The sequence below is a fragment of the Sandaracinaceae bacterium genome (assembly GCA_020633055.1).
Classification (GTDB): domain Bacteria; phylum Myxococcota_A; class Polyangia; order Polyangiales; family Houyiibacteriaceae; genus JADJJE01.
Genome location: JACKEJ010000009.1, coordinates 401,004 through 605,892, shown reverse-complemented (window position 1 = coordinate 605,892; position 204,889 = coordinate 401,004). Strand labels below are relative to the sequence as shown.

Annotated in this window: 160 protein-coding genes and 2 pseudogenes (1 of these 162 running past the window's edge); 86 read left to right on the top strand and 76 right to left on the bottom strand. The window is 70.4% G+C overall.

Annotated elements, in window-relative coordinates; genetic code table 11:
- Window positions 1-210 precede the first annotated feature (210 nt).
- Window positions 211-1,719: a transposase gene (locus tag H6726_22570; GenBank protein MCB9660446.1), complete on the bottom strand. Its 1,509-nt coding sequence runs from the start codon at window positions 1,717-1,719 to the stop codon at window positions 211-213.
- A gap of 306 nt (window positions 1,720-2,025) precedes the next feature.
- On the bottom strand, window positions 2,026-2,910 hold the full coding sequence (locus tag H6726_22565) for an AEC family transporter (protein MCB9660445.1): 885 nt from the start codon (window positions 2,908-2,910) through the stop codon (window positions 2,026-2,028).
- A gap of 224 nt (window positions 2,911-3,134) precedes the next feature.
- Here H6726_22565 and H6726_22560 point away from each other — a divergent pair, with 224 nt between their 5' ends.
- Window positions 3,135-5,198 carry a DUF3604 domain-containing protein gene (locus H6726_22560; protein MCB9660444.1) on the top strand — a complete coding sequence of 688 codons (2,064 nt, stop codon included), beginning with the start codon at window positions 3,135-3,137 and terminating at the stop codon, window positions 5,196-5,198.
- Complete coding sequence (locus H6726_22555; GenBank protein MCB9660443.1) at window positions 5,195-5,953, top strand: sulfite exporter TauE/SafE family protein; 759 nt, start codon at window positions 5,195-5,197, stop codon at window positions 5,951-5,953. Before H6726_22560 ends, H6726_22555 begins: the two co-directional genes overlap by 4 nt.
- A gap of 7 nt (window positions 5,954-5,960) precedes the next feature.
- Here the strand turns inward: H6726_22555 and H6726_22550 are convergent, their stop codons facing one another.
- The gene (locus H6726_22550) at window positions 5,961-6,653 is read right to left on the bottom strand and encodes a TVP38/TMEM64 family protein (protein ID MCB9660442.1); all 693 of its coding nucleotides are present in this window, start codon (window positions 6,651-6,653) and stop codon (window positions 5,961-5,963) included.
- Between the two features lie 77 nt (window positions 6,654-6,730).
- On the opposite strand from H6726_22550, the gene H6726_22545 reads away from it, so the two are divergent.
- Entirely contained in the window at window positions 6,731-7,807 is a 1,077-nt protein-coding gene (locus tag H6726_22545; GenBank protein ID MCB9660441.1) for an MBL fold metallo-hydrolase, read from the top strand.
- A gap of 12 nt (window positions 7,808-7,819) precedes the next feature.
- Here H6726_22545 and H6726_22540 read toward each other — a convergent pair whose 3' ends face one another.
- Window positions 7,820-8,125, bottom strand: a complete 306-nt coding sequence (locus tag H6726_22540; protein MCB9660440.1) for a hypothetical protein — start codon at window positions 8,123-8,125, stop codon at window positions 7,820-7,822.
- 525 nt (window positions 8,126-8,650) lie between these two features.
- On the opposite strand from H6726_22540, the gene H6726_22535 reads away from it, so the two are divergent.
- The 5 genes from H6726_22535 to H6726_22515 all read left to right on the top strand — a co-directional run bounded on the left by H6726_22535 (window position 8,651) and on the right by H6726_22515 (window position 15,335).
- A complete protein-coding gene (locus H6726_22535; protein ID MCB9660439.1) occupies window positions 8,651-9,562 on the top strand; it encodes a MaoC family dehydratase N-terminal domain-containing protein in 912 nt (303 codons plus the stop codon).
- A gap of 31 nt (window positions 9,563-9,593) precedes the next feature.
- On the top strand, window positions 9,594-11,015 hold the full coding sequence (locus H6726_22530; GenBank protein ID MCB9660438.1) for a 3-oxoacyl-ACP reductase: 1,422 nt from the start codon (window positions 9,594-9,596) through the stop codon (window positions 11,013-11,015).
- Window positions 11,016-11,017: 2 nt separating this feature from the next.
- Complete coding sequence (locus H6726_22525) at window positions 11,018-12,361, top strand: acetyl-CoA C-acyltransferase (GenBank protein MCB9660437.1); 1,344 nt, start codon at window positions 11,018-11,020, stop codon at window positions 12,359-12,361.
- A gap of 254 nt (window positions 12,362-12,615) precedes the next feature.
- Window positions 12,616-13,707: a serine/threonine-protein phosphatase gene (locus tag H6726_22520; GenBank protein MCB9660436.1), complete on the top strand. Its 1,092-nt coding sequence runs from the start codon at window positions 12,616-12,618 to the stop codon at window positions 13,705-13,707.
- Between the two features lie 11 nt (window positions 13,708-13,718).
- Complete coding sequence (locus tag H6726_22515) at window positions 13,719-15,335, top strand: hypothetical protein (GenBank protein MCB9660435.1); 1,617 nt, start codon at window positions 13,719-13,721, stop codon at window positions 15,333-15,335.
- A 51-nt stretch (window positions 15,336-15,386) separates the two neighbouring features.
- Here the strand turns inward: H6726_22515 and H6726_22510 are convergent, their stop codons facing one another.
- From H6726_22510 to H6726_22475, 8 genes are all read right to left on the bottom strand, one after another.
- On the bottom strand, window positions 15,387-15,944 hold the full coding sequence (locus H6726_22510) for a hypothetical protein (GenBank protein MCB9660434.1): 558 nt from the start codon (window positions 15,942-15,944) through the stop codon (window positions 15,387-15,389).
- A 44-nt stretch (window positions 15,945-15,988) separates the two neighbouring features.
- On the bottom strand, window positions 15,989-16,744 hold the full coding sequence (locus H6726_22505; GenBank protein MCB9660433.1) for a hypothetical protein: 756 nt from the start codon (window positions 16,742-16,744) through the stop codon (window positions 15,989-15,991).
- Complete coding sequence (locus H6726_22500) at window positions 16,734-17,702, bottom strand: transporter (protein ID MCB9660432.1); 969 nt, start codon at window positions 17,700-17,702, stop codon at window positions 16,734-16,736. The genes H6726_22505 and H6726_22500 overlap by 11 nt, the downstream gene beginning before the upstream one ends.
- 246 nt (window positions 17,703-17,948) lie before the next feature.
- Window positions 17,949-19,460: an AMP-binding protein gene (locus H6726_22495; GenBank protein ID MCB9660431.1), complete on the bottom strand. Its 1,512-nt coding sequence runs from the start codon at window positions 19,458-19,460 to the stop codon at window positions 17,949-17,951.
- 199 nt (window positions 19,461-19,659) lie between these two features.
- Window positions 19,660-20,178, bottom strand: coding sequence for an SRPBCC family protein (locus H6726_22490; protein MCB9660430.1), 519 nt, complete (start codon window positions 20,176-20,178; stop codon window positions 19,660-19,662).
- Between the two features lie 43 nt (window positions 20,179-20,221).
- On the bottom strand, window positions 20,222-21,367 hold the full coding sequence (gene nspC, locus H6726_22485) for a carboxynorspermidine decarboxylase (protein MCB9660429.1): 1,146 nt from the start codon (window positions 21,365-21,367) through the stop codon (window positions 20,222-20,224).
- A 3-nt stretch (window positions 21,368-21,370) separates the two neighbouring features.
- Window positions 21,371-22,558 carry a saccharopine dehydrogenase family protein gene (locus H6726_22480; protein ID MCB9660428.1) on the bottom strand — a complete coding sequence of 396 codons (1,188 nt, stop codon included), beginning with the start codon at window positions 22,556-22,558 and terminating at the stop codon, window positions 21,371-21,373.
- 106 nt (window positions 22,559-22,664) lie between these two features.
- On the bottom strand, window positions 22,665-23,417 hold the full coding sequence (locus H6726_22475) for a 3'-5' exonuclease (protein ID MCB9660427.1): 753 nt from the start codon (window positions 23,415-23,417) through the stop codon (window positions 22,665-22,667).
- Between the two features lie 115 nt (window positions 23,418-23,532).
- On the opposite strand from H6726_22475, the gene gluQRS reads away from it, so the two are divergent.
- Window positions 23,533-24,474, top strand: coding sequence for a tRNA glutamyl-Q(34) synthetase GluQRS (gene gluQRS / locus H6726_22470; GenBank protein MCB9660426.1), 942 nt, complete (start codon window positions 23,533-23,535; stop codon window positions 24,472-24,474).
- Window positions 24,475-24,813: 339 nt separating this feature from the next.
- Here the strand turns inward: gluQRS and H6726_22465 are convergent, their stop codons facing one another.
- The gene (locus tag H6726_22465) at window positions 24,814-25,455 is read right to left on the bottom strand and encodes a hypothetical protein (GenBank protein ID MCB9660425.1); all 642 of its coding nucleotides are present in this window, start codon (window positions 25,453-25,455) and stop codon (window positions 24,814-24,816) included.
- Window positions 25,456-25,663: 208 nt separating this feature from the next.
- Between H6726_22465 and H6726_22460 the strand changes: the two genes are divergently transcribed.
- The 11 genes from H6726_22460 to H6726_22410 all read left to right on the top strand — a co-directional run bounded on the left by H6726_22460 (window position 25,664) and on the right by H6726_22410 (window position 40,078).
- On the top strand, window positions 25,664-27,235 hold the full coding sequence (locus tag H6726_22460) for an oligosaccharide flippase family protein (GenBank protein ID MCB9660424.1): 1,572 nt from the start codon (window positions 25,664-25,666) through the stop codon (window positions 27,233-27,235).
- Between the two features lie 229 nt (window positions 27,236-27,464).
- Complete coding sequence (locus H6726_22455) at window positions 27,465-28,349, top strand: hypothetical protein (GenBank protein MCB9660423.1); 885 nt, start codon at window positions 27,465-27,467, stop codon at window positions 28,347-28,349.
- A 142-nt stretch (window positions 28,350-28,491) separates the two neighbouring features.
- Complete coding sequence (locus H6726_22450) at window positions 28,492-28,767, top strand: hypothetical protein (GenBank protein MCB9660422.1); 276 nt, start codon at window positions 28,492-28,494, stop codon at window positions 28,765-28,767.
- 284 nt (window positions 28,768-29,051) lie between these two features.
- Window positions 29,052-29,972, top strand: coding sequence for a hypothetical protein (locus H6726_22445; protein MCB9660421.1), 921 nt, complete (start codon window positions 29,052-29,054; stop codon window positions 29,970-29,972).
- Between the two features lie 84 nt (window positions 29,973-30,056).
- Entirely contained in the window at window positions 30,057-31,769 is a 1,713-nt protein-coding gene (locus H6726_22440; GenBank protein ID MCB9660420.1) for a sulfatase-like hydrolase/transferase, read from the top strand.
- Window positions 31,770-31,949: 180 nt separating this feature from the next.
- Window positions 31,950-33,608, top strand: coding sequence for a hypothetical protein (locus H6726_22435; GenBank protein MCB9660419.1), 1,659 nt, complete (start codon window positions 31,950-31,952; stop codon window positions 33,606-33,608).
- A 102-nt stretch (window positions 33,609-33,710) separates the two neighbouring features.
- Window positions 33,711-35,117 carry a hypothetical protein gene (locus tag H6726_22430; protein ID MCB9660418.1) on the top strand — a complete coding sequence of 469 codons (1,407 nt, stop codon included), beginning with the start codon at window positions 33,711-33,713 and terminating at the stop codon, window positions 35,115-35,117.
- 91 nt (window positions 35,118-35,208) lie between these two features.
- A complete protein-coding gene (locus H6726_22425; protein ID MCB9660417.1) occupies window positions 35,209-35,985 on the top strand; it encodes a hypothetical protein in 777 nt (258 codons plus the stop codon).
- Window positions 35,986-36,005: 20 nt separating this feature from the next.
- Window positions 36,006-36,809, top strand: coding sequence for a hypothetical protein (locus H6726_22420; protein MCB9660416.1), 804 nt, complete (start codon window positions 36,006-36,008; stop codon window positions 36,807-36,809).
- The gene (locus H6726_22415; GenBank protein ID MCB9660415.1) at window positions 36,806-38,947 is read left to right on the top strand and encodes a hypothetical protein; all 2,142 of its coding nucleotides are present in this window, start codon (window positions 36,806-36,808) and stop codon (window positions 38,945-38,947) included. The genes H6726_22420 and H6726_22415 overlap by 4 nt, the downstream gene beginning before the upstream one ends.
- 81 nt (window positions 38,948-39,028) lie before the next feature.
- Window positions 39,029-40,078, top strand: a complete 1,050-nt coding sequence (locus H6726_22410; GenBank protein MCB9660414.1) for a sporulation protein — start codon at window positions 39,029-39,031, stop codon at window positions 40,076-40,078.
- Here the strand turns inward: H6726_22410 and H6726_22405 are convergent.
- Complete coding sequence (locus H6726_22405) at window positions 40,051-40,350, bottom strand: hypothetical protein (GenBank protein MCB9660413.1); 300 nt, start codon at window positions 40,348-40,350, stop codon at window positions 40,051-40,053. The two genes, H6726_22410 and H6726_22405, sit on opposite strands and share 28 nt — an antisense overlap.
- Window positions 40,351-40,492: 142 nt before the next feature.
- Here H6726_22405 and H6726_22400 point away from each other — a divergent pair, with 142 nt between their 5' ends.
- The 3 genes from H6726_22400 (at window position 40,493) to H6726_22390 (ending at window position 42,679) form a co-directional block, all read left to right on the top strand.
- Window positions 40,493-40,969, top strand: a complete 477-nt coding sequence (locus H6726_22400) for a PaaI family thioesterase (protein ID MCB9660412.1) — start codon at window positions 40,493-40,495, stop codon at window positions 40,967-40,969.
- A 24-nt stretch (window positions 40,970-40,993) separates the two neighbouring features.
- A complete protein-coding gene (locus H6726_22395) occupies window positions 40,994-41,767 on the top strand; it encodes a glutathione S-transferase family protein (protein ID MCB9660411.1) in 774 nt (257 codons plus the stop codon).
- Window positions 41,768-41,950: 183 nt separating this feature from the next.
- Window positions 41,951-42,679, top strand: coding sequence for a siderophore-interacting protein (locus H6726_22390; GenBank protein ID MCB9660410.1), 729 nt, complete (start codon window positions 41,951-41,953; stop codon window positions 42,677-42,679).
- A gap of 43 nt (window positions 42,680-42,722) precedes the next feature.
- Here the strand turns inward: H6726_22390 and H6726_22385 are convergent, their stop codons facing one another.
- On the bottom strand, window positions 42,723-43,286 hold the full coding sequence (locus H6726_22385) for a leucine-rich repeat domain-containing protein (GenBank protein MCB9660409.1): 564 nt from the start codon (window positions 43,284-43,286) through the stop codon (window positions 42,723-42,725).
- Window positions 43,287-43,473: 187 nt separating this feature from the next.
- Here H6726_22385 and H6726_22380 point away from each other — a divergent pair, with 187 nt between their 5' ends.
- Window positions 43,474-44,742, top strand: coding sequence for a hypothetical protein (locus H6726_22380; GenBank protein MCB9660408.1), 1,269 nt, complete (start codon window positions 43,474-43,476; stop codon window positions 44,740-44,742).
- A 239-nt stretch (window positions 44,743-44,981) separates the two neighbouring features.
- Window positions 44,982-45,395: a hypothetical protein gene (locus tag H6726_22375; protein MCB9660407.1), complete on the top strand. Its 414-nt coding sequence runs from the start codon at window positions 44,982-44,984 to the stop codon at window positions 45,393-45,395.
- Between the two features lie 36 nt (window positions 45,396-45,431).
- Here the strand turns inward: H6726_22375 and moaC are convergent, their stop codons facing one another.
- Together moaC and fbp are read right to left on the bottom strand one after the other, a co-directional pair.
- The gene (moaC, locus tag H6726_22370; protein MCB9660406.1) at window positions 45,432-46,031 is read right to left on the bottom strand and encodes a cyclic pyranopterin monophosphate synthase MoaC; all 600 of its coding nucleotides are present in this window, start codon (window positions 46,029-46,031) and stop codon (window positions 45,432-45,434) included.
- A gap of 3 nt (window positions 46,032-46,034) precedes the next feature.
- Window positions 46,035-47,066 carry a class 1 fructose-bisphosphatase gene (fbp, locus tag H6726_22365; GenBank protein MCB9660405.1) on the bottom strand — a complete coding sequence of 344 codons (1,032 nt, stop codon included), beginning with the start codon at window positions 47,064-47,066 and terminating at the stop codon, window positions 46,035-46,037.
- Window positions 47,067-47,148: 82 nt separating this feature from the next.
- Here fbp and H6726_22360 point away from each other — a divergent pair, with 82 nt between their 5' ends.
- A complete protein-coding gene (locus H6726_22360) occupies window positions 47,149-47,916 on the top strand; it encodes a helix-turn-helix transcriptional regulator (GenBank protein ID MCB9660404.1) in 768 nt (255 codons plus the stop codon).
- A gap of 8 nt (window positions 47,917-47,924) precedes the next feature.
- Entirely contained in the window at window positions 47,925-48,734 is an 810-nt protein-coding gene (locus tag H6726_22355) for a hypothetical protein (protein ID MCB9660403.1), read from the top strand.
- Between the two features lie 8 nt (window positions 48,735-48,742).
- On the opposite strand, the gene H6726_22350 is transcribed toward H6726_22355, so the two are convergent.
- The gene (locus H6726_22350; protein MCB9660402.1) at window positions 48,743-51,823 is read right to left on the bottom strand and encodes a tetratricopeptide repeat protein; all 3,081 of its coding nucleotides are present in this window, start codon (window positions 51,821-51,823) and stop codon (window positions 48,743-48,745) included.
- Window positions 51,824-51,845: 22 nt separating this feature from the next.
- The gene (locus H6726_22345; GenBank protein ID MCB9660401.1) at window positions 51,846-52,601 is read right to left on the bottom strand and encodes a hypothetical protein; all 756 of its coding nucleotides are present in this window, start codon (window positions 52,599-52,601) and stop codon (window positions 51,846-51,848) included.
- A gap of 95 nt (window positions 52,602-52,696) precedes the next feature.
- Between H6726_22345 and H6726_22340 the strand changes: the two genes are divergently transcribed.
- From H6726_22340 to H6726_22330, 3 genes are all read left to right on the top strand, one after another.
- A complete protein-coding gene (locus tag H6726_22340; protein ID MCB9660400.1) occupies window positions 52,697-53,701 on the top strand; it encodes a DUF1385 domain-containing protein in 1,005 nt (334 codons plus the stop codon).
- Between the two features lie 3 nt (window positions 53,702-53,704).
- Window positions 53,705-54,775: a peptide chain release factor 1 gene (gene prfA, locus H6726_22335; protein MCB9660399.1), complete on the top strand. Its 1,071-nt coding sequence runs from the start codon at window positions 53,705-53,707 to the stop codon at window positions 54,773-54,775.
- A gap of 112 nt (window positions 54,776-54,887) precedes the next feature.
- Window positions 54,888-55,517, top strand: a complete 630-nt coding sequence (locus H6726_22330; protein MCB9660398.1) for a hypothetical protein — start codon at window positions 54,888-54,890, stop codon at window positions 55,515-55,517.
- A 90-nt stretch (window positions 55,518-55,607) separates the two neighbouring features.
- Here H6726_22330 and H6726_22325 read toward each other — a convergent pair whose 3' ends face one another.
- Window positions 55,608-55,937, bottom strand: coding sequence for a TerB family tellurite resistance protein (locus tag H6726_22325; protein MCB9660397.1), 330 nt, complete (start codon window positions 55,935-55,937; stop codon window positions 55,608-55,610).
- Window positions 55,938-55,989: 52 nt separating this feature from the next.
- On the bottom strand, window positions 55,990-56,205 hold the full coding sequence (locus H6726_22320) for a hypothetical protein (GenBank protein ID MCB9660396.1): 216 nt from the start codon (window positions 56,203-56,205) through the stop codon (window positions 55,990-55,992).
- Between the two features lie 245 nt (window positions 56,206-56,450).
- On the opposite strand from H6726_22320, the gene H6726_22315 reads away from it, so the two are divergent.
- From H6726_22315 to H6726_22305, 3 genes are all read left to right on the top strand, one after another.
- Window positions 56,451-57,698 carry a 2-oxo acid dehydrogenase subunit E2 gene (locus H6726_22315; protein ID MCB9660395.1) on the top strand — a complete coding sequence of 416 codons (1,248 nt, stop codon included), beginning with the start codon at window positions 56,451-56,453 and terminating at the stop codon, window positions 57,696-57,698.
- 122 nt (window positions 57,699-57,820) lie between these two features.
- On the top strand, window positions 57,821-59,815 hold the full coding sequence (locus H6726_22310; protein ID MCB9660394.1) for a protein kinase: 1,995 nt from the start codon (window positions 57,821-57,823) through the stop codon (window positions 59,813-59,815).
- A gap of 83 nt (window positions 59,816-59,898) precedes the next feature.
- Window positions 59,899-60,498, top strand: coding sequence for a class I SAM-dependent methyltransferase (locus tag H6726_22305; GenBank protein MCB9660393.1), 600 nt, complete (start codon window positions 59,899-59,901; stop codon window positions 60,496-60,498).
- A 93-nt stretch (window positions 60,499-60,591) separates the two neighbouring features.
- Here the strand turns inward: H6726_22305 and H6726_22300 are convergent, their stop codons facing one another.
- The 4 genes from H6726_22300 to H6726_22285 form a co-directional block, all read right to left on the bottom strand.
- Window positions 60,592-61,188 (bottom strand): YceI family protein, encoded by a 597-nt coding sequence (locus tag H6726_22300; protein MCB9660392.1) that lies wholly within the window; start codon window positions 61,186-61,188, stop codon window positions 60,592-60,594.
- Between the two features lie 157 nt (window positions 61,189-61,345).
- Window positions 61,346-62,908 (bottom strand): SDR family oxidoreductase, encoded by a 1,563-nt coding sequence (locus H6726_22295; GenBank protein ID MCB9660391.1) that lies wholly within the window; start codon window positions 62,906-62,908, stop codon window positions 61,346-61,348.
- Window positions 62,909-63,111: 203 nt separating this feature from the next.
- Window positions 63,112-66,330 carry a VCBS repeat-containing protein gene (locus H6726_22290; GenBank protein ID MCB9660390.1) on the bottom strand — a complete coding sequence of 1,073 codons (3,219 nt, stop codon included), beginning with the start codon at window positions 66,328-66,330 and terminating at the stop codon, window positions 63,112-63,114.
- Entirely contained in the window at window positions 66,327-67,343 is a 1,017-nt protein-coding gene (locus H6726_22285) for a PEGA domain-containing protein (protein ID MCB9660389.1), read from the bottom strand. Before H6726_22285 ends, H6726_22290 begins: the two co-directional genes overlap by 4 nt.
- Window positions 67,344-67,588: 245 nt before the next feature.
- Between H6726_22285 and H6726_22280 the strand changes: the two genes are divergently transcribed.
- From H6726_22280 to H6726_22270, 3 genes are all read left to right on the top strand, one after another.
- Window positions 67,589-69,061: an FAD-dependent oxidoreductase gene (locus tag H6726_22280; GenBank protein MCB9660388.1), complete on the top strand. Its 1,473-nt coding sequence runs from the start codon at window positions 67,589-67,591 to the stop codon at window positions 69,059-69,061.
- On the top strand, window positions 69,058-69,837 hold the full coding sequence (locus H6726_22275) for an SDR family NAD(P)-dependent oxidoreductase (protein ID MCB9660387.1): 780 nt from the start codon (window positions 69,058-69,060) through the stop codon (window positions 69,835-69,837). The genes H6726_22280 and H6726_22275 overlap by 4 nt, the downstream gene beginning before the upstream one ends.
- 113 nt (window positions 69,838-69,950) lie before the next feature.
- On the top strand, window positions 69,951-71,459 hold the full coding sequence (locus H6726_22270) for an amidase (GenBank protein MCB9660386.1): 1,509 nt from the start codon (window positions 69,951-69,953) through the stop codon (window positions 71,457-71,459).
- Between the two features lie 3 nt (window positions 71,460-71,462).
- Here the strand turns inward: H6726_22270 and H6726_22265 are convergent, their stop codons facing one another.
- Together H6726_22265 and H6726_22260 are read right to left on the bottom strand one after the other, a co-directional pair.
- Window positions 71,463-72,071, bottom strand: a complete 609-nt coding sequence (locus tag H6726_22265) for a TetR family transcriptional regulator (GenBank protein MCB9660385.1) — start codon at window positions 72,069-72,071, stop codon at window positions 71,463-71,465.
- Between the two features lie 6 nt (window positions 72,072-72,077).
- Window positions 72,078-72,647 (bottom strand): hypothetical protein, encoded by a 570-nt coding sequence (locus H6726_22260; GenBank protein ID MCB9660384.1) that lies wholly within the window; start codon window positions 72,645-72,647, stop codon window positions 72,078-72,080.
- Window positions 72,648-72,719: 72 nt separating this feature from the next.
- On the opposite strand from H6726_22260, the gene H6726_22255 reads away from it, so the two are divergent.
- A complete protein-coding gene (locus H6726_22255; GenBank protein MCB9660383.1) occupies window positions 72,720-73,295 on the top strand; it encodes a hypothetical protein in 576 nt (191 codons plus the stop codon).
- A gap of 40 nt (window positions 73,296-73,335) precedes the next feature.
- Here the strand turns inward: H6726_22255 and H6726_22250 are convergent, their stop codons facing one another.
- Together H6726_22250 and H6726_22245 are read right to left on the bottom strand one after the other, a co-directional pair.
- Complete coding sequence (locus H6726_22250; protein MCB9660382.1) at window positions 73,336-73,818, bottom strand: GatB/YqeY domain-containing protein; 483 nt, start codon at window positions 73,816-73,818, stop codon at window positions 73,336-73,338.
- Window positions 73,819-73,996: 178 nt separating this feature from the next.
- Window positions 73,997-75,268, bottom strand: a complete 1,272-nt coding sequence (locus H6726_22245) for a hypothetical protein (protein MCB9660381.1) — start codon at window positions 75,266-75,268, stop codon at window positions 73,997-73,999.
- A gap of 47 nt (window positions 75,269-75,315) precedes the next feature.
- On the opposite strand from H6726_22245, the gene H6726_22240 reads away from it, so the two are divergent.
- Window positions 75,316-77,283: an ABC-F family ATP-binding cassette domain-containing protein gene (locus H6726_22240; GenBank protein ID MCB9660380.1), complete on the top strand. Its 1,968-nt coding sequence runs from the start codon at window positions 75,316-75,318 to the stop codon at window positions 77,281-77,283.
- A 5-nt stretch (window positions 77,284-77,288) separates the two neighbouring features.
- Entirely contained in the window at window positions 77,289-78,011 is a 723-nt protein-coding gene (locus H6726_22235; GenBank protein MCB9660379.1) for a hypothetical protein, read from the top strand.
- A gap of 15 nt (window positions 78,012-78,026) precedes the next feature.
- Here H6726_22235 and H6726_22230 read toward each other — a convergent pair whose 3' ends face one another.
- Window positions 78,027-79,043, bottom strand: a complete 1,017-nt coding sequence (locus H6726_22230; protein MCB9660378.1) for a polysaccharide deacetylase family protein — start codon at window positions 79,041-79,043, stop codon at window positions 78,027-78,029.
- A gap of 200 nt (window positions 79,044-79,243) precedes the next feature.
- On the opposite strand from H6726_22230, the gene H6726_22225 reads away from it, so the two are divergent.
- Window positions 79,244-80,416 carry an alpha/beta hydrolase family protein gene (locus H6726_22225; protein ID MCB9660377.1) on the top strand — a complete coding sequence of 391 codons (1,173 nt, stop codon included), beginning with the start codon at window positions 79,244-79,246 and terminating at the stop codon, window positions 80,414-80,416.
- A 60-nt stretch (window positions 80,417-80,476) separates the two neighbouring features.
- On the opposite strand, the gene H6726_22220 is transcribed toward H6726_22225, so the two are convergent.
- From H6726_22220 to H6726_22205, 4 genes are read right to left on the bottom strand one after another with little or no spacing between them, the layout of a single operon-like run.
- Complete coding sequence (locus H6726_22220) at window positions 80,477-81,790, bottom strand: HTTM domain-containing protein (protein MCB9660376.1); 1,314 nt, start codon at window positions 81,788-81,790, stop codon at window positions 80,477-80,479.
- Between the two features lie 6 nt (window positions 81,791-81,796).
- Window positions 81,797-82,912 (bottom strand): imelysin family protein, encoded by a 1,116-nt coding sequence (locus tag H6726_22215; protein MCB9660375.1) that lies wholly within the window; start codon window positions 82,910-82,912, stop codon window positions 81,797-81,799.
- Entirely contained in the window at window positions 82,909-84,297 is a 1,389-nt protein-coding gene (locus H6726_22210; protein ID MCB9660374.1) for a thiol oxidoreductase, read from the bottom strand. Before H6726_22210 ends, H6726_22215 begins: the two co-directional genes overlap by 4 nt.
- Before the next feature lie 5 nt (window positions 84,298-84,302).
- Window positions 84,303-85,481 (bottom strand): iron-regulated protein, encoded by a 1,179-nt coding sequence (locus H6726_22205; GenBank protein MCB9660373.1) that lies wholly within the window; start codon window positions 85,479-85,481, stop codon window positions 84,303-84,305.
- 149 nt (window positions 85,482-85,630) lie between these two features.
- Here H6726_22205 and dapE point away from each other — a divergent pair, with 149 nt between their 5' ends.
- Window positions 85,631-86,704 (top strand): succinyl-diaminopimelate desuccinylase, encoded by a 1,074-nt coding sequence (gene dapE / locus H6726_22200; GenBank protein MCB9660372.1) that lies wholly within the window; start codon window positions 85,631-85,633, stop codon window positions 86,702-86,704.
- A gap of 123 nt (window positions 86,705-86,827) precedes the next feature.
- On the opposite strand, the gene H6726_22195 is transcribed toward dapE, so the two are convergent.
- The 3 genes from H6726_22195 to H6726_22185 form a co-directional block, all read right to left on the bottom strand.
- Window positions 86,828-87,742, bottom strand: a complete 915-nt coding sequence (locus tag H6726_22195; protein MCB9660371.1) for a serine/threonine protein kinase — start codon at window positions 87,740-87,742, stop codon at window positions 86,828-86,830.
- Between the two features lie 147 nt (window positions 87,743-87,889).
- Window positions 87,890-88,828 carry a hypothetical protein gene (locus H6726_22190; protein ID MCB9660370.1) on the bottom strand — a complete coding sequence of 313 codons (939 nt, stop codon included), beginning with the start codon at window positions 88,826-88,828 and terminating at the stop codon, window positions 87,890-87,892.
- 103 nt (window positions 88,829-88,931) lie between these two features.
- Entirely contained in the window at window positions 88,932-89,735 is an 804-nt protein-coding gene (locus H6726_22185) for an inositol monophosphatase (protein ID MCB9660369.1), read from the bottom strand.
- A gap of 196 nt (window positions 89,736-89,931) precedes the next feature.
- On the opposite strand from H6726_22185, the gene H6726_22180 reads away from it, so the two are divergent.
- The 6 genes from H6726_22180 to H6726_22155 are packed head-to-tail and all read left to right on the top strand — an operon-like array spanning window position 89,932 to window position 98,620.
- The gene (locus H6726_22180; GenBank protein ID MCB9660368.1) at window positions 89,932-91,065 is read left to right on the top strand and encodes an efflux RND transporter periplasmic adaptor subunit; all 1,134 of its coding nucleotides are present in this window, start codon (window positions 89,932-89,934) and stop codon (window positions 91,063-91,065) included.
- A complete protein-coding gene (locus tag H6726_22175; protein MCB9660367.1) occupies window positions 91,062-94,226 on the top strand; it encodes an efflux RND transporter permease subunit in 3,165 nt (1,054 codons plus the stop codon). The genes H6726_22180 and H6726_22175 overlap by 4 nt, the downstream gene beginning before the upstream one ends.
- Window positions 94,226-95,437 (top strand): MFS transporter, encoded by a 1,212-nt coding sequence (locus H6726_22170; GenBank protein ID MCB9660366.1) that lies wholly within the window; start codon window positions 94,226-94,228, stop codon window positions 95,435-95,437. Before H6726_22175 ends, H6726_22170 begins: the two co-directional genes overlap by 1 nt.
- 59 nt (window positions 95,438-95,496) lie before the next feature.
- Window positions 95,497-96,213 (top strand): response regulator transcription factor, encoded by a 717-nt coding sequence (locus tag H6726_22165; GenBank protein MCB9660365.1) that lies wholly within the window; start codon window positions 95,497-95,499, stop codon window positions 96,211-96,213.
- A 7-nt stretch (window positions 96,214-96,220) separates the two neighbouring features.
- The gene (locus H6726_22160; GenBank protein MCB9660364.1) at window positions 96,221-97,879 is read left to right on the top strand and encodes a HAMP domain-containing protein; all 1,659 of its coding nucleotides are present in this window, start codon (window positions 96,221-96,223) and stop codon (window positions 97,877-97,879) included.
- Window positions 97,880-97,906: 27 nt separating this feature from the next.
- Window positions 97,907-98,620, top strand: coding sequence for a crotonase/enoyl-CoA hydratase family protein (locus H6726_22155; protein MCB9660363.1), 714 nt, complete (start codon window positions 97,907-97,909; stop codon window positions 98,618-98,620).
- Between the two features lie 279 nt (window positions 98,621-98,899).
- Here the strand turns inward: H6726_22155 and H6726_22150 are convergent, their stop codons facing one another.
- The 6 genes from H6726_22150 to add all read right to left on the bottom strand — a co-directional run bounded on the left by H6726_22150 (window position 98,900) and on the right by add (window position 106,029).
- Window positions 98,900-99,523: a response regulator transcription factor gene (locus tag H6726_22150; GenBank protein ID MCB9660362.1), complete on the bottom strand. Its 624-nt coding sequence runs from the start codon at window positions 99,521-99,523 to the stop codon at window positions 98,900-98,902.
- 186 nt (window positions 99,524-99,709) lie between these two features.
- Window positions 99,710-102,214 (bottom strand): DUF3516 domain-containing protein, encoded by a 2,505-nt coding sequence (locus tag H6726_22145; GenBank protein ID MCB9660361.1) that lies wholly within the window; start codon window positions 102,212-102,214, stop codon window positions 99,710-99,712.
- Between the two features lie 80 nt (window positions 102,215-102,294).
- Window positions 102,295-103,206: a tRNA threonylcarbamoyladenosine dehydratase gene (locus H6726_22140; protein ID MCB9660360.1), complete on the bottom strand. Its 912-nt coding sequence runs from the start codon at window positions 103,204-103,206 to the stop codon at window positions 102,295-102,297.
- Between the two features lie 227 nt (window positions 103,207-103,433).
- Complete coding sequence (locus tag H6726_22135) at window positions 103,434-103,922, bottom strand: CBS domain-containing protein (GenBank protein ID MCB9660359.1); 489 nt, start codon at window positions 103,920-103,922, stop codon at window positions 103,434-103,436.
- A gap of 140 nt (window positions 103,923-104,062) precedes the next feature.
- Complete coding sequence (locus tag H6726_22130) at window positions 104,063-104,884, bottom strand: TatD family hydrolase (GenBank protein ID MCB9660358.1); 822 nt, start codon at window positions 104,882-104,884, stop codon at window positions 104,063-104,065.
- Entirely contained in the window at window positions 104,881-106,029 is a 1,149-nt protein-coding gene (gene add, locus H6726_22125) for an adenosine deaminase (GenBank protein MCB9660357.1), read from the bottom strand. The genes H6726_22130 and add overlap by 4 nt, the downstream gene beginning before the upstream one ends.
- On the opposite strand from add, the gene H6726_22120 reads away from it, so the two are divergent.
- Both H6726_22120 and H6726_22115 read left to right on the top strand, forming a co-directional pair.
- Window positions 106,028-106,444: a VOC family protein gene (locus H6726_22120; protein ID MCB9660356.1), complete on the top strand. Its 417-nt coding sequence runs from the start codon at window positions 106,028-106,030 to the stop codon at window positions 106,442-106,444. The two genes, add and H6726_22120, sit on opposite strands and share 2 nt — an antisense overlap.
- Window positions 106,441-107,916, top strand: coding sequence for an amidase (locus H6726_22115; GenBank protein ID MCB9660355.1), 1,476 nt, complete (start codon window positions 106,441-106,443; stop codon window positions 107,914-107,916). The genes H6726_22120 and H6726_22115 overlap by 4 nt, the downstream gene beginning before the upstream one ends.
- A 33-nt stretch (window positions 107,917-107,949) precedes the next feature.
- Here H6726_22115 and H6726_22110 read toward each other — a convergent pair whose 3' ends face one another.
- On the bottom strand, window positions 107,950-108,852 hold the full coding sequence (locus H6726_22110) for a hypothetical protein (protein ID MCB9660354.1): 903 nt from the start codon (window positions 108,850-108,852) through the stop codon (window positions 107,950-107,952).
- A 210-nt stretch (window positions 108,853-109,062) separates the two neighbouring features.
- Between H6726_22110 and amt the strand changes: the two genes are divergently transcribed.
- From amt to H6726_22095, 3 genes are all read left to right on the top strand, one after another.
- Complete coding sequence (amt, locus tag H6726_22105) at window positions 109,063-110,352, top strand: ammonium transporter (GenBank protein MCB9660353.1); 1,290 nt, start codon at window positions 109,063-109,065, stop codon at window positions 110,350-110,352.
- A gap of 66 nt (window positions 110,353-110,418) precedes the next feature.
- Entirely contained in the window at window positions 110,419-111,651 is a 1,233-nt protein-coding gene (locus H6726_22100; GenBank protein MCB9660352.1) for an outer membrane beta-barrel protein, read from the top strand.
- Between the two features lie 236 nt (window positions 111,652-111,887).
- Window positions 111,888-112,580: a methyltransferase domain-containing protein gene (locus H6726_22095; protein MCB9660351.1), complete on the top strand. Its 693-nt coding sequence runs from the start codon at window positions 111,888-111,890 to the stop codon at window positions 112,578-112,580.
- Between the two features lie 102 nt (window positions 112,581-112,682).
- On the opposite strand, the gene H6726_22090 is transcribed toward H6726_22095, so the two are convergent.
- Complete coding sequence (locus tag H6726_22090; GenBank protein ID MCB9660350.1) at window positions 112,683-114,326, bottom strand: family 1 glycosylhydrolase; 1,644 nt, start codon at window positions 114,324-114,326, stop codon at window positions 112,683-112,685.
- A 71-nt stretch (window positions 114,327-114,397) separates the two neighbouring features.
- Between H6726_22090 and H6726_22085 the strand changes: the two genes are divergently transcribed.
- Together H6726_22085 and H6726_22080 are read left to right on the top strand one after the other, a co-directional pair.
- Window positions 114,398-116,323 (top strand): hypothetical protein, encoded by a 1,926-nt coding sequence (locus H6726_22085; protein ID MCB9660349.1) that lies wholly within the window; start codon window positions 114,398-114,400, stop codon window positions 116,321-116,323.
- A 54-nt stretch (window positions 116,324-116,377) separates the two neighbouring features.
- Window positions 116,378-117,430 carry a ferredoxin--NADP reductase gene (locus tag H6726_22080; GenBank protein ID MCB9660348.1) on the top strand — a complete coding sequence of 351 codons (1,053 nt, stop codon included), beginning with the start codon at window positions 116,378-116,380 and terminating at the stop codon, window positions 117,428-117,430.
- Between the two features lie 99 nt (window positions 117,431-117,529).
- Here the strand turns inward: H6726_22080 and H6726_22075 are convergent, their stop codons facing one another.
- The 8 genes from H6726_22075 to H6726_22040 form a co-directional block, all read right to left on the bottom strand.
- Window positions 117,530-118,702 (bottom strand): CAP domain-containing protein, encoded by a 1,173-nt coding sequence (locus H6726_22075; GenBank protein ID MCB9660347.1) that lies wholly within the window; start codon window positions 118,700-118,702, stop codon window positions 117,530-117,532.
- 124 nt (window positions 118,703-118,826) lie between these two features.
- Complete coding sequence (locus H6726_22070) at window positions 118,827-119,867, bottom strand: hypothetical protein (protein ID MCB9660346.1); 1,041 nt, start codon at window positions 119,865-119,867, stop codon at window positions 118,827-118,829.
- Between the two features lie 120 nt (window positions 119,868-119,987).
- Window positions 119,988-120,689 (bottom strand): hypothetical protein, encoded by a 702-nt coding sequence (locus tag H6726_22065; protein MCB9660345.1) that lies wholly within the window; start codon window positions 120,687-120,689, stop codon window positions 119,988-119,990.
- Window positions 120,686-121,531 carry a TIGR02147 family protein gene (locus tag H6726_22060; protein ID MCB9660344.1) on the bottom strand — a complete coding sequence of 282 codons (846 nt, stop codon included), beginning with the start codon at window positions 121,529-121,531 and terminating at the stop codon, window positions 120,686-120,688. Before H6726_22060 ends, H6726_22065 begins: the two co-directional genes overlap by 4 nt.
- Window positions 121,532-121,552: 21 nt before the next feature.
- Window positions 121,553-122,257, bottom strand: coding sequence for a hypothetical protein (locus H6726_22055; GenBank protein MCB9660343.1), 705 nt, complete (start codon window positions 122,255-122,257; stop codon window positions 121,553-121,555).
- Window positions 122,258-122,371: 114 nt separating this feature from the next.
- Entirely contained in the window at window positions 122,372-122,767 is a 396-nt protein-coding gene (locus H6726_22050) for a hypothetical protein (GenBank protein ID MCB9660342.1), read from the bottom strand.
- 184 nt (window positions 122,768-122,951) lie between these two features.
- Window positions 122,952-125,012 (bottom strand): peptidoglycan-binding protein, encoded by a 2,061-nt coding sequence (locus H6726_22045; GenBank protein MCB9660341.1) that lies wholly within the window; start codon window positions 125,010-125,012, stop codon window positions 122,952-122,954.
- A gap of 151 nt (window positions 125,013-125,163) precedes the next feature.
- Entirely contained in the window at window positions 125,164-127,284 is a 2,121-nt protein-coding gene (locus H6726_22040; protein ID MCB9660340.1) for an EAL domain-containing protein, read from the bottom strand.
- 126 nt (window positions 127,285-127,410) lie between these two features.
- Here H6726_22040 and H6726_22035 point away from each other — a divergent pair, with 126 nt between their 5' ends.
- Window positions 127,411-129,432, top strand: coding sequence for a wax ester/triacylglycerol synthase family O-acyltransferase (locus tag H6726_22035; protein MCB9660339.1), 2,022 nt, complete (start codon window positions 127,411-127,413; stop codon window positions 129,430-129,432).
- 34 nt (window positions 129,433-129,466) lie between these two features.
- Here H6726_22035 and H6726_22030 read toward each other — a convergent pair whose 3' ends face one another.
- Window positions 129,467-129,730, bottom strand: a complete 264-nt coding sequence (locus H6726_22030) for a hypothetical protein (GenBank protein MCB9660338.1) — start codon at window positions 129,728-129,730, stop codon at window positions 129,467-129,469.
- A 173-nt stretch (window positions 129,731-129,903) separates the two neighbouring features.
- Here H6726_22030 and H6726_22025 point away from each other — a divergent pair, with 173 nt between their 5' ends.
- Both H6726_22025 and H6726_22020 read left to right on the top strand, forming a co-directional pair.
- Window positions 129,904-132,447: an Hsp70 family protein gene (locus tag H6726_22025; GenBank protein ID MCB9660337.1), complete on the top strand. Its 2,544-nt coding sequence runs from the start codon at window positions 129,904-129,906 to the stop codon at window positions 132,445-132,447.
- Window positions 132,444-132,935, top strand: a complete 492-nt coding sequence (locus H6726_22020) for a DnaJ domain-containing protein (protein MCB9660336.1) — start codon at window positions 132,444-132,446, stop codon at window positions 132,933-132,935. The genes H6726_22025 and H6726_22020 overlap by 4 nt, the downstream gene beginning before the upstream one ends.
- Before the next feature lie 14 nt (window positions 132,936-132,949).
- Here H6726_22020 and H6726_22015 read toward each other — a convergent pair whose 3' ends face one another.
- On the bottom strand, window positions 132,950-134,152 hold the full coding sequence (locus H6726_22015) for a GNAT family N-acetyltransferase/peptidase C39 family protein (protein MCB9660335.1): 1,203 nt from the start codon (window positions 134,150-134,152) through the stop codon (window positions 132,950-132,952).
- 67 nt (window positions 134,153-134,219) lie between these two features.
- Here H6726_22015 and H6726_22010 point away from each other — a divergent pair, with 67 nt between their 5' ends.
- Window positions 134,220-135,716 carry a RimK family protein gene (locus H6726_22010; protein ID MCB9660334.1) on the top strand — a complete coding sequence of 499 codons (1,497 nt, stop codon included), beginning with the start codon at window positions 134,220-134,222 and terminating at the stop codon, window positions 135,714-135,716.
- Between the two features lie 69 nt (window positions 135,717-135,785).
- Here H6726_22010 and H6726_22005 read toward each other — a convergent pair whose 3' ends face one another.
- Window positions 135,786-138,107, bottom strand: a complete 2,322-nt coding sequence (locus H6726_22005; protein MCB9660333.1) for a protein kinase — start codon at window positions 138,105-138,107, stop codon at window positions 135,786-135,788.
- 262 nt (window positions 138,108-138,369) lie between these two features.
- Here H6726_22005 and H6726_22000 point away from each other — a divergent pair, with 262 nt between their 5' ends.
- Complete coding sequence (locus H6726_22000; GenBank protein ID MCB9660332.1) at window positions 138,370-138,804, top strand: hypothetical protein; 435 nt, start codon at window positions 138,370-138,372, stop codon at window positions 138,802-138,804.
- On the opposite strand, the gene H6726_21995 is transcribed toward H6726_22000, so the two are convergent.
- On the bottom strand, window positions 138,794-139,636 hold the full coding sequence (locus H6726_21995; protein ID MCB9660331.1) for a mechanosensitive ion channel family protein: 843 nt from the start codon (window positions 139,634-139,636) through the stop codon (window positions 138,794-138,796). The two genes, H6726_22000 and H6726_21995, sit on opposite strands and share 11 nt — an antisense overlap.
- On the bottom strand, window positions 139,633-140,430 hold the full coding sequence (locus tag H6726_21990) for a hypothetical protein (GenBank protein ID MCB9660330.1): 798 nt from the start codon (window positions 140,428-140,430) through the stop codon (window positions 139,633-139,635). The genes H6726_21995 and H6726_21990 overlap by 4 nt, the downstream gene beginning before the upstream one ends.
- A gap of 142 nt (window positions 140,431-140,572) precedes the next feature.
- On the opposite strand from H6726_21990, the gene H6726_21985 reads away from it, so the two are divergent.
- The 3 genes from H6726_21985 to H6726_21975 all read left to right on the top strand — a co-directional run bounded on the left by H6726_21985 (window position 140,573) and on the right by H6726_21975 (window position 143,888).
- The gene (locus tag H6726_21985) at window positions 140,573-142,057 is read left to right on the top strand and encodes an OmpA family protein (GenBank protein ID MCB9660329.1); all 1,485 of its coding nucleotides are present in this window, start codon (window positions 140,573-140,575) and stop codon (window positions 142,055-142,057) included.
- 123 nt (window positions 142,058-142,180) lie between these two features.
- Window positions 142,181-142,717, top strand: coding sequence for a hypothetical protein (locus H6726_21980; protein MCB9660328.1), 537 nt, complete (start codon window positions 142,181-142,183; stop codon window positions 142,715-142,717).
- Window positions 142,718-142,895: 178 nt separating this feature from the next.
- The gene (locus H6726_21975; GenBank protein MCB9660327.1) at window positions 142,896-143,888 is read left to right on the top strand and encodes a hypothetical protein; all 993 of its coding nucleotides are present in this window, start codon (window positions 142,896-142,898) and stop codon (window positions 143,886-143,888) included.
- 99 nt (window positions 143,889-143,987) lie between these two features.
- Here H6726_21975 and H6726_21970 read toward each other — a convergent pair whose 3' ends face one another.
- Complete coding sequence (locus H6726_21970) at window positions 143,988-144,599, bottom strand: lysophospholipid acyltransferase family protein (protein ID MCB9660326.1); 612 nt, start codon at window positions 144,597-144,599, stop codon at window positions 143,988-143,990.
- A gap of 81 nt (window positions 144,600-144,680) precedes the next feature.
- Window positions 144,681-146,150, bottom strand: a complete 1,470-nt coding sequence (locus tag H6726_21965; protein MCB9660325.1) for a HAMP domain-containing protein — start codon at window positions 146,148-146,150, stop codon at window positions 144,681-144,683.
- On the opposite strand from H6726_21965, the gene H6726_21960 reads away from it, so the two are divergent.
- Window positions 146,149-146,694 (top strand): hypothetical protein, encoded by a 546-nt coding sequence (locus H6726_21960; protein ID MCB9660324.1) that lies wholly within the window; start codon window positions 146,149-146,151, stop codon window positions 146,692-146,694. The genes H6726_21965 and H6726_21960 overlap by 2 nt on opposite strands.
- Before the next feature lie 32 nt (window positions 146,695-146,726).
- Here H6726_21960 and H6726_21955 read toward each other — a convergent pair whose 3' ends face one another.
- The gene (locus tag H6726_21955; protein MCB9660323.1) at window positions 146,727-147,191 is read right to left on the bottom strand and encodes a PilZ domain-containing protein; all 465 of its coding nucleotides are present in this window, start codon (window positions 147,189-147,191) and stop codon (window positions 146,727-146,729) included.
- 119 nt (window positions 147,192-147,310) lie between these two features.
- Between H6726_21955 and H6726_21950 the strand changes: the two genes are divergently transcribed.
- Together H6726_21950 and H6726_21945 are read left to right on the top strand one after the other, a co-directional pair.
- Entirely contained in the window at window positions 147,311-149,026 is a 1,716-nt protein-coding gene (locus tag H6726_21950; protein MCB9660322.1) for a hypothetical protein, read from the top strand.
- A complete protein-coding gene (locus H6726_21945) occupies window positions 149,023-149,868 on the top strand; it encodes an alpha/beta hydrolase (GenBank protein ID MCB9660321.1) in 846 nt (281 codons plus the stop codon). The genes H6726_21950 and H6726_21945 overlap by 4 nt, the downstream gene beginning before the upstream one ends.
- 77 nt (window positions 149,869-149,945) lie before the next feature.
- Here the strand turns inward: H6726_21945 and H6726_21940 are convergent, their stop codons facing one another.
- Window positions 149,946-151,274, bottom strand: coding sequence for an alkaline phosphatase family protein (locus H6726_21940; protein MCB9660320.1), 1,329 nt, complete (start codon window positions 151,272-151,274; stop codon window positions 149,946-149,948).
- A gap of 130 nt (window positions 151,275-151,404) precedes the next feature.
- On the opposite strand from H6726_21940, the gene H6726_21935 reads away from it, so the two are divergent.
- Window positions 151,405-154,506, top strand: coding sequence for a penicillin acylase family protein (locus tag H6726_21935; protein MCB9660319.1), 3,102 nt, complete (start codon window positions 151,405-151,407; stop codon window positions 154,504-154,506).
- Between the two features lie 162 nt (window positions 154,507-154,668).
- Entirely contained in the window at window positions 154,669-155,631 is a 963-nt protein-coding gene (locus H6726_21930) for a hypothetical protein (GenBank protein MCB9660318.1), read from the top strand.
- A gap of 52 nt (window positions 155,632-155,683) precedes the next feature.
- On the opposite strand, the gene H6726_21925 is transcribed toward H6726_21930, so the two are convergent.
- Both H6726_21925 and H6726_21920 read right to left on the bottom strand, forming a co-directional pair.
- Complete coding sequence (locus H6726_21925; protein MCB9660317.1) at window positions 155,684-156,241, bottom strand: response regulator; 558 nt, start codon at window positions 156,239-156,241, stop codon at window positions 155,684-155,686.
- Window positions 156,238-157,560, bottom strand: coding sequence for a HAMP domain-containing histidine kinase (locus H6726_21920; GenBank protein ID MCB9660316.1), 1,323 nt, complete (start codon window positions 157,558-157,560; stop codon window positions 156,238-156,240). The genes H6726_21925 and H6726_21920 overlap by 4 nt, the downstream gene beginning before the upstream one ends.
- Window positions 157,561-157,737: 177 nt before the next feature.
- Between H6726_21920 and H6726_21915 the strand changes: the two genes are divergently transcribed.
- The 5 genes from H6726_21915 to H6726_21895 all read left to right on the top strand — a co-directional run bounded on the left by H6726_21915 (window position 157,738) and on the right by H6726_21895 (window position 166,813).
- Entirely contained in the window at window positions 157,738-158,490 is a 753-nt protein-coding gene (locus H6726_21915) for a Spy/CpxP family protein refolding chaperone (protein MCB9660315.1), read from the top strand.
- 348 nt (window positions 158,491-158,838) lie between these two features.
- Complete coding sequence (locus tag H6726_21910) at window positions 158,839-159,384, top strand: Lrp/AsnC family transcriptional regulator (GenBank protein MCB9660314.1); 546 nt, start codon at window positions 158,839-158,841, stop codon at window positions 159,382-159,384.
- Window positions 159,385-159,401: 17 nt separating this feature from the next.
- The gene (gene gltB / locus H6726_21905; protein ID MCB9660313.1) at window positions 159,402-164,006 is read left to right on the top strand and encodes a glutamate synthase large subunit; all 4,605 of its coding nucleotides are present in this window, start codon (window positions 159,402-159,404) and stop codon (window positions 164,004-164,006) included.
- Window positions 164,006-165,484, top strand: a complete 1,479-nt coding sequence (locus tag H6726_21900; GenBank protein MCB9660312.1) for a glutamate synthase subunit beta — start codon at window positions 164,006-164,008, stop codon at window positions 165,482-165,484. The genes gltB and H6726_21900 overlap by 1 nt, the downstream gene beginning before the upstream one ends.
- Window positions 165,485-165,502: 18 nt before the next feature.
- Complete coding sequence (locus H6726_21895; protein ID MCB9660311.1) at window positions 165,503-166,813, top strand: polysaccharide biosynthesis C-terminal domain-containing protein; 1,311 nt, start codon at window positions 165,503-165,505, stop codon at window positions 166,811-166,813.
- 31 nt (window positions 166,814-166,844) lie between these two features.
- Here H6726_21895 and H6726_21890 read toward each other — a convergent pair whose 3' ends face one another.
- Window positions 166,845-167,873: a glycosyltransferase family 4 protein gene (locus H6726_21890; GenBank protein MCB9660310.1), complete on the bottom strand. Its 1,029-nt coding sequence runs from the start codon at window positions 167,871-167,873 to the stop codon at window positions 166,845-166,847.
- A 359-nt stretch (window positions 167,874-168,232) separates the two neighbouring features.
- Here H6726_21890 and H6726_21885 point away from each other — a divergent pair, with 359 nt between their 5' ends.
- From H6726_21885 to H6726_21875, 3 genes are all read left to right on the top strand, one after another.
- On the top strand, window positions 168,233-170,167 hold the full coding sequence (locus tag H6726_21885; protein MCB9660309.1) for a hypothetical protein: 1,935 nt from the start codon (window positions 168,233-168,235) through the stop codon (window positions 170,165-170,167).
- A gap of 15 nt (window positions 170,168-170,182) precedes the next feature.
- A complete protein-coding gene (locus H6726_21880) occupies window positions 170,183-172,240 on the top strand; it encodes a hypothetical protein (GenBank protein MCB9660308.1) in 2,058 nt (685 codons plus the stop codon).
- 175 nt (window positions 172,241-172,415) lie between these two features.
- Window positions 172,416-173,657: an NADH:flavin oxidoreductase/NADH oxidase family protein gene (locus H6726_21875; GenBank protein ID MCB9660307.1), complete on the top strand. Its 1,242-nt coding sequence runs from the start codon at window positions 172,416-172,418 to the stop codon at window positions 173,655-173,657.
- 25 nt (window positions 173,658-173,682) lie between these two features.
- Here the strand turns inward: H6726_21875 and H6726_21870 are convergent, their stop codons facing one another.
- From H6726_21870 to H6726_21850, 5 genes are all read right to left on the bottom strand, one after another.
- Window positions 173,683-174,411, bottom strand: coding sequence for a hypothetical protein (locus H6726_21870; GenBank protein MCB9660306.1), 729 nt, complete (start codon window positions 174,409-174,411; stop codon window positions 173,683-173,685).
- 53 nt (window positions 174,412-174,464) lie between these two features.
- Entirely contained in the window at window positions 174,465-176,366 is a 1,902-nt protein-coding gene (locus tag H6726_21865) for a hypothetical protein (protein MCB9660305.1), read from the bottom strand.
- Window positions 176,367-176,450: 84 nt separating this feature from the next.
- Entirely contained in the window at window positions 176,451-181,733 is a 5,283-nt protein-coding gene (locus H6726_21860; protein MCB9660304.1) for a hypothetical protein, read from the bottom strand.
- A 198-nt stretch (window positions 181,734-181,931) separates the two neighbouring features.
- The gene (locus tag H6726_21855) at window positions 181,932-183,248 is read right to left on the bottom strand and encodes a caspase family protein (GenBank protein ID MCB9660303.1); all 1,317 of its coding nucleotides are present in this window, start codon (window positions 183,246-183,248) and stop codon (window positions 181,932-181,934) included.
- 67 nt (window positions 183,249-183,315) lie between these two features.
- Window positions 183,316-184,281 carry a hypothetical protein gene (locus tag H6726_21850; protein MCB9660302.1) on the bottom strand — a complete coding sequence of 322 codons (966 nt, stop codon included), beginning with the start codon at window positions 184,279-184,281 and terminating at the stop codon, window positions 183,316-183,318.
- A gap of 48 nt (window positions 184,282-184,329) precedes the next feature.
- On the opposite strand from H6726_21850, the gene H6726_21845 reads away from it, so the two are divergent.
- Window positions 184,330-185,949: an alkaline phosphatase D family protein gene (locus tag H6726_21845; protein MCB9660301.1), complete on the top strand. Its 1,620-nt coding sequence runs from the start codon at window positions 184,330-184,332 to the stop codon at window positions 185,947-185,949.
- 16 nt (window positions 185,950-185,965) lie between these two features.
- On the opposite strand, the gene H6726_21840 is transcribed toward H6726_21845, so the two are convergent.
- Complete coding sequence (locus tag H6726_21840) at window positions 185,966-188,134, bottom strand: hypothetical protein (GenBank protein ID MCB9660300.1); 2,169 nt, start codon at window positions 188,132-188,134, stop codon at window positions 185,966-185,968.
- A 125-nt stretch (window positions 188,135-188,259) separates the two neighbouring features.
- Between H6726_21840 and H6726_21835 the strand changes: the two genes are divergently transcribed.
- From H6726_21835 to H6726_21810, 6 genes are all read left to right on the top strand, one after another.
- Window positions 188,260-189,240 (top strand): RluA family pseudouridine synthase, encoded by a 981-nt coding sequence (locus tag H6726_21835; GenBank protein ID MCB9660299.1) that lies wholly within the window; start codon window positions 188,260-188,262, stop codon window positions 189,238-189,240.
- 59 nt (window positions 189,241-189,299) lie between these two features.
- Complete coding sequence (locus H6726_21830; protein ID MCB9660298.1) at window positions 189,300-190,082, top strand: RNA methyltransferase; 783 nt, start codon at window positions 189,300-189,302, stop codon at window positions 190,080-190,082.
- Window positions 190,083-190,363: 281 nt separating this feature from the next.
- On the top strand, window positions 190,364-191,290 hold the full coding sequence (locus H6726_21825; protein MCB9660297.1) for a hypothetical protein: 927 nt from the start codon (window positions 190,364-190,366) through the stop codon (window positions 191,288-191,290).
- A gap of 194 nt (window positions 191,291-191,484) precedes the next feature.
- Complete coding sequence (gene msrB / locus H6726_21820; protein ID MCB9660296.1) at window positions 191,485-191,973, top strand: peptide-methionine (R)-S-oxide reductase MsrB; 489 nt, start codon at window positions 191,485-191,487, stop codon at window positions 191,971-191,973.
- 362 nt (window positions 191,974-192,335) lie between these two features.
- Window positions 192,336-194,150, top strand: coding sequence for a choice-of-anchor I family protein (locus tag H6726_21815; protein MCB9660295.1), 1,815 nt, complete (start codon window positions 192,336-192,338; stop codon window positions 194,148-194,150).
- Window positions 194,147-195,781 (top strand): alkaline phosphatase D family protein, encoded by a 1,635-nt coding sequence (locus H6726_21810; protein ID MCB9660294.1) that lies wholly within the window; start codon window positions 194,147-194,149, stop codon window positions 195,779-195,781. The genes H6726_21815 and H6726_21810 overlap by 4 nt, the downstream gene beginning before the upstream one ends.
- A gap of 87 nt (window positions 195,782-195,868) precedes the next feature.
- Here H6726_21810 and H6726_21805 read toward each other — a convergent pair.
- Window positions 195,869-196,072: pseudogene (locus H6726_21805) on the bottom strand (SUMF1/EgtB/PvdO family nonheme iron enzyme).
- A gap of 188 nt (window positions 196,073-196,260) precedes the next feature.
- A complete protein-coding gene (locus tag H6726_21800; protein MCB9660293.1) occupies window positions 196,261-196,920 on the bottom strand; it encodes an SUMF1/EgtB/PvdO family nonheme iron enzyme in 660 nt (219 codons plus the stop codon).
- 892 nt (window positions 196,921-197,812) lie between these two features.
- Here H6726_21800 and H6726_21795 point away from each other — a divergent pair.
- Both H6726_21795 and H6726_21790 read left to right on the top strand, forming a co-directional pair.
- Complete coding sequence (locus H6726_21795) at window positions 197,813-199,747, top strand: protein kinase (GenBank protein MCB9660292.1); 1,935 nt, start codon at window positions 197,813-197,815, stop codon at window positions 199,745-199,747.
- A gap of 9 nt (window positions 199,748-199,756) precedes the next feature.
- Window positions 199,757-200,965 carry a hypothetical protein gene (locus H6726_21790; GenBank protein ID MCB9660291.1) on the top strand — a complete coding sequence of 403 codons (1,209 nt, stop codon included), beginning with the start codon at window positions 199,757-199,759 and terminating at the stop codon, window positions 200,963-200,965.
- Between the two features lie 9 nt (window positions 200,966-200,974).
- Here H6726_21790 and H6726_21785 read toward each other — a convergent pair whose 3' ends face one another.
- Entirely contained in the window at window positions 200,975-202,759 is a 1,785-nt protein-coding gene (locus tag H6726_21785) for a hypothetical protein (GenBank protein ID MCB9660290.1), read from the bottom strand.
- A gap of 145 nt (window positions 202,760-202,904) precedes the next feature.
- Here H6726_21785 and H6726_21780 point away from each other — a divergent pair, with 145 nt between their 5' ends.
- Together H6726_21780 and H6726_21775 are read left to right on the top strand one after the other, a co-directional pair.
- Window positions 202,905-203,276 (top strand): four helix bundle protein, encoded by a 372-nt coding sequence (locus tag H6726_21780; GenBank protein MCB9660289.1) that lies wholly within the window; start codon window positions 202,905-202,907, stop codon window positions 203,274-203,276.
- Window positions 203,251-204,321: an RNA-directed DNA polymerase gene (locus tag H6726_21775; protein MCB9660288.1), complete on the top strand. Its 1,071-nt coding sequence runs from the start codon at window positions 203,251-203,253 to the stop codon at window positions 204,319-204,321. Before H6726_21780 ends, H6726_21775 begins: the two co-directional genes overlap by 26 nt.
- Before the next feature lie 83 nt (window positions 204,322-204,404).
- On the opposite strand, the pseudogene H6726_21770 reads toward H6726_21775, so the two are convergent.
- Both H6726_21770 and H6726_21765 read right to left on the bottom strand, forming a co-directional pair.
- Window positions 204,405-204,605 (bottom strand): annotated as a pseudogene (locus tag H6726_21770) (SUMF1/EgtB/PvdO family nonheme iron enzyme).
- A 188-nt stretch (window positions 204,606-204,793) separates the two neighbouring features.
- Window positions 204,794-204,889: the 3' end of an SUMF1/EgtB/PvdO family nonheme iron enzyme gene (locus H6726_21765; protein MCB9660287.1), read on the bottom strand. It continues 606 nt past the right edge of the window; the window shows 96 of its 702 coding nt (coding positions 607-702); the start codon falls outside the window, past its right edge; its stop codon occupies window positions 204,794-204,796.

Here is a 204,889-nt window from a genome sequence, read left to right as displayed (position 1 = left end):
GCCCATAGGAAGCATGAACCCCATCCTGGACCAGAATTCGACGTAGGGAAATTGTTTACATAATGTAAATTCTGCGCAGCACGCTGTGGCTCAGCGCGCATGAACCTCTTTGGCACGCTGCAGGGTGCCAAAGAGGGGCTCCAAGGGGTAGTCCGGGGCTGAATTCGGCGCTTCGGACGGAGGGATGCCTGGCGAGGGTGCCGTGGGCGCTCACCAGGGATGGTCGGATGCGTCCTGGGAGTACTCGTCTTGGAACAGGTCGAGCTGGGTGGCTTCGTCGGGTTCGAAGACGATGTCGCCCGGGGTCGGCGGGGACGGTCCGGCGCGGGGGTCGGGCAGGGGGTGACCTTGATGTTGGAGGATGGCGCGGATGCCGGTGGCGCTGAGGACCGTGGCGACGTGTCGCATGCGGCCGCCGCAGTGGGGGCAGGCGAGGACGTCCAAGCCGAAGCTATGGCGCATCAGCTCGGCCCAGGCGGTGTTGCGCGGGCGCAGGGCGGACGCGGTCTTCCGCGCGCGCTTGGTGACGGTGACGCCGGGGCGCTGATAGCTCACGGCGTGGGGGCGCAGGCGCGCGTTTGCGGCGAGGATGCCGCCGTACAGGAGGGTGTTGGCGGCGGGCGGGGGGACCAGGGCGGCGAGGCGGTCGATGAACCTCGCGCGGCTCATGCGGATGTGGGTGGTGCCGTCGCGCCAGGGGGTCTTGAGCTCGAGGACGACGCTGTCGGCGTGCAGGGTGAGGCGTTCTTCTTTGAGCGGCGGCCGAAGGATGTAGCGGACCAGGCGCTCGAGCTCGGCGCGGGCGCCGGGACGGACCGTGACGTGAGCGTCGAGGTCGAAGCCTTCTTCATGGGCCTTTCGGCGCATGAACGCGTTGGGGCCGCGGGGGTCGTGGGTGCGCACGCGCCAGGCGCCCCGGTTGAGCACCCCGTCGCTGTAGAGCTCGCCCATCCCCGGGAGCAGGAGGGTGCGCGCGTGGTCGTTTTCAGGCTCAGCCAGGCCGCGCTGCTGGACCAAGCGCGTGACGCGCGCCTTGATGTCGGCCACCAGCGCCTCGAGCTCGCTCGCCGTGGGTGGGAGCGCTTCCAAGAAGCGCAGGGTTCCGTCGCTGCGTTCGACGAAGGCGCCATCCAGGTACACGGCGTGAAAGTGGACGTTGAGGTTCAGGGCGCCGCCAAAGCGCTGGATGGCCATGATGCTGCCGGACTGGGCGTCGTCGTTGTGGCCGGGTGGGCCCACGCGGCGGGCGCGGGCCTTGTAGAACGCGTCGATTGCCCGCCGGGCGACGCGCCAGACGGCCAGGGTGAGGTCGTGGTCGAAGGCCATGTGCCAGCGGAGCTCGTGCGGAAACGAGAGCACCCACTGCCGGGTGCGTACCGGTGGGAGCACGTGCTGCACCAGGTGCCTGGCTTGATCGGCCATGCGGCGGCCAATGCAACGCGGGCAGAAGGCCCGTTGTTTGCAGCTGAGGGCCACCAGCCGACTCTGCGCGCAGTCGTCGCAGCGAAAGCGCGCAAAACCATGGACGAGCACGCCGCAGCGCAGATAGCCGCGCAGGGCCTTGGCCACGAAGGCCGGCGGCGGGCGAGCCTCGCGCGAGGCGAAGTAGGACGAGAGGCTTTCGCGCAAGAGCTGGTGCAGGGGCCCGGTGGTCGGGTCACGGGGCCGATACTCGTGTGTTGACGCGCCCGAGGGCGCCGCGCGGGCCGAGAACGACACCGTCCGCGATGGTGCGCGCGGCGATCCGGGGCGTGGAGGCCCATTTACCGACCGCTGCCACGCGCTCTCGCTGCGGTCCGCCAGCGAGCGGGCGGCGACCGCCAGCCGCCGTCGGGAAGAGCCGAACGTCGAGCCCGACGCCACGCTGGAGATACAGCGTGGGGTGAGAAGCGTGACGGGTGAATCGACCTCTACTTCGAGTTCCGGCAGATCCGCGACTTCAACATCCGCGTCGGCCAGTACAAGCTGCCGAGCAACCGCGTTCGACACCCGCGCCCGGATCGACAAACCACCTGCGGCGCGCGCTCAGCGCACGACGTAGAGCAGCGCAGGGATGGTCACCATCGCCATCAGCGTGCTGATGAGCACGATGCTCGCCAGCTGCCCAGGGGCCCGGCCGTAGCGCTGCGCGAAGAGGTAGTTGAGCACGCCCACGGGCATGGCCGACTCCATCACCAGCACCTGTCGGGTGAGCCCACGGATCTCGAACACCGCGCACAGCGCGAACGCCACACCCGCGCCGATCGCGATGCGCGCGAAGGACAGCCGCAGCGCGCGCCCCACGTTGGCGGCGTGCATGGTGGAGAGCGACGCCCCCAGCGTGAGCAGCATGAGCGGGATGGCGAAGTCGCCCAGGAGCTTGGTGCTGGCGAGCACCCAGAGAGGGATGGGCACGCGCAGCCAGAGCAGCAGCACCGTGACGACCACCGTCCACGTGAGCGGGGACTGCACCAGCGGACGCCACGAGAACTGCCCGGCGAACAGCGGCCCGCCCAGCACCACGTGCGCCGTGGAGCTCACCGCGAAGTAGGCCATGGCGAGCGCCAGGCCCTGGTCGCCGAACGCGAAGAGGCACACGGGGAGACCCACGTTGCCCGAGTTGGAGAACACCAGCGGACCAAGGTAGGTGTGGGCCGGGAGCCGCAGCGCCCGAAGCAGCGCGTAGCCCAGCACGGCGAAGCCGAGCATGGCCGCGGTCGCAAGCCCCGCCATGCGCAGCAGCACGTCGGCCGGGACCGTCAGCCGCACCAGGCTGTGAAACACCATGGCCGGTACGCCCAGCTGGAGCACCAGGCGCGACGTGGCCGCGTGGTCGAACGCGCCCCCGGCCTTGACCCACCCGTAGCCGATCGCCGCGATCACGAACACGGGCGCGACGACGCCGAACAGATCCGTGAGCGCAGCGAGCATGCGCCGGAGGCTGGCAGCGCCACTCCGCGCGAGCAACCCACGCGAGCCGTCCCGCGCACCGCCGCGCCACGAAGGGCCCCGGTGCGACGCAGGAACCCTACGCGACGAAGGGCACCGCAACGCCCCAAAACGGACGTGGTTCCGCCCGCAACGCGCGGACGACGCGAACACGAGGGTTCCGTTTGGGGGTTGCCTTGGCGCTTGCCATACTCCGCGGCGCCGCGATGCCGCACCTCCGCACACGCCTGCCTGCGTCCGTTCGAGCGACCACGCTGGTGCTGCTGACCCTGGCCGCGTGCGGGCGGACGCCATCGCGGACCTCCATGTCCGAGGCCGCGCTGAAGGTACGCGCGCCCGCCGTGCCGCACACGGTCGAGACCCTCGGACGCTGCGCGCACTTCGACCCCGAGCGGCAGGTGTTCTTCGGTGACCTGCACGTGCACACGCAGCTCTCCCTCGACGCGAACATGCAGGGCACGCGGCTGACGCCCACCGACGCGTACCGCTTCGCGCGTGGCGAGGCCGTCGGCATCGGGCCCTACGACGGCGATCGCGCGACGCGCATCGCCCAGCTGCGGCGCCCCCTCGACTTCGCCGCGGTCACGGATCACGCGGAGTTCCTCGGCGTGGTGGGGGCGTGCTCGGATCGCTCCGGCCCAGCCTACGACCGCCGCGGCTGTCGTGCCTTCCGCAACCGCGAGCGCAGCGCGTTCATCATGCTGCACAGCTTTCTCACGGGCAGCGGCAGCCTGGTGCGCGACCCGTTCCTGTGCGGCTGGGGCGCGGCGACGTGCATGCAGTATCAGGCGTCCGTGTGGGTGGACCTGCAGGACGCGACCGAGAGCGCGTACGACAAGTCGAGCGACTGCGGCTTCACCACGCTGCACGCCTACGAGTGGTCAGCGACCCCGAGCGTCTCCATCCGCGTGGCGGCGAACCTCCACCGCAACGTCATCTTCCGCAACAACATCGTGCCCGCGCTGCCCGCGGACTACGTGCGCGCCAGCAGCGTCGAGGCGCTGTGGCGGAGGCTCGAGCGCGAGTGCCTGCGCACCGGCGAGGGCTGCGACGTGCTCGCCATCCCGCACAACAGCAACCTGAGCGCCGGGATCATGTTCGCGCCGTGGGAGAACGGCGCGCAGCGCTTCTCGGTGGAGCACGCGCGACGCCGGGGCTACATGGAGCCGCTGGTGGAGATCTACCAGCACAAGGGCGCGAGCGAGTGCGTCCCAGGCGGGCTGACCGGCGACGAGGACTGCGGCTTCGAGGTGCTGCCCTACGGGGACCTGGCCTCGGCCGCGCGCGACCGGCCGAGCAACATCCGCCCGGAGTCGTTCGTGAGGTACGCGCTCGCCACCGGCCTCCAGGTGCGCCGCGAGCTGGGCGAGAACCCCTTCCCGCTCGGCTTCATCGCCAGCACCGACACGCACCTGGGGCTCGCGGGGGCCGTCGACGAAGACGCCTTCCTGGGGGGCGGTGGCGCGGGCGAGGGCGCCGACGCACAGAGCGAGGACGCCGCGTTCCCAGACGTGATCTACTTCGGCGGAGGCGGCCTCGCCGCGGTGTGGGCGGAGGAGAACAGCCGGGAGGGCATCTTCGGCGCGCTGCGTCGGCGCGAGACCTACGCCACCAGCGGCCCGCGCATGGCCGTGCGTGTCTTCGCCGGCTGGGAGCTGGGGGACGCCTGGTGCGAGCGCCCCGATCGCGTGAGCCACGCCTACGCGACGGGCGTGTCCATGGGCGGCGAGCTGGGTCCCGCCCCCGCGGGCGTGCGTGCGCCCACCTTGGCGATCAGCGCGCTGCGTGACCCCCAGGGCGCGCGGCTGCAGCGCGTGCAGGTCATCAAGGGCACGCTCGCGCCCGACGGAACGCCGCGCGTGGAGGTGTTCGACGTGTACGGCTCCCGAGACACGGGCCGTGACCTCGACATGAGCACCTGCGAGCCCAGCGACGCGGGCGACGATGAGCTGTGCGCGACGTTCACCGACCCCTCGTTCGACCCGGACGAGCCTGCGTACTACTACGTGCGGGTGATGGAGGTCCCCACCTGCCGCTGGACGACGCAGATCTGCGTGCGTGAGCACTACGACTGCGCCGGCACCCGACCGATCGACGTGGCCTGCTGCGCGCCCGAGGTGGGCCTGCACCCCGAGTCCTGCGTCGACGTGCGCTGCACCCCCGGCAACGCGGCCCACCGCTGCTGCGACCCGCGCACGGTGCAGCCCGCCATCCAGGAGCGCGCCTGGAGCAGCCCCATCTGGTACTTCCCGCCGGGCGGCACGCCATGACCCCCACGCAGATCGTCGGAGCCGCCCTCATCGTGGTGGGCGGCTCGTTCGTGCAGACCATCGCGGGCTTCGGCATGGGCCTCTTCTCGGTGCCGCTGCTGCTCTACCTCGGGTTCCCGCTGTCGGACGCGGTGGCGCTCGCGGTGGGTGCGGGCCTCGTACAGCTGCTGATCGGCCTCCGCACCGTGCACCGCGAAGTGGCCTGGCGCGAAGCCAGCGCCATGGCGCTCATCCAGGCCCTGTTCGTGCCGGTCGGCATGATGGGCATGCAGCTGCTCGAGGACGCAGGCCCGGCGCGCGTGAAGCAGGGCGTGGGCGCGCTGCTGTTCACGGTGCTGGCCGTGCGCCAGTTCTGGCGCCCGGTGCCGCGCGACAGCTTGCCGCGCATCTGGACCGTCATCGCGGGGAGCGTCAGCGGCACGCTCGCGGGGCTCGCGGGCATGGGGGGTCCGCCGCTCGTGTTGTACGCGCTGGCCCACCGCTACAGCATCGACCGCTACCGCGCGTTCCTGTGGAGCCAGTTCGCCCTGATCGTCCCGGTCATGGTCATCACCCTCGGGCTGCGCTTCGGGTGGTCGGTGCTGCTCGCGTTCGGGCTGGGGCTCGTGCTCACGCCCTGCCTGTGGGTGGGGGCCCGCATTGGGATGCGCGTCAGCGCGCGCTGGGAGGTGGCCACGGTGCAGCGCATCGCCGTGGGCCTCTTGTATGTCATCGCCATCTCGGGCGCGCTGGGCCCCTGGCTGGCCGCCCGCTGACGCCCCCTCACTGGGGAGACGAGGTCGTGGCCGCGCGCGCCTCGCGGTTCACGGCGCACCAGCGGAGGAAGCCGCCCAGCAGCACCAGCACGACGAGCGCCAGACCCACCACGCCCCAGACCTGCGCCGGGATGTCGGCGAACCACTCGAACAGACGCTCGCCGAAGAACGCCGTGGCGAGCAGAGGCAGCGTGTAGCCCACCAGCGAGCCCCAGAAGTGCGTCCAGAAGGGCACGCGGGAGACGCCGAAGAACGCGTGCAGCGCTTGTGGCATCCACAGCAGGAACCGCAGCGTCGCGACCGTGAGGAAAGCCCGCCGCTCGAGCGCCGCCTCGTAGCGCTTGAAGCGCTCGGGGACCCGCGCCGCCACCCAGTCACGTGCGATGAAGCGCGAGAACGAGAAGCCGATCACGCTGGCCGCCATGGTGCCCGTCATGCTGAGCGCGAACGCCTCGGGCCAGGGCCAGAGGATGGGCGCCACCAGCACGAAGATGGTGCCCGGCACCCCAAAAGGCTGCAGCAGCGCGAAGGCCACGACGAAGGCCAGCTGCCCGAACGCGCCACGTTCGACGATCCACGTGCGCAGCTGCTCGGGCTCGGAGAGGGCGCGCAGCACGCCCAGCTGCTGGGCGGCCAGCAGCCCGAGCGCCACGAGCGCCAGCAGGGCGATCTTCTGCGCACGTCGGGGTTTTTCGCCCATGGGAGGGGCCTCGGGATGGGTCGTGGGGGTGTCGGTCACGTCACGCTCTGCTCTCTGTCGCGACCAACCCTGCCGCCGTGACTCAACATTCTGCCCCGACCGCCCCATCGTCAACCACGGACAGCCCGCTCCTCTCGGGCCTTCGCCTCGAGCGCGCGCGCGCGTCCCGGCTCTTCGGGGCCGATGGACGCTTCCACAACCCCAGCGGGCTCGGGCCCCAGCTGCAGGGTCCCTCGTGGCCCGTGATGCGCGACTTCCTGTTCGGTGGTCAGCGTCGACGCCCCGACCAGGCGCTCCCGGTGGAGAGCCCGCGGGACGTCTGGACGCGCCCGGTGGACTCCGGTCTGCGCATGACGTGGCTCGGTCACAGCACGGTCCTGATCGAGCTCGACGGACTGCGCGTGTTGACCGACCCGGTCTTCGGCGAGCGCGTGTCGCCGGTGTCGTTCAGCGGGCCCAAGCGCTTCCACCGCACGCCGGTCACGCTGGCACAGCTGCCACCCCTGGATGCGGTGCTGCTCTCCCACGACCACTACGACCACCTGTGCGCGGCGAGCATGCGTCAGATCGCGAAGCTGCGGGTGCCGGTCATCACCTCGCTGGGCGTCGGCGCGCGCCTCGAGGCGTTGGGCGTCGCGCCGGACTGCGTCGTCGAGCTCGACTGGTGGGAGCACTACACGCTGCCCGGTGGCGAGCTGCGCTTCACGGCGACCCCGGCACAGCACTTCTCGGGGCGCTCGCTGCTGGACCGCAACCGCACCCTGTGGGCCTCGTGGGTCATGACCACGGCCAACCGGAACGTCTTCTTCTCGGGCGACACGGGGCTGACCGACGAGTTCCTGGAGATCGGTCGGCGCTTCGGTCCGTTCGACGTGGTGATGGTCGAAATCGGCGCGTTCCACCCCTCGTGGGGCAGCATCCACCTGGGCCCCGAGAACGCGCTGCGCGCCTGCGAGATGCTGCGAGGAGAGGCGCTGTTCCCCGTGCACTGGAGCACCTTCGACCTGGCCTTGCACGCGTGGGACGAACCCGCCGAGACGCTGGTGACCCTGGCCGCGGCGAGCGGTCAGCGGGTGCTCACGCCGCGCCTCGGGCGCCCGTTCGAGCTACCCCACGTCGAGAGAGTGGACCCGTGGTGGCGGGCTCTGCGGTGAGTCGGTATCACCTCAGCCCTCACCGGACGATTTCTTGGTCGACGAGCCTTCGCGCGCCACCAGCACGCCCCCGCAAGCCGCGCAGCACACCTCGAGCTCGCCCCCCGCGAGCCGCCGCGTCGTCCGCCGCCGCTCCCCCGGACACCGCGGACAAGCCACCACCGCGCGCGCCCGCCGCACCATCTCCTCGAGAGCCACCACATCCACGTCCGGCCGCTGCGTCACGTCCCCATCATGACCCATCCAAGCGCCCACCACACCCATCTCCCACGAGCCCATCCCGAACCACCCGCTCAACCCGAGCCCCACCACACTCATCGACCACGGAGCCCATCCCGAACCACACGCCCACGCTGCGTCACACCAGCGCCAACCACACCCATCTCCCACGAGCCCATCCCGAACCACACGCTCAACCCGAGCCCCACCACACCCATCCCCCACCGAGCCCCTCCCGAACCACACGCTCACCGCCAGCCCCACGCGCCACCAAGAGACCCCACCCGCACGTCGCGCTCCCACCCCGAGCCCCGCGCGCCCACCGACCAGACGTCACCCGGGCGGAGGAGCGGGACCAGGGTCGTCCGGGTGTCGGGGGGGCCCCATTTCGCGCGCCAAAGGCGCGCAGAAATGGGGGAGGCACCGCAGGGAGCGCCAGCGCGACCGAGCCCGGTCGACCCTGGTCCCGCTCCTCCGCCTCGATCCCGCCCCCGTCCAGCCAAAGCCCGCGACCCGACCCGACCCAAGAGGAGCGCCCGACTTGCACCCGTCTCTACCGAATGGTAGGGAACTCCAGACCGAGCGGTAGGCTCTCCACCGCATCGCGAACCATAGGAGTGACCCATGGGGGTATCGACCCGATATGTGCTGAATCAAGGCCCGGTGCTGGGAGCGCTCGGACGTGCCGCCATGGCGGCGGTCAAGAGCGGCAAGAAGTCCAGCAACGGCGCACCCACACAGATCCCCGGGCGCGAGCTGCGTGAGCGCATCCCGCCACGCCCCGCGGACATGGTCCAGGACTACATCCGGCACGTGGGCGGTGACCCCTCGGCCTACCGCAACCAGGTGCCCGCGCACCTGTTCCCGCAGTGGGTCTTCCCCCTCCAGGCGCGCGGCCTCGAGGACGTGAGCTACCCCATGCAGAAGGTGCTCAACGGCGGCTGCCGCATCGAGTTCAACGCGCCCATCCCCGCCGGCGAGGCGCTCAACGTGAGCTGCCGCCTCGAGGGCATCGACGACGACGGCAAGCGCGCCATCATCCACCAGCGCGCGGTCACCGGCACGGCCCAGCGCCCCGACGCCGTGGTCACGCACGTCTACGCGTTCGTGCCGCTCGGAAGCAAGAACAAGGGCGAGAAGCCCGCGCCGGGCGCCAAGAAGAAGGCCGCTCCCCCGCGCGTGCCCGAGGACGCGCGCGAGATCGCGTTCTGGAACATCCCCGTCACGGCCGGCCTCGACTTCGCGAAGCTCACGGGCGACTTCAACCCCATCCACTGGATCGCGCCCGCCGCGCGCGCCGCCGGGTTCAAGAACGTCATCTTGCACGGCTTCGGCACCCTCGCCCGCGCCATCGAGGGCATGAACCGCGCCCTCTTCGCGGGCGACGTCTCGCGCCTCGCGTCCATTGACGTGCGCTTCACCCGGCCCTTGGTTCTCCCCGCGAAGGTGGGGCTGTACGTTCGCGGCGACGAGGTCTTCGTCGGCTCCGCGAAGGGCGGTCCCGCCAACTTGGTCGGCACCTTCACCACGCGCTGATTCACCTCAAGCCACCACGGAAACAGAGATCATGAGCGACCTCCTCCTCGACAACGAGCAAGCCCGCAAGCTCATCAAGACGCTGGGCCTCCCCCTCCCCGTCCCCGAGCGCCTGCGCCGCGCCAAGAGTCCCTACGAAGAGCGCCCGCTGGAGGGCAAGGTGGTGCTGGTGGGCGGTCACGCCGCCATGCGCGACAGCCTCGCCGCCTCGCTCACCAAGATGGGCGCCGAGCCCATCGTGGTCGGCGACGAGGACGACGCGAAGTCGTTCCGCCGCGCGGGTGAGGCCTGGGGCCGCCCGGTGCGCGTGGTGGCTCCCGGCGAGGCCCCCGAGGACGTGCGCGTGGACGCGATGGTCTACGACGGCACCGGCGTGCGCGGCCCCGAAGAGCTGAAGGGGCTCTACGAGTTCTTCTCGCCCTACATGCGCAAGCTCAACAAGGGTGGGCGCTGCGTGGTGATCGGCCGCCCGGCCGCGCTCGCGGGCACGCACAGCGAGAGCGCCGCCGCCGCGGGCCTCGAGGGCTTCGCCCGCAGCCTGGGCAAGGAAGTCGGCGCGAGCGGCGCCACGGCCAACAGTGTGTTCGTCGAGAAGGGCGCCGAGGGCCGCGTGGACGCCGTGCTGCGCTTCCTCCTCTCGCCGCGCTCGGCGTTCGTCACCTGCCAGCCGTTCAACGTCAGCAAGGACACGAAGGGCGACGACGCCCCCACCACGCAGCCCCTCGAGGGCAAGGTGGTGCTGCTCACCGGCGCCGCCCGCGGCATCGGCGAGTCCACGGCGCGCATCATGGCGGCCGAGGGCGCGCACGTTGTGTGCCTCGACCTCCCGCGCGACGACGAGCCCCTCAGCAAGGTGGCGCGCTCCATCGGCGGCTCCGTGCTGCTGGCGGACATCACCGACCCGGACGCCCCCGAGCTCATCTGCAAGGAGCTCAACGAGCGCTTCGGCGGGGTGGACATCGTCGTGCACAACGCGGGCATCACCCGCGACAAGCTGCTGGCCAACATGAAGCCGCAGCTGTGGGACATGGCCGTGGACGTGAACCTCGGCGCGGTCATCCGCATCACCGAGAAGCTCGTCGCCAACGGCGTGCTCAACGACGGTGGCCGCGTGATCTGCCTCAGCAGCGTCTCCGGCATCGCGGGCAACCGCGGCCAGACCAACTACTCGGCCAGCAAGGCGGGCATCGTGGGCTTCGTGCAGAGCCTCGCGCCGCAGCTGGCGGCGCGCGGCGTGACGGTCAACGCCATCGCCCCCGGCTTCATCGAGACGCGCCTGACCAGCGCCATGCCGGTCGGCATCCGTGAGGGCGCGCGTCGCTTGAGCGCGCTGGGCCAGGGCGGCCACCCCGAAGACGTCGGGCAGGCCATCACTTTCCTTTCAACCCCGGGTGCCGTGGGCATTACCGGCAGCGTGCTGCGCGTCTGCGGCGGCGCACTAGTGGGAGCATGAACATGGCAGCCAAGAAGAAGACGACCACCGCGAAGAAGACCCCCCCCAGCAGCAGCGAGGTCCCCAAGGGCCGCCGCGCCGTCATCATCGGCGGCGTGCGCACGCCGTTCGTGCGTGCCTTCGGCGAGTTCATGCTGCTCGACACCATCGCGCTCGCGGGCGTGGCCACCAAGGCCCTGCTCGAGAAGACGCAGGTCCCGCGCTCGGAGCTGGACGGCATCGTGTGGGGTGGCGTGATCCTCCCCACGCTGTCGCCCAACATCGCGCGTGAGGTGGCCCTGGATCTCAAGCTCCCGGCCGGCGTCGAGGGCTACACGGTCACGCGCGCCTGCGCCTCGGGCCTGCAGGCCATCACGGACGCCGTCTCCGCCATCGAGCGCGGCGACGCCGACGTGCTCATCGCGGGCGGCTCGGACAGCACCAGCAACGCGGCCGTGGCCCTGCCCAACAAGGCCGTGCACGCGCTGGCGCCGCTGGCGTTCGGCAAGGCCAAGGGCATGCAGGACTACCTGGGCGTGCTCTCGCAGCTGATGCCCATCACGGACATCCTGCCCGCCATGCCGAAGATCGCCGAGCGCACCACCGGCGAGGTCATGGGCGAGTCGGCCGAGAAGATGGCGCGCCGCAACGGCGTCACGCGCCAGGAGCAGGACGCGCTCGCGGCCCGCTCGCACCGCCTGGCGGCGGAGGCCGTCAGCTCCGGGCGCTTCGAGAACGAGGTCATCCCCGTCGAGACCAGCAAGGGCTGGGTACACGCGGACACCATCATTCGTGGCGACACCAGCGAGGAGAAGCTGGCCAAGCTGCGCCCGGTGTTCGCCAAGGACGGCACCGTCACCGCCGGCAACGCCACGCCGCTCACCGACGGCGCGTCCTGCATCCTGCTCATGAGCGAGGAGAAGGCCGAGGCGCTGGGCTTCACGGGTCTGGCCGCCTTCCGCAGCTGGAGCTACGTGGGTGTCGACCCGACCGATCAGCTGCTGATCGGGCCCGCCATCGCCATGCCGCGCGCCCTCGAGCGCGCCGGCCTCGAGCTGGCCGACGTGGACCTGGTGGACATCCACGAGGCCTTCGCCGCCCAGGTGCTCAGCGTCACCAAGGCCATGGAGAGCAAGGCGTTCTGTGAGGAGCGCCTGGGCCGCAGCACGGCCGTCGGCGCCATCGACGACGCCAAGTTCAACGTGCACGGCGGCTCCATCGCCATCGGCCACCCCTTCGGCGCCACCGGGGCCCGCATCGTCACCACCATGGCGAACGAGCTGGCCGCGAGCGACAAGGAGACCGCGGTCATCGGCATCTGCGCGGCCGGCGGTCTGGGCGCGGCGGCCGTGCTCGAGCGCGTCTGAAGCTGGGCGGACGGCCTGGGTCATGGACCCGGGCCATTGGCAAAAAGAGCAGAGGGTCGGCCAGGTGCCGGCCCTCTGTCATTCCATCGGGCTCATGGGTGGGACGGGACGGGTCACGGGGGCGCGACGGGGAGAGACGCCGCAGCGGCGCACACGCGCGCGGGCGGACCGTGTGACACCCGCGATGGATTTGTACCCCTGCGGAAGCATTCCAAAGCGGAGGTGTTCCGTGATACTCGTACGGGTCAACACCCATGAGCGAACTGAAAGTCACACTCTCGGCGCGGACGGACGTCGGACGGGTCCGGGGCCACAACGAAGACGCGTACATCGCGCTGGACCTGACGCGCGCCGACGTGGCCGTGGGCAACGGCGAACTGGTCGAGCTCGACGTGGGTCCGCAAGGCGTGCTCGTGGGCGTCTCGGACGGCATGGGCGGCTCGCAAGCGGGCGAGATCGCGAGCGCGATGGTGGTGCAGTCGCTGGACCAGTCGCTGCGCGCCGAGAGCCACAGCTCACCCGACGACATCCTCAAGGAAGCGGTCGAGCGCGCCAACCGTGAGGTGCACGAGGCTGGGCGCGAGCCGGGCCGCTCGGGCATGGGCGCTACGTTGACGGCGGTGCTGCTGCGCGACAGCCACGCGCACATCGCGTCCGTCGGCGACTCTCGCGCGTACCTGCTGCGCGAGGGGCGCTTGCGCCAGATGACGCGCGACCAGAGCTACGTGCAGGTGCTCTTGGACGCCGGGCTCATCAAGGAGCAAGAGGCCGCGCACTCGGCGTTCAGCAGCATCATCCTGCAGAGCATGGGCCAGAAGGAGGACGTCCAGGTCGCGCTCGGGCGCCTCGAGCTGCGCCGCGGCGACCGCCTGTTCATCTGCTCCGACGGCGTCACCGGGCACCTGCCCGACGCCGACCTCGCCGAGCTGCTGAAGTCCACCGACAGCCTCGACGTGATCACCCAGCGCATCGTGGACCTCGCCAACGAGCGCGGCGGGTCCGACAACATCACGGCCGTGGTCGCAGACGTGAGCGGTGGGAAGCTGCGACGCGTCGCAGGCCCGGAGACGGTGACGCAGACGTTCCAGGTCATCTCCGAGTTCGCGAGCCCCGTGAAGAAGTCTGGTGACGCTGCGGCGCCAGCCACCAAGGCGCCTGCTGTGGCGCCCCAGACGGTCGACCCCAGCGGCTGGGAGGACGAAGCCGCAGCCAGCAAGGGCTCCGAGACGACAGCAGCGACGCCCAGCTCCCCCACGTCCAGCACTGGCAACGCCAGTTTGGTGTTGGGCTTCGTGGCCTTGGTGGTGGTCGCGGCCGGCGTCGGCTACTGGCTCTTCGCGGGCTGAGGAGAGACGGCATGAGCAAGAGCGAGCTCGAACTCCGCCTCTCTGCCCTAGAGGCGCGCGTGCAGCACCTCGAAGCCCTGCGGACGCTGAACGCGGACACGGACGACGCCATCGAGACGGCCCTCCGTGAGCGGCTCCCGCTGGAGCAGACGCTCGCGCGCGTGATGCCGCTGCTCATCGCGCACACCGGCGCGCGCTCCGCGTGGATCCAGACCTTCGACGAGAACCTCGAGCTGCGCGACTTCTGCTTCGGCACGGACGCGCCGCCGGCGGAGGCGCTCGAGATCACGCAGGCCGCGCGCACGCGCGACAAGTACCGCAACGTCTCGGCCGAGCGCTCCGTCGTAGGACAGCGCGTGGACGTCGCGGGCGAGAGCTTCGGCGCCGCGGCCCTGTGGTTCGACGGTGAGCGCGACGAGGACGCCTGCGAGGCCATCGAGGACGCGCTCGAGACGTGGTGCGAGGAGCTCGACAACTACCTCGCCGCCATCGCCCAAGCCCGCAAGAAGCTGCAGATCCTGCGCGCCACCAGCGAAGCCCTGAAGGAGCCGGTGCTGGACGACGGCATCCGCAAGGCCATCGACGTGCTGCAGCGCAACGTGCCGTTCGACGACATGCTGCTGGTGTTCCGTCAGGAGGAGGACCAGCGCGGCGTCAGCCTGAACTACAAGATCATCCAGGCGGGCGTGCTCACCCACGATTCGCGCACGCCGGCCGACATGGAGGTCGACGACTTCATCCGCAACGAGGCGGCCGAGATGATCCGCGGGCGCTCGCGCGGCTTGCTCGCGCGCTTCGGTATCGAGACCTTCCGCGAGGAGGTGCTCATCACGGGCGTGCGCGACGAGCGTGTGCTCGGGCGCGTGGTGGTCACCAGCGCGCGTGGCGAGTTCAACACCTTCGACCGCGACCTGCTGGAGCGCTTCGCGGACGCGCTGCGCCAGCGGGTGGTGGACTTCAACCGCGAGTGGAAGCACCTGTCACTGTGCTTCCCGCCCGACACCGTACGCCGCCTGCTCCAAGAGGAGGACTACACCGCCCGCTACCTGGTGCCGCGCGAGCGCAACGTCGCCATCCTGTACTGCGACATCTCGGGCTTCACGCGCATCAGCGAGCAGGTGCTGGGCGAGCCCGCCCTGATCGGCAAGCTGGTGGATACGTGGAGCGCGCGCGTGGTGGACATCGTGTGGGAGACGGGTGGCATCTTCGACAAGATGGTGGGCGACTGCATCATCGCGCTGTGGGGCCCGCCGTTCGACGAGATCTCGGCCGAGGACGCGTGCGCGCGCGCGCTGGACGCGGCCAAGCGCATCCGCGACTACACGCGCACGCTCAACGACGGCGTGGCGCTACCCGAGCTGAGCGGCATGGACGCGCCCATCGGCGTGGCCACCGGTCTGAACTTCTGCCCGCTCTTCGTGGGCCTCTTCGGCCCCAACGAGGCCTACACCGGCTTCAGCTCGGGCATGAACAACACGGCGCGCTTGCAGGGCGTGGCCACGCGCGACGAAATCCTCTGTATGGACACGTTCGTGAGCACGCTGGGCAGCGACGAGGGCTTCGGGCCCGAGCAGCTGGCGCAGGTGAAGAACGTGGCCGATCCGCTGCGCTATCGGAAGCTGGGCTGAGGCGCTTTCGCGTTCGCTGTCCTGCACCGGGGCAACCACACCCTCCGTGGCTCAGGCGTCCCGCACCTTCGCCCCGTAGTGCGCCTCGAGGGGCCCGAGCATCTTCTGGCGCGTGGGGAACAGGCGCGCCATCAGCAGCGCGCCCACCAACGGGAAGGCGACGGCCTGCTCGAGCGGGCAGCCGAGGAACGCCAGCACCCCACCGTAGATGCCGATGGACTCTGCCATCGCCATTCCGAAGATGAACGCGGTCTGGTACGAGGAAGCGGCGGCCGCGATGGCCTTCTGCGTGCTCGCGAAGACGCGCACCATGGGTGCCGCCTCACGGAAGATGACGCTGCCCTGCGGGTCCGCCTCCTCGGTGGTGTCCAGGCGCGTCGCGGCGATGTGCTGGGCCCGCAGGCGGCGCGGGAGGAGCACGTGTGCGACCCCGCTCGCGACCGAGGCCAAGCCCAAGGCGACGAAGAGCGTGACGTCGAATGGCTCGTCCCGAGGCTGCCGGGTGGCGCTCATGATGCCAAAGATGAGCGCGTTGCTGACGTTCAGCGCGAACCACAGCACGCGGGGAACGAGCATGTAGGGAGCGAGGGGGTCGCGGGTCGTGCTCATGACACAGGCAGTGTACCGGACGATGCGCCGCCTGGGGCCATCGGCTACGGCCGCGCGAGCGACAGCTCCACGCGGAGCGCGCTGGCCGCAGCGCGGCTGAGGGCGGCGGCTCCTTCGGCGTCGAGCGCGCCGACCGGCAACGTGATGGCCCCAGCCCACGTGGCGGGGTCCAGCACCAGCGCGAGCTCGGCGTAGGGCTGCTGGGCGCTGAGCACCAGCGGCTGATCGAACATCAGCTCGAACGACACGGCCATCGTGCTGACCAGCCGGAACGAAGACACCACCTGCCCCTGGTCGTCCAGCCGCTCGCCGAGCAGCTCCGCGGCGCCTTCGAGTGGCGCGCTGGGGGAGGCGCCGAGCGCGTCGTCGTCGGGCATGGCCAGCATGCCGTGCAGGCCGCAGTAGGTGCCGGGCACAGGCCGGAACACCCCCGGGCGCAGCGCATCGTCACGCAGCGCGTCGACCACGACCGGCACGCCGATGCGCATGGCCGAGCTGCTCGAGTGGGCGTGCGCCGCTCCGAGGAAGAGGCTCTGCGCCGCTCGCGCGAGAGGGCTCGGGGCGCTCTCGGCGCAGGGCCGCAACTCGAGCGCGTGGATGGCGACGCGCGCGCCCGTCAGCTGGACCGGCACCGCGTCGGCCGTCTCGACCGGCGCGTTCAGCGGGGAGAGGCCGCTGTAGGCGACGGGCACCTCGATGCCTGCGAAGTCTTCGGCGCACGAAGGCAGCCCGAGAGGCCCCACGACGAGAGCCAAGAGGAGGGCCAGCGCGGGCCGGGTGAGACGCAGCTCAGAGATCAAGGGACACTCCCAGGTTCACGGCCAGCCCCTCGCGGTGCTGGCCTCGCAGGTCGTTCAGGACGGGCACCGAGACACCCGCCTGCACGGTCAGGTCGGTCACGGGGGACGCGATCATGCCCATGGTCAGGTACGCGATGACGCCCCCGGAGTCGGGCTCCACGCGGCCGCCTTCGCGCGATGTGGCGTCCACGCGCACCAGCGCGCCCGCGCGGATGCCGAACGCGGCCGAGGGCTGCACCTGCAGGTTCACGACGGTGCTGAGCGAGGCGCCCCCCCGAGAGCGGTCGAAGCCACGCGTCGGCACGCTGAGCACGCTGGAGACGTAGGCCGACCACGGGTCCGCGAAGTGCGCGTAGGTGAGCCCGATGGATGGGTCCCAGCTGCCCGAGCCAGCCTGCAGCTCGAGGGGCAGCACCTGCTGGGACGCGTCGCGCTGCGCCCGCGCCGTGGGCAGCTCGAGCCCCGCCTGCACGCTGAGCAGGTGCCGCGGCGCGAGCGCCCGGTCCCGGAAGAGCACGCCGCGGGCGAGCACGGTCATGTCCCCGAAGTTCCACGAGACATCGCGCGCCAGGTTCGCGAACGTGAGGTCGCGGCGCAGCAGCGGCGCGGTCACCGTGAGGGTCAGCCAGCTGCGCGGGGAGTAGGCCGCGCCGAGCTCGAGGCGCAGCTCACGCAGCTCGAGGGCATCCACCCCGGGTGTGCCGACACCATCCTCGCGATACGTCGCGCCGAGGGACAGGCGCACCCGTCCCCGGTAGGGCTGCGCCGCGCCGATGCTGGTGAGCGTGCGGTCCCCCACCGAGCACGTGGCGCAGGCGCGCACCCGCGTCGGCGAGGTGGAGGCCAGCGTGGACACCAACACCAAGCCGAGCAACACGCTCCGAACGAGCGCCACCCCACGCACGGACCGTGCGGACCGAGCTGGCCACAGGGGCCTCGGCGGGATGGGGGGTGACACGCCGCAAGGGTAGGGTCCGGGCGCCGGGCGGGCACTGTGGCAAATCGTCGCAGCGCGGGGCGCCCCGCCTGGCCATCAGGTGCCTCCCGATGACCAGAAGGGCCAGGCTGCCCCAAATTAGGGACATCAGGCTGTTCTGAGACAGCCTCTTCAGTCCGGGCTGCCCCCAAATCCGGGACAAATCGCCGGTCTGAGACAGCCGCCTCGGTCCGGGGTGCCCTGGCCGCCCCTTTGCGACAAGCGCTCTCAGCGCTCCACTGGCCCCTCACCGCAGGCCAAGCGCGCCAGCTCCTGCGCTCGCACCTTGCCCGACGGGAGGCGCGGCAACTGCCCCACGAAGCGGTAGGCCCCCGGGTGCTTGAAGCGCGCCAGCTCGACTGTACACAGCGCCCGCAGCGCCGCCTCGAGCGCGGTCGCGTCCACCCCCGCGAGCGGCTCGACCACCGCGACCACACGCTCGCCCCACTCCTCGTCGGGGACCCCGGTCACCGCCACGTCGCCCACGCCCGGGCAGGCGGCCAGCACGCGCTCCACCTCGGCGGGGTAGATGTTCACGCCACCGCTCAGGATGAGGTTGCTGCGTCGATCGGAGAGGTACACGAAGCCGTCCGCGTCGACATGTCCGAGGTCGCCCACGCTGAACACCCCGGGCAGCGGATAGGCGGCCCGCGTCTTCGCCTCGTCGCCGTGATACGCGAAGGGCTGGGCCAGCTGCTTGTGGCGGCAGGCGAGGGTCCCACGCGCGTCCGGCGGTAGGCGCTCGAGCGCGTCGTCCAGGGCGAACACCTCGAAGCTCGGCAGCGGCTGCCCCACGGTGCCGGGCCGCGTCAGCCAGGTGGCCGCGTCCACCAGCGTGTAGACGCCCCCCTCCGTGGCGCCCCAATACTCGGTCAGCACCGGCCCGAAGCGCCGGATGGCCTCGTGCTTCACCGCGGGGGCGATGGGCGCGGCGCCGTGCAGCAGCGTGCGCAGCCCCGTGTGCGTCTCGATGCCCCGTTCCGTCATCAGACGCAGCAGGCGCAGCACCATGGTGGGCACCAGGTGCACGTGGGTCACGCCCCGCTCACGCAGCAGGTCGAGGCAGTGCGCCGTGTCCCAGCGCTCCATGACCAGCACGGTCGAGCCCGCGAGCAGGTCGTACACCGCGAACAGCAGGGGCGCCGCGTGATAGAGCGGCCCCGGCACCAGGTGCACGCCGGGCTCGGTGAAGCCCACCAGACGCGCCGTCGCGCGACAGGTCCCGAGCGCCGCGTCGAGCGTGGGCGGCTTGCTGCGCTTCACGCCCTTGGGCTGCCCGCTGGTGCCGCTGGTGTACATCATGGTCCCGCCCGGTGCGTCTCCGCCGGTGATGGGCACGAGCGGCGCCGCGGCGAGGCGCGCCTCGTAGGCCTCGCCCAGCACGAGCGTGTCCGGCCCGACTGGGACGAGCGCCGCGTGAGCCTCGTCGACCACCACCACGCGCGCGCCGGAGTCCCGCAGGATGTAGTCGATCTCCCTGGGCGCGAGGTGCCAGTTGACGGGCGTCAGCCACACCCCGGACAGCAGCGACCCCAGCACCACCTCGAACACCTCGACGCGGTTGCGACAGAGGAGCGCCGCGTGGTCCCCGTCTCCGAGGCCAGCGGCGCGCAACAGCGACGCGACGGCGTGCGCGCGGTCGGCCACCTGGGCGAAGGTGAGCGACTGCTCACCGCACGACACTGCCACGGCATCGGGGTCGCAGTCCGCGAACAGAAGGTGGAACACCGCAGAGGACATGCCCGGTCGCGCCTGTAGCAAGATCCCGCCGCGAACACCAGAGCGCGCCCCTCCCGCCGAACCCCGCCTGCAGTCTGCGAGGCGCAGTCCGCCTCCGCAGGGGGCGGACTTCGAGCGGGCGATCACCGTGATCGCTGCCCCGGACTTTCAGTCCGGGGTGCCCCTATTCTGGGACAAATACCGCCTCTTGAGACAACCGTCAGCGCGACAGGCGCTTGGCCAGGTTGCGGGTGCCCGCCGTGAGCACGCCGCTGAACATGCCCTTGCCGGCCAGGCGCAGCGCGGGGTTCTTGGCGGGCTTGCCGTAGGCCAGCCACGTGAACACGGCGCCACCGTCCGGGTGCGGCTCGCAGGTGATGACGCTCAGGTGCTCGGTGAACATGCCGAACAGGTTCTCGTCCGCGGCGGAGTAGGCGAGCAGACGCGGGGCCTCGAAGGCCTTCACGGTCTCGAGCGTGGGCTTGGGCGCGCCATGGGCGTAGATGACCCGCACGGCGCCCACCTGGCCGGGGGCCTCGGCGTTGCTGTCGTCCGAGTAGGAGCGCTTGATCATCGGGATGAAGTCGCCGATGCGGGTGAAGTCCGTGACGAACGCCCAGAGCTCGTCGCGGCTAGCGTCCACGCGCGTCTGCGCCTTGAACTGCAGGGGGTGCGGCGTCATGCGCGCGCCGGACTCGAGGGCGTAGGCGGCGTAGCTGTCGAGGTTCTGCTTGGCCATGGGCGTCTCCGTGTTCTCTCTGCGCGCGGGCGCGGGGCTCGTGTCAGCCGAGCCGGCTCTTGTAGTCCTGGTACCCGAAGCGGCGCACCACCTCGTGCGTCTTGGTGGCGGGATCCCACAGCGCGATGTCCGGCAGGCGCACGCCATTGAACGTGCTGGTCTTGACCATGGTGTAGTGCGCCATGTCCAGGAAGGTGATCTTGTCACCGATCTGCAGGGGCGCGTCGAAGCTGTAGTCGCCGACCACGTCGCCGGCCAAGCAGGTGAGCCCGCCCAGGCGGTAGGTGTGGGCCTTCTCGCCCGGCAGCGCGCCGCCGACGACGTCGGGGCGGTAGGGCATCTCCAGCACGTCCGGCATGTGCGCCGTGGCCGACGTGTCCAGGATGGCCGCGTGCACGCCGCCGTTCTCGACGATGTCGAGCACGCGCGACACCAGGATGCCCGTGCGGATGCCGATGGCCTCGCCCGGCTCGAGGTACACCTCGACGCCGTAGCGCTGCTTGAAGTCCTTCACGAGCCGGACGAGCAATGCGCGGTCGTACTCGGGGCGCGTGATGTGGTGCCCGCCGCCGAAGTTGACCCACTTCATCTTCGGGATGATGTCCCCGAAGCCCTTCTCCACCGCGGCCAGCGTGCGCTCGAGCGCGTCGCTGCCCAGCTCGCAGAGCGTGTGGAAGTGCAGCCCGTCCAGCTCCTCGGCCTTGACCCCGGCCGCGTCGAACGCAGCGCGCGTGGTGCCCAGACGCGAGCCCGGCGCGCACGGGTCGTAGAGCGGGACCGCCACCTCGCTGTGCTCGGGGTTGATGCGCAGGCCCATGTCCACACCCGCTTCGCGTACCCGGTCGCCGTGCTGCCGCAGCTGGGCGGGGCTGTTGACCACCACGTGCTCCGCGAAGCGCAGGATCTCGGTCATGTCCGTGTTGCTGTAGGCCGGCGCATAGGCGTGCACCTCGAGCCCCAGCTCCTCGCGTGCCAGCTGCGCCTCGTGCGGTGAGCTCGACGTGGCGCCGGCCAGGTACTTCTTCACCAGCCCGAACGTGCTGAACGTGGCGTAGCCCTTCAGCGCGAGGAGGATCTTGCAGCCCGCCTCTTCCTGCACCTGGCCCAGGATGCGCAGGTTGTCCTCCAGCGCGCCAAGGTCGATGACGAACGCAGGTGTCTCAATGTGCGTGACGTCGATGCCGTGCACGGCCTAGAGCTCCTTCACCTCGAAGGGCAGGCCCTGCTTGCTGACCTCGGCCAAGAAGGGCTTGGCGTCGAACTGCTCCATGTTGAACACGCCGGCGCCCTTCCAGGTGCCGCTCAGCATCATGATGGCGCCGGTCACGGCGGGCACGCCCGTGGTGTAGCTGACCGCCTGCGCGCGCACTTCCTTGTAGCACTCGGCGTGGTCGCACACGTTGTAGATGAAGACCTTCTTGGGCTTGCCGTCCTTCACGCCCTCGATGAGGCAGCCGATGCTGGTCTTGCCCGTGTAGTTCTCGGCCAGCGAGCTGGGGTCCGGCAGGAGCGCCTTCAGGAACGCGATGGGCACGATCTGCTGCCCCTGGAACTCGACTGGCTCGATGCTGGTCATGCCCACGTTCTGCAGCACGCGCAGGTGCGTGATGTACTCGTCGCCGAAGGTCATCCAGAAGCGGATGCGCTCGAGGCCCTTGATGTTCTGGCAGAGCGACTCGAGCTCCTCGTGGTAGAGCAGGTACGCCTTGCGCGGCCCGACGCCCGGGAAGTCGAACATCATCGACTGGCTCATGGGCTCGATCTCGACCCACTCGCCCTTCTCCCAGTACTTCCCCTTCTGGGTGATCTCGCGGATGTTGATCTCGGGGTTGAAGTTGGTCGCGAACGCGTGCCCATGGTCGCCGCCGTTGCAGTCGAGGATGTCCACCGTGTGGATCTCGTCGAACAGCTCCTGCTGGGCGTAGGCGCAATAGACGTTGGTCACACCCGGGTCGAAGCCCGAGCCGAGCAGCGCCATCAGCCCCGCCTCCTTGAAGCGGTCCTGGTAGGCCCACTGCCAGCTGTACTGGAACTTGGCCTCGTCGGGGGGCTCGTAGTTGGCGGTGTCGAGGTAGGGCACGCCAGCCTCGAGGCAGGCGTCCATGAGCACGAGGTCCTGGTAGGGCAGCGCGACGTTGATGAGCAGGGCCGGCTGGTACTCCTTCAGCAGCTTGACCGTCGCGGGCACGTCCATGGCGTCGAGCGCGGCTACCTTGATCTCCCGGCCGTGCAGCTCGCGGATCTCGGCCTGGATCTTCTCGCAGCGCGCGACCGTGCGGCTGGCCAGCAGGATGTCCGTGAACACCTCGGGGTTCATGGCGCACTTGTGGGCGACGACACCACCCACGCCACCGGCGCCGACGATCAGGACCTTGCTCATGTCGCGTTCTCCGTGCCTGGTGGGCATGGCGCGAGCCCTTCGCGCGGAAAACCAGGCCCGCTGGTTATGCGCAGGAAACGGCCCGACGACAACCGAAGATTGCGTGTCAGCGGCGCTGCCAGCTCATGCGGTCGGCGTCCTGGAAGGCCGCGTAGCGCGTCTGCAGGCGGATGAGCTCGCCGTACACGCGGGGCATGTTCTCGGCGAGCGCCAGGAGCACCCAGCCGGTGGCCTCCGCGTCGCCCGCCGCGCGGTGCGCCTGCTCCAGCGGGATGTTGAAGTGCGCGGCCACGTCGCCCAGCTTGCGGCTCTTCTGGTCCTTCAGGATCTCGCGCGCCCACACCAGCGGGTCGAGCCACGCCACGTCGGTGCGCAGCGCGGGGGGGAGCGGGCCTGAGACGGCGCTCCGGTTGCGCTCGGTCTCGGCCAGCAGGAACCCGCGGTCGAACGACGCGTTGTACGCCACGGGCAGGTGTCCGGCGAGCATCTCTTGGATGGCTGGCAGGGCCTCCGCGAAGCTGGGCGCGCCCTCCACCTCTTGGTCCGTGATGTTGTGCACGGCCGTTGCCTCGGCGGGGATGGGCATGCCCGGGTTGATGAGCAGCGCCTCGCGGCGCGTGAGCTGCCCGCGGTGGAAGCACACCACGCCCACCTCGATGATGCGGTCCTGCTCGGAGCTGGTGCCGGTGGTCTCGAAGTCGATCACCGCGAGGGGGATGTCGGACCACGAGGTGCTGGCGTCCCAGTCGTCGCACAGCCCCTCGATGTTCTGGATGGCGCGCGCGATAAGGTCCGCGATCCCGGGGTAGTGCCGCCCCGTCGGGAAGCAGCCGCAGACGGTGTCCTGATTGCCACGCATCGCGGTGGACCATGCCGCGCGGGCATGGGAGAACGCAAGCGGAAGCGCCCCGTGGGTGCGCGTGCCGTGGCTGGCTCCGCAGCAGCGCGCCTGGTCGAGGCCGAGAGAGAGCGCGATGTACAGGACCCGCTACGCCCCCTCGCCGACCGGCGCCATGCACCTCGGGCACGCCCGCACGGCGCTGCTGGCCTGGCTGCGGGCGCGGTCGCTGGGCGGGCGCATCGTGATGCGCATCGAAGATCTGGACCCACCGCGCGTGAAGCCGGGCGCGGCCGAGGCGATCCTGCGCGACCACACGTGGCTGGGGCTCGACTGGGACGAGGGGCCCGTGTACCAGAGCGCGCGCACCGAGGCCTACGAGGAGGCGCTGGCGCAGCTGGCGCGGGACGGACGGATCTATCCGTGCACCTGCACGCGCAAGGAGATCGAGGCCGCCCTCAGCAGCGCGCCCCACGTGGGCGACCCAGGCGGCGAGCTGGTGTACCCGGGCACGTGTCGGCCGGCGGGGCTCGGGATGCAGCGGGCACCTCACGGTCCGAACGCGCGCCCGAACCGACCGGCGGCGCTGCGCTTCGCACTCCGCGAGGAGGACGCCGCGTTCGAGCGCTTCGTCGACATGGTCCAGGGGCCCGTCACGGCTCCGCTGGGCGGGGACTTCGTGGTGCGTCGCAGCGACGGGCTGTTCGCCTACCAGCTGGCCGTGGTGGTGGACGATGCGGCTCAGGGCATCACCGAGGTGCTGCGCGGAGACGACCTCTTGGGCAGCACGCCGCGCCAGCTGGCGCTCTACGCGGCGCTCGGGTGCGAGGCACCCGCGTTCGGACACCTGGGGCTGGTGCTGGCCGACGAGGGAGGGCGTCTGAGCAAGCGCCTGGGCAGCGTGGGGATTGCCGACTACGTCGCTCGGGGCGTGCCGAAGGAGCGCATCCTCGGGTTCCTGGGGGGTTCGATGGGGCTGTGCGGCGAGGGCGAGTCCGCCACGCTCGACGAGCTGCTGGGGCGCTTCGAGATGGAGCGGGTGCCGCGCGGGGCAGTGCGGGCGCCAGCGGTGTTTTGAGGGGCGGTTGGGGGACCGTTGAGGGTCGGGTCAGGGTCGGGTCAGGGTCGGTTGGGGGGCACCAGGCTGAAGCCTGGTGCCCCGGAGCTGCAGTGCTTGCCTAAAGTCCGCCCCCTGCGGAGGCGGACTACGTGATGGTCGGCTGTGGAATCTGGGCGGGGTGGTCAATCGGTGGCTCGCCAGCAGTCCCAACCGCGACACAGTCGCCGGTCTTCCATCGCTCACGACCCGGCAGTCCGCCCCCGCAGTGGGGCGGACTTGCAGGTCACGCTGCAGCCTCGGGGCACCTGGCTTCAGCCTGGTGCCCCCCATCTCAGCTTTCTCAGCTCCCGCAGCGCCTCAAGGAACGACCAGCGTCACGTCCGCTGTGTCCACCACCTCGAGCGTCCCGCGCGTCAAGGACACCTCGAGCGTGATCGCCGTGTTGTTGAACGGGCTCGGGTCGTTGCTGAGGAAGAACGCGCGGTCGCCCGAGCGCACCTGCCCCACCCCGTCGAAGCTCACGCCCACCAAGCTGAGCACGCGCGAGATGGGCTCGCTCAGCACCTGACCGCCCGTGGTGCGGAACTCGTACGAGATGATCCACTCGCCGCTGTTGAAGTCGCTGGCTGTCAGGCCGCGCACGCGGAAGCCGATGTCCAGGTGGTAGCCGCCCTGGACGCCCATGACGGCGGTGGCCGTGCCCGTACCCGGCGCGACCATGAAGCCGCCCGTCGGCCCGAAGCCCACCTCGAGGATGATGCCCGAGCCCTGGTCGGGCACGTCCGCGTCGGGTCCGAGGTCGTCCGGCACGCGCCCATCCATCGGCCCCGCATCGGGCAGCTGCGCGTCCGACCCGAGGTCGACCAGGCCCTCGTCGAGGGTGATGGGGATGGGGTCTCCACAGCCCGTCGCCGTGGCGAGGACGCTCACGACGACACCCACCGCGAAGAGCCCGAAGCGCGTACGCGCCGGAAGAGCGACACCCAAGCGTTCCATCACGCGGGCAGTGTGCCGGTTGGCCGGGGGCGCAGCAAACGCGCGCTCCGGCGCTGGCCCGGCGCGCGTCCCGCGGAGAACGCCGCCCTCGTGGTGCGCCAGATGCTCGGGCGACCCCAACGCGCGCACGCCGAGTCTGCGCCCCGCGTACCCCGACCCGGCCCGTGGGCCCAGCTTGACCCGCGGCGCGCCTGCCCACACAACCCGCCGCATGTCGGAAGCCGAACGCGGCGCCGAGCCGGCGGCCCCGGCCGACGCCAACCCAAACGTCCCGCAAGACGCCAGCGCGTCCACCACGCGCAAGGCGGGCCGTGGCCTGCTCGTCATCACCGGCGCCAAGGTCTACTTCATCCTCACCAGCTTCGGCATCCAGCTGGCGCTGCCCCACTTCTTCACGCCGCAGGTGTTCGGGCAGTTCGGCACCATCATGGCGGCCATCAGCATGCTCAACAACGTGCTGATCGCGGCCACCATCCAGACCGTCAGCAAGCTGGTGAGCGAGGACGAGGCGCGCGGCCCGGCCGTGCTGCGTCAGGGCATCCAGGTCCAGCTCGTCATCGGGGGCTTCCTGTCCGCGGCCCTCTTCACGCTCGCCCCCTACTTTGCTCAGTTCCACGGCGACCCTGACCTCGCGGCGATGATGCGCGTCGCCGCCACCGTCGTCCTGGCCTACGCGCTGTACGCCGCGCTGATCGGCAATCTCAACGGCCAGCAGCAGTTCGCGACGCAGGCCAAGTTCGACATCGGCTTCTCCACGCTGCGCACCGCGGGCATCGCGGGCGGCGCCATGCTCGGCTACGGCGCGCTGGGCGCGTTCACGGGCTTCGCGGGGGCCGCCGGCGCCATCTGCCTCGCCGCCCTGCTGGTGGTGGGCATCGGCAAGCCCGGCGAGGGCACGCCGCTGCGCACGTGGCTCGCGTTCCTGGCGCCCGTCTGGCTCTACCAGGGTTTCCTCAACGGCATCTTGCAGATCGACATCCAGGTGCTGTCGCGCACGCTCAGCGAGCTGGGGCGTGAGGCGGGCATGGCGCAGGCCGCGGCCAGCGAGAACGCGCAGACGCTGGTGGGCTACTACCGCGCCGCGCAGACCTTCGCGTTCGTGCCCTACCAGATCATCCTGTCGATGACCTTCATCGTCTTCCCCATGGTCTCGCGCGCCACGGCCAGCGGCGACGAGGAGGCCGCCCGCCGCACCATCAAGGGCGCGCTGCGCTTCTCCATGCTGGCGCTGCTCTCCATCGCGTGCCCCATCGCGGGCGCCTCCGACGGCGTCATGCGCATCGCGTACCCGGAGCCCTACCTGGCAGGCGCCCCCGCGCTCGGCGCGCTGGTCTTCGGCATCGCGGCCTTCGCGCTGTTCGTCATCACGGCCACCGTGCTCACCAGCGCCGGCCAGCCGCGTATCGCGGCGCTCATCGCGGGCCTGGCCCTCGGCGTGGTGCTGCTGGCCACGCAGTTCTTCATCAGCGCGGCGGGCCCCAACCAGGACGCGCTCATCGCGGCTGCGCTCGGCACCTGCGCCGGCACCGTCTTCGCCCTACTCGGCGCGGGCGCCGCGGTCTACGCGCGCTTCAAGGCGTTCCTGCCGCCGCTATCCGTCGTCCGGGGCGGGCTCGCCGGGGCGGGTGCGTTCGCGGCCGCGATGTACATCCCGCATGGCGGCGCGGTCATGAGCGTGGCCGCGTTGGCCGGCGGGTTCTTCGCGTTCCTGTTGGGGCTCGTGGTGACGGGCGAGCTGGGCCGCGACGAGATCAAGGCGGCGCGCGCCGCCCTCGGGGTCTAGCCTGTTCGGGATACATCGGAGCCTGAGGCCCTCGAGGCGGCCGACAGTAGCTGCGTGGCCATCGAATGTCAGGACGACGGTCTGTGGGTGGTGTTGGCTGCCATTGGGCTTCTAGGAGTGGTACTCGGCGTGCGTTGCCTAGATCAGAGTCCAGGAGAGTGACCGCATGCAAGTGACCGTCACAAGTCGACTCGACGAGTTCTTGCAGGGTGTCCGCGAAGGAGGTCGGATGCGCGTGGCGGTCGCGTACCTCTCGGACCACGGCGCCAAGGAACTTGCTTGGGCTGGGTACGATCGTCTGGAGGTCATCGCAGGATTGAATGACGGCGTGACGGATCCCGAGGCGCTCCGTCGGCTGCGCAGCTTGAGTCACGTCGAGCTCAGGCTGCTGCACGGCGCGTCGACCGCACGCTTTCATCCAAAGTTCTACTGGTCGGAGCGTGGCGCCCGAAACAGCGCATATATCGGGTCTGCCAACCTCACCCGGCTCGGGATGGGCGACAACGACGAGCTCGGAGTCCACCTCGAGTTCGATGCAAGCCGACCTCTCGCACGGGAGGTCGATCAAGCATGGAGCGCGTGGTGGACTCGAGCGTGGGCGGCCTCCGACGCGGCGCTCGACGCATACCAACGACACTTCAATGAATATGAGGTCATTCGCAGGCGCGCTCCGAGACTCGACATCGCTTCCTTCGTGATAGCGGACGATTGCGAGCCTACGTTCTTCGCGATGCGCGCTCGGGCCCACGGACAGAGCGGGACGGTGCTGCAGGCCAACGCGAGGCACGCACACTTCTTCGGTGTCCACGGGGATGTCACAGGGAGGGAGATCCAAGTGGCTCACGATGACGCCGAGTCTCGGATCAAAGTGAAGCTCAACACACGCGCGACCGGCGCGGTCCTGCAGCTCAATATGGGTGGCACCGCAATGCCGGGATTGCTCAAGCACCAACCACGTACCTCGCTGATCGTCTTGCATCGCGTGGGGCCAGAGAGCTATCGCCTCGAGGTCGTGGAGGACGAAACCAGCCGTGCACGCACCATCATCGCAGCGACCGATCATCGTGGGTCGAGACCGTTCGCTTCGGGGGTCGGACGCCTCGGCGCCGGCTGAACCCTTGCCGCCCCGGTTCTGGCATCCGTCAAGAACTGGTTCGCTGATCGCAGGTGGCCACTCTGGCCGTCGATGACGAGGCCGGGCGCTCAACCGGCAGAGCGTCCAACGCAAGCGGCGTATCGGGGAGATCCTGGTCGACATGCGCTACATCAGCGCGCCTTCGCTGACGCGCGCCGTGGCCGACCAGCTGGAAGACCTCGCGCACCTCGACGAAGGGACCCACAGCCGGCCGTTCGGTCGCTACCTGGTCGAAGAGGGCTACATCGACGCCGCGCAGCTGCGCGACGCGCTCTGGCGCCAGCAGAAGCTCCGTGCCCAGCGCATCGGGGAGATCCTGGTGCAGATGCGCGCGCTGAGCGTCGACGCCCTCGAGCACGCCATCCGGCTCCAGCTGGACACGTTGGCTGCCGCTTGACGCGGCCACGCGCGAAACGGTAGACCGAGCCCATGCGATGGGGGTTCGGTGAGTTGGGCGGGTCGACGATCTCCACGGTCCTTGCGGCGATGGCGGATCGGCCGCCGTCCGTCGTCGCGATGACGCTCGCTTGGGTGGTCGCCACGGCGGGCTGCAGCGCGGGCCCAGATCCCTGCTTCGAGCAAGCGTACCCTGATCAGCCGGTCGGATGCTCTGGGGCGCGCGTCCGGGTGCTCGGGCGCTCCGAGTTCACAGCCAGTCGGATCAACAGCACCGTCGCTCAGATGGTCCCATCGCTCGCGCTCGGCGCAGACCACGCATTCTGGTCCGACCGCAACGGTCGCATCCTCCGCACCCCGAAGGATGGTGGCGCCACCCAGGAGCTTCGCGCGGACAATGGGTGCTCCATCGCGGATCTAGCGATCGACGAAGTGGGGCTCTACGCGCTCGAGAACTGCCGGCTCACAGAGGACGTCCCCTTCCCCGTCCAGATGCGCCTGTTCCGGATGGACCCGGAGACGGGCGACACGACCGACCTCGCCATCATGCCCTACGCGCAGGGCGTCGCCGTCGTCGTGCACGACGGCGTCGTCTACTTCGGCATGGGGACGCCCTCGCGGACGTTTGTCCGTGGCATTCCGCGGGACGGGCCGCTCGAGGGTCCGGAGGACGCGTTCACTCCGTACGCCATACTCGGCGCGTACGGCACTCAGCTACCGCTCGCCACGCTCGGTGAAGACGTCCTCGTCGTCGACCGCAGCACGAACGAGGTGCTGACGCTGGCGAATGAACCAGGCATCGACCCCACCTCACGGTACGTCCACGACCGGGGCATCCGAGGCCTCGCCGATGTCGCGGGAACCCTCTTTCTCGTCGACAGCGTCTTGCAGAACTCGTGGTACGTCCATCGCGGCTTTCGCGTGACGAGTGCGTCGTCGCTGGTCTACGACGAGAGCGAGCTCGACCGACTGGTGGGCGACTCCGCGGATGTCTACGTGGCGGGCGACATCGACGTCGCCCCCTCCCTCACCACCCGCCTCTACTCGCTTGGGGCGAACGCCGAGGCCGCGGGAGCGCCGACCGCCGTGACCGCGGGGCTCAGGCGGGTGACCGACATGGCGCTCGACGCGAGTCACGTGTTCGTGGTCGACGACGAGATTTCTCATGAAGTCAGGCTGGTGTCGGTGAGCCGCGTGAGTCGATAGCCCAGCGAGGTTGCGTTCCAAACGGCTACCGCAGCCGCGCACGGAACACTCGACCCGCGCGCGTGAGGCTGGTTCACTGCGCCGATGTCCCGTCCGTCCAACGTCCTCCTGCTGCTGACCGACGAGGAGCGCGCGCCCACCTGCTACGAGGACGCCGCGCTGACGCGCTTCCGTGGTGAGCACATGCCCACCCGTGCCGCGCTGCGCGCGCGGGGCTTCGCGCTGGACAACCACTACGTCGCGTCGACGGCCTGCGCGCCCAGCCGGGCATCGCTGCTGACCGGGCACTACCCGGCGCTGCACGGCGTGTCGCAGACCGACGGCATCGGGAAGCGCGCGTCCGACGCGGAGATGCACTGGCTGGACCCGGACACGGTCCCCACGATGGGCGACTACTTCCGCGCGGGAGGGTACGACGCGCGCTACATCGGCAAGTGGCACGTGTCGCACGCCGACCTGCCCGTGCCGGGCGAGCATCGCTCGTTGGCCATCACGCGCGCGGATGGCTCGCTCATCCCGGCGCACGTCGCCGCGTACCGGAGCGCCAACCGCCTCGCCGGGTTCGGCTTCGATGGCTGGACGGGCCCCGACCCGCATGGCCCCGAGCACTGCAACTCGGGCATCGTGCGCGACCCACACTACGCAGACGAAGCCGTCGCATGCCTCGACGCGCTCGAGGCGCGTGACCCGGCCTCCGAGAAGCCCTTCTTGCTGGTGTGCTCGTTCGTGAACCCGCACGACATCGTCTTCTTCGGCGCACCCTGGCTCTTGCGCGCGGGCATGCCGCACGCAGGCCCCGAGGTGCCGCACATCCCGCCGCCGCCCACTGCGCGCGAAGACCTGAGGGACAAGCCTGCCGCGCAGCGCGCCTACGCCCGGGGCTACACGCGCATGTTCATCCCCCAGCCGGCGGTGGCGCTCTATCGACGCTTCTACTTCTCGCTGCAGGCCGAGGTGGACCGCGCACTCGGTCGCGTAGTGCAGCGCCTGGCCGCGTCGCGCTTCGCCGACGACACCATCGTGGTGCTCACCTCGGACCACGGGGACATGCTGGGCGCGCACGGCGGCATGAAGCAGAAGTGGCACAACGCCTACGAGGAGACCATCCACGTGCCGTGCGTCATCTCCCTGCCGCCGCGCCTCGCGCGCGGTGGCGCGACGGGGCGCTGTGACGCGCCCACGAGCCACGTCGACCTGCTGCCCACCCTCCTGGGGCTGGCAGGCATCGACCAGGACGCCGCACGCGCGGCGCTGGCCGAGACCCACACCGAAGCCCAGCCGCTGGTAGGGCGCGACCTGAGCGCGCTCGTGCGGGGTGACGCAGCAGCGCCCAGCGACCCGGTGTACTTCGTGACGCGCGACGAGATCAGCGCGGGCGCCGTGCGGCGCAATCGCCTGGGTCTACCGCTGCCCACCATCCCACAACCCAACCACGTCGAGGCCATCGTCGCCCAGCTCGACACACCCGATGGGCCACGGCGTCTCAAGTACACGCGCTACTTCCAGACCGAAGCGCACGCGGACCCGTACGCCGACGACCCCCCGCGCCACACCCGCGCGCAAGAGCACGAGCTGTACGACCTGGACGCGGACCCTCTCGAGCGCACCAACCTCGCGCACCCGCGGCACCGCACCGCAAGCACCGCCGCGCTCGCTGCACGCTTGGACGAGCTCCTCGCCACGTCGCGCAGCAAGCACCAGGTCCACCCGCACACGGCCCGCGAGCCGCAGGAGGCCGTGCCCCGCGGGCTGTCCGTGTTGCGGCGCCTGACGCGTCGACTGCCCGTTCGCGGCTGAGCGCCGAGCCGCCCGACCAAACGAGAGGACGCACGGCGGCGCACGCGGACACAGACGCATGGCGGTCCGCCAGCGCGCGGGACTGGGGGGCACGGGCCCAGCAGCCGTTGAAGCCAAGGTGGCCTTGGCGATCAGCGAGGCACCGGCTGTGGGTCGGCAACAGGCTGGTACACTGCGCCGATGTCACCCAAGGCCCGCGCCTGTTCACACGACTGGGGCTCAGCGAGCGGGCTCTCGCGCTGCGGAGACTGCGGCGCGCTCGGCTCGTACTTCCCGGGTGGTGATCGGGGCGAGCCCGCATACCGAGGTAGCGTCCCGGGCGAGGTGGTCGCGCGTGCGGCGCGAGGCGAGGTGGACGAGTTGGTCGCGGCCCTGCCAGCGTTCCGCAACGGGGCGTGGTGGCTGACCGAGGCGGACTGGGCGAAGCTGCTGACGGACATCCACGCGGACCTCGACGCGTGGCGCGCAGCCTTCGCGCGCAGCAGCGGCGACGTCGCCTTCTTCGACCGCGCCATCGCCCTGAAACAGCTGGCTCACAAGGGCAAGAGGGCCCCGACCGCCAAGCCGGACGCGGTCGTCACGGTCGCGCTCGAAGGCCGGCTGGCGCTGGACGCCGTGGGTCGCGGCTTCACCGCGTTTGCGCTGGATGCGGGCGGCGCCGTGCACGTCGGCGCGCGCGGCGCGCACCCCGTCAGAGGGGTGGGCAACGGGACGCTGTACCGGGCGGGTCCGGGCCGCTGGGTCGAGGACGGCGCCGCACCCACGCGTCGGCTCCACCGCTTTGGGGAAGATGGCTCGCGCCTGTCCACTGCGGACCTCCCAGGGCAGGGAGACCCCACGTCGACGGGCGCGCTCGTGTCGCACACGCTGCTCACCAACGGGCACGAGGCCTATTTCGTCGGGTTCCCGCCGCCTCCGCTCACGGGTGAGTGCGCGCTCGGCTGGATCCAGGTGCGCGACGCGCACGACACGCCCATCGCCACCTGGCGCTCGCGCGGCGGCGTCCCCCTGCGCACCGCGCGTGGCTACGTCTCGTTCCACGACGTGGACGACGGCGAGAGCCATCCCGTGACCCTGCGGGACCACGAGCTTCACGTCCTCGCGCGCAGCGCCCCAGGGCCCTACTTCCGCTGCACACGGTTCCTCAACGGTTCAGCCCCTGGCTCGGGCGAGGCGATCGCCGTCACCCCAGGTCCCAAGGGGCAGCTCGAGTGGGTGCAGGATGGAGAGCGGCTGGTCGCGCGTCCGAGACACCTGCCGGCGCCACGCCCGACGCCCACCGGAGACCTCTCGTTCCACGCGGTCGGAGACGTCTTCCACGGCGAGGGCGGCGTGGGCTTCGTGCCCGACACCCGCGCCGACGCGGCGCCGACCTGGCGGGAAACCGGCACGCTCGTGGGGAGCGCGAGCCGTGGGCCGCACGTCGCCATCCTGAGCGAGGACCGCCGCCGCGTGCAGATGGTGCACGCGCGGACGGGAGAGCGCGCGCCGTGGGTCTCGCTGGACGCCCCGCTGACCACCGTGCGCAGCGTCGGCACGTCCACGGGCGTGCGCTTCTTCGCGGACCGCCACGCGTTCGAGATCTCCTGGGGCCAGCCCCACCGCCAGCTGGGCGCGCTGCCGAAGCCGCTGCGGCCCGTCGCCCACTTCGTGGACGCCAACATCACGACGCTGGTCGACGAGAGCTCCGGTCGCGAGCGCTACCTGTGCCTCGCCTCGGGGGACGTCGTGGCGGTCCCGGCTGGCTGGGAGTTGTTGGGCCCGCACGACCACCGCTGGGGCCCCGTGTTCCGGGACGGGAACCAGCTGCTGATCTTCGGGCCGTGGCCCACGCTCTAGGGTCACCGCACGCCCGTACTGCTCTCCACACAGCGGGTCTGCCAGCGCAGCGACGCGACTGCGACGTTGCGCTGACCCACGAAGCTGGGGATCCTGCGAGGGATGCCGTCTCCGCCCACGCGCGACCCGATCGAGACCCTCTCCGCGCGGCGCCTCGAGGTGCTCGGACTGCTCGCGAAGGGGCTCACGAACGCGGAGATCGGCCACGTGCTCGGCGTCGCGCCGGGCACGGTGCGCATCCACGTGAGCGCCGTGCTGGCGCACCTCCAGCTGACCAACCGCGTCGAGGCCGCCGCCGCGTACGTCGCGTTCGAGAGTGGACCGCGCCGCATCACGCAGCGTCTAGAAAGACCCGCCATCGCGGTCCTCCCGCTCCGGTCGCAGGGCGACGACCCGCGCACCCAGTCGCTGGCCGCGGCGCTCACCGAAGACCTCGCCAGCTCGTTCGCTCGCTGGTGTTGGTTCCCTGTCATCTCCACGTTGGCAAGCGCCCACCCCATGTGGGAGGGGCGCCCGCTGGCCGAGGTAGCCGAGGGCCTCGGAGCGCGCTTCGTCGTCTCGGGCACGGTGCGGATGACGCCGGGCGGAGTGCGCCTCTCGCTGCGCGTGGACGACCACCAGGTGAGGGAGCACGTGTTCGTCGAGCAGCGCGACGCGGCATGGAGCTCGCTGCTGGAGGAGACCGACGAGCTCTGTCGGTCGATGGTCGCGGCCACCTACCCGAGCCTGATCCAGCGAGCGCTCGCGACGGCGGCCGACGCGAGCCTGAGCCCCGACCTCCCCGCGTGGGAGCTCGCACACTACGCCATGCGCCTGCGCGCGCGACGGGAACGCTCCGCCAATGACGAGGCGACGGTGGTCCTCGAGCGAGCCATCGCGCGGGAGCCCGCCCTCGTCCTCGCGCACTACGCGACCGGCCTGCTCGCCTACGACGCGATCCTGAACCAGTGGGGCGACCCGTCGCCCGCCACGGCACGGCTGGAGCGCGCGGCGAAGCGCTGTCACGAGCTCGCTGCGGGCTGCGCCGAGGGGCACTTCCTCGAGGGACGCTACCTCCAGACCACAGGCGAGTGGGGCGCAGCCATCGAGCCCCTGCGCAGCGCGATCGTGCGCAACCCGAGCTACGCCGTCGCGCACGCGACCCTCGCCCAGTCGCTGCAGGCGACGGGGGCCGCCGAAGAGTCGCTCATGTGCATGGGGCACGCGATGCGGCTTGGCCCCGGCGCCTTCCACGCGGGCATGGCGACGCTCCACTTCATGCAGGGACACTACGCCGACGCCTACGCCGCGGCCCTCGACGCCCTCCGTCGGACGCCCCGCTATGCGTTCGCGCGCGCCCTGGCCGCAGCGTCCGCGTGGCACCTCGGGGACCTCACCCATGGCCGCGCCCAGCTCGTCGAGCTGCGGCGGGCCCACCCCGAGTTCCGGTCCGAGAGCTTCGCGCTGACCTTTGGTGCCCAGGTGGAACCAGTGGAGCGCCTCTCCCGCGCGCTGGACGCGCTGGCCTGAGCGGACCAACGGTCCCACGACACGCGCGCCATATGACGACCCTCATATGGGGGGCGCGCTCACGCACATGGTACGGACTTTTGCAGTGACCATGACAAACGCACCGAAACCGTCTCGCTCTGCACGTCGGCTCTGGGTCGGGACGACGACCCTGCTCGCGCTCTCCACGTCGATCGTCATCGCGTGCGGGGACGGCGCCGAACCGAGCGCCGAGCCGCAGTACGTCCTCGAGAGCGACCCGGAGCTCGTCGGCTATTTGCGCGACACATGGGGCATCGAGGTGAGCTTGGTCGACGAGTCCGGAGTCGAGGAGCAGCGGGACGGAACGCTGACGCTCGAGACGACTGTGCGCGTGACGGTGGACGGCCTGGGCGCGCGCGAGCTCGCGACCAACACAGTCATCATCCCGGACGAGTACGGCACGACGACCTCGTTCTTCGTCTCGAACCCCGACGGCTCGGATGAGCGCTACTTCCTGTTCGACCGCGAGAACCGCTACGTCACGATCGGCAACGCGATCGACGATCAGAGCGTCATCGTCAGCGCCAACGTGGACGGTACGTACGAGGTGGACATCGCCAGCGGCGAGGAGTGGACCACGATCGCGACCGACGCGACGGGCTACGAGGCACTCCAGACCGTGGCGACGTACAACGAGTACACCACCATCACGCCGCACATCTTGCTGCTCGCCTTCGCGGTTGCGAACACGCCGTCCACGCTCGAGACGCGCATCCCGCAGACCTGCGTGAGTGGTGGTGTGGCCGCGTCGCCCGCCGTGTGCAGCATCTTCCGCGAGTTCTGCGACTGCGCCGCGTGCCTGGTGCTGGAGCGCGAGGGGGCCTGCGACCTCTGCCCCGAACTCTGAACCTGGCAGGTGACGGCCGCGTGCGCCGCGGCGCGCTCACGCTGCTGCTCAGCCTCGGCTTGGCGTCGATGCCCAGCTGCGGACGCGAGCGCCCGAGGATCTTCGGCGTGTACGTCGTGTGGATGGAGGGGCACGACGCGGACCGTCAGGAGCTCGATCAGTTCCTACACTGCTTGATCCACGGCTCCACCCTGAACCGCTTCTGGCGCGGTGAGGCCGCGCTCGAGCTGCGCGGCAGCTGGACGCTCCCCGCACCTCCACGCGGCACGCGCTGGGACGCATTGGCCGCCAGCTGGATCGCGCCGGCCGTCGGGCGGGAGGGCGCGCTGCCACGGCCCAGAGCCGGCGAGACGCCGCTCTACTTGATCTTCGGGGGACACCCAAGCGCGTGGGTCGGCGCCTGCGGGCGCAACGCGCAGGCCGAGATCGCCGGGAGGTCCTCGGCCGTCGCGGTCGTCGCCACGGGCGACTCGTGCTGGCCCACGGGAGACCCCCTCCGCTCGGAGACGCAGATCGCGCTCCACGAGCTGGTCGAGGCGACGGATGGCGCGCTCGGACACGGCAACTGCGCCGCCGGGGGGGCGTGTCGGGGGCGGGCGATCTGCCGCGACCGCTGCGACACGTTCGTGGGCCTGGCATGCGAGGGCGCCCCGACAGGCTCGTGGACCGGCTGCGACGGAGGCCGCGTCGATGGCTGGGTCGTGCAACGGCTCGGCTATGGTGGGCGCGACCCAGACCGCTGCGACGCGTGCGCGCCGTGCGAGTTCACGCCAGAGGTCTGCCAGGCGGGGGACCCCGACTGTGGCTGGAGGGAGGCGCCGTGAGCGAGCGCTTGGTGTCCCGCTGGTTCCTCGCCGGCGTGTACACGGGCTCCGCAGTGGCGCTCTGTCTGGCCACCGCGGAGCCTCGCCTCTGGCCATGCGCGTGGCTCGCGGTGGCGTTCGCGGCGGCGGCCCTCGCGCGGACCCCCGCTGTCTCCATCGTGTTCGTCGGCACCTGGCTGACCCACGCGGCCGCGCTCATGGTGGGGTCCGACTGGCTGCTCCTGGTGAACGAGAAGGCCCTCGACATGCCGGGCGGGGGCTCGCTGGCGTTCCTGCTGCTCGAGGTGACCACGTGGGCGACCCCGCTCGCGCTCACGGTGTCCGTCGGCCATGCGCTCGCCGCGAGGAGGGTCCCCGTCGCGCTCTGGCTACCGATCGCGTGGGGCGCTGGCGAGGCGCTGCGCTTCGCCGTCCTCGGCGTCGACCTGGGCGACTGGCTGATGACGCAGTGGCAGGCGCCCCTCGTGCTGCGCATGCTCGGGCACCTCGGCTGGTGGCCCACGACGTGGGTTTGCCTCACGGCGGCCGCGTCCATGGGCGAAGCCATCGCGCTGCGCTCTCCGCGGTTTGCGTTGGCCGCGCTGCCGGCGGTCGTCCTGGCCGTCGCCGCCCCCCCGCTCCCGTCGCGCGGAGTCGAGGCCCTCGAGGGCCTCGCCGTCGCGCACACCCGCTCCACCGTGGACCTCCCGCACCGGCTCCCTCCGGCGGAGGGCACAGACGACCGCCTCGACCTCGTCGTCTGGCCCGAGGACGCGTACGCGCTGCGCCCCTACCTGGTCGAAGGCGACGGATCGGGCACGCAGCTCGAGCCCTGGGCCCCCGGCGCGCACGCCGACCACCTGATCGGGTTGACCACGGCGTCGCCGTCCGGAGGGCAGCTGAACCAAGCCGTCGCGGTGAACGCCGACGGGCTGGTCTTGGGGGCGCGCGCCAAACGCCACATGCTGCCGCTGGCCGAGCGGCGCGTGTTCGGGTTCGGTGACGACCGCTGGCGCCCGGGGCGTGTCGCTCCCCTGCTGCGTGTCGGCGGCACGCGCGTGATCCCCATCCTGTGCGGCGAGCTGTTCTCGCGGGCGGTCGCCGCCGAAGGGCGACGCGCGGGGGGCGAGGTGCTCGCCGTGCTCGCGCGCGACCAGATGATGGGGACACCGCGCGGACGAGCCGCGCTCCTGGCTGTCCAGGTCATGCGGTCGGTGGAGCTGGGGGTGCCGTCGGTGAGGGCGTCCTACGCAGGCGAGGCCAGCTTCGTCTCGTCCGACGGGCGGGTGCTCGCCCAGAGCCGCATCGGCACCAACGGCTTCCTGCGCTGGGACCGAGCGCACGGCGCGCGCGAGTTCGACTTCCGAGGTGCACGCGTGGATGGCGCGCGACCCGCGAACGACGCGCCGCGCGTGACCGGCGCATCACACGTGGACGACAGGCCGCACGTGACGGCCACATCACACGTGGACACGCAGCCAGAGACCCCCAGGCTCCCAGCCGTGGCCGTGCTGCACGCGGCGGACGGCCCCGAGTTCCGCACACGTTGCCCCGAGGGGCGCTGCGCGTACCACCCCATCGAGCACTTCGAGTGCGCGGGACAGCGCGCCGAGACCGTGATCCTCGCGGGGCACGCCGCGCCTCCTGGCTACCTCGGCGCATCCGTCGCAGACATTGCCGACGCGATCCAGTGCTTCCAGCCGTCCCTCGTCGTGGTCGACACCTGCTTCGGGGCGAGCGCGGAGCTGCTCGAGGCGCTCGCGGGGTCGGATGTCTTCGTCGTCGGAGCGCCGTTTTTGGTACCCAGCTCGGGCTTGCGATACGAGCCCGGGTTCTTCGAGGAAGGCCCCGCGGACGAGCGTGCCCAACACGTACACGACCCACACGGGCGAGAGCTCTTCCGGTGGCGCGCCGCGCGGGAGCCGCTGCACGGGGCGCTGCGCGACGTCGAGCGCTGGACCCCCTCCGAGCTGCGCGACCGCGTGGTGCGTCGGGACCCGACCTACGTGCGCGCCGAGCTGGCCGGGGCCGGGCCGTTCCTGGTGCCGGTGACCACGCGCACGCAGGACGCGCACGCGACCACCACGGCCGCGAACCGACGCGCGAGGGCCGTGTGGGGCAGCTCGAACGCCGCGCCTCGTCGCCTCGATCGTCCGTGACGCGCAGAGGGCGTTCGCACTCGGCAAGTGCAGCCGATGGACCTCTCGCGTGGTACAGCGGCCCCTCGAGAGGCGCATGTCGTGACCGAAGCCACCATCACCATGGCCCTCGACATCGAGGGCGACGCTCGGACGTTCGCGCCAGGTGAGACGGTCCGGGGAAACCTGCTCGTGGACGCGAACACCGACGTCGACGTGCACTCACTGTCCGTGGGCCTGCGCTGGGGGACGCGCGGCAAGGGCAACCAGCAGCTCCGCACCGCCGCCGAGAAAGCGTGGGGACGCGTCACGTTGGGGCGAGGCCGCGCGCGGGTGTTCCCGTTCGAGCTGACCGTGCCGGAGTCCGCGCCACCCACCTATGCAGGCGCGCTGATGGACGTCGCGTGGATGCTGGAAGCGCGCGCCGACCGCGAGTGGGCCTGGGACGAGATGGTTGGGGTCGAGCTCACCGTCCTCCCCGGCGCGTCGCGGTCGCTGCAGGTGAAGCGCCTGCGGGCGAACAGCACGAGCGAGGTCGCCATCGGCGTGGCGCTGGCCTTCGGCATCGCGAACGTGGCCGCGATCATCGCGTGCGGGTTCGCCTCGGTGCTCGTCGTCGCGAGCGTCTACGCGGCGCTGGCGTTCGCGGCCGTGCTGCTGTTCGGTGCCATGCTGCTGTTCCCGCGCCGACGCCGAGCCCTCTTCCACCACTACTACACCACGGACACCGCAACCGTCACGGTCGTGCGCGAGAGTGATGGGTATCGCGGCGCGGGCGTACGCGACCGGCTCGAGTGCGTCGTCGAAAGCAAGGGTCTCGCCCCGCTGAACGGCGGGACGGCCACGCTCCGCGTCTACGAAAGCATCTGCTTGGGTACCGGAGACAACGCGCGGTACGAGCGGCACGAACTCCACCGGCACAGCGCGCCGCTGAGCGCGAATGGGACCAGGTGGGTGGCCCGTCTCGATCCACCCGCACCGGACGTGGCGCGGTTCTCCATCGACATCGAGGACAACGAGCTCGTGTGGGAGGTTACGTTCGACCTCGACATCCGCAGGTGGCCGAACGCCAAGCTCACGGTCCAGCTCGACACGCGCCCCACCGACGACGGGACCACGGCGGCCTACGCCTCCGTGAATTCGCCGTCATAGCCGAGCCCCGCGAGAAAGGATGCGACAGCGCGCAGCAAACGCGCCCGGTCCCTTCCCGTCCCACCATGCGCGACGACCGTCACCGCGTCCTCGACGATGACCTCGAAGTCTTCGTCCCACCCCTCGCGCGGCGCTGCGTCGCCCAGTCGTAGCCGAATGCGACGCGGATCCATGTTCGCGAGCTGGATGTAGCCCAGTCGCTCGAGCGCGGTCGCGAGCTCACGAGACTCCCCGGTGGAGAGTCGTGCGTTGCAGACGTACTCGTAGCCCATCGCGATGTCTTACCTCGTGCGCGGAGCGGTGTGACCTTCTTGCTGCGAGGCGACTTGTGCGGCGCCCGGTTTGGTTGACTAGGCAAACAAACCGATCCAGGTGCAAAGAGCGCCCCGTCTCCGCCCAACAGGAGCCCCCAGCATGAGCCCATCCATCACCATCAATCCAGAGCATGTCGAGGCCATCAAGGCGCTAGTCGCCCAGGCCCCGTTCCCCGCCCACATGGCCATGCGGCTCACGGCCATGGACCTGGACACCTGCGTGGTGGAGCTCGCCGCCGACAAGCGGCACCTCCAGCCGTACGGCATCCTCCACGGCGGCGTACTCGCCACCTTGCTGGACACGGCGACGTTCTGGTCGGCGTACATGCGCATCCCGGAGAGCGCCGGCCTGGTGAACGTGGACCTGAAGCTCAACTACCTGGCCTCCGTGTCGGGCGGCCTGCTCACGTGCGAGGGTCGCTGCGTGCGGCCGGGGCGCACCATCAGCTACGCCGAGGCGTGGGTCCGTGACGCCGACGGCCAGCTCTTGGCGCACGGCACCTCGTCGCTGCTGGCCATGCCGGGCAAGGGCCTGTCGCTGGGGGTGCCCAAGTTCCTGCACCCCGAGACCCCCTGAGCTCCGACGCCCACGATACCGACCATGCCCACCATGCACCACCTCGTCTCGATCTCGTTCTCCCACTACTGCGAGGTCGCACGCTTCGCGCTCACCCGGGCCGGGATCCCCTACCGCGAGTCTCGCTATCTGCCGTTCTTCCACGTGCTCCCCGCAGCGCTGGCGCTACGCGGTGTGCCAGCCCGCGCAGACAAGACCTCGAGCGCTCGCTCGACGCCCATCCTGCGCTGCCCCAACGGCGACGTCGTGCACAACTCGGTGGACATCCTGCGCTACGCGCTGCCCGAGCTGTTCCATCCCGCGAACGTCGACGCGGACCTGGCCTACCTGCACGACAAGGTCGGCCCACACACGCGGCGCTTGGCGTACGGTGCGCTGCTGGGCAACCCCGCGGTGATGGGCCGCTTGGCCGAACGCACGGTGGACAGAGGGCAAGCGACGGTGTTCCGCGCGCTCCTCCCGGTCGCAGGGCGACGCCTCGAGCGCACGTTCAACATCAACGAGGCTGGCCTGCAGCGGTCCGAGGCGGTGGTGCTGGAGGCCGTGGCGTGGGCGGACGAGCGCCTCGCGCGCGGTCGATACCTGAGCGGCGACGACCTGAGCGCGGTGGACCTCTACTTCGCGTGCATGCTCGCCCCGGCGCTGGTGATCGGGCACGAGGAGGGCTACGGCGTGTGGCTGCCGGGGCTCGACGACACGCCGCCTGCGTTCGCTGCCCGGGCCCGCACCCTGCGCCAGCGCGCGGCGGGTCAGCACGCGCTCCGAATGTTCCGCGAGGAACGCGCCCCGCGGTCGTGAGCGCCTTGACGGAGCAGAGGACCGCTCCTCACGGTCCTCCTCGGTCCAGGTCTTCTACGAGCGCGGAGCGGGCAGTCTCAGCAGCGGCAACGACGACGGCTCACGCCCCGGTCGCTCCGTTGGACTTATTTGACTTTGACTTTCATTTTCGATAAAGTATCCATGAGAAAGTCGAGGTCACGCATGGCATCTGGAAAAGGGCTCGTGTTCAACGCGCTGGGGGGTCTGCTGCTGCGGGACGGGCAGGTCACCGAGGTCCGCGAGGTGTCGTCCCGCTTCCGTTGGCTCCGCGTCCATGCGGACGTGGTGCGCGAGGCCACCTGGACGCCGGGCGACAAGGTCCAGGTGCTGCTGCCGGACCTCGACACGCGCACGTTCACGCCCATCGGCTGGGACCGCACCGCGAGCAGCACCGACTTCCTGCTCTACTTGAACCAGGACGCGGCGGCGCAGACGGCACACCCGGGGACCCGCTTCATCCGCACGGTGAAGGCGGGCGACCCCTTCCGCTTCATCGGCCCGCAGGCCTCGCTGGCGGCGCCTCCCGGCAAGCCATGGGTTCTGTTCGGCGACGAGACGTCGTTCGCCGTGGCGCTGGCCCTCGGGGGTGCATCGCCGACGCGACCCACCTGTGTGTTCGAGGTGGAGTCCGCGAGCGAGGCCGAGCTCGTGCTCGCGCAGCTGGGCCTGCCCAACGCCGTCTGTGTCGAGCGCACCGCGGGGGACACGCACCTGCGCGTGGTGAGTGACGCACTCGAGCGCGGCCTGGCCCGCGAGCGTGACGCGCGCTTGCTGATGACGGGTCGCGCGCAGGCCATCCAGGCGCTGCGGAAGCTGCGGCGCACCGACGGTCAGACGCGCCCGCACAAGACGAAGGCGTATTGGTCACTGGGGCGCGCGGGCCTGGACTAGAGAGAATCGCATGGCTCAGTCGTGAGGGTGGGCGGCGGGCACTTCAGACCACGTGCAGCCGCCCCGCCCAAGATGCGCGCAACGGCTCGGGTAGGGCACGCCACTGCTCGCCGTCGAGGTGCACCTCGCGCAGCTCCGGGAGCGACCACAGCGCGTCGGGCAGCACCAGCGGGTTGTCCACGACCCGCAGCTCGCTCAGCCGCCGCAGCCTCGCCACCTGCGCGGGTAGCGCCCGAAGACGGTTGCCGCTCAGGTCCAGCGCGCGCAGGTGCTCGAGCGTGAAGAGCTCGTCGGGCAACCGCGTGAGCGCGTTGAAGCCCAGCTCCAGGGTATGAAGGGAGCGCAGCCGGCCGATCTCCGGGTTGAGGGCGGTGAGCGCGTTGTCCTCGAGCCGCAGCACCTCGAGCCACGGGAGCGCGCACGCCTCACTGGGGAGCCAGCCGAGGCCACAGCCAGAGAGGTCCAGCGTGAGGCCCGCGTCACGCCGGACGGCGTCGATGCGCGTGGCGGGGTCGAGCGCCGGCAGGTGCGGACCAGACACCGCGAGAGCGTCCCGCACGGGGACCGGACGTGTCCAGCACCACAGGCGCCCGAGTTTGCGTCCCATGGTGCCTTTTTCTGGGGGGCTTCCAAAGCGTCACGCAGATTTCACGGATTTCTGTATCGCGCTACACCAACGTGAGATACACATGTACGAGTTTTGCACTTCACGAAGGGTACGGAAAATGACGAAATTGACGGAAAGTCACGGTCGTTGGGCCGGAGCGGTCCTGGCCTCCCTGGTCGCCGTGGGCGTGAGCAGCGCACCGGAGCAGGCATCCGCCTGGTGGACGCCGGCGCCCCAACCGACGAACACGAACGAGTGCGTCGCGGACCTTGGGCCCATCCAGGTCTGTCAGGACACCGGCCTGCTCGGCTTGCCCAGCAACCTCGGCGGCTGCTGCGACGCGGTGCGCGAGCTGGCGCGCGACCGCTGTGAATGCAACCCCGCGCTCGACCTGCTGCTGGGCGAAGAGGGCCAGCAGATCTACGAGCTCGAGGCGCTGTGCCGCGTGGTCCAGCCGCTCAAGTGGTTGTGGGTGACCCCCCGCGCGATCCGTAGCTGCAGCTCGCTCCAGCGCCACGACTACGGCTGCGGCCCCAACGACATGGAGATGGACGCCGCCCGTCTCCAGAACGTGCTCACCTTCCAGGGCATCTTCACCTACCACGTGAACGCCACGCAGTGCCTCGACACGCCGCAGTTCGTCAGCGACCTGAGCACGGTGTTCGAGCCCGACGTCACGGTCTTCGTCCCCTACGGCATCGGCACTTACACGGGGGTCGACAACGTGGCCGAGTACCTGGGCATGGCGATGCAGAGCCTCAACCACGACTTCTGGTACTACGACACCACCATCGACCCCACCAAGCCAGCGGCCCTGCACGTGTCGACCGACGGATCCACCTGGATTCAGGGCAGCACCTTCGGCGGCTCCTTCCTGCGCGGCGACCTCCCCTACACGGACGCGTACACCGAGCAAGAGGTCGTGTTCGAGGGCTGCTCGACGCTCGTGGGCGACTACTCCGTCATCCCCACCGAGGGCATCCGCGACTGGGTCGAGACCTACGTCCAGGCCTCGGAGCTGAGCCACCGCTGGGGCGTCGAGGACATCTGTCGCGTGCACACCGAGTACTGCGCGGGCGACGAGCACACGCTCCAGTACGAGAGCGAGGAGGAGTGCATCGCGTACATCAGCAGCCTGCCGTTGTTCTCGCCCGCGTGCGGCCCCAACCGCCCGCTCGCGGGTCTGTCGCTGCCGTGCAAGTTCAAGCACCACTTCATGGTGCCGACGAACCCGCACCTCCACTGCGCGCACATTGGCCCGGCGGGCATGCACGACATGCACGGCGCCCTCAAGTGTGACGACGACTACGAGTGCTCCGATCCCAACGAGGGCGCGGACTGGCCGGCGGTGACGCTGATCGGCCCGAACACGCCGCAAGCGATCCGGAACGTCTTCGACGCCAACAACGTGGGCTGGGAGACGGAGCCCATGGCCTGCGCCATCCCCACCCACTGAGCGCGTCCCAACGCGCGCACGAAGCGCCTGCTGCCGGCGCCGAGCGGACCCCCCCGCGCGGCGCCGGTCGGCTGTGACAGTCCCGAACGGCCCCGACATTCGCCTGGCCGCCTGTCGTGTCTTGACATACAGTTTTCCTCCGAATGAAAGTCCATCTTCCCCCCACAGCTGGAGATTCCACTCTCCACGGACCATTCGTCGTCGATCACGGAGCTTTCACGTTCTCGGCCATCGGCAATGTGCTGATCACCAGCCAGAGCGGGGAGCTCACCGTCAACGCCATGGAGGAGGCTGGCGCCCTCCATGCGCGCATCCTCGCCCGGTACCCCGGTGGGACCTGCATGGTCGCGCACCTCGCCAAGATGGTGATGCCGAACGCGAGCGTGCGCGGCGCCATCCAGGAGTCCATGGCTCGCTTCGAAGCCACCACCCTGAAGCGCGCCATCATCCTCTCCGAGCAGGGCTTCGTCGCGAGCATCGTGCGCAGCATCCTCGGGGGCATGTCGGTCGTTGGCCGCTCGTCCACCGTGGAGCGCTACTTCTCGGAGTTTCCGGAGGCCGCGACGTTCCTCACGGACGCGCTGCAGCCGGCGACGGTCGGCCCTCCCAGCGTCCTGCACGCGATCCAGGCTACCGTGGCGCGCCACCACTGAGGGAGCCCTGCGATCGAGGGGTGCCCCTGCCCCTTGTCAGCCCCGCACGTAGTGGCCGCGCCGGCCGCCGCGCTTCTCGTGCAGCGCCACGCTCTCGATGACCATCTCGCGGTCGATGCCCTTGAGCATGTCGTACAGCGTGAGGAGCGCCACGCTCGCAGCCGTGAGCGCCTCCATCTCCACGCCCGTCTTGCCGGTGCAGCGCACGGTCGCCTCCACCCACACGCGCTCGACGTCGTCGGGGTCGGGGTCGATGGTGACGCTCACCGCGTTGAGCGAGAGGGGGTGACACAGGGGGATCAGGTCCGCCGTCCGCTTGGCCGCCTGGATGCCCGCGATGCGCGCGCTCGCGAACACGTCCCCCTTGGGGGTGTCGTCGGCCAATAGCCGGCGCCGCGTCTCGGGGGCCATGCGCAACGCGCCCCGCGCGCGGGCTTCGCGCTGGGTCACGTCCTTGTCACCCACGTCCACCATGTGCGCCTCACCCCGCGCGCTCAGGTGCGTCAGCGGCTTCGACTCCGCCGTGGGGTCGTCGTCCGCGAGCGCCGCGCTCAGGTCCGGCGCCGTGTCGCGGTCATCGCTCCTGCCGTCGCCGGTCCCGTCCGACGCGCCGCCCTTGGTCCCGTCTCGCGCCATCGCTCAGTCGTGCGCGATGCGCAGCGCGTCCTCGACGTCCAAGCGGCTCCCGATGTAGAGCGGGGTGCGCTGGTGCAGCTCGGTGGGGATCACGTCCAGCACCCGCTCGGTGCCCGTGTGCGCGGCGCCCCCAGCGGCCTCGACGATGAACGCCATGGGCGACGCCTCGTACAGGAGGCGCAGCTTGCCGTTCTCGTTCTTCTTGTCGGCCGGGTAGACGAAGATGCCGCCGCGCAAGAGCGTGCGGTGCAGGTCCGCCACCATCGCGCCGATGTAGCGGTGCCCGTAGGCCGGGCGCCCGTCTTGGGGCGACTTGATCCAGTCGGCCCACTCGCGCACCCGCGGCGACCACTTGTGGTAGTTGCCCTCGTTGATGGAGTAGGTGTTGCCCCGCTCGGGCACCTGGATGTTTTCGTGCGAGAGGAAGAACTCGCCCACGCCCGGGTCGTACGTGAAGCCGTGCACGCCGTCGCCCGTGCTGTAGACCAGCATGTTGGACGACCCGTAGATGACATAGCCCGCCGCGACGATGTCGCGCCCCGGCTGCAACAGATCCTCGAGCGTGCCCGGACCGCCGCTGGGCGTGACCCGCTTGTGGATGGAGAAGATGGTCCCGATGGACGCGTTGATGTCGATGTTGCCCGACCCGTCGAGCGGATCGAACTGCAGCACGTACTTGCCGCACGGGAAGCCGTCGGGGATGGCGATGGGCTCCTCCACCTCTTCGCTGCCCATCACACACACCTGCCCGCCGGCCTGCACCACGCTCACCAGCGTGTTGTTGGCGAACTCGTCCAGCTTGGCGACCACCTCGCCCTGCACGTTGATCTTGCCCGTTGTGCCCAGCACCCCCGAGAGGCCCGCGCGGCTGACGCGGCTGCCGATGATCTTGGCGGCGAGGGTGATCTGGTAGAACAGCCGGGTGAAGTCGCCGGTGGCCTCCGGGTTGCTCCGCTGGCGGTCCAGGATGTGCCGCTCGAGGGTCATGCCGGGGAGGCTCGGACCCGCCGGGCCCAGAGAGGGTGTGTTCGCCATGGGCCACGATATGACAGCCCGGCCGGAAGTGCGCCACCGAGCCCGTATCGGCGGGGCCAAATGCTGCTATCCTCTCGCTCGGATGGCCAAGAGTCGCACATCGGATCCCGAGCTCGTGGATGACACCCGCAAGGTGTTCATCATGGTGGTGGACCCGGTGGCCCGGTCGGCCATGTCCCTCTTGGACGCCCTCGCCGGGCCCGTCCCCGTCCGCTCGGCCTCGGCCCCGCACCGCCTGCTGCAAGACCCGCGGCGCCATCGCTGGGTAGGGCTCGTGCTGGGCCCGGGGTTCCAGGACGACGCGCTCGCGCTCGACTGGGCCGCGCGGCTGAAGGCCACCTCGCTGCGCCAGCCCGTGGTGCTGTGGCTGTCCGCCAATCCGTCGGCCGAGAACCTCCGGCTCGCCAGCGAGCGGGGCTACCTCTACTCGTCACCGCCCGCTTCGCCGGCCAGCGTGCAGCCCTTCTTGGACCTGTGCGACCACCGCCGCGCACCCGGGCCGGGCGACGCCATCAACTGGGCCATCTGGGCGCTCGGGCAAGAGCACGGGCTGACCGAGAAGCAGCGTCAGGTGCTGGCCGGCCTCGTGCAGGGCAAGATCGCGTGCGAGATCGCTGGCGAGATGGGCCGCACGGAGAAGACGGTCAACAACCACATCGCCGACATGAGCCGTCGCACCGGGCTGAGCGGCGTGCGCTCGCTGGTGAGCGAGGTCCAGCGGCTGGCGCACGGGGCCATGGCCGAGGGACTGCCGCTGTTCGAGCCCACCCCCACCGAGCCGCTCGACCGGCGCGAGGTCATCGAGGCACTGAATCGCGCGAGCCCACGAGCGTCCACGGGCAAGTCCTGAGCTTTCGCATGAGTCACCGCCGCCTCCTCCTCGCCGCCCTCGTCCTGTTCGCCATCACGCCCCTCGCCCGCGAGGCGCAGGTGAGCGCCCAACGTCGGGTCACCCCGCCACCGCGCTGGGTGTCCGACAACACGCTGTGGCCGGTGCAGTACGTGCCCTACGTAGGCTCCGCAGGAGCGTCCTCCATGACGCTGGAGTGTGCGCCCTACCCGTCCACCTCACCGCGCCTGCTACGCTGTACTGCGCGCACCCGCTCCCTCTCCGTCGAGCGCATGGCCGAGCCCTACGCGGCGCTCCTCGCCTCCACCGAGCCGGGCGCCCTCGAGCGTGAGCTGGAGACCCGTCGGCGACGCGAGTGCGGCCCCGAGGCCCGTCCCTACGAACGCGTGCCCCCCAGCTGGCCCGAGGCGCGGCAGCGCGGCCTCGAGCGCTACAACACCAGCCTGCGCGCGCTACGCGGCCATCTCTGCCAACCGTGCAGCGGGCCGGTATGCCGCGACATTGTCGAGGCCATCGTCACCGACCTACAGGTCACCACCTGCTCGTTCGACACACAAGAGGAGGTCCTCGACATGACACCAACGGGCGCCATGCGCTGGGGTAGCGAGACCCTCGACCCCACATGTGGGGGGCGCCTGGTGCACAGCGTGCGGGCCGAAGGGCGCGACTGGGTCTACGAGCGCGTGCGACAGTACGACGAGGACGCACCGCGTGCGGAGAGCGCCCCTTCCAGCTGTGACGCGAGCGCCAACGTCAGCATGCGCACCGGGTTGCCGCTCTACACAGACCCCGCGGCCTGCACGCTGCTCATCCTGTAGCCGAAGGGTCAGTTGCTGCGGCGCCGCGCGGCTTCGGCGGCCAGCGACTCGTCCACGTCCACGGCGCGCGACCAAGAGCGCGAGGCCCCGGAGCGGTCACCCATCGCGGCGCGTACGTCGCCATAGATGAGGTGGTAGCGCCCGACCCGCGCCCGACGCCGCACGGCGGTCTGCGCAAGAGAAAGCGCCTCTTCGTGCTGGCCCGAGGCGACCAAGACCTCGGCCAACTTCGCCATGGCCTCGTAGTTCTCGTCGTCGAGCGTGAGCGCGCGTCGTAGGCTCGCCTCGGCGCCAGCGCGGTCGCCCGCGCCAGCCTGCTGCTCGGCACGCGTCACCAGCGCGGCGCTGGCTTCGGCGGGATCACTGGGCAACCCCGCCGTGTTCACCGCGGCGGGCGGCGTGGGCGTGGGCGGCGTCGCGGCCGACGGCGCGGGAGGTGTCGGTACGGGAGGTGTCGGCACGGGAGGTGCGGGCGCCTCGGCCACGGTGGGCGCGGGCGCCTCGGGCACGGTGGGCGCGGGCGGCTCTGCGGCAGGCGGCGCTGCGGCGGGCGGCTCGGAACCAGACGGCGGTGCGGCCAGCCCGGCCTGCGTGGTCGTCCCCGTGGTAGGCGGTTCCGACGGAGTTGGCGTCGGAACCGAGCCGACCTCCCCCGCCGCAGGCACCGGAGTGCTCTCGACCGTGTCCTCGGAGTGGGCGACCGTGCCAAGCAGCGTGGGCGCCATGTACCAAGCGCCACCTGCGACGCCGATCACGCCGACGATCGCGACCGTCGCCAGGACCCAACCACGACCCGAGCTCTTGCCCGGATTGGCCTCGCGCTCGTCCAGCTTCTTGGTGAGACCAGCGACGATCTCGGTGTCTTCCTCGGTGCCCGTGAAGCTCTGGTGGTAGCCCTGCGGGCGCACTGGCTGCGGCTCGGGGTTGGCGGCGCCGCCCAGCACGGGGCCCTCTTCGAGCACGTCGGACTCGCCCGCTGAGAGCGTACGGCCCAGGTTGTCCGACTCGAAGTCCTCGAGTTCGAGCGCGTCGGTCAGGCTCATCGACGCCTCGGGGATGCGTCCGTCGATGCCCACGCCGGGCGGCGGCGGCTCGGTCTCGGCGCTCTCGAAGTCGTCGTCCAGGTTGGGGGGCTTGTTGGCAAGCGCCGCGGCGACAGCCGGGGGGGGCTCCGGGGTGGGGGTGGCCGGCGGCGGTAGCGTGTCGAAGTCCGAGTCGTCCGGCTGAGCGGACTTGGCACGCAGCGCCTCGAGCTTGGCAGCCGCGATGGAGCTCTGGTCGAGTACCTGCGTGGCCTCGTCGTGGTCCAGCCCGAGATCGAAGTCGTCGAAGTCGTCGAAGTCGTCGGCGCCCGCGAGCTGTGTGGAAGAGGCGCTGGCCTTGCCGGCAGCAGCCTGTTTCGCGGAATCGCCGACGGCCGTGGGCTCGTCCGTGAAGTCCATGGAGGCCGGACTGCTGAACTGGGCGGCAGCGGGACCCGTTGGCACGTTCGGCGACGGCGCATCGGACTCGGTGGGCACGACCGCCGTGTCATCCGGCCTGCTAGGCGGCAGGTTGACGGGAGGGGGCGGGGCAAGCGGGCTGCCCATGCCACCCATGATCGTGCGATTCGCGCTGCGACGCGGACCAGGGGATCCCGTCTTGCGAGCCGGCAGCTCGCTCTTCGCGGGGGTCGCAGCCGACGCTGCGCTGGCGGCCGCCGCCGTGACGGCGGGCATGGCGGCGGGCGTGACCGCAGGGCCACGCACTGCGGGCAGCGAGCCGGACGACTTGGGCCGGGCGGCAGGCATGGGAGCCGAGGGCGTGAACTTGGGCGTGCGCTTGGGCGGGGCGGCCATCGCGGGGCTCGCCACCGTGCCTGGGCTCGAGGGCTGCTGGCTGGTCTCGGCGGGGCTGCTGGCGGCGGGGCTGCTGGTGGCGGGGCTACTGGCGGCCGTCGCGGTGGAGGACGCCTCCGCGGAGCTGGCCGGGGTCGGCGCGCTCGGGCTCGTCGGGGTCGCAGGGTTGGCTGCAGGCGCTGGGGCTCCCGCCGCACCCAGCCCGAGGCCCAGCATGGTGCGCGGGCGGGGCTTGCCCGCTGGCTTCGCTGGCGCCGGGGCACCCGCTGGGCTCGGCAGCCCCACGCCCAGCATCGTCTTGGGGCGCGGCTTGGCCGTGCGCGGCGGCCCGACGATGGGCGAGATGACAGGGGCCTGCTCCTCGTCCGAGCCCGGGAGGGGGCCCACGGTCGACGGTTCGGCCTTGCGCAGTGCGGCGCGCGCCAACGGACGAGCCGGCGGGAACGCCGTGGGCGCTACCGAGTCCGACTTGGCGCTGCCCCACGCTCCGGCGCGGCTGGCCGCGGGCGCAGGCATGTCACCGTCTTCACCACCAGAGCTCGCGCCGTCCGACGCGCTGGGTCCGAGACCCTGCGGTGCCACGCCCATCATGGTGCGGGCGAGTCGACGTTGTTTCGCGGCTTTCTGGTCGTCGTTGTCGTCGGTCAAGGTGGTACCCTGGGGGCTGTCCTCCCACGTCCAGTCCCGGGAACGAGTGAGCGGGTCGGCCGGCTCGTTGGCGATGGGAGCGTGGAGGTGGAGGGCTCGTATGGGACCCGAGCCGGTGTCCTCGGTGGGCTCACCGACTAGGAATGGAGAGAGTCTATCATCGAGTCGGGGTTCTCTGCCTGATTTCGACGATCCCCCCGGCTCAGCGATGACACCCCCCTGCGCGCCCATCGGCACGGAGGCCGCGAGGTCCGCCAGGCGCGTGGCGACAGCGGGGAGCCCTTGATGACTCAACACCAAGGTCAGCGGCGCCGCGTCAGGGCGCCGGGCCGGCGGCGCGCCCGGCTCTCCCGTCAAGATCACGACGGGGATGGCGCGGGTCGCGGCGTGCTCCGCGAGCGCCGTAGCTGCCATGTTGAGCTCGACGCCTTTCATGGAACCTGCCAACACCACCAGTCGCGGAGAGCTCCCCGCGCACGTGGCGATCAGGTCGGGGAACGAGCAACCGTGGACGCGCACACCGCGCTCCCCGAGCGCTTGCTCCAGCGACGCGCGCACGTTGACCGGGCCCGCGATCAACACGTTCGGGACGTCGGGCTTCACGAGTCGCTCGTACCGGCGGGCATCAGTGGAGGATGGCCATCGAGTTGTTGAGGATCATCCAAACCGACACCGCGATGCCCCAGAGGGGGAAGATGAACCACATCCCGTTGGACGCGCCGACGAACAACCAGATGGCAGCCTTGCTGTGCCCGTGGTGCCGGCCCGAGTGGAAGAACTGGAAGAAGTAGACGACCGTCCCGTAGAACATCTGCCAGAACATCGCGACGCCGATGATGCCCAGGATCTGGGGCGACACGAGGTCGTACGTCATTCCGAACGCGAAGAGCGTGGCAGGGATGATGGTGGAGAAGCCGTTGCCCACGTCGATGTTGAAACCGAACGAGTGACGCTGCGCGTAGCCGGGGTCGTACAGGGCATAGCTGGACCAGACCAGCGTCCACTGCTTGAACGAGAGCAGCTGGAAGAACGGGATGCGCTTGGTGAAGACCTCTTTGCAGCGGTCCCCCTCGCGCCCCTTGTAGGGCACCTTGGTGGCCTCGTACTCCTCGTGGATGCGATCGCCACAGAAGAACAACCCCAGCTCCCAGAAGTTGATCAGCACGTTGAGCACGAGGAAGAACGCCAGCACCGCTTGATGCACGTTGACCACGCCGTGGGCCGCGTAGTGGACATGGATGTGACCGACAGTGGCACCGACGAGGAAGACGATGACCGCCAACCACGCGGGGACGAGCAGACTACCGCCGGCGGCGGCGTCGCTTTGGCCAGGAGCAGAGACGCTGAGGTTCGCGTCGGACGGAGATTCCACGGTGGACATCACGGCACCTTGCTGCGGGGAGCACTCGGAGGGCCGCAGAAATTGCCACGCTTTGTCCTCGAAGTCACCCCCCGCGCAGCTATAGTGAGGCCCAGATGAGCGACCCGAAGCCCTATATCGGCGGCCAAGCCGTGATCGAAGGCGTCATGATGCGCGCCCCTGGCTGCATGTCCGTCGCCGTCCGGCGGCCGGACGGCACCCTCGTGGTGCGCGAGGGGCCCATGACGTCCCGCTTCGACCACAAGCCCTGGAAGTGGCCCGGGTTTCGGGGAGTCGCGGCCTTGGTGGAGTCCATGCGCATCGGCTTCGGCGCGCTGCAGTTCTCGGCCGAGCAGCAGATGACCGAGGAGGAGCGCGCGGCGCAGGGCAGCGAGGGCAAGGGCACCATGCTCTTCGCGGCGCTGTTCGCCATTGGGCTCTTCGTGGCGTTGCCGCAGCTCTTGGCCACCGGCACGGGCAAGCTCTTCGGGCTGGACTTGGGCCTCACGGACGCGCGTTACCACTGGATCATCGGCGGGTTCAAGCTGTTGGTGTTCTGCGCCTACCTGGCCGCCATCAGCCGCGTCAAAGAGATCCGCCGCACGTTCGAGTACCACGGGGCCGAACACAAGACGATCCACGCCTACGAGCAGGGTCTCCCCCTCACGGTGGCCAACGTGCGCGCCCAGACCACCCTGCACCCGCGCTGTGGCACCACCTTCCTGGTGGTGGTCATCCTGGTGTCCATCGTGGCTGGCTCCGTCGCGGCGCCCCTGCTGCTGCCCAACGCCGAGGGCCTCACGGGCAACCTCTCCGTGCTGTTGCTGCGAATCGCGCTCCTGCCCTTCATCTCCGCGCTCAGCTTCGAGCTGCAGCGCCTCAGCGCGCGCTTCTGCACCACCGGGCCGCTGCGCGTGTTCCTGTGGCCAGGCTTCCTCTTCCAGAAGATCACCACGCGCGAGCCGGACGACCAGCAGATCGAGGTAGCGATCACCGCGCTGCAGGCCGCCGCGTGGCGCGGTGACCAGGGCGAGGAGGCTCCCAGCGGAGACGCCGTGCTCGTGTTTCCGTCCTTCGAGGGCTTCACGGAGGCCCTGCCCGCGCTGCGAAGCGCCGCCTGACCCATGCTGCCCATCGCCAAGCTCGAGTCGCTGGTGGCGCGCTACCGCGACACCGAAGAGATCCTCTGCCAACCCGACGTGCTGGCTGACGCCAAGCGGCTCACGCAGCTCACGCGCGAGCGCAGCGACCTGGAAGAGGTGGTCACGCTCTACCAGCGCTACCAACAGGTGACGGACGACCTGGCCGGTCACCGCGAGGCCCTCAACGACGCGGAGCTGCGTGAGCTGGCCGAGCTCGAGATCCCCGAGCTGAGCGCCGAGCGCGAGCGGCTCGAGGCGGCGCTCAACATCGCGCTCCTGCCGAAGGACCCAGACGATCAGAGCGACTGCGTGCTCGAGATCCGCGCGGGCGCGGGTGGCGAGGAGGCGGCGCTGTGGGCGGCGGACCTGTTCCGCATGTACAGCCGCTATGCAGAGACGGTGGGCTGGAAGGTGGAGCTCATCAGCAAGAGCGAGGCCAGCGCAGGCGGGCTCAAGGAAGTGGTGGCCACGCTCAGCGGTGAGCGGGTGTACTCGGTCATGCGCTTCGAAGGCGGCGTGCATCGTGTGCAGCGGGTGCCCGCCACCGAGAGCCAGGGGCGCATCCACACGTCCACGGCCACCGTGGCCGTCATGCCCGAGACCGAGGCCATCGAGGACATCCACATCGACCCGAAGGACCTCGACATCAGCGCGACGGGGGCCGGCGGACCGGGCGGTCAGCACGTGAACATGACCAACAGCGCGGTCATCGTGAAGCACCTGCCCACGGGCATCATCATCCGCGCGGACAACGAGCGCAGCCAGCACCAGAACAAAGCCAAGGCGCTGCAGCTGCTGCGCATGAAGCTGCTGCAGGCCGAGCAAGAGAAGCAGGCCGCCGAGATCGGCGCCGAGCGCCGCGCGATGGTGGGCAGCGGCGACCGCAGCGAGAAGATCCGCACGTACAACTACCCCCAGAACCGGGTGACGGACCACCGCATCGGGCTGACGCTCCACAACCTGGACCGCGTGGTCGCGGGCGAGCTGAGCGATGTGTTTCAGGCGCTCCGGAGCCACCACCAGGCCGAGCTCCTGAGCCGTCGAGAAGATTGAATCCGGCACACCTGTGGTGCTAGTTTCACACCAGGGCGGCCGGGGGCTGGCCCAGGAACGCAGAATCACCGGGCTTCTCGGCTTGGCGTGCTTTCTGCCTTGAAGGAGCGCCATGGAACACCAGCACCGCAGGCCGACACGGGGCATCGCCCTGGTCACCCTCTTCCTCACCACGCTGGCCGCCCAGCCCCGCACGCAGGCGCAGGAGACGCCGCCGCCAGAGCCTCCGCCGCCGCAGGGCTACGCCCCACCGCAGCAGGTCTACACGGTGGACGTCTACGAGCAGCCCCAGTATCCGCAGCAGCCATACCAGCCGGAAGCGCGGGCTGCGCGGCCGCGACGCGTCGTGGTCCCGTACGAGGACGGCATGCCCATCCCCGAAGGAGGCTTCGTGCGCACCGTGTCACGCAAGGGCCTGTGGATCCCGGGCCTCGCGATCTTCGCGGCCAGCTACTTCGTGACCGCGGGCGTCGGGTCCTTGGTGCAGGCGGTGCGCGATGACACCTCGAACGGTCTGGCGTGGGTCCCCGTGGTCGGTGGCTACCTGATCGCGGACCACCCAGAGGGCCGGCGTGCGGCCGTGTTCTCCATCCTGGCGCAGAGCGCCGGCCTGACGATGATGATCGCCGGGCTGTCCATTCGGCGGCGGCAGCTGGTGTACTACACCGACAGCGGGCGCGGCCTGGTGTTCGGCGCGGCCCCGCTCCGCGGGGGTGCGATGCTCTCGCTGAACGTGTTCTGACGGCGCGTCGTCGCCAGGGAAATGCGCGCCGAGGCGACGGTCGTCATGGGGGGAGCTTGCCAGCAGGCGCTCGCCAGCGCCGATGGCGTCTCAGCCGAGCAGCGCCTCGAGCAGGACGAGGTTCTCGGCCTCGTCCTGGTCCACACGGCCGTCCGCCACGATCATGGCGCGCACGGCGTCGAGGAACAGCTGCCTGTGTTCGGTGGGGATGTCGCTCGGGTCCACCTCTTCGGCCCGCGGCGGAACCTCGAGCCACTCCTCGACCATGCCGCGGTCGGTGTCGTCGAGCTTGAGCTTCTTCACCAGCCGCCGGACGAAGTCGCGCTCTTCGTCTTGGACTTCGAGGTCCGCCCAGGCGAACGAACAGACGAACTTCATGAGGCGGAGGCGCTCTTCGCGGTCGAGGTCGGCGAGACTCATAGGCGCGAAGATAGCTCAGGCGCGGCTCGGGTCGCGCTCTTTTTCGTGCCCGTCATGGCGCGGCCGCCTCGGCCCCTCCGCCGGTGGGGGGAGCGGGCTCGCCCGTCACGGCGCGGAAGCCGTCCGCCACACAGCCGCCCACCTGATGGTCCCCGAGCGCGTGCACGCCCCACACGACCACCAGCGCCAGCACGCCGAGGCGCAGCACGACCCGCAGGATGAAGCTCGCGTCGCGCCGCTTGAGCCCCGCTTCGAGTTCGTCGTCCACCGGGAGAGCCTGCCCTGGGCTCGCGCTCACGGCCAGCCGGAATCTCACCGGAAAGGAGGGCCCCCGCGCCAGCAGGCGTCCTCCGCGCGGGGCGCTTCACGGCACGCGAGACGCCCACGCAAAAGGGAGACTTTGCCTTACCGGCCGCTCCTCTTTGTACTATCGTGCCGCCCAAAGCGCGCGCGGCGCGCGCGCCACGACAACCCCCTGGGAATGAGAGACGAGACGTGACCACCAAGGTGAGCATGCCGCAGCTCGGCGAGAGCGTCGTCGAGGGCACCGTTGGCAAGTGGCTGGTGTCGGAAGGCGACGCCGTCGCGAAAGACCAGCCCATCGTAGAGATCCTCACGGACAAGGCCGACAGCGAGGTGCCCTCGCCCGTCGACGGAGTGATCGTGAAGATCCTCGCGGCCGCCGACGACGTCCTGGCCGTCGGATCCGTCCTGTGTGAGATCGAAGAGGGCGCCACCGCCGCCGCGCCACCGAAGGCCGCAGAGACCTCGAAGGCTGCTGGCACCTCCGACAAGACGGCGCCGTCGTCGCCCTCCGTCCGCAAGCTCGCGCGGGAGAGCGGGGTCGACCTGGTGAACGTGACGGGCACCGGCCCCTCGGGGCGCATCACCGCCGAGGACGTGCGCGCGGAGAGCCAAGCCGGCCGAGCCAACGCCCCGGCCGCACCCGCGATGACCCCACCGGCTCCCAGCGCCCCGAGCGGCGCTGGCGCGTTGGCTGCCGCCACCAGCCTGGTAGGCGCGCGCCCGAGCGCGTTCAAGGTGCCGCCGTATCGGCCCTCGCCCGGCGACGAGGTGGTGCCGTTCACCCGTCGGCGCCGGATCATCGCGGACCACATGGTGTACTCGAAGCAGACCTCTCCCGAGGTAGTGACCTTCGCCGAGTGCGACCTGGACGCGACGGCGCGCCTGCGCGAGCGCTACAAGAACCAGTACAAGAAAGAAGGCGTGAGCCTCACGTACCTGGCCTTCACGCTAGCCGCCACTGCGCGCGCGCTGCGCGAGTTCCCGGAGCTCAACGCCCGCGTTCTGGACGACGCGTACGTGAAGCTGCGTGACGTGAACCTGGGCATCGCGGTGGACACGCCGGACGGCCTCGTGGTGCCGGTCATCCGCAACGCGGACGAGCTGACCGTGCGCGGCCTGGCCCGCGCCGTCACGGACGTGGCGCTGCGCGCGCGCGACGGGAAGCTCACCCCGGACGACCTCGCCGGCAAGACCTTCTCGGTGACCAACCCGGGCCTCAAGGGCAACCTGGTGGGCGGCGCCATCATCTCGCAGCCGAACGTGGGCATCTTGCGCCTCGGCACCATCAAGAAGCGCGTGGTAGTCGTGGAGCGCGAGGATCAGGACCTGATGGCGATCCACCCGGTCATGTACATGGCGCTCACCTACGACCACCGCATCGTGGACGGTGTGCACGCCAACGGTTTCCTGTACCGTATCTCCGAGATCCTGGAACAAGGCGACTTCGAACTCTGAGTCGAGCGTCGCGCCGCTGGTGGGCCATCGCCCGTCCTCGAGCCGGATGGGGGCAGGTGGGGCAGGTGGGAGCGGCGCCGACGTAGACTGGGGTCGGACACGAACAACAGAGAGAGCCCAACGTGACGGAAGCGAACAATCAGGTCGTGGGGGGCCGCTACGAGGTGGTTCGTGAGATCGCGCGCGGCGGCATGGGCGTCGTGTACGAGGCCCGCCACCGCATGACCAAGAAGCAGGTGGCGCTCAAGGTGCTCTTCCCGCACATCGGGAAGGACACGGGCGCCCGTCAGCGCTTCCTCCGCGAGGTGAGCGCGCCGGCGCAGATTGGACACCCCGGCATCGTCGAGGTGTACGACGCCGACTACGACGCCAGCGACGGCAGCCTGTTCGTGGCGATGGAGATGCTCAGCGGAGACACGTTCCGCGACTGGCTGGGCCGTGGCGGCCACACGCGCGCGGCGGTGCTGGACATCTTCGAGGAGATGCTGGAGGCGCTGGCCGCGGCGCACCGCAACGGCATCGTCCACCGCGACCTGAAGCCGGAGAACGTCATCCTCGCGCAGCAACGCGACGGCAGCCTGAAGGTGAAGCTGCTGGACTTCGGCATCGCACGCGACCTGGACAAGAGCAGCGAGAACGTCACGCAGACGGGCATCGCGATGGGCACGCCGCACTACATGGCGCCAGAGCAAGCCATGAGTGCGCGAGGCGTGACGGCGGCAGCGGACGTGTGGGCCATGGGTGCGATGATGTACGAGGCGCTCAGCGGCCGCACTCCGTTCATCGGCGAGACCGCCAGCGCCATCGTGGTGCACGCCTGCACGGCCCCGCACCCGCCGCTGGCCGAGGTGGCCCCGAGCACGCCCCCCGCGCTGGCGGCGCTGGTGGACCGCTGTCTCGCAAAGAACGCGGTCGAGCGCCCACAGGACGCCGGCAGCCTGCTGGACGAGCTACGGCGCGTGCGGGGTTCGGCGGCGTCGACTGCGGTTTCCCCGCCCGTCGCGCCGACCAACTCCTGGGGGACACCCATGCCCACTCCAATGAGCGCCACGGCGCAAGGGGGGCCCGAGACCGCACCCTCGCCCGCGCCCTTCGGGACGGCGGGAGGTGGGTATGCGGCCGGTGGGAACACACCCGGCGGTTTCGGTGCACCTGGCGGGAACACACCTGGCGGTTTCGGTGCACCTGGCGGGAACACACCCGGCGGTTTCGGTGCACCTGGCGGGAACACACCCGGCGGCTTCGGGACCCCCGGACCGTCGGGCGGCTTCGGCTCGAGCGGTGGAACGCACACCACCCCGGCGAGCCCCGTGACGTACGGCGCGCCCAGCAGCCCCAGCGGTGGTAGCAACGCGGCCTGGATCGTTGGAGGTGCAGGTATCGGCCTGGTGCTGCTGGCGCTGGTGGGCGGCGGAGCGTGGTTCCTGCTCGGGCGTGGAAATAGCGGCTCGGAGCCCCTGGTGGCGGGACCGACCGACCCTGTGACGCCCCCCACCACGGCGAACCCCGCCACGCTGGGGAATCCGCCTCCGGTGGCTGGTGCGACGGGTAGCATCATCGTGATCACCAACATCACGGGTGGGCAGCTGCTCGTGGACGGATCTCCTCTCGGTGATGCGCAGCACGGGCGCGAAGTGTCCGTCCTCGCGGGGGCGCACCAGGTGGCCATATCCCAGGCAGGGACCATCGTCGCGCAGCAGAACGTCACGGTGCTCGCCAACGTCCCGACGCAGGTGCAGCTGGTCGGTGGGGCGCAGGTCCCCGCGGTGCCCACGGTGCCGACCACCCCCACCACGCCTGCTGACGTCCGCAGCGGGACGCTCGCCGCGGGGGACTCCACGCTCAACTCGGGCGAGTTCGTGGACCGGCACAACTTCCAGTTCACTGCCGGGCAGCGCTACGCCATCGACGCGCGCTCGGGGCAGTTCGACACCTACCTCATCATCAAGCCTCCAACTGGCGCCCAGATCGACAACGACGACCGCAACCAGGCCGCCGGTACCGACGCGGGCTACGACCTGGACGTGACGCAGACCGGCACCTGGCAGGTGCTGGTCACCAGCTTCCGCCCTGGGGAGACAGGCTCGTACACGCTGAGCGTACAGCAGGTCCGCTAGTGGGGGGCTCTGGGGACAGTCGCGGGCGGGCCGCGCGTGAGCGCGCGCGCCGCTCGAGACAGCCTGCCAAGGGACAGGGGAACATGCTCCCGTCGGACCCGCGCCGCTTCGACGCGGCGTACTACCAGCGGCACTACGAGGACGCCGCGACGGCGGTGAGCTCGGCCGAAGAGACGCTCACGCTGGTGCGCTTCGTGTGCTCCTATCTCGAGTACCTCGGCGTAGCGGTGGAGACGGCGCTCGATCTCGGCTGCGGCGTGGGGCGCTGGCGCGACGCGCTCGCGCAGGTGGACGCGAGCATCGACTACACGGGCGTGGAGGTCAGCGAGTACCTCTGTGGCGAGTACGAGTGGGTGCACAGCTCGATCGCCGCGTACGACGGCGAGCCCGCCGACCTGGTCATCTGCCAGGGCGTGCTGCAGTACCTGCCGGCGCGCGAGGCCCGTCAGGCCATCAAGACGCTCGCGCGGGTGACGGAAGGGGCGCTCTACCTGGAGGCGCTCACCACGACCGACTGGGAGCAGAACGTGTCGCAGGAGGTCACGGACGGCGACGTCCACCTGCGCCCGCCCGAGTGGTACACGCAGCAGCTCAGCAAGCACTTCCGCAGCGTGGGCGGCGGCGTGTTCGTGCCGCGCGACGCGGGGGTGGTGCTGTTCGAGCTAGAGCGCGGCGCCTTCTGACGGGAAGTGCCGACCTCGCGCGGCCAGCAACAGGCAGCCCGCGCACGGAACCGAGCGCGGGCTACAGCCGGCGAGCCGGGAGCGCGGCGATGCTCAGCTGGCGTTGGCGCGCAGCGTGATGTTCACGCTGATGTTGTCGCTGACCTTGGCGCGCACCAGCGCCGGGACCGACACGCCGTACTGCGGCAGGTTGACCGTGAAGCGGCTGCGCACGCGCAGGTGGTCCGGGCCGTCACCCGTCACGAGCTTGACGCGCGTCTCGGCGCGCACGGGGTGCGTCTGGCCGTGCAACGTGAAGCGACCGACGACCGTGACGCGGGCCTCCTGGTTGGGCGTGAGCGACGAGGCGCCCTCGACGCCCGTGATCTCGAACACGGCGTTGGGGTAGCGGGCGGCGTCGAGCCAGCCGTCGCCGTGGAGGTGCTCATCACGCAGGTCGAGGCCGGTGCGCAGCGTGCGCACCGGCACCTCGATGCGACCGCTGACGCTGCCGAGGTTGGCAGGGTTGACCGAGACGCTGCCGCGCACGCTCGAGCTGGAGCCGTTGATGGTCTCGAGGGGGGCGTTCGACGTGAACGCGATGCGGCTGCCGCTCCCGACGGTGAACGTGCGGGCTTGGGCATAGGCCACGACGGGGATGGCGAGCAGGCTGAGGACCAAGAGGCTTCGAAGGGCGCGGGCGCGGGTCATGCTTGGGGGTTCTCCTCTGAGGAGTGTGCCTGGTCTGGGCAGAAAATGGGATGGCTTCGAGACGCATGTGGGGTGCGCTGCATTCAATCGCGGGCCGGATCGACGAGGCGGTCGAACGAGCACGAACGGAGCCTCTACGCTCGCACGGAGCACAGCCTCACCACGGGACGGGTCGGTAGTCCTTCAGGAACTGGCCCCACACGTGCTCGCCCGTGTTCACGCCGTGCAGGATGGGGTCCACGATGCGCGCGGCGCCGTCCACGATGTCGAGTGGTGGGTGGAAGCGGTGCACCACCTGCTTGTAGGCGGCGAGGCCCACTGGATCTTCGTCGCTGACCCAGCCCGTGTCCACGCTGTTCATGTGGATGCCGTCACGCACGTAGTCGATGGCGGACGTGCGCGTCATCATGTTCAGCGCGGCCTTGGCCATGTTGGTGTGCGGGTGCTTGTCGGTCTTGAAGGCACGGTAGAACTGCCCCTCCATGGCCGACACATTGACGATGTGTTTGTCCCCCGTGCGCATGCGCGTCATGAGCGGCTTGAGCCGTGCGTTCAGCACGAAGGGCGCGATGGCGTTGACGAGCTGGACCTCGAGCAGCTCCACCGTAGGCACCTCGGCCAGGGTCAGCCGCCAGCTGTTGTGGTCGCGCAGATCGCGCTGCTGCAGGTCGGCGTCGAGCTGGTCGGGTGGGAACAACGCCGCGCTGCGGTCGTCGTCACCTGCCACCAGCGGCACCTGGCTGAGGGTGGCGGCGTGATGGATGCCCGCAGCGTCCAAGAGCTGCGGCACGTCGCCGCGCGTGCTGAGCGCGTCTGCCGAAGAGGTGCGCTTGAACGCTTCGTGGGCGGCCACGAGGGACTCGGCCGCAGGCGACAGGCGCGCAGACTCGCGCTCGCCGTCCACGAGGTGACCGTAGAACCCCGGCGGGCGGCGCACGGTCTGGCAGGCGTTGTGGACGATGAAGTCCAGCGTGGGGAGCGTGTCCGTGAGGTGCTGCGCGAACAGCTCGACGCTCGGCGTGTGGCGCAGGTCCAGGCCATGCACCTCGAGGCGGTCGCGGAAGTCTTCGAAGTCTTCTTCACGGGCGTAGCGCGCCGCGGCGTCACGCGGGAAGCGGGTGGTGACCACCACGTGAGCTCCTGCGCGCAGGAGCATGATGGCCGCTTGGTAGCCGATCTTGACGCGCGCGCCCGTGATGAGCACGACGCGGCCCCGCAGATCGGCCGTCTGCTGACGCTTGGCAAACCCGAAGTCGCCACACGCAGGGCAGAGCTGATCGTAGAAGTGGTGCAGCGTCTCGTACGACGTCTTGCACACGTAGCAGACGCGCGCCTCTTGCACGCGCGGCCCTTCGGGCTCGGGCGCGACCCCGTCTTCCACTCGCCGCGCACCGCCCCCCCGCTCACGGGCCTCGTCGGATGTCGGTGCGCCCGCGGCCTCGAACGCGTCGACGGCGTCGAGGTCGCGCAGCTGCTCCTCGACGGGGCCCGCGGCGGACCCCATGCGCAGTGCCGGCGCACGGGGGGTCACATAGACCGGCTCCTCGCGCTTGCGACGAATGCCCGTCGCGTTGAGCTGCGCCTCGTCCGCCGTGCGCTTGTCCCGCCGGCGCGCCCGTCGCTCTTCCTTCACGCGGCGCTTACGATCGTCACGGCTCGGTCGTACGAGACGTCCGGCCACGATCATCAGGCGCTTCCGCAGCTCCTCGTCCACGGCCATGACACGCGCCTGATCCTCATCCAACCACTCCAGCAGCTCGATCGCGGAGCGCACCCGCCCCTCGTCAGCAGCCTCGGCCGGCGCAGTACCGAGCCCGTGGGCCGGCACAGGTGCGCGGGGACCGCTCGACGGAGCGGGTGGTTTGTCAGCGGGATCCTGCATGGCTCGAACGCGCGGGCCCCGCGTGGGACCCGGCCGAGCCCCTATCTACCCGCTGGACGCCACCACGCAACACCATCGTTCTTGTACAGGACCACCTCCGAGTCGAGGCCATGCGCGACGACGATGTCCAGGTCACCGTCACCGTCGAAGTCGGCCGTGGCCATGGAGTCACCCGCCGCGCTGCTGCTGGTGACCGCGTGCAGCACCCAACCTGCGTCGCTGTCGTTGATGTTCTCGAACCAGCCGATGCTGTTGATGGGGTCTACTGCGAAGGCCACGAGCACGTCGAGGTCGCCGTCCGAGTCCACGTCCGTGAGCTGCATGCGGTGCGTCCACGTGGCCTCGAAGGCCGTCGAGAGCACGTGCTGACGGTAGGCGCTGCCATCCCAGGCCCACGAGGACACGAGCGCGTTGAGGCGCGACGCGCCCGCGAAGATCTCGGCGCGACCGTCGCCGTCGATGTCGCCCACGGTAACGTGCTCCGCAGGGAACGAGTCCATGAGCGTCGTGGTCGTGAACTCTTCAGTCACGGACGCGCGCGAGAAGACGTGGACGCCCGGTACTGGCATCATGTCTGGGGAAGTGGTGGACACGACGATGTCGAGCAGGCCGTCCCCGTCGGTGTCACCCACGGCGACGGCGTTCGCGACCGCGACGGTGCCCACCGTGGCTCGCGTGAACATGGACCCTCCATTGCCTGGGTTGGTCCACAAGAACACGCTCGTCGTGGTCACGCCGACGATGTCGGGCACGCCGTCACCGCTGACGTCGCCTAACGCCAAGTAGACCACCCCCAGGCCCGAGGTCCCGAGCCCGTTGGCGGTGCCGAGCTCGTTGAAACCGGACCCGTCCGAGCGTCGAATGAACACGCGCACCCCGCCGTCGTCGGACACCACCAGGTCGGTCGCGCCGTCCTGATTGAGGTCGCCCGCGGCGAGCGCACGCCCACCGCTGACCTCTTCGAGAGGAAACTCCGTGTAGACCGGCGCGCTCGCCGAACCCTGGACCGTCCAGCGCGAGAGGTTGTTGGTGCCGAGCCCGACGATGTCCTGACGGCCATCGGCGTCGAGGTCGGCGGCGACCACGGCCAGCGCACCATCGAAGGCACGGTCGACCTTGGAGCGCGCGAACGAGGTGGCGCTCGCGACCTCGGTGGCCCACCAGGTGAGCAGGTCGGCGCCCGCCGCGACGCCGATCACGTCCAGATCGCCATCGCCATCGACGTCGCCGGTGGTCGCGGCGCTGGCTTCGTTGAAGTCGGAGACGAGGGAGTGTCGCACCCAGGTGCTGCCGACGAGCTCCCACCAGTCGATGCTGTCGTTGGCGCTCGAGACGGTGATGAGGTCGTCACGGCCGTCCAGATTGATGTCGCTGCTGTGCACGGCGACGACGTTGGTGGGCGCCGTGGCCACGGTGCTCACCACAAAGCCGTCCACGGCCTCGTTGGTGTTGCGCAGGAAGCGCGGCCCCGTCTCGGTGCCCACGGCGATGTCGAGCCGACCGTCTCCGTCGAAGTCTCCGACGGCGGCGCTGAGAGCGCCCGTGAGCCCTGTGGCGATGGGCGAAGGCTGCAGCGTCAGCCCTCCGAAAGCGGCGGGTGCGTTGGCCAGCAGGAGCACGTCCCCTCCGACCGTGACGACCACGACGTCCTCCACGTCGGTGGCCCGCGACAGCAGGCGCCCGGCCGCGACGGCGATGGCGTTGGACCCCAACGCGAGGGGCGTGACGGTGAAGTCGCTCGGCACCGCGCAGCGCATGGCGACGCTGGTTCGCGCGGCGACCTGCAGGGTGGGCAAGATGGGCGACACTGCGACCACCGCGCGCTGAGCGTCGCTCAGTCGGACCACGGCAGCGTCCCGCGCACCCGAGAAGCCCGAAACGATCGTCGCCGCAGCCGGCGCCGCCAGAGACCCCTGGTTGCAGGCCACTTCGACCGTCCCGCTGGGACGCACGACCACCACGTCCGAGCGCGCGTCGTCGAAGAGCCTCCCGGAGCGCAGCGCGCTGACGCTGGCTGAGAGATTGAACGCGGGCACGTGCGTGAACTGCCCGACGGGGTTCTGTCGGAACAGGCGCAAGGTACCGGGCCCGGAGCTGCCAGCCACGATGTCGCCGAGGCCGTCGTCGTCGTAGTCGAGGAACGTCACGCCAGCGGCGCTGGTGAGCGTCTCGTCGAGACCGGGGAAGCGCTCCAGGAACGCACAGTAGCGGCTGGTGGGGTCGGAGTCCGCGCCATTGATGCAGTCTCCGAATGGGATGGGACCCGCGGCGCAGGGCGCGTCGAACGACGCGAGACCGTCGCCGTCGGCGTCCTCCACGAGGCGCGGCTCGCGCGGCATGTTGCAGTCGTTGGTGATGCGGTCGCAGATCTCGGGAGCGCCCGGGTACGTCGCGGGGTCGTCGTCGTCGCAGTCCGTCTTGGGAAACGCCTCGCTCTCGACACAGTCGCCATCAGGCGCGCCGAAGCCATCGCCGTCCGCGTCCTCGTTCGCGCGCGGACCCATGCCGGTACCGCAGTCGTTGATCAAGCCGTCGCACACCTCGGGCGCGCCGGGGAAGACGAACGGGTTGGCGTCGTCGCAGTCGGTCTTGGGGAACCCCCCAGGCGCGTCGCGCGCGCCGCTGGCGCCGGCCTCGCAGTCGGCACCAGGAGGCGCGACCAGGTCCCCATCCGCGTCCTCTTCAGGCCGCGCCGGGCTCACGCCGTCCACCCACGCGTCGCAGTCGCTCACGAAGCCGTCGCAGATCTCTACGGGCGCGCCGCTGAGCACCGTCGGGCGAGTGTCGTCACAGTCTGGGCCAGGGTCGCGCACGCAGAGCGTGGACACCTGTCCATCACCATCCGCGTCGCGCTGAGTCACGTCGGGATTGCTGTCGTCGCAGTCCTCCACGAACGGCGCGAACTCGAACCCGGCGCAATTCGGGTCGAAGGCCTCGTCCCCGTCGGCGTCCCGCACGCGAACCTCGGCCTCGCACACGTTGTGGTCCGTGTTGCAGATGACGCTGACCTCGAGGCACTGGGGCAGCGGCCCCGTGTCACCGTCGGGGTCGGAGTCGGCCAGGAGTGTCCCGCGCTGACTGACGATCTCCACACCTGCGCAGTCCGTGTCCACACGGCAGGCGCGGTCGTTGTCGTTCAGCTCGAACGTGGGCGGATCTGGGAGGTCGAGCACCGTACAACCACCCGCCAGCGCGACGAGCAGCGCGGAGGCGAGCGTACGCGGACCGGACCCCGGGCGACGAAGGATGAGGTCGTTCATCGGCGCCACCCCAGGAGCAGGACCGCGCCGCCACGCTGCGGCAGGACGTTGGCCTCGGGGGTCGCGCCGGTCGCACCAGCCGCCCCGTCCCCGTCCCCGTCCCCGTCGGACGCGTCGTCGTCGCCATCCCAGTCGGTCAGCAGCCCGATCACGAGCGTGCCCACCGCCAGGCCACCAGCGACGCCCATCATCACGTCGGAGCGCCGCGCCCACGCGCGCGCCTCTCGTCGGTCGGTGTCGCTGCGCACGGGTTGCGCGTTGTACTGGTTGGCGCGGCGCACCGCCGTGCCGCCCAACCCGGCCCAGGCGCCCACCGCCGCCACCGTGACGCCGGCGGTGGCCAAGAACACGGGGCGCGGCAGCCGTATGGGCCCGCGGCCCTCGCTGACGCGGATGATCTCGGTGCGTGTCTCTTCGGGACGCAAGTTGAACGTGAGCTGCATCTCGGTGCCCGCGGCGATGGTGAGGGTGCGCCGCTCCGGTCGGTAGCCCTCGGCGCGCACCTCGATCTGGTGGCGACCCGTTGGGACGCGCACGGCGCCCGGCGCCGCGCCCAGCTCGACGCCGTTCACGAAGACCGTCCCGGGCGCGTTGGATTGGATCTGGACCGTCGCGAGCAGCCCGTTGAGCAGGCGGATGCGGTTCTCGACATCCGCGCGTCGCCCATCCGTCTCCGGGGTGGTGTCGAGGTAGCGCTGGTAGGTGTCGATGGCCGCCTGCACCTGCGAGTCGCCCTCGTAGGCCTGCCCGAGCGCAAACAGGATGGTCGGGTTCTGCCACAGACGGTAGGCCTCGGTGAGCTCTGCGATGGCCGCCGAGTAGCGCTCGCGGCGGAAGAACTCGGCGCCTTGGGCGTAGCGCTCGCGCGCCTCCGCGATGGCGGCCTCGTCCTGCGTCTCGAGCGGGGTGGGGGCGCCCTCTTCAGCCGGCTGGGCGCCGACCCCGGGCGCCGCCACGAGGGCGTGTGCCGCCATCAGGCCGACCACGATCATTCGCGCAAGCAAGATCCTCATGCAGGCATAGTCTGGCACTGGCCCCCGGTGGTCAACTGTGCGGCGGGGTGTGAGGAGCGGCAGAGCGACCCGAACGCGGAGTCGAGGCTCTGGGCCGCGAGGACGCCGACGGTGTAGGCGCGAGGTCGTCCGCTGTGGTGCTCGCCATGCGCTCGGTCGCGGCCTCCAGGCGATGCGGATCACAAAAGGGAACAATTGTTACAATTTCTCTGGCCGCGGGCTCCGCGGACGTGTAGACCGTGCTCATGGCGAACTCTGCATCCATCACCGAGCTCAGGGCGGACAGCGCGCGGGCCGAGAATTCCCAGCGCGAGATGGGCGGCGAGGCCCCCCCTGGCGCCCCTGCCGCAGGACGTGGCGACCCTCGTGTGGCCGGCCTCGACGCGGACGTCATCGTCGTCGGGGGCGGGCTGGCGGGCCTGCAGGCCGCGCGCCGCATGGTCGCGAAGGGCCTCCGCACCATCGTGCTCGAGGCGCGCGACGAGGTGGGCGGGCGCACCAAGACCGTGGAGGTCGGTGGGCACCGCTTCGACGTCGGCGGACAGTGGACGGGCCCCGGGCAGCCGCGCATGTACGCGCTGATCGACGAGCTCGGGCTGTCGACCACGCCCACGTACTCGAAGGGCAAGCGCATCCTCGACCTGCGCGGGGCGATCTCGACCTACTCGGGGATGATCCCGCGCGTGAACCCGTGGACGCTCATCGTCGCCCAGGTCGGCATCTGGAAGATCGACCGGTTGTGCGCGCAGGTGCCCAAGGACAACCCGTGGGACTGCCCGCGCGCCGTCGAGTGGGACGGCATGACCGCGCTCGACTGGGCCAAGCGCAACCTGCGCAACGACTCGGTCATCGCGATGGTGAATGGCGCGGTGCGCGTGATCTTCGGCACGGACATGGCGAACCTGTCGTTCCTGCACTTCCTGCACTACCTGCACTCGGGCGGCGGCTTCGCGAAGCTCGTGGAGTCGCACGACGGGCAGCAGGACCGCTGGGTAGTGGGTGGCGCGCAGCAGCTCTGCACGGGCATGGTGCCCCTCGCGGGGACGGTCCACACGGGCGCCCCAGTGCGCAAGATCACGCAGGACGGCGACCGCGTGAGCGTCGTGAGCGACAAGGGCACCTTCACCGCCAAGCGCGTGGTCGTGACCGTGCCCATCGCGCTGGCCGACCGCATCCAGTACGAGCCGCCGCTGCCCACCATGCGCGATCAGATGACGCAGCGCGCGGGCATGGGAGCCACCATCAAGGTCTTGGCGCTCTACGACCGCGCCTTCTGGCGCGAGGCCGGGCTCTCGGGGGAGTCGGTCTCGACGGACCTCGGCACCGTGACCTTCGACGACACGACTCCAGGGGGTCAGGCGGCGCTCTTGATGTTCGTCACGGGCTCGCCAGCGCGCGGGTGGTCCGAGCGGCCCGCCGAGGAACGTCGCCGCTTCGTGCTCGACACGCTGGTGCGCTACTTCGGCGAGCAGGCGCGCACCCCCACGCACTACCTCGAGAACGATTGGGCCGCGGAGCCGTTCATCTTGGGCGCGCCCATCGCGACGTTCCCGCCGGGCACGTTGTCCGCGTTCGGGCCGGCGCTGCGCGCCCCGGTCGGCCGCATCCACTGGGCGGGCACGGAGACGGCGCTGGACTCGACGGGGTTCATGGAGGGCGCGCTCGAGTCGGGTGACCGCGTCGCGCAGGAGGTCCTGAGCCTGGTGGAGGTCGCGTGAGGGCCAAGGGCGCGTGGGTGATCACGGGGGGCGCGAGCGGCTTCGGCCTGGAGTTCGCGCGGCGCCTGATGGAGCGCGGGGAGACGGTCGCGCTGTGGGACCAGAGCGAGGACGCGCTCGCGAGCACGCGGCGTGCGCTCCAGGTAGCCCACACGGAGGTGACGGACGTGCGGGATCCCGTGAGCCTGACGCGCGCCGCCCAGCGCACGCGTGACGCGGTGGGACCCATCGCACACGTGATCAACTCGGCCGGCGTGCTGCGGGTGGGCGACGCCGAGCAGGTGCTCCCGGCGGACTATCGGCTGATGATGGAGGTGAACTACCTCGGCAGCGTGCACGTGACGCAGGCGCTGCTCCCTCACCTGGAGGAAGCGGCGACGCGCGATGGCAAGGGGTCGGCCACGCTGCTGCTCGTCGCGAGCGTCGCGGGCCTGCGCGGCTTTCCGCAGCTCGCGGGCTACTGCGCGAGCAAGTTCGCCGTGGTCGGCTTCGGCGAGGCGCTGCGCGTCGAGCTGCGCGACCGCCCGATCGACGTGCGAATCCTCTGCCCCCCACCAGGAGACACGCCCATGGTGCGCGACCTCGAGCGCGTTCCGCCCGTGTACAAGCTGTCGCGTCTCTTCTCCGCCGAAGAGGTGGTCGCGGCGACGCTCCGCGCGTTGGACACGCGCGACCCCATGATCTTCGTGGACGCCACCAGCCGCGCCACGCGCGCCGTCAACGCCAACGCGACGGGCCTGCTCGACCGCGTGCTCCACCTGGCCGGCAAGCTCTGACGCCTGGGCTCCCGAGGATGCCCGCGCATGCGAGCGCCCCGACGAGTCCGCCGAGCCACATCGGTCCCTGCTCCGCTCGGCGTCGCGCCGGGCCACCACCCACGAGACACGCCATGCCCCTCCCCACGTCCCCATCCACGCTCCGCGCCATCGACATCTCCCCCGCCGCGCTACGCAGCGCGAGCGCTTCCCAGCTGGCCGCGTGGATCCGCGCGCGGCGGGTCACCTCGAGGGTCGTCGTGGACGCGCACCTCGACGAAGTCGCGCGCGTGAACCCGGAGCTGAACGCGGTCGTCGTGTCGCGCTTCGAAGAGGCGCGACGCGAAGCCGACGCGGCCGACGAGCGGCTCGCGCGCGAAGGGGTGGCTGACCTCCCGCCGCTGCACGGCTTCCCTTGCACCATCAAGGAGTGCTTCGCGCTCACCGGGATGCCCCAGACGAGCGGCCTCCCGGCCCGCGTCGGCTTCCGCCCCGACCACGACGCCACCGCGGTCGCGCGCCTGCGCGCGGCAGGCGCCATCCCCATGGGCGTCACGAACGTCTCCGAGCTCTGCATGTGGATGGAGAGCTTCAACAAGGTCTACGGCCGCACCCACAACCCATACGACCTGCGCCGCATCGTGGGCGGCAGCTCGGGCGGCGAGGGCGCCATCGTGGGCGCCGGCGCGAGCCCCTTCGGCCTGGGCTCCGACGTGGGCGGGTCGATCCGCATGCCCGCCTTCTTCAACGGCGTGTTCGGCCACAAGTGCAGCGCCGGGCTCATCTCGAACGCGGGACAGTTCCCCACGGGCGACGGCGACGCAGGCGCGTACCTTTCGACGGGGCCCATCGCACGCCGCGCCGAGGACCTGCCGCTGCTCGTGCGCATCCTCGCGGGGGCCGATCCACTCGACCCGCAGAGCAAGGACCTGCCGCTCGGGGACGCGCACGCCGTCGACGTGAGCTCCCTGCGCGTCATCACCATCCCCGACGATGGGCGCACCCCCGTGAGCCGCGAGCTCCGTGCGCGTCAGGCCGCCGCGGCGCGCCACCTCCGCGAAATCGGTTGCCGCGTCGAGGAGCGCCGCCTACCGCGCCTGAAGAACGCCCTCGAGGTCTGGTCGAGCATGCTGCACGACGCCCAGGGCACGCCCTTCTCGACGTTGCTCGCCAATGGCGAGGAGTGGCGGACGCTGCCCGAGCTCGTGCGCCTCGCCACCGGGCGCTCGCCGCACACGCTCCCGGCCGTCGTGCTCGCGGTGCTCGAGGGGCTGACGGACCTGATGCCGGCGCGCACGGCCAAGATGGTGGCCGAGGGGCACGCGTTGCGCGCCGAGCTGGACACGCTGCTGACGGACGACACCGTCTTGCTCTACCCACCCTACGCGACCACGGCGCCGCGTCACGACGTCCCGCTCATGTGGCCGTTCCTGTGGGTCTACACCGCCGTGCTCAACGTGATGCAGCTCCCCGTCACGCAGGTGCCGCTCGGGCTGGACACGAAGGGCCTACCGCTGGGTCTGCAGGTCGTCGCCGCGCACGGTCGGGACCACCTCACGATGAGCGTGGCGATGGAGCTCGAGCGAGCGTTCGGTGGCTGGGTGCGACCGCCGCGCCTGGAAGCTGTCCGCTCGCTGAGATGACCCTCAAAAGCCGAGGCCTGTGAGGAGGCGCGTGAACAGCACGGTGAGCGCCTCGCGATCGGGTTCCGCAGAGGGCGCCGCGAGGGCCGCGATCTCGAGCCCACGGAGCGTCGCGAGCACGAGCTGCACGTCGACCTCGGGGCTCGGCGAACCGGCCAACCGCGCGTAGGCCAGCATCACGCTCGTGAGGCGCTCCTGCCAGGCGGCGTAGCAGGGCTCGAGGTCCGGCTGCCGCCCGACGTGCAACACGAACTCGTACTCGGCGATGAGGCCCGCCCGGTCGTCGGTGAGGTCAGAGAGCACCACGTCCGCCAGCAGCCCCGCCGCGGCGCGCGTCATGTCGGTGTCGAGCGCGATGGGCGTCGCGAGCCGCTCGATGCGGGAGCCCGCGGTGTCGGCATAGTGCCGCAGCGCCTCGCGCAGCAGCTCCTCACGCGACGCGAAGTGGTAGGTCGTGGCGCGAACCGAGGTGCCGGCCTCGGCGGCCACCGCCCGATGCGTCACGCCGCGCGTCCCGTCGCGCGCCAGCACGCGCAAGGTCGCCGCGAGCACCTCCCGCCGCGTCTCCTCACCGCGTGCCTGTCGAGCGCGTCGTGGCTTGTCCTCGCTCATCGCGCCTCAGCCGGGGAGGCGTCGCGCCAGCAGGATGCCGCCCAGCATGCCGTCGCCGCAGTACGCGTACGCAGGCCCCTCATCCGCGCTGGGGAAGCTCCAGGCCGCGCCCGTGCTGCCCAGCTGTCGCGTCTCGTCGCGGTAGCGGTGCGCCAGCGCCAGCCGGGCCGCTTCGTCGGCCTGCTCGGGGGCGCGCACGCTCACCAGCACCACGCCCACGCGGAGGTGTTCATCGACGGCAGGGGCGGCCTCGGCGGCGGCGCACATCGAGGCCTCGGCCTGCGCGGCCAGCTGCTCGGCGGAGCTCACCTCCAGCCGATGCACAGCCACGCTGTAGTCGTAGCCCTGCAGCTCGAACGATGCGCGCTGGTCGACCACCTCCGTGGGCTGCACCTCGCCGGCGCCCCACGCAAAGGCGCGCACGCGCGTCGCCGCCTCCGCGAAGCTGCGCTCGAACAGGGCGTCGTCCGCGAACACACCCGCGGCATCGTCGTGGTAGCGCGTCAGCCCCACGACCCACTCGTCGAGCAGGCGCGTGAAACCGGGGATCTCGGGCGAGCAGCGTAATCCGTGCATGGAATTCTCGCGCGGTTTGTAGCACGTTCACACTTGCAGGCCGCAGGGAAACAGCGTCTCATGGCCCCCGTCATGACCACCTTCACCGACCTGCTCCAGAGCGGAGCCTCGCTGGATCGCATCGGCAAGCACCTCGACGCGCTCTCCCAGGACGAACGCACCGCGCAGACCATGGCCCTGTCACGCGGTGACCAGAAGAAGCTGTTCGACCTCGCCGACCCCGTCATCACGCTGGACCACCTGGCCCCCGAAGGCGGCACGCTGCACCCGATCATCCACGAGGGCATGAACAACCAGCCCGCGTTCCGAAAGTTCCAAAAGCCGTGTACACGCGGCCTCGACGGTTCGGTCTTCGGGTACAACGAAGGCATCCTGCGTGACGTCATCGGGCCCGGCTACTTCGTGGCGCGCGAGACCGGCAAGGACCCACGCGGACACATCGTGGTGGACTACTTCATGTGCCCCGCGGGCGAGGTCCCCACGGGCTGGCCCGAGATCGTGCCCAACTCAGTCGGGCTGCAGCGCTTCGTGTTCCACCGCTGCCGCGACTACCTGCGCCGCGTGTCGCGCCACGTGTGCATCGGCAAGGCGTACAAGGACGAGCAGACCGTGATGGGCTACTTCGTCCTTGCACGTCAGGGCACCTGAGCTCGGTGCGCTGCGTCGACGAGGCGCGGCGCCCACGGGGTCAGCTGAGGATCTGCGCGAGCAGGCGCGACGCCTGCTTGCCGTCCAGCGTTCCCCGATGCCGCTCGAGCGCGGCCTTCATCAGCTGGCTCATCTGCTTCTTCTCGGTGAGCCCCAGCTCGGCGGAGAGAGCGCGCAACGCCTCGCGCGCCTCGTCGTCGTCCATGGGCTTGGGCAGGTAGACGCTCAGCACCTCGACCTCGGCCAGCTCCTTGGCCGCCAGCTCCGCACGCCCGCCGCGCTCGTACTCGGTGGCCGACTCGCGACGGGTCTTCACGGCGCGCAGGAGGATGGCCATCTCGTCCACGCTGGTCTGCGCGTCGTTGGGGTCGTCGACCTTCACCTGCTCGCGCAGCAGCTCGGCCTTGAGCATGCGGAGCGTGTCGCGCGCGACGTCGTTCTTGTCGCGCATGGCTTGCTTGAGGTCCTCTTGGATACGCAGCTCGAGCGCGCTCGGCTGCCGCGGGGTCGTGGCGTCGGTCATGGTCGCGTCACCCTACGGACCGGGGCGCGTACGTCAACGGGTTGGTGGGTGGGCGGTGTCACGCGCCGGGTGTCCCGGTCATATGTCCCGGTGTCACAGTGTCCCGAGTCCCGTGTCCCGGTTCCCGCGTCCCGGTTTCCGGTTCCCGGTTCCCGCGTCCCGTGTCCCGCCTTCGCCCTCAGCGTGGTCCCGACCGCAGCGCCCTCGCCAGCTCCTCCGCGCGGCCCCGGTCTCCCGCCTGCGGCTGGATCGTCAACAGCCCCACCTGCGCCCCGAGCGCGACCGCGGCGTGCAGCGCCTCCGCGTCTTCCTGCGTCTCCCACTCGAGGAAGCGGTCCGCCTCGCGGGACGTGTCGCTGCCCCAGTCCCCCACGGCCTCCAGCACCTCCGCGGCAGTGGGCACGGAAGCGCCCGGATCGAGTTCCACGGGGTGCACCTCGAGCCACAGCTGCACCTCGGCGTCGGCCGCCCAGAAGGTGCCGTTGCCGCGCCAGGCCACGCTCATGTCGCTGGGGAGTCGCAACCACGCCCCGCGCCGTGCCCGCAGCCAAAGCGGGCCTCGCCGTAAGCACAGCGCGTCGTCGGGGATGACCGCGTCCAGGTGTCTCGGTCGCTCGCGTAACCCGTCGAGCGCGTCCAACAGCGCGCGCCACGCGGGTCGCAGCGCCGTCAGTTCGGGGTCCTCGGGGGAGCTCTTGGTGAGCGCGTCCAGGTCGTCGCACAAGGACTCGATGCGCCCCAGCTCGAGCTCGTCCAGCGGAGCGCGCGGTGGGATCAGGTAACGCAACGAGTAGGCCGCGCGCCGCACCCGCATGCGATCGTGGAGCCCAGCCTCCCACCACAGCGCGTGGTCACGAGGTACGAGCACGTCAGTCGGGGACTCGCCCGCGTCGGTCGCGGGTGACCACGGCCCGCTCGGCAGCAGGTAGGGCGCATGGTGTTGCAGCCGGAGACCGTCCACGCAGACGTGACGCGCCGTGGCCGCCGGCTCGCCGTCGTCTCCGAAGGCGGGCGTCAGGCTCGCGCGCCAGTGTGCCTCACACGCCTCTTCGACCACCGCGAGGTCGCCCGAGGCCAGGTACGCATCGATCACGTCGTGGGCGGCGCGCAGCCCGGCCTGCTCGGCGGCCGCGACCAACGCGTCGGCCACGTGCGCGTGATATCCGGGCCCGAGCGACAGCGTGAACGCGGAGGCGCGCAGCATGCCGGGCAGGCTGCGAATCTCGACGGGCAGGGCCGCGGGGTGCAGCACCAGGTCCACGCCCTCGGGCGCAGCACGCACCTCCTCGAGCGTGTCGGCGCAGGGCCCGCTCATGTCGGTCAGGCCGCCCACGAAGCGGTCGAGCGCCTCGTCCTGCCCGAGCCCGTGCGTGAACACCAGCTCGAGGTTGGGGCGCGGGTCGCACGAGGAGCGCAGGCCTGGATGAGGGAGCGAAGCGGCAGGGGACATCGGCGGTGCCCGAGCATAGCCGGTCTCGGCGTGGTATGGCGCGGCCTATGCCGATCCTCGTCGCCACCGGCCTGTCCAAGGCCTACGGCCCTCGCGTCCTGCTCGACAACGTCGACCTCAGCGTCCACGCCGGAGAGCGCGTCGGTGTGGTGGGCATCAACGGGTCGGGGAAGAGCACGCTCTGCAAGATCCTGGCGGGCATCGAGAGCGCGGACGCGGGTGAGGTGATCCGCCGTCGTGACGCGACCATCGAGTACCTGGCGCAGGAGCCGGAGCTGCCCGCGGAGCGCACGGCACGCGAGGTGGTGCGCGACGGGCTGCGGGAATGGTCCGCCGCGTTCGAGGCGCACGCCGCCGCCAGTGAGGCGCTCGGGCACCCCGATGCAGACTTCGACGCGCTGCTCGAAGCGCAGGCCAAGGCTGGCGCCGAGGTGGAGCGCTTGGGCGGGTGGGACCGCGGTCACCTCGTCGACGCGATGCTGGGGCACCTGAAGGTGCTCGAGCCCGACGCGCCGGTCGGACGCATGAGCGGCGGCGAGCGGCGACGCGTGGCGCTGGCGCGGCTGCTGGTCTCACAGCCCAGCCTGGCCATCCTCGACGAGCCCACCAACCACCTCGACGTCGACACCATCGAGTGGCTGGAGCGCTACCTCTCCGAGAGCTACGGCGGCGCGCTGGTGCTCATCACCCACGACCGCTACGTGCTGGACCGGGACGTCACGCGCACCCTCGAGGTGGAGGGCGGCCAGGTGCACTCCTACGACGGCGCGTGGGAGGAGTACCTGATGGCCAAAGCCGAGCGGCAGGCGCACGAGGCGCGGGCCGAACGCAACCGCCAGAACTTCCTGCGCACCGAGCTCGAGTGGTTGCGGCGCAGCCCCAAGGCGCGCACCACCAAGAGCCAGTCACGCGTGGACCGCGCCGAGGCCGCGCGCGATCAGGCGGCGCCCACGCAGCAGCGCACGGCGGGCTTCACGCTCGAGACCACGCGCCTCGGCAAGACCATCGTCGACCTGCGCGACGTGAGCGTCACGCTCGGAGACCGGCCGCTCATCCGCGACCTGACCTTCATGCTCACCAGCGGCATGCGGCTCGGCGTGGTGGGGCCCAACGGCGCGGGCAAGTCCACGCTGCTCCGACTCCTGGTGGGAGAGCTCACGCCCGACCGGGGCGAGGTCATCATCGGCAAGAACACCGAGCTCGGCTACTTCGACCAGGGGCGTAGCGGCCTCGACGACACGGCCGACCTGATGGTCAACGTGGCCGGACACGACGACAAGGTGACGTTCCGCGGCGAGCGCATCGACGTGCGTACGTACCTCGCGCGCTTCCTGTTCGCGCCGGATCGCATGCGCCAGAAGGTGGTCGCGCTGTCCGGCGGCGAGCGGGCGCGCGTCGCGCTCGCCAAGCTGCTGCTCAAGCCGTCCAACGTGCTGCTGCTCGACGAGCCCACCAACGACCTCGACGTCGCCACGCTGAGCTCGCTGGAGCAGATGCTGATCGAGAGCGACGCGACGGCCATCGTGGTCAGCCACGACCGTTACTTCCTCGACCGCGTCGCCACCCACATCCTCGCGTTCGAGGGCGACGGCCGGCTGGTGGCCTACGCCGGCAACTACGAGCTGTACCGGACCCTGTCGGCAGCGGCGCAGGCCGAACGCGAGGCCGCCGAGAAGGCGCTCGGGAAGGCCGCCAGCAAGAACGCGCCAATGGACGCGAGCGCGCCGAAGGACGGCGCGGGGGTGGACGCTGGACGCGACGCCAAGAACGACCGGCCCGCCAAGCTCAGCCAGAAGGAGCGGCGCGAGCTCGACGGGATGCTGGAGGCCGTCGACGCCGCCGAGCAGGCGCTGGCCGCCCTGGACGCGCAGCTGGCCGACCCGAGCCTCTACGCAGAGCGACCGAACGAGGTGCGCACCATCACGGAGAAGCAGCAAGCCGCCAGCGCCAAGGTGGAGCAGCTGATGGCCCGTTGGGACGAGCTCGAGCAGCGGCGCGCCGCTGCGGAGGGGTGAGCGAGATGAGGGGATGGTGGTTCCGAAGGGTCGGTGTGGCGCCGAGCGCGCCTGCTGCGAGACGACCAGGCTCGGCGTGGCTCGCGTTCGTCGTCGCGCTTGCCACGCCATCGCTCACGAGCGCGCAGCCCACGCCCTATCCAGAGACACAGCCGTTCGTCAACGCGTCGGGCTCGACGCCAGGCCGACGTCCGGGCCAGGGGCTCGACCTGAGCGTCTCGTTGTTCGGTGGGGTGGCCTTCAGCGGACGCGAGGAGGTCGCGCTCGAGACGCCCGCCGTCGAGGCGTCGCTCGCACCCGCGTTCGTGATGGGCGCGCGCCTCGAGCTTTCGACCAGCCGCTACGTCGCGATCGGCGGCTTCTTCGACTACACGCGGATGAGTGTGTTGATCCTGCGCGACGCGCCCGAGGAAGACTTCGTCACGCGAACGGGGCTCCTCGGCTTCGGGTTGTTCGTGAAGCTTCGGGCACCGTTCGAGCTGGCCCGCCACGAAGCGAGCGTCTACGTCAGCCTTCCTTTCGGCATGGGGGTGCTACGACCGCCAGCCGCAGCCGCCAGCGACGCGGCCTTCGGTGTCGTGTTCGGCGCGCTGGCCGGTCTGCACCTGGCGGTCAGCGACCACCTGGGCGTGTTCGTGGAGGCTGGGCTGCGCGCCTCGCGCTTCAGCGACCAGTCGGCGTCGTTCCGCCAAGGCGCTGCGCTGGCAGGCGCGGCCTACGCGTTCTGAAGCTCGGCGCGCGGGTCACGGAGCCTGCCTGGCGAGCGCTCCGCGAGGTGCCGCACAGCGCCGCGCCGTCTCTGCACGCAGCACGGTCTGGCGCGCTGCGTACACGGCGGCGGGGTAGCCGTCCTGCTGGCTCTCGCGCTGGGCGCTGTCTCCCGGGCGCCGCGCCTCGAAGAACGGGGTGAGGTCCGGGGCGATGTCCCACAGCTCTTCGCTCGGCCCCCGCGCCAGCAGGGCGCAGTTGCGCGCGTTGACGGTCGCCACCAGCTGCGGGAAGGCGTTCACCACCCAGCTGTGCGTGTCGTGCAGCAGCACCACGCCGCCGCGCACGCGTGCGTGCCCTTCGCGCCGCGCGATGGCCGCGGCGAAGGCGTCCACCACCCCGCGTGTCGTGTTCTGTGTGGTGTCCGCCGCGGTGATGCCCCACATCACCTGGGTGTAGCCGCGCCGCGTCACCAAGCGGTCGCTGGCGTCGTCGTGGCGTCCGTAGGGGGGACGCACCAAGAACGGGCGACGCCCCAGGGTGCGCTGGAACACCTCCTCCCCCACGATGAACTGGCGCTCGAGCTGTGCGGCGTCGAGCCGGCTGAACGCGCTGTGGTCCAGTCCGTGGAAGCCCACAGTGTGACCGCGGCGCATCGTCTCACGCACCATGGCGACGTTGCGATCACGGCGGGCCCCACGGCCACCGAGCTGACGCGCCACCACGAAGAAGGTTCCGCGCACGCCCGCCGCGTCGAGGTGGTCCAGGAGGGGGCCGGTCGTCTCGGGGCGGGGCCCGTCGTCGAAGGTGAAGTGCAGCACGCGCTGCCGCAGGTGGCCGCGCACGGTGCGTCCACCCCCGAACGTCGGCGTCGTGGACGCGGGTGGCGGCGCTTCGGCAGCGGGCCGCTCCCCCACCTCGCTCGCGCCACGGACGTTGGCCGCGGTGGCGAGCACCAAGGCCGATGCGACCACGCCCGCCCGCACGGTCGATGCCACGTGACGGTAGCGAGACGAGGAGGCGTGCAGGGAGGACGTGCCGTGTGGAGTCATGTGCGCGCTCAACGCACGCGCTGTGCCGAGAGCGCGAAGAACCAAACCCGCGCGTTTTCTGCTCTGCCGTGGTCGGGCTCGTGGCACTCCGTGTCGACTAGAGGACATGAACGTGTCCGCTGCGCTACGCTGCCGACATGGACCCTTCGGTCGTCTCGCGCATCGCCCACGACTCCTACGCCGAGGAGAAGCCGCTCTTGGTGGACGGAGTCCCCTGGTGGGAGGCCCTCGACAAGGACTTCGCTCGTCAGCCGGAGCCCTTTCACCTCCAGTTCCGAGACAAGCTCCAGGTGGGCGCCTCCGCCGCGTTCGACGTGGGCCTACGCACCGCTGGCGCGTCCCTCATCAGCGGGCTCGCCGTCCCGATCGGGTATCACCCCCTCGAGCTGCGCCGCGCGGTGAAGGACCTCGACTTCTACGGCCCCATCGCGGAGAGCGGGGACGCCACGCGCTTCTTCAAGGCTCCGCCGAAGAACATCCGGGTGCGGACGTCGCAGGCCGACTGGTTCCCGCGCTTCTCGCCGGACGACGGCACGACCGAGGTGGTCCAGTTCGACAGCCCCTTCATGCCGGTCAACCCGCGGCTCCACAAGAGCTACCTGAAGCACGAGGCCAACCGCGTGGCCTACGCGCGCTACTGGCGCCACCACAATGGGCCACGGCCGACCATCATCGCCATCCACGGCTTCACCGCGGACTTCTACCTCATCAACGAGTGGTTCTTCGCGCTGCCCTGGTTCTACCGCATGGGCTGCGACGTGGTGCTCTTCACCCTGCCCTTCCACGGGCCGCGCCAGACCGAGCACTCGCCCTTCTCGGGGCACGGCTATTTCGCGGGTGGCACCTCGCGCATCAACGAGGCCGCCGCGCAGTCGGTCATGGACCTGCGCGTGCTGATCGACTGGCTGATGGAGAAGCGCGGCGCGCCCAAGGTGGGCGTCACGGGGCTGAGCCTGGGAGGCTTCACCACGTCGCTGCTGGCGACGGCCGAACCACGGCTCTCGTTCGCGATCCCCAACGTGCCCGTGGTCAGCCTGGCGGACCTCGTGCTCGAGTGGCAGCCCATTGGCCTCGCCATCCGCACGGCGCTCAAGGTGGTGGGGCGGCCGCTGACCGAGGCGCGCAAGATGGTCGCCGTGAGCTGCCCGCTGACCTATCAGCCTGCCATCCCCCGTGACCGGCTCATGATCGTCGGGGGCGTGGGGGACCGCCTCGCGCCCCCCAAGCATAGCCGGCTGCTGTGGGACCACTGGGACCGCTGCCGCATCCACTGGTTCCCGGGCAGCCACATCCTGCACATGGACCGCGGCGAGTACCTGCGGCAGATCGCGCGCTTCCTCCACAAGACGCAGTTCCTCCCCGAAGGCGCGTAACCATCTCTGCGGGTCACCTCGGAGACGCGTTCGGAGCCGTGCGCGCGACCGTGACCAACGTCAGCGCGCCGGCTCGACGAGCGGGAGGATGAAGCCCCGCCTGTCGAGCTCCGAGAGCGGCAGGGTCAGGTCCAGGTCGTCGCGCAGGATCCGCTGGGACGGCCGCCCGTTGAGGCTGACCCACGCGTCGGCGTAGACGGCCACGTCGCGCCCCTCGCGTCGATGCAGGTCCTGGAGGTGCAACGCGTAGTCGCGCATGAGGTCCGGCTGGGTGCGCAGCTGCGCGTGCTGGAGCTCGCTCAGCTCGTGGCTGGGCATGACGCGCCAGACGCGCCCGCTCCCGCGCTCCACCACGCGAAAGTCCACCAGGCCCGTCTTCTCGTTGAGGAGCACGCGCCAGGCGAAGCGGTAGCCCCGCTCGGTCCAGTTCACGTCGGTCCAGCTGGGGTGGTCCCCGTAGAGCAGAAAGCGCGCGGGGAACAGCACCATGGTCCCGACGGTTGCACACCAGAGCACGGTCGCGCCTCGGCCGAGCCCACGTGGGGTGGGCGGCTCGGGACGCTGGTCCGGCCCACGCAGCCGGCTTCGGACCTGCGTCGGCCACTCGGGATCCAGGAAGAGCGTCGCGCTGGCCATCATGATCAAGGGGAACACGCCAATGGGAAACAGCAGCCCAACGGCCACGTGAAAGCCCGCGACGAGCAGCAGCCCCACCCCGCGCGTGCGCCGCCACAGCAGCAGCGCGGGGATGAGCAGGTCGTACAGCGCGCCCGCCCAGCTCATGCCGTAGGCCGTGATGGAGCTGGCCAGCAGCGGGCCCAACACAGGCACGTCGGCCCGCGCGCCGAGCCAGGTGCGGAGGGGTTGCGCGGCCAGCAGCCAGTCGGCGTTGAGCTTGGCGAGCCCGGCCCACAGGTAGACCGTGGCCACCTGCGCGCGCAGCAGGTAGAGCGCCCAGGCCGGCACGTGGGAGGGGCGATCTGAGCGGGGTCCGTGCACGGGCGCGACGAACAGCCACAGGCCGAGCAGCGAGAAGAGCACGTAGTGGTTGAGGTACAGCGCCTTGTCGAGCAGCTCGACGTAGCCGAACGACACGAGCCACACGGCGAGCGCTGGGCGCGACCAGACGCCCAGGGCCACTGCCAACCCGGCCGCTGCCTGCACCGCGAAGACCGCGTAGAGCACGGCCTCGGGCGCGGGAGAGACCCCCTCGACGAACGCGAAGTGGAAGCGGGGCGCCACGAGCAGCTCGTGCACCCACCCGAGCGCCACGAAGCGCACGGCGGCCAACGCCGCGAGCAGCCCGAAGAGCACACGAAACGCACGCAGGCTGGCCGCAGGGACGGGCGCACCCAGGACGGCACGCAAGCCCATGGGCGGTCAGTCCCCGTCGTTGTCGTTGAACGTGACGGTCACGCCCAGCGCCTGCGCCACGTCGGTCTGGAGCGCCACCTGCAGCAACCGCAGGGCCTCTTGGGCCGCTGCGATGCTCGCGCGGTCGTCCGTCAGCGAGGGCTCGAGCGGCTCTGGCACGGAAGCGAGCGCCGCGTCGGCCGCGACGAAGAGCTGGGACACGCGCTCCACCAAGGCGGGCTTGCGCTCCAGCAGCGCCGCGACGCCCGGTTGGGTCTCGTCCCCACCGTGCCAGGCGCGCGCGACCCCCGCGAGCGCGTCCCGCGCGTCACGCAGCGAGCGCCCGCTGTAGCGAGACTCGAGGTTCTCGGGCATGGGCACCCCGCCCGACGTGTCCCCCACGGGGACACCCAGCTTCATGGAGCGGATGTTCTCGACGGTGAACGCCATGCGGTTGACCCACTCGTCCAGCACGTCCTGAACCGTGTCCCACATGTCCGCGCTGTCCGTCGTGGGGTCGCTCAGGCGGGCCTGCCACAGCTGCAGCCACGCGTCGCGCAGCGCACCCGCGTTGGCCTGCACGTCCGCTGTCACGCCCACCAGCACCTCGCAGCGCCGCGCGTCGGCCGCGAGCCACGTGAGCGTGTCGTCCCCCTGCGCGTAGAGCAGGTACTCCACCACGGGCAGGCCCCGCTTGTACGCCCCCTTGAGCGCGAAGTCGGCCAGCGTCAGGCCCTCGTCACTGGTGAGCAGCTCGGTGATGGCCGTGAGGCTCGCGGGCCACGAGTCCAGCTTGGGCCCGAAGCGCTCGGGGAACTCGACCACGGGCCCGAATTTCACCACCTCGGCTTCCTTCCAGGGCGTGCGCGCGTCCCACCAGGCGGTGCGCGCCGCCTGCAGCGTGTCGTCGGAAGGGTCTGCGCAGAGGGCCTCGACCTCGCTGAGCAGCGTCCCCGAGCGTACCTCGAGCTCGGTGTAGCTCCCCACGGCGACGTCACGCGCGAGGGCCGTGATGACCTCGGGGCGGCGATCGGGCGCTGAGGTGTCACCGCACGACCCCGCCCACAGCGCGAGCGCGGCGACGAGCGTGACGAGGGACACCGCCCGGAGGCGGGGGACGCCTTTGTCGCGTGTGTGACTCATAGGTCCTCGATGAAGGCGATCAGCGCGTCGCGCTCGTCCGCTGCCAGCTGCGTGAACGCCTCGCGCGCCGCCTCGGCCTCGCCGCCATGCCACAGGATGGCCTCTTCCAGCGACCGCGCGCGGCCGTCGTGCAGGAAGCGCGTGTGACCGCCGACACCGCGCACCAGCCCGAGCCCCCACAGCGGCGGGGTCTTCCACTCGCGACCCGAGGCGAGCGCGACGGGCACGTCGTCCGCCAGCGCGTCCCCCATGTCGTGCAGGAGCAGGTCGGTGTACGGCCAGATGCGCTGGTCCGAGAGCTCCGGCAGCGCGCCCATGCCCGTGGTGTGCGAGGGCACGTGGCAGCCGTCGCAACCGAGGCGCGCGAACAAGCGCTGACCGAAGCGCACCGTCGGGTCGTCCGCCGCGCGACGTGCGGGCACGGCCAGGGTGCGCGAGTAGAGCACCACTTGGTCGAACACCAGGTCGCTCACCTCGGGCTCGCCGCCGTTCGCGGCGGAGACGCACTCGGGCTCACCGACCGTGCAGTCGTCGCTCGTGACCACGCGCGTGGTGAGCCCCATGTCGCCCGCGAACGCGCCCGCGACCTGACGCTCCACGGTGGGCGCATCGCCCTTCCAGCCGAAGCGCCCCGGCTGCATGCCCGTCGCCGTCGCCAGCCACTGCACGCGACCCGAGATGCCGTCCCCGTCGAGGTCGTCGGGGTCCTCCAGCTCCTCGAGGCGCGCGACTGGCAGCGCCTCCAGCAGCCCGAGGCCGATCATGTGCGGCGCGATGCGCGGCGACACACGCAGCCCCGCGCCGAATGCGCCGTATCCGCCCGGGCCCACCTGGTAGATGGGCCTCTCGAGGGTGTAGCCCGTGCCGTCGGCGTACGTGCCGCTCACCGTCTCGAACGTGATGGACGCGAGCGCCTCCACGGGCACGCCCGGGAGCGCCTGGTCCTGGAGCTGTCCGCCGTACACCGGATCGGGCACCCGCGTGCCGTCTGGCCCATCGACCGAGAGGCGCAGCAAGAGCCCCACGAACGGCCCTTGTCCGTCCACAGGGGGCTCGGCCTTGCCGTCGCGGAAGTGACAGCCCGAGCACGAGCGCGCGTTGAAGAGCGGGCCGAGGCCGTCGCGCGCCGTGGTGCTGGCAGGCGCCTCGACCCACGCCTGGTTGAAGAAGCTGTTGCCGCTGAAGAACGCTTGGTCGTGCTCGGCCGTCAGGTTGCGCGCAGGCAACGAGAACGCGTTGGGGCCGAGCAGCAGCGTGTTGGTGGTGGCACCACCCGGGTACCACTCGCTAGGGTCGAGCCGCCCGCCGTCGTCGCCGCACGCGGTGAGCAGCAGCAACACGCACGCGAAGCGGAGGCGTCGCGGCAACTCGGACAGGCGGGTCATGGGGCTCACTCCGGAACGGGCACGCTCAACTGGAACGTCTCGAAGACCTCGGATAGCAGGCGCTCCTGCTCCCGCAAGCTCTGGATGAGCGCCACCACGCGGGCGTTGCCGGGCGCGCCAGGCACGATCTCCTGGTCGAAGGGCGGCATCAGGGCCTCGGCCAGGCTGAGGCTCATGGCGATGCGCGTGTCGAGCTCGGCGGCGAGCTCCGCGTCCACTGCCGCGACGATGTCGCGCACGCCCGTGCCACTGACGGTCGTGCCGTTCACGCGCGTGTACCGGCCGTGCCAGACGTTCGAGACGCCGCGCACGTCCTGCACCATGTCGCGGTGCGTGTTGTCCGAGAAGCACGAGTGCTCGTCCTCTTGGTCGCCGCTGTCGATGGCCGGCTGGAGGCGCTCGCCGCCGGTCTCGAAGCCCGAGAGGATGATCATCCCGGTCAGGATGTTGGCGAAGGAGCCCTCGGGGTCACCCTCGAACGCGACGCGGTACGAGGCCGTGGGCGCCCACGCGTCACGGACCTGCCTCAGGTGCAGCACCAGCAGGTCTCCGACGACAGTCAGGTACTGCGCGCGGCGCGCCTGGTTGGTGGCCGCACTGCCGACCAGGTAGTCGTCGGACGAGCGGTCGCCGGGCCCCGTGGTGCTCTGGTCCTGGCCCCACAGGAGGAACTCGATGGCGTGGTACCCGGTGGCGATGTTCTTCTCGCCGCCCTCTTCGTTGAGGCTGGTGAGCGTCGGCGCGTCGATGGTCTCGGTGCCGTTGATGATGCCCGCCGTGGGGTCTCCCTCGACGTAGTCGATGTAGTTCTCGTCCAGTGGCCACGCGTTGATGAGCCCCTCGGGGCCATCCTCGGCGTTGTCGATGGGGCCGTCGTAGAAGCGGAAGACCTCGCTCTGCAGGTAGGGCTCGCGGCTGGCCAGCCAGGCCTCACGCGCGGCCTCGAGGGTCAGCGGCGTGGGCGCCGCCACGAACGCGGTGAGCGCGGTGTCGAGCAGCTGCGCCTCGGCGACCGTGTCCGCGTAGGTGGCCTCGACGATCTGGGCGTAGGTCGCGACGGCGTCGGGGGTCTCTTCCGGCCAGACGAACGAGCCTCCGCCATCGCTGCAGCCAGGCTGGGCGAGGGTGGCAGCAGTGGAGACGGAGACGAGGGCCGCGAGGGCCGAGAGGTGGGTGCGGGTCATGCGCGCGGGCTCCAGGGGTCGGCTGAACTGAAAGTGAACATGGAAGTCATTTTCATTAACGAGCCGAGGGTGTGTCACACCTGGCGCTCCTTGGCAAGCTCGGCGGAGCCCCCTGCGCGCGGGCGCCTGCGCTGCTACGGTGCCCGGCCATGTCCCTCGACACCGCCCTGCGAGACACCCTGCTCGACCTCTGCCGCATCGAGAGCGTGATCGGCAACGAAGAGGCCCTCTGCGATCACGTCGAGGCCCGGTTGCTGAAGACGCTCCCGCGCGAGGCCGTCACGCGCTTCCATCACAGCCTGATCGTGCGCGCCAACACCCGGCCCGGCTGCCCGAAGGTGGCGTTGGTGGGGCACCTGGACACCGTCGACACCGTGCACGAGGGTCCGCCGCGCGTGGAGGGCGACCGCATCTACGGCTGTGGTTCGGCCGACATGAAGTCGGGGCTGGCCATCATGCTCGAGGCCGTCGAGCGGCTGCCGCTCGACACGCTGCCCTACGAGCTGACGCTGATCTTCTACGAGCGCGAGGAGGGGCCGTTCGCGGACAACCGCCTCGGACCCATCCTCGAGACGTACACCGAGCTGCACGCCCTCGACCTCGCCATCTGCCTCGAGCCGAGCGACAACGAAGTGCAGCTGGGCTGCCTGGGCTCGGTGCACGCGACCTTGACGTTCCGCGGGCGGACGGCCCACAGCGCGCGCCCCTGGCAGGGCGAAAACGCGTTCTACAAAGCCGCTCCGGTGTTGGCGGAGCTGGGCGCGCGCGAGCCGCGCGTGGTGGACATCGACGGGCACGGGTTTCGCGAGGTCATCACGCCCACGCTGATGAGCGGCGGGCGCGGGCGCAACGTGGTGCCCGACGAGCTCACCGTGAACGTGAACTTCCGCTTCGCGCCGGGCCGCACCCCCGAGGACGCCGTGCGCGAGCTGCGCGAGCTGGTCGCCGACCGCTGTGAGGTCACGCCGACCGACCTGTCTCCCAGCGGTCGCCCGCACGCCACCAACGCGTTGGTGAAGCACTTGGGCACATGCGGCGTTGCGGCCGTGAAGACCAAGCAGGCGTGGACCGACGTGGCGCGCTTCGACGCCATCGGCGTGCCGGGCGTGAACTTCGGCCCGGGCAACTCGGCCGAGGCGCACCAGAAGAACGAGTCCACCTCGTGGCGCCTGATGGTGGAGGGCTACGCGATGTTCGAGCGCTTCCTCACCACCGCCGCCTGACCGCAGCGACCCCGCTTTCGCGGAGCGCTTCCTCACCGCGCTGGCGTGACGACACGCGACCGCCGCGTCCTCACCGGGGTGACGTGGCACACGCGATTCCCGCGTCCACGGGGCCGCTCGACGTCAGGCCGCGACCGACTCTTGGAGGGTGATCTTGCCCTCCTGCGTGCCCACGCCGACCTGCAGCGCGTTCGCGAGCCTACGCTCGGCGGCGATACGATCGATCACCAGCGGTGTGAGCGCCCGGGCGAGCGCGCGCGCGCTGGGGAAGCGGGCGCGCGGGTCGCGCTGCAGCAGCTTGGCGACCACCTCGTCCATCGCACCCCCGGCGTGATGCGCCCGCAGGGAGACACGCGGCGCGTCCTCCTTGATGATGCGGCGCAGCAGCTGCGTCACGTCCGAGGCGCGGAAGGGGACCTCCCCACTCAGCAGCTCGAACAACGTCACGCCCAGCCCGAAGAGGTCGGCGCCCGCGTTCACGTCGGGGTTGCCGCACGCCTGCTCGGGGGAGACGTAGGTGGGCGTGCCGTACACGCGCCCGCGCTCACGCTCGCGCTCTTCACGCGGAGCCGTGGCCGAGGCGCACACCCCGAAGTCCAGCAGCGCGACCTCCAGCTCACCGTAGCGGCTGCGGTCGAGCACGATGTGCTCGGGCTTGATGTCCCGGTGCACGTAGCCGGCCTGATGCACGGCGTGCAGGATGGACGCGACGCGCATGGCGATGACCGCCGTCTCGCTCACCGGAAGGGGACCGAGGCGCCGCTGCAGGCGCGACAGGCTCTCGCCGTAGAGCCGCTTCAACACGAGGAACGGCGAGCCATCCGACAAGAGACCGTGGTCCAAAACCGGGACGATACCCGGATGAAAGACCGTCTGAGCGACCTCCGCTTCTCGCTTGAGTCGCGCAATGAGATCCGCGTTGTGCGCGAATTTCGGGCGCAGGGTCTTCACCACCAGCATGGCCCCGTCGCGCTCGCGCACAGCCTCGAAGACGATGCCCGTGCCGCCCACCCCAATGCAGCTGCCAACCCGGTACATCCCGGAAAGTAGCGCGCCTCTTAGCTCGGTTCGCTCCATCGACATCGCCGGTACCATCGGCGACACGGATCGGAGGGGTCAAAAAAGTGGCGACGAATGGTCTCATCCGCGAGTCCACGACGCGGGCACGCCCCCGAGAACGCGTCGTCAGCGGTCGCGCCGCTCGCGGATGCGCGAGGGGGTCAGCACGCCCCGCTGCGCGCGCAGCTGCGCCTCGATCACGACGGGCCCCGCACCTCCATCGGCGATCACGATCAGCTCGTCACTGTGCGCCTCCCACGCCTCGTGGAAGCCGGGCCACGAACGCAGCCCCTGGCACTCGATGCGCGACTCACCGAGCTCGCGCGTCAGGTCCGCAATGAGCGGCTGCGGCAGGCCCGCGAGCTCGGGCAGGCTCAGCAACGTCGGGCAGCGTCCTTGCTGCAACAGCCCGTCGCTGAGGTGCCCCACCAGAGCGAACAGCTCGGGGGCCGCGGCCGCGTCGAAGCGTCCGCCGCTGGGACGTGTACCCAGCTTGGCCTCGGCGGCGCGCAGGCGTCCGTCCGGGAAGGCAACCATCACTGTGCGAACGTGCTGCGTGCGGCCCGCGCTCGCGCCGAGCGCCACCACGACCATGCGCACCGTGGGGCTCGCGCCGAGCGCCGCGACGCTGGGAACCGCGCTCGCGTGAGGCGCCCCGAAGCGCGGGTCACCGTACTCGCCGCGCGCCGCGGTCAACACGCTCTGGCCGAGCGCGAGGAGATAGTCCGTGGCCGCGCGCTCGACGTCGCCCGCGCTCGTCGCGGCCGCCGTCGCAGGGGGTGTGCCGGACGCTGCGGGCGTGGTCGCGGCAGGGGAGACCAGGGGCGGTGTGGTCGGTGCGGCCGACTGGGAGGCCGTGTTGCGGCGGCTCACGTACACCATCCCCACCATCACCCCGACGATGACCAGCAGCATCAGGCAGCCACAGCCGGCGAGCACACCGAGCATGACCTTGTTGTTGGCCACCCCACCCGAGCCAGGCGGCGGACGCTGAGGAATCCCCGCACCGTCGGGGGCGCTCGGACCTGGACCAAGAGGGGCTGACGGAGGCTGGGGCGCGTTCACCCCGAGAGCGTAGGCGAAGACGATGGAGAAGGCGACGCGCACGCGCCGCTGTCTCGGACGGGCCCAGCGGACGCCGCACTCCGCCGCGCCGCGCCTCCGCTCCTCATCGTCCGCTGCGCGCCTCCATCAGCACGGCCACCAGCGCGTCGTGGACGCGCCCGTTGCTCGCGACCACCCGCCCCTGGCGTACGTCCGCTGGCCCGCCGTCGTAGTCGCTCAGCCTGCCCCCCGCCGCCTCCACCAGCGCCGCCCCCGCGGCCATGTCCCACACGGCCAGGCCCTGCTCCCAGTACGCGTCGTAGGTGCCGTCCGCCACCAACGCGAGGTCGAGCGCGGCCGAGCCGCACCGCCGGATGCCCCGCACTCGCTTCAGCACGGCGCCGAACTCGCGCAGGTTGTCGTCGTCGGCCTCGCGCCGGTCGTAGGGGAAGCCCGTGGCACACAGCGCCTCGTTCAGCGTCGCGCGCGCAGAGACGCCCACGGCGATCCCATTGCGGCTCACCCCATGACCGCGCCCCCCCACCCACGTCACGCCCAGCGCCGGTGCGTGGATCACGCCCGCCAGCGACACGCCGTCGTCGTCGTAGAGCCCGATGCTGACGCAGAAGAACGGGTGGCCATGGGCGAAGTTCGTGGTTCCGTCGATGGGGTCCACGTACCACACGGCGCCCGAGCCGGGGTCCCCGCTGGTCCCGCTCTCCTCGCCGACGATGCGGTAAGGGAGCGCAGCGCTCAGGGCTTCGCGCAGCCGAGCCTCGGCGCCCACGTCGTACGCGGTGACCAAATCGATGGGACCCTTCAGCTGCACCTCGGTCGCGGCACGAAAGCCCTCGAGCAGGTAGGGGCTCACCGCGGTCGCCGCGGCGGCGGCGACGCTCATGGCGCGGGAGATGTCGTCGTGGTCCATGACCCGACTCCTAGCACTCGCAGCACCTGTCGTCCGGGCCACGCGGCGTGCTACGTGTCCTCCACGGTCAATCAATCGGCGCCCGCTGCGGCGTGCACTCGGCGATTGTTGCATTAGTCTTCCTCCGGTCGCAGGCTTCACCACCATGTGTGCTTCTCGCCCCCCCGTCGCACCCTTGACCACCCACCGCACGCGCATGACCCAAAGAGGCTGCGCGCTGCTGTGCGTGCTGTGGGCGGCGGGCTGCGAGCCCGAGGTGCCCGAGGCCGAGACCCCACCGCCTCCTCCAGTGCATGTGCGCGCCGTCGAGAGCGTCCTCGAGACCCCCACTACGGCGGGCACCGCCGAGATCCGCGGCCAACGCACCGCGACGTTGCGCGCCGAGGCGCCGGGGCGCGTGATCGCCGTCACGGCGGAGCGCGGGCAGCGCGTCGCTCCAGGCGACGTCCTGGTGCGCCTGGACACAGGGCGCACGGCCGCCGCGGTGAGCGCCGCGAACGCAGGCATCGAGCAGGCGGAGGCCAACCTGGCGCAGATGACCCGCGAGCGTGACTTGGCCGAGCGCCTGGCTGCGCAGGGCGGGCTGGCCGCGCAACAGCTCGACCGCGCTCGTGACGCCGTGCGGCTGGCGGAGGCGGCCGTTGCCCAGGCCCAGGCCCAGCACCGGCTCACGCGGCGCGGGCTGACCGAAGCCGTGCTTCGCGCTCCTTTCGCGGGCACCATCGTCGAGCGCGTGGTCGAGGAGGGCGAGTTCGTCGCCCCGGGCGCGCCCATGCTCATGCTGGTAGACACGGAGCACTTGGAAGCCCGCGTGCTGCTGGACCCCCGTGAAGCGCTCGATGTCCAGCCCGGCGCGGAGGCCCGCGTGACCGTGTTCGCGCGCGGGGGCGAGGTGTTCCAGGGGCGCGTCCTGCGCACGTCCGAGGTGATCGACTCGCGCACGCGTCGCTTGCCGGTGGACGTCGAGGTGCTCGACCCCGAAGGGCGCCTGCGCCCCGGGCTGATGGCGCGCGTGGACGTCACCACGGGTCCTGCGGTGCCCGCGCTAGCGGTCCCAGCCGGGGCGGTGTTCGAGCGCTTCGGGCGAGATCACGTCTACGTCGTGAGCGACGGAACGGCTCAGCGGCGCCCTGTGGTCGTCGCGGCGCGCGCGCGGGGTCAAGCGGTGTTGGAGTCCGGGGTGACCGCGGGAGACCAGGTCATCGTGGCGGGCCTCGAGCGTGTGGTCCCCGACGGGGCGGTCAACGTGGTGCCCGCGGAGCAAGCGAGCGCCCAGAGCACCACGGCGCGCAGCCCACACGAGGGCGACGTGGAGCCCGGCGCCCCGTGAGCATCCCGAGCTTCTCGGTCCGCCAGCCGGTGCTGGTCAACTTGGTCGCCATCTTCAGCCTCGTGCTGGGCTACATGGTGCTGCGCGACATGACGCGCGAGTCCATCCCCGCCGTGCCCACCGGCTGGTGCCAGATCATCACGCTCGTTCCAGGTGCGTCGGCCGAGGAGGTGGAGCAGCTGGTGACGGTCCCGCTCGAGTCCGCCGCGGGTGACGTCGACAACATCGAGCAGATGTTCAGCACCTCGCGCGAAGGTCTCTCTTCCATCTTCATCCAGTTCGAGCCTTCGGTCGAAGACGTCGGGCGCGCGGTGATCGAGGTCAGCAACCAGACCAGCCGCGTGGTGCTGCCTGACATCGCGGAGGAGCCGCTCATCCGCGAGTTCAAGGTCACCGTGCCCACGCTCGCGTTGGCCATCCGTGGCGCGGTGCCCGAGCGCGTGCTGCGCGAGGTGGCCCTCGACCTGGTGCGGGACCTGCGCGAGATCGACGGCATCGCCGAGGTCGGCGAGTTCGGCGTGCGCGAGCGCGAGGTGCGCGTGGAGGTGGACCCCGATCGCACGTCCGCGCTCGGGGTGCCCATCACCGCGGTGGCCGACGCGCTCGAGACGCGCGCCTTCAACATCCCGGCGGGGACGATCGAGAGTCCGACGGACACGCGCCTGGTGCGCGGCATGACCCGCGTCGTGCGCGCCGACGACATCGCCAACGTGGTGGTGCGCCCGGACCCCCTGGGCGGCGCCGTCCACGTGGGTGACCTGGCCGACGTGATCGAGGGCTTTGCGGACCCACGCATCAGCGGGCGCGTGAACGGCGAGCCCGCCACCGTCCTGATGCTGCGCAAAGATGCCGTGTCGGACAGCCTCGCCATCAGCCGCGACGTGCGCGCGTGGATCGCCGAGGTCACTCCGTCCCTCCCCACGGGCGTCTCCATCCAGATCTTCGGCGACGCGGCGCCCGAGGTGGCGCGCTCGCTCGACACCCTCTATGGCAACGCCGCCACCGGCTTGCTGCTGGTGATCGGGCTGCTGTGGTTCTTCGTGGGCGGACGCAACGCCACCATGGCCGCGCTGGGCGTGCCGGTCGCGCTCGCAGGCGCGGTGATCGGCATGCAGCTGATGGGCATCACCATCAACGTCATCTCCCTGTTGGCGCTGATCCTGTGCCTGGGCGTGGTCGTGGACGACGCCATCATCATCATCGAGAACATCTACCGACACATGGAGGAGGGCATGCCGCGCCGTGAGGCGGCGGTGCGCGGCACGATGGAGGTCTTCTGGCCTGTCGTCGCGTCCACCGCAACGACGTGCGCCGCGTTCCTGCCGCTGCTGCTGATGACCGGCGTGTTGGGCGAATTCTTCTCGATCATCCCCAAGGTCGTGATCGTCTCGCTGCTCGCGTCGCTGGTGGAGGCCATGCTGGTCTTGCCCAGCCACATGGCCGACTTCGCGCGCATCCCCCTCAAGCGCAAGGCCGAAGACGAAGCGGCGGCGACCCGCCCCGAGACTCGCTGGGAGCGCCTGGGGCGGCGGACGAACACGCTATACCGCGCTGGGCTCGAAGGCGCGCTGCGTTTCCGCTGGCCAGTCATCCTGGCGTCCTATGCGCTGACCGTCGGGCTCGTCGTGCTGGCCGCCAAGACCAAGGACGTGGTGCTCTTCACCGATGGAGACGTCGACATGTTCGACGTGCGCCTGGAGCTGCCCACCTCGGCGACACGCGAGCAGACCGACGCCGTCGTGCACGAGGTGGAGCGACGTCTGCTGGCGATGAACAGCCCCGACATCGAGGCTACCGTGGCGGTGAGGGGCATCACGCGCAACGCCATGGGCGTGGTCAACGGGGACAACGTCGGCATGGTGACGGCCTACATGAAGCCCGCCGAGCAGCGCACCGGCCCCCAAGCAGGACGTGAGCTGTTGTCGCGTGCCAACCGCTTGTTCGACGACCTCGTGGGTCCGTCGAACATGGAGATCGTCGAACACCGGCCAGGGCCTCCGCGCGGCGCGCCGGTCGCCGTGCGCGTCTTCGGCGAAGACCTCGACCAGCTGGTGGAGCTCAACGACGCAGTACAAGGTGAGCTGCAGCAGGTCCACGGCATCACCACCATGCAGGACAACTGGGAGCTGGGCCGCCCCGAGCTGCAGGTGGTCGTCGACGAGGAGCGGGCCGCCTTGCACATGCTCACGGCGCCCATGGTCACAGGCTGGCTCGCGCGGGCGTTCGGCACCACGTCCGTCGCGACCGCGCGTGAGGGCCGGGACGAAGTGAAGATCTACGTGCGCATCGCGGAGTCGGTGCGCCAGGACCCGTCGCGCCTCGAGGGGCTCGAGGTGCCCACGCCTACGGGTGCGCTAGTCGCCCTACGTGAGCTCGCGGACGTGCGTGAAGCCCGCGGCCCCCAGCTCATCCAGCGCCACGATCAGCAACGCATGGTGGCCACATACGCCCAGATCGACGAGGCGGCGACCACCTCGCAGGAGGTGAATCGTCAGCTGCAAGCGCGCCTCGCGCCGCTGATGGCGGCAAACCCGGACGTTCAGATCGAGTACGGCGGTCAGTACGAGGAGACTTCGGAGAGCCTCGACTCGCTCATGAAGTCGTTCGTCGTCGCGATCCTGCTCATCTACACGATCCTCGCCACGATCTTCCGCAGCTTCGGGCAGCCCTTGATCGTCATGGCGGCCATCCCCCTCTCGTTCATCGGTGTGACCGTCGGCTTCTTCGCCACCAACTCTCCCATCGGCATGATCTCGCTCATCGGGGTGGTCGGGCTCGCGGGCATCGTCGTGAACGACTCGTTGGTGCTGGTGGACTTCATCAACGAACGCCGGCGCGACGGCCTGCCCCTGCACGAGGCGGTGGTGACCGCGGCGATGCTGCGCCTGCGGCCCATCTTCCTGACCACCATCACCACGGTGGCGGGTCTGTTCCCGCTCGCGATGAGCGGCGCAGCGTCGCCCCTGCTCTCGCCCATGGCGAACGCCATCTGCTGGGGCCTGTCGTTCGCCACCATCCTCACGCTGGTCTTGATCCCTTGCCTGTACTACGCGTTCGACGACCTGGCCCGCATCGGCTCGCGCATCGGTGGACCGTTCGCGCGGTGGTTCACGGACCCGGGCGGGGCCATCGACGAGGAGCGCGAGCAGCCGCAGGCGTGATGCGCTTCTACGTCGAGAACGCGCGCTGGTTGGCCGGCGCGTTCCTCTGCATGCTGGCCTCGAGCTTTGGGCAGACGTTCTTCATCTCGCTCTCCAGCGGCGAGCTACGCGCGGCGCTCACGCTAGACCACGGGGAGTTCGGCTGGCTCTACGCGGGCGCGACGCTGACGAGCGCGCTCGCGCTGCCACATGCGGGGAAGCGCATCGACGACGTGCCACTGTCGCGCTACGCGACCGCGGTCCTGCTGGGCCTCTCGGCGTCGATGGCGCTGCTGGCCTCCGCACGCAACGTCTTCGTCCTCTTCGTCGCGCTGCTGGGGCTGCGTCTGACGGGCCAGGGGCTGCTGGGACACACCGCCATGACCGCGGTCGGGCGTTGGTTCACGGTCGAGCGCGGCCGCGCCGCATCCACCGCGGCGCTCGGCATCCAGGTCGGCGAGGGCCTGCTGCCGTTCTCGTTCGTCGCGCTGAGCGCGGCTGTGGGGTGGCGCAACACGTGGTGGCTCGCCTCCCTCGCGTCCGCGCTCTTGGTGCTCCCGGTCGTCCGCTGGCTGCTGGACACGCCGCGCGTCCCCCCTGCCGTCGCGCTCTGCCACGCGTCACTCTCGCGCGGATGGACGCGGGCCGAGGTGCTGCGCGACCCCATGTTCTACGCGTTGACGCTGGGCGTGTTGGCGGGGCCGGTGATCGGCACCACGATCTTCTTCCATCAGGTGCACCTCACCGAAGTGAGGGGCTGGCCCCTCGGTCACTTCGCCGCGGGGACCCCGCTGCTCGCCGTCGCTGCGATGGCGAGCACGTTGCTCGCGGGCCTTCTGATCGACCGCGTCGGCGCCGTCTGGCTGGTGCCCGCCACCAACGCCTGCCTGGCGCTGGCGGTCCTCGCGCTGGGTTCCATCGACGCCCCCGAGGTCATCCCGGTGTTCATGGTCTGCGTCGGAGCGTCCTTCGGCATGGGCGCCGCCATCTCCGGCACCCTCTGGCCGGAGCTCTACGGGACCACCCATCTCGGCGCGATACGTTCGGCTGTGACGGCGCTGATGGTCGTGTCGACGGCGGTCGGTCCGGGGGTGAGCGGGATGCTCATCGACCGGGGGGTGGCGCTGCCGCGCATGATCACGGTGTTGGGCCTCTACGCCCTCGCCTTGGTGCCCGGCATGGCGGGGACCGCAGCATGGGCTGCAGGTCGGGCACGTCGTGCGTCACACTGATGGCAGAACGCCACGCGCATGTCACTCTCCTGTCACCATCGCGGCCCATTTTACGCGCCATGAGCAACGAACTCGCACCAAGCGCACGCATCCTCGTCGTGGACGACGAGCCGGACCTCGCCGACCTCGTCGCGTTCCATCTGCGCGACGCCGGACACGACGTGGTGGTCGTGGGGAACGGGACCTCGGCGCTCAGCGAGGCGCAACGTCGGCGCCCCGACCTGATCCTGCTCGACCTGATGCTGCCCGACCTGTCGGGCACCGAGGTCTGCCGCCGGCTGCGACGCCAGGAGTCCACCCGCAGCGTCCCCGTGCTGATGCTCACCGCCAAGGGCGAAGAGGTCGACCGCGTCGTGGGCTTCGAAGTGGGCGCCGACGACTACGTGGTCAAGCCGTTCTCCCCGCGTGAGCTGGTGCTGCGGGTCGACGCCATCCTGCGGCGCGCCGCGCGGACCGAGACCGACGACGAGGGCACAGAGGCGATCGAGGTGGGCAGCCTGCTGATCGACGTGCCGCGCCACTCGGTGCAGGTCCAGGGCGAGGAGATCGCGCTGACGGCGCTCGAGTTCAAGCTCCTGCTCGACCTCGCCACCCGCATGGGCCGGGTGCAGTCCCGCGACGCCCTGCTCGAGCGCGTCTGGAACTACACGACCGGCGTCGAGACCCGCACGGTGGACACCCATGTCAAGCGCCTGCGCGAGAAGCTCGGGGCGGGCTCCAAGTACATCGAGACCGTGCGGGGCGTGGGCTATCGCATGACGCGCAGCGACGGGTGAGTGCTGGATGAAGGCGCCGAGCGGTCTGAGGCGTAGCGTCATCCTCGCCACCTTCACCGCCATGGCGCTGCTCGTCATCCTCGTCTGGGTGCTGGAGGACAGCATCGTCGACGGCGAGGCGCTGGCGGGGCAGCGCGCCGCTCTGGCGCAGGCCCTGGACGCCTACGTCGAGGCGTCCCGCGCGCCCGAGGGGTCGCTCGAGGCCATCGCCGAGCGCGTGGGCGCCGAGCACGGGTCGCGCATCCGCGAGCTCCCCAGGCAGCCCGAAGCGCGCCCCGGAGAGCAGCTGCGCACGGCCCTGGGACCCGATGGCGAGACGCGCATCATCCTCACGCGGACCCTGGAGGACGGACGACGCGTCGAGGTCCACGACATCCAGCGGCTGCGCCACCTAGTGCACGCCAGCGTGCGCACGTTGCTGCTGGTCGGCAGCCTCTCCGCCATCCTGGTGGGCCTGCTCTTGATCTGGGGCCTCACCCGCGCGCTGATCGAGCCTGCCCGGGACCTGACCAAGGTCGCGGACGCGCTGGCGGCCGGCAACCTGCGCATGCGCACGCGCAGCACGCGCCGCGACGAGCTGGGCGACATCGGCCGCGCGCTCGACCGCCTGGCCGAGCAGCTGCACGACCGCCAGGCCACGCTGCGCGCCCAGGAGGACCGCCTGACCACCATGCTCGACTCCATGGCGGAGGCCGTGTTCGTGACGGATGAGCAGGGCATGATCGACCTCACCAACGACGCCCTCGACGACCTCGTGGAGATCGAACCGCTCGGGCGCACGATCATCGAGGTCATTCGTGACGCGGACCTGCACGACGCCGTGATGGACGCCATCACCAGCGAGAACAGCGACGCGGTGCGCGAGGTGGCGTTCGACTACACCGTGGGCGAGTCGCTGCGCCACTTCGTCGCGCAGGTCGCCCGCTTGGAGCAGGGCTCAGGGGCCATCGGCGTGATCCACGACGTCACCAAGCACGTCGCCGCCGACCGTCTGAGGCGCGACTTCATCGCCAACGCCAGCCACGAGCTGCGCACGCCCGTGACCGCCATCCGCGGCTACGCCGAGACGCTCGCTGGGGGCGCAGCCAAGGATCCCAAGATGGCTTCGCGCTTCTTGGACGTGATCCTGCGGCACGCCGGGCGGCTCGAGGCTCTCGTCGACGACATGGTCTCGCTCAGCCGTGCCGAGTCCGAGCGCTCGGAGATCGCCCTCCAGCCGGTGTCGCTGTCGGCGGCGGCGCTCGAGGTCGTGGAGGGGCTCTCGGGCATGGCCGAGTCAAAGGCCATCACGGTCTCCACGGAGGAGCTCGGGGAGCTCCCCGATGCGACCGCGAACCCCCGCGGAGTGGACCAGGTGCTCATCAACCTCGTCGACAACGCCATCAAGTACACGCCCCAAGGAGGGCGCGTCTGGTTGCGCGGAGAGGTCAGTGACAGCCACGTGAGCCTTTCCGTGCTCAACAGCGGTCCTGGCATCCCCAACAAGCACGTCAGCCGCGTGTTCGAGCGCTTCTACCGCGTGGACGCAGGACGCAGCCGCGAGATCGGGGGCACGGGGCTCGGTCTGGCCATCGTCAAGCATCTCACGGCCAGCATGGGGGGCCGCATCGAGGTCGCGAGCCGGGTGGACGAGACCCGCTTTACGGTGACCTTCCCGCGTGCTTGACTGACTGACATTACCCTGGAGGTCAGCATGAACGATCTTGTGAAATACCGCGTCGAGGACGGCGTGGGAGTCATCACCATGGACGACGGCAAGGCCAACGCGGTCTCGCTGGCGCTCTTGGATGGTCTCGAGGCGGCGCTGCGGCAGGCCATCGAGGACGACGTTGTGCTGCTGCTCGAGGGGCGCGCGGGCATGTTCTCAGCCGGTTTCCACATGCCCACGCTCACCGCCAAGGGTCCCGACGCGCTGTCGATGCTGACCCGAGGCTTCGAGCTGGTGGAGAAGCTGCTGGCCTATCCCAAGCCGATGGTCACCGCCAACACCGGTCACGCCATCGCGATGGGCTGCTTCCTGCTGCTCGCCGGCGACCACCGCGTCGGTGCCGCAGGCCCCTTCAAGATCGTCGCCAACGAGGTCGCCATCGGGCTGACCATGCCCCGCACGGCGGTCGAGCTCTGTCGGCTGCGGCTGACCGCGCCCGCGTTCCAGCGCTCCATGCTCATCTCGGCCCCGTTCACGCCCGAGACGGCCCTGGCTGCCGGGCACGTCCACGAGCTGGTCGCCCCGGAGGACGTCAGCGCCAGCGCCCTCGCCACGGCAAAGCAGCTGACGAACCTGAACATGCCGGCGTTCCGGGGAACGAAGCAGCGCGTCAACGGCGATGCGCTGCGTGCCGTGCGTGCCGCCGTCGAGGCCGACAGCGCCGAGTTCGCGACGCTGTTCGGTCAGGCCGCAGGTTGAGGGCCGCTGCGGCGACCGCGCGTACACCGCGCGCCATCCCCCGGAAGGGCTACCGTGCTGCGCGTCCGCACGGAAGGTCGTGTCGACCCGACCTCGGGGTCGCACGGCTTCGACGTCCGCCCCGTTGACCTCGGGGCGGCGCCGGCTGGGTGGACGTCCCGTTGACCTCGGGGCCTCACCGTCGTTGGCGTCCGACCCCGTTGACCTCGGGGCCTCGCCGTCCTCACCGTCGTTGGCGCTCGACCCCGTTGACCTCGGGGGGACGCCGTGGCCCAGCCGTCAAGCTTGGGCGATGTCGCCGTCGTCGTAAGCAGCCACGCCGCCGCCCGAGGAGCCGAGGCCCTCGGTGCCCGCCATGCGCGCGACGAGCTCCACGCGTGAATGCACGCCGAGCTTCGAGAAGATGCGCTTCAGGTACGTGTTGACCGTGGACACGGTCAGCCCCGTCCGTGACGCGATGTCCCGCGTGCTCGAGCCGGCCACCAACAGCGAGACGACGTCACGCTCCCGAGGGGTGAGCGGCGCGCGCTTGAGGGTCGCCTCGACGGCCTCCCCGGAGCGACGTCCACCCTCGGAGGTGAGACGCGCGCAGTAGGCGATGCCGCGCGCGATCATCCGGGCACCCCAGCGGGTGAGCCGGACCTCTTCCTCACCGAAGGCACCGTGCCCGAACAGGTGCAAGGTGCCGATCACCTCCCGCCCGTTCCGCAGCGGAAGCGACAGCGACGGTTCACCCCGCGGGGGGGGCTCGCTCGTCACCGACTCCCCGTCGGCCCGCTCGATGCGGAAGCCAGTGGCCCCGACCAGTCCAGCGAGAGTGTCGCCTGCACGCTGTGGATACGTGCGCACGGGATCGAGCTGCGTGAGCTGCTCGCTCACCTCGATGAGCTGGTTGGATTGCATTGCATTGAGTTCCATATGTGCGTTTCCCCTTCTTTGAACGACAGTACAGCCCCTTTCAAGGACGCCGTCAAATCATCCAACGTCATTTTTCTACACCAGGGTAACGACACTTACCAAACCTTGGCCGAAATTCCATCTTTTTTCCGTCGGCCTCCCGGCGACGTCGCGACAGTGTGCAAGTTGCGTTCAGTCGGGCCGGTCCACGCCATCCCACCGGAGGGCGACGCCGCCCTCTTCGCGGGACGCAGCGAGGTCCACAGTCAAGCGCAGCCGCCACTCCAGGTGTTCCTCGGGGTCGAGCAGCGTCTGGCGTACATGCCATTGCTCACGATCCTCGACGAGCTCGAAGTACTTGCCGCCGCGGGCCTCCGCGTCCACACGTAGAGCGTCGTATTCCGCCCAGTATGGATCCATCGCCGCCGCCACGTCGTCCGCACGTAGCGCGGGTTGACCCGGGGTCGCCGTGAGCATGTCGACGAACGTGCGCTCGTCGCGCTGCGCGAGGGCCCGCACCAGCCGGAACGTCGCGTTGCGGACGAGCACCCGGAAGGCCTTGCGATTGGCCGTGACGTCCACGACCGTGCGCTCGTCGTCCAGCTGGGCGCGCGCTTCGTGTTCCTCGTCCAGCAGCTCGCCCCGCCGCATGCGTTCCCACTCCGACAGCAGGCTGCCGTCCACGGAGCGGATGACGACGCCCAACCACTCCACGATGTCGTCCAGCTCGTTGGTCTTGAGCTCCTCTGGGATCGTCTGCACGAGCGCCTTGTAGGCATCGGACAGATAGCGCAGCAACACGCCTTCGGCGCGGGCCAGCCCGTAGGTACGGACGTAGCCGTTGAACGTCTCGCCCTGCTCGAACATGTCGCGCGCCACGGACTTGAGCCGCAGCGAGTCGCTGCCCACCCAAGGGTGATGCTCCGCGAACATGCGGAAGGTCGCCAGCATGAACTCCGCGTTGGGCTTCGGCGCCTCGATCTTCTCCAGCTCGGCCATGCGCTCGTCGTACTCGACGCCCTGCGCCTTGAGCGCCGCCACGGCCCGGCCCTTGAGCGTGTCGACTTGCTTGTAGAGCACCGCGCCCGGGTCCTCGAGGGTCGCCTCCACCAGCGACACCAGGTCGAGCGCGTGGTCGGGGTGCTCGGGGTCGAGCGCCTGGGCGGCCTCCACCACGTAGAGCGAGAGCGCCTGGTTCAGCGAGAAGTCCGTCTGCAGATCGGCGTTGAGCTCCACCCCCCCCCGCCGCAGCGACACGATGTCCGCCTTGATCAACGAACGCAGAATGGCGAGCGCGTGCCGGCCGTGCTGGCGCTGCCGGGTTGGCGCGTCGTGGCTGGCGCGGATGAGGCGCTTCATCGCCGTGCAGCCATCCTCACGCGTAAAGACGTTCAGCATCATCCCGTGCGAGACGGCGAAGCGCGACACCAGCCGCTCGGGCTCGCCGGTGCGCAGCTTCTCGAAGGTCTGCTCGTCCCAGTGCGCATAGCCCCGCTCGGGGGGCTTGCTGGGCTTCCACTTCTTGAGCTTCTTCGGGTCGCCCGCCGCCTTCTGCTGCGCGACCTTGTTGGCAATGACGTGCTCCGGGGCCTGCACGATGACGCTGCCCTGCGTGTCGAAGCCCTTGCGACCCGCGCGCCCCGCGATCTGGTGGAAATCGCGCACGGTCAGGATCTTGGTCTTGTCCCCGTCGTACTTACAGAGCTTGGTGAAGACCACGGTACGCAGCGGGATGTTCACGCCCACGCCCAACGTGTCGGTGCCGCAGATGATCTTGAGCAGCCCCTTGGCCGCTAGACGCTCCACGGCGCGCCGGTACTTGGGCAGCATCCCGGCGTGATGCACGCCCACGCCGTGGTGCACGAAGCGCCGCAGCTCGGCGCCGAACGGCGTGTCCCAGCGGAAGCCGCTCAGCTCGTCCTTGATCTGCGCCTTCTCTTCCTTCGAGAGGAAGTCGATGCTCATCAGATCCTGCGCGTGCTCGGACGCCGCTCGCTGCGCGAAGTGCACCACGTAGATGGGTGTCTTGCCCGCCTCGAGCTGCGCCAGCAGTGTCTCGTGCAACGGCTTCTCCGCGTACTCCCAGTCGAGAGGCACGGGTCGATCCGTGGTCTTGACCAGCGCCACGGGCGCGCCCGTGAGCTGCGCGATGCCCTCCTCGAAGCGCTGGGTGTCGCCGAGGGTCGCGCTCATGAGCAGGAAGCGCGCCTGCGGCAGCGTGAGCAGCGGCACCTGCCAGGCCACGCCCCGCTCGCGCTCCGAGTAGAAGTGGAACTCGTCGATCACGACCATGTCCACGTCGGCTGCGCCGCCCTCGCGCAGCGCGAGGTTCGCGAGGATCTCGGCCGTGCAGCAGATCAGGGGCGCGTCGCGGTTGATGCTGGCGTCGCCAGTCATCATGCCGACGTTGTCCGCGCCGAAGGCCTCGCACAGCTCGAAGAACTTCTCGCTGACCAGCGCCTTGATGGGCGCCGTGTAGAACGAGCGCCCACCGTCGGCGACGGCCTTGAAGTGCGCCGCCAACGCCACCAGCGACTTCCCCGAGCCGGTGGGCGTGTTGAGGATCACGCTCTTGCCGTCGAAGAGCTCCAGGATGGCCTCCTCCTGCGCCGGGTAGAGCGACACCCCGCGCTGCGTGCAGTACGCGAGGAAGCCATCGAGCAATCCGTCGGCGGTGACCTGCCCCTCCGGGGGCATGAGCGTGAAGAGGGGTCCTTGGGGACCTGCAGGAGCCGCGGCGGGCGACCCCGTAGCCGGCGCGTCGGGGGGCGCGGCGCTCATCCGACGCCGCTCAGGACGCGCACGACGACGCTGGCCGCCGCGAGACCAAAGGCCCCGGTCACGAACGCGGCGCTGCCGTCGATGCGGTTCTTCTTGTCGCAGTCGTTGAGCCCGTTCTTGCCGCCCGGACAGACACACACGAAGCCTTGCCCCTCGTCGTATGCGAGCGGCGCCGGCTCACGGGGGACCTCCACGCTGTAGACGGCGTGCACGCCGATGGGCTGGGCGCGCTGCACGTCCACGCCGTGGTGCTTGCGCAGCAGCTTGCGGAACGCGCGCGCGAACGGATCGATCTCGGTGTCGCACAGGTCGCCGGTGCGGATCTGCGTTGGGTCCAGGCGCGCCGCGGCGCCCATGGACGACACGATCGGGATGCCGCGCTCGAGGCAGGTCGCCACGAGGTGCGCCTTGGCGGTCATGTTGTCGATGCAGTCGACCACGAAGTCGACGCGGCCGGCCAGCAGCTGCTCGGCGCTCTCCGCGTTGTAGAAGCGTGGCTCGGCCACGACCTCGGCCGTCGGGTGCACCAGCCGCAGACGCGCGGCCATGACGTCCACCTTGGGCTTACCGATCGTCCCCTTCATGGCGTGCAGCTGGCGGTTGCTGTTGGTGATGCAGACCTTGTCGAAGTCGATCAGCACCAGCTCGCCGACGCCGCTGCGCGCGAGGGCCTCGGCGGCGAACGAGCCCACGCCGCCGCAGCCCACGACGAGCACGCGCGCTCCCATCAAGGCATGCAGTCCGGGCTCGGTGAACAGGCGCGCGGCGCGGTCGAAGCGCCGCTGCGTTCGGTAGGAGCTCTCGGGTGCGTCGGCGTCGAGCGCACCGTGCTCTGGGAGAACTGGGTCGCGCGCCTCGGTGGGCGTGGGGGCGAGCGCGAGGGTGTCGGAGCTGAGAGGGAGAGTCATGGCGGGCCGATGGGAGCGAGATAGGGCACGGCGGCCCCATCAGCAAGCCCGCCGAGCAGCAAGTGTCTTCGAACGACCCTCGACATCACGCCCACGACGGCGGCTCGATCGCGACACGAACCTCGATGGCTCTGCGACCCGAGCGGGCGGCGGGTTGGCCTCGGGCGGTTGGCGCGAGGCCAACCCGCCGCTGGCGCAACGGGCACCGCGTACGTGGCGGCTCGCCGTCAATCGCCGCCGCCCACGTCGTCCATCAGACCAGGCGGCGCCGCGCGCTCCATGCAGCTCGTGCAGTACGCCACAGCGGTGGTGTGTGGGTCGAGGTGTACGTGCGAGTGCGCCCCACAGGCCGCGCAGAAGAACTGCGCGCGCGTAGCGCCTTCGCACACCAGCCCGCCGCGCAGCAGGTCACCGCGCGTCGCCACGCCCACGGGCTTACCAGCGCTCTCCACCAGGAACATGCCTTGGTCGAGGGCGAGCATGCGCATGGCGGCTTCCTCGAGCGACGCCTGCATGTCGATGCTCTCGGCCGGCACCATGTAGTGCCCGACGTAGCGGTCCAGCTGCGCGTCCGCGAGCTGACACTGCGCGCACGCCACGCCGACGATGCGGCCATGATCACACACGAGCAGGTGCTCCACCCCGCGCTCTCGCGCAGCGCCCAAGGCGTCGGCGACGCTGCACGTGGAGTGCACCATCAGCGGCTCCCGAGTCATGACGTCTGAAATTCGCATACGGCCCCCTTGCGGACGACCAGCACGACCAAGCCCACCAGAGCCGCGTAGCCATCGCGGACCTCCAGTCTACCCAGGACGCCCTCGATCAGCAATAGGCCCATCACCAACGTGCGAGAGGGTCACGCCAGCGGCCCGACACGGAACAGCCTCGCGGCGTTGTCGCGGGTCATCTCCGCCACCCGCTCCTGCGACTGCCCCCGGAGCTCCGCCAGGACGGCGAGCACGCGCGGCAGCGCGCTCGGTTCATTGCGCGGAGGGCCTCCTGACAGGCGGCCGCTCGGAGCGTCGGACTCGAGCAGCAGCGCATCGTCGGGTACCCACGCCGCAGCAGCGCGAGCCCGCTGGTGTCGCGCGTGCGTGATGGCGCCGCCGAACGCGAGCATGAACCCGAGACGGACGTAGCTGCGCGCGACGTCGACCGAACCAGAGAACGCGTGGACGACACCGCGCGGTCCAGGGGTCTCCCTGCGTGTCGTGTCTGGACGCAGCAGCTCGAGCGCTGCGGCGTGGGCGCGCACGACGTGCAGGACGAGGGGCAGCCCCGTGAGCGCGGCGGCATGCACGTGCTCGCGCAGCACGCGCTCCTGGACCGCGCTGGAGACACCACCCGCCGTCCGCTTCGAGAGCGGCCCGTCGAGACCGCACTCGCCGATCGCCACCGCGCCGAAGCACTCCGCCGCAGCCACCAGCTGGCCCGTGAGCTCGCCCTCCGGCAGCGCGGGCCCCGCGAGCGCATAGGGGTGCAGCCCGACCGCGACGTGTACGCGCACGCCTGCGTTGGTCGCTGAGGTGAGGGCGGCGGCGCGCGACCACGTGGCGGGCGAGTAGCCTGGGATGACCAGCTCGTAGACTCCCGCCGCTGCGGCGCGGGCCAGCACCGCCGCCCGATCCGCGTCGAACACGGGGAAGTCGAGGTGACAGTGCGAGTCGAAGAGCCTCACGCCTGGGAGGGCTCTTCGACGGGCTGCTGCGGGTCGTCGCGGCGATGCTCGGCGCTGTCGGCGCCATCGCTCGCGTGCCGCGCGGGGTCGACACGTCCATCCGCGTGGAAGCGCTCCAGCTCACGGGCCACGCCTCGCATGAGCTCTTGCTTCTCGTGGAACGGCAGGAACGACGCCTTGAAGCCGTTGAGCAGGATGTGCTTGATGGACGGCAGGTCGAGCCCCATGCGGGTGTGGCAGAGGTGCAGCTCGCGCGAGACCGTGGTGTCCGTGATCAGCCGGTTGTCCGTGTTGACCGTCACGCGCAGGCCGAGATCGTAGTAGAGCTTGAGCGGGTGGCTGGCGAGGTCGCGCACCGCGCCAGTCTGGACGTTGCTCGACGGACAGCACTCGAGCGCCACGCGATGGTCGTTCACGTAGTGCAGGAGATCCCCGTCCTCTCGAAGTCGACAGCCATGCCCGATCCGATGCGCCCCACAGTCGTGGAGCGCCTGGTGGATGCTCGCGGGGCCGTAGGCCTCGCCCGCGTGGATGGTGACGCTGATGTTGTTGTCGCGCACCAGCTGGAAGGCCTCGAGGTGGTGCTTGGCGGGGTGGTCGTTCTCAGCGCCCGCCAGGTCGAAGCCGACCACACCCCGGTTCTTGTAGGCCACGGCGAGCTCGGCCATCTCGACCGAGCTGTGCGGCGAGATGTTGCGGATGCCGCACAGGATGACCTGGCTCTGGATGCCGAAGTCGTGGCGGGCCTGGCGCAGCCCGGCCAGCACCGCCTCCACCACCGCCGCGCGGCCCAACCCCTCGCGCGTGTGCAGCATGGGGGAGTAGCGCACCTCCATGTAGCGCACGTTCTCCTTGGCCGCGTCTTCGGCCAGCTCGTACGCGATTCGCTGGAGAGAGGCCTCGGTCTGCATGACCCTCAGCGTGATGTCGAACGCCTTCAGGTACTCCACGAGCGAGCCCGTGTTCTCGCCCAGGTGCATGGCCCGCGAGAGGGCCTCGGGGTCGCGCGAGGGCAGCTCGACTCCTCCCTGTTCGGCCAGGTCCAAGATGGTCCCGAGGCGCAACGACCCGTCGAGGTGAACGTGCAGGTCCGTCTTGGGGAGCAGCTCGAAGAAGCTGAGCGGGAGCGGCGACGCGTTCGGCATGCATCTCGACGATAACAACCCGCCCCTGTCCGTGCTACTTCCGCTGGGGAACGGCATGCGCCTGCACCACCTCGCCCTCCGGACGCGGGATGTCCCGCGCTTGGTCGCGTTCTATCGCGATGTGCTCGGGCTCGCCCCGTGGCCGACCCAGGCGGGCAACGGCGTGTGGCTCGCGCTGGACGGGGCGGTGCTGATGATCGAAGCCGCTCAGGACGACGAGCCTGCCCCCGACCCTCGGGGACGCGACCTGATGGCGCTCGCCGCACGCGACGGCGACCTCGCACGCGCCCGCGTCCACCTACGGGCGCGGGGCGTGACGGTCGAGGCCGAGACGGCGCACACTCTCTACTTCCGCGACCCGGACGGACGGCGCGTCGCGCTGTCCGACTTCGCTTTCCCCCACGAGACACCATGACAGCACCGGCCGCCCCCCCGACCCCGAAGAGCCCCCTCGAGCTGCTGCGCGGCGGCACCGTCCGCGAGGTGGCCGAACATGTGCGTCAGCGACGGGTGAGCGCGCGCGACATGGTGGACGCGTGCATCGCCGAGGTGGAGCGCGTGAACCCCACCCTCAACGCCGTCGTCGCGACGCGCTTCGACGAAGCACGCGCCGAAGCCGAGGCCGCGGACGAACGCACGCGGGTGAGCGCCCCCGAGGACCTGCCGCCGCTGCATGGCGTGCCGTGCACCATCAAGGAGTGCTTCGCCTTGGTGGGGATGCCGCAGACCTCGGGGCTGCCCGCCCGCGTCGGGTTCCGCCCGAGCGAGGACGCACCCGCCGTGGCGCGGCTGCGCGCGGCCGGCGCCATCCCGGTCGGTGTGACCAACGTGTCGGAGCTCTGCATGTGGATGGAGAGCTTCAACCGCGTCTACGGGCGGACGAACAACCCCTACGATCCCTCCCGCATCGTGGGGGGCAGCTCGGGCGGCGAGGGGGCCATCGTGGGCTCGGGGGCCAGCCTGTTCGGCTTGGGCTCGGACGTGGGCGGGTCGATCCGCATGCCGGCCTTCTTCAACGGCGTGTTTGGACACAAGTGCAGCGCAGGTCTGATCCCCAACAGCGGCCAGTATCCGGATGGGGACGGAGACGCGGGGCGCTTCCTGAGCACTGGGCCGCTGGCCCGCTCGGCTGGCGACCTGAGCCTCGTGGTGCGCCTGCTGGCCGGTCCACACGAGAGCGACCCGAACACGCAGGCACTGTCGCTCGGGGACCCCGCCGCGGTCGACATCACGTCCCTGCGCGTGCTGCAGGTCCCCGACGATGGGCGCACCTACGTCAGCCCTGCGCTCCGCGCGAGCCAGGCACGCGTGGCCGACCACCTGCGCGCGCGCGGCTGTCGTGTGGAAGAGCGCCGCTTCACGCGGCTCCGGAAGGCCTTCGACATCTGGTCCAGCATGCTCCACGACGCGCAGGGGACGCCCTTCGCCACGTTGTTGGCGGACGGGAAGGAGTTCGCGAGCCTCCCGGAGCTCGCGAAGCTGGCGCTGCGTCGCTCCGACCACACGCTCCCGGCCGTGGTGCTGGCCGTCGGCGAGCGCATCACCGACCTGGCTCCGGGCCGCACGCGGGCGCTGGTGGAGCAGGGACGGCGCCTGCGGGCCGAGCTGGACGAAGCGCTCGCCAACGACACGATCATGCTCTATCCGCCGTACGGCATGGTCGCACCCAAGCACGACGTCCCGCTGCTGTGGCCCTTCTTGTGGGTCTACACAGCCATCCTCAACGTGATGCAGCTGCCGGTCACACAGGTCCCCCTCGGGCTGGACACGCGCGGTCTCCCGCTCGGCGTGCAGGTCGCTGCTGCACACGGGAACGATCACCTCACGCTGGCGGTCGCCGCCGAGCTCGAGCGGGCCTTCGGCGGCTGGGTGCGGCCGCGCATCTGAGCCCGGATCGCTGGGCAGGACGACCCGCGGTCGTCAGTGGGCGTTGCGCAGGGCCGTCATCAGCTCGTCCAGGCGCGCACGCTCCACGCTCACGCGTGTGGGCATACCCCCCGTCAGACCCAGGAGCGCGACCAAGTCCACCCCGCTGTCAAACGCAGCAGCCGCGGTGACGGTCGTCTCGTCGAGCACCACGGACACTCGCGCCAATTCTTGGCCGAGCAATAGCAGCAGCGTCTTGTCGTAGTGTCCGCCGCGCTCGGTCGCGTCACAGAATGCAATGTTGTTCGCGACGGTGTACCGGGTAGCCAGCCGCTGCGACTCCCGCTCTCGGCCATCGAGGGTCTTCGCGGCCTCCCGGATGGGCTCCAGCAGCCCCTTGTCCCCCGCTCCGCCCGCCAGGTAACGAACGATCACACCCTTCAGCCCGTCGTCTCGGTGCCGCGCTCGCAGCGCGCGGTCGATCAGCGCCGCTCGTTCACTGGGCTCCCCCAGGCGAGTGTCGATCGCCCGCGCGTCGGCGTCCGCCCCCACATAAGGCTCGATACCCCCACGAATCCACTTGGCCGCGCTGCACAGGCCGTCGAAGTCGACGTGGCAGCAGATGGTCTGGACCGGTCCCGCGAACGCCACCCGCTCCGGCGTCACCAGCTCGGGACAGGCCCCGTGCTGGGCCTTCGTTCGCAAGACGAAGCGGGGGTCGTCCGCGTAGCGCTCGTGCATCTCGTGATCGTGGTGATCGATCCACATCGCGAGGCGATCGCCGAGCCCGTCGAGGAAGGGCTTGGTGACTCCTTCGAAGCTCGCACCCCCTGCATTTGCCGCAAAAGCGACGTCCAACACCACCACCCGCCCAGGCAACGACTTGGCCCGCGGGAGCTTGCGCGGGGTCCCGTAGGCCAGCTGCGGGAAGGGAGAGAGTGGGCGCTCGACGGTCATGAGCGGTCCATCGTGGCGCAATTCGAGGCTCGCGCAACACCGCCCTCACCGGCTCGAAACATCGCCGAAACAATGCCCAAACCAGGCGCGAAAAGGGCGTCTCATTTTGCGTTTCGGTGCTGATCACGAAACAGAGCGGAAATGTTGCGCGGCCATGGTCAATCCAACAGTCGAGGTGAACGGACCTCGCCGGAACGCGAAAAGGAAATCATGGATACGCAAATCATGCTCGACTCACTTTGGGTCATCGTCGCAGCGGCGCTGGTGTTCTTCATGCACGCTGGTTTTGCTCTCGTTGAGAGCGGCTTCGCCCGTCGCAAGAACGTCGTCATGGTGCTGATGAAGAACGTCGGCGTCGTGGCCATTGCATCAATTGTCTACTGGGCCGTCGGGTACGGCTTCATGTTTGGTGAGGGCAACCCCTTCATCGGCCTCTCGCTCTTCTTCCCGGACGGCGCGCCCGTGGGCGACGCCCCGGACATGGTCGGCACCTTGCCCCGCCTCGTCTTCGTCTTCTTCCAGCTGGTGTTCGCCGCCACGGCCTGCACCATCGTCTCCGGCGCCATCGCCGAGCGCGGCAAGCTGACCACGTTCTTCGTGTTCACGGTGCTGGCGACCGCCTTCGTGTACCCCGTCGTGGGTCACTGGGTGTGGGGCGGCGGCTGGCTCGCCGGCATGGGCTTCGCGGACTTCGCCGGTAGCACCGTCGTGCACGCGGTCGGCGCCGGCATGGCGCTCGCGGGCGCCATCGCCATCGGGCCCCGCCTCGGCAAGTACCAAGCGGACGGCAGCGTGAAGCCCATGCCCGCGCACAGCTTCCCCCTCGCGGCGCTCGGCGTCATCATCCTGTGGCTCGGCTGGTTCGGCTTCAACGGCGGCTCCACGGTCGCCATCTCCGACCCCGGCGCCGTCGCCAGCATCATCCTCGTCACCAACCTGGCGGCCTCGGCCGGCTTCATCGGCGCCCTCGTCTGGAACAAGTTCCGCACCGGCGGCCTGGACCTCTCCATGGCGCTGAACGGCGCGCTCGGTGGCCTCGTGGGCATCACGGCTGGTTGCGACTGCATCGCGCCGCACTGGGCTCTGGTGGTCGGCCTGCTCGGCGGCATGCTCTGCGTCGAGGGCGTCTTCTTCCTCGACAAGGTCAAGATCGACGACCCCGTCGGCGCGGTCGCCGTGCACGGCATCTGCGGCATCTACGGCACCCTCGCGGTGGGCATCTTCGGCACCGGCAAGGGCATCCTGGCGGGTGGCGAGATCGGTCAGCTGGGCGTGCAAGCGCTGGGCGCGCTGTCGGGCTTCGGCTTCGCCTTCGTGGTCGGCATGGTGTTCTGGAAGGCCCTCGGCGCCGTCATGGGTGTCCGCGTGTCGGCCGAGGACGAGCTCGAGGGCCTCGACCGCTCCGAGTGTGGTGTGGACGCCTACGGCGTCGAGCTGACGGGCGTCTCGACGGCGTCCGAGGCTCACAGCGGCGCGGCCCTCGCGGCCCAAGAGGCGTGAGCTCCCGCTCCGCCGAACACAGTGAACTCTCTCTGAACCTTTGTGTGTGTGAACTGGAGTAAAACCGTGAAGAAACTCTCAACGCGACTGAGCCTGATCATGATGGCGATGGCCCTGCCGAGCACCGGCTTCGCGCAGGACGGCTTCGAGGAGGGCGACGAGGAGGTCGCCGCCGAGCCCGCCCCCGAAGCCACCTCCTACGCGCCGCCGCCTCCCCCCGAGCCCGTGGCCGAAGAGGTGGCAGAGGAGGAGGAAGAAGAAGGGTCCATCATGGACAACGTCACGTGGCAGGCCTTCGCCACGGCGTACTACCAGTTCGACGTGGAGCGCGTGCCCAACGGTGGCGGTGAGCCCGCCCACCGCGGCTACGCCCGCAACCACGGCTTCGGCGTGCCCTTCGTGGGTGGTGACTTCGCCTACGCTGGCGAGCACGGCGGCGTGACCATCAACCTGCGCTTCGGTGAGGCCGCTCCGCTCCTCATCGCCGGCGCCCAGAACTACCCCCTCATCAGCAACGTGAAGCAGGCGTACGCGTCCTGGTTCGCCAGCGAGTCGCTCAGCGTGGACGTCGGCTTCTTCGACACCATCTACGGCGCCGAGGTGGCGGATGAGTGGGCCAACGTCAACTACAGCCGCGGCGCGCTGTACTTCCTGATGCAGCCGTTCAACCACACCGGTGTGCGCGTCAACTACGCGCTCAGCGACTCGGTCGGCCTCAAGTTCCTGGTGGTCAACGGCAACTTCGACTTCGCGGACATCATGGACGTGAACGAGGTGCCCGCCTTCGGTGCGCAGATCGCCCTGGCCCCCAGCGACAACGTCGGCCTGGCCATCGGCTACGCCACGCAGGCCGAAGGGCGCGACGCGGCCGACAACCCGACCAACAACGACTGGAGCCACTTCTTCGACGTGGTCGCCACCATCGGCCTGTCGGACAGCGTCAACCTCGTGCTCAACACCGACCTGCGCTTCAACCCGATGCTCGGCGGTGACATCAAGGACTCTCTGTACTTCGGCGCGAGCGCGGCCGTCGGGGTCGCCCTCTCCGACCAGCTCTCGCTCGGCGGTCGCGTGGAGTACCTCTACGGCGGCAGCGGCGACGGCGCGTACTCGGGCCTTGGCGCCGAGAGCCTCATCACGGTCACCCCGACCCTGCGCTACATGCCGGCCGACGGCATCATCATGACCTTGGAGCCGCGCCTCGAGTGGGCCAACGAGGAGATCTTCTTTACCCGCACCGGCAACAGCGCCCTGTCGGTCAACATCCTCGCCGGTCTGACGGCGCGCATCGGCAACTGAGCCCGCGCGTCGCGCGACGAACCCATCGAGACGGCCGCCCTTCGGGGTGGCCGTCTTCGTTTGGGGCAGGGGCCTCTCCCCGCGGGCTCGTCAACCTAGGCACGCTTGCTATGGTGCGCCCTCGAAGCAGCAGCCGCCCCATCCCGCGGTGGAGCGAAGAGGAGCGCCTTGTGAGCCGCAGCGAAGACACGGTGGATCAACGTCAGAATGAATCGTGGGGCCGCAAGGGAGCGGTGATGCGGTCCCTCGTCGCGATCCGCAACTGGAGATCACGCGCCCTCTTCGAACGGCTCGCGACCTACTGCGCGGGTGACGTGTGCGACGTCGGCGGTTGGGACTTCTACACCAGCGTCGACAAGCAGCGCGTGTCGTTCTCGTCGTGGACCACGGTCGAGCCGAACCACCCGATGGCCCCGCTCGACGACCGCCACCGCGTGGTGCAGGCGGATGGCTGCGCCCTGCCGTTCGACGCAAACACCTTCGACACCGTCACCAGCATCCAGGTGCTGGAGCACGTCTACGAACCGAACCTGATGTTCACGGAGCTCGTGCGGGTGCTGCGCCCGGGGGGACACCTGATCGTCCTGATCCCGCAGACCTCCATCCTGCACCACGCGCCGGACCACTTCTACAACTTCACCCGCTACTGGGCGCGGGAGTCCGCACGGCGGAGCGGCCTCGCCGTCGTGGAGGAGGTGTCGCTCGGCGGTCGCTGGTCGAGCACGGCCTCGCACCTGTTCCACTTCTTCCTGCAGTCCGCGCGCTTCAAGGGCATGTCGATGGAGGAGGACACACGCAACCTCGCGTTCTACGTCCTCTTTCCGCTCATGGCCCTCTACGCGCTGGCCAGCATCCCGCTGCTCATGCTGTTCTCGCTCGGGGACCTCCGGGAAGAGCCGAACAACCACCTCCTGGTGTTGCGCAAGTGACTACGTCCAGGCTGCAGAGGGCGGCCCGGAGGCGCGCCTGACGGCCCACGCGCACGGCCCGCGCGCCATGCGACGGTGGGCCCCCGTGGGGTGAGGCGTCGCTCAGTCGACGGGGCGGCACCCCACCTGGAGCTCACGCGGATCACCCTCCGACGTCATGGGCCCCGTGCCACCATACTCCGCGCGCTGGGCGGCGGTGATGCGCCGCGCGCCAGCGATCTCACCGAGCAGCACGGCACCCTCGGTCGCGGTGCGCGCGTAGGTCGCCACGTCCACGCGGTAGAGCCCGAACCTCGGCTCGTAGCCCTCCGCCCACTCGAAGTTGTCCATCAAGCTCCAGTGATAGTAGCCGCGCACGTCCACCCCCTCGCGGCGGGCGAGCTCGATCTGCTCGAGCGAGCGCACGATGTGCTCGGCGCGCCGCCGTCCGACGTTGGTCGCCAGCCCGCTCTCCGTGACCGTCAGCGGCAAGTCCGGGTACGTGCGCCCGTACTCGGTGAGGAGGTTGTAGATGCCCGGCTCGTAGTACTCGTAGCCCATCGCCGGTACGCAGTGCGTCTCGTCGAACACGGGGTCCACGCACGCGCCGAAGTCGAAGTCGCCGAAGCAGGGCGTCGCGTTGATCCGAGGGATGAGACCCGGGGAGCCGGTCACGCCTTGCCGCGAGTAATACTGCACGCCCATGAAGTCCAGCTTGCCGGCCCACTCGTCGTACGTCTCGTCCGGCGTTCCGTCGTAGTCGCTGTCGAACGTACCGTTCAGGATCGACTCGGGAAACAGGTGGTTGTAGACGTAGTGGACGCTGTCTCGCGCGCGCACCGCGCTCTCGAAGTCCGAAACCCGGTTGCGGACCGCGGGGGCCCACTCGATGACGTTGAGCGTGAAGCCGACGACCGCGGCTTGCCCATCGCCGTCCGCGTCGACGGTGTCCTGAGCATGCAGGGCGTCGTACGCGGCCACGTGCCCTGCCATGAAGTTGCGCACGACCTCGATGAACCCGTCGAAGCCGTTGAACAGCAGGTTTCGACCCGGCGGGAAGACATTCAGCATGTAGCTGGCGACCAAGTAGTTGACGGGCTCGTTGACGGTGACCCACTCATCCACCCTGTCCCCGTACCTCCGCGCGAGCTCGCCCGCGAACTCTGCCAATTCGGCGACGATCTGCGGCCCTCCCGTGGGATGTCCCCAGCCGCACAGGTTGCTGTCGCTCGGGCCCCCGGCCGGGCACTCGGCGACGCGCGGGTCGTCCACCCAGATGGGGTTCGAGAAGTGATGCACGGTGATCATGGGCTTGATCCCGCGCGCGACGAGCGCATCGATGACCGCGTCGTAGTGCGCGAAGGCGTCCTCGTCGTAGTTGTCCCGCGTGGGCTCCATGCGCGCCCAGTTGACGCTCAGCCGATACGCGTCGAGGTTCATCTCCTCCACCAGCGCCGCGTCGTCCAGGGCGCGGGCGTAGCCCTGGACCGCGTCACCCACGAACTGGCCGACGCCGAGACCGCCTTCGTCCACCGGCTGCGTGTACACCCACCAATCCGAGGTGCTGTTGCCCTCCTCGATCTGCGCCGCCGCCGTCGCGACCCCGAGCGTGAAGGACCCGCGGCCCACCTGCCCACCCGCGGCGCCTGGGCGCGCAAAGCGGATGTCCAACGAATCGCCGCCACCACAGGACACCGCCGCGGCCACACCGCCCAGGAGCCCGCCACACATCACCACCGTTCGACCCACACGCATCAGCTTCGTCATGGGGCCTTTCTTGCCAGAGAGCGCGCGCGTGTGAAACCCCCACGGAGCGAGAAGCTGGTAGATTGCCGCGCATGGATGCCTTCCTCCAGACGCCGCGGGCGCGCGCGACGGCCCTCGCCTGCTCCCTCTCTGCTGCCATGACCCTCGCGGGTTGCGGCTCCGACGCCCGACCCATTCCGGAAGGCTGCAACGTGTACGGCTGGACACCCGACGTCGGGGACATGAGCTCGTTCCCCACGTCCGACTTCCTGGTGGAGGACGAGTCCACGGCCACCGGCTTCCAGGCGCAGTTCCCGGAGGAGGCCGACCTCACCCCCTACGGTCCGCTGGGCCCTCTCTTTCGTGAACAGGTCATCGATCTGGACGGCGTCGGTGTCCAGGGGGAGATGTGGCTGGGCTTCACCGGGACCTTCGACCCGACGCTGCTGCCCGTGGCCGATGGCCAGGTCCACGCGACCGACGGCATCGGGATCTTGGTGCTCCCCGAGGAAGGCGCCGCCTACCTGGTGCCCACCGTCACGCGCACCAGCACGAACTACCTCTATGTGCGGCCGCTGACGCCGCTGCCCGAGTCGACCCGCGTCGCATACTTCGCTACCCGCAACCTGAGCGCCGCGGCCGGGGGCTGCCTCGAGCCGGGAGAGGCCATGCGCCAGCTGGTGCGTCGCCCCACGCCCGACCGGCGCGACGCGATCGAAGCGCTGACGGATCTCGGCGCCGTCACGAACCGCGACGACCTGATCGCGCTGCACGTGGTCACGACCCAGAGCATCACGCGCGAGTCGATCGCCATCGCGGCGCACATCGAGACCCTCGCCCCCACGCTCACCGAGGTGAGCTGCACCGATCAAGGTACCCACCGTCGCTGCAACGCGATGCTGACCGTCGAGGACTACCGCGACCAGGACGGCGCCGTGAACATCGACGTCGACGACGTGGTCCCGGACAAGACATGGGCGCTCCCAGTGGCCATCTGGCTCCCCCCCGCGAACGTCGCGGGCCCGTACCCCACCGTGGTGTACGGACACGGCCTGACCGGGTCGCGGACGCAGGCCGGCGCCTACGCTCCGGGCTTCGCCGAGCAGGGCTGGGCCACCGTCGCGATCGACGCGCTGGTGCACGGAGACCACCCCAGCACGGGCGGCGTCATGCTGACGGACATCGACGCCACCTTCCGCTTCTTCGCGCTCGAGCTGGGCAATCCACCGACGCTCGAGGCGCGACGCCTACGTGACCACTGGAGGCAGTCGACCTACGACAAGCTGCAGCTCACCCGGGCGCTCACGACCGCCGGGGACCTGGACGGCGATGGTACGAACGACGTGGACACCAGCCGGCTGGGCTACTTCGGCGTCTCGCTGGGGGGCATCATGTCCACCGAGCTCGTGGCCATGACCGACGCGTTCAGCGTGGTGGTCAACATGGAGGGGGGCGGGGCGCTCTCGCGCATCGTCTACGACCAAGACTCGTCGTTCACGCCGCTCGTGAACCTGGTGCTGCGCCGACAGTCCCTCGACTCCATCGCGCAGGCGTTCTCGGCGCTGCAGATGGTGCTGGATCGAGGCGACGGTGCCGCGTACGCGCGCCACGTGCTGCGCGCGAGGCTCGACGCGAACTCGGTGGTGCCCGACTACGTCTTCGGCGTGACCCTCGACGACTCGACGGTGACCAACGCCTCGAACTACGCCCTGGCACGCGCGCTGGACATCCCACACGTCGCGGACGAGGTGCGCCCGGTGCTCGGGCTGACACGCGCGACGGAGGTGCCCCCGCTGACCGGCAACGGACCGGGCGGCGCGACGGTCGGGCTGCTCCAGTTCGACGTCATCGACAACGACGACCCTGCGACGGAGGCGACGCACGACAACATGCCGACGAGCGACGTGGGGCGTGAGCTGATCGAGTCGTTCCTCGCGTCGCACTTCGAGGACGGCGCGGCTACCCTCTCGGACCCATACGTGCAATTGGGGCTGTCTCACGCGCCCCCGACGCCCTGATGGACGCTCCCCGGGCGGGTTGACGAAACTGAAACACGTTCTACTTTTGAGACCATGGCCGCCGACTTCCAAGAGCTCCTCGTGTCCGGCATCGTGCAAGAGACACACGACACCCGCTCCTTCGTGTTCGAGATCCCCGCGTCCCTGCGCGAGCTGTTCCGGTACAAGGCGGGCCAATTCCTCACGTTCGAGGTGCCGTTCGAGGGCATGCAGCTGCGGCGCTGCTACTCGCTCGCCAGCTCCCCCGACGCCGACGCATGGCACAAGGTCACCGTCAAGCGCGTGGACGACGGGCGCATCTCCAACTGGTTCAACGACCAGCTGGTGGTCGGCAGCAAGATCAAGGTGCAGCCCCCGGAGGGGCGCTTCGTGCTCAAGCCCGAAGGCGATGGCCGCCCGCTCACGCTCTTCGGCGGTGGCAGCGGCATCACGCCCGTCATCTCGCTGATGAAGTCGGCGCTGCTCACCACGTCACGCAACGTGCTCTTGGTGTACGCCAACCGCGACGCCCGCTCGGTCATCTTCAAGGAGGAGCTGGACCTGCTCGAGCGCCGCTTCCCCGGGCGCGCCAAGGTAGTGCACCACCTCGACTCGGACGGCGGCTTCATGACGGCGCAGAAGGTCAGTGGCCTGATCGCCGAGCGCAAGAGCTCCGACTTCTACGTGTGCGGCCCTGGTCCGTTCATGGACACCGTGGAGGCCGGCTTCGAGGCCTCCGGCATCGCGCGCGACCAGACGCACTTCGAGCGCTTCGTGTCGCCTACCGATCCCGACCGGCGCGCCCCCAGCGAAGAGCCCGCTCCCGTCGCGGCGTCGGACGTGCCGGCCACGTTCAGCATGAAGCTCGACGGGGCGCGCGTGGATGTGCCCTACGTCCCCGGGCTGACCCTGCTCAAGTCCGCCGAAGCCGCAGGGCATCGCCCGCCGTCGTCGTGCGAGGACGGCTACTGTGGGTGCTGCATGGCGCGCCTGGTCAGCGGCAAGGTCAGCATGAAGAGCCGCGAGGCCCTCACCGACGACGACCTCTCACGCGGCTGGGTGCTGGCGTGTCAGGCCGTCCCGTCCAGCAACGAGCCGCTCGAAGTCGACTTCGACGCGCAGTATTGACCTGGGCACCGCCGAGAGCCCAGCGTCTGCGCGGCCTGGGAGGTCCTGTACGCCGACCGCTGGGCCGGAGCACGGATCTGGGTCGCGCCGACGCCCGCGTCAGTCGTCGGGGCAGCCCCACCCGTTCAGCGTGTCGGCGCTGGGCACCAGACAGAAGTTCCAGTTGATGAGCATCTGGGGGCAGGTGGCCGTGGTCGGCGGGTTCGGGGGGATCTCGCAGCTGGTCGCGGCCGCCTGGCAGTAGGCCGAGTTGGGTGTGTTGTTGCGCCGGAAGTCCGCCGTGATGTGGTGGTGCTGCCGCCACTGGTAGTTGCTCTCCGGGGGCCGATCGCAGATGTGATAGCCCACCGCCGCCTCGAACGCCTTGGGGCTGAGGTTGTTGCCGCGGTGGCCCGAGCACGTGGGCTCCTCCATCCAGCCGTACTCCGCCGCGCCAGGGTCGAGGTTCGCCGAGATGTTCTCCGCCAGGCTGAAGCCGAGGTTCGCGTCGGCGGCGCGCTCGCTGGGCCCCTTCATGTCGATGACGTGCGCGAAGATCCCGCGGTTGCACATGTTGATGCTGTGCGCGACGGCCACCTCCCAGATGTCCTCGTTCCACGCGAGCGGGCCTGCCCCACCTGCCTCGGCCGAGAAGTGCGCGCGGTCGTTGTTGATGTGGGCGAACACTACGCAGGCCTCGGTCCGATAGGGGTCGCTCGCGGCGTTCGCACCGTTCATGCACGCATAGTCGAGCGCCAACTCGCACTGGCCGTCGCCGTTCGGGTCGTAGCCGTCGTCGGCCGGGCGGCTCCGCTCGCGCAGCGAGCAGTCGTCGCACCCGTCCGAGTCGGAGTCGCCGCACACGCGCGGATCGTTGGGAGCGGGGTCCAGGTCGTCCACGACGTCGTCCGCGTCCATGTCCGTTGCGGTGGGGGCCCGACAATCGGTGGTGTCTAGCGCGCAGGCTGTACACGTGAGCTGTCCGACGGGCGTTCCCGTCGTGACGTTCGCGCACGACGCGCCGGCCAAGTCGGCGCCGTCGCACGCTTCGGTCCCCTCGCGCACACCGTTGCCGCACTGCGGCCCACCCTGATCATCCGCCGCGCCGAGGTCCCTGGGGACGGCCGCGTCCGAACCAGGACCCGCGCCGTCGCTGGTGCTCTGATCGCGCGGTGCGCCGTCACCGCTTCCGTCGCCGCAAGCGACACACACCGCCCCAGCCCCGCTGACGGTCAGCCACAACGAGAGACGCGCGAGGGACACAGACCGATAGCGAGAGCGGTGAGTGGACATGACGTGCAGCATGCCGGCTCTCGCGCCGCGCCCACAAGCGCGCACCGCTCGTTTGCCCCTGTTTTTGTGGGGGCGGAAAGAAGCACTACGCCGCAGACCGCCAGCGCGAGGGAGGGCGACGCTGCTAGCCTCCGTACTCCTCGAGGCAGGCGTCGGGACCGCCCAGGACGCGCATGTGCCGCATGACCGACGCCGCGTCCACCAGCTGCCCCGCCACCGCGATGCCCGTAGGGAGCCGACGTTGGAGCAGCTCGCGCACGAACGCGGCGAGAGCGAGGGCGGTTCCGCCAGTTCCATCCGGCACGCGCACCATGTGCGTGCGGCGACCGCTCGGCCCGTCGACCAGGACGCTCAGGTCAACCCGCGAGCGGACGCGGCGGAGCGCGAAGCCGCGCACGCCGAGCAGCATCACGTAGGAGACCGCCAGCAGCCCGCCGCGCAGAGTACCCAAGCGGTCGGCGAGCCAGGCAAGCGCGCGGAAGCTGTGCAAGAGCGCGCCGGGTTGCAGCGCGAAGCGAGTTCGCACGTGGGGAGCGCGCGTGGCACGCGCGATCAAGTCGACGTCCGGGAGCGCCATCTCCGCCGCCATCTGGCGCTCGCCGCCGAAGAACAGGGTGTCGACGCGCTCACCCACCGTGCGCCCACGCGTCCGCAGCCCGCCCTCGTAGCGCACCGAGGGCAGCGCCAGCGTGTGGGTCATGAGCGCGCAGTTGCCCCGACCCGCCCCCGACAGCGGCGAGATGCGGATCCCCAGCTCGACGCGCTCGGCGTCGTTGCCGGCGAGCGCCACGGCCATGGCCGTACTGAGACCCGGAAAGATGCCCGCCCCCAATACGACGGTGCCTCGCGCCGGCGCCACGTCCAGCGTGAGGGCCCGCTGGGCGAGCTCTGGATCCGCGCCCATCTCGATCCACAGCAGACCCTCCGCCAGGGCGTAGCGTAGGGCGGCGTCGGGCTTGGCGCGCACGCTGTCGGACGCGTTGACCACGGCCGTGTAGTCGCGCAGCGCACCAAAGGTGGCAGGGTCGCCGAGGTCGACGCGCACGTCGGCCCCGCTGCGCGCGGCGCTCACGACCTCACCCACGTCGGCCTGCCGCAGCGCGGTCACCACCTGCTGTCCGTAGAACCCGGTGCCTCCGAGGACGAGGACGCGCGCGGCTGCCATGCGCACGGGCCTAGGGGCAGGGCGCGTGCGCGCCAACCCTCGTCGGCACGACACGGCGCGGCGACGCGGGGCCCTCCGCACGTCGTGGCGCTCGAGGACGGGGTGCGAATCCAGTCGCTGTCAGAACGTGATCGTCACGGCGCGGCGTTCGCCGCCCGCCTCGAAGAGCAGCACGACGTCCTCTTGACCGTCCGCGAGGGCGCCCACACCGACCGTCAAGCTCACCCGCCGCCCCGGCAGGAGCTCGAAGGGTTCGGCCGGCGTGACGTCCACCAAGCCGAGTCGCGTGGTGGGCGCTTCGAACGACAGGGTCTCGGGGCAGTCGCTCTGGAGGCGCACGATGGCCTCACTCGCGCCCTCGAGCGCGAGGTCGGCCACGACCGAGAGGCAGTCTCGGAGGGGGCTCGGCAGCGGCTCTACGGCACCCAACGCGATGTCGCTCGGCAACACGTCGAGGGGGCCCAGGCGCTCGCCATCGGCGCGGATCACCTGCAAGCGCAGCCACCCCTCGAACCCAGCGGGAAGCGCGATCGAGAAGGTCGCGGGCGACGTGCCGATCGGCGTCACCGCGGCGGGCAGGTCGGTCTCCACGGCGGTCACCCGCAGCGTCCCCCCGGCCGCCAACGCCTCGTCCGCCATCCCGCTCAGCAAGAACGGGTCACCCATGTTCGGGATGGTGAAGAGCGTGATGCGCCCCGCGTCGAGGCCCGTCTCGGGCTGGGCCGGAGGGTTGCCTGTCTCCGTGCTGGTGCAGCCGGTGGACGCAACCGTGAGCGCGGCGGACAGGAAGAGGGCGCGCACGACGCGCGGCGTCGGGGTCACTCGGTCGCTCCTTCGGCGGTCTCGCTGAGCGGGAAGAGCTGGATGTTGAGCTGCACCACGCGGGCGGGTCGGCGCGACTGCTCGGCCACCGCCACGCACTGTCTTCGAAAGTCGGCGATCATCGCGCGTAGCACCGGCAGCGTGGCTTCGTCGACGCAGCACGTCAGCGCGGAGAGATCGCGTTCGCTCGCCGGGAACTCGTCGATGGCTTGCGAGGCGCACTCCAGCATGACGCGATGGTAGCGCGTGATGTGTGCGCCGCGCGTCTGCGCGCCAGTCGTGAGCACGGCGTCCACCTTGGTGAGCGCTCCGTCGACGCGCTGCAGCAACCCCAGCTCCTCGAGGGTCACGAGGGCGTCGCGAGCCTCCTTCACGCGGATCCGTGGACGTAGCTGCCGCGCCACCCAGCGGGGGTCGTCGCGGAAGTCGTGGCGCCCGGCCAGCTCGCGGATCGCGGGGATGTACCAGGACTCGTGGTACGCGGCGTGTCGTTCGTCCAGCTGGTGCGCCTCTTGGTACTGCCGGAACGAGCGCAGCACGCGATAGGCCTCCTCACGCTGCCGGCTGTCCGCTGCGTCCGTGAAGGACACGAGCGCCTCGAAGTAGCGGCGCTCGCTCGGTCCCAGCCCCAGCACCTTGGCGTAGCGCTCGACGAGCTCGCCCTTGAGGCTGCGCTCGCCGTCCATGATGCGCTTCAAATGGTTGGGCGACGCGACCCCGGCGCGCATGGAGAACGCCCGAAACGAGAACGTCGGCGCGGCGGCCTTCTCCGCGTCGTAGAAGGCGCGGAGGTAGGTGCGGTAGTCGAGGAACTGGAAGATGTCGACGTTGGAGCGGGGCACGGTGGTGCGTTCGAGGCTGACCTACACGCAGCTGGCGCTGACCTGTGAGCAGACACCAATTTCCGTCCACTGACACTCCCCGAATTCCGGGATCGGACACGGCTCGCATCCGGTACACGGCTCCCCGACGTGAGGGCACGCCAGCTGACGCCAGCCACACTCCCCAGTCTCCTCCCTGTCGCAGGCTTGCGAGGGAGACTCGTCCGCGCACGGGAGGGTCGGGGGCTGCGGCCCACAGTCGTCAGGCGTACACGGCGCGGGCTCGTCGTCGACACAGTGCACGTAGAGCGCGCACGCACCGTCGTCTCCGCCGCACGGCTCCGCGAGGGGCTCGCAGCGCGTCCCGCTGGGGCAGACCTGCTGCGCGCACAGCCGCTCGACGTCCAGCACGCAGACTTGGGCCTCACACACGGCTTGCCCCGGGGCGCATGGCGTGGGCACCCACGCGCAGCGCTCATGCAGGGCGCACGTGACCCCGCCACAGTCCTCGGAGACGACGTCGTCCACGCACACGGCGACCGGCTCGCACGCGGGGCTATCGGGCGCGCAGGGAGGCACCCGCAGTTCGCAGTGTCGACCGCCGTCGCACACCTTGTCGTCGCAGGGGCTCGCGACGCTTCCGTCGCCCGCGAGGCCGTTCGAGTGGCTGCCTGGGGCGTTGGCGCACCCCGAGGCGAAGGCAGCGAGGAGGAGGGGGAGCGTGAGCCAGAGTCGTAGCGTGGTCATGAGGTTCTCCGAGGACGTGAGGGGGTCACGCAGACACCATGACGACTCGCCAGACCACGCTGCAACTCGTTGAAACCAATCGCGTATCCGCTCGGATACGCACGCCTGCCCGGCTCAGTTGATGTGGGGGCCGTCGAACACCGGGTCGTCCTCGCTCGCCACCATCGCGTCGACGAGGGCGTCGCTCACGCGGGGCCGCACCTGCCAGTCGTAGACGGGCCGCGGCCGTAGCCCGGCGAGGGTCACGATGTGCGGCACGAGGTGGGCGTGCGCGGAGAGCATGCGCACACCCGGGTGGAGGTGCCGGACCAGCTCGGGAAAGCCCGCGCCCGAGCGCGGGTGCTCGGCAGGGGACCACGCGACCGCGACGTAGCGTGTCGCGCGGAGCTCCACGAGCGCTTCGTCCAGGCTCGTCACGTGCTTCACGTCGCCCAGCCCAGCGAAGGCGTCGACGATGAGCGAGCCAAGGGTTGAATCCGCGAGAACGAGCAAGAGGCGAAGGTTGGCCATGATGTTGTGCTCCAAAGCAATGTACGGGCCAAGTCCCAATCTAGATCAGAAATTACCGGCATGACGGGAATTTCCTTCCCCATGGTGATGGGGGCTCAAAAATCTGTGGGTTTCTACCTACGGAAAAAGTTTCGGAGGGGGTTGCAAGCGTAGGCTGGAGCCTACGCCGCCGCGGCGCCCGCCATCAGTCGGCGGTGTCCGCCGCTGCGGCCGAGGCGGCGCGACCCGCCAAACGCCGAATGCCGGGCACTGGGCGTGTCCGCGAGCCTCGCACCACGCCCTCGAGCACCTCGACGGGCACGGGGGGTGTCAGCTCGTAGCGGTACCCACGCGACTCGATACGAAAGTTGATGAACGAGCCTAAATAGTTGAAACGCTTTGCGAAGCGCACCGCCAGCGACCCGTGGCGCCGGTGCGCACGGTGCTCGAGGACGAAGCCGGCCAAGCGGACGGCGAGGTGGTTGTAGAGACGGTGACACCCATGGCTGGTCCCGCGCACGATGGAGCGGTAGCTCACCGACCCGTGTACGCGGATGCCTTCGTCCTGGTAGCGACCCGGGTCGTCCTCGGCCCGGTTGGGCATGACCCGGTGGTGCATGAGCATCACCAGCCCATACGCGCTCCGGTAGCTGGGCCCGAACAGGGAGCGGTTGGCGCGATAGCCGACGCCGGGCACACGCCGCACCATGTCCTCGTTGGGGGTGCTCGGGGGGGGCAGCCACGCTGGGCTGGCGATGACGTCTCGCCAGATGCGCTCCCCCACGGGAGACTCCTTGTAGCTCATCGCGAGGCCGCCGCCGGGAGCCCGCTCCGTCTTCCAGCCGCCGATGGTGGTGGGCCAACGCAGCAGCGCCACCTCGCGCCCCTCGTGTGCCGCGAAGAGCGTGATGACCGGGCGGCGACTCGTCGGCTGGTACACGTGCGCGCCCGAGCTCGTGTAAGGGTAGTCGTAGTACACGTCACCTCGGTCGATCTCGGCGCGCAACGTCATGTGAGGCCCGTGATACGCGGGCAGCGGCGGGAGGGAGAGCGCGACCCGGGCGTACCCGGCCTCGAGCAGCTCACCCACCGCGACGGTCGCGGCCTCGGGGTCCGTCCAACCGAGCGCGCGGGCTGCCGCCTCCGTGGCCGGGGAGATGAGGTCCGGGGCGGCGTCGGGCGCGGGGGGGTGGCCGGCCTCGATGTGGAACTCCGGGGTGTCGAGCTTGCGCCCCAATACGGTGCCCCATGCGTGCCCCGCCGACCCGTCCTCGATGAGGCCGGTGGCGCTGACCACCCGCTCGCGCAGCACGCGCAGCAACGTGCCGAAGTCCGCCTCGCGGCTGTCCTGCAGGAACGCGTCGCGCGTCGCTGCATCGACGATGCCCGCGTTGGTCACCATGTGGCGCCGCTGGAACTCGGTCAGCGAGTCCACCAGGTAGCCATCGAAGACTCCGTCCGTGACGCGCTCGGGGAGCAGCCCGTCACAGCGGAGGTGGGCGACCAGCTCGCGGACGCCGTCCACCGGGATGCGGTCAGTCGTGTAGCGCTCGTAGTCGGCCCCATAGCGCTCGTCCGTCGCGAGCGCGTGGATGTCGGGAACACCGCGCGCCTCGCGCGCCAGCTCGAGCCGGTGCCGCTCCCACGCCACGCGGCGCACGCGCGCGATGCGTGCATCCCGATCGCCCCACGGCCGGAGCTCCTCGGTCAGGAGGGCCAGGTTGGTGTCGTCGACGGACTCGTGGCACGCGTGTCGCTCCGCCTGACCGAGACGCTGGTGCACCACACGCAGCGTGGGGAAGATGCCGAAGAGTTCGAGGAAGCGCTCCGGCGCGACGTCCTCCGGCAGATCCTCGAAGCGCTCGTCAGCGAGGGCCAGCAGCACCGCGCGATAGGGCTGGACCCCGGCCTCGCCGAGCGCGGGGTCCTCGTCGAACACGGGCGCGGCCCAGGAGGGGCTGGTGTCCAGCACGGTCAGCCCACGCGCCGCGAGCTCGTCGGGGCACACGTCACCCGTGTGCCGCCCGGCCTCGTAGAGCGGGATCGCCTCGTCACCACAGCGCTCCCGCGCGCTGGGCCCAGGCTGCGGGGGTCGGGGCGTCTCGGGCTCGCCCTCGTGCCGTCCCGGCGCGACCTGGCCGGCGTTGGGCGCCCGGGACTCGTCCGCCGGACTCGGGTCGGCGGGACCGCAGGCCACGCAGATCAAGGCCATCACCCCCCCCGCGATGCGCCACCCTCCAGCCCCGCCACGATGGATGGGCGGCACGAGCGAGCAGCGTCCGGTCGGCGTGGGGGAACGCACATCTCATGGTGGCACGCGGGGCGGACCGATGCCCAGCACGGGCCGAGCCTGCTCCCCGCGGGGTGTCGAGCGCGGACGTGCGCGAGGTCAGGGCACGACGTACGCGGACGCGCCCTCACTCGGAGGCGGTCGCCATGGGGAGCTGGTCGGCGGGCGTGGGGCGACCGAGGAGATAGCCCTGCAGGAGGTCGCACCCGGCCACGACCAGCCCGTCGTGTTGCGCCTGCGTCTCGACTCCTTCCGCCACCACCGTGAGCCCGAGCCGGTGCGCCAGATCGATGATGGACGCGACGATGGCCTGACTGCGCGGGTTGTCGGCCAGCACGAAGGACCGATCGATCTTGAGCGAGTCGACCTCGAAGGTGGCGAGGTTGGCGAGGCTCGAGTGTCCCGTGCCGAAGTCGTCGAGGGCGACACGCACCCCGCGTCGGCGCAGCTCGCCGAGGACGAAGTGGGCCTGGGACGTGGAGCGCAGCAGGGTCGTCTCGGTGATCTCCACCTCCAGCAGCGACTCGGCCAGCGCGTGACGCTCGAGAGCCAGCCGAATCGTATCGAGCACGCCGTCGTCTTCGAGCTGGATGGGCGAGAGGTTGACCGCCAGGTGCAGGTCGCGCGCGCCGGCGCGGTGCCAGCGCGCGAGCTGCGCGATGGCGGTGTCGATGACCCAGGCGCCCACTGGGACGATCAGCCCGAGCGACTCCAAGACGGGGACGAACTCGTTGGGCGGGATGACCTCGCCGTTGATGTTGCGCCAGCGGATGAGCGCCTCGACCCCCACGGTGCGGCCCAGCGCCGGCGACCACTTGGGCTGGTACTCGAGCGTGAACTGGTTGCGCTCGAGGGCGTAGCGCAGCTGCCCCTCCTGCCGGAGACGCGAGAGCGCCGCCGTGGTGCTCACCTGGCCAGCGATCGTGAATCGATCTCCGCCGTGCCGCTTGCCGCCGTACATGGCGGAGTCGGCGGCGTCGATCAGCGCCTCGACCGTGTCGCCCGTGTCCGGGCACAGCGCCGCGCCGATGCTGGCGCGCGGCACGACGTCGGTCTCGCCGAGGCGCAGCGGCTCGCGCATCACCTCGCGTACTCGGCGCCCGATCTCCGCCACGCCGTCGCGGGAGACCGGCCCTTCGAGGATGACCGCGAACTCGTCCCGCTCGAGCCGCGCGAGCGTGTCGCCTTCGCGGAGGCACTGCTGGATGCGGTGCGCCACCTCGCGCAAGAAGCGGTCGCCGGCCGCCTGGCCCAGCGCCTCGTTGACGGAGCGGAAGTCGTCGATGTCCACGAGCAGCACGGCGAAGGCTTGGTCTTCACGGCGGAACCGGGCGAGCGCGTGCGCGAGACGGTCGCGGAAGCTGGCGCGATTGGGGAGACCGGTCAGGTAGTCGTAGCGAGCGATGTAGGCGGACCTGCGCTCGAAGCGCTTGCGTTCGACGGCGAACAACAACGCACGCCGGAGCTGTGCGTGCTCACCGAGCTGGTGCTCGAGGCAATCCTGCGCGCCGAGCTGCACCGCGTGACGCGCGCTGGTCTCGTCCCAGCGCGCGGAGAGGACCACGATGGCGCTGTCGGGCGAGGCCAGCCGCAGCCGCAGCAGCGCCTCCATCCCGACGCCTTCGGTCACGCTCATGTCCATCAACAAGAGGTCGAAGTGTCCCTCGTCGAGCGCGTCCAGACCCGCCGCGAGGGACGCTACCGCGTGGCAATCGACCGCGCATGCCCCCGCGGCGCGCAGCGTCGAGAGCGTCGCCTGCGCGCGCGCGCCATCCACGTCGAGCATGAGCAGGCTCACCTCGACCGAGGCCAGTGGCTCCGTCGAAGGTCGCAGCGCGAGCTCCTCGGCGCGCTCGAGCGCCTCGAGCAGGGTCGTCTTGAGCACCTGCGGATCCCAGGGCTTGACCACCACCAGCGCGTCGAGATGCACGTCCGGACGCGACGGCAGCTCCAACGACGGGGCGCCGCTCACCAGCACGAACGCGCTCGAGGGGCTGACCTCGCGCAGACGCTCCACCATGGCGAGACCGTCCAGCCCGGGCATGCTGAGGTCGACCGCGATGACGTCGAAGTGCGAGCGCTCGACCGCTCGCAAGGCCTGCGTCGCGCTGTTGGCTAGCTCGACCACGACGCCCAGCGCATAGGTCGCCTGCTCGAACGCGCGCTGCACATGCCGTTCGTCGTCCACGAACAGGACACGCGGTCGGGCCTCGTCCGCGGGGGGACGGCGTGTATCACGGCGCGTCATGGTGCGGTCTATTAGCGTACTCGATACGCGAGCGCCCGCGGCCCCGGAAATGATCCGGTCCACGCAGCACACTCGCCGCGCGTGGTCGCCCCGAGGTGATACACTCCCGCCTTTCGAGAGGACTCGATGGAGCGACTCACCGGACTGGACGCCTCGTTTTTGTACATGGAGACCCCGCAAGTGCAGATGCACGTGGGGTTTGCGTGCGTGTTCTCCCCCGAGGACATGCCCGGGGGCTACTCGTTCCACACCATCTCGGAGCGCATCGCGCGGGCGGCGCAGGAGCACTACGCGCTGCGCCGCCGATTGGTCCACGTGCCCCTCGATCTCCACCACCCCCTGTGGGTGGACGACCCAGACTTCGACGTCATCCATCACGTACGGCACGTCGCGCTGCCGGCGCCTGGCGGGGAGGAAGAGCTGGGCGCGATGGTCGGCCGCATCTACAGCACGCCGCTCGATCGCTCGCGTCCTCTGTGGGAGGCGTGGGTGATCGAGGGCCTCGAGGGTGGTCGCTTTTGCCTGTTCATGAAGTTCCACCATGCCGCCGTGGACGGTGTGGCTGGCTCGGAGCTCGTGATGCACCTCCTGCAGTCCAGCCCCACGCGTGAACCAGACAAGCCTGTCCCCCCACGCGAGCCAGACCGGATCCCGAGCGACCTCGAGATGGTGAGCTTCGCGCTGCGTTCGAAGCTCAAGGCGCCTGCCCAGTTCGCGAACGTGCTGAGCCAGTCGGTGCGCTTCGTGGACACAGTGGTGAAGCGCCGCCGCGACCCCGAGCAGGACCCTGGCGGCACGCCGCTGGTGGCGCCGCGCACACCCTGGAACGGGGCGGTCAGCGCGCGGCGCAAGCTCGCCAACGCGCGCGTGCCGCTCGAGACCATCAAGGACATCAAGAACGCGTTCGGCACCACCGTGAACGACGTGGTGCTCGCCATCGCGGGGAGCGTGCTGCGGCGCTACCTGATGGAGCGGGGCGCGCTACCCAGTGCCCCCCTGACGGCGGTGTGTCCGATGTCCGTGCGGCAGAAAGAGGAGCTCGGTCAGGCCAACAACAAGGTGAGCGCCATGTTCGTGTGCCTGTACACGAACATCGAAGACCCCGTCGAGCGCCTGAAGGAGATCCACAAGACCACCAAGGGCGCCAAGGCGGAGCACAACGCGCTGGGGGCCGACACGCTGCAGAACTGGGCCGAGCTGGCGGGCCCGAGCGTGTTCGCGTCCGCCGTGCGCTTCTACTCCACGCGCAACCTCGCCAACCGTCACCGTCCCATCCACAATCTGGTCATCAGCAACGTGCCGGGGCCGCGCTATCCGCTGTTCCTCGAGGGTGCGCGTCTCGAGGCCATCTATCCGCTGGGCCCCGTCATGGAGGGCGCGGGGCTGAATCTGACGCTGATGAGCTACCTGGACGCCATCGACTTCAGCTTCTTGGTGGACGCCGAGCTCGTGCCCGACGTCTGGGACATGGCGCGCATGACCGCCGACTCGCTCGACGAGCTGCTGCAGGCCGCGCGCGCTCACCGCGCGTCCCAGTTCCCGCCAGCCGCGGCGTCGAGCGAGCCAGCGCCCGTCCCCCGAGCTGCGGCACGTCCCGAAACGCACGCTGTTCCGGCCGCTGCTGTGCCTGTGGAGCCAGACCCCGCCAATAAGCCTGTTGAGCCGGCGCCCGCCAACATGCCCGCCGAGCCGGCGCCCGCCAACATGCCCGCCGAGCCGGCGCCCGACCCGGCCCTCGCCTCGACGCAGCCGCCGGCCACGCCACCCGCCCCGCCGCCCCTCGTCACCGAGACCAAGGCGGAGGCGGCACGCTCGACACCAACGCCGCCCACGCGCACGCCCACGCAACACAAGTCGGGGGAGAGCGGGGGGCCGGCAAAGGCCAGTCGCAAGGCCGCGCCGCGAGCCCGCCGCGGAGGGGATCCGCCCGCCGCGTCGAGCGAAGCGAACGCGACCGCGCGCGTCGGCGATGATCCTGCGCGGCCTGGGAAAGTAGGAGGCGCTCGCCCAGCCTCCAGAGCGACCAAGGCGGCAAAGGGGGCCACGACGACCCGAACGACCGCGGCGACCCGGACCGTCGACGCCAAGCCCGACAAGCCGAAGCGCAAGCGCCGCAAGCCAAGTGCCAAGCGCCAGACCCACGAATAGGGTCGCTCCCACGCGAGGACGCGAACTTCCCGGTTCACGCCGCGCGCGCAGGCGACTGCGTGGCTTGCTGGCTTCGGAAGGCGGCGGACACCGAGAGACCGCGCAGCGTGAGACGCACACGCTCCGCGTCCACCAAGTCCCGCTCTTCGAGGTGCGCGAGAGCCGCCCGGACGGCCAACGTGGGCACACCCAGACGCCCGGCGATGCGCGCGACGCGCACCGACTCGGTGTGGCCGAGCTCGTTGGCGAGGTCGAAGAGAGAGAACAGGGTACCCAGGATCAGTTGTTCACGGTTCATGCGTTCAGTGTCATCCGACCACTGATCACGCGTCCAGTTTTGTGCACGATATTTTTGGCTGGCGCCTCCCACGAGGCCGAACTTCCGTCGAAAACCGGTCATGGTAGTCAGGAGCGGGCGCTTCTGGCAGCATCACCCTCCGGGGCCTCGTCGGCCCCCACCCCTGAGACTCGATGAGCGGCATCATTCTAGGAATCGACCTCGGCACGACGAATTCCGTCGTCGCGGTGGCGGACGGTGAGCAGGTCACCGTGCTGGCCGACGAAGCCGGCAACCGGCTGATCCCGTCCGTCGTGTCCTTCCACCCCGAGCGTCGCATCCTCGTCGGCGAAGAGGCTCGCGACCGGCGGCTGATCGACGCACGCAACACGGTCTACTCGATCAAGCGCCTCATCGGCCGTCCCTTCAAGAGCCCCGAGGTCGCCACGGCGAAGTCACGCTTCGCGTTCGAGCTGACCGAGAGCGGGAGTGGAGGCGTGGTCGTCAGCGTACGCGACGAGACCTACACGCTGACCGAGATCAGCGCGTTCGTGCTGCGCGAGGTGCGTCGCATCGCCGAGGCGCGCATCGGCCAGCCAGTCAACCGCGCGGTCATCACCGTCCCCGCGAACTTCAACGAGCTGCAGCGCAGCGCCACCAAGGCGGCGGGGCGCGTCGCAGGCCTCGAGGTCGCGCGCATCATCAACGAGCCCACGGCCGCGGCGCTGGCATACGGCTACGGCAAGGACCGCGCGGAGCGCGTCGCCGTGTTCGACCTGGGCGGCGGCACGTTCGACCTCACCATCCTCGACCTCGACAAGGACGTGTTCGAGGTCGTCGCGACCGCGGGCGACAGCTTCCTCGGGGGCGACGACATCGACCTGATCATCGCCGAAGCGATGGCGGAGCACTTCCTACGGGAGCACCGCTACGACGTACGCGGGGACGCCCAGGCGTTCGAGCGGCTCCGCGCCGCCGCGGAGTGGACCAAGTGCCAGCTCTCGATCGAGTCGCAGGTGTCGGTCACAGTGGAGGAGCTGGCATACGGCGAGAGCGGCCACGCCCTCGACCTCACCTTCAACATGAGCCGCACCGAGCTCGAGCTGCGCATGCGGCCGACCCTCGAGAAGAGCATCGAGGTGTGCAAGCTCGCGATGAAGCGCGCCGGCCTGACGCCCAACGACATCGATAGCGTCATCATGGTCGGGGGCTCCACACGGGTACCCCTCGTGCGAGAGCTGGTGGCCGACTACTTCGGTCACACCCCGCGTCAGGAGATCGACCCGGACCTGGTGGTGGCTCAGGGCGCGGCGCTGCACGCCATGACGCTGTCGGGGTCGGACGCGACCCGCGGTCGGATGGCGCTCGGGCGCGTCGCCCTCAAGAAGGTGTCGCTGACCGACCTCAAGGCCGCACAGAACGCCAGCAGCGCCCGCAAGGACGCGCTGCCGAAGCAGCCCGCGTTCGCCCCCACGGCGCAGGTGGAGCGCGCGCAGCCCGTCGTCGCCGTGGAGATCGTCGCGCCCTCCGCGGCCAAGGCGCGGGGTGGCACGTCGGCGGTCCCCGCCATCGCGGTGGGGGTCCCCAAGCGCGCCACGCCGGGAGCTCCCCTCCTCAACCTGGACGACCCCACCCTGGGTGAGCCAGGCCGTGAGCGCGCCCCCACGCCCCCCAAGAAGCCCACCTTGATGCCGGGCGCGCAGAGCCCGTTCGTCACACCACGGGTAGGCGCGAGCACGGACGGAAGCTCGCTGCTCAGCCTGGACGACCCCTCCGCGCCAGATGTCCGCCCAATGATCCTGGGCGTGTCACAGAAAGCGCAGAGCGCCGGGAGGCAGCGCGAGAACACCGCGCAGTTCGGCACGGGCTCCGGGCCCATCGCCCCGCCACGCGTCACGCCCAGCGCGCTCGACACGCTGGACGCGCCAGACATGCCCCGACGCTCCAGCGTGCAGACCCTGAGCGGTGTCTCGGCGCCAAACATCACGCAAGAGTTCGACGACCTCGAGGGGCTCGAGCTGCTGGAGAGCGACCTGCCGCCTGCGCCCTCCCCGCCTCGCATCGAGGTCCCGGTGCTGACGCCCGCGCAGTCGCTGGGCGGTCCACCGCCGCCCGTCACGAGGCCGCGCGTGACCACCGAGGCGCTCGACGACGAGGACTTCGAGGTGATGATCGGGACGGGCGTGGCCGACCTCCCGGACATGGAGGACCTCGACCTGGTCGAGGCGCTGCCGGCGGGTCCCGCGCCCATGGTCTCGGCGCTCCCGACGCACGCGAACGCCGAGGTCGTGAGGCCCGTGCTGCAGGTGAGCGGCCCAGCCCCGCTCCTGATGGACGTGACACCGCTGTCGCTCGGGCTCGAGACGGTCGGCGGCTACTGTCAGCACCTCATCCGTCGCAACACGCCCATCCCCACCGAGCAGAGCCGCATCTTCTCGACGGGCCAGGACGGGCAATCCGAGGTCCAGGTGCGCATCTGCCAGGGGGACGCGCGCGTGTACGAAGAGAACCAAGCGCTGGGCTCCGTACAGCTGACGGGGCTGCGCGACGCTGCGCGAGGCGACGTGCGCATCGAGGTCACCTTCATCCTCGACGCCAGCGGCACGCTCGACGTGAAGGCGCTCGACGTGGAGACGGGCAAGCAGCAGGCCACGCGCATCAACCTCCTGGGCGGAGTGGACGAAGACGAGATCCGCAGCATGGCCGCGCGGCAGTCGCAGCTGCTCGGGGGCCGATGAGCCACGGCCTCGACGACCTCGACTACTACGCGCTGCTCGGCGTCGACGAGGAGGCGAGCATCGCGAAGATCAAGGAGGCCTTCCGCGTCTTCGCGCGGCGCTATCACCCGGACCGCTTCGCCGGGACCACTCCAGAGAAGATCGAACGGGCGAACGCCATCTACCGGCGCGGCACGGAGGCCTACCAGGTGCTGACGGACCCGGTGTCCCGTACGCGCTACGACGAAGCGCTGGAGCGCGGTGAGCTACGACTGACGTCCGAGGCGCGCGAGGCGGCCAAACCGAAGCCGAAGGTCGCACCGGCAGCGCCTCGCATCCGGAGCGCCCAGGCGCGCACCCTCTACGACGACGCCGTGCTGGCCACCAAGCAGCAAGACTGGAAGGGCGCGCAGCGCGCGCTTCGTGGAGCGTGCCAGCTGGAACCCGAGAGCGAGTTCCTGCGCGAGCGCCTGGCACAGCTGGAGCAACACCTGCGCACGCTGCGCTGACCTGACGTCGGCGCTCAGCGCTTCGCGGAGCGTCGTCGATCGCGCTTGCGACGATCACGGCTGGCGTTGGGCGACGCGCGCAGCATGACGATGGAGCGCAAACGCGAGCGACCGAAGCGCGCCATGCGCTCGAAGTCCGCGTGGGCGACGGGCATGTGCATGTAGTCGGTCGCCGAGCGGTGTTCTTCTTCGTCCACCCCGGGGTCGTGCAGGTACACGAAGCGTTCGTCGTGCCCGGTGAGCACCACCCAGTGCGGCGCCTTGCGGCGGGTCAGCCGGTACTCGCTGATGAGCACGATGGGCACCTCGCCCGCGTCCATGCGCGCGCGCAGCTCGTCCACGCTGGGCACGCTGAGGCTCACCTCGGCGTGCGACGCGTCCAGCTTGGCCAGGAAGTCCTCGTGCACCAGCGTCATGACCTCCTTCTTGGCCTCGTCGCGCACCCCCTCCAAGAACGGCACCGCGTCCGTGTTGGTGTAGACCGTCACTCCGAAGCCCCGGCCCGCCGCGGCTACCGCGAGGCCGTGCGGGCTGCACCCCCCGTGACCGCTGGTCATGAAGATGGTGGTCGCCTCACGCCAGATCTGGAGCTCCTCTTGGCGTGACGGCGCGTAGTCGTCGTCGAGGGCGGCCATCGCCATCATGAGCGACGCCGAGCCGCAGGTGAACTCGGTCTTCTGCTCGTAGTAGGGCGTGGCCCAGACCTGGCTCTCGAGCCCCGGATAGCGCACGCGTTTCTCGAAGCGCAGCGCGTCCCCGTGTTCGCCGTAGTACCCCTCGACACGCTCCAATTGCACGTAGCCGCGCGTCTCGTAGAGCTGAATGGCGGTGGCGTTGTCCGCGCGCACCTCCAGCCGCAAGTACACCGCGCCGCGCGCCACGGCCTCGGCTTCAGCCGCCTCCAGCAGCCGCACGCCGAGGCGCTGTCCACGCGCGTCGTTCGCGACCGCGATGGAGTAGAGGCGTGAGAGCGAGGTGCCGCGATGAAACAGCACCAACGCGTATCCGTAGAGCTTGACCTCACGCGTCGGGTCGCCGTCACCGAGCGGCTCCGACGCGACGATCAAGGCGGCGTTCGCGCGGCGGTGCATCCACTGGAAGTTGCGCCGCGAGAGGCGGTCGTAGTCGAAGCACGCCTCTTCGAGCGCGACGAGCGCACGCAAATCTTCCGTGCGTGCGGGACGGAGCTCGATGGTCGGTGGAGGGGGGGTCGTCATGCTTCCGAATTCGCTCGCGAGGGCTTGCGTACCACCGCACGGACACCAATTCTAGCGGTCGCCGTCTATGCGCAAACTCATCATCGTGGTCACCGAGCTCGAAGACTGGGCCAACCTCTATCCGAGCGACGACGTGATGACCGTCCACGACTACCTCGCGGGGACGCAGGTAGGGGGACACGACCCGAACCACGTGCGGGTCATCAACCTGTGCCGCAGCCAGAAGTACCTCAGCTACGGCTACTACTGCTCGCTGCTCGCGGAGGCCCGTGGGCACCGCGTGCTGCCCTCCGTGCGCACCCTCAACGACCTGCGGAAGCGTTCCATCTACTCCCTCGACACGGAGAGCCTGGACGAAGCCGTCGAGGCCGCGCTCGAGGCGTACACCAGCGCCGAGGTGCGCTCGCTCGACCTCATCATCCACTTCGGGTCGACCTCGGTCGAGCCCCTGCAGGACATCGCTAGCCAGATCTTCGAGATGTTCCCGTGCCCCATCCTCAAGGTGCGGTTCAAGAAGCGCAAGTCGTGGGCCATCGCCTCCGTCACGGCGGGTAGCTTGCCCAAGCTGGGCGACACGGCCGAGGAAGAATTTGCGCTGGCCCTCGAGCGCTTCAGCACCCGCATGTGGCTCGAGCCGCGCGCGCGCACCAAGTACCGCTACGACGTCGCGATGCTGGTGGACCCGAACGAGAAGCTGGCCCCCAGCGACCCGGCGGCGCTCGCGCGGTTCGAGCGGGTCGCCAAGGACATGGGGCTCTTGCTGGAGCGGGTCCGCAAGCGCGACTTCGGGCGCCTGGCGGAGTACGACGCGCTCTTCATCCGCGAGACCACGGCCGTCACGCATCACACGTTCCGCTTCGCCAAGCGCGCGGAGAACGAGGGGATGGTGGTCATCGACGACCCCAGCTCCATCCTGCGCTGCACCAACAAGCTGTTTCTGTGGGACCTGCTCAAGACCAAGGGCGTCCCCACGCCGCGCGCCGCGATGCTCTACCGCACGCGCCCCGAGTCCCTCTCGCAGGTGGCCGACGCGCTGAGCTTCCCGGTGGTGGTCAAGATCCCCGACGGTGCGTTCTCCAAGGGCATCGAGCTGGCGGAGGACATGCCCTCGCTGCTGAAGGTCACGAAGAAGCTCTTCGAGCGGTCTGCCCTGCTGCTCGCGCAGGAGTTCATGCTGACCGAGTACGACTGGCGCATCGGCGTGCTGAACCGTCAGCCGCTGTATGCGTGCAAGTACTTCATGGCTCCCTCGCATTGGCAGATCTACAACCACGGCGCGGCAGAGGCCGACGACACGGGAGGCGGCTTCGAGACGCTGCCCATCTCCGCGGTGCCAGCGAACGTGCTCGAGGCGGCGATGAACGCGGCCAACTTGATCGGCGACGGCCTCTACGGTGTGGACGTCAAGCAGGTGGGCGAGCGCGCGGTGGTGATCGAGGTCAACGACAACCCCAGCATCGACGAGGGTGTCGAGGACGCGCTGCTCGGGGACGAGCTGTACAGGCGTGTGCTGGGTGAGTTCGTGCGCCGCCTGGACGCGCAGCGCGACGGCCAGCCCACGTAGCGGTGGAGGGCGCGTGGAGCGCTCCCCGCAGGGCAACGTGGTGCGACCACTGGGAGCGTGCGCGGGGGACTATCCGGTCCAGGGGGGAGGCTCGGTGCTCGCAGGCGGATCCGGCACGGCCCAGTCGATGCCGTCCTGCATGCTGCTGGCGGGCGCGGGGACACGCGTCGGCGTGGAGGGTTCGGCGGGCGGTGGCGGCGGGAGCGCGTCGGGCCCAGACGGAGACGTCGGTGGCCCCAGCGGGCGGAAGGTGCCTGCGGGGACGACGGGCGCGGCCGGGGCGGGCGGCGGCGCGCTCATCGCGCTGGTGCCCACGCTGGGGCGCGAGGGCCTGTCCGGCCGGTCGACGGTGACTTCCTGGCGCAGCATGACGCGCTGCGCGCCCACGCCGAACTCGAGGGCCACCTCGTGCGAGCCTGCCGCAGCGAACGCGTAGTCGGCCACCCACGTACCGCGTGTGTCGCCGGGGGTGGCGGGCAAGCGATCGAGTCGGCGCCCTGCACGGAACACCGAGAACTCGGGCACGACGTCCGCCGGGAGGCGCATCTCGGTGCCGAACACCCCCACAAGCCGCACCCGCTCGCGCTGCGCGGGCGGGTCGGGCTCGAAGTGGATCCCTGCAGCCACGGGCGGCGGTGTGGCGACGTCTTGCACGGCACCAAGGAGGCGCAGCCCCTCGGTGGCAGCGCTGTCCTCGGGAAAGAAGCGCAAGACCGTCTGGTACGCATCGCGGGCCCCAGCCGGATCACCCTGCGCGCGCGCGTTGGCGGCTCGTTCGCGCAACAAGAGCGCTGCCTCGCGTCGGATGGCGCGGGCACCCGCGTGCGCAGGATCCTGCTCCAGCAGGCGGCCCGTGAGCTCCAGGACGTTGTCACCTGGCGGCGAGTCGATGGCCCCGTGGCTGAGCGCCTCGCGGGCTCGCACCTCGAGGCTGCGCTGCTGCTCGAGCGCCTCCTGCTCACCTCGCTGCATCAAGTAGAGCGCCACCCCGCCGACTCCGAGGACGCCCACGAGGAAGCCGATCAGCACCGGCACATACGGTCGTTGGCGTGGGCGCGAAAGGCCCGGAATCGCGACGAAGGACTCGTCGTAGGACAGGCCGGCGTGTGGCTCGAGGCTGGCACGGGGCGCCGCCTCGGCCGGCTGCAACACGGGCAGCTCGACGGCGGGCATGAGCTGCCGCGCGTGGCCGGCGCGCGGCGACAGCCCGACCCCCGCCGGAGGCGCGACGGCCTGCTGCGCGAGCCGCTGAAGCTCCGCGGCGCTGAGGGCGGGCATCACGCTGCCGTCGCGTCGCGTGGCCATGTCGGGTCTCGCCATGAGCGACGGTTGTGGCGCGGGCGCCCCCTCCACCAGCACCCCCGTTTGGAGCAGCGTGGCCGATGACGGCTTGAGCGCCGCGCGAGCCTGTTCCGGCGTGATGGCGACGCCCGCGACCGCAGCGGCGCTCTCGAGCGCGCGCGCAAACGCCGCGGCGTTGTCGTGCCGTGCGTCCGGGTGCTTGCCCAGCGCACGCATGACGACCTCGGCGATGGCCGACGGAACGTGCGCTCCACCAGGCCGCGAGTCGATCGGCGGCGGCTTCTGGCGCAGGTGCTTCATGAGCAGCGCCACCGGCGACGTGTCGTCGAAGGGCACGCTGCCCGTCAGCAGCTGATAGGTGAGCACGGCCAGCGAGTACACGTCGGAGCGTGCGTCGGTCGCCTCCCCGGAGGCGCCCTCGGGCGAGATGTAGCGCGCCGTCCCGAAGATCACCCCCGACTGCGTGACGTGGCTCTGCTCGTCCCACAGCAGCCGCGCGATGCCGAAGTCGAGCACCTTGACGAAGTCCGGGTCGCCATCGCGCGCCACCAGCATGATGTTCTCGGGCTTGACGTCGCGGTGGACGATGCCTTGCCGGTGAGCGGCGCCGACGCCCAGCGCGACCGCGTGCGCCACGCGCAGCGCCCGCGCGAGCGGGAACGGGCCGTCCTCGAACAGGGCTTGCGCGAGCGTGCGCCCCTCCAGGTACTCCATCACCAAGTAGAGGCTGCCATCCGGGAGCTCGCCGAACAGGTAGACGTCCACCAGGTTGGGGTGATCGAGCGAGGAGGCGACGCGCGCCTCACGCTGGAAGCGGCGCACGGCGTCCTGGTTCTTGGCCAGGTCGCGGTGGAGGATCTTGATGGCCACGTCCCGGCGCTGCGACGCCTGGTGCGCGCGGTACACGGTGCCCATCCCGCCGGAGCCCACCGCCTCGAGCACGTCGAACTGCTCGAGCAGGCGCGTCCCCACCAGCGGGTCGAGCGACATCTCCTGCTCGACGAGCGCGGTTCCGTCGAGCTGACAGAACGTCGCCGCCGCGTGGTACGGCGTGCTGCAGGCGGGACAGATCTTGCGGAGCGCGGACATGGGGTGGACTCGATCAGGGTAGCGTAGGGACGACGGTCGAGACAGGGGTACGCCGCCGCGAGGTTCGAGACCCCCTCTCCCGCATGCGCCTTGGGTGGTCGCTGCGCTCTGGGCCACCTCGTGGGTGTGGGGCGGCCGGCCGATGCTCGTTCGCGAAGGGCGTGGCGCGACGCGACGGCACCCTGCGTCGGTCACGCCCGGCCGCCCGAGCTTGCAGGGGAGAGCGCGAGGTGCGCGTCCCCGTGGTAGGCTCCCGACATCCATGAACTCCGCCCTCGCCGAACTCATCGCGCAGGACGCCGCCGCGTTCACGCCCTTGCAGCTCCGCCTGCTCGTCAACTTGGTCGTGGTGGTCGCGCACGCCGACCTCGAGATCGACCGCGACGAGATCGACGGCATCCAAGTGGCGCTGTCGTCGTCGCTGGGCCACGCGCTGTCCGACGACGAGCTGACCGAGCACATCAAGGGCGCTCGTCAACGTATCTCCGCCAGCGGCAGCGTACGCTTCGCGGAGCAGGTGGGGGTCAACCTGGCCGAAGCCCGTCTCGCCAAGGTAGGTGCCCGGCTCGCCTACGCGCTGGCAGCCACCAGCGGCGGTATCTCCGAGGACGAACGCCTGCGCCTGCGCGCGCTCACGCACGGGGCCAAGCTCCCAGCCGACGAAGTGGCGCGTATCGAGGCCAGCGTCACGCTGTAGTGTCGCGTTCGCGCACGGCGCTCGCCATGTCAGCGCTGCGCTCCATCCGCAGACGTTGCGTGGGCTGACGGATCCCTGCGGCCGCGAGGCGCTCTTGCGCCAGCGCCTGCACCGTCGCGCGGGCCTCCAGGAAGATCTCGCGACGCGTCCAGAAGCGGAACTTCACCCACACGGCGGCGTCCGTGAAGTCTTGGACGAAGAAGTGGGTCTTGGGCTCCAGCAGGCACTGCGGGAGTTCGTGGACGATCTCGTCGAGGAGCTTCGCGAGCGTGGCCAGGTCGGTGTCGTACTCGACGCGGAAGTCGATCTCCACGCGCCGGATCGGGAAGCGGCTCAGGTTGACGATGTCTGTCTTGATGAGCGTCTCGTTGGGAACGCGCACGAAGAGGTTCTCGGGCGTCCTGAGCTTGACCGAGAGCAGATCGATGCTCAGCACCTCGCCCACGGTGGCTCCGACGGAGATGATGTCCCCCGGCTCGAAGGAGCGCTCCCCGATGAGGAACACCCCGCTGATGAGGTTCGACATGCTCGTCTGGGACGCGAAGCCGAAGGCCACGGTCAGGATGCCGGCCGCGCCGAAGAACACGCTCATGTCCACGCCGCCGCGGTGCAGCGCGGCGAGCGTCACCAAGCCGACGAGCGCATAGAAAGAGATGCGCCGGACGGACTGCACGCGCTGAGCGTCCAGGTGACGCCCAGCGAAGCGGGTGAGCGCGCCCACCGCCAGGCGCGACACCACCAGCCCGACCACCCAGAACGCGAAGGCCAGCGCGGGCGCGCGCACGTCTGGATCGCGCAGCAGCTCGCGCAGACTCAGCAAGACCTGGCTCATCGTCCGGCCCCCCAAAAGTGGTTGAGCATCTGCAAGACGGACACGCCCTGCTGCAGCTCGCGGGGGGGCGCCACGCGCACGGCCCCAGGTACCGGCGCGCCGGGCCGCACGGAGACGTCCTCCCCGTCACGTCCTCGTGTGACCGCGATGTCGTCGGTGCGCAGGTCTCCCGTCGCCTCGTCGGCCCACAACGCCATGCGGGTCACGGGCACGTAGAGGCGCTCCACCCAATAGGGCTCCTCGTGCCGGTTCAAGAGCCAGATCGCCGTGGTGGCCCGGCTTTGACGCTGCTCGAGCTCGGCGCGATCCAGCCGCGCGTGCGTGCGGCCTGCGTAGCAGACGCTCCCGTCCATCGTCGTGCGCCCATGCCACGTCTCGGAGGGCTGCGTGACGGGGACCTCCACCATCGGCGCCGTCGCCTCCCCATCCGCCACACGCACGACCAGAGGCGTCGTGACATAGACGACAACTTCTTGGTGAGGGAGCAGGTGGAGCTTCGCGTACGGCCGCACGACGAACGCCCGGTCCATCAGCGCCGGCGAGAGCGTGACCCGGCTCGCCGTCTCACGTTGCGCGAAGCGGTCCCACTCCGTGTCGTCGACGCTCCCGCCGCCCTCGCCGCGCGGGTGGACGTGCAGCTCGGCCCCGCCCCGCAGCGAGTCGCCCTCGCGCGTGGCCCCAATGCGCCACTCCCGCTCGAAGCGGCTGACCCACAGCGTCAGGGGCCCCAGCGTCAGCTCGAGCCGTCCACCCGGGCCTACCTCGTGGGTGCCCCACCACTGTCCGTCGCTCATGGACGAGGTGTGGGCGGGCGCACGCGGCCCCGCAAGGCGTCGCCCCCATACGTGTCAGGAGACCCGCGGTACGAGACAATACACGAGGGGGTCGCGTCCCGGACTTGACCGCCAGCCATAAACCGTGCCCAATAGCCGCATCATGACCAAGACTATCAGGGGCACGCTCCGCGCTGCCGTCATCGCCGCTTTGTGCGGCGGACTCGTCGCCTGGGCTCCGAGCACCGCAAACGCCGACTCGGGGCGCCTGAATCTCCACGTCGATCTCGGCGCCGGTATCCCCATCATGGGATATCTCGCGCCTCCTGGGAACAACGACCTGACCGCCCGTCTCGGGCTGGGCGGCTGGCTCTCGTTGGACTACGTGGTGTCGGGGCCCCTGGCACTGGAGGTCATCGGCGGCGCGGGCTACCTGCTCGAGATGGCGGACGGCCCCCTGCGCGACCTGGCCGACCCGTCGCGCGGCCGGTTCGGCGGCTCGACCATGTGGATGGCTGGCGTCGGTGTGCGTGTGCGCCTGATCGACCCGCAGGACGGGTACAACAACGAATCGAACGGCGACATCGCCGGCGGCTTCTGGGTCAGCGGACATGTTGGCATCCACAACTTCGACGGCATCCAGGTGGGCCTCGACGGCGCGTTGGGCTACGACCTGTCCATCGCACGTCCGTTCTCGATGGGCTTCTTCGTGCGCGCGTACCTGCTCTTCGCGGGTGACGGCAAGCCGGACTCCGTCATCGAGCGGACCTCCGACAACCACACGGACGCGGCCATCTTCGCCGGCCTCAGCTTCAGCTTCGAGCTCCTGGCGCGAGATCGCGTGGAGCCCGAGCCCGAGCCCGAGCCCGAGCCCGAGCTGGAGCCGACCGAGACGGACCGCGACGGCGACGGCATCGAGGACGTGGACGACCAGTGCCCGGACGATCCCGAGGATCGCGACAACTTCCAGGACGAGGACGGCTGTCCCGACCCCGACAACGACAACGATCGCGTGCTCGACGTGAACGACCGCTGTCCGATGGACGCCGAGGACCTCGACGGCTTCGAGGACACGGACGGCTGCCCCGAGGCGGACAACGACGGTGACGGTGTGGTGGACCTCGAGGACCGCTGCCCGAACGAGGCTGGCGTCATCGAGAACCGCGGCTGCCCCGACTCGGACCGCGACGGTGACACCGTCGTCGACCGCCGCGACAACTGCCCGGACGAGCCCGGCAGCGTCGAGAACCATGGCTGCCAGGAGCAGCAGCTGGTCGTGCTGCAGGAAGACCGCATCGAGATCCTCGACAACGTGTACTTCCGCACGAACAGCCATCGCATCGAGCGTCGGTCCTACCCCCTGCTCGACAACATCGCGTCGGTCATGCGCAACCACCCCGAGATCCAGATGCTCTCGATCGAGGGTCACACGGACAGCCGCGGTCGTGACTCGAGCAACCTGCGCCTGTCGCAGCGTCGCGCACGCGCGGTGATGGACTACCTCCGCCGCCAGGGTCGCGTGGAAGCGCGCCGCCTGCAGTCGGAGGGCTACGGCGAGACCCGCCCGCTGGTGCCCGACGCGGTGTCCGAGGAGGATCTGGCGCGCAACCGCCGCGTGGAGTTCAACATCATCCACCAGGACGAGTGAGCCCCTTCGGTACCTACCCCTGAGAGAGCCCGGCCTGCGCGCCGGGCTTTCTCGTTGTGGGGGGTCTCGGGGGTTGCGTCCGACCCCCGATCCGCGCGACACTGCGGCCCGAGAGATCTTCGAATGGCGAACCCCGATACGATCAGCTGCGCCGTCTGCGGCGCCTCGAACCCCATCAGCAGCGAGCGATGCGCGTCATGCGGCGCACGCCTGGAGGAGCTGACGCGCAGCCTCAGCGAGGACGAGGAGCTCGCGCGCCAGTATCAACAAGACACGTTCGAGTGGAAGTGGGTGCTGATCGCTTTCGTCTTGGACATGATCCTGGGCGCGATCGTGTTCGCTGGGCTCCCGATGGTGATCGCCACATACGACCCGCAGGGCTCGGTGGGGTTGCTCATCGCGGGCGGGGTGTGGTTCGTGGGTGCCGTCATCGTCGGGTTCCTCTCCCCCGGTAAGACGTTCCTCGAGCCCCCTGTGGGCGCGCTGTTGGCCGTGCTCCCCACGCTGGCATACCTGGACAGCATCGCCGACGTGTACGAGTTGCCGAAGCTCGCCTACGTGGTGGGTGGCCTCCTCGGGGTCCTGGCCACGCTGATGGGCGCCTTCGTCGGCGAGAGGCTGCAGCCGGCCTCGACCCGAAAGCGCGCCAAGAGCGCCTGAGCGTCCCGACCGCCCCCACGGGCTGCACGAGACGGTTGATCCGACAACGCACCACGGGCACGATGCGGCCATGTCCGTGCCCAAGCCGCCTGTTCCTCCGAATCGCGCGGCGCCGCCCAGCGCTCCTTCCGCTGCGGCTCGGCCCTCTCAGGCGGGACCCCCTCCTCCGCCCCCGAGCGTGCGTACCGGCACTGCAGCCCCTCCCGTTCCCAAAGCCACGCTCGCTCGCATCGAGCTCGCCGAGAACGTGCTGCGCCTCCGCGACGAGCAGCTGAACGCGCGCGTCGTGTACTTCGAGCCGCAGATCCAGACCAACGCGGAGCTCGACGCGATCACCGCGCAGGTGGTCGCCGAGCTGCAGTCGCTGCAGAAGGAGCAGCTCGCCAGCGCCGCTCCCACCGACCCCGCCGAGATCGAGATTGCCCTCATGAAGGGGCTGCGTGAGCTCCTGGAGAAGATGGTCTCGGCGCGCCGCGAGGCGTTCCTGCGCCACAAGATCGAGACGATCCAGCGCAAGATCACGAACCTGTTCTTCACATCCGAGATCTACGCCAACCCGTCCGTGGCCCAGAGCGCCAAGACGGTGTTCGCGTACGCGGACGAGGCGCTGTTCCACGTCCTGCACCACAACGAGGCGCTGCTGGTCGACGAACTGCGCACCCTCAACTACCGCGACGAGAAGGTGAAGGCCGACGCCGTGGAGCGTCTGCACCGCTTCTCCAAGATGCTGGTGTCCGAGACCCTCGCACGCAGCCGCCCAGAGCTCGAGCGGCTGCTGATGGTCTACCGGGACGTGCTCCTCGTGTTCCTCATGCGCGACTTCCGGGAGAGCCTCGGCGAGTTCTCGTGGGAAGTCGTGCGCGAGAGCCGCGTCGCGCACGGCGCTGCGCTCACCTACAAGATCCAGGAGGCCTCGTTCCCCGAGTTCCGCAAGGTGTTCGAGCGCAAGTTCCTCGACAACATGCTGAGCCACATGCAGGCGCCGCTGGCCGCCCACCTCAACGAGGAGGGCGCTGACGCGTTCCGTCCCGAGACACTGCAGTTCGCGGCCGACCCGCGCATCTACGCCGAGATCTGCGCGGTGTGGTGCAACGCCATCTACGCGTACCTGCACGGCGAGGGCTGGCTGGACCTGCCGGTGCAGTGGCAGCAGCACCTGGCGAACGAGTAGCGCGCCACCTGCACGCTGCGGCGCTCGTGATCGCTCTGGACTCCACGGGCGCGCCGGACGGTCTGCCGGTGGCGCGCGCCTGTCCGCGGAGCCAGTGGTTCAGCCCACGTCGCTGAGCGCTTCGCTCGTCTCTTCCTCGAGCTCTTCACGCAGCAGGGGCGGGGTGAACTCGCCTGGGAACTTGCCCTCCATACCCGCATAGAACGCACGGATCTGGTCCATGTCCGCCTTGATGTCGCCGCTCGGCCGCATGACCTTGCCGATGCCGGTGCGCTTGGTCTTCCAGTCCAGATAGCTGAGGGCGATGGGCACGTCGGCCGAGCGGGCGATGTGATAGAAGCCCGACTTCCACATGGGCTTCTTACTGCGCGTACCCTCCGCGGGGACGGCCAGCACGAACGCCTCGTCGCGCTCGGCCAGGTCCGCGAAGCGCTCGGTCAGCTGCTGGACGACGCCACCCGGCTTGGTGCGGTCGATGGGCAGACCGCCGAGCGGCGTGAGCAGCCAGCCGAGCGGCGCCTTGAAGAGGCTGTCCTTGCCCATCCAGTGCATGGGCAGGTCGTAGATGTACGAGCACGCCAGCATGAAGGGCAGGTCCCAGTTGGACGTGTGCGGCGCCGCGATGAGCACGTAGCGCTTCTCGGTCGGGGCCTCGCCCTCGAGCGTCCAGCCCGCCACGCGCAGCCACGTCTTTCCAATCCACTTCTTCATGCGCACAGAGCTCCTTCGAGGCGACTCCACACCTTTATCACGCGCCCCCGCCGACACCGTGCATCCCTTGTAATTTTTGTGTCACGGCGTCGGGAACCACACGCGAAAGCGGGCCCCACCCCCCTCTTCCTCGGTGGCGTCATCTGCCGCGATGCGACCGCCCGCGCGCTCCACCAGACCATGCACCACGGCGAGACCCAGCCCCGTCCCCTCCCCAGCGGCCTTGGTGGTGACGAAGGGTTCGAAGAGGTGCTCGCGCACGACGGGGGCGATCCCCGGCCCGCTGTCGCTCACCTGCAGCAGCAGCTCCTCCCCGTCAGGTGCGAGCGTCACCCGCACGAGCCCATCGCCAGCGAGCGCGTCCACCGCGTTCAGCAACAGGTTGAGCGCGACCTGCCGCACCACCTCGGGGTCCACGGCGGCGTGCGGGAGGCCCTCCTCGAAGGCTCGCTCGAGGCGAACGCGCCCCATGTCCTTCTGGGGTGCGAGCAGGCGCAGCGTCTCGTCCACGATGGCGGCGACGTCCGCGTCCCCCGATGGCGCGGCTGGGTCGACCGCCGCCGTGCCTTGACGCGCGAAGTCGAGCAGGTCGCGGATGATGCGGTGCATGCGCTCGGTCTCGCGTTGCGCGCGGGCGAGGAACTCGGCGCTCTCCTCGGCGTCGAGGTCGCCCTCGCGCACCAGCTCGAGCAGGCCCACCACGGCGCTCAGCGGGTTCCCCAGCTCGTGCGCCACGCCCGCCGCGAGACGCCCGACGGAGGCGAGGCGCTCGCCCCGTACCACCTGCGCCTGCGCCGCTTCGAGCTCGCGGGTGGTGGTCAGGAGCTCCTGCAGGCGGCGCTCGAGCGCGTCGCGATCGGCGCGCAGCTGGGCCGCCATGCGGTTGAAGCCGACGGCGAGCTCCGCCACTTCGGCGGCGCCGCTGACCGGCACGTCGTGCCGCAGCTTGCCCTCGGCGAGGCGCGTCACGGCCTGCGTGATGCGCTCCACCGGCCGGACGATGAGCGCGGTGAGCGCAACGTACGCGAGCAGCAACACGAACGCGCCCGTCACGGACACGTAGCCCAGCACCAGTGACAGGTGCGGCGAAGTGTCCACCGCAGGCGCGCGCACCCACAAGCGCAGCCGACGACCGTCGTCGAGCGTCGCGTCGACCGGAGCGCCGAGCCCCGTCACGCCGCGCACCCACGGTTCGCTCTCCAGTTGCTCGAGCTCTACGCCGCGCACCCCGGCTTCGCCCAGCAACGCCGCGCTGAGCGCCACGAACCGCTCCCGCGGCTGCTCGCTCGGCGCCGAGAGGGCGCGAGCGAAGAGCGTCGCGGCCGCGCGCACGTCACTGACACGGTCGTCCGCCCGTCCTCGCTGCGTGATGCGCACGAGCGCGACCGCGAAGAGGCCGAAGGCCAACACGAACGTCACCGAAAGCGCGAGCACGATCTGGGAGCGGAGCCCGAGGTGCGTGAGCGACTTGCGGCGCGGCTCCATCGGCGGGAGCGTACCAAAGTTCTGCACGCCCACGCTGGCGCGAAGCTCTGGTAGAGTGCTCGGCATGATGCAAGCCACCAGCGCGATGTCGACGTGGATTGGGACCCTCGCCCGCAGCGGGGTGGTCAGCGGCGAGGAGGCCGCGGGGCTGGCCGTGGCCGCCTACGTGGTCGGCGAAGAGCGACTCGACGCGCTGCGCGCGTGGTTCGCCGAGCAGAGCGCCGACGTCGCCGTGCGTGAGAAGCGCGCCGCCATCGAGATCTGCATCTGGATGGCCAACGCAGACCGCAACCTGGACCCGGAAGAAGCCCACTTCGTGAAGCAGGTGGTCATGGCGTCGCAGCTGGACGACGACACGGTGGACGCGCTCGTGTCGGCCGTGCACGACCCTCCGTCGCTGGACGACCTCGAGCAACGGCTGACCCACCCCGTGCTGCGCGAGCTGATGCTCGCCCTCAGCTGGGAGCTCGCGGGCACGGACGGCCACGTCGACCGCGCCGAGGCCGCGTTCCACGAAGGGCTCGCGAAGCGCCTGGGGATCTCGGACGCCCGCGCGGAGGAGCTGCGCAGCGCGATGACCGAACGCCTCAGCGCGGTCCCCGCACCCTGACCCCCCGGAGGGTCTCGCTCAGACGCGCGCGCTCAGAGGCGTTCGCTCAGATACTCGAACCCGTGGCGCGCGAGGCTCTTGTGAGACAGGAAGTCCACGCCTCGCACGAAGCCGGCATAGTCCCGGCGCAGCTGACGCGCTGGCGGTGGGGGTACGAGGTGCCGCAGCCGCTCGCTCAGCATGACGCGGTCGAAGGCCGACTGATGAGTGAAGCGCAGACCGATGGAGCGCCCCTTGTCGGTGCCTCGATGCCCCCGAACGACGCGCGCCACCTCCGCCTCCGCGTCCATCCAGTCGTCGCTGTAGGGCGCGCGGAAGCTCACGAGCACGGGCTCACCGACGCGCACTTGGGCGCTGCTGACGACCTGCATACCTTCTGGGGACAGATCCGTGACGCGCTCGCCCAGCAAGCGGAAGCCCTCCTCGGCGACCGCCTGGCAGGGGAGGTCGACCTGGCGGCGGATCGAGCGGCGTTCGGCGGTGTGGCGCAGCGTCATGGTGAGTTCTCCTGTAGACCTTCATCCTACATGTCCGACCTTGGCGCACAAGTTTTCGGCGAGGCCGATGCAGGGGGCCCGGCGTGCTCCCCCCTCACGCCCCTGCTACACCCGCGGCGGTGACCCGAGCCAAGTCCAACGAATTGGAGAGCGCCCTGCAGGCGTATCTCTCCGCCATCGACGTCGATGCCACGCAGCTGCCGCTCGAGGACCCGGTGGACGTGTTGGTCGAAGCCCTCACACTGGGCGCTCAGCACGCGCATGGCTTCGTGCTGCTCGACCTCAGCGAGGCGCCCTACCCCGGCCTGGCCGCAGGCGACCCGTCGGCGCCGTGGCGCATGCAGTGGGCCATCCAGGTCGCCGAGCTGGAGGCGTTCACGTGCCCGGCGATGGAAGACACCCTGTTCCTCGTGGACACCGTCGCGGATCCGTCCGGCAAGCACCGCGTCTACACGGCAGAAGACGGCTTGCGAGGAGACCTGGAGTTCGAAGACATCAGCCAGGCGCTACAGTGGATGGCGGCACGCGTGACCGTCTCCGCGGGTGGCAAGAAGGCGACGCTGCAAGCCGCGACCAAGAAGTATGCGCGGCTATTGGACGATGCGTGGGAGGACGACGCGCGTTCGGGCTGGAACGTCTTCGAGAGCTTCATGGACTCCGGCTTCACCGAGGCCTGGGATGCGCTCAGCCGCGGCGGTTGGCCCGTGCTCGACGGCCCGCTCGCTCCACCTCCGACCGAAACCCACCCCGCGCTCGGCCGCGCCACGCTGGCGTGGGCCACAGAGCGCTTCGTGCGGGAGCGCCGCGTCGAGCTCCCGGACGACTTCGACATCGACGAGCTGAGCGGCGTCCACCACGGACTCCTCGAGCAGCTCCGAGAGCTGGAGGGCGCGCTGCACACGGGACGACTGCCGAGCGCCATCGCCGCCGGGTGCGCGAGCGACGACGACCTGTTGCAGGAGCTGGCCGGAGCTTGGAAGGCCCGCTTCGAGGGCGCGCAGCGCAGCCTGCGGGCCAGCGCGCGCAAGACCGCCCCCACGCGCAAGGCCGCGACGCCGGCGAAGAGCTCGTCCACCGCGAAGGGCACGAAGGGCAAGGTCGACGTGACGCCCATCCGCCGCGCCGGGAAAGCCCAACGGGAGGCCGCCGCCGCGGCGGCCCGCCCCGCCGATACCGATCTGGGTGGCCTCGACGAGCTCGCGGCGCTCGGCCTGGACGACCTGGGGGCGCTCGCGGGGCTGGACGATCTGGACCTCGGCGACCTCGACTCCGACGAGGAGTTCGCCGCGCTCGAGCGCGAGCTGGGCGCCAGCAACGCCGCACTCGAACCGCCCCCGGCGCCGCGGAGCAAGGGCAAGACCGCAGGGGTGCCCCCCAAGGCCAAGGCTGGCAAGCCCGAGAGAGCCCCCGCCGCGAGCAAGGCCAAGTCGTCCAAGGGGAAGGCCAGTCCGCCAGACGCGGATCCGTTGGGCGGGCTCGCCGGGGACTTGGGTGGGCTGGGCGGCGCGCTGCGCGCGCTGCTCGGCGGTGGCCCGGGCGCGGAGGAAGTCGACGACGAGCCCGAAGACGTCGAGATGACGCCCTTCAACCAGAAGCTCATGGCAGCCCTCGACGCGCTCCTCGATCGCATGGAGGCCGACGAGGTCATCGAGATCCTCCCCGAGCGCAAGCAGATGCTCGTGCGCGAGATGGTGCGCGCCGCGTCGGACGCGCGGAGCCCCAAGCACATGCTCTCCTCGCTCACGCGGGCGCTGGTGGACTCGGAGCAGATCGAGGAGATCTACGCCACGGACGACCAGATCCAACGCCTGCTGCGAGGCGCTCTCGGCGGATGAGGCGCGGAGGTCCTCCGACGCTGGGCGGCGCGCAGCTGTGGAACGACGTGCGCGCCTGGCGAGGGTACCGCGTGCAGTCCTTTGCGCCCTCACCGTCCCAGCACCGGCTGCTGTCGCCCCGCGACGCCGCCCTCTTGGTGGGTAGCCGCGCCGCCTGCGTGCGAGCCTTCGACCAGATCTTCGAGACCCTGCCCCATGAGCCCGAGCGCGAGCTGGTGGTGCTGCTGCATGGGCTCGGCCGTACATCGCGCTCGCTGCGCACGTTGCGCCATCGACTCTCGGACGCGGGCTACGCGACGCTGGCGCTCGACTACGCCAGCACCCGCGGCGACGTCCCGCAACATGCCGCGCACCTGGCGGACGCGCTCGCCGCGCTGCCGCCGCGCACCGCGACCAGCTTCGTCACCCACAGCCTGGGCGGCATCGTCGCGCGGACGCTGCTGACCGAGCACGCCGAACGCGTGGCGCCCCTGAACCCACGACGCCTGTTCATGATCGCCCCGCCCAGCCAGGGCGCGCGGGTGGCAGCGCGCCTCGACAGCGCGCCGTTCCGCGCCGTGTTCGGCCCGTCGGGCTCGCGCATGGCACGCGTACACGCGGGTCACGCTCCGAGCGCCATCGCGGCGCCCACCATCCCGTTCGCGGTCATCGCCGGGACCCTGCGAGCGGGGCGCGGCGTCAATCCGCTGATCGACGGCGACGACGACGGTGTGGTCGCCGTCGATGAAGCGCGCCTGCCGGGTGCTGCCCTGTTCGCGTTGGTACGCGCGCCCCACACGTTCATCATGGACCACCCCGAGACCATCGCGCACTGCCTCGCGTTCCTCGGGCGCGACGACTGAGCGCCGCGAATTCAGTCGGGCGATCCACGTGACACCCGCCTCACCCGCAACGCCTCACCCGCAGCGCGCGGAGGCCATCAGACACCGTGCAACAGGTCCCGGCCCGCCAGGCCCTCCACCCGGAGCCCGAAGCGTCCGAGCGCCGTCGGCGTGACGTCGAGCAGGGTCGCGCCTTCGATGCGCCGTCCAGTCGGGATCCCTGGGCCCGCCATCACGAGCACGCCGTCCCAGTCGTGGTTGCAGCCGTCAGGCCCCCCGTCGTTGCTGGTGCGGAACAGCGCATCGTGGCCCACCGTGGCGAGCGCGCGGTGGTCCAGGTCATCGAGGTAGAGCATCAGGTCGGGGGGCTCGCCGCGCGCCGCACGGTAGCGCTGCTCGGGCTTCTCGGCGCGTATGGGAAATGGACGACCGTCGGGACGGCGCACGGTAGCGAGGGCCTCGATCAACGCGTCGCGCGTGCGCTCGTAGTCGGCCGCGGGCACGCAGCCCTCTGGCTCACGCCCCTGTACGTTCAGAAAGATGCGAGCGTAGTAACCCCCCTCCGCCCACGCGCGCGTCTCGCGCCAGCGCACCCCGGCCTCCCGCAACGCCACGGGTCCTGATGGGAGCGGGTCGTGCGAGAGCCAGCCGTTCCCGCGCAGCCAGTCGTTCAAGCAGAAGCCCCCTTGCATGGACTTCGCGCCGTGGTCGCTCACCACCATGATGGTGCAGTCATCCGGCACGTCCGCCAGCAGGCGACCCAGCTGCGTGTCCAAGAACGCGTAGTAGCGCTCCGGCGCGTCGGCGTACGGGCTGTCTGCGCGACGCAAGGGGTGCGCGTCGTCGAAGTCCGCGAAGAACGCGTGGTGGAAGCGGTCGGGGCCCATCTCCACCATCATCATGAACGCCGGGTCGAAGCGCGCGAGCACGTCACGCGCCATGTCGATGTGCTGCACGGCCATGGCATGCAGCTCGGCCCAGATGCGCGCGAGGTCTTCCGTGCGGAAGTCGCGCACGTCGGCGTGATAGGGCCCGTGCCGCGCTTCGAGCTCCGCACCGAGCCCGCGCGGGAACGTGAACGGCGCGCCCTCGGGTGTGAGGAAGCACGACGCCATCACGCCACGCACGGGGGTCGGCGGATACGTGAGCGGGACGAAGAGCGGCGCTACGCGGTGTCCGGCGTCCCCCAGGTAGTCCCACACACGCTTCACGCGCACGTCGCGGCTGTCGGCCGTGCGCAGCCCATACTCTCCCGAGACGCGGTTGCGAAAGCCGTAGAGGCCGAGCTCCCCTGCGTCGCGCCCCGACGTCATGCAGACCCAAGCGGGCACGGTGATGGGCGGTTCGCACGAACGCAGTGGCCCGTGCATCCCACGCTCCATCAGGGCCGCGAGGTTCGGCATCACGCCGCGACAACGCTCGAACATCAGCGATGGGGGAACGCAATCGAGCCCGAGAATCAAGAGACGCAGCACCGTCGGACTATGACTCAGAATGCCCCTCGGAAAAATGTGGCACCCATTGCCATATTGGGACCGATCACCGATTCTGTCCCCAATGCTCGCTGCATCTCGCTCCCGCTCGCGGGTGGCCACGCGCTGCCTGGTCCTGTTCGCGCTCCTGTCATCGGCCTCAGCCCCTGGGTGTGGAGGTGGCCAGACGGAGGACCAAGCGGCTGTGTTGGCCGTCCCCGAGACCGCTCGCCTGGTGCTGCCGACACTGCGACGCGAAGTTCACGTCGTCCGCACCGAGGCGAACATCCCGCACATCTACGCGCAGAACGAGCGCGACCTGCGCGTGGTACAAGGCTACCTGGCCGCCTCGGACCGCTACTTCGCCATCGAAGCCGGCCGGCGGCTGGGCTGGGGTGAGCTCTCGTCGCTGGTCGGCGACGTCGCACTCTCCGGTGACCAGCAAGCACGCGGCCAGGGCCTGGCCGTGGTGGCCCAGCGCATCCTCGACCAGCTCACCCCCGCGCAACTGGACACGTTCGAGGCCTACGCCGAAGGCGTGAACGCCTACATCGACGCGGTCGCCGAGACGCGCGCGGAGCCCCCCACCGAGCTCACCCTGCTGCGGCTCGTGCTCCCACGCGGTGAACCGATCATGCGTCACGTCACGGGCCGTGACCTGATCGGCTGGCTCGCAGCGGTGACCTTCCAGCAAGGTTTCGACAGCCTCGACGTCGATCGTGCCAGCGTGGAGGCGCGGTTGGACGACGCTTTCACCGGCTCGGGCCTGCCAAACGAGGCGCTGCGTCAAGCGGGCGTGGTGCAGGACCTGTGGGAGCCCGTGCGCCCTGTGTTCCCCGCCACCACCACCCCCGGCTTCGGCCTCACCACGGGCGCGATGGCGCGTGCGGGCGCGGGCCTCACGGGACCCCGCTCCCTCATGCCGCGTCGCGGTCCCGGCGTACCATCCACCATGCTCGACCGCGTACTCGCGCGCGCGGAGCGCTGGGAGGATCTCATGCATGGTGGCCGCGACGAGGACTTTGGCTCCAACGTGTGGGCGATGACGGCGGGCGCCACGGAGGACGGGGTCGCGCTGCTCTCGGGTGACGGGCACCTGCCGCTCACCGTGCCCAGTCTGCTGTACCACACGGGCCTCGACACATCGGTGTTCGGCGGCGGTCGCGACCCGCTGCGCCAGCTCGGGCTCTACTTCGCGGGCATTCCATTCATGGGCGTTGGCACGAACGGACACGTGGCCTACAGCATCACGTACATGTACGGCGACCTCACGGACTGGTACCGCGAGGAGATCCAGCTGGACCAGAACGGCGCGCCCCAGGCGAGCCGCTTCGAGGGCGAGTGGCACCCGCTCGTGGGCATCGACGAAGAGTACGAGATCGCGAACGTGCCGTCGTTCGGCTCTGTCGGCCGCACCGAGGTGTGGAGGCGCTACACCACCTTCGATGGGCGCCTGATCGCCGAGATGGAGGGGCGCGTGGTGGACGCGGACACCGTCGCCGGTCCGGGCGAGACGGTCATCAACGTGCAGGGCGACTACATCATCCCCGAGGACACGGACATGGACGGCGTCATCACCGCCATCTCGTTCGACTACACGGGCTTCGACATCGCCAACACCGTGCAGGCCGCAGACGGCCTCGGGCGCGCGCACGACGTCGCCGAGATGCGTGAGGCCAGCCGACGCTTCGTCGGTTTCGGGCAGAACGTGGGCGCGGCCGACACGAACGGCGACGTCTGGTACGGCAGCTACAACGCGCTGCCCTGTCGCGACAACCTGCGCAACGCCGACCGCACGTGGGCCGACGGCGGAGACCCGCGCTCGCTGCTCGACGGGACGCGCTATGGCGCCTTCGAGATTCGCTTGAACGACGAGGGCTTGCCCGACGAGACCGACCCGGAGCACTGCCTCGTGCCGTTCGAGGAGTGGCCGATGGCCATCTCGCCTTCGACCGGGTTCATCATGAACGCCAACAACGACATCGCGGGCACCACGCTCGACGACGACCTCACGAACGACGCCTGGTACATCGGCTACGACTTTTCTTCGGGCTACCGCGCGAACACGATCAGCACGCGCCTGAGTGAGCTCGCGAGCAGCCAGACCGGCAGCCTGCAGGCGATGCGCGCGCTGCAGGCGGACCATCACTCCCCCGTGGGCCGCCAGCTGGCGCCGCTCGCGGTGGCGGCCATCACGCGCGCCCGCATGTTGAACGAGGGCGACCCAGTGCTCACCCCCGACCAGCAGCGGCTGGTGGACCTGTACACGGCGAGCCAGTCGACGTTCGACGAGGTGGAGACGCGCCTCACCACCTGGCTCGCGCGCGGCGCGCAGGCCGAGAGCGGCGTCGAGACGTTCTACGAAACGCCCACCGTCGAGCAGCGTGAGGCAGCGGTCGCGACCATGATCTGGAACGAGTGGCTGCGCGGGATGCACGACGCCATCTTCGGCGACGAGGGCATCGACTTCGTGTTCGCCCCGAGCAGCGCGCTGCGGATCAAGGCGCTCGTCTGGCTGCTCGAGGGGCGCGGAGCCAACAACCCCTCGAACCTCTCCTCGTGGGACCCCAGCACGGGGGAGTCCGTGTTCTTCGACGACGTGAACACCGCCGAAGTGGAGCGCAGCGACGAGGTCCTCCTGCGCGCGCTCGGCGCTGCGTTGGGGCGCCTGACCGCCGCACCGGACCCCGAGGAGCCAGGAGTTGGCGGCTTCGACACCAACGACATGAGCGAGTGGCTGTGGGGCCTGCGCCACCAAGTGCGCTTCCAGGCGCTCGTGACGCAGTTTGCGGGGGACATCCCCGAGGTGGCCCTGCTGGGTCGCGACATCAACACCACCCGCCTTCCGCTCATGCCGGATCTGCCCGACACGGACCCTCGCGCGAGCGCTCGGTGGTTCCCGCGCCACAGCGACCTCTATTGCGTGGACGCTGGCCACCCCCCGCTGACTACGGGCTCCCCCTACTCCTTCGGAAACGGGCCAGTGATGCGGATGGTGTTCCGCATGGAGCCGGGCAACGTCACGGGCGTGAACGTCGTGCCGGGGGGCCAGTCTGCCATCGCGGCGTCGTCGCACTTCGACGACCAGGCGCGTCTGTGGCTTGCCAACGACGTGCTGCCCGCGCGTTTCGAGCTTGCCGACGTGCTCGCCGGAGCCAGCGGACGCGAGGTCTACAGCCCCCGCTGAGTGCCCCACGTGCCCCAGCGCGGGACCTGTCGGCGTGCGCCACCCCCCACCCCGTGGTAAGGCAGACATCGGCTGTAGGTTTCTCGCAAGAACGCGCGCGCTCCGCGAACGCGGAGCCACCTCGATAGGCGCGCCTTCCTCACCACGGCCCACTACGACGCAATGACCGAACCGACGCCCGCCATCCCTCCGCGCATCTTTCAACACGGCAAGCGCCAGCAATGGGGCCGCGCCGTGCTCCTCGAGGAGCTCAGCGACCGCCGCATCTTCCTCTTCGAGGACGGCACCGAGCGCGCGATCCACCAAGAGTACTACGAGAAGATGGACGTCCTGCCCTGCGCCCCCGACGAGGCGCACCGCATCGACCGCGCCGCGCGGCGCAATCGTCCGTCCACGTCGACCAAGACCAAGGCCGCGCTGAAGCGCCCCGAGATCGACTTCGCGCAGCAGGTCGCCATCTTCAAGGCGCAGTTCCCCGGCGGCTTCCAGGACCCCGAGTACCTCGTGTCGGAGCGCGGCACGGGGGACGACCGCCTGAAGGACGCCGCCATCTCCCGTGCGGCCGACGTGATGAGCCAAGAGGCGCTCGGTGAGCTCATCGAGGAGGGCAACTTCGCCGCCGTACTCGACAGCGCCGCCGGCTGCCTCGAGGGGACCAGTGGGACCACGCAGCGCGCCGAGATCACGCGCTTCCGCGCCATGCCGGACGGCGCCCACGAGAACTACGCCCGCGCGCTGATGGAGATGCTGTACGGCGAGGGGCCGCTCGCGCGCCGCTTCGACGAGTACGTGCTGGCCATGCGCATCGACGGTGGGGCTTCGTGGCCCGCTGCCACGTGGCTGCTGGCCTGCGCGCTGCCGACCGAGTTCGTCTTTGTGAAGCCCACGTACTTCAAGAAGCAGACGCTGGTGCTGGAGCTCGACCTCACGTACGACAGCAACCCGAATGGGGCGACCTACGAGCAGTTCCAGCGCGCCGCGCAGCGCTGCCAGGAGCGCCTCATCGCAGCTGGCCTGAAGCCTCGCGACCTGATCGACGTGGCCGCGTTCATCAACGCGACGCTCACGCCCTCGGCCATCCGTTCGGTGTCCGAGAAGCCGCGCCGCGCCAAGAAGGAAGCCTGAGGCATCGACCGCCCGCCCCCAAGACAATGAGGGGAGCGGGCGCGTCCACCACTCAGCGAGAGACCGGGTACTTCCCCAGCTTGCGCTGCAGCGAGCGCCGATGGAGCCCGAGGCGCTTCGCGGCCACGCTGATGTTGCCACCTGCGTCGGTGAGGACCCGCTGGATGTGTTCCCACTCGACGCGCGCGAGGCTGGGAGCGTCGTCCTCCCGAATCGGCAGCGTCGCGTCTCCGTCGCCCGCGCCGCGTGCGAACGCCGCCTCGATCTCGTCGGCATCCGCTGGCTTCGTGAGGTAGTGCGCGGCACCGAGCTTCACCGCCTCGACGGCGGTCGCGATGCTCCCATAGCCCGTCAACACCACCACACGCGTCATGGGGTCGAGCGCGTGGAGGCCGCTGACCACCTCGAGCCCGCTGCATCCCGGCATGCGCAGGTCCACCACGGCGAACTCGGGGGTCTCTTGCTGTGCAGCGCGGAGGGCCTCATCGCCGTCACGCGCCTCGCGCACGTCATAGCCCCGAGCAGCGAACGCGCGCCCGAGCCTTGAACGGAAGACGTCGTCGTCGTCCACCACGAGCAGCGTGTGGGCGATCGGCTCTTGGGCGCTCACGTGGGCAGCTCCATGCACACTTCGGTACCCGTTCCGTCCTCGGACCGCAACTGGAACGACCCACCCAGCTGCTCGACGACCGCGCGTGCCAGGTACAGACCGAGGCCCATCCCGCGGCCGACGTCCTTCGTGGTGAAGAACGGCTCACCCGCCCGCGCCAGCAGCTCGGGTGTCATCCCGCTTCCGTCGTCCGTCACGCGTAGACGCACGCCCCCGGCCACCGTCGCAGGCTCGGCCCGTACCCGCACTGCCCCCTCGGGCGCCGCGTCGAGGCCATTGCGCACCAAGTTCTCGAGCACCTGCGTCATGGCGCGGAGAGGCACGTGCAGTGTCACGTCCGCGCCCTCCACCTCCACGCGCGCGGCGTCAGCGGCGTGGAGGCGCTCGCGAACGCCCTCCACGAGCGCCCCCCACGTGACCTCGCGGAGCGCCTCCCCGACGGGCTCTCCGGTGCGTCCCGCCATACGATCGAGGATGCCGCGACAGCGAGCCACCTCGGAACGCACCAGCGCTGCATCTTCGCGGACGCACGCCAGCCGTGGCTCTTCCTCCGCGACACGCTCGATCTCGCGCGCCACCAGCGCGATGGTCCCGAGGGGCGTCCCCAGCTCGTGCGCAGCCCCCGCGGAAAGCGTGGTGAGGGCGTGCAGCCGCTCGCCACGCGCCACCGCAGCGCGGGCCGCTACCAGCTCCTCTTCTCGGTGCTTCAACGCAGCGGCGAGCCGCGAGACGAAGGCGGCCAAGAGCGCGGCGGTCACGGCAAACGCCAGGAACATCCCGTACAGGTGCGCGTCGTATGCGGACGCCCCCTCGACGGCGGGGGCGCCATGAGCGCCGTGCCCCATGGCCGCGTGGGGGTCTGGTCCATCGACCGGGAGCACGAACAACGCGCCATACCCCACGATGGTCAGCGTGGTGAGCGCGGCGGTGGCTCGTCCGCTCGAGGTCATCGCCGCGAGGGTGATGTACACGAGGTAGAGCGCGCTGAACGGGTTGGTGGCCCCCCCCGAGATGGCCAGGATGAAGGTCAGCACGACGACGTCGAAGCCTAGCAACCACGCGCCACTCCGAGCCTGGTGGCGCTTGGGGATCCACGCCGCAGCCGCGTTGGTCGCCAGCGACAAGCTCCAGAGCACGAACAGCGGCGTGCGCTCGAGCGCCACGTGCAGCACCTCGTGGGCGACGACCACCGCGACGGCGAAGGCCAAGGTGGCCGCCCAACGCGTGCGAACCAGCCACAAGAAGGCCACGTCGCGCCCGCTGTCGAGAGCGACGGAGCGGTCCGCTGCGGCCCGGCGGGGGTCGGTGGGCGTGGCCATGCCCTCAGCAGATAGCAAGCACGGGCCGACGTCGCGACCCGCCCGACGAGAAAAGTTGCGGGCCAGAGGCGGCCTCAAGGTTCTCGCAAGGTCGGGGGCGTCTGCAAGTTCAGCAGCGCGCATCGCTGCACACGAGAACCAGCCCCCCACCCAGAATCGACAACGACAGGACGCACCATGACCACCACCTCCTCCATCTTCCGCAAGATCTCCTTCGCCTCCCTGCTGGTCGCGCTGGCCGTCCCGGCCGGACTCTCGGCACAGACCCCCAACCCAGACGCTGGCGTCTCGGGCGGCGCAGCCGCGCGTGGCCACGGCCCTCGCGGTGAGGGTCGACGTGGCGGGCGGGGTCACGGCCACGGCCACGGCCACGGCCACCGCGCCGACGTCATGCGTCAGCTGGACTTGAGCGAGGCTCAGCAGGCGCAGCTGCGGACCATCCGCCAGGAGACCCGCGCCCAGGCCGAGGGCCTGCGGGAGCGGGGCGACCACGACGGCCTCCGGGCTCTGCACGAGGCCGCTCGGCAGCGCATGGAGGCGGTGCTCACCCCGGCGCAGCGTCAACGGGCCGAGAGCCTGCGAACCCAGGCGCGCACCGAGCACATGACGCGTCGCGTCGCTCATCTGCGCGAGAGTCTGGGCCTCAGCGACGCGCAGGCGACTCGCGTGCAGCGCGTGTTCGAGCAAGCGGCAGCGCGACGCCAGGCCACCCCGCGTGGTGGTACGCCCGAGGCACGCCGGGCCGCGCACCAGGCAGAGCGCGAGGCGGTCGAGCAGGAGCTGCGCCAGATCCTGACGCCCGCCCAGGTGCAGCAACTCGAGTCGGAGCGGGCCAACCATCAGGGACGCCGTGGGCACCGCGGCCCTCGCGGACGCGGTCAGGGCGGCCACGGCGCCGAGGGGCGCGGCCAAGGCGGCGGCGCGCGCTGAGCCGCAGGTCGCGAGACGCGTCGCCTTCCACGCATGAAGCGCAGGAGAAAACCGAGACGCCGCAGCTTTCATCAGCTGCGGCGTCTCGGTTTGTCCACGTTGCCGTGGCGGAGTTAGGTCGGGCCCCAGGCGTGCAAGGAGGGGAGGGACTGCATTTTACCTAGGACCCGTTGGCGCCGTCTCCAGCGCCGAAACTGACTATGCGACAATCCACGTCATAGGTCAATACTCCTAGGGCAATTTCCCGGGTCTCAAAATATCCGCTCTGTAACTTCGACTGGCAGGGGACCGAAAGCCCCATCCATCGGATTGACATACCCCCCCTCACCCACTAAGCGTTAGGCCCTCGTGGCCTACGACCGAACAAAATTTGGCGAAGACCCCTATCCACTCGATGCCATCGATCGTCAGGTGGTGGTGGCGCTGCAAGCCGACGCGAAGATCTCGCTGAAGTCGGTGGGTGAGCAGGTCGGCCTGACCGCGCCGGCCGTCATGGAGCGCGTCCGGAAGCTGGAAAGTGCTGGAATCATCACGGGTTACCACGCCTGCGTGGACGCCCGGGCGATGGGGCTCGACATCGCCGCCTTCATTGGTGTTAGCGTGCACGACCCCGCCCGGCTCTCGGACATCGAGGACTGGGTGGAGGCCATGCCGCAGATCATGGAGTGCCACCACGTCACGGGGGGGCACACCCTGCTGCTCAAGGTCAAGGTCAAGAACACCAACAGCCTCGAGCGGCTGATCAGCCGCGTGCGCTCCCTGGACGGCGTCGAGGGCACCCACACGATGGTCGTGCTCTCCAGCCACACCGAGCGGGTCCAGGTCTCGTTCGACGACGAAGTCGCCCCTCAGGACGACGTCCCTCGCAAACGCCGCCGCCGGGCGGCGTCTTGAACCTCTAGGAAACTGCCATGCCCTACGGTGCCCCCGAGAAGCAGGGTCTCTACGACCCCCAGAACGAACGCGACGCATGCGGTGTCGGCTTTGTCGCCGACATCCAAGGCCGCCGTTCTCACCAGATTGTGCTCGATGCCGACCAGCTCCTGCGCAACATGGACCACCGCGGGGCCTGTGGCTGCGAGACCAACACCGGCGACGGCGCCGGGTTGCTCACCGCGCTCCCCACGGAATTCCTGCGCAAGGTCGCGCTTCGTGACGCTGGGCTCGAGCTCCCCGCCGACGGCGAGTTCGCGGCCGGCAACGTCTTCCTGCCGACCAACGCGGACGAGCGCAGGCACGCGAAGCGCTACGTCGAGCGGCAGGTCGAGCTGCAGGGGCAGCGCTTCCTCGGCTGGCGCGAGGTGCCCGTCGACCCGAAGGGCGCCGACATCGGCCCCACCGCGCTCGCCTCCCTGCCACACATCGAGCAGCTGTTCGTCGGGCGCGCCGAGGGCATCAGCGAAGACGAGTTCAACCGCCAGCTGTTCATCATCCGCAAGTCCGTCGGCAACGCGCTGCGCAAGGACGCCAAGCTTACGCAGGCGGGCCTCTTCTACGTGTGCTCGCTGTCGACGCGCCTGATGATCTACAAGGGCATGCTCACGCCCGCGCAGGTGGTGCCCTTCTACCCGGACCTCGCGGACTGGGAGTACAAGTCGCACCTGGCGATGGCGCACTCGCGCTTCTCCACCAACACCTTCCCGTCGTGGGACCGCGCGCAGCCCATGCGCATGATGAGCCACAACGGCGAGATCAACACGCTGCGCGGCAACGTCAACGCGATGTCCAGCCGTCAGGGCGTGGTGGAGAGCGACGCGTTCGGGGCCGACATCACCAAGGTTTTCCCGGTCGCCGAGCCCGACACCAGCGACTCCGGCAACTTCGACAACGTGCTCGAGTTCCTCTACATGGGCGGCCGCTCGCTGCCCGAGTCCGTCATGATGATGGTGCCGGAGGCGTGGCAGAAGCACACGAGCATGAGCGCCGAGAAGCGCGCCTTCTACGAGTACCACTCCACGATGATGGAGCCGTGGGACGGTCCTGCGTCCATCGCGTTCACGGACGGCAAGTACATCGGCGCCGTGCTGGACCGCAACGGCCTGCGCCCGAGCCGCTTCTACATCACGCACGACGACAAGTGCATCATGGCCTCCGAGGTCGGCGTCATCGACGTGGACCCGGCGAACGTGAAGATGAAGGGGCGCCTGCAGCCGGGGCGCATGTTCCTCATCGACTTCGACGAGAAGCGCATGATCCCCGACGAGGAGATCAAGGAGAAGGTGGCGGCCGCCCGCCCCTACGGTCAGTGGCTGGCGGAGAACGCGCTGTCCATCGACGCCCTGCCCGCGCCAGACCCCGAGGACGTGAAGGAGCACGGCTTCATGCCGGACACGCTGCTGTCCCGCATGCAGGCCTTCGGATACACCACCGAGACGCTGCAGTTCATGCTGAAGCCGATGGTGGAGGAGAAGCGCGACCCCGTCGGCTCGATGGGCAACGACAGCGCGCTGGCGTGCCTGAGCGATCAGCCGCGCATGCTGTACGACTACTTCAAGCAGCTCTTCGCGCAGGTGACCAACCCGCCGATCGACTCGATCCGCGAGGAGGTCGTGATGGCGCTCGAGTGCTTCATCGGGCCCGAGCGCAACCTGCTCGAGACCACGGCGAAGCACGCGCAGCGGCTGCGCGTCGAGCACCCCGTGCTCAACAACGACCAGCTGCTGCGCCTGAAGTCGCTGGACGGCAAGGGTGAGAGCGGCTGGGAGACCAAGACGCTCGACATCACCTGGCCGCGCAGCCGTGGCGCCGCCGGGCTCAGCGAGACCATCCGGCGCCTACAGGCCGAGGCCGAGGCCGCGGTGGACGAGGGCTACGAGCTGATCATCCTGAGCGACCGGCGCACGTCCAAGAAGCGCGTCCCCGTCAGCGCGCTGCTGGCGTGTGGCGCCGTGCACCACCACCTGCTGCGCAAGGCGAAGCGCACGCGCGTGGGGCTCATCCTCGAGACGGGCGAGGCGCGCGAGGTGCATCACTTCTGCACGCTGGTGGGCTACGGCGCCGACGCCATCAACCCCTACCTCGCGTTCGAGGCGCTGGCGCAGCTGCGTCGCGACGGGGTCATCAAGGGCGACTACGACGACAAGACGCTGGTCTACGCGTACCGCAAGGCGGTCGCGAAGGGCATGCTCAAGGTCTTCGCCAAGATGGGCATCTCGACCCTGCAGTCCTACAAGGGCGCGCAGATCTTCGAGGCCGTGGGCATCAACCACGCCGTCATCGACCTGTGCTTCGCGGGCACCGCGAGCCGCATCGAGGGCGTGGGCTTCGACGTGCTGGCCGAGGAGCAGGTGCGCCGCCACGAGGTGGGCTACCCCACCCTGCCGGAGGCCGCCAAGCTGCCCGTGCTGCCCAACGACGGTCAGTTCCACTGGCGCGCCAAGGGCGAGCGCCACATGTGGGACCCCGAGGCCATCGCGACGCTGCAGAAGGCCGCGCGCAGCAACAGCCGCGAGGAGTATTACCGCTTCGCGAAGCACGCGAACGACGACTCGGCCACGCGCTGCACGCTGCGCGGTCTGTTCAAGTTCAAGGAGACCACCGGCATCCCGCTCGAGGAGGTGCAGCCCGCGAGCGAGATCGTGAAGCGCTTCGTGACGGGCGCCATGAGCTTCGGCTCCATCTCGATGGAGGCGCACAGCTCGCTGGCGGTCGCCATGAACCAGCTGGGCGGCAAGTCCAACACCGGCGAAGGCGGCGAGGACCCGGCGCGCTACCGCGCGCTGGCGGACGGCTCGGTCAACCCCAAGCGCTCGGCCATCAAGCAGATCGCGTCGGGGCGCTTCGGCGTCACCATCAACTACCTCACCAACGCGGACGAGCTGCAGATCAAGATGGCTCAGGGTGCGAAGCCCGGTGAGGGTGGCGAGCTCCCGGGCCGCAAGGTCAACGAGGAGATCGCGTCGGTGCGTCACAGCACACCCGGCGTCGGCCTCATCAGCCCGCCGCCGCACCACGACATCTACTCCATCGAGGACCTGTCGCAGCTCATCCACGACCTGAAGAACGCCAACCCGAGCGCGCGCATCAGCGTCAAGCTGGTGAGCAAGGTGGGCGTGGGCACCATCGCGGCCGGCGTGAGCAAGGCGCACGCGGACCACATCCTCATCAGCGGGCACGACGGCGGTACGGGCGCGAGCCCCATCACGTCGGTCAAGCACGCGGGCCTGCCGTGGGAGCTGGGCCTGGCCGAGACGCACCAGACGCTGGTGCTGAACGACCTGCGCAGCCGCGTCATCGTGCAGACGGACGGGCAGCTCAAGACGGGCCGTGACGTGGTCATCGCCGCGCTGCTGGGCGCCGAGGAGATGGGCTTCAGCACCGCGCCGTTGGTCACGCTGGGCTGCATCATGATGCGCAAGTGCCACCTCAACACCTGTCCGGTCGGTGTGGCCACGCAGGACCCCGAGCTGCGCAAGAAGTTCAGCGGGCAGCCGGAGCACGTCGTGAACTACCTGTTCATGGTGGCCGAGGAGGCGCGCGAGCTGATGGCGAAGCTGGGCTTCCGCACCATGGACGAGATGGTGGGGCGCTCCGACGTGCTGGACACCAGCGAGGCGCTGTCGCACTGGAAGGCGCAGGGGCTCGACCTCACGGCCATCCTCACGCCGGCGCGCAAGCTGCGCCCGAACGTCGGGGTGTACTGCATGCAGAAGCAGGACCACGGCCTCGAGAAGGCGCTCGACAACCGCCTGATCGAGATCGCGCGCCCGGCGCTGACGAGCGGCATGCGTGTGCGCGCCGAGATGCCCATTCGCAACATCAACCGCACCGTGGGCACCATGCTCAGCCACGAGATCGCGAAGGCGTACGGTGAGGACCTCCTGCCGGACGACACCATTCAGCTGCGCTTCACGGGCTCGGCCGGGCAGAGCTTCGGCGCCTGGCTCGCACGAGGCGTGTCGTTGGAGCTCGAGGGCGACGCGAACGACTACGTGGGCAAGGGCCTCAGCGGCGGCAAGATCGTCGTCTTCCCGCCCGAGCAGAGCACGTTCGTGGCCGAGGACAACATCCTGGTCGGCAACGTGTGCCTGTACGGCGCCATCTCGGGCAAGGCGTTCTTCCGCGGCCGCGCGGCCGAGCGCTTCTGCGTGCGCAACTCCGGCGCCACCGCGGTGGTCGAGGGCGTGGGCGACCACGGGCTCGAGTACATGACGGGCGGCGTGGCCGTGGTGCTCGGCGTGACCGGGCGCAACTTCGGCGCGGGCATGAGCGGCGGCGTCGCCTACGTGCTGGACCACGACGGGAAGTTCGCGTCGCGGTGCAACATGGAGAGCATCGAGCTGGCCACGCTGGCCGAGCTCGCGGACGCCGAGACGAGCGAGTCCGTGCAGGCGCTCATCGCCGAGCACTTCGAGCTGACCGGCTCCGAGGTGGCACGGCGACTCCTGGACGACTGGCAGGCGGCCGAGAAGCAGCTCGTGCGCGTGATGCCCCTCGAATACAAGCGCGTGCTCCAGGCGCGCGCAGAACAGGCGGCCACGCTGGCCGCCGCAGCCCAGACGAAAGAGGTGGCCTGATGGGTAAGCCCACTGGTTTCATGGAGTACCCCCGCGAGGCGGTGGGGTACGCCGAGGCGCTCGAGCGCATCACACACTGGCGCGAGTTCCAGGTCGACGTCCCGGTCGAGCACCTCACCAAGCAGGGCGCGCGCTGCATGGACTGCGGCGTGCCCTTCTGTCAGTCGGCCACGGGCTGTCCCGTGGACAACCTCATTCCCGAGTGGAACGACCTGGTCTACCAGGGCCGCTGGGACGAGGCGCTGGACCGTCTTCACAAGACCAACAACTTCCCCGAGTTCACGGGGCGCGTGTGCCCGGCGCCGTGCGAAGGCGCGTGCTGCCTCGGCGTGCACGAGCCGCCCGTGACCATCAAGAACCTGGAGTGCGCCATCGTGGACCGCGGGTTCGCGGAGGGCTGGATCAAGCCGCAGCCCGCCGCGACGCCGACGGGCAAGCGCGTGGCCATCGTGGGTTCGGGCCCCGCGGGTCTGGCCGCGGCGCAACAGCTGGCGCGCGTGGGTCACGCCGTCACGGTGTACGAGCGTGACGACCGCGCGGGCGGCCTGCTCATGTACGGTATCCCGAACATGAAGCTGGAGAAGGAGCTGGTGGAGCGACGCCTCGACCAGCTGCGGGCCGAGGGCGTGACCTTCGTGTGCAACGCGCACGTGGGCGTGGACCCCGCCTTCGCGGTCGAGAAGCTGCGCGAGGACAACGACGCGCTGATCTTCGCGACGGGCGCCACCAAGGCGCGCGACCTGCCCATCCCGGGCCGCGAGCTGAACGGCATCCACCTGGCCATGGACTTCCTGCGCCCCAACACCAAGAGCCTGCTCGACAGCCAGCTGGCGGACGGGAAGTACATCTCGGCCAAGGGCAAGAAGGTCATCGTGGTGGGTGGCGGCGACACCGGCACGGACTGCATCGGCACGTCCATCCGGCACGGCTGCACGCAGATGGTGAACTTCGAGCTGCTGCCGAAGCCTCCCGAGGAGCGGGCCAGCGACAACCCCTGGCCCGAGTGGCCGCGCATCTTCCGCGTGGACTACGGGCACGCCGAGGCCAACGCCAAGTTCGGCGCGGACCCGCGCGAGTTCCAGGTGCTCAGCAAGCGCTTCGTGGACGACGGCAAGGGCAACGTCGCGGGCATCCAGACGGTGCGCGTCGAGTGGACCAAGGACGACAAGGGCGGCTGGCGCATGGCCGAGGTGCCAGGCAGCGAGCAGACCTTCGAGGCCGACCTGGTGTTCCTCGCCATGGGCTTCGTGGGCCCCGAGCACGCGGCGGTGAAGCCGCTCGACCTCGAGCTCGACCCGCGCAGCAACTACAAGGCCGAGTACGGCAAGTTCGCCACCAACGTGGAGGGCGTCTTCGCGGCCGGAGACTGCCGCCGCGGTCAGAGCCTCATCGTGTGGGGCATCGCCGAGGGCCGCGGCGTGGCCAACGCCGTGGACGCGTATCTGATGGGCGAGAGCGCCCTGCCCATGCCGGACTGAGGGCGTGGGCGGACGCCTGTGAGCAACGATACCCAATCGAGCGCGAGCCCGCCCGCCCCGGTGCGGGCGGAGCCTCCTGGCCCCACACGCAAGACCCTGCTGACGAACACGCTGTACGCGTTCGGCGGCACGGCGGGAACCGCCATCTCACAAGCGCTCGCCAGCATGCTGCTGCTGGTGCTGCTGTCGAAGTTCCACTACGGCGTGCTGACCAGCGCCGTCGCGTGGATCGACCCCGTACGACGCCTCTCCGTCTTCGGCCTGGACGCCATCGGACTGCAGCGCGCGGCACGTGATCCCGAGCGCGCGCCCAAGGTGGTCAGCACGCTGGTGCTCCTGCGCGCGGGGATCAGCGCGGCCTGCTTCATGGCCGTGGTCGTGCTCGCCCCCACCCTGCGCGCCGACGCCCCCGGGGGCCCGTTCGCGCTCATCGCGGCCGCGCTCGTCCTGTTGCCGGCGTCCGTGTCCGCGCCGCTACAGGTCGCGTTCCAAGCGCGGCACCAGAACAAGCGCTTGCTCGGGCTGCCCATCTTCTCCGGCATCGCGCAGGTGCTGGTGCTCGGGGCGCTCTATCTCGCCGATGCCACCGTCGTCTACTACATCGCGGCCATCTCCACCACGGAGCTCGTGAACGCCGTGCTCATCGGCGTCATGCTGCGCGGCGAGCAGGGCGGTGTCTTCCACGGCTTCGACGGGCGACTGGCGCGCTCCATGCTCGTCGAGGCCGCCCCGCTCGCCTACTCGTACGTCGTCGTCATGCTCTACAAGCGCCTGGGGTTCTACTTCGTCGAAGCGCAGCACGGTGTGGAGTCCGTCGGGGCGCTAGGCGCCGCCGTGCAGCTCTCTGCGCCGGCGGTCGGGCTCGGTGGCGCGCTGTCCGTGTCGATCGGGCCGTACGCCGCACAGCTGGCCGCCAAGGGCGAGCTGGCCACGCTCCGCAAGGAGGCGGTGCGCGCGACGAGCAAGGTGTTGGCGTACCTCACCCCCATCACGCTGCTGATGGCGTTCTTGGCCATCCCCGCGACCGCTCGTTGGGCGCCGGAGTATGCCGACGCCGCGCGCGCGTTCGGCTGGATGTCCACGGCAGGTCTGTTCATGTTCGTCGCGCGCACCACCACGGCGATCCTCGTCGCGCTGCGCCGCGCGCGGGTCATGAGCTACGTGGTCACCGTCGACCTGGTGGTCTTCACCCTGTTCGCGTGGGCGCTGGTGCCGAGCTACAGCGCCGAGGGCGCCGCGATGGCCACATTCCTGATGGAAGGCCTGAACGTCGTCGTGCAGTGCGGGCTCGTGTACACCTACACGCGGACGCCTCAGCCTACGCCCTGACGGGCACGCTGCGGCGCGCGCCAGCGCCTCGTCAGCCCTCTCCGAGGAGCTTGCGGTAGAGCGCCTCGTACTGTTGCACGCTACGTTCGTTCGTGAACGAGTCGAGCACCCGCTGGCGGTTGAACGCTCCCATCCGAGCGCGTTCGGAGGGCGTCGTCCCAGCCAGGTCGCGCACGGCGTCCGCGAACGCGCGGACATCGTCGACCGGGCAGAGGCGCCCGCCGTGGCCGTGCTCCACCAACTCCGGCATGGACGAGCTGTTGGAGCACACCACCGGCTTCCCGCACGCCATGGCCTCCGCGACGGGATATCCGAAGCCCTCCATGCGCGAAGGGAAGAGCAGCGCGTCGCACTCGTTGTACGCGGCGACCATCTCGTCGTCGGTGAGCCGCGGCAGAGCGACCATGTTGGACGCCACCCGCTCGTGCTCTCCCCGCAGCCCGGCCGTGTAGTAGAGGACGAAGTCGTCGCCCAGCTCGCGCATGATGGGCTCGAGCAGGTCAGACCCCTTTCGCTTCATGCGGTTCCCGACATAGAACAGCTTGAAGCGATCCTTGTCCCATCGCTCTCTGAACGTGCGCTCTCCCTCGTCCAACACCCGGAAGCGTGTCTCGTCCACGCCGTTGTAGATGGTGACGACATCGCGAACGTCGAAGTCCTGTTGGATGCGCTGACGTGAGTGCTCGCTGACCGTGACCACGGCGCTGGCGCGCGCGAGAGAGCGTTGGATGGACGGCCGCTTGAGCAGGCGGTGGTAGGCCTTGGTGACAGCCGTCTTGTGGGGCACCAGCAGTGGGTCGAAGACCGAGTGAGCGAGCGTCATCACCAGCGGACGCCCACGCGTCGCAAGCGCGAACCCATGCTCGGCCTTCGTGTGAACGACTCGAGCGGCCTCCGGCACCTTGTAGTGCATGGCGAGCCAGCGCGCGGACGCCTCGTACCGACGCGGATAGAAGTCGAGGGACACATCGTGTCCGTGGCCACGCAGCCCGGCCGCAAGCCGCTCGAAGTAGACGTCGGCGCCGGTGCCGTTGCGAATGACGGGCATCGAGATGTTCATGGTCACCGCTGCCCGTGGGAGCAGAGGGAGGCTTCTTACACGCTCCACGCCCCATCGTCGACCTCCGGGCGCAGAGCCACCGGGCCGCGATGCCGCGCGAGCCTTGGGGGGTCGCGCACGCGCGGACGCGCTGTCTACGCTGGCTGGTTCATCGCCCGGAGAACTCCGAGCGGGTCCACGAGCGCGAGCGAGATGTTCGCCACGGAGCACGAAGTCCCACACGAAGGGCATTCACAGATACAATCATTGCCCACACACATTCTTGCGCCTCACCTCGCAACCCCACTCGCCCACTCGTGCTCTTCTCTCGCGGCGTTGGCGCGCTCGCGTGCCTCCCCCGAGCGGACCCCACCCAGCCCATGACACTCGATGCCCATCGCTTCGTACCCCAGCGGACGGCGTGGACCCCGCGCCCCGCGTTCACTGGTCACCAACGACAGAACGCCCGCCCGCTCGGCGTGGCGGCGAGCGCGCTGCTGTCCGCGTGGCTGATGGGATGCGACGGTGGGGATGGCCCTCCCTACGTGCCGCCCGACCCGCAGACGTGCGCCGTGGACCGCTACGAGCCCGGGACGCTGCACGCCTTCCCCACGCGCGACCAGCTGGTCGAGGATCCGCTCAGCGCCACGGGCGTTCGCTTCGCGCTGTCACTCGAGGCCTACCCTGAGGCGGCGAACTTCCGGGCGTTCCGATCGGTGGCCAGCAGCGATCTCGAGGACGTGGACGGCGCGAGCGTGAACGCCAGCATGCACACCGAGTGGTCGCTGCCGTTCGCGGGCGTGCAGACCTACGGTGGGGCACCCAACCCGAGCGCCCCTGTCGGTATCGTGGTCTTGCCCGTGGACGACGGCGAGCCCGTGCTCTGGCCGGTGGACGTGGAACAACCCGCCGACGGCCTGCTGCGTGCGCTCCCGCTGACGCCCCTCCCAGAACGACGCTGGGTGGCGCACTTCGTCCGCATGGACGCGGCGCCCTGCATGGGCCGCAGCGCCTCGATGCACGCGCGGCTGCGTCGCCCGGACACCCATGACGCGGCCGCGATCGCCGCGCTGATGCAGCTTGGTGTGGTCGACAGCGCCTCGGAGCTGGCCGCGCTGCACACGCTCCCCACACAGACCGTCCGCGACGACGCGGAGGCCATCGCCGCGGACATCCGCGGGCTCTCGGTGAGCGAGCTGACGCCAGACACGCCGACGTGCACGACCGAGGGCGCGCTGCGGCACTGCGTCGCCAGCGCGTCGTTGTGGGACTACCGCGACGCCGACGGCGTGGTGCGTCCCCCGCACGTGGGCACGGCGCGCTGGGACGTGCCCGTGCACACCTGGCTACCGGCCGACCACACGCCTGGCGAGCGCCTGCCGACCGTGATGTTCGGCCACGGCATCGGCGGCGGCGCGGTGGCCCACGGTGAGCGCCTGGCCGCGTTCGCGCCCGAGCATCGGTTCGTGCTGGTGGCCACGAGCGCGCTGGGCCACGAGGATCACCCCACGTCGACCGGAGGCGACGAGATCGCCGCGGTGCTGAGCTTCCTGGGCTTCGAAGACGGGGCCGTGAGCGCGCGCCGCGTGCGTGACAACTTTCGTCAGAGCAATTTCGACCGGCTGCAGGTGATGCGCTGGCTGGCGAGCGGCCCCGACGTGGACGGTGACGGCGAGCCCGACGTGGACGCGACGCAGCTGACGTACATCGGGGTGTCCCTGGGCGGCATCATGGGGCCTCAGCTGCTCGCTCAGTCGGACGCGTTCCAGACCGCGCTGTTGGTGGTGCCCGGTGGTCGTCTCTCGGACGTGGTGACGAACGGCGAGAGCATCATCCAGAGCGCGCTCGGCATCTTCCTGCCGGGGCAGGGCCGCGACCCGCGCCTGGGGCTGCTGGTGGCCGAGCTGTTCCAGACGGCGATGGACCGCGGCGACGGCGCGAGCTGGGCGCCCTACGTGCTGGGGGAGCGCCTGCGCGGCGACGTGCCGAACCTGCTGCTGGGGATGGTGGTGCGCGACAACGTCGTGCCCAACTCGTCGCAGTTCGCGCTGATCCGAGCGCTGGACATCCCGGTGGTCGGTGACCTCCTGCGAGCCGACCCGGCGATCTCCTCCGTCAGCGACATGAGCGGGGCCCTCGTGGCGGGCGCCGTGCAGGTCGAGTGGATGCAGGGCGGCAGCGGCGCGGTGCCGGCGACCCACGCCGACATCGCCGACAACCCCACCGGCGCAGACACCTGGTTCGGCTTCCTCGACGACGCGTGGGACGGCCCGCCCGTGACCATCGTCGAGCCCGAGCGGCTCACCCCCCCTTGAACGCGATCACCTGCGATGACCTGCACGACACCCATCCGCCGCGTCCCTTGCGCCTCCCTCTCCGCCCTGCTTGTTCTCGCTGCGGCAGCGACGGGCTGCGACGACACGCTCCACACGCTCCCTGACGCCGGGGGGACGACCGATACCAGCGTGTCGATCCCCGTCACGGAGGGCTGCGAAGACCTGGAGCCGCTGCACTGCATGCTGCCCTGGCCGTCCAGTCAGTTCCTCACGGCGGACGCCGCGACCGTGACCGGCCTCCGCGTGGACCTCCCCGACGAGCACATGCCGCGCGACCGGCGCGGCAACCAGGTGACGCGGGTCTCTCAGTGGGAGCGCTTCGACGGCTTCAGCCCGGCAACGTCGCTGATGACGGGCTTCAGCGGGAAGCTGGACGACGCGAACCTCTCGGACGCGCTCCATCTGGCGGACACTCTGCTGCCCGGCTCGCAGACCATCTTGCTCGACGCCGAGACGGGCGAGCTGGTGGCGCACTTCGCCGAGATCGACAAGTGGAACGCCCAGAACCCCGACACGACGACGTTCTACATGCGCCCCGCCACACGCCTGCGCGAGGACCGTCGCTACATCGCGGCCATCCGCACCGGCCTGCGCCGAACGGACGGCAGCACGGTGGCTCCCAGCGAATTCTTCCGCGCGCTGCGCGACCAGCAGGTCACGGATGTGCCCGCCGTCGAGACGCGGCGCGCCGCCATGGAAGACATCTTCACGCGGCTGGCCACCGCGGGCGTGCCGCGCGCCGAGCTGCTCTTGGCCTGGGACTTCCACACGGCGAGCGGTGACTCGGTACGCGGCGACCTGCTGCAGATGTGGGACGACGCCAAGGCGCGCTGGCAGGCGGGCACCGACGCGCTGGGGACCTGCACGGTGAGCAGCGTGGAGGAGGACGTAAACGACACGCTCTTCCGGCGCGTGCGCGGCACCTTCACCGTGCCGCTCTACATGGAGACCGCGGAGCCCGGGGCGCGCGCCACCCGCGACGCGAGCGGCGCGGTGCGCTTCAACGGCACGGCGCAGGCCCCCTTCGAGGTGGCCATCCCGCCGAGCGTGCGCGACAGGGTGGTGGACGGCACGGGCCCGGCGCGCGGCATCATGCACGGGCACGGGCTGCTGGGCGCTGCGAACCAAACCAGCAGCGGCGGCGTGCGCGTGCTCCTCGAGCGCAGCGCCATGGTGGGCTTTGGCACCGACTACTGGGGCCTGAGCGAGAGCGACCTCTCGTTCCTGCTGCGCTCCGTGCTGGCCGACTTCGGCAACTTCGACACGATGGGCGAGCGGCTGATGCAGGGGACCATCAACTCGCTCGTGCTCATGAAGGCGTTCGCGCCGGGCGGTCCGTGCGCCGACCTGCCCGAGCTGCACGTCGACGTCGACGGGGACCTGCGCCCCGTGCTCGACGCCGATCCACGCTACTACTACGGCATCAGCCAGGGCGGGATCATGGGAGGCACGCTGGCCGCGCTGTCCGACACGATCGACGCCTACGTGCTGCAGGTGGGCGCCGTGAACTACGCCACGCTCGTGCGCCGCAGCCTCGACTTCGTGCAGTACGACGTGCTGATGGGCATCACCTACCGCGACAAGCTGGACCGCGACTGGTTCGTGGTGTCGTCGCAGCCCATCTGGTCGCTGGCCGAACCCGAGGCGTACGTGGGGCACATCCTGCGCGACCCGCTGCCGGGCGTGAACGTCGCCAACCGCCGCGTGCTCTTTCAGGTGTCGCGCTACGACACGGAGGTCTCGAACGTCGCGTCCGACATGGCCGCGCGCGACATGGGCCTCGGCGCGCTAGACTCGAGCGCCTACCTGCCGTGGAACGTCCCTGTCATCACCGAAGACAGCACGCCCAGCGCGTTCGTGAGCTTCTGGCTGGACGACGTCGAGCCGCTCCCGCTCGGCAGCGTGCAGCTCGCGAGCGACAACAGCGCCCACAGTGACCTGCGCTTCCAGACACCCGTGCTGGAGCAGATCGAGCAGTTCGCGCGCCCCGGCGGCGTCGTGGTGGACACCTGCCCAGCGAACAGCTGCTTGCTGGACAACGAGCGTCGCTGAACGGGTTGGTGGCCAGCTTCGGCGGCACGACCGAGACCAGGCGGGCGGCCGGGCTCCCGGAGGCAGGCGTCGTCAACGCGATGATCCCCGGCGGCATGAGAGCGTCTGGGTGTAAGACCACGACGGCGCGACGGATGGACGTAACGCTCGGCGCGCGCCTGCGAACGGATGGCACATGTCCGCCGACCTCCTCGCCCAGCCCCTCCGTCTCCCCTGCGGCCACGAGCTGCCCAACCGCATCGGCAAGTCCGCCATGAGCGAAGCGCTCGGCACCGTGGACAACCGAGCCACCCGCAAGCTGGAGACGCTCTACGGGCGCTGGTCCGACGGGGGCCTCGGCCTGTGCATCACGGGCAACGTCATGGTGGACCGGCGCGCGCTGGGTGAGCCGCACAACGTGGCGCTCGAAGACGAGCGCGACCTCGACGCGTTCCGCGCCTGGGCCAAGGCGGGCACGCGCGCGGGCACGTCGCTCTTCATGCAGCTCAACCACCCGGGCAAGCAGGCGCCCAAGGGGCTCAACCGCGAGACGGTGTCACCCTCGGCGGTGCCGTTCGACCCTTCGATGAGCGCGTACTTCGGGACCCCACGCGAGCTGACCCACGCCGAGATCGAAGACATCGTCTCGCGCTTCGGCCGCGCCGCGGGCCTGGCCAAGCAGGCGGGCTTCAGCGGCGTGCAGATCCACGGCGCGCACGGCTACCTGGTGAGCCAGTTCCTGTCGCCGCACCACAACCGTCGTGACGACGCGTGGGGAGGCACGCCCGAGAAGCGTCGGCGCTTCGTGCTCGAGGTCTACCGCGCCATCCGTGCCGCCGTGGGCCCGGCGTTTCCGGTGTCCATCAAGCTCAACTCCGCCGACTTCCAGCGCGGCGGCTTCACCGAGGAGGAGTCGCTGGCCACCATCGTCGCGCTTGCGGACGCGGGCATCGACTTGGTGGAGATCTCGGGCGGCACGTACGAGGCGCCGGCCATGACGGGCAAGACCGAGAAGAAGGCCAGCACCGTCGCGCGCGAGGCGTACTTCCTGGACTTCGCCGAGAAGGTGCGCGCCGCGGTCTCGGTGCCGCTCATGGTCACGGGCGGCTTCCGCAGCGGTGGAGCCATGCGGAGAGCGCTGGAGAGCGGCGCGATGGACGTGGTGGGTCTGGCGCGCCTGGTCGCCATCGAGCCCGACGTGGCCGCGCGCCTCTTGCGCGGGGAGGAGCCGCGCCAGCGCGTGGCGCCCATCACGACGGGCATTGGCCCGGTGGACCGCATGGCGCTGATGGAGGTGGCTTGGTACTCACGGCAGCTGCGCCGGCTCGGGTCTGGCCGCGACCCGAAGCCCAACGAGTCGGGGCTGGTGGCGTTCCTGGGCAACGTCGTGGACGGCGGCTGGAAGACGATGACCACGCGCCTGCGCGCGTCCGCGTGAGCCGGCGCGAGACGCGCCGTCCAGCCTACGCGCCGAGCGGGAACTTCACCATCGCGCCAGCCTCACCGCCGGCGCGGCCGTGATAGTCGAGGCCCAGGTACAGCATCATGCCGTACCCACCGAGGAAGGCGCGCGTGCGGAAGCCCACCGGGTCGCCCCGCGTGTGGAAGGTGGCGCTGGCGTCGATGCCGGCGACCATCCCCTCACTGAAGAAGCGCATCACCTCGAGGCCGACGGACCCGCGAAAGTGGCTCGGCCGGCTGACCCACACGGCGCCGAACACCAGGCCGAAGCCCGTGCTGCCGTCGGCGGGGCCGCCGAACATCGAGCGCTCGGGGGAGAACCAGACGACCGAGAGCTCCCCGCCGAGCACCGCGGCGTTCGTGCGTCCGTCTCCGCGCCAGCCGACGTCGAACCCGACGGGGAAGACGTGCTTGCGCGCGGGCGGTGTTGGTGGACGCACGGCAACGCCGCCGCCTTCGTCGGGGTCGCGCCACCGGCCGTCGTCAGGCGGGGCAGGCGTGGACTCCACCCCTGCGTCTGGATCTTGGTCGTCCCACGCGCCGTCGTGGGGCGGGGCAGGCGTGGTCTCCTCCCCTACGTCTCCCCCCGGCGAGTCACCCGCGTCCGGTGTCTGCGCCCACGCCGAGCCCGCATGCAGAACCGCGAGCCACCCGCCCACGGCGAGCGCGGTGATCCGCCGCGACGCACCCTGACGTGCGCGCTGCGCCCTTGCCGTGCCACCGAGGCCCATCCGCCGAGGATACCGAGTTTCGAGGGCCGGAAGTCCTCGAACGCGCGCGGCGCTCAGTTCGGGTCGCAGGGTCCGTCACAGGCGTGCACGAAGATGCCTTCCGTGAGGAAGCGCCCCACCTGCACCTGATAGGACGGCAGGTCGCGCACGGTGCCGTGCGTGCCGTTGTCCTCGGCGGGCGGGATGTTGGTGATGGGCGAGGGCGTGACGTGCTCGTCGTAGACGTGCATCGCGGCCAGGACGTCGGCGGGCGCTCCGTCGGGCTCGGGGGCCATGAGGGTGCGGAGGCCCCACACGTCGCGGGGGCTCGGGACGATCATCGGGATGTCCGCCGTGCGCATGGCCCACTCGGTCACGAGGTTGTTCACCTGGCTGTCGTTGACCGCCATGTGCATGGACGCGCGCAGCGGGCGCATCCCCGGAAAGCGGTCACCCACCAGGTGCGGCATGTAGTTCATCGCGTCGACCGGATCGAGCACCTGCTGGATCATCGAGAACGCCAGCTGCTGGTCGATGGGGTCGCGGATGACCAAGCGCAGCAGCGGGCCGAAGCTGTTCCACTGCGTTGCGCGCTGGAGGAAGTGGATCAGGCCGCCGCCCCCAACCACCATCACCGCGCGCTCGAGCTGGGGGCTGGTGGCGGCCATCACGTACCCGAAGGTGCCGCCGTTCGAGATGCCCATGTAGTGCACGTTCTGGTCGTCCAGCAAGCCATGGGGATCGCCCCCGTCCATCGGATCGCGGGTGAGCTCGTCGGCCAAGCGCTCGCGGATGAGGCGCGCGAGGAAGGTGGAGTTCACGAACGTCTGCTCCACCTCGGCCACCACCTCGTTCATCCTCACCCAGTTGCCACCGAACGCGCTCGACACGATGGGCACCACGCCCTCGTGAAAGCCGAACTCGACGGCGGCAGCGCTCAGGCGGTAGTCCTGGCACAGCTGGTTGAACGAGCCGCGCGTCGCCTGGTCGGCGGTGCCGAGGAAGCCGTGCCCGTAGATGAGCACGGGCCGCGGCTCGTCGATGGTCTCCGGAATCGTCAAGACGAAGGGCACCTCGCGCACGCCCACCTGGACCGCATCCCCCTGCGCGTCGAGCACGACATCGCTCGTCTCGGGGTCGACGAAGTTGGGCACGTCCATGGTCCCGCGGATCTGCCGGTTGGTGCCGTCGATGACGTCGCTGGTGATGGCGTAGTCCCCGATGGGCGCGGTGTTCGCGGCCAGCTGCATGCTCACCAGCGGGCGGGTCACCGCCTCCTCGGAGCGCGTGTGGAACGACCAGGCCAGCACCACCTCGTCCTGGTCGAGGCCCGTGCCCTCGATGGCCGCGCGCACCAGCTCGAAGTCGTCGCGCTGCCGGTCGATCTCGTCGATGCCCGTGCGCGCCCGGTCGCGTAGCGCGGCGTACACCTCGCTGGGCTCGTGCGGAGTGCCGTCCAAGCGCCGTAGCGAGTCGCGCAGGATGACGACGTAGCCCGTGTCGTACTCGAGCGCGCGCAGCGGGCGGATCAGGATGGCCTGCTGCGACACGTCAGTGGTGGTCTGGTCGAGCTCGGCGAGCACCCCCACGCGCTCCCACGTGTCCTCGCGCACCAACATGACCGACGAGCTGTCGGCCACGGACTGCGCGTGGTCGGTCGGGCTCGGCAGGCTCGCGACGTCCGTGCCTCCCGGGAGGTACGCGACGATGGCCGGGATGATGGTGAAGCCGTCCTGCTGGAAGAGCGCGGCGTCCACGCTGCGCGGCATGACCTCGGGCGGGAGCGCGATGCGCCGGCCGGTCGCGGTGCTGGCGTCGTCCTCCAGGTAGAAGTCGCTGGGGTACGGCAGGGCCGCGACCTCGGGCACCAGCGGGTTGCCGCCCGGGAGGTTCTGGTAGTCCGTGATGCTGCGGGTGCCCGACCCACACGAGGCCACGGTGCTCACCAGCGCCCCGGCCAGGAGCAAGTTCGACACGCAGTGCCATGAGCGACGATGAAGCGCGAAGACCACGTTGGATGAGGAGTGCTGTTGGTGCGTCACCTCACAAGAATCACACTATCAGCCACCTGAGTGCACGCCAAAAGTGCGCCCTGGCGTGGTCTCGTGTGCGCCGACGGCGGCGACGGGGTGGAGCACGTCGATCGGTCGCGGCAGCGGGGCGGGCATCGGGACGGGTGTCGGGGGAGTCTGCTGGCGCGCCTCGGCGGCGTCGGGCTCGGGGCCCTCGTCGGGAATGACCAGCGCGCGCGAGGGGAGCACGGCCGCGGGTCGCACGCTGCCGCCACGCACGGTGGCGTCGTACACGGCCACGCCCAGGCCGCGGAGCGATCCCGAGACGCTGTGCCGAATGGGCAGCGGCAAGGTCAGGGTTCCACCGGCTGGCAGCGGGCGCAGCTCCAGCACCAACGTGCGGCCCGTCTGCGACACGCTGCGTACACGCCCCGCGAGGGCCTCGCGCGTGGGCTGGTCGAGCTCGACGCCCGCGGGCAGGTCGATCTCGGCGACCCCCCGCGCGAGCGTGCGCGGCATGCGGTTGCGCAGCGTGAGCGCCAGGCCCGCCCGGGTGTCGCGGGCGCCGACCTCACCCGTCAGCTCGATGTCCACAGGCATCGGACGCTCGGGTGCGGCGGCCCACGGGCGACCGTAGCGCACGTCGAGGTAGACCAACGCCAGCACGGGCGTGTCGACCCGCACGCTGTGGCGGCCCGGGCGACCCAATCCCTCGAGGGAGGCCACGTGCACTCCGTCCGCCGAGCGGACCTCCACGGCGCGTCCATCGAGGGCGACGCCGAGGCGGTCGGGCACGCCGCGCGCGAGCATGGCGAGGGCAGCCACCGAAGGAGCCTGCGCGCGACTGCCGCGCACGGCCTCGGCCACGTCGGCTTGTGCGCGCAGAAAGCGCAGCGCGGCGGCGGCGCGGTCCTGGCCGATCATCGCCAAGGCCGCGTAGGCCGTGGGGAGGGTGCGGGCCAGCGCGCCGTCGCGGGTGGGATCCTCCACCAGGGTGCCCTCGCCCATGGCCACCATGAAGGCTCCGGCGCGGCGCAGCAGCTCGGCCGCGCGCTCGTCCGGGACGCTGCCGCGCGTGAGCGCGAGCGACGCAGCCGCGCAGGTCAGCGCCGTCGCTCCGTGCCGGTCGTCCAGGCGCGCAGCCCCGTCGCCCACCTCGGCGCGCAGGTCGCCGACCAGGGCGCGCAGGTCTTCCTGCAATGCGGAGCGCCCCGAGCCCTGCGCGGCCGGCGCGAGGCCCAGCAGCGCGGCGCAGCGCGCTTCGACGCGCCGCGGATCCGCGCTCTCGCCCTCGATGACACGCGTGATGGCGCGCAGCCCGCGGCCCAGCACCATGTCGCTCGTCCCCGCGTCTTGCCACAGGATGGACACGGCCCGCGCCAGGCGCGCCGGGTCGCCCCCGATGTGGCGTGCTTCGTCGGGGCGGCTGGCCTGCAGCACGTCGCGCGCGTGCTGGCGCTCGTCGGACGGCACCTCGAGCGCGGCCATGCGGCGCGCCCAGCCGCGCTCGGTCAGGTCGGGGATATCGTATGCGCCGAACATCGCGACGCCAGAAGCCACCCGCAGCTCTCCAGGTCCGCGCTCGCTCGCGTCGGCCGGAACCTCCACGTGCAGCGCCTCCCCAGGCACCACCAGCACCTGCTGGGAGAAGTGCACCAGACGCGCATCCGCGCGCACCGCGAGGGGACGGCGCACCGCGTCGAGGGGCGCGCGCGTGTCGGCGCGCACAGCGCGCACCACCAGGTGCCCCTCGCCGACGACCGGGAGGCGCATCTCCAACGTCGTCTCGGCCGCGTCACGCGGCGGAACCCGCAGCGCGACCGCCTGCGGCGGCACCACCTCGACGCCCTCGGAGGTGACGTCCACCAGAACGTCGAGGGGCTCGGCGGTGCGGTTGGCGACGCGCACGGGGAAGCGCACCACGTCGCCCACCACGGCAGCGTTGGGCACGGGAGTGTCCACGGTGGCGCTCTGATCGACCCGCAGCGTCGTGCGGGCGACGTCGACGAAGCCCGACCCGGTCCACGCGATGGCCTCCACGCGGTAGGTGGTGAGCGCGTCGGCCAGCGGGATGGTCACGGGGGTGCGCGCACCGTCGAGGGCGACGCGGCCGACGAAGAAGAGGGTCGCGGGGAAGTCCTCGCGGATGCGCTCGGACAAGGTCGCCAAGGTAGAGCCCCCGACCATGGGCGGCGGGGGAGGCGCGGGCGCGCGCGTCGCCTCCCGCGACCTGGCCCTCTGCTCTTCGAGCTCGAACAGCGCATCGATCGCCTCGCCGCTCGCCGCCTCGGCGCGCCTGCGCACGTTGAGCACCTCTCCATTGGGCCGCACCAGATCACCCGTCACGAGGTCGCTGTCATCGAAGTCCAGCTGTCCACGGTCTTGTGGACCCGCCACGGCGGTGTCGGGGCTGGCCTCGGTCGTCGTCGCGACCGTCGCCGAGGGTGCGCGCTCGTCACGGGCTGCCTGCGACATCGTCGTGTACGCGACGTGCATGCGCGCGAGCGTGTCGGGGCCGGGCGCCAGCAGGGCCAGCGCGCGCATCAGCGTGTCCTCGCCAGAGGCCACGGCGTACACGGTGCCGCGCGGTACGACGCGCGCGAACGGATCCAGCACGTCGTCGCCGTTGCCCGCGCGCCCGTCTGGCCCCGCCGAAATGAGCTCCCAACCGGGGGCCCGGTCGCTGAGCATCACGGGCGGGCGCCGAGACCCCGCATGCCGGAACACGAAAGGCCGGCCCCAGGGGTCGAGCAACGCGGCTGGTGGAACCGCCCCCATCTGCACCAGCCGTGACAGCCACTGCTCGGGTGGAAGTCCTGACGAGGCGCGCGCTGCCGTCTCGTCGTCGGGGTTGGTGAAGGCCGCGATGGCCGCCATCAGGCGCACCAGCTTGGCCCGCGCCACGCGTCGGGCGACCGCGTCGAACGTGAAGCTGCGATCCACCTCCGAGAGCATGCGCACGGTCATCGTCTCGCCGCCGAGCGTGCGGTAGTCTGCCCCGTTGCGCTGCTGGTGAAGGTGCGCCAGCACGTCCGCCCGGAAGTCCTGCCGCGCGCCGCTACCGCTCACCACGTCGTCACGCGCGGAGCCATCGGCAGGGAGCGCGTCCACACGGTGCTCGAGCATCACCATGACGCGCCCCAGCTCTCGGCGGCGCAGCTCCTCGCGCGCCGCGAGGGGGTCGCGTAGCACCCCGCGCTCGGTGTTGCCGCGGAAGGTGCGGCCGCGTCGGTCCCAGGGCGCGGGCGCGAGAGGAGGCGGCTCGTTGGGCGCCGAGTCGCGCTCCAACGCGGCTGCCAGCGTGGCACGCACCAACAGCTCGTTCCCGGCGCTGCGGTCGACGACGGACGACCGCAGCGCGTCTTCGAGCACGGGCAGCGCGTAGTTCGGCTCGCCCCCGTGCGCGGCGAGGTCGCGCGCGACGAGCGTGGCCCACGCCCGGCCAGGCGCCGCGGGGTTGGCCTCGAGCGCCAGCTCCGCGCGCGTGCCCACGTCGTACACCTCGCGGTCGCGCGCGAGGCTCAGCGCGAAGGCGTCCGCGTGCCGGACGAGCAGCGCGTCGTGCGCACCCACACCGACGCCCACGGCGCCGTCGGCGTCGAGCGCCGCGCGCGCGTTGGCGGGGGCCACGGGCCGCGCGCGCACCCGCAGCACCCCGAGGGCGTGCGGCGGCAGGCGCAGCGTCACGCGCGCGTCGCCGCGCTGTGCCCAGGCTGACGCGAGCACGGCCGCGCCGTCATCGCTCAGCAGCTCGACCAAGATGGTCGCGTCACGGGCGGTGGCGCGTCGCGCGAGCTCCACCTCGACCTCCCCGCCTTGGTCCACCACGGCGCTCGCCACGCGCGGCACCACGGTCGCATCACGCGCCACCGACAGACAGGCGCGCGTCTGCACGGGAGCCGCGCGCTGCGCCCGTGCGGGCGACCCCTGCGCCTCGCCCTCCGCCGATGCCTCGATCGACACGTCGAGCAGCGTGGCCGGCCCGCTCGGGCATCGAAGGCCGCTGGTGCGCACAGGCGCGACGTCCGCCAGGTCGAGCGCGACGGGCACCTGCACCAAGCCATGCGCGTCGGTGAGCGCGCGATGGCGTCCACCTGGCACCGCTGGGCCGCTCACCTCCACCGTCGAGCCTTCGGGAGCCGGCTCGCCCAGCGCGTCGCTCACCCTCAGGTACGCAAAGGTCGGCACCCCTGGCACCACGCCACCCGAGGCCGCGTGCACCTCCACCTGAAAGCGCGTGCGCGCGAGGACGTAGCTGCCGCCCAGATGCAGCGCCCCATGACCGGGGTGGGAGATGCGCACGGTCACTTCGGTGGTCCCCATGTCGCCCAGCAGGTAGCTCGGCGCCGACAACGCGAACTCCGCCACGCCCGCGTCGTCGGTCACGGCCTGCGTCCCCTGGCCTAGGGCCTGCTCGATGGCCACCGAGGCTCCCACCACGGGTGCGCCGCTCGGCGTGTGCACCGCCACGCGCCCCGTGACGCGCTGCCGCGGGCGCACGACCCGCTGGTCCAGCGTCAGCTCCGCCAAGAGCCGCTCCACGGTGCGCCGCCCCACGACGAACCCGCGCGACCCGCTGAACGCGTCTCCCTGTGGGAGCGTCACCCGAGCGACCACCTGATACTCGCCGTGTCCCGCCGAGCTCGGGAGCGGGAGGTCCACCGACACCGAGCCGCTCACGTCGGCCACGACCTGCCGCTCGAGCAGCGCGCGCCCGCGTGGGTCCGTGATGGTGAGCGCGAACGCCGCCTGGGGCAGCGGCGCGCCCGTCGTCACGTTCCGCGCCAGCGCCCACACATGGACGCTCTCTCCGGGCTCGTACAAGTGACGGTCCGCCAGCAGATCGACGCGCTGCGCGGGCCGCAGGCGCACGCCGTGCTCGAACCAGCGACCCACCTGCCCTCCGACACGGACACGCAGCTGGAGTTGGCTGGCGGAGTGCGTCGGCGTTCCGACGCTCAGCGCGAAGCGCCCCTCGCGGTCCGACGTGACCGAGCCACGCCCGAGCACGGACCACGTTTGTGACTCGCGGTCGTAGTGGCGCAGCTCCGCCTCGACCTCCCCCGCGTGAGGCTGGAGGTCGTCCAACCCGCTGACGGAATAGGCCACCCCCGAGACCTGCAGCGGCTCGCCGTAGGGCACGTCGAGGCGCCCGGACAGCATGAGCTCCCAGCCCCCCTGCTGATCCGCGCGCGCCACGGACGGACGCAGGGCCCCACCGGCGAGCACCAGGGCGCAGGCCCACGCCGAGGCGAACGTCGCGCGAGATACGGCGCGACTGGCCGAGGCGTGTGAGAACCGGGTGCGCGGGGTCGTGATGAGGTGGGGCATCCGTGGCTTTCCTGACTGCGAACCGAGCGGCGCGCTGCATGCGACCCACGGGCGACCGCGCAGACACCGGCTCGACGTGGACACGGCCCGGCCACCCGTTCTTTGGTCCTATCGCACCAGGCCGAAGCGCGGCAACGACCATTTTCGCAGCGCCTTCGCCATCCGTCGGCCCGGGGTGCCGCCTTCATGGCGAAGCCGTCAGGGCGCAGGAGCGACGACCCGCCGAACGCGATCGTCCAGGATCCACTCGTCCCAGTAGTGCGGCCAGCCTGGGTACGTGATGAACGCGAAGTCGCCCTGCTGGTCCGTGACGACGGCGGGCCACTCGCGGCCGCCCCACTCCACCATCAGTTGCGTGCCCACCGGGTAGCGCGTGGTCGTGATGGGGCTCAGGTCCGCGACGGGCACGAGCGCATCGTGCGAGAGCGCGTAGTCGTAGCGGCGCACCGTGGCGCTGGGCCCGTCCACGCGGTTAACGCGCACCACGTGCCCATGCCGGTCGCGCATGAACTGTCCAGCCTGCGCGCCCGCGCGCGCGCCGCCTTGGCGCACCGCCACGCGGACGCGGGTCGGCTCGACGCGCGTGAGGTTGGCCCCGCTCAGCTGACGCTCGCGGTAGCGCATGGCGGCGCGCACGCCCTGCTCGAGCTCGGCGAGGTCGACCTCACCGTCGGCGTCGCCATCGAGCGCCGCGTCGCCGCGCAGCCCCTCGAGCAGCAGCTGGCTGTAGGTCCAGTTGCCAGTGGACAGGTTGCTGGCATCCGCCGAGGTGAGGCTCAGCGCCGTGATCCCCAGCGTACCCAGACGCGCGGCCAGGTCCCCGAGCCCACCCGAGTGGCAGCAGTCGCCCAGGAGCACCACGCGCTTGCCGACCACGCGTGGGGCGAGCACCGCGAAGAGGTCCTCCACCGAGATGCCGGGGCGCGAGGCGTCGCTGCCGAGGGTGTCGTAGGCCACGTAGGCGATGTCGCCCTGCCGCGTCCGGATGCCGTGGCCCGCGTAGTAGAACAGCAGCGTTCCTCCGCGTGGGGTCGCGTCGGCCGCGCGACCCACGGCCTCGAGCACCGCGGCGCGGGTCGCGCGCTCGTCCAGCAAGGTGGTCACCTGAGCCGCGGGCACGCCGGATGCGACGAGGACACGGCCGAGCTCCACGTCGCGCCGGTCCTCCACGCGAAAGCCCGCGAGGCTGGGGTCGCTGAAGCGCAAGAGCCCCGCGATGACGACGTGCGTCGAGGCGTCGACCAGCGGCGTCCTGGGCGAGGGGCCGACGGCCGCCGCAACGGGAGAAGCCCCTGCGGCTGCAGGTGACGCGGCGGGGGGAAGTGCCGCTGGTGAGGCCGGAAGCGCCCCGGGTGGAGGCAGCGCGGCCGGCGCGATCGGTTGCACCACGGGCGGTGGGGGCGGCGGTGGCGACGGGGCACCCGTGTGGCACCCATAGAGGGACGCGGCAGCCAGCAGGCCGGGCAGGCCCACCAAACCGAGAACGGACCGGAGTCGGGTGCACGCCGACGTCATCGGCGTACGTTACCACGAGCGAGCAGCGTGAACGCGGCCGTGACGGTGCGCTCGCGTGGACGCGCGCTCAGGGGTCCCAGTCGAAGCCGACCTTGGTCCCGAGCCAGATGATGTGCGACGCGGGGTCGTTGCGTCCCCCCGGGACGATCTCGTAGCCGACCCAGGCGAGGACGTAGGGCATGAGGCTCGAAGTGCGGGGCGCGGAGAGACCGTACGAGAGCGCAAAGCGGATGCCTGGGGTCTGCAGGTCTCCGTCGCGCAGGCGGCTGGTGAGGTCCACCTCCATGTCGAACACGCGGCTGATGAAGCTGAGCCGGAGGACGATGGGGACCTGGAACGCGATCACGGCCTCGAACGAGCGGCCGCCGGTCTCCGTCTCGGGCAGCTCGCCGTCGGCGCCCACGCCGAAGCCCACGCCCAGGGTCAGTCGTCGGGAGACGCCCCCCGCCAGCACGATGCGCCCCACGCCGCCGCCGCCGAACGCGGTCTGTCCGTCGGTCACCGTCAGCGCGGCGCCGCCCATGCTCTCGAGCAGCAGCACCATGCGGCCCTCGTCGCCCTGCAGGCCACGGAAGTCCTCTTCCTCTTCCAGCCAGAAGGGGCAGTCCTCTTCGGCGAGCTCGTGGGCACGGAGCAGCAGCGCGCGGGTGCGCTCCAGGGTCAGCACGCGCTTGACGGCGGAGGTGCGCCGACGCCCCTCGCGCTCGTAGAGGTCGCGGGCCGGACCACCCTCCGACGCGATCTGCACGTCCAACCAGTCGATCAGGTTGCGGCGAGTCTCGGCCGAGGTGCGGCAGACACTGCCCATGACGTTGGGGAGCACGTGATCGACCTCGAGGCGGTCGGCGACCCAGTCTACTTGCTCCTCGAAGTCGATCGCCTTGCGCACGTCGACGTAGAGGCCGCGCTCACGAGGGGCGTCCGGGAGGCTTGCGCAGCCTTGCCCGAGGGCACACAGCGCCGCGAGCGTGGGGAGCACGGAGACACCGAGGGGGTGGCGTCGGGGAAGCGCGTGGAGCTGGGGTCGCGGCATGGGCGCGCACGATAGCACCCAGAATGGGAGCCTGCGCTATGCTGCCGCATGAGCTCGCGCCGGTCCTTCTTGCGTCAGTCCGCCGCGGCGGCCGGCGCCGCCCTCACGCCCGCGTTGGCGACGCTGCCCTCGAGCGCGTTGTTGGGCTGCGACGACGGTCCGTCGCTGCCGCGCGACCTGCCGACCTACGAAGACAGCGCGGCGAGCGCCGGGACCGGGCCCGCGGGCCTCTTCGCACATGGCGTGGCCAGCGGGGACCCTGGCGCGGACAGCGTGCGTCTGTGGACGCGCGTGTCTCCCGAAGCATCGCCAGGGACATCGCCGAGCGAGGTGCCGGTCTACTACGAGGTGGCGCTGGACCCCGCGCTCGAGCAGCGTGTGGCGGCGGGGACCGTGATGGCGGCCGAGAGCCGGGACTACTGCGTGCATGTGGAGCTGGGCGAGCTGCGCTGGGGCCGCACCTACTACTACCGCTTCCGCAGCCAGGGGCGCGCGTCCGTGGTGGGTCGCACGCGCCTCGCACCCGAAGGGGACGTCCCCGCCCTGCGCTTTGGCGTGGTGGCCTGTAGCAACCTGGCGCAAGGGTGGTTCCACGCCTACGCGCACTTGGCCCAGCGGGACGACCTCGACGCCGTACTGCACATGGGGGACTTCTTGTACGAGAGCCCCAGCGGAACCCTCCCGCGCGCCCACGAGCCACCGGGCGAGCTGGTCACGCTCTCGGACTACCGGACGCGCCACGCGCAGTATCGCCGCGAGGTCGAGTTGCAGGAGCTGCTGCGCCAGAACCCCATCGTGGCGGTGTGGGACGACCACGAGACCTCGAACAACGCGTACGCCACGGGCTCCCCCGGGCACAACGAGGCGACGGAGGGCTCCTGGGCCACACGCAAGGCGGCCGCCCAGCAGGCGTACTACGAGTGGCTGCCCGTGCGGCGCAGCGAGGACGGTCCGCTCCACAGGACGCTGCGCTATGGTCCCCTGCTGGATCTGGTGATGCTGGACACGCGCCTCGAGGGGCGCGACCCCCAGCTGGCGGACCTCTCGCTCGACACACCCGAGCGCAGCTTGTTGGGCGTCGCGCAGGAGGCCTGGCTGGACCAGCAGCTGCGCGAGAGCAGCGCGCGCTGGGTGGTGCTGGGGCAGCAGGTCATGGTGGGCCAGCTGGACCTTCCCGTGGAGAACAACGACCAGTGGGACGGGTACGCCAGCGCGCGCGAGCGGCTGCTGGACAGCATCGAGCAGCACGCGCCAGGGCGGACGGTGGTGCTGACGGGCGACATCCACTCGTCGTGGGCCAACATGCTCGCGCGCGCGCCCTTCGCGCCCGACTTCGACCCCACACGTGACGCGCTGGCCGTGGAGTTCGTCGCGCCCGGCGTGACCTCCCCGTTCCCGCTGCCGCCCACCATCGGCGCCGCGCTCGCGCGCAGCCTACCGGACAGCCACCCGCACGTCGCGTGGGCCAACCTGTCGCAGCGTGGGTTCTTCACGCTGGAGATCACCCGCGCTTCGGTCGCCGCTGACTGGTACGTGCTGGACGGCGTGGCCGAGGACCAGGGGGAGCTCAGCTTCGCGATGGGCGCGGACGTCGCGCACGGGCAGTCGGTGATCGCCCTGCGCGAGGTTCCGCTGGCCGTGCGACGCGGGGTCCCTCCCGCCCCCTGAGCCCTGAGCCAGCGCGTCAGCTGCCCGTCGCGAACGCCAAGAGCGCTGTCGTGAGGGCTGTGCGCTGGGCGTCGTCGTCCACGACCTCGAGCGGGAAGCCGACCAAGACCGCACGCCCTGCGACGCCGACGGCGGCCGCTCCGCCCGTTCCGTAGCGCAGCAACACGTCCGCACCCATCCCGGCGGAGAGCACGTCGGGGAAGTCTTCTTCGTAGGCCGCGTTCGGCCCGCCGAAGCCCAGGTCGACGAACGCGCCGCCCAGCGCGCCCGCGTCGCCCACGACCAGGGAGCCCGCGTCGTCGCTCACGTATCCCGCCCCCAGGCGACCCAGGAACGCGCCGCCCTGCAGCGAGAACGCCACCTCGCTGCCGCTCACCAGCAGCGCCCCCCCGGCGTCGAGGTAGTCGCCGAGCAGGAGCTGCTCGTCTGCGCTGATGGGCTCGTCGTCGCGCGACTGATCGCCCGCGAGCCACACCACCGCGCGGTAGCCGGTGAGCTCGAACCCGTCTTCGGTGAGGGCGCGGTGCGAGACGGTGCTCGCGCCGAGGGGCACGCCCACGCGTGTGGCGATGTCGTGAGCGCGCGCGCCATGGGACCCTCCGAGCACGCGCTCGAACGCGTCGACCACGAGCACGTCGGCGTCCGGGGTGAGCGCGTAGGTGTCGCTGGCTTCCGCGATGGTGCCTGGATCGTCGAGCCGGGAGCGCACACGTACACGCAGCGCGGCGTCCCCGGTCACCGACCAACTCGCGGTCTCGGCGCCCGGCGCGACCTCTGCCACCGCCCGGAAGGGCTCGGTGCCCGCAGCCGCCTCCACCACGAAGCCCACGCGCTGCTCGTCGCGTGGCGCGAGGAACGTGACCGTGGCGGTGCCGGCCGTGGCCGTCGCGCTGCGCAGCTCGATGCGACCGCCTGCCACACCGCGCCGACTCCCGAAGCGCAGCCGGTCGCCATACGCGTTGCGATAGCGCGTAGCGCCGTTGTGCGAGGAGGGCGTGTAGTCGACGACGCTCGCCGCGTTGCGCAGCGCAGGCAACGTGGCGTCTTCGCTCAGGGACACGTCGGGGTGGTCCGCAGCCAGGCTCGCCGCGAAGCTCTGGTTGTTGGTGAGCGTGCCGCCCGATGACGTGTAGTTGCTGCGCAGGCCGCCGCCCGAGGTGGCGAACGTGCGAAAGGCCGCGATGCTCCCGTAGAGCGCGTCGTACAGGTGCACCTGCGTCACGCGCAGGTCCGCGGCGTTCGCGTTGGCGGCCACGGCCAGGTACCCGCCCGAGTGCGCGGTCAAGGTGAGCTGCCCACGGACGGGGAAGTCGACGTAGCCGTCGCGGTAGAGCAGCACCAGCACCTGATCGAGGAGCGCCGCGGTACCGGCAGGGCTCATCAGCTTGCCGAAGTTGCCGCTGGCCGCGTTCACCGGGCCCTGCGGGACGACCAAGAGCGCGTTGACGCCGCTGGCGCAGACGTGCTGCTCGTAGGAGTGCCCGGCCAGCGTGCTGGCGAGGGTGGTGTTGTGCCCGTGGAAGTGCAGCACCAGGTCGTGGTCCGCGTGCTGGCGATAGCCGCTGGGCACGAAGACGCGCACGCTCGCGTCCGTGTAGTTGGCGCTTGCGTGCGGAAACGGCGCCGTTGGCAGGGCGACCGTCGCGCCCACGCCACACGGTGTGCCCCCCGCCGCGAGGACCGGTTCGTAGGCCGCCGTGGGCAGACCCGTCGCGCCTGCGACGGCCACCACTTGGACGGTGCGCTCGCCACCCGCCCAGCCGACGGTGAGCGTCCCCAGCGCGACGTGCTGGGTGGGCGAGCCGGCGAAGCGCAGGGTGAGGGTGCCGAGCTGTCCCGCGCCGAGGGAGGCGGGTACCGTGGGGTCCAGCGCGAGCAGCGGGTCGCCCGAGAGGCTGAAGGTCAGCGCGGTGGGCGCGTCGCCCGCGTTGTGCAGCTCGAGCGCCAGCGAGACCTCGCCCCCGCCCGCCTCGACGTAGGGCAAGCGCGCGAGGGGCGCGACCACGAGGGAGGGTCCGCTCGGGGTCGCCGCGTCCGGGCCCAGATCGGTGGTCGCGTCTGGGCCAGCGTCCAAGAGCCCACCGTCGGCGCGTGCATCCCCGCCCCCGCCGTCGCACGCCGCGAACGCCCATGGCAGCGCGAACACCATCCCACACGCGAACACGCCGCGCGCACGTGCCTTCATGCGTGCGCGACTCGGGGCCATGGGCAGACACGGGAGCTCGGGACGCACCCCCGCAAGATAGCAGAGCCCCCGAGGGCCGTACGCCGTCCGCGTGCCGCCCGGCCAGCCCCTGCTACGAAGCGCGCATGAGCGAGACGCCGAACGACACGGAGCTGCGCGGCATCGCCGACGAGACGCTGGCGGCGGCCCTGCGCCGGTTCGCGCCCGAGCGCTCGTGGAACAACGTCCGCGCACTGTGCCGCAGCGGGAAGGTGTTTCTGGACGGCGAGCGCGAGCTCGACCCGGCGCGGCGCCTGCGCGGCGGTGAGCGCATCGAGCTGCGTGAGTCGGCCCCCCGCGTGCGCCGCAACGAGTACGCGGAGCTGCGTGTGCTGCACCAAGACCCGCACCTGGTGATCGTCCACAAGCCCCCGCACGTGTCCACGGCGCCCCACGACAAGAGCTCGCACGCCCCCGCGGCCGAGCCGACGGTGCTGGACGCGCTACGCCAGACGGTGGCGAAGCCCAGCGCCGCGCGACGCAAGGCGGGCGCTCAGGCCTCGCTGTTCGTGGTGCACCGGCTCGACAAGGAGACCTCGGGGGTGATGTGCTTCGCCCGCACGAAGACCAGCGAGCGCGCGCTGCACGAGGTGTTCAAGCGCCACCAGGCGCAGCGCGAGTACGTGGCGGTGGTGCAGGGGGTGATCGGCACGCAGACCATCGAGTCGGAGCTGGTGCGCGACCGGGGCGACGGCCTGCGCGGGAGTGCGCGCGACGACACCCGCGGCGGACACCGGCAGCGGGCCGTGACGCACATCGTGCACGCGGAGCCCCTGCGCGGAAGGCACGGGATGATGACGCGCGTGCGCCTGCGGCTCGAGACGGGGCGCACGCACCAGATCCGCATCCACCTCGCCGAGGCTGGCCACCCCGTGCTGGGCGAGGCCGTGTACATCCGCGACCTGCGCGACGAGGGGCGCACCCCCATCCCGTGCGCTCGGCTGCTACTGCACGCGCGCACGCTGGCTTTCACGCACCCGCTCACGGGCGAGGCGCTGTCGTTCGACGCCGAGCCGCCGCCCTCGTTTACGAGCGCGCTGGCCGCGCTGCTGCCCGAGGACGCGTAGCAGCCCATCGGTAGCTCACGCCGGCGAGCGCGATCGGCCCGCGCTGCTACCATCCGGCCGTGGCCGACAACAACCAACGAGTCTACGGGGTCGCCGCGTGCCGCGCGGTGGCGCGCGCCCGCCCCCTGGACGTGCGCCGCGCGTTCTTGGAAGAGGCGCGGCTGCGCGAGTTCGGCTGGTTCGTGGAGGACATGGCGCGCAGGCGCCTGGGCTACAACATCGTCAGCGCCGAGGACCTCGAGCGCATCACGGGGGGCGTGCACCACGAGGGCGTGTGCTTCTACGTGGACCCCGCGCCCACACCGAGCTTCGACGACGTGCTCGAGCGCGCGGCCGCGGCCCAGCGCGCCCAGTCGGACGAGCCGCTGCGCGTGCTGTACCTGGACGGCGTGCGCAACCCCCACAACCTGGGCGCCATCCTGCGCACCGCCGCGCACTTTGGCGTGGACGCGCTGCTCGTGCCCGCCAGCAGCACGCCGGGCCTGGGACCTGCAGGCACCCGCGTGGCGGAGGGCGCGGCGGAGGCCGTCCCCTTGATCCGGCTCAACCGCCCGCTGGACGCGCTCGCCGCGTTGAAAGAGCGCGGTGTCCCGCTGTTCGTCGCGGACGCTCACCAGGGAGAGAGCGTGTTCGACACGCGGCTCCCGAAGCGGTGCGTGCTGGCGCTGGGCGCCGAGCGCGAGGGGATCTCCGAAGGCCTCCGCAAGCTCGCCCAGCGAGCGCTGTTCATCCCGGGCACGGGGGACGTGGAGAGCCTCAACGTGGCCGCCGCCGCCAGCGTGCTGTTGGCGGAGCACGTGCGCCAGAGCGGGCTCGCCCGGCCCACGTCGGGGCGCGCTTGAAGCGACCGGGCGCACCGAAGGCGCAGCGACCCTCCTCGAAGGCGCGCGTCGCGAACAAGCGCGGGGACGCACCTGGGAGCCGACCCGAGGCCACGAACCCGTCGGGGGACACACGACGAGCCGCCGGGCCGCGTCGCGCTCAGGGCGGCTCGCCAAAGAGCGCGCGCCCTTCCGCGAAGTCGCACACCGAGTCGCCGTCCCGCGGCCGCCGCGAGCAAGGGCGCAAAGCGAACGACGCCAGGGAGGCTCACGACCGCCGCCGTGACGACGCCCCGACCACGCTGCCCGAGGCCCCGCAGCACGTCCCCGCGCAGCTGACGGGCTACCTGGCGCCACCCGGGCTCATCGACGAGGTGCTGCGCGAGGTGGGTCCTGCCTGGCACGTACACGGCCAGCTCGTGCTGTGCGAAGGCCCCCCGGTCGAGAGCGTGTGGGCGCAGGACGTGTGGCTCGCGCCCGAGCACCGGGTGATCACGTCGATCGGGGACGCCGCGAGCGCGCTGCGCGCCGTGCAGCGCAACTGGGTGCCCTGTGGCGACGCGCATCACCGCCGGATGAGCCTCATCGCCGACAAGCTGCCGCCCATCAAGACGCGCAGCTGGCCCTTCCCTACCCCTCTGCCGGACGCTGCGCTGGGCGCCTTCACGCTGCTCGGGCGCGACCGGCTGCTGTTCAGCGCCACGCGCAGGAGCCCGTTCCCACACGGCGAGGTGGTGTTCGCCGAGGACCGTGAGGGCCCGCCCAGCCGCGCCTATCGCAAGCTGTGGGAGGCCTTCACGCTGCTCCAGCAGCACCCCGCGCCTGGGGAGCGCTGTGTCGACATGGGGGCCTCGCCAGGCGGGTGGACGTGGGTGCTCGCGGGACTCGGAGCCGAGGTGACCAGCGTCGACAAGGCCCCCCTCGCGCCGGAGGTCGCGGCCCTCCCGAACGTCCACAGCATCGAGGGGAGCGCCTTCGCGCTGCGCCCCGAGGACCACGTGGAGCGGCCGTTCGACTGGTTCTTCTCAGACGTCATCTGCTACCCGGCGCGGCTGCTGGCCATGGTGCAGCAGTGGCTCGCGCTGGGCGCCGCCAAGCGCTTCGTGTGCACGCTCAAGTTCCAAGGGGAGACGGACCACGAGAGCGTCGCGGGCTTCGCCGCCATCCCGGGCTCGCGCCTGCTGCACCTCTCGCACAACCGGCATGAGCTCACCTGGGTCAAGCTGTAACGACCACGCGCGCGTGGCGTACACTCCCCACCATGCACAGCCCGCCACAGCGAGACGCGCACCACGGGTGCAAGCCCACGCACGCCACCGCGCGGTGGTTCGTGCTCGCAGCGTCGTTGGCGTCGCTCGCCCCCGGATGTAACCGCAGCGGCGCCACGAACGACCGCCCCTCACCTCCAGAGGAGACCTCCCGCATGTCCCGCCACGACACCGACGAGCCCGAGCATCCGCAGCAGTTCACCGACCCCGCCACGGGCGAGACGCTCACGCTGACCGACGCCGAGTGGAGGGAGCGGCTGACCCCGTTCGAGTACATGGTGCTGCGGCAGAAGGGCACGGAGCGCGCGTTCACCGGACGCTTCCACGATCACCACGAGGACGGGACCTACCGCTGCGCCGGCTGCGGCGCGCCCCTCTTCAGCTCGGACGACAAGTTCGACTCGGGCACCGGCTGGCCCAGCTACAGCCGCGCCATCGCCGAGGGACGCGTGGCGGAGCACCGCGACACCAGCCACGGGATGGTCCGCGTCGAGGTCGTATGCGCCCGCTGCGGCGGACACCTGGGCCACGTCTTCCCGGACGGCCCCGCCCCCACCCGCATGCGCTACTGCATCAACTCCGCCTCGCTCGACTTCGACGCCGCCTCGGAGCCCCCCGCGGCAGCCGACGAAGACCCGCAGTAAGCACCGCTCCCCAGGGGGTCATCCGTCGTTCGTGCACGCCCCCATGACCGCGCACGTGCACGAACGCGTCCTCGTGCTCGTGCTCGTGCTCGTGATCGTGGTCGTGCGCGTGCGCGTGCGCGTCCTCGTGATTGTGCACGTGCACGTCCCCGTCCCCGTCCTCGTCCTCGCCCCCGTCCCCCTGCTCCCCCATCCATGTGTCGGGACCCCCAGCGCCCGCCACGCTAGCCACGCGCTCGTCACACGCGTCATGCGGACGACCGCCCGCATGACAACTGACACGTCGCGCACGGAGACGTCGCAGGCGGCCACGGACCCGCACCAGTACATCTCGCGAAACTCGAAATCTACGAGGTTCCAAGATGTCTTTCGTCACGACGTGGGCGGCTCCCACGCACTCGAACCGGTCGCGCCGCGTCCGCACCCTGTCCTCTCTCTTGCTGAGCGTGCTGCTCGTGGCCGGCTGCGGCGACGAAGGCCCCACGGGCGCCACCGGTCCCGCGGGCCCCGCCGGTCCTGCTGGCCCCACGGGTCCCACGGGGGCGCCTGGTACGAACGGCACCAACGGAACCAACGGTACGAACGGCACCAACGGTACGAACGGTACGAACGGCGAGCCGGCCATCCGCGGCATCCTGCTGCGTCACGCCGGCCGCTACGAGAGCGGCGTGTTCGCCGAGGGCGCGGCGGAGATCGTGACGTTCGACGCCTCGTCGGGCCGCCTCTTCGTCGTCAACGCACAGGCCGCCACGGTGGACGTGCTCGACCCCACCGATCCGACGGCGCCCGCCCTGATCAGCACACTGGACGTGACCGCCGCCGACCCCCTGCGCGCCCTCGGCGCGGCCAACAGCGTCTCCGCCTACGACGGCGTGCTCGCCGTGGCGATCGAGGCGGACCCCAAGACCGACCCAGGCATCGTCGCGTTCTACCGCACGGCGACGCTCGAGCTGCTCGCCTCGGTCGAGGTCGGCGCGCTGCCGGACATGCTGCGCTTCACGAACGATGGCGCGCGCGTCCTGGTGGCCAACGAGGGTGAGCCCAACGACGACTACACCGTCGACCCCGAGGGCACCGTGTCGGTCATCACCATCGGCGACGGATTCGTCACCCCGCCCTCCGTCACCACGCTCGACTTCTCGGCCTTCGACGCGGACATCGCCGACCTGCGCGCCGCTGGCGTACGCATCTTCGGACCGGGCGCGTCCGTGTCGCAGGACCTCGAGCCCGAGTACATCGCGGTGTCGGGCGACGACCGCTTCGCGTGGGTGTCCCTGCAGGAGAACAACGCGCTCGCCCTGATCGACCTCGGCACGAGCCCCTCCATCGTGGACATCCTCCCGCTGGGCGTGAAGAACCACTCGCTGCCCGGCAACGAGCTCGACCCCAGCGACCGCGACGGAGGCCCCCACCTCGCGACGTGGCCCGTGTTCGGCATGTACATGCCGGACACCATCGCCGCCTATGACGTGGCCGGTCAGACCTACGTGGTCACGGCGAACGAAGGCGACGCCCGCGACTACGACGGCTTCGGCGAGGAGACGCGGGTCGGCAGCGTCACGCTCGACCCGACCGTGTTCCCCAACGCGGCAGCGCTGCAGAACAACGCGGCCCTCGGTCGCCTGCGCACCAGCACGGCCAACCCCGAGACGGACGGGGACCTCGACGACGACGGCGACGTGGACGTGATCTACGCCTTCGGCGCGCGCAGCTTCTCGATTCGCGACGGCCTCACCGGCGACCTGGTGTTCGACAGCGGCAACGACTTCGAGCGCATCACCGCCAACCGCCTCGGCGCGAACTTCAACGCCACCAACGACGAGAACGGCGGCGACAGCCGCTCGGACGACAAGGGCCCCGAGCCCGAGGCGCTGACCCTGGGCGTCATCCGCGGGGCCACCTTCGCGTTCATCGGCCTCGAGCGCGTGGGCGGCATCATGGTCTACGACATCACGCACCCCGAGAGCCCGCGCTTCGTCCAGTACATCAACCCGCGCGACCTGAGCATCGACTTCGACGGCGACGTCCCGGCCGAGCTGAGCGCCGCCGGCGACCTGGGCCCGGAGGGGATGGTCTTCATTCCGTCTGCGCTGAGCCCCACGGGCCAGGACCTCCTGGTGGTGGCCAACGAGGTCAGCGGCACGACCAGCATCTTCGCCATCGAGGTGATCGAATGAGCCGCGACGTGCGCATGTCGCTCTCGCGCCGCGAGTGGCTCCAGTCGACGGGCGCCATGGGCGTGGTCGTGGCGAGCAGTCAGTTGTTGGGCTGCGACGACGACAAGCTCCCGCCTCTCCCGTCGGACCTGCCGACCGACCCGTACACCGGGCCAGAGGGCCCCGCGACGGTCTTCTCGCATGGTGTCGCCAGCGGCGACCCCGTCGCGGACGGCTTCGTGATCTGGACGCGGGTCTCTCCCGCCGACCTCGGCACCTCCGTGGACGTGTTCTACGAGGTCGCCTTGGACCCAGAGTTCGTGGACCGCGTCGTGGCCGGCACGATGACCACGGGCGCCTCCGTGGACTTCACCGCCAAGATCGACGTGCGCGGCCTCGTGTGGGGACGCGACTACTACTACCGCTTCGCGGCTTTGGGACGATCGTCGCTCGTGGGTCGCGCGCGCTGCGCGCCCGAAGGCAACGAGGCGCGCGCCTTGCGCTTCGCGGTCACGTCCTGCGCCAGCCTCGGTCACGGCTACTTTCACGCCTACCGGCGCATCGCCGAGCGCGAGGACCTCGACGCCGTGATCCACCTCGGCGACTACATCTACGAGTACGGGACGGGCGAGTACGGCAGCGTGCGCGAGTACGAGCCCGCGCACGAGATCGTCACGCTGGCCGACTACCGCACGCGCCACGCGCAGTACCGCCGCGACCCGGACCTGCAGGCGCTGCACCAGCAGCACCCGCTGATCCCCATCTGGGACGACCACGAGAGCGCCAACGACAGCTACGAGGACGGCGCCGAGAACCACCAGCCCGACAGCGAGGGCGCGTGGACCGACCGCAAGGCCGCCGCCAAGCAGGCTTACTTCGAGTGGATGCCCATCCGAGACGCGGCCACCCACCAAGTCTACCGGCGCCTGCAGTACGGCAACCTCTTGGACATCGTGCTGCTGGACACGCGCCTCGAAGGTCGCGAGCAGCAGCTGGAGGACGCCGACGAGCTCGAGGGCGAGCCAGCCTCACGCTCCCTGCTCGGCGCGACGCAAGAGGCCTGGTTGAGCGCCGAGCTCGAGGCCAGCACCGCGCGCTGGGTCTTTCTGGCGCAGCAGGTCATGGTCGCGCAGCTGAGCCTCTCCGGCGGCAGCCCGTTCAACCTGGACCAATGGGACGGCTATCCCGCGGCGCGCGGACGCCTGCTGGAGACGATCCGCACCCACGCCAACAAGCGCACCGTGGTGCTGACGGGCGACATCCACACTAGCTGGGTGAGCCGCTTGGTCGAGGACCCCTACGCCGAGGGCGTGGACCTCGATCGCGACGCGCCCGCCGTCGAGTTCGTGACCACGTCGGTCACCTCCCCGGGCATCGCCGCGGGCAACCTCGCGGACCGCATCGCGCAGGGCATCATCGACCAGAGCCCGCACCTCGAGTACGTGCAGCTGTCCCGCAAGGGCTACGTGGTGATGGAGGTCACGGCTGGCACGGTCTACGCGGACTACTTCTTCGTCGAGGGTGTGCTCCCCGGAGAAGACGCAGAGGAGTTCGCGGTGGGCTTCGACACGCGTCACGGCGTAGCCGACTTGGTTCGCCGGGACACGCCGCGTCCGACACGTCCCGCTCCCGCGCCGGCCCCTGGACCATGACCGAATCGCTCGGCGTCTCCGAGGTGCGTGCACTGCGGGGGCGAGCACATCACCTCGACCCGGACTTGCTGCCCGCGGTGCGCGCCATCAAGCAGGTGGCACGACTTGTCGCCCAGGCCATCGTCGAGGCTCGGCGGCTCGACGTCGTGACCGCGAAGCAACAGGCGTCCCTTGGCGCGCGCAACGGAAACCCACGTGGTTGTTGCGGTTCGACGCATCGTTCCTGTTGCGATTCGCAGAGCGCACCCTGGCGGCATCGTTGTTGTTCCACGAACCGCCACGGAGCACCCGGCGGTGACCCGGAGCCCCATGAAGCTATCGCCCGAGGAGTCGGGTGTCCAACGCAAGTTTCGGGCGAGGCGCGCAAAGCGCGCCTCCCGCACGCCTCGACCCCTGCCTCGTCGGTCTCCGTGACCCGAGACACATCGGGCCCGCGACACGCGGGCCAGGATAGAGTGACTAAGCGGTCTAGGTATCCCCTAGTTTGCCCCGCGCGCGCAACGGAAACCCACGTAGCTGTAGCGGTTCGACGCATCGTACCTGCCGCGATACGCAGAGCGCACCCTGGCGGCATCGTTGTTGCTCCACGAACCGCCACGGAGCACCCGGCCGTCTCCGCTCGTCGGCCCCGACGGATCGCGCACCGCTCCGCTCGGATACGCTCCGTACCAATCGCTCACCCACTCCCACACGTTCCCAGACATGTCCTCCAGCCCAAACGGGCTTCGGCCCGACGCATGTGAACCCACCGCCGCCGTACCTCCACTACAACCGAAGCCGCCGCAGCCTCCTGACCACTGCAGCCGTCTATCGCTGGGTCCTTCGTTCCCCCACGGGTACACCCGACCGTCGCTTCCTCGCGCCCCGTACTCCCACTCCGCCTCCGTCGGCAGCCGCCCTCCCCGCCATCCGCAATACGCCACCGCGTCATCCCATGAAACCCCAGTCACCGGATGTTGCTCCTTCCCAGACGCTCCCCACGTGAAGTAGTTGCCCGTCATCGGCGTCCGGCACCGCCCCGCACGCACGCACTCCCCATACGCCGACACTGTCACCTCCGTCCGGTCCATGTAGTAGCTGCTCAACGTAACCTCGTGCACCGGACGCTCGTCCGCATCCCCCCCAGACGCCGTTCCCATCTGGAAACGCCCACCCGGGATCAGAACCATTCCCGCTAACGCCAAGCGCGCCCTCTCCGCCGCTGATGCCCTCTCCGCCGCTTCTCGAGCTGCCCTCTCCGCCGCTTCTCGAGCTGCCCTCTCCGCCGCTGATGCCCTCTCCGCCGCCACGGCCTCCGACTCGCATCCCGACCCCCGCCGGACGAATCCCGCACCACATCGCGCCTCACCGACGCACTCGTTCCGGCTCGGCACCCACGCCTGCCCGGGCCAGCAGCAGTTCCCCCGCGTGTCCGCGTTGCGCACACGTCCGGCCTCGCATCCACAGTCGCCATTGCTCTGCGCAACCTGTCCGGCAGGACACCGCGGCGCGCCCGTGCACGCGCTCGTCGACGCAACCCAATACTGCCCGGGCCAGCAGCAGTGACCGCTCGTGTCCGCGTTGCTCATCAGCCCGCTCTCGCACTCCGGCTCCCCACCCCAGCCATGGTCCACGGCACGCGGCGCCGGCGCGCTCTGCCCACGGCGCCCCCGTGACGACGACCTCGAACCGCCCGACGACGCACTCGGTTGGCAGCACCCGCGCGCGTCCCGCGGTACCGACGCCGCGCATGACCTGTTGCAGCCCTGCGCCTCCGCACGCCCCGTGATCCCCACCTCGGACGGCGTCCCCACCGAGAGCCCGAAGCCAAAGCTCAACCCCACGCTCGCGAGCCCCATCCACAACACACGTCCTGCTCTCATCGCTTCGTCCTGCTTCCTAGACCGCGCGTCGACCGGCGGGACTGGGACACTAGCACAATCGCTCCGCCACCGCGGACGCCCAGCCCAGGCGCTCCGCCACGTCATTGGCCACTTCTGCAGGTCCCACGCGCATTGACGGAACGGCGCCGCGCACTTCATCCTCACCGCCGTGAGCACGCGTGTGACAGACCTGGTTGGCTGTGAACTGGCCGGCTTTCGCCTGACGGATTTCTTGGGTGAGGGCGGCATGGCCGCCGTGTACCGCGGCGAGAACAAGCTCACCCGGAGCATCGTGCGCGCCATCAAGGTGGTGCGCACCGAGCTCGTGGAGCAGCCCGAGTTCGTGGAGCGCTTCGCGCGCGAGGCCGAGGTGCTCGAGCGCTTGCGCCACCCCAACATCGTCGCGTTCTTCGGGCTGCGCGAGTCCGAGCTGCTCGGGACGCGCGTGCTCTTCATGGAGCTCGAGTTCTTGGACGGCATGTCCTTGGCGGCGGCCACGACCGAGCACGCCCAGCGCGGCGGCGCGTCGGTCGCGTGGGCGGTCAGCTGCGTCGCGCGTGCGGCCGACGGCGTCGCTGCAGCCCACGACCTCGGCATCGTCCACCGCGACCTCAAGCCCGACAACATCTTCCTGTGCAGGAACGGCGACGTGAAGGTGCTGGACTTCGGCATCGCCAAGGTCGTCGGCGAGATGGACGAGGGCAAGCGCCTGACCACGGTCGGCACCATCGCGGGCACGGTCGCGTACTTGGCGCCGGAGGTGTGCAACGGCGCGTCCCCCGACGCGCGCGCAGACGTGTATGCGCTGGGCGTGACGCTGATCGAGCTGCTGCTGGGCCACCACCCGTACGAGGCGCCTGGCGCGACCCGCAAGTCCACGACGCAGCTCATGATGGCGCACGTGTCGCAGGCCATGCCCAGCGTGCGGGCCGTCCGCTCCGACGTGTCGCCCAAGCTCGAGGCCATCCTGGCGCGAGCCACCGCGAAGGACCCGGCGGCTCGCTTCGACAGCGCGCGCGACCTGTCCCGCGCGCTGCGCGAGCTGGTCCCGGACCTGGAGTCGGCCCTGCAGACCGCCCCCAAGAGCAAGCTCGAGACCGAGTTCGCCATCCCCACGCTGCGGAACGCCGTGACGACCGAGACGGGGCGCACGATGGACGTGCCCACCGGCCCCGCGGCCTCGCGTTCGCGGAAGCTGCGCGTGGCGCTCCTCGGAGGCACGCTGGCCCTGGGATCCGTCGCAGCGCTGGCTGCCACGGGGGTGTTCGGCGAGTCCACGTCCGACGCGTCGGAGGCACCCGTGGTCGCCGTGGTCGACGCGGGCCCCGAAGACGCCGCGATCGAGGAGCCCACGTCGCTCGCGAACCCTTGGATCCGGGTCGACGGTGCGCGCTCGCGGACGGTGTTGGGCGTGGGCGACGACCCGCCCAGAGGCGCGGTGGGGTTCCGTGCAGATCGCGGGGTGGTGGCGCCGAGCGGTGCGTTCGAGATCCAGCAGCACGAGGTGACCTGGAGCGAGCTGGAGCCGTTCCTGGCCACGCCCGAGGCCACGCAGCATCGCTTCGACCTGCCTTCGACGGTGCCGGAGTCGCCTGAGGACCGCACGAACCTCCCGGCGGTGGGCGTGCCGTGGAACACCGCGCGGGCGTACTGCATGTCGCTCGGAGGCAGCCTGCCCACGGAGGAGCAGTGGGAGTACGCCGGCCGCGGGCCCGAGCTGCGACCCTACCCGTGGGGGAACTCGCCCGTGGACCGCATGCGGACGAACGTGTATGCGGGCGACGAGGCCGCGCCGCTGGCGGTCATGCGGAGCGACCAAGACGTCACCCCCACGGGCATCTACGACCTGCTGGGCAACGCGCGCGAGTGGACCGTCGACGTGTACCGCGACGACGCCCCGGGGCAGGACGAGTCGTGGGCGGCCGAGGGTGACACCACGTATCGCGCCGTGCGTGGCCTCCGCTACGCCGCGCCTGCCAACACGCGGGTCCCGAGCGTTGGGTTGGCCGCGCGTGACGCGCTCTGCGCCACGGGCGGGTGTGTGGAGGCGGCGCAGGCCGAGCTGAGCCACATTGGCTTTCGGTGCAGCCGAGCCGTCCGATAGGAACCCGACATGGCGCTGACGCTCCCTGCATCGTTTCAACAACTCAAGGACCTCCCGCTGCGCGTCGAGTGCACGCCGGAGCAAAAGAGCGCGCTGACCGCCCTCTTCGCGAGCGGCGCCGAGCTCGAGGCCGCCGACGCCAACGCGTTCTACCGGCGCGCCGACGAGCTGGTGGTCGAGCTGATCGCCTATCTGGACGCTCAAGTGGCCCAGACGACGCAGCTGCGGTTTCAGGCGGGCGACACCAACGCGCTCAAGCAGAAGCTGCTGGCCGACCCCCGGCGCGCCGTCGACCAGACCATCAGCGCCATGAAGCAGCGGGTGTCGAACGACCGGAGCGACTGGAGCCGGCGACTCACCAAGCAGCTGAAGGACATCCAAGACACGCTGCATCACGAGCTGAACGGGATACCCGTCGATGTGCGCCCAGAGAGCGGCATGATGCTAGTCACGGCCGAGGCCAGCTGGCGGAGCCAGTTTGCGCGGTGGGTGGACACCACAACGGCCAAGTGGTCCAGCCACCTGGGCCAGCTGCTGCAATCCAAGACCCTCGACTTGCTGCGCGGCGACCTCGATCAGTTGGGCCAGCAGGTTTCCGCAAACCTCGTGCCCACACTCCCTGCGGCCCACGTCCCGGTCGCGACTGCCCAGTTTCAGGAGCGCGTGTGGGAGGCGCGCTTCGATCCGCCCGGGCTCATGGGCACGGTGTTCGACACGTTCAAGAACGGCCTGAACACGGTGGCCATGCTGGCGGGCATGATCGTCATACCCGTCGTGGGCAGCCTCATGAACGAATCCCCGGTACACGTGCGGGCCATCGTCATGAGCGCCACCATCATGCCCGTAGTGCTCTTCGCTGCGGTTCAAGGGGTGCGCACACGCAAGCGCCTGATGACCCAGCTTACCGACAAGGCGCGGGGCGAGATCACCAAGAGCCTGGACGTGGCCACGCGCGGCCTGCTCGAGCGCTTCAAAGTGGACGCGGAGCGCTACTGTGCGGAGTACGGCCAACAGGCGCTGGCCTCTGTGCTTCAGCAAGTGGAACCCTTCGTGACCGACCACTTCCAGTCTCGCGAAGCGTCCGCGGCCGCAGAGCTGGCCGCGGCGCAGATTCAGGTGGACCGACTCCAGGAACAGGCGAGTACGTTGCGGTCCGTGCGTGGCGCGCTCGTCAATCAGGTGCAGGTCGACGTACGCCGCCGTCTCAACGAGTCGTGAGCGCCCCAGTCATGCGTACTGCAAGCGGCTCTGCATCTCGCCAATGATGTCGTCCGCGCGCTCTCGACTCTGCCGAATGGCCTCGAACGCCTCGCTGTAGTCGCCGCGCATCTGCTGCGCCTCCTGAAGGCACCCGCCCGCCCCCGCAGCCGCCTCCCGGGCCTGCTCGCTCTGTTCGCGCGCCGCCTCCATGTGCTGACGGGCCTCGAGCAGCGCAGCGTCGGCTTGTGACTCCAGCGAGCGCATCTGGCTGAGCACCTGCTCCGCCTGGGACTCGAGGGAACGCATCTGGCTGAGGATGCCCTCGGCCTGCGACTCCAGCGAGCGCATTTGGCTGAGGATCCCGTCCGCCTGCGACTCCAGCGAGCGGATGTCGTTGACCACCTGCTGAGCGGTGTTCTCGTGCTGCCTGGTCTCGTTGAGGGCCTGCTCAGCCAGGTTTTCGTGCTGACGTGTCTCGTTCAGCGCTTGTTCCGCGTTGGTCTCGTGCTGCCGCGTCTCGTTCAGCGCCTGCTCCGAGTTGGTCTCGTGCTGGCGCGTCTCGTTCAGCGCCTGCTCCGCGTTGGTCTCGTGCTGCCGCGTCTCGTTCAACGCTTGCTCCGCGTTGGTCTCGTGCTGCCGCGTCTCGTTCAACGCCTGCTCCGCGTGGGTCTCGTGCTGCCGCGTCTCGTTCAACGCCTGCTCCGCGTGGTTCTCGTGTTGGCGCGTCTCGTTCATGGCCTGCTCGGCGGCGTTCTCGTGCTGACGAGTCTCCACCATGTGTTGATTGGCCACCTGAGCGTGTTGATGCGCAAGCTGCGCCTGCTGCTGAGCGGCCTGTGCTTGCTGCTGGGCCACCTGCGCCTGCTGTTGAGCAGCCTGCGCTTGCTGCTGAGCAGCCTGCGCCTGTTGCTGCGCCACTTGGGCCTGCTGTTGGGCCGCCTGGGCGTGCAGCTGCGCCTCGGTCTCGTGCTGCTGCGCGTGGCTGGCGGACGCCGCGGCTTCTTGGCTCGACTGCTCCGCGGCGCTCGCGCTCGCCTGCGCCGCCACCTCCGCCTCGTGCGCGTGCTGCGCACTCGTCTGTGCGGCCACCTCCGAGTCGTGTGCGTGCTGCGCGCTCGTCTGCGCGGCCACCTCCGCCTCGTGCGCGTGCTGCGCGCTCGCCTGTGCCGCTACCTCCGAGTCGTGCGCATGCTGTGCGCTCGCCTGTGCCGCCACCTCCGAGTCGTGCGCGTGCTGCGCACTCGCCTGTGCCGCCACCTCCGCCTCGTGCGCGTGCTGCGCGCTCGCCTGCGCCGCCACCTCCGAGTCGTGAGCGTGCTGCGCGCTCGCCTGCGCCGCCACCTCCGAGTCGTGCGCGTGCTGCGCGCTCGCCTGGGCCGCCACCTCCGAGTCGTGTGCATGCTGCGCGCTCGCCTGCGCCGCCACCTCCGAGTCGTGTGCATGCTGCGCGCTCGCCTGCGCCGCCACCTCGGAGTCATGAGCGTGCTGCGCGCTCGCCTGGGCGCCTGCTTCAGCGGCTTCGGCCGCCACGCGTGCCTCGTGAGCTGCGGAGGCGTCCGCTTCGGCCGCCGCACGCAGCGCCGCGATCTCGTCTCGCAGCGTCGCAGCCTCGGCGCGGAGCTGGGAGATGATCGCGTCGTGTTCTCCCCCCATCCAGCTCTGCAGGAACTGCTCCAGCTGCGCACGTATGGCTTCCGTGGCTGCGTACGCCTGCTCGGCGCCGTCGGCCGCCGTGGTCGCTCGACCCTGCTCGACCTCGGTGGCATCCGCGGCGGCGGTCGCCCGTGCCAGCTCCTCTTCCATTGTTGGCATTGCGTGGACTCCTTGCCTTGCGGGCGTCCAGCCCGCGACGTACCGCCATGCACGTTATCGTGGGTGGTCGGCAGCGACAACCTCAGGGTGAAATATTTCGCTGGAAGCGCTACACTTCCGACGCAACGCGACCGGGGAAATCGCTGTGAACACCTCTGCTAAACAGGTTCCCGTCGCCGTCGAGCGCGCCCAGGCGCTCTGGGTCGAGATCGACGCGCGGGTCCAACAGTGGCCACGCTCCGCGCGCCCCCTGCTCGGCGACCGCGTCGTTCGCGCCTCACACGACCTGCTCGAAGCCTTGCTCCGCGCGACTTACGCGCGAGGCGCGGAAGCTACTGCGCAACACCTCGCCAACGCCGGCCATCACGCCGCGATGCTAAGGCTCCTGCTCCGCGGCGCGCACGCTCGCCGGTACCTCGCGCCAGAGGCGCACGAACACGTTCAGCGGTCGCTGCATGAGATCGGAGCCATGATCGGTGGTTGGACCCGCGATGCCAAAGCCCGTAGCGGCGACTGACGCGCTCAGCTTGCGGTCGCTCTTGGCAGCCGCAGCGCGCGCTGCGCGGGGCAAGCGCTCCCGGGCGTCGGTCGCGCGCTACCTCGTCGAGCTTGAACCGCGCCTCATCGACCTCGAGCGCAGACTCCTCGCAGGGACGTGGGTCCCCCAACGCCCCGTCATGCTGCGCGTGCACGACCCGAAGCCGCGGACCATCTCCGTGCAGCCCTTTGAAGACCGCGTCGTGCACCAAGCGCTGGCCGCCGTCCTCGGCCCGCGGCTGGAGCGTACGCTTATTCGCGACACCTACGCATGCCGCGTCGGCGCGGGCACCCACGCCGCCCTCCGTCGCGCCCGCGCATGGGCTCGCACGTACCGCTACTGGGTCCGTCTGGACGTCGTCCGCTACTTCCCAAGCGTGGATCACGCCGTGCTCCGCGAGCTGCTCGCGCCCGAGACGCCCGAGCCGTGGCTCTGGCGTCTGTGCGACCTCATCTTGGAACGGGGCGAGTGTGAGCGTGAGCGCGCGTACTTTCCCGGCGACGACCTCTTCACCCCTCATACACGCGACGTTGGGCTCCCGCTCGGCAACCTCACCTCGCAGCTCTGGGCCAACGCGTACCTCTCGCCGGTGGACCACTTCGTCAAGGACCGGCTGGGGCACCGCGCATACCTCCGGTACATGGACGACATGCTCCTCCTCGGCGACGATCGCGGCGTGCTCGCAGACGCATCGGCGGCCGTCGTCGCCGCGTGCGCGGACCGGCGGCTTCGCATCCACCCGCACGACATCCAGCCGACCTCGGGCGGCGTGGGGATCGTCGGGTACCGCGTGCTGCCCGACCAGGTGCGCGTCCGGCGCACGAGCGTGGCGCGCGCGGAGCGGCGGCTTCAAGCGCTCTACGGCGACGTGCGCGCCGGCCGGACCTCGCCCCTCGCTGCGTGGGAGAGCGTCCGGGCAACATTCGCGCATTGGGACCACGCCGACGCGTGGCGCCTCAAGGGACGGCTGCTCCGCGAGCTCGACATTCTCGACACGCCTGCAGCAGAGTGGCAGCGCTCATAGGAGCCCGCGACCCGGCGGGGCCGCGCCCTTGCAAGCAGAGGGGCGAGGAACCCCGCCGGGGCCGGGCGATCGTCCGCCCCGCTTCACGGCGAGCCGGACCTCCGGGCGGGGGCAGGGAGTGCACGGGCAACGCGGCCGTGACCGCGAAGCAACAGGCGTCCCTTGGCGCGCGCGCAACGGAAACCCACGTTGTTGTTGCGGTTCGACGCATCGTTCCTGTTGCGATTCGCAGAGCGCACCCTGGCGGCATCGTTGTTGTTCCACGAACCGCCACGGAGCACCCGGCGGTGACCCGGAGCCCCATGAAGCTATCGCCCGAGGAGTCGGGTGTCCAACGCAAGTTTCGGGCGAGGCGCGCAAAGCGCGCCTCCCGCACGCCTCGACCCCTGCCTCGTCGGTCTCCGTGACCCGAGACACATCGGGCCCGCGACACGCGGGCCAGGATAAAGTGACTGAGTGGTCTAGGTATCCCCTAGTTCGCCCCGCGCGCGCAACGGAAACCCACGTTGACGTTGCGGTTCGACGCCTCGTACCAGAAGCGATTCGCAGAGCGCACCCCGGCGGCATC

What these genes read in the sequence shown, in the direction of transcription:
- H6726_22455 (MCB9660423.1), top strand. Translation starts at nt 27,465, where the DNA reads ATGCGCGTGGCGGTCGCGTACCTCTCGGACCACGGCGCCAAGGAACTT.
- H6726_22565 (MCB9660445.1), bottom strand. Translation starts at nt 2,910, where the DNA reads ATGCTCGCTGCGCTCACGGATCTGTTCGGCGTCGTCGCGCCCGTGTTC.
- H6726_22285 (MCB9660389.1), bottom strand. Translation starts at nt 67,343, where the DNA reads ATGAGGATCTTGCTTGCGCGAATGATCGTGGTCGGCCTGATGGCGGCA.
- moaC (MCB9660406.1), bottom strand. Translation starts at nt 46,031, where the DNA reads ATGGCGCGAGACGGGACCAAGGGCGGCGCGTCGGACGGGACCGGCGAC.
- H6726_22150 (MCB9660362.1), bottom strand. Translation starts at nt 99,523, where the DNA reads ATGCAATCCAACCAGCTCATCGAGGTGAGCGAGCAGCTCACGCAGCTC.
- gltB (MCB9660313.1), top strand. Translation starts at nt 159,402, where the DNA reads ATGCCCTACGGTGCCCCCGAGAAGCAGGGTCTCTACGACCCCCAGAAC.
- H6726_22360 (MCB9660404.1), top strand. Translation starts at nt 47,149, where the DNA reads ATGGCCAAGAGTCGCACATCGGATCCCGAGCTCGTGGATGACACCCGC.
- H6726_22305 (MCB9660393.1), top strand. Translation starts at nt 59,899, where the DNA reads ATGCTCCCGTCGGACCCGCGCCGCTTCGACGCGGCGTACTACCAGCGG.
- prfA (MCB9660399.1), top strand. Translation starts at nt 53,705, where the DNA reads ATGCTGCCCATCGCCAAGCTCGAGTCGCTGGTGGCGCGCTACCGCGAC.
- H6726_22055 (MCB9660343.1), bottom strand. Translation starts at nt 122,257, where the DNA reads ATGACCACGCTACGACTCTGGCTCACGCTCCCCCTCCTCCTCGCTGCC.
- H6726_22040 (MCB9660340.1), bottom strand. Translation starts at nt 127,284, where the DNA reads ATGACGCGCCGTGATACACGCCGTCCCCCCGCGGACGAGGCCCGACCG.
- H6726_22480 (MCB9660428.1), bottom strand. Translation starts at nt 22,558, where the DNA reads ATGAGCAAGGTCCTGATCGTCGGCGCCGGTGGCGTGGGTGGTGTCGTC.
- H6726_22555 (MCB9660443.1), top strand. Translation starts at nt 5,195, where the DNA reads ATGACCCCCACGCAGATCGTCGGAGCCGCCCTCATCGTGGTGGGCGGC.
- H6726_22435 (MCB9660419.1), top strand. Translation starts at nt 31,950, where the DNA reads ATGTCACCCAAGGCCCGCGCCTGTTCACACGACTGGGGCTCAGCGAGC.
- H6726_22245 (MCB9660381.1), bottom strand. Translation starts at nt 75,268, where the DNA reads ATGTCCCCTGCCGCTTCGCTCCCTCATCCAGGCCTGCGCTCCTCGTGC.
- H6726_21775 (MCB9660288.1), top strand. Translation starts at nt 203,251, where the DNA reads ATGCCAAAGCCCGTAGCGGCGACTGACGCGCTCAGCTTGCGGTCGCTC.
- H6726_22425 (MCB9660417.1), top strand. Translation starts at nt 35,209, where the DNA reads ATGACAAACGCACCGAAACCGTCTCGCTCTGCACGTCGGCTCTGGGTC.
- H6726_22510 (MCB9660434.1), bottom strand. Translation starts at nt 15,944, where the DNA reads ATGAGCACGACCCGCGACCCCCTCGCTCCCTACATGCTCGTTCCCCGC.
- H6726_22240 (MCB9660380.1), top strand. Translation starts at nt 75,316, where the DNA reads ATGCCGATCCTCGTCGCCACCGGCCTGTCCAAGGCCTACGGCCCTCGC.
- H6726_22250 (MCB9660382.1), bottom strand. Translation starts at nt 73,818, where the DNA reads ATGACCGACGCCACGACCCCGCGGCAGCCGAGCGCGCTCGAGCTGCGT.
- H6726_21930 (MCB9660318.1), top strand. Translation starts at nt 154,669, where the DNA reads ATGACCGAACCGACGCCCGCCATCCCTCCGCGCATCTTTCAACACGGC.
- H6726_21860 (MCB9660304.1), bottom strand. Translation starts at nt 181,733, where the DNA reads ATGCCCCACCTCATCACGACCCCGCGCACCCGGTTCTCACACGCCTCG.
- H6726_21835 (MCB9660299.1), top strand. Translation starts at nt 188,260, where the DNA reads ATGAGCGAGACGCCGAACGACACGGAGCTGCGCGGCATCGCCGACGAG.
- H6726_22405 (MCB9660413.1), bottom strand. Translation starts at nt 40,350, where the DNA reads ATGGGCTACGAGTACGTCTGCAACGCACGACTCTCCACCGGGGAGTCT.
- H6726_21810 (MCB9660294.1), top strand. Translation starts at nt 194,147, where the DNA reads ATGAGCCGCGACGTGCGCATGTCGCTCTCGCGCCGCGAGTGGCTCCAG.
- H6726_22195 (MCB9660371.1), bottom strand. Translation starts at nt 87,742, where the DNA reads ATGTACCGGGTTGGCAGCTGCATTGGGGTGGGCGGCACGGGCATCGTC.
- H6726_22325 (MCB9660397.1), bottom strand. Translation starts at nt 55,937, where the DNA reads ATGAGTCTCGCCGACCTCGACCGCGAAGAGCGCCTCCGCCTCATGAAG.
- H6726_22090 (MCB9660350.1), bottom strand. Translation starts at nt 114,326, where the DNA reads ATGACGAAGCTGATGCGTGTGGGTCGAACGGTGGTGATGTGTGGCGGG.
- H6726_22520 (MCB9660436.1), top strand. Translation starts at nt 12,616, where the DNA reads ATGAGCGAACTGAAAGTCACACTCTCGGCGCGGACGGACGTCGGACGG.
- H6726_22260 (MCB9660384.1), bottom strand. Translation starts at nt 72,647, where the DNA reads ATGCACGGATTACGCTGCTCGCCCGAGATCCCCGGTTTCACGCGCCTG.
- fbp (MCB9660405.1), bottom strand. Translation starts at nt 47,066, where the DNA reads ATGGCGAACACACCCTCTCTGGGCCCGGCGGGTCCGAGCCTCCCCGGC.
- dapE (MCB9660372.1), top strand. Translation starts at nt 85,631, where the DNA reads ATGTCCCTCGACACCGCCCTGCGAGACACCCTGCTCGACCTCTGCCGC.
- H6726_21995 (MCB9660331.1), bottom strand. Translation starts at nt 139,636, where the DNA reads ATGAGCCAGGTCTTGCTGAGTCTGCGCGAGCTGCTGCGCGATCCAGAC.
- H6726_22110 (MCB9660354.1), bottom strand. Translation starts at nt 108,852, where the DNA reads ATGACCGTCGAGCGCCCACTCTCTCCCTTCCCGCAGCTGGCCTACGGG.
- H6726_22475 (MCB9660427.1), bottom strand. Translation starts at nt 23,417, where the DNA reads ATGCGTGGCAATCAGGACACCGTCTGCGGCTGCTTCCCGACGGGGCGG.
- H6726_22030 (MCB9660338.1), bottom strand. Translation starts at nt 129,730, where the DNA reads ATGAACCGTGAACAACTGATCCTGGGTACCCTGTTCTCTCTCTTCGAC.
- amt (MCB9660353.1), top strand. Translation starts at nt 109,063, where the DNA reads ATGGATACGCAAATCATGCTCGACTCACTTTGGGTCATCGTCGCAGCG.
- H6726_22440 (MCB9660420.1), top strand. Translation starts at nt 30,057, where the DNA reads ATGTCCCGTCCGTCCAACGTCCTCCTGCTGCTGACCGACGAGGAGCGC.
- H6726_22120 (MCB9660356.1), top strand. Translation starts at nt 106,028, where the DNA reads ATGCATCTCGACGATAACAACCCGCCCCTGTCCGTGCTACTTCCGCTG.
- H6726_22220 (MCB9660376.1), bottom strand. Translation starts at nt 81,790, where the DNA reads ATGGGCTTGCGTGCCGTCCTGGGTGCGCCCGTCCCTGCGGCCAGCCTG.
- H6726_21815 (MCB9660295.1), top strand. Translation starts at nt 192,336, where the DNA reads ATGTCTTTCGTCACGACGTGGGCGGCTCCCACGCACTCGAACCGGTCG.
- H6726_22460 (MCB9660424.1), top strand. Translation starts at nt 25,664, where the DNA reads ATGTCGGAAGCCGAACGCGGCGCCGAGCCGGCGGCCCCGGCCGACGCC.
- H6726_22205 (MCB9660373.1), bottom strand. Translation starts at nt 85,481, where the DNA reads ATGACCCGCACCCACCTCTCGGCCCTCGCGGCCCTCGTCTCCGTCTCC.
- H6726_22115 (MCB9660355.1), top strand. Translation starts at nt 106,441, where the DNA reads ATGACAGCACCGGCCGCCCCCCCGACCCCGAAGAGCCCCCTCGAGCTG.
- H6726_22165 (MCB9660365.1), top strand. Translation starts at nt 95,497, where the DNA reads ATGAGCAACGAACTCGCACCAAGCGCACGCATCCTCGTCGTGGACGAC.
- H6726_21855 (MCB9660303.1), bottom strand. Translation starts at nt 183,248, where the DNA reads ATGACGTCGGCGTGCACCCGACTCCGGTCCGTTCTCGGTTTGGTGGGC.
- add (MCB9660357.1), bottom strand. Translation starts at nt 106,029, where the DNA reads ATGCCGAACGCGTCGCCGCTCCCGCTCAGCTTCTTCGAGCTGCTCCCC.
- H6726_22395 (MCB9660411.1), top strand. Translation starts at nt 40,994, where the DNA reads ATGCCCACCATGCACCACCTCGTCTCGATCTCGTTCTCCCACTACTGC.
- H6726_21850 (MCB9660302.1), bottom strand. Translation starts at nt 184,281, where the DNA reads ATGCCGCGACCCCAGCTCCACGCGCTTCCCCGACGCCACCCCCTCGGT.
- H6726_21965 (MCB9660325.1), bottom strand. Translation starts at nt 146,150, where the DNA reads ATGCCGAGCACTCTACCAGAGCTTCGCGCCAGCGTGGGCGTGCAGAAC.
- H6726_22010 (MCB9660334.1), top strand. Translation starts at nt 134,220, where the DNA reads ATGCGCAAACTCATCATCGTGGTCACCGAGCTCGAAGACTGGGCCAAC.
- H6726_21885 (MCB9660309.1), top strand. Translation starts at nt 168,233, where the DNA reads ATGACACTCGATGCCCATCGCTTCGTACCCCAGCGGACGGCGTGGACC.
- H6726_21980 (MCB9660328.1), top strand. Translation starts at nt 142,181, where the DNA reads ATGGCGAACCCCGATACGATCAGCTGCGCCGTCTGCGGCGCCTCGAAC.
- H6726_21970 (MCB9660326.1), bottom strand. Translation starts at nt 144,599, where the DNA reads ATGAAGAAGTGGATTGGAAAGACGTGGCTGCGCGTGGCGGGCTGGACG.
- H6726_22135 (MCB9660359.1), bottom strand. Translation starts at nt 103,922, where the DNA reads ATGACTCGGGAGCCGCTGATGGTGCACTCCACGTGCAGCGTCGCCGAC.
- H6726_22170 (MCB9660366.1), top strand. Translation starts at nt 94,226, where the DNA reads ATGCGCTTCTACGTCGAGAACGCGCGCTGGTTGGCCGGCGCGTTCCTC.
- H6726_22535 (MCB9660439.1), top strand. Translation starts at nt 8,651, where the DNA reads ATGGGGGTATCGACCCGATATGTGCTGAATCAAGGCCCGGTGCTGGGA.
- H6726_22300 (MCB9660392.1), bottom strand. Translation starts at nt 61,188, where the DNA reads ATGACCCGCGCCCGCGCCCTTCGAAGCCTCTTGGTCCTCAGCCTGCTC.
- H6726_21900 (MCB9660312.1), top strand. Translation starts at nt 164,006, where the DNA reads ATGGGTAAGCCCACTGGTTTCATGGAGTACCCCCGCGAGGCGGTGGGG.
- H6726_21935 (MCB9660319.1), top strand. Translation starts at nt 151,405, where the DNA reads ATGCTCGCTGCATCTCGCTCCCGCTCGCGGGTGGCCACGCGCTGCCTG.
- H6726_22385 (MCB9660409.1), bottom strand. Translation starts at nt 43,286, where the DNA reads ATGGGACGCAAACTCGGGCGCCTGTGGTGCTGGACACGTCCGGTCCCC.
- H6726_22330 (MCB9660398.1), top strand. Translation starts at nt 54,888, where the DNA reads ATGGAACACCAGCACCGCAGGCCGACACGGGGCATCGCCCTGGTCACC.
- H6726_22155 (MCB9660363.1), top strand. Translation starts at nt 97,907, where the DNA reads ATGAACGATCTTGTGAAATACCGCGTCGAGGACGGCGTGGGAGTCATC.
- H6726_21920 (MCB9660316.1), bottom strand. Translation starts at nt 157,560, where the DNA reads ATGGCCACGCCCACCGACCCCCGCCGGGCCGCAGCGGACCGCTCCGTC.
- gluQRS (MCB9660426.1), top strand. Translation starts at nt 23,533, where the DNA reads ATGTACAGGACCCGCTACGCCCCCTCGCCGACCGGCGCCATGCACCTC.
- H6726_21990 (MCB9660330.1), bottom strand. Translation starts at nt 140,430, where the DNA reads ATGAGCGACGGACAGTGGTGGGGCACCCACGAGGTAGGCCCGGGTGGA.
- H6726_22140 (MCB9660360.1), bottom strand. Translation starts at nt 103,206, where the DNA reads ATGACTCTCCCTCTCAGCTCCGACACCCTCGCGCTCGCCCCCACGCCC.
- H6726_22280 (MCB9660388.1), top strand. Translation starts at nt 67,589, where the DNA reads ATGGCGAACTCTGCATCCATCACCGAGCTCAGGGCGGACAGCGCGCGG.
- H6726_22035 (MCB9660339.1), top strand. Translation starts at nt 127,411, where the DNA reads ATGGAGCGACTCACCGGACTGGACGCCTCGTTTTTGTACATGGAGACC.
- H6726_22210 (MCB9660374.1), bottom strand. Translation starts at nt 84,297, where the DNA reads ATGACCCGCCTGTCCGAGTTGCCGCGACGCCTCCGCTTCGCGTGCGTG.
- H6726_21800 (MCB9660293.1), bottom strand. Translation starts at nt 196,920, where the DNA reads ATGGGAACGGCGTCTGGGGGGGATGCGGACGAGCGTCCGGTGCACGAG.
- H6726_22095 (MCB9660351.1), top strand. Translation starts at nt 111,888, where the DNA reads ATGCGGTCCCTCGTCGCGATCCGCAACTGGAGATCACGCGCCCTCTTC.
- H6726_22185 (MCB9660369.1), bottom strand. Translation starts at nt 89,735, where the DNA reads ATGGACCACGACGACATCTCCCGCGCCATGAGCGTCGCCGCCGCCGCG.
- H6726_22295 (MCB9660391.1), bottom strand. Translation starts at nt 62,908, where the DNA reads ATGGCCGTGGACGAGGAGCTGCGGAAGCGCCTGATGATCGTGGCCGGA.
- H6726_21880 (MCB9660308.1), top strand. Translation starts at nt 170,183, where the DNA reads ATGACCTGCACGACACCCATCCGCCGCGTCCCTTGCGCCTCCCTCTCC.
- H6726_22290 (MCB9660390.1), bottom strand. Translation starts at nt 66,330, where the DNA reads ATGAACGACCTCATCCTTCGTCGCCCGGGGTCCGGTCCGCGTACGCTC.
- H6726_22430 (MCB9660418.1), top strand. Translation starts at nt 33,711, where the DNA reads ATGCCGTCTCCGCCCACGCGCGACCCGATCGAGACCCTCTCCGCGCGG.
- H6726_22025 (MCB9660337.1), top strand. Translation starts at nt 129,904, where the DNA reads ATGAGCGGCATCATTCTAGGAATCGACCTCGGCACGACGAATTCCGTC.
- H6726_21985 (MCB9660329.1), top strand. Translation starts at nt 140,573, where the DNA reads ATGACCAAGACTATCAGGGGCACGCTCCGCGCTGCCGTCATCGCCGCT.
- H6726_21945 (MCB9660321.1), top strand. Translation starts at nt 149,023, where the DNA reads ATGAGGCGCGGAGGTCCTCCGACGCTGGGCGGCGCGCAGCTGTGGAAC.
- H6726_22540 (MCB9660440.1), bottom strand. Translation starts at nt 8,125, where the DNA reads ATGAGTGTGGTGGGGCTCGGGTTGAGCGGGTGGTTCGGGATGGGCTCG.
- H6726_21955 (MCB9660323.1), bottom strand. Translation starts at nt 147,191, where the DNA reads ATGACGCTGCGCCACACCGCCGAACGCCGCTCGATCCGCCGCCAGGTC.
- H6726_22530 (MCB9660438.1), top strand. Translation starts at nt 9,594, where the DNA reads ATGAGCGACCTCCTCCTCGACAACGAGCAAGCCCGCAAGCTCATCAAG.
- H6726_22005 (MCB9660333.1), bottom strand. Translation starts at nt 138,107, where the DNA reads ATGTCCGCGCTCCGCAAGATCTGTCCCGCCTGCAGCACGCCGTACCAC.
- H6726_22230 (MCB9660378.1), bottom strand. Translation starts at nt 79,043, where the DNA reads ATGACTCCACACGGCACGTCCTCCCTGCACGCCTCCTCGTCTCGCTAC.
- H6726_22265 (MCB9660385.1), bottom strand. Translation starts at nt 72,071, where the DNA reads ATGAGCGAGGACAAGCCACGACGCGCTCGACAGGCACGCGGTGAGGAG.
- H6726_22255 (MCB9660383.1), top strand. Translation starts at nt 72,720, where the DNA reads ATGACCACCTTCACCGACCTGCTCCAGAGCGGAGCCTCGCTGGATCGC.
- H6726_22235 (MCB9660379.1), top strand. Translation starts at nt 77,289, where the DNA reads ATGAGGGGATGGTGGTTCCGAAGGGTCGGTGTGGCGCCGAGCGCGCCT.
- H6726_22085 (MCB9660349.1), top strand. Translation starts at nt 114,398, where the DNA reads ATGGATGCCTTCCTCCAGACGCCGCGGGCGCGCGCGACGGCCCTCGCC.
- H6726_22080 (MCB9660348.1), top strand. Translation starts at nt 116,378, where the DNA reads ATGGCCGCCGACTTCCAAGAGCTCCTCGTGTCCGGCATCGTGCAAGAG.
- H6726_22015 (MCB9660335.1), bottom strand. Translation starts at nt 134,152, where the DNA reads ATGACGACCCCCCCTCCACCGACCATCGAGCTCCGTCCCGCACGCACG.
- H6726_22550 (MCB9660442.1), bottom strand. Translation starts at nt 6,653, where the DNA reads ATGGGCGAAAAACCCCGACGTGCGCAGAAGATCGCCCTGCTGGCGCTC.
- H6726_22160 (MCB9660364.1), top strand. Translation starts at nt 96,221, where the DNA reads ATGAAGGCGCCGAGCGGTCTGAGGCGTAGCGTCATCCTCGCCACCTTC.
- H6726_21890 (MCB9660310.1), bottom strand. Translation starts at nt 167,873, where the DNA reads ATGAACATCTCGATGCCCGTCATTCGCAACGGCACCGGCGCCGACGTC.
- H6726_22345 (MCB9660401.1), bottom strand. Translation starts at nt 52,601, where the DNA reads ATGTCCACCGTGGAATCTCCGTCCGACGCGAACCTCAGCGTCTCTGCT.
- msrB (MCB9660296.1), top strand. Translation starts at nt 191,485, where the DNA reads ATGTCCCGCCACGACACCGACGAGCCCGAGCATCCGCAGCAGTTCACC.
- H6726_22560 (MCB9660444.1), top strand. Translation starts at nt 3,135, where the DNA reads ATGCCGCACCTCCGCACACGCCTGCCTGCGTCCGTTCGAGCGACCACG.
- H6726_21840 (MCB9660300.1), bottom strand. Translation starts at nt 188,134, where the DNA reads ATGAAGGCACGTGCGCGCGGCGTGTTCGCGTGTGGGATGGTGTTCGCG.
- H6726_22525 (MCB9660437.1), top strand. Translation starts at nt 11,018, where the DNA reads ATGGCAGCCAAGAAGAAGACGACCACCGCGAAGAAGACCCCCCCCAGC.
- H6726_22215 (MCB9660375.1), bottom strand. Translation starts at nt 82,912, where the DNA reads ATGAGTCACACACGCGACAAAGGCGTCCCCCGCCTCCGGGCGGTGTCC.
- H6726_21960 (MCB9660324.1), top strand. Translation starts at nt 146,149, where the DNA reads ATGATGCAAGCCACCAGCGCGATGTCGACGTGGATTGGGACCCTCGCC.
- H6726_22400 (MCB9660412.1), top strand. Translation starts at nt 40,493, where the DNA reads ATGAGCCCATCCATCACCATCAATCCAGAGCATGTCGAGGCCATCAAG.
- H6726_22490 (MCB9660430.1), bottom strand. Translation starts at nt 20,178, where the DNA reads ATGGCCAAGCAGAACCTCGACAGCTACGCCGCCTACGCCCTCGAGTCC.
- H6726_22495 (MCB9660431.1), bottom strand. Translation starts at nt 19,460, where the DNA reads ATGTCCTCTGCGGTGTTCCACCTTCTGTTCGCGGACTGCGACCCCGAT.
- H6726_22450 (MCB9660422.1), top strand. Translation starts at nt 28,492, where the DNA reads ATGCGCTACATCAGCGCGCCTTCGCTGACGCGCGCCGTGGCCGACCAG.
- H6726_22050 (MCB9660342.1), bottom strand. Translation starts at nt 122,767, where the DNA reads ATGGCCAACCTTCGCCTCTTGCTCGTTCTCGCGGATTCAACCCTTGGC.
- H6726_21875 (MCB9660307.1), top strand. Translation starts at nt 172,416, where the DNA reads ATGTCCGCCGACCTCCTCGCCCAGCCCCTCCGTCTCCCCTGCGGCCAC.
- H6726_22515 (MCB9660435.1), top strand. Translation starts at nt 13,719, where the DNA reads ATGAGCAAGAGCGAGCTCGAACTCCGCCTCTCTGCCCTAGAGGCGCGC.
- H6726_22270 (MCB9660386.1), top strand. Translation starts at nt 69,951, where the DNA reads ATGCCCCTCCCCACGTCCCCATCCACGCTCCGCGCCATCGACATCTCC.
- H6726_22000 (MCB9660332.1), top strand. Translation starts at nt 138,370, where the DNA reads ATGAACTCCGCCCTCGCCGAACTCATCGCGCAGGACGCCGCCGCGTTC.
- H6726_22180 (MCB9660368.1), top strand. Translation starts at nt 89,932, where the DNA reads ATGACCCAAAGAGGCTGCGCGCTGCTGTGCGTGCTGTGGGCGGCGGGC.
- H6726_22145 (MCB9660361.1), bottom strand. Translation starts at nt 102,214, where the DNA reads ATGCCCCCGGAGGGGCAGGTCACCGCCGACGGATTGCTCGATGGCTTC.
- H6726_21790 (MCB9660291.1), top strand. Translation starts at nt 199,757, where the DNA reads ATGGCGCTGACGCTCCCTGCATCGTTTCAACAACTCAAGGACCTCCCG.
- H6726_22315 (MCB9660395.1), top strand. Translation starts at nt 56,451, where the DNA reads ATGCCGCAGCTCGGCGAGAGCGTCGTCGAGGGCACCGTTGGCAAGTGG.
- H6726_21940 (MCB9660320.1), bottom strand. Translation starts at nt 151,274, where the DNA reads ATGTTCGAGCGTTGTCGCGGCGTGATGCCGAACCTCGCGGCCCTGATG.
- H6726_22390 (MCB9660410.1), top strand. Translation starts at nt 41,951, where the DNA reads ATGGCATCTGGAAAAGGGCTCGTGTTCAACGCGCTGGGGGGTCTGCTG.
- H6726_22445 (MCB9660421.1), top strand. Translation starts at nt 29,052, where the DNA reads ATGGTCCCATCGCTCGCGCTCGGCGCAGACCACGCATTCTGGTCCGAC.
- H6726_21915 (MCB9660315.1), top strand. Translation starts at nt 157,738, where the DNA reads ATGACCACCACCTCCTCCATCTTCCGCAAGATCTCCTTCGCCTCCCTG.
- H6726_22355 (MCB9660403.1), top strand. Translation starts at nt 47,925, where the DNA reads ATGAGTCACCGCCGCCTCCTCCTCGCCGCCCTCGTCCTGTTCGCCATC.
- H6726_21870 (MCB9660306.1), bottom strand. Translation starts at nt 174,411, where the DNA reads ATGGGCCTCGGTGGCACGGCAAGGGCGCAGCGCGCACGTCAGGGTGCG.
- H6726_22075 (MCB9660347.1), bottom strand. Translation starts at nt 118,702, where the DNA reads ATGTCCACTCACCGCTCTCGCTATCGGTCTGTGTCCCTCGCGCGTCTC.
- H6726_22070 (MCB9660346.1), bottom strand. Translation starts at nt 119,867, where the DNA reads ATGGCAGCCGCGCGCGTCCTCGTCCTCGGAGGCACCGGGTTCTACGGA.
- H6726_22020 (MCB9660336.1), top strand. Translation starts at nt 132,444, where the DNA reads ATGAGCCACGGCCTCGACGACCTCGACTACTACGCGCTGCTCGGCGTC.
- H6726_21845 (MCB9660301.1), top strand. Translation starts at nt 184,330, where the DNA reads ATGAGCTCGCGCCGGTCCTTCTTGCGTCAGTCCGCCGCGGCGGCCGGC.
- H6726_22340 (MCB9660400.1), top strand. Translation starts at nt 52,697, where the DNA reads ATGAGCGACCCGAAGCCCTATATCGGCGGCCAAGCCGTGATCGAAGGC.
- H6726_21785 (MCB9660290.1), bottom strand. Translation starts at nt 202,759, where the DNA reads ATGCCAACAATGGAAGAGGAGCTGGCACGGGCGACCGCCGCCGCGGAT.